General features: G+C 68.9%; 201 protein-coding genes, 1 rRNA gene, 1 pseudogene and 1 riboswitch (1 of these 204 cut by a window edge). Of the genes and pseudogenes, 89 read left to right on the top strand and 114 right to left on the bottom strand.

The window, feature by feature from the left end:
• From E0H92_RS13420 to E0H92_RS13410, 3 genes are all read right to left on the bottom strand, one after another.
• Positions 1 to 97 (bottom strand): 16S ribosomal RNA (locus tag E0H92_RS13420); the annotation flags it as partial.
• Between the two features lie 584 nt (positions 98 to 681).
• Positions 682 to 1,974: a tyrosine--tRNA ligase gene (tyrS, locus tag E0H92_RS13415; protein ID WP_131467487.1), complete on the bottom strand. Its 1,293-nt coding sequence runs from the start codon at positions 1,972 to 1,974 to the stop codon at positions 682 to 684.
• Between the two features lie 60 nt (positions 1,975 to 2,034).
• Positions 2,035 to 3,072, bottom strand: coding sequence for an App1 family protein (locus E0H92_RS13410; RefSeq protein ID WP_131467488.1), 1,038 nt, complete (start codon positions 3,070 to 3,072; stop codon positions 2,035 to 2,037).
• Positions 3,073 to 3,170: 98 nt separating this feature from the next.
• Here E0H92_RS13410 and E0H92_RS13405 point away from each other — a divergent pair, with 98 nt between their 5' ends.
• Positions 3,171 to 4,118, top strand: coding sequence for an LLM class flavin-dependent oxidoreductase (locus E0H92_RS13405; protein ID WP_238153430.1), 948 nt, complete (start codon positions 3,171 to 3,173; stop codon positions 4,116 to 4,118).
• Here the strand turns inward: E0H92_RS13405 and E0H92_RS13400 are convergent.
• Genes E0H92_RS13400 through argC form a run of 8 tightly spaced genes read right to left on the bottom strand, consistent with a single transcriptional unit; the run spans position 4,115 to position 11,990 of the window.
• Complete coding sequence (locus tag E0H92_RS13400; RefSeq protein WP_131496390.1) at positions 4,115 to 4,801, bottom strand: DNA-3-methyladenine glycosylase; 687 nt, start codon at positions 4,799 to 4,801, stop codon at positions 4,115 to 4,117. The two genes, E0H92_RS13405 and E0H92_RS13400, sit on opposite strands and share 4 nt — an antisense overlap.
• A gap of 10 nt (positions 4,802 to 4,811) precedes the next feature.
• On the bottom strand, positions 4,812 to 6,239 hold the full coding sequence (gene argH / locus E0H92_RS13395; protein WP_131496389.1) for an argininosuccinate lyase: 1,428 nt from the start codon (positions 6,237 to 6,239) through the stop codon (positions 4,812 to 4,814).
• Positions 6,240 to 6,250: 11 nt separating this feature from the next.
• Positions 6,251 to 6,760 (bottom strand): arginine repressor, encoded by a 510-nt coding sequence (locus E0H92_RS13390; RefSeq protein ID WP_131496388.1) that lies wholly within the window; start codon positions 6,758 to 6,760, stop codon positions 6,251 to 6,253.
• The gene (gene argF / locus E0H92_RS13385) at positions 6,757 to 7,686 is read right to left on the bottom strand and encodes an ornithine carbamoyltransferase (protein WP_202873640.1); all 930 of its coding nucleotides are present in this window, start codon (positions 7,684 to 7,686) and stop codon (positions 6,757 to 6,759) included. The genes E0H92_RS13390 and argF overlap by 4 nt, the downstream gene beginning before the upstream one ends.
• A gap of 2 nt (positions 7,687 to 7,688) precedes the next feature.
• Positions 7,689 to 8,891 (bottom strand): acetylornithine transaminase, encoded by a 1,203-nt coding sequence (locus E0H92_RS13380; protein ID WP_131496386.1) that lies wholly within the window; start codon positions 8,889 to 8,891, stop codon positions 7,689 to 7,691.
• The gene (gene argB / locus E0H92_RS13375; protein WP_131496385.1) at positions 8,888 to 9,763 is read right to left on the bottom strand and encodes an acetylglutamate kinase; all 876 of its coding nucleotides are present in this window, start codon (positions 9,761 to 9,763) and stop codon (positions 8,888 to 8,890) included. The genes E0H92_RS13380 and argB overlap by 4 nt, the downstream gene beginning before the upstream one ends.
• On the bottom strand, positions 9,760 to 10,962 hold the full coding sequence (argJ, locus tag E0H92_RS13370; RefSeq protein WP_131467494.1) for a bifunctional glutamate N-acetyltransferase/amino-acid acetyltransferase ArgJ: 1,203 nt from the start codon (positions 10,960 to 10,962) through the stop codon (positions 9,760 to 9,762). Before argJ ends, argB begins: the two co-directional genes overlap by 4 nt.
• Positions 10,959 to 11,990 carry an N-acetyl-gamma-glutamyl-phosphate reductase gene (gene argC / locus E0H92_RS13365; protein WP_131467495.1) on the bottom strand — a complete coding sequence of 344 codons (1,032 nt, stop codon included), beginning with the start codon at positions 11,988 to 11,990 and terminating at the stop codon, positions 10,959 to 10,961. Before argC ends, argJ begins: the two co-directional genes overlap by 4 nt.
• A gap of 157 nt (positions 11,991 to 12,147) precedes the next feature.
• Between argC and E0H92_RS13360 the strand changes: the two genes are divergently transcribed.
• Genes E0H92_RS13360 through E0H92_RS13350 form a run of 3 tightly spaced genes read left to right on the top strand, consistent with a single transcriptional unit; the run spans position 12,148 to position 14,123 of the window.
• Entirely contained in the window at positions 12,148 to 12,702 is a 555-nt protein-coding gene (locus E0H92_RS13360) for a carboxymuconolactone decarboxylase family protein (RefSeq protein ID WP_131296266.1), read from the top strand.
• Positions 12,699 to 13,571: an RNA polymerase sigma-70 factor gene (locus E0H92_RS13355; protein WP_131496384.1), complete on the top strand. Its 873-nt coding sequence runs from the start codon at positions 12,699 to 12,701 to the stop codon at positions 13,569 to 13,571. The genes E0H92_RS13360 and E0H92_RS13355 overlap by 4 nt, the downstream gene beginning before the upstream one ends.
• A 33-nt stretch (positions 13,572 to 13,604) precedes the next feature.
• Complete coding sequence (locus E0H92_RS13350; RefSeq protein WP_131467499.1) at positions 13,605 to 14,123, top strand: GNAT family N-acetyltransferase; 519 nt, start codon at positions 13,605 to 13,607, stop codon at positions 14,121 to 14,123.
• A gap of 66 nt (positions 14,124 to 14,189) precedes the next feature.
• Here E0H92_RS13350 and E0H92_RS13345 read toward each other — a convergent pair whose 3' ends face one another.
• From E0H92_RS13345 to E0H92_RS13305, 9 genes are all read right to left on the bottom strand, one after another.
• Positions 14,190 to 19,835, bottom strand: coding sequence for an Ig-like domain-containing protein (locus tag E0H92_RS13345; protein ID WP_238173397.1), 5,646 nt, complete (start codon positions 19,833 to 19,835; stop codon positions 14,190 to 14,192).
• A 199-nt stretch (positions 19,836 to 20,034) separates the two neighbouring features.
• Entirely contained in the window at positions 20,035 to 22,245 is a 2,211-nt protein-coding gene (locus tag E0H92_RS13340; protein WP_131467501.1) for a hypothetical protein, read from the bottom strand.
• A complete protein-coding gene (locus E0H92_RS13335) occupies positions 22,242 to 23,228 on the bottom strand; it encodes a glycosyltransferase family 2 protein (protein WP_131467502.1) in 987 nt (328 codons plus the stop codon). Before E0H92_RS13335 ends, E0H92_RS13340 begins: the two co-directional genes overlap by 4 nt.
• A gap of 43 nt (positions 23,229 to 23,271) precedes the next feature.
• Positions 23,272 to 24,813 (bottom strand): gamma-glutamyltransferase, encoded by a 1,542-nt coding sequence (locus E0H92_RS13330; RefSeq protein ID WP_131467503.1) that lies wholly within the window; start codon positions 24,811 to 24,813, stop codon positions 23,272 to 23,274.
• Between the two features lie 5 nt (positions 24,814 to 24,818).
• Complete coding sequence (pheT, locus tag E0H92_RS13325) at positions 24,819 to 27,392, bottom strand: phenylalanine--tRNA ligase subunit beta (protein ID WP_131496382.1); 2,574 nt, start codon at positions 27,390 to 27,392, stop codon at positions 24,819 to 24,821.
• The gene (pheS, locus tag E0H92_RS13320; protein WP_131467505.1) at positions 27,392 to 28,501 is read right to left on the bottom strand and encodes a phenylalanine--tRNA ligase subunit alpha; all 1,110 of its coding nucleotides are present in this window, start codon (positions 28,499 to 28,501) and stop codon (positions 27,392 to 27,394) included. Before pheS ends, pheT begins: the two co-directional genes overlap by 1 nt.
• 220 nt (positions 28,502 to 28,721) lie before the next feature.
• On the bottom strand, positions 28,722 to 29,063 hold the full coding sequence (locus E0H92_RS13315) for a hypothetical protein (RefSeq protein ID WP_131496381.1): 342 nt from the start codon (positions 29,061 to 29,063) through the stop codon (positions 28,722 to 28,724).
• A complete protein-coding gene (locus E0H92_RS13310) occupies positions 29,056 to 30,003 on the bottom strand; it encodes a hypothetical protein (RefSeq protein WP_131496380.1) in 948 nt (315 codons plus the stop codon). Before E0H92_RS13310 ends, E0H92_RS13315 begins: the two co-directional genes overlap by 8 nt.
• Before the next feature lie 12 nt (positions 30,004 to 30,015).
• The gene (locus E0H92_RS13305; protein ID WP_238173396.1) at positions 30,016 to 31,539 is read right to left on the bottom strand and encodes an MFS transporter; all 1,524 of its coding nucleotides are present in this window, start codon (positions 31,537 to 31,539) and stop codon (positions 30,016 to 30,018) included.
• A gap of 56 nt (positions 31,540 to 31,595) precedes the next feature.
• Between E0H92_RS13305 and E0H92_RS13300 the strand changes: the two genes are divergently transcribed.
• Positions 31,596 to 32,300 carry a TetR/AcrR family transcriptional regulator gene (locus tag E0H92_RS13300; RefSeq protein WP_238173395.1) on the top strand — a complete coding sequence of 235 codons (705 nt, stop codon included), beginning with the start codon at positions 31,596 to 31,598 and terminating at the stop codon, positions 32,298 to 32,300.
• Here E0H92_RS13300 and E0H92_RS13295 read toward each other — a convergent pair.
• The 6 genes from E0H92_RS13295 to infC form a co-directional block, all read right to left on the bottom strand.
• A complete protein-coding gene (locus E0H92_RS13295) occupies positions 32,290 to 33,006 on the bottom strand; it encodes a hypothetical protein (RefSeq protein WP_131467511.1) in 717 nt (238 codons plus the stop codon). The genes E0H92_RS13300 and E0H92_RS13295 overlap by 11 nt on opposite strands.
• 163 nt (positions 33,007 to 33,169) lie before the next feature.
• A complete protein-coding gene (locus E0H92_RS13290) occupies positions 33,170 to 34,060 on the bottom strand; it encodes a CehA/McbA family metallohydrolase (RefSeq protein WP_165549764.1) in 891 nt (296 codons plus the stop codon).
• Positions 34,057 to 34,860, bottom strand: a complete 804-nt coding sequence (locus E0H92_RS13285; RefSeq protein WP_131467512.1) for a TrmH family RNA methyltransferase — start codon at positions 34,858 to 34,860, stop codon at positions 34,057 to 34,059. Before E0H92_RS13285 ends, E0H92_RS13290 begins: the two co-directional genes overlap by 4 nt.
• Before the next feature lie 20 nt (positions 34,861 to 34,880).
• The gene (gene rplT / locus E0H92_RS13280) at positions 34,881 to 35,270 is read right to left on the bottom strand and encodes a 50S ribosomal protein L20 (protein WP_131296281.1); all 390 of its coding nucleotides are present in this window, start codon (positions 35,268 to 35,270) and stop codon (positions 34,881 to 34,883) included.
• Positions 35,271 to 35,351: 81 nt separating this feature from the next.
• Positions 35,352 to 35,546 carry a 50S ribosomal protein L35 gene (gene rpmI / locus E0H92_RS13275; protein WP_130383713.1) on the bottom strand — a complete coding sequence of 65 codons (195 nt, stop codon included), beginning with the start codon at positions 35,544 to 35,546 and terminating at the stop codon, positions 35,352 to 35,354.
• An 80-nt stretch (positions 35,547 to 35,626) separates the two neighbouring features.
• Positions 35,627 to 36,304 (bottom strand): translation initiation factor IF-3, encoded by a 678-nt coding sequence (gene infC, locus E0H92_RS13270; protein ID WP_202868536.1) that lies wholly within the window; start codon positions 36,302 to 36,304, stop codon positions 35,627 to 35,629.
• 295 nt (positions 36,305 to 36,599) lie between these two features.
• Here infC and E0H92_RS13265 point away from each other — a divergent pair, with 295 nt between their 5' ends.
• From E0H92_RS13265 to E0H92_RS13250, 4 genes are all read left to right on the top strand, one after another.
• A complete protein-coding gene (locus E0H92_RS13265; RefSeq protein WP_131467513.1) occupies positions 36,600 to 36,995 on the top strand; it encodes a DUF1844 domain-containing protein in 396 nt (131 codons plus the stop codon).
• Positions 36,996 to 37,028: 33 nt separating this feature from the next.
• A complete protein-coding gene (locus E0H92_RS13260; RefSeq protein WP_131467514.1) occupies positions 37,029 to 38,006 on the top strand; it encodes an aldo/keto reductase in 978 nt (325 codons plus the stop codon).
• Between the two features lie 28 nt (positions 38,007 to 38,034).
• Positions 38,035 to 38,895, top strand: a complete 861-nt coding sequence (locus E0H92_RS13255; RefSeq protein ID WP_238173394.1) for a phosphotransferase — start codon at positions 38,035 to 38,037, stop codon at positions 38,893 to 38,895.
• Between the two features lie 115 nt (positions 38,896 to 39,010).
• Positions 39,011 to 39,391 carry a hypothetical protein gene (locus tag E0H92_RS13250; RefSeq protein WP_131496377.1) on the top strand — a complete coding sequence of 127 codons (381 nt, stop codon included), beginning with the start codon at positions 39,011 to 39,013 and terminating at the stop codon, positions 39,389 to 39,391.
• A 54-nt stretch (positions 39,392 to 39,445) separates the two neighbouring features.
• Here E0H92_RS13250 and E0H92_RS13245 read toward each other — a convergent pair whose 3' ends face one another.
• From E0H92_RS13245 to E0H92_RS13235, 3 genes are read right to left on the bottom strand one after another with little or no spacing between them, the layout of a single operon-like run.
• Positions 39,446 to 40,354, bottom strand: coding sequence for a carbohydrate ABC transporter permease (locus E0H92_RS13245; RefSeq protein ID WP_131496376.1), 909 nt, complete (start codon positions 40,352 to 40,354; stop codon positions 39,446 to 39,448).
• Entirely contained in the window at positions 40,351 to 41,229 is an 879-nt protein-coding gene (locus E0H92_RS13240; RefSeq protein WP_131496375.1) for a carbohydrate ABC transporter permease, read from the bottom strand. Before E0H92_RS13240 ends, E0H92_RS13245 begins: the two co-directional genes overlap by 4 nt.
• On the bottom strand, positions 41,229 to 42,524 hold the full coding sequence (locus E0H92_RS13235; protein WP_131296288.1) for an ABC transporter substrate-binding protein: 1,296 nt from the start codon (positions 42,522 to 42,524) through the stop codon (positions 41,229 to 41,231). The genes E0H92_RS13240 and E0H92_RS13235 overlap by 1 nt, the downstream gene beginning before the upstream one ends.
• Positions 42,525 to 42,611: 87 nt before the next feature.
• On the opposite strand from E0H92_RS13235, the gene E0H92_RS13230 reads away from it, so the two are divergent.
• Positions 42,612 to 43,628 carry a LacI family DNA-binding transcriptional regulator gene (locus E0H92_RS13230; RefSeq protein ID WP_131467518.1) on the top strand — a complete coding sequence of 339 codons (1,017 nt, stop codon included), beginning with the start codon at positions 42,612 to 42,614 and terminating at the stop codon, positions 43,626 to 43,628.
• Positions 43,629 to 43,668: 40 nt separating this feature from the next.
• On the top strand, positions 43,669 to 44,826 hold the full coding sequence (locus E0H92_RS13225) for a glycoside hydrolase 5 family protein (protein ID WP_131496374.1): 1,158 nt from the start codon (positions 43,669 to 43,671) through the stop codon (positions 44,824 to 44,826).
• Here E0H92_RS13225 and E0H92_RS13220 read toward each other — a convergent pair.
• Complete coding sequence (locus tag E0H92_RS13220) at positions 44,823 to 45,539, bottom strand: TetR/AcrR family transcriptional regulator (RefSeq protein ID WP_131496373.1); 717 nt, start codon at positions 45,537 to 45,539, stop codon at positions 44,823 to 44,825. The genes E0H92_RS13225 and E0H92_RS13220 overlap by 4 nt on opposite strands.
• A 138-nt stretch (positions 45,540 to 45,677) precedes the next feature.
• Here E0H92_RS13220 and E0H92_RS13215 point away from each other — a divergent pair, with 138 nt between their 5' ends.
• The 3 genes from E0H92_RS13215 (at position 45,678) to E0H92_RS13205 (ending at position 49,380) form a co-directional block, all read left to right on the top strand.
• On the top strand, positions 45,678 to 46,103 hold the full coding sequence (locus tag E0H92_RS13215) for a DUF1707 SHOCT-like domain-containing protein (RefSeq protein WP_131467522.1): 426 nt from the start codon (positions 45,678 to 45,680) through the stop codon (positions 46,101 to 46,103).
• Positions 46,100 to 46,846, top strand: a complete 747-nt coding sequence (locus E0H92_RS13210) for an ABC transporter ATP-binding protein (protein WP_131496372.1) — start codon at positions 46,100 to 46,102, stop codon at positions 46,844 to 46,846. The genes E0H92_RS13215 and E0H92_RS13210 overlap by 4 nt, the downstream gene beginning before the upstream one ends.
• 71 nt (positions 46,847 to 46,917) lie before the next feature.
• Positions 46,918 to 49,380 carry an ABC transporter permease gene (locus E0H92_RS13205; RefSeq protein ID WP_131496371.1) on the top strand — a complete coding sequence of 821 codons (2,463 nt, stop codon included), beginning with the start codon at positions 46,918 to 46,920 and terminating at the stop codon, positions 49,378 to 49,380.
• A 13-nt stretch (positions 49,381 to 49,393) separates the two neighbouring features.
• Here E0H92_RS13205 and E0H92_RS13200 read toward each other — a convergent pair whose 3' ends face one another.
• On the bottom strand, positions 49,394 to 49,903 hold the full coding sequence (locus E0H92_RS13200; RefSeq protein WP_131467525.1) for an SseB family protein: 510 nt from the start codon (positions 49,901 to 49,903) through the stop codon (positions 49,394 to 49,396).
• Between the two features lie 282 nt (positions 49,904 to 50,185).
• Between E0H92_RS13200 and E0H92_RS13195 the strand changes: the two genes are divergently transcribed.
• Both E0H92_RS13195 and E0H92_RS13190 read left to right on the top strand, forming a co-directional pair.
• Complete coding sequence (locus E0H92_RS13195) at positions 50,186 to 50,683, top strand: hypothetical protein (protein ID WP_131467526.1); 498 nt, start codon at positions 50,186 to 50,188, stop codon at positions 50,681 to 50,683.
• The gene (locus E0H92_RS13190) at positions 50,670 to 51,344 is read left to right on the top strand and encodes a uridine kinase family protein (protein ID WP_131467527.1); all 675 of its coding nucleotides are present in this window, start codon (positions 50,670 to 50,672) and stop codon (positions 51,342 to 51,344) included. Before E0H92_RS13195 ends, E0H92_RS13190 begins: the two co-directional genes overlap by 14 nt.
• Here E0H92_RS13190 and E0H92_RS13185 read toward each other — a convergent pair.
• From E0H92_RS13185 to E0H92_RS13165, 5 genes are read right to left on the bottom strand one after another with little or no spacing between them, the layout of a single operon-like run.
• Positions 51,298 to 52,092 carry a class I SAM-dependent methyltransferase gene (locus E0H92_RS13185; protein WP_131467528.1) on the bottom strand — a complete coding sequence of 265 codons (795 nt, stop codon included), beginning with the start codon at positions 52,090 to 52,092 and terminating at the stop codon, positions 51,298 to 51,300. The two genes, E0H92_RS13190 and E0H92_RS13185, sit on opposite strands and share 47 nt — an antisense overlap.
• Complete coding sequence (locus E0H92_RS13180) at positions 52,089 to 52,529, bottom strand: globin domain-containing protein (RefSeq protein ID WP_131467529.1); 441 nt, start codon at positions 52,527 to 52,529, stop codon at positions 52,089 to 52,091. Before E0H92_RS13180 ends, E0H92_RS13185 begins: the two co-directional genes overlap by 4 nt.
• Before the next feature lie 41 nt (positions 52,530 to 52,570).
• Positions 52,571 to 53,521 carry an ABC transporter substrate-binding protein gene (locus E0H92_RS13175; RefSeq protein WP_131496370.1) on the bottom strand — a complete coding sequence of 317 codons (951 nt, stop codon included), beginning with the start codon at positions 53,519 to 53,521 and terminating at the stop codon, positions 52,571 to 52,573.
• A 35-nt stretch (positions 53,522 to 53,556) separates the two neighbouring features.
• A complete protein-coding gene (locus E0H92_RS13170) occupies positions 53,557 to 54,774 on the bottom strand; it encodes an RNA polymerase sigma factor (protein WP_131467531.1) in 1,218 nt (405 codons plus the stop codon).
• A gap of 2 nt (positions 54,775 to 54,776) precedes the next feature.
• Complete coding sequence (locus E0H92_RS13165; protein ID WP_131296301.1) at positions 54,777 to 55,121, bottom strand: YciI family protein; 345 nt, start codon at positions 55,119 to 55,121, stop codon at positions 54,777 to 54,779.
• Positions 55,122 to 55,201: 80 nt separating this feature from the next.
• Here E0H92_RS13165 and E0H92_RS13160 point away from each other — a divergent pair, with 80 nt between their 5' ends.
• The gene (locus E0H92_RS13160; RefSeq protein ID WP_131467532.1) at positions 55,202 to 56,086 is read left to right on the top strand and encodes an aldose 1-epimerase family protein; all 885 of its coding nucleotides are present in this window, start codon (positions 55,202 to 55,204) and stop codon (positions 56,084 to 56,086) included.
• Here the strand turns inward: E0H92_RS13160 and E0H92_RS13155 are convergent.
• Genes E0H92_RS13155 through E0H92_RS13145 form a run of 3 tightly spaced genes read right to left on the bottom strand, consistent with a single transcriptional unit; the run spans position 56,064 to position 57,702 of the window.
• Positions 56,064 to 56,528 (bottom strand): PH domain-containing protein, encoded by a 465-nt coding sequence (locus E0H92_RS13155; RefSeq protein WP_131467533.1) that lies wholly within the window; start codon positions 56,526 to 56,528, stop codon positions 56,064 to 56,066. The two genes, E0H92_RS13160 and E0H92_RS13155, sit on opposite strands and share 23 nt — an antisense overlap.
• An 11-nt stretch (positions 56,529 to 56,539) precedes the next feature.
• Complete coding sequence (gene hisG / locus E0H92_RS13150) at positions 56,540 to 57,388, bottom strand: ATP phosphoribosyltransferase (RefSeq protein ID WP_131467534.1); 849 nt, start codon at positions 57,386 to 57,388, stop codon at positions 56,540 to 56,542.
• 50 nt (positions 57,389 to 57,438) lie between these two features.
• Positions 57,439 to 57,702 (bottom strand): phosphoribosyl-ATP diphosphatase, encoded by a 264-nt coding sequence (locus E0H92_RS13145; RefSeq protein ID WP_131296305.1) that lies wholly within the window; start codon positions 57,700 to 57,702, stop codon positions 57,439 to 57,441.
• Positions 57,703 to 57,784: 82 nt separating this feature from the next.
• Between E0H92_RS13145 and E0H92_RS13140 the strand changes: the two genes are divergently transcribed.
• A complete protein-coding gene (locus E0H92_RS13140; RefSeq protein ID WP_131467535.1) occupies positions 57,785 to 58,180 on the top strand; it encodes a VOC family protein in 396 nt (131 codons plus the stop codon).
• Here the strand turns inward: E0H92_RS13140 and E0H92_RS13135 are convergent.
• Positions 58,166 to 58,867, bottom strand: coding sequence for an MBL fold metallo-hydrolase (locus tag E0H92_RS13135; protein ID WP_131496369.1), 702 nt, complete (start codon positions 58,865 to 58,867; stop codon positions 58,166 to 58,168). The two genes, E0H92_RS13140 and E0H92_RS13135, sit on opposite strands and share 15 nt — an antisense overlap.
• Before the next feature lie 18 nt (positions 58,868 to 58,885).
• On the opposite strand from E0H92_RS13135, the gene E0H92_RS13130 reads away from it, so the two are divergent.
• Complete coding sequence (locus E0H92_RS13130; protein ID WP_131496368.1) at positions 58,886 to 59,848, top strand: P1 family peptidase; 963 nt, start codon at positions 58,886 to 58,888, stop codon at positions 59,846 to 59,848.
• Here the strand turns inward: E0H92_RS13130 and E0H92_RS13125 are convergent.
• Complete coding sequence (locus E0H92_RS13125; RefSeq protein WP_131496367.1) at positions 59,826 to 60,332, bottom strand: anthrone oxygenase family protein; 507 nt, start codon at positions 60,330 to 60,332, stop codon at positions 59,826 to 59,828. The two genes, E0H92_RS13130 and E0H92_RS13125, sit on opposite strands and share 23 nt — an antisense overlap.
• The gene (locus E0H92_RS13120) at positions 60,332 to 60,970 is read right to left on the bottom strand and encodes an NAD(P)-dependent oxidoreductase (protein WP_131496366.1); all 639 of its coding nucleotides are present in this window, start codon (positions 60,968 to 60,970) and stop codon (positions 60,332 to 60,334) included. Before E0H92_RS13120 ends, E0H92_RS13125 begins: the two co-directional genes overlap by 1 nt.
• Positions 60,971 to 61,051: 81 nt before the next feature.
• Between E0H92_RS13120 and E0H92_RS13115 the strand changes: the two genes are divergently transcribed.
• Positions 61,052 to 61,513 (top strand): MarR family transcriptional regulator, encoded by a 462-nt coding sequence (locus tag E0H92_RS13115; protein ID WP_131496365.1) that lies wholly within the window; start codon positions 61,052 to 61,054, stop codon positions 61,511 to 61,513.
• Here E0H92_RS13115 and E0H92_RS13110 read toward each other — a convergent pair.
• The gene (locus E0H92_RS13110; RefSeq protein ID WP_131496364.1) at positions 61,496 to 62,461 is read right to left on the bottom strand and encodes a helix-turn-helix transcriptional regulator; all 966 of its coding nucleotides are present in this window, start codon (positions 62,459 to 62,461) and stop codon (positions 61,496 to 61,498) included. The genes E0H92_RS13115 and E0H92_RS13110 overlap by 18 nt on opposite strands.
• Positions 62,462 to 62,523: 62 nt before the next feature.
• On the opposite strand from E0H92_RS13110, the gene E0H92_RS44665 reads away from it, so the two are divergent.
• Positions 62,524 to 63,483 (top strand): hypothetical protein, encoded by a 960-nt coding sequence (locus E0H92_RS44665; RefSeq protein WP_202873588.1) that lies wholly within the window; start codon positions 62,524 to 62,526, stop codon positions 63,481 to 63,483.
• 95 nt (positions 63,484 to 63,578) lie between these two features.
• Here the strand turns inward: E0H92_RS44665 and ribH are convergent, their stop codons facing one another.
• From ribH to ribD, 5 genes are read right to left on the bottom strand one after another with little or no spacing between them, the layout of a single operon-like run.
• Positions 63,579 to 64,055, bottom strand: a complete 477-nt coding sequence (gene ribH / locus E0H92_RS13100) for a 6,7-dimethyl-8-ribityllumazine synthase (RefSeq protein ID WP_131496363.1) — start codon at positions 64,053 to 64,055, stop codon at positions 63,579 to 63,581.
• Complete coding sequence (locus E0H92_RS13095; protein ID WP_131467543.1) at positions 64,055 to 65,293, bottom strand: bifunctional 3,4-dihydroxy-2-butanone-4-phosphate synthase/GTP cyclohydrolase II; 1,239 nt, start codon at positions 65,291 to 65,293, stop codon at positions 64,055 to 64,057. The genes ribH and E0H92_RS13095 overlap by 1 nt, the downstream gene beginning before the upstream one ends.
• Entirely contained in the window at positions 65,294 to 65,968 is a 675-nt protein-coding gene (pnuC, locus tag E0H92_RS13090; RefSeq protein WP_131467544.1) for a nicotinamide riboside transporter PnuC, read from the bottom strand.
• A complete protein-coding gene (locus E0H92_RS13085; protein WP_131496362.1) occupies positions 65,965 to 66,600 on the bottom strand; it encodes a riboflavin synthase in 636 nt (211 codons plus the stop codon). The genes pnuC and E0H92_RS13085 overlap by 4 nt, the downstream gene beginning before the upstream one ends.
• Entirely contained in the window at positions 66,601 to 67,629 is a 1,029-nt protein-coding gene (gene ribD, locus E0H92_RS13080) for a bifunctional diaminohydroxyphosphoribosylaminopyrimidine deaminase/5-amino-6-(5-phosphoribosylamino)uracil reductase RibD (RefSeq protein ID WP_131467546.1), read from the bottom strand.
• 110 nt (positions 67,630 to 67,739) lie between these two features.
• Positions 67,740 to 67,871, bottom strand: a riboswitch (FMN riboswitch).
• 208 nt (positions 67,872 to 68,079) lie between these two features.
• Here ribD and E0H92_RS13075 point away from each other — a divergent pair.
• The gene (locus E0H92_RS13075; RefSeq protein WP_238153434.1) at positions 68,080 to 69,255 is read left to right on the top strand and encodes a serine/threonine-protein kinase; all 1,176 of its coding nucleotides are present in this window, start codon (positions 68,080 to 68,082) and stop codon (positions 69,253 to 69,255) included.
• Between the two features lie 46 nt (positions 69,256 to 69,301).
• Here E0H92_RS13075 and E0H92_RS13070 read toward each other — a convergent pair whose 3' ends face one another.
• Entirely contained in the window at positions 69,302 to 71,302 is a 2,001-nt protein-coding gene (locus E0H92_RS13070; RefSeq protein ID WP_131496361.1) for a vWA domain-containing protein, read from the bottom strand.
• 108 nt (positions 71,303 to 71,410) lie between these two features.
• Here E0H92_RS13070 and E0H92_RS13065 point away from each other — a divergent pair, with 108 nt between their 5' ends.
• From E0H92_RS13065 to E0H92_RS13040, 6 genes are all read left to right on the top strand, one after another.
• Entirely contained in the window at positions 71,411 to 72,034 is a 624-nt protein-coding gene (locus tag E0H92_RS13065) for a helix-turn-helix domain-containing protein (protein WP_131496360.1), read from the top strand.
• 163 nt (positions 72,035 to 72,197) lie between these two features.
• Positions 72,198 to 73,052 (top strand): substrate-binding periplasmic protein, encoded by an 855-nt coding sequence (locus E0H92_RS13060; RefSeq protein ID WP_131496359.1) that lies wholly within the window; start codon positions 72,198 to 72,200, stop codon positions 73,050 to 73,052.
• Positions 73,052 to 73,798 carry an amino acid ABC transporter permease gene (locus E0H92_RS13055; RefSeq protein WP_131467550.1) on the top strand — a complete coding sequence of 249 codons (747 nt, stop codon included), beginning with the start codon at positions 73,052 to 73,054 and terminating at the stop codon, positions 73,796 to 73,798. Before E0H92_RS13060 ends, E0H92_RS13055 begins: the two co-directional genes overlap by 1 nt.
• The gene (locus tag E0H92_RS13050; RefSeq protein ID WP_131467551.1) at positions 73,785 to 74,522 is read left to right on the top strand and encodes an amino acid ABC transporter ATP-binding protein; all 738 of its coding nucleotides are present in this window, start codon (positions 73,785 to 73,787) and stop codon (positions 74,520 to 74,522) included. Before E0H92_RS13055 ends, E0H92_RS13050 begins: the two co-directional genes overlap by 14 nt.
• A gap of 68 nt (positions 74,523 to 74,590) precedes the next feature.
• Positions 74,591 to 75,256 (top strand): polysaccharide deacetylase family protein, encoded by a 666-nt coding sequence (locus tag E0H92_RS13045; RefSeq protein WP_238153435.1) that lies wholly within the window; start codon positions 74,591 to 74,593, stop codon positions 75,254 to 75,256.
• Between the two features lie 128 nt (positions 75,257 to 75,384).
• Positions 75,385 to 76,107, top strand: coding sequence for a polysaccharide deacetylase family protein (locus E0H92_RS13040; protein WP_238173393.1), 723 nt, complete (start codon positions 75,385 to 75,387; stop codon positions 76,105 to 76,107).
• Positions 76,108 to 76,115: 8 nt separating this feature from the next.
• On the opposite strand, the gene E0H92_RS13035 is transcribed toward E0H92_RS13040, so the two are convergent.
• Entirely contained in the window at positions 76,116 to 76,868 is a 753-nt protein-coding gene (locus E0H92_RS13035; protein WP_238153450.1) for an HAD-IIA family hydrolase, read from the bottom strand.
• Positions 76,869 to 76,975: 107 nt separating this feature from the next.
• Between E0H92_RS13035 and E0H92_RS13030 the strand changes: the two genes are divergently transcribed.
• Positions 76,976 to 78,202 carry an MFS transporter gene (locus E0H92_RS13030; RefSeq protein WP_131496358.1) on the top strand — a complete coding sequence of 409 codons (1,227 nt, stop codon included), beginning with the start codon at positions 76,976 to 76,978 and terminating at the stop codon, positions 78,200 to 78,202.
• On the opposite strand, the gene rpe is transcribed toward E0H92_RS13030, so the two are convergent.
• Both rpe and E0H92_RS13020 read right to left on the bottom strand, forming a co-directional pair.
• Entirely contained in the window at positions 78,167 to 78,832 is a 666-nt protein-coding gene (rpe, locus tag E0H92_RS13025; RefSeq protein WP_131467555.1) for a ribulose-phosphate 3-epimerase, read from the bottom strand. The genes E0H92_RS13030 and rpe overlap by 36 nt on opposite strands.
• 53 nt (positions 78,833 to 78,885) lie before the next feature.
• Positions 78,886 to 79,734 (bottom strand): NAD(P)H-binding protein, encoded by an 849-nt coding sequence (locus tag E0H92_RS13020; RefSeq protein ID WP_131496357.1) that lies wholly within the window; start codon positions 79,732 to 79,734, stop codon positions 78,886 to 78,888.
• 78 nt (positions 79,735 to 79,812) lie between these two features.
• Between E0H92_RS13020 and E0H92_RS13015 the strand changes: the two genes are divergently transcribed.
• Positions 79,813 to 80,565 (top strand): TetR/AcrR family transcriptional regulator, encoded by a 753-nt coding sequence (locus E0H92_RS13015; protein ID WP_238153437.1) that lies wholly within the window; start codon positions 79,813 to 79,815, stop codon positions 80,563 to 80,565.
• On the opposite strand, the gene E0H92_RS13010 is transcribed toward E0H92_RS13015, so the two are convergent.
• The 6 genes from E0H92_RS13010 to E0H92_RS12985 form a co-directional block, all read right to left on the bottom strand.
• On the bottom strand, positions 80,526 to 81,269 hold the full coding sequence (locus E0H92_RS13010; protein WP_131496356.1) for a cobalt-precorrin-6A reductase: 744 nt from the start codon (positions 81,267 to 81,269) through the stop codon (positions 80,526 to 80,528). The two genes, E0H92_RS13015 and E0H92_RS13010, sit on opposite strands and share 40 nt — an antisense overlap.
• Positions 81,266 to 82,006: a precorrin-4 C(11)-methyltransferase gene (cobM, locus tag E0H92_RS13005; RefSeq protein WP_131496355.1), complete on the bottom strand. Its 741-nt coding sequence runs from the start codon at positions 82,004 to 82,006 to the stop codon at positions 81,266 to 81,268. Before cobM ends, E0H92_RS13010 begins: the two co-directional genes overlap by 4 nt.
• Positions 82,003 to 83,202, bottom strand: a complete 1,200-nt coding sequence (cbiE, locus tag E0H92_RS13000; RefSeq protein WP_131496354.1) for a precorrin-6y C5,15-methyltransferase (decarboxylating) subunit CbiE — start codon at positions 83,200 to 83,202, stop codon at positions 82,003 to 82,005. The genes cobM and cbiE overlap by 4 nt, the downstream gene beginning before the upstream one ends.
• The gene (locus E0H92_RS12995; protein WP_131467560.1) at positions 83,195 to 83,572 is read right to left on the bottom strand and encodes a PPOX class F420-dependent oxidoreductase; all 378 of its coding nucleotides are present in this window, start codon (positions 83,570 to 83,572) and stop codon (positions 83,195 to 83,197) included. Before E0H92_RS12995 ends, cbiE begins: the two co-directional genes overlap by 8 nt.
• An 83-nt stretch (positions 83,573 to 83,655) precedes the next feature.
• Positions 83,656 to 85,254 (bottom strand): ABC transporter permease, encoded by a 1,599-nt coding sequence (locus E0H92_RS12990; protein ID WP_131467561.1) that lies wholly within the window; start codon positions 85,252 to 85,254, stop codon positions 83,656 to 83,658.
• On the bottom strand, positions 85,251 to 86,177 hold the full coding sequence (locus E0H92_RS12985; protein WP_131467562.1) for an ABC transporter ATP-binding protein: 927 nt from the start codon (positions 86,175 to 86,177) through the stop codon (positions 85,251 to 85,253). Before E0H92_RS12985 ends, E0H92_RS12990 begins: the two co-directional genes overlap by 4 nt.
• Positions 86,178 to 86,274: 97 nt before the next feature.
• Here E0H92_RS12985 and E0H92_RS12980 point away from each other — a divergent pair, with 97 nt between their 5' ends.
• From E0H92_RS12980 to E0H92_RS12975, 3 genes and pseudogenes are all read left to right on the top strand, one after another.
• Positions 86,275 to 86,778 carry a GbsR/MarR family transcriptional regulator gene (locus tag E0H92_RS12980; protein ID WP_131467563.1) on the top strand — a complete coding sequence of 168 codons (504 nt, stop codon included), beginning with the start codon at positions 86,275 to 86,277 and terminating at the stop codon, positions 86,776 to 86,778.
• Between the two features lie 19 nt (positions 86,779 to 86,797).
• Positions 86,798 to 86,938, top strand: a pseudogene (locus tag E0H92_RS45750) (type IV toxin-antitoxin system AbiEi family antitoxin domain-containing protein); the annotation flags it as partial.
• A complete protein-coding gene (locus tag E0H92_RS12975) occupies positions 86,939 to 87,832 on the top strand; it encodes a hypothetical protein (protein WP_131496353.1) in 894 nt (297 codons plus the stop codon). It begins immediately after the preceding pseudogene.
• A 624-nt stretch (positions 87,833 to 88,456) separates the two neighbouring features.
• On the opposite strand, the gene E0H92_RS12970 is transcribed toward E0H92_RS12975, so the two are convergent.
• Entirely contained in the window at positions 88,457 to 89,113 is a 657-nt protein-coding gene (locus tag E0H92_RS12970; RefSeq protein WP_238153438.1) for an NBR1-Ig-like domain-containing protein, read from the bottom strand.
• 196 nt (positions 89,114 to 89,309) lie between these two features.
• Here E0H92_RS12970 and E0H92_RS12965 point away from each other — a divergent pair, with 196 nt between their 5' ends.
• Positions 89,310 to 89,774 carry a CHAP domain-containing protein gene (locus tag E0H92_RS12965; RefSeq protein ID WP_131467566.1) on the top strand — a complete coding sequence of 155 codons (465 nt, stop codon included), beginning with the start codon at positions 89,310 to 89,312 and terminating at the stop codon, positions 89,772 to 89,774.
• A 95-nt stretch (positions 89,775 to 89,869) separates the two neighbouring features.
• Positions 89,870 to 90,562 (top strand): SH3 domain-containing protein, encoded by a 693-nt coding sequence (locus E0H92_RS12960; protein ID WP_131467567.1) that lies wholly within the window; start codon positions 89,870 to 89,872, stop codon positions 90,560 to 90,562.
• Between the two features lie 39 nt (positions 90,563 to 90,601).
• On the opposite strand, the gene E0H92_RS12955 is transcribed toward E0H92_RS12960, so the two are convergent.
• Positions 90,602 to 91,351 (bottom strand): alpha/beta fold hydrolase, encoded by a 750-nt coding sequence (locus tag E0H92_RS12955; RefSeq protein WP_131496352.1) that lies wholly within the window; start codon positions 91,349 to 91,351, stop codon positions 90,602 to 90,604.
• Positions 91,352 to 91,379: 28 nt separating this feature from the next.
• Positions 91,380 to 92,429: a LacI family DNA-binding transcriptional regulator gene (locus E0H92_RS12950; protein ID WP_238153439.1), complete on the bottom strand. Its 1,050-nt coding sequence runs from the start codon at positions 92,427 to 92,429 to the stop codon at positions 91,380 to 91,382.
• Between the two features lie 132 nt (positions 92,430 to 92,561).
• Between E0H92_RS12950 and E0H92_RS12945 the strand changes: the two genes are divergently transcribed.
• From E0H92_RS12945 to E0H92_RS12935, 3 genes are read left to right on the top strand one after another with little or no spacing between them, the layout of a single operon-like run.
• On the top strand, positions 92,562 to 93,464 hold the full coding sequence (locus tag E0H92_RS12945) for a carbohydrate ABC transporter permease (protein ID WP_238153440.1): 903 nt from the start codon (positions 92,562 to 92,564) through the stop codon (positions 93,462 to 93,464).
• Positions 93,445 to 94,353, top strand: coding sequence for a carbohydrate ABC transporter permease (locus E0H92_RS12940; RefSeq protein WP_238153441.1), 909 nt, complete (start codon positions 93,445 to 93,447; stop codon positions 94,351 to 94,353). Before E0H92_RS12945 ends, E0H92_RS12940 begins: the two co-directional genes overlap by 20 nt.
• A gap of 12 nt (positions 94,354 to 94,365) precedes the next feature.
• Positions 94,366 to 95,664 (top strand): extracellular solute-binding protein, encoded by a 1,299-nt coding sequence (locus E0H92_RS12935; protein ID WP_238153442.1) that lies wholly within the window; start codon positions 94,366 to 94,368, stop codon positions 95,662 to 95,664.
• Positions 95,665 to 95,781: 117 nt separating this feature from the next.
• Here E0H92_RS12935 and egtD read toward each other — a convergent pair whose 3' ends face one another.
• The 8 genes from egtD to E0H92_RS12895 all read right to left on the bottom strand — a co-directional run bounded on the left by egtD (position 95,782) and on the right by E0H92_RS12895 (position 103,698).
• A complete protein-coding gene (egtD, locus tag E0H92_RS12930; RefSeq protein WP_131467569.1) occupies positions 95,782 to 96,747 on the bottom strand; it encodes an L-histidine N(alpha)-methyltransferase in 966 nt (321 codons plus the stop codon).
• Positions 96,744 to 97,505, bottom strand: a complete 762-nt coding sequence (gene egtC / locus E0H92_RS12925; RefSeq protein ID WP_131467570.1) for an ergothioneine biosynthesis protein EgtC — start codon at positions 97,503 to 97,505, stop codon at positions 96,744 to 96,746. The genes egtD and egtC overlap by 4 nt, the downstream gene beginning before the upstream one ends.
• Positions 97,505 to 98,842 carry an ergothioneine biosynthesis protein EgtB gene (gene egtB, locus E0H92_RS12920; RefSeq protein WP_131496351.1) on the bottom strand — a complete coding sequence of 446 codons (1,338 nt, stop codon included), beginning with the start codon at positions 98,840 to 98,842 and terminating at the stop codon, positions 97,505 to 97,507. Before egtB ends, egtC begins: the two co-directional genes overlap by 1 nt.
• Positions 98,839 to 100,062 carry a glutamate-cysteine ligase family protein gene (locus E0H92_RS12915; RefSeq protein ID WP_131496350.1) on the bottom strand — a complete coding sequence of 408 codons (1,224 nt, stop codon included), beginning with the start codon at positions 100,060 to 100,062 and terminating at the stop codon, positions 98,839 to 98,841. The genes egtB and E0H92_RS12915 overlap by 4 nt, the downstream gene beginning before the upstream one ends.
• 168 nt (positions 100,063 to 100,230) lie before the next feature.
• On the bottom strand, positions 100,231 to 100,884 hold the full coding sequence (locus E0H92_RS12910; RefSeq protein WP_131496349.1) for a (2Fe-2S)-binding protein: 654 nt from the start codon (positions 100,882 to 100,884) through the stop codon (positions 100,231 to 100,233).
• The gene (locus E0H92_RS12905; RefSeq protein ID WP_131496348.1) at positions 100,881 to 101,654 is read right to left on the bottom strand and encodes an ABC transporter ATP-binding protein; all 774 of its coding nucleotides are present in this window, start codon (positions 101,652 to 101,654) and stop codon (positions 100,881 to 100,883) included. The genes E0H92_RS12910 and E0H92_RS12905 overlap by 4 nt, the downstream gene beginning before the upstream one ends.
• On the bottom strand, positions 101,654 to 102,685 hold the full coding sequence (locus E0H92_RS12900; protein ID WP_131496347.1) for a FecCD family ABC transporter permease: 1,032 nt from the start codon (positions 102,683 to 102,685) through the stop codon (positions 101,654 to 101,656). Before E0H92_RS12900 ends, E0H92_RS12905 begins: the two co-directional genes overlap by 1 nt.
• Positions 102,682 to 103,698 carry a FecCD family ABC transporter permease gene (locus tag E0H92_RS12895; RefSeq protein WP_131496346.1) on the bottom strand — a complete coding sequence of 339 codons (1,017 nt, stop codon included), beginning with the start codon at positions 103,696 to 103,698 and terminating at the stop codon, positions 102,682 to 102,684. The genes E0H92_RS12900 and E0H92_RS12895 overlap by 4 nt, the downstream gene beginning before the upstream one ends.
• Before the next feature lie 76 nt (positions 103,699 to 103,774).
• Between E0H92_RS12895 and E0H92_RS12890 the strand changes: the two genes are divergently transcribed.
• Positions 103,775 to 104,761, top strand: coding sequence for an ABC transporter substrate-binding protein (locus tag E0H92_RS12890; protein ID WP_131496345.1), 987 nt, complete (start codon positions 103,775 to 103,777; stop codon positions 104,759 to 104,761).
• On the opposite strand, the gene E0H92_RS44130 is transcribed toward E0H92_RS12890, so the two are convergent.
• Positions 104,762 to 105,418, bottom strand: coding sequence for a hypothetical protein (locus tag E0H92_RS44130; RefSeq protein ID WP_165549762.1), 657 nt, complete (start codon positions 105,416 to 105,418; stop codon positions 104,762 to 104,764).
• Positions 105,419 to 105,537: 119 nt separating this feature from the next.
• Here E0H92_RS44130 and E0H92_RS12880 point away from each other — a divergent pair, with 119 nt between their 5' ends.
• Entirely contained in the window at positions 105,538 to 106,182 is a 645-nt protein-coding gene (locus E0H92_RS12880) for a hypothetical protein (RefSeq protein ID WP_131467579.1), read from the top strand.
• Here E0H92_RS12880 and E0H92_RS12875 read toward each other — a convergent pair.
• The 5 genes from E0H92_RS12875 to folP are packed head-to-tail and all read right to left on the bottom strand — an operon-like array spanning position 106,157 to position 109,923.
• A complete protein-coding gene (locus tag E0H92_RS12875) occupies positions 106,157 to 107,059 on the bottom strand; it encodes an alpha/beta hydrolase (protein ID WP_131467580.1) in 903 nt (300 codons plus the stop codon). The two genes, E0H92_RS12880 and E0H92_RS12875, sit on opposite strands and share 26 nt — an antisense overlap.
• A gap of 33 nt (positions 107,060 to 107,092) precedes the next feature.
• Positions 107,093 to 107,692, bottom strand: coding sequence for a TetR/AcrR family transcriptional regulator (locus E0H92_RS12870; RefSeq protein ID WP_131467581.1), 600 nt, complete (start codon positions 107,690 to 107,692; stop codon positions 107,093 to 107,095).
• A 3-nt stretch (positions 107,693 to 107,695) separates the two neighbouring features.
• On the bottom strand, positions 107,696 to 108,382 hold the full coding sequence (locus tag E0H92_RS12865) for a class III extradiol dioxygenase subunit B-like domain-containing protein (RefSeq protein ID WP_131496344.1): 687 nt from the start codon (positions 108,380 to 108,382) through the stop codon (positions 107,696 to 107,698).
• A 3-nt stretch (positions 108,383 to 108,385) separates the two neighbouring features.
• The gene (locus E0H92_RS12860) at positions 108,386 to 109,111 is read right to left on the bottom strand and encodes a pyrimidine reductase family protein (RefSeq protein ID WP_131496343.1); all 726 of its coding nucleotides are present in this window, start codon (positions 109,109 to 109,111) and stop codon (positions 108,386 to 108,388) included.
• Positions 109,111 to 109,923 carry a dihydropteroate synthase gene (folP, locus tag E0H92_RS12855; protein WP_131496517.1) on the bottom strand — a complete coding sequence of 271 codons (813 nt, stop codon included), beginning with the start codon at positions 109,921 to 109,923 and terminating at the stop codon, positions 109,111 to 109,113. Before folP ends, E0H92_RS12860 begins: the two co-directional genes overlap by 1 nt.
• A gap of 265 nt (positions 109,924 to 110,188) precedes the next feature.
• On the opposite strand from folP, the gene E0H92_RS12850 reads away from it, so the two are divergent.
• The 3 genes from E0H92_RS12850 to E0H92_RS12840 are packed head-to-tail and all read left to right on the top strand — an operon-like array spanning position 110,189 to position 113,213.
• Entirely contained in the window at positions 110,189 to 111,505 is a 1,317-nt protein-coding gene (locus tag E0H92_RS12850; protein ID WP_131496342.1) for an L-fuconate dehydratase, read from the top strand.
• A complete protein-coding gene (locus E0H92_RS12845; protein ID WP_131496341.1) occupies positions 111,502 to 112,251 on the top strand; it encodes an SDR family NAD(P)-dependent oxidoreductase in 750 nt (249 codons plus the stop codon). The genes E0H92_RS12850 and E0H92_RS12845 overlap by 4 nt, the downstream gene beginning before the upstream one ends.
• Positions 112,251 to 113,213, top strand: a complete 963-nt coding sequence (locus tag E0H92_RS12840; protein ID WP_131496340.1) for an aldo/keto reductase — start codon at positions 112,251 to 112,253, stop codon at positions 113,211 to 113,213. Before E0H92_RS12845 ends, E0H92_RS12840 begins: the two co-directional genes overlap by 1 nt.
• A gap of 160 nt (positions 113,214 to 113,373) precedes the next feature.
• Here E0H92_RS12840 and E0H92_RS12835 read toward each other — a convergent pair whose 3' ends face one another.
• The 6 genes from E0H92_RS12835 to E0H92_RS12810 all read right to left on the bottom strand — a co-directional run bounded on the left by E0H92_RS12835 (position 113,374) and on the right by E0H92_RS12810 (position 121,442).
• On the bottom strand, positions 113,374 to 114,912 hold the full coding sequence (locus E0H92_RS12835; RefSeq protein WP_202873585.1) for a PucR family transcriptional regulator: 1,539 nt from the start codon (positions 114,910 to 114,912) through the stop codon (positions 113,374 to 113,376).
• Complete coding sequence (locus E0H92_RS12830) at positions 114,909 to 115,979, bottom strand: DUF917 domain-containing protein (RefSeq protein WP_202873584.1); 1,071 nt, start codon at positions 115,977 to 115,979, stop codon at positions 114,909 to 114,911. The genes E0H92_RS12835 and E0H92_RS12830 overlap by 4 nt, the downstream gene beginning before the upstream one ends.
• Before the next feature lie 159 nt (positions 115,980 to 116,138).
• A complete protein-coding gene (locus tag E0H92_RS12825) occupies positions 116,139 to 117,248 on the bottom strand; it encodes a DUF917 domain-containing protein (RefSeq protein ID WP_131496339.1) in 1,110 nt (369 codons plus the stop codon).
• A complete protein-coding gene (locus E0H92_RS12820) occupies positions 117,245 to 118,312 on the bottom strand; it encodes a DUF917 domain-containing protein (RefSeq protein ID WP_131496338.1) in 1,068 nt (355 codons plus the stop codon). Before E0H92_RS12820 ends, E0H92_RS12825 begins: the two co-directional genes overlap by 4 nt.
• A 109-nt stretch (positions 118,313 to 118,421) precedes the next feature.
• Complete coding sequence (locus E0H92_RS12815; protein WP_131496337.1) at positions 118,422 to 119,981, bottom strand: hydantoinase/oxoprolinase N-terminal domain-containing protein; 1,560 nt, start codon at positions 119,979 to 119,981, stop codon at positions 118,422 to 118,424.
• A gap of 114 nt (positions 119,982 to 120,095) precedes the next feature.
• Complete coding sequence (locus E0H92_RS12810) at positions 120,096 to 121,442, bottom strand: purine-cytosine permease family protein (RefSeq protein WP_131496336.1); 1,347 nt, start codon at positions 121,440 to 121,442, stop codon at positions 120,096 to 120,098.
• Between the two features lie 122 nt (positions 121,443 to 121,564).
• On the opposite strand from E0H92_RS12810, the gene E0H92_RS12805 reads away from it, so the two are divergent.
• Positions 121,565 to 121,960, top strand: coding sequence for a DUF6153 family protein (locus tag E0H92_RS12805; protein ID WP_131467591.1), 396 nt, complete (start codon positions 121,565 to 121,567; stop codon positions 121,958 to 121,960).
• 50 nt (positions 121,961 to 122,010) lie between these two features.
• The gene (locus E0H92_RS12800) at positions 122,011 to 122,625 is read left to right on the top strand and encodes a DUF305 domain-containing protein (protein ID WP_131496335.1); all 615 of its coding nucleotides are present in this window, start codon (positions 122,011 to 122,013) and stop codon (positions 122,623 to 122,625) included.
• A gap of 45 nt (positions 122,626 to 122,670) precedes the next feature.
• On the opposite strand, the gene E0H92_RS12795 is transcribed toward E0H92_RS12800, so the two are convergent.
• Positions 122,671 to 122,967 (bottom strand): DUF2218 domain-containing protein, encoded by a 297-nt coding sequence (locus tag E0H92_RS12795; RefSeq protein WP_131496334.1) that lies wholly within the window; start codon positions 122,965 to 122,967, stop codon positions 122,671 to 122,673.
• Between the two features lie 65 nt (positions 122,968 to 123,032).
• Between E0H92_RS12795 and E0H92_RS12790 the strand changes: the two genes are divergently transcribed.
• Positions 123,033 to 123,575 (top strand): TetR/AcrR family transcriptional regulator, encoded by a 543-nt coding sequence (locus E0H92_RS12790; protein WP_131496333.1) that lies wholly within the window; start codon positions 123,033 to 123,035, stop codon positions 123,573 to 123,575.
• Here the strand turns inward: E0H92_RS12790 and E0H92_RS12785 are convergent.
• The 5 genes from E0H92_RS12785 to E0H92_RS12765 all read right to left on the bottom strand — a co-directional run bounded on the left by E0H92_RS12785 (position 123,552) and on the right by E0H92_RS12765 (position 129,496).
• Positions 123,552 to 125,606 carry a heavy metal translocating P-type ATPase gene (locus E0H92_RS12785; protein WP_131496332.1) on the bottom strand — a complete coding sequence of 685 codons (2,055 nt, stop codon included), beginning with the start codon at positions 125,604 to 125,606 and terminating at the stop codon, positions 123,552 to 123,554. The genes E0H92_RS12790 and E0H92_RS12785 overlap by 24 nt on opposite strands.
• An 88-nt stretch (positions 125,607 to 125,694) precedes the next feature.
• Complete coding sequence (locus E0H92_RS12780; RefSeq protein ID WP_131496331.1) at positions 125,695 to 127,275, bottom strand: ABC-F family ATP-binding cassette domain-containing protein; 1,581 nt, start codon at positions 127,273 to 127,275, stop codon at positions 125,695 to 125,697.
• Between the two features lie 151 nt (positions 127,276 to 127,426).
• Positions 127,427 to 127,636, bottom strand: a complete 210-nt coding sequence (locus E0H92_RS12775) for a DUF6343 family protein (RefSeq protein WP_131496330.1) — start codon at positions 127,634 to 127,636, stop codon at positions 127,427 to 127,429.
• 169 nt (positions 127,637 to 127,805) lie between these two features.
• Positions 127,806 to 128,477, bottom strand: coding sequence for a FadR/GntR family transcriptional regulator (locus tag E0H92_RS12770; protein WP_130383802.1), 672 nt, complete (start codon positions 128,475 to 128,477; stop codon positions 127,806 to 127,808).
• A gap of 29 nt (positions 128,478 to 128,506) precedes the next feature.
• Positions 128,507 to 129,496: a helix-turn-helix transcriptional regulator gene (locus E0H92_RS12765; RefSeq protein WP_202873583.1), complete on the bottom strand. Its 990-nt coding sequence runs from the start codon at positions 129,494 to 129,496 to the stop codon at positions 128,507 to 128,509.
• Between the two features lie 71 nt (positions 129,497 to 129,567).
• Here E0H92_RS12765 and E0H92_RS12760 point away from each other — a divergent pair, with 71 nt between their 5' ends.
• The 5 genes from E0H92_RS12760 to E0H92_RS12745 all read left to right on the top strand — a co-directional run bounded on the left by E0H92_RS12760 (position 129,568) and on the right by E0H92_RS12745 (position 135,563).
• Complete coding sequence (locus E0H92_RS12760) at positions 129,568 to 129,870, top strand: hypothetical protein (protein WP_131496329.1); 303 nt, start codon at positions 129,568 to 129,570, stop codon at positions 129,868 to 129,870.
• Positions 129,871 to 130,002: 132 nt separating this feature from the next.
• Positions 130,003 to 130,410 (top strand): DUF3052 domain-containing protein, encoded by a 408-nt coding sequence (locus E0H92_RS12755; RefSeq protein ID WP_131496328.1) that lies wholly within the window; start codon positions 130,003 to 130,005, stop codon positions 130,408 to 130,410.
• Positions 130,411 to 130,839: 429 nt separating this feature from the next.
• Positions 130,840 to 134,646, top strand: a complete 3,807-nt coding sequence (locus E0H92_RS12750) for a multifunctional oxoglutarate decarboxylase/oxoglutarate dehydrogenase thiamine pyrophosphate-binding subunit/dihydrolipoyllysine-residue succinyltransferase subunit (RefSeq protein WP_131496327.1) — start codon at positions 130,840 to 130,842, stop codon at positions 134,644 to 134,646.
• Position 134,647: 1 nt separating this feature from the next.
• A complete protein-coding gene (locus E0H92_RS44125) occupies positions 134,648 to 134,824 on the top strand; it encodes a DUF6104 family protein (protein WP_165546996.1) in 177 nt (58 codons plus the stop codon).
• A 13-nt stretch (positions 134,825 to 134,837) separates the two neighbouring features.
• A complete protein-coding gene (locus E0H92_RS12745) occupies positions 134,838 to 135,563 on the top strand; it encodes an AAA family ATPase (RefSeq protein ID WP_131496326.1) in 726 nt (241 codons plus the stop codon).
• On the opposite strand, the gene E0H92_RS12740 is transcribed toward E0H92_RS12745, so the two are convergent.
• Positions 135,560 to 135,910, bottom strand: coding sequence for an ArsR/SmtB family transcription factor (locus E0H92_RS12740; RefSeq protein ID WP_131285169.1), 351 nt, complete (start codon positions 135,908 to 135,910; stop codon positions 135,560 to 135,562). The genes E0H92_RS12745 and E0H92_RS12740 overlap by 4 nt on opposite strands.
• A 114-nt stretch (positions 135,911 to 136,024) precedes the next feature.
• Between E0H92_RS12740 and E0H92_RS12735 the strand changes: the two genes are divergently transcribed.
• A complete protein-coding gene (locus tag E0H92_RS12735) occupies positions 136,025 to 137,260 on the top strand; it encodes a sodium:proton exchanger (protein WP_131496325.1) in 1,236 nt (411 codons plus the stop codon).
• Here E0H92_RS12735 and E0H92_RS12730 read toward each other — a convergent pair.
• The 4 genes from E0H92_RS12730 to E0H92_RS12715 all read right to left on the bottom strand — a co-directional run bounded on the left by E0H92_RS12730 (position 137,257) and on the right by E0H92_RS12715 (position 140,532).
• Positions 137,257 to 137,553, bottom strand: a complete 297-nt coding sequence (locus E0H92_RS12730) for a WhiB family transcriptional regulator (RefSeq protein WP_131285173.1) — start codon at positions 137,551 to 137,553, stop codon at positions 137,257 to 137,259. The genes E0H92_RS12735 and E0H92_RS12730 overlap by 4 nt on opposite strands.
• Positions 137,554 to 137,649: 96 nt before the next feature.
• Positions 137,650 to 138,153 (bottom strand): GNAT family N-acetyltransferase, encoded by a 504-nt coding sequence (locus E0H92_RS12725; protein WP_131496324.1) that lies wholly within the window; start codon positions 138,151 to 138,153, stop codon positions 137,650 to 137,652.
• Complete coding sequence (locus tag E0H92_RS12720) at positions 138,154 to 139,122, bottom strand: zinc-binding dehydrogenase (RefSeq protein WP_131467604.1); 969 nt, start codon at positions 139,120 to 139,122, stop codon at positions 138,154 to 138,156.
• Positions 139,123 to 139,332: 210 nt separating this feature from the next.
• A complete protein-coding gene (locus E0H92_RS12715; protein ID WP_131496323.1) occupies positions 139,333 to 140,532 on the bottom strand; it encodes an NAD(P)-dependent malic enzyme in 1,200 nt (399 codons plus the stop codon).
• Between the two features lie 200 nt (positions 140,533 to 140,732).
• Between E0H92_RS12715 and E0H92_RS12710 the strand changes: the two genes are divergently transcribed.
• The 8 genes from E0H92_RS12710 to E0H92_RS12675 all read left to right on the top strand — a co-directional run bounded on the left by E0H92_RS12710 (position 140,733) and on the right by E0H92_RS12675 (position 147,249).
• The gene (locus tag E0H92_RS12710) at positions 140,733 to 141,572 is read left to right on the top strand and encodes an ABC transporter substrate-binding protein (protein ID WP_131496322.1); all 840 of its coding nucleotides are present in this window, start codon (positions 140,733 to 140,735) and stop codon (positions 141,570 to 141,572) included.
• Positions 141,569 to 142,393: an amino acid ABC transporter permease gene (locus E0H92_RS12705; protein WP_131467607.1), complete on the top strand. Its 825-nt coding sequence runs from the start codon at positions 141,569 to 141,571 to the stop codon at positions 142,391 to 142,393. Before E0H92_RS12710 ends, E0H92_RS12705 begins: the two co-directional genes overlap by 4 nt.
• The gene (locus tag E0H92_RS12700; RefSeq protein WP_131496321.1) at positions 142,393 to 143,148 is read left to right on the top strand and encodes an amino acid ABC transporter ATP-binding protein; all 756 of its coding nucleotides are present in this window, start codon (positions 142,393 to 142,395) and stop codon (positions 143,146 to 143,148) included. Before E0H92_RS12705 ends, E0H92_RS12700 begins: the two co-directional genes overlap by 1 nt.
• 177 nt (positions 143,149 to 143,325) lie before the next feature.
• Positions 143,326 to 144,228: an ABC transporter substrate-binding protein gene (locus E0H92_RS12695; protein WP_165549761.1), complete on the top strand. Its 903-nt coding sequence runs from the start codon at positions 143,326 to 143,328 to the stop codon at positions 144,226 to 144,228.
• 8 nt (positions 144,229 to 144,236) lie between these two features.
• Entirely contained in the window at positions 144,237 to 145,199 is a 963-nt protein-coding gene (locus E0H92_RS12690; RefSeq protein ID WP_131496320.1) for an amino acid ABC transporter permease, read from the top strand.
• A complete protein-coding gene (locus E0H92_RS12685) occupies positions 145,199 to 145,975 on the top strand; it encodes an amino acid ABC transporter ATP-binding protein (RefSeq protein WP_131467610.1) in 777 nt (258 codons plus the stop codon). Before E0H92_RS12690 ends, E0H92_RS12685 begins: the two co-directional genes overlap by 1 nt.
• Positions 145,976 to 146,071: 96 nt before the next feature.
• Positions 146,072 to 146,464 carry an ATP-binding protein gene (locus E0H92_RS12680; RefSeq protein ID WP_131467611.1) on the top strand — a complete coding sequence of 131 codons (393 nt, stop codon included), beginning with the start codon at positions 146,072 to 146,074 and terminating at the stop codon, positions 146,462 to 146,464.
• Entirely contained in the window at positions 146,461 to 147,249 is a 789-nt protein-coding gene (locus E0H92_RS12675; protein WP_131285193.1) for an RNA polymerase sigma factor SigF, read from the top strand. Before E0H92_RS12680 ends, E0H92_RS12675 begins: the two co-directional genes overlap by 4 nt.
• Before the next feature lie 5 nt (positions 147,250 to 147,254).
• Here the strand turns inward: E0H92_RS12675 and E0H92_RS12670 are convergent, their stop codons facing one another.
• The gene (locus tag E0H92_RS12670) at positions 147,255 to 147,590 is read right to left on the bottom strand and encodes a hypothetical protein (protein ID WP_131496319.1); all 336 of its coding nucleotides are present in this window, start codon (positions 147,588 to 147,590) and stop codon (positions 147,255 to 147,257) included.
• A 477-nt stretch (positions 147,591 to 148,067) separates the two neighbouring features.
• Between E0H92_RS12670 and E0H92_RS12665 the strand changes: the two genes are divergently transcribed.
• Complete coding sequence (locus E0H92_RS12665) at positions 148,068 to 148,319, top strand: WhiB family transcriptional regulator (protein ID WP_130383822.1); 252 nt, start codon at positions 148,068 to 148,070, stop codon at positions 148,317 to 148,319.
• 51 nt (positions 148,320 to 148,370) lie between these two features.
• Here the strand turns inward: E0H92_RS12665 and E0H92_RS12660 are convergent, their stop codons facing one another.
• Positions 148,371 to 149,849, bottom strand: coding sequence for a sensor histidine kinase (locus E0H92_RS12660; RefSeq protein WP_202873582.1), 1,479 nt, complete (start codon positions 149,847 to 149,849; stop codon positions 148,371 to 148,373).
• 105 nt (positions 149,850 to 149,954) lie between these two features.
• Between E0H92_RS12660 and E0H92_RS12655 the strand changes: the two genes are divergently transcribed.
• The gene (locus E0H92_RS12655; protein WP_131496318.1) at positions 149,955 to 150,860 is read left to right on the top strand and encodes a DUF2785 domain-containing protein; all 906 of its coding nucleotides are present in this window, start codon (positions 149,955 to 149,957) and stop codon (positions 150,858 to 150,860) included.
• Here the strand turns inward: E0H92_RS12655 and E0H92_RS12650 are convergent.
• Entirely contained in the window at positions 150,857 to 151,825 is a 969-nt protein-coding gene (locus E0H92_RS12650; protein WP_131496317.1) for an endonuclease/exonuclease/phosphatase family protein, read from the bottom strand. The genes E0H92_RS12655 and E0H92_RS12650 overlap by 4 nt on opposite strands.
• A 79-nt stretch (positions 151,826 to 151,904) precedes the next feature.
• Here E0H92_RS12650 and E0H92_RS12645 point away from each other — a divergent pair, with 79 nt between their 5' ends.
• The 3 genes from E0H92_RS12645 (at position 151,905) to E0H92_RS12635 (ending at position 154,617) form a co-directional block, all read left to right on the top strand.
• A complete protein-coding gene (locus E0H92_RS12645; protein WP_131496316.1) occupies positions 151,905 to 152,198 on the top strand; it encodes a DUF3311 domain-containing protein in 294 nt (97 codons plus the stop codon).
• Positions 152,195 to 153,850 carry a monocarboxylate uptake permease MctP gene (mctP, locus tag E0H92_RS12640; protein WP_238173392.1) on the top strand — a complete coding sequence of 552 codons (1,656 nt, stop codon included), beginning with the start codon at positions 152,195 to 152,197 and terminating at the stop codon, positions 153,848 to 153,850. The genes E0H92_RS12645 and mctP overlap by 4 nt, the downstream gene beginning before the upstream one ends.
• Before the next feature lie 119 nt (positions 153,851 to 153,969).
• On the top strand, positions 153,970 to 154,617 hold the full coding sequence (locus E0H92_RS12635; protein ID WP_238173391.1) for a DUF5317 domain-containing protein: 648 nt from the start codon (positions 153,970 to 153,972) through the stop codon (positions 154,615 to 154,617).
• On the opposite strand, the gene E0H92_RS12630 is transcribed toward E0H92_RS12635, so the two are convergent.
• Entirely contained in the window at positions 154,579 to 155,862 is a 1,284-nt protein-coding gene (locus tag E0H92_RS12630) for an HD-GYP domain-containing protein (protein ID WP_238173390.1), read from the bottom strand. The two genes, E0H92_RS12635 and E0H92_RS12630, sit on opposite strands and share 39 nt — an antisense overlap.
• Complete coding sequence (locus E0H92_RS12625) at positions 155,859 to 157,211, bottom strand: HD-GYP domain-containing protein (protein ID WP_238173389.1); 1,353 nt, start codon at positions 157,209 to 157,211, stop codon at positions 155,859 to 155,861. Before E0H92_RS12625 ends, E0H92_RS12630 begins: the two co-directional genes overlap by 4 nt.
• 364 nt (positions 157,212 to 157,575) lie before the next feature.
• On the opposite strand from E0H92_RS12625, the gene E0H92_RS45745 reads away from it, so the two are divergent.
• The 3 genes from E0H92_RS45745 (at position 157,576) to E0H92_RS12610 (ending at position 163,118) form a co-directional block, all read left to right on the top strand.
• Positions 157,576 to 157,650 carry a 50S ribosomal protein bL37 gene (locus E0H92_RS45745; RefSeq protein WP_369759046.1) on the top strand — a complete coding sequence of 25 codons (75 nt, stop codon included), beginning with the start codon at positions 157,576 to 157,578 and terminating at the stop codon, positions 157,648 to 157,650.
• Between the two features lie 280 nt (positions 157,651 to 157,930).
• Entirely contained in the window at positions 157,931 to 160,399 is a 2,469-nt protein-coding gene (locus E0H92_RS12620) for an ATP-binding protein (RefSeq protein ID WP_131467616.1), read from the top strand.
• A gap of 82 nt (positions 160,400 to 160,481) precedes the next feature.
• A complete protein-coding gene (locus E0H92_RS12610; RefSeq protein WP_165549760.1) occupies positions 160,482 to 163,118 on the top strand; it encodes an ATP-binding protein in 2,637 nt (878 codons plus the stop codon).
• A gap of 16 nt (positions 163,119 to 163,134) precedes the next feature.
• On the opposite strand, the gene rsrA is transcribed toward E0H92_RS12610, so the two are convergent.
• The 5 genes from rsrA to E0H92_RS12585 form a co-directional block, all read right to left on the bottom strand.
• Complete coding sequence (rsrA, locus tag E0H92_RS12605) at positions 163,135 to 163,413, bottom strand: mycothiol system anti-sigma-R factor (RefSeq protein ID WP_131467618.1); 279 nt, start codon at positions 163,411 to 163,413, stop codon at positions 163,135 to 163,137.
• Positions 163,410 to 164,036 (bottom strand): sigma-70 family RNA polymerase sigma factor, encoded by a 627-nt coding sequence (locus E0H92_RS12600; protein ID WP_131467619.1) that lies wholly within the window; start codon positions 164,034 to 164,036, stop codon positions 163,410 to 163,412. The genes rsrA and E0H92_RS12600 overlap by 4 nt, the downstream gene beginning before the upstream one ends.
• Before the next feature lie 112 nt (positions 164,037 to 164,148).
• Complete coding sequence (locus tag E0H92_RS12595) at positions 164,149 to 164,790, bottom strand: alpha/beta hydrolase family protein (protein WP_131467620.1); 642 nt, start codon at positions 164,788 to 164,790, stop codon at positions 164,149 to 164,151.
• Between the two features lie 50 nt (positions 164,791 to 164,840).
• Positions 164,841 to 165,626 carry an SOS response-associated peptidase gene (locus E0H92_RS12590; RefSeq protein WP_131496315.1) on the bottom strand — a complete coding sequence of 262 codons (786 nt, stop codon included), beginning with the start codon at positions 165,624 to 165,626 and terminating at the stop codon, positions 164,841 to 164,843.
• A gap of 9 nt (positions 165,627 to 165,635) precedes the next feature.
• Positions 165,636 to 166,211: a winged helix-turn-helix transcriptional regulator gene (locus E0H92_RS12585; RefSeq protein ID WP_131467622.1), complete on the bottom strand. Its 576-nt coding sequence runs from the start codon at positions 166,209 to 166,211 to the stop codon at positions 165,636 to 165,638.
• 84 nt (positions 166,212 to 166,295) lie between these two features.
• Between E0H92_RS12585 and E0H92_RS12580 the strand changes: the two genes are divergently transcribed.
• Together E0H92_RS12580 and E0H92_RS12575 are read left to right on the top strand one after the other, a co-directional pair.
• Positions 166,296 to 167,504 (top strand): pyridoxal phosphate-dependent aminotransferase, encoded by a 1,209-nt coding sequence (locus E0H92_RS12580; protein WP_131496314.1) that lies wholly within the window; start codon positions 166,296 to 166,298, stop codon positions 167,502 to 167,504.
• Between the two features lie 12 nt (positions 167,505 to 167,516).
• Complete coding sequence (locus E0H92_RS12575; protein ID WP_131496313.1) at positions 167,517 to 168,512, top strand: D-alanine--D-alanine ligase family protein; 996 nt, start codon at positions 167,517 to 167,519, stop codon at positions 168,510 to 168,512.
• 93 nt (positions 168,513 to 168,605) lie between these two features.
• On the opposite strand, the gene E0H92_RS12570 is transcribed toward E0H92_RS12575, so the two are convergent.
• Positions 168,606 to 169,418: a hypothetical protein gene (locus E0H92_RS12570; RefSeq protein ID WP_131496312.1), complete on the bottom strand. Its 813-nt coding sequence runs from the start codon at positions 169,416 to 169,418 to the stop codon at positions 168,606 to 168,608.
• Positions 169,419 to 169,703: 285 nt separating this feature from the next.
• Here E0H92_RS12570 and E0H92_RS12565 point away from each other — a divergent pair, with 285 nt between their 5' ends.
• From E0H92_RS12565 to E0H92_RS12540, 6 genes are all read left to right on the top strand, one after another.
• A complete protein-coding gene (locus tag E0H92_RS12565; protein ID WP_165549759.1) occupies positions 169,704 to 172,031 on the top strand; it encodes a sigma-70 family RNA polymerase sigma factor in 2,328 nt (775 codons plus the stop codon).
• Positions 172,032 to 172,279: 248 nt separating this feature from the next.
• The gene (aspS, locus tag E0H92_RS12560) at positions 172,280 to 173,563 is read left to right on the top strand and encodes an aspartate--tRNA(Asn) ligase (RefSeq protein WP_131496310.1); all 1,284 of its coding nucleotides are present in this window, start codon (positions 172,280 to 172,282) and stop codon (positions 173,561 to 173,563) included.
• Positions 173,563 to 174,411, top strand: a complete 849-nt coding sequence (locus E0H92_RS12555) for a phosphotransferase family protein (protein WP_131496309.1) — start codon at positions 173,563 to 173,565, stop codon at positions 174,409 to 174,411. The genes aspS and E0H92_RS12555 overlap by 1 nt, the downstream gene beginning before the upstream one ends.
• A gap of 412 nt (positions 174,412 to 174,823) precedes the next feature.
• Positions 174,824 to 176,047 carry an ArgE/DapE family deacylase gene (locus E0H92_RS12550; protein WP_131496308.1) on the top strand — a complete coding sequence of 408 codons (1,224 nt, stop codon included), beginning with the start codon at positions 174,824 to 174,826 and terminating at the stop codon, positions 176,045 to 176,047.
• Positions 176,048 to 176,059: 12 nt separating this feature from the next.
• Complete coding sequence (locus E0H92_RS12545) at positions 176,060 to 178,603, top strand: ATP-binding protein (protein WP_131496307.1); 2,544 nt, start codon at positions 176,060 to 176,062, stop codon at positions 178,601 to 178,603.
• Positions 178,604 to 178,728: 125 nt separating this feature from the next.
• Positions 178,729 to 179,463: an alpha/beta hydrolase gene (locus E0H92_RS12540; protein WP_131496306.1), complete on the top strand. Its 735-nt coding sequence runs from the start codon at positions 178,729 to 178,731 to the stop codon at positions 179,461 to 179,463.
• Positions 179,464 to 179,511: 48 nt separating this feature from the next.
• Here E0H92_RS12540 and E0H92_RS12535 read toward each other — a convergent pair whose 3' ends face one another.
• The 3 genes from E0H92_RS12535 to E0H92_RS12525 all read right to left on the bottom strand — a co-directional run bounded on the left by E0H92_RS12535 (position 179,512) and on the right by E0H92_RS12525 (position 182,383).
• Entirely contained in the window at positions 179,512 to 180,744 is a 1,233-nt protein-coding gene (locus tag E0H92_RS12535; RefSeq protein ID WP_131496305.1) for a serine hydrolase domain-containing protein, read from the bottom strand.
• 33 nt (positions 180,745 to 180,777) lie between these two features.
• On the bottom strand, positions 180,778 to 181,446 hold the full coding sequence (locus tag E0H92_RS12530) for a DUF4097 family beta strand repeat-containing protein (RefSeq protein WP_131496304.1): 669 nt from the start codon (positions 181,444 to 181,446) through the stop codon (positions 180,778 to 180,780).
• Positions 181,447 to 181,546: 100 nt separating this feature from the next.
• Positions 181,547 to 182,383, bottom strand: a complete 837-nt coding sequence (locus E0H92_RS12525) for an aminoglycoside phosphotransferase family protein (protein ID WP_131496303.1) — start codon at positions 182,381 to 182,383, stop codon at positions 181,547 to 181,549.
• Between the two features lie 70 nt (positions 182,384 to 182,453).
• On the opposite strand from E0H92_RS12525, the gene E0H92_RS12520 reads away from it, so the two are divergent.
• From E0H92_RS12520 to rsgA, 4 genes are all read left to right on the top strand, one after another.
• On the top strand, positions 182,454 to 183,185 hold the full coding sequence (locus tag E0H92_RS12520) for a DsbA family oxidoreductase (protein WP_131496302.1): 732 nt from the start codon (positions 182,454 to 182,456) through the stop codon (positions 183,183 to 183,185).
• Positions 183,186 to 183,231: 46 nt separating this feature from the next.
• Positions 183,232 to 183,810, top strand: coding sequence for a DoxX family protein (locus E0H92_RS12515; protein WP_131467637.1), 579 nt, complete (start codon positions 183,232 to 183,234; stop codon positions 183,808 to 183,810).
• Positions 183,811 to 183,883: 73 nt separating this feature from the next.
• Positions 183,884 to 185,152 (top strand): 3-phosphoshikimate 1-carboxyvinyltransferase, encoded by a 1,269-nt coding sequence (gene aroA / locus E0H92_RS12510; protein ID WP_131496301.1) that lies wholly within the window; start codon positions 183,884 to 183,886, stop codon positions 185,150 to 185,152.
• Positions 185,152 to 186,162 carry a ribosome small subunit-dependent GTPase A gene (gene rsgA / locus E0H92_RS12505; protein WP_131467639.1) on the top strand — a complete coding sequence of 337 codons (1,011 nt, stop codon included), beginning with the start codon at positions 185,152 to 185,154 and terminating at the stop codon, positions 186,160 to 186,162. Before aroA ends, rsgA begins: the two co-directional genes overlap by 1 nt.
• Here rsgA and E0H92_RS12500 read toward each other — a convergent pair.
• Positions 186,155 to 186,631, bottom strand: coding sequence for a DUF2231 domain-containing protein (locus E0H92_RS12500; protein WP_131496300.1), 477 nt, complete (start codon positions 186,629 to 186,631; stop codon positions 186,155 to 186,157). The two genes, rsgA and E0H92_RS12500, sit on opposite strands and share 8 nt — an antisense overlap.
• Positions 186,632 to 186,778: 147 nt before the next feature.
• On the opposite strand from E0H92_RS12500, the gene hisN reads away from it, so the two are divergent.
• From hisN to E0H92_RS12485, 3 genes are read left to right on the top strand one after another with little or no spacing between them, the layout of a single operon-like run.
• Positions 186,779 to 187,558: a histidinol-phosphatase gene (hisN, locus tag E0H92_RS12495; protein ID WP_131467641.1), complete on the top strand. Its 780-nt coding sequence runs from the start codon at positions 186,779 to 186,781 to the stop codon at positions 187,556 to 187,558.
• Between the two features lie 31 nt (positions 187,559 to 187,589).
• Positions 187,590 to 188,873, top strand: coding sequence for a M16 family metallopeptidase (locus E0H92_RS12490; RefSeq protein WP_131467642.1), 1,284 nt, complete (start codon positions 187,590 to 187,592; stop codon positions 188,871 to 188,873).
• On the top strand, positions 188,870 to 190,219 hold the full coding sequence (locus tag E0H92_RS12485) for a M16 family metallopeptidase (protein WP_131467643.1): 1,350 nt from the start codon (positions 188,870 to 188,872) through the stop codon (positions 190,217 to 190,219). Before E0H92_RS12490 ends, E0H92_RS12485 begins: the two co-directional genes overlap by 4 nt.
• Before the next feature lie 49 nt (positions 190,220 to 190,268).
• Here E0H92_RS12485 and E0H92_RS12480 read toward each other — a convergent pair whose 3' ends face one another.
• The 3 genes from E0H92_RS12480 to E0H92_RS12470 all read right to left on the bottom strand — a co-directional run bounded on the left by E0H92_RS12480 (position 190,269) and on the right by E0H92_RS12470 (position 192,915).
• The gene (locus E0H92_RS12480; RefSeq protein WP_131467644.1) at positions 190,269 to 190,694 is read right to left on the bottom strand and encodes a CBS domain-containing protein; all 426 of its coding nucleotides are present in this window, start codon (positions 190,692 to 190,694) and stop codon (positions 190,269 to 190,271) included.
• A 278-nt stretch (positions 190,695 to 190,972) separates the two neighbouring features.
• The gene (locus E0H92_RS12475; RefSeq protein ID WP_131496299.1) at positions 190,973 to 191,620 is read right to left on the bottom strand and encodes a response regulator; all 648 of its coding nucleotides are present in this window, start codon (positions 191,618 to 191,620) and stop codon (positions 190,973 to 190,975) included.
• Positions 191,614 to 192,915 carry a sensor histidine kinase gene (locus E0H92_RS12470; protein WP_131496298.1) on the bottom strand — a complete coding sequence of 434 codons (1,302 nt, stop codon included), beginning with the start codon at positions 192,913 to 192,915 and terminating at the stop codon, positions 191,614 to 191,616. Before E0H92_RS12470 ends, E0H92_RS12475 begins: the two co-directional genes overlap by 7 nt.
• Positions 192,916 to 193,128: 213 nt before the next feature.
• On the opposite strand from E0H92_RS12470, the gene E0H92_RS12465 reads away from it, so the two are divergent.
• From E0H92_RS12465 to E0H92_RS12450, 4 genes are all read left to right on the top strand, one after another.
• On the top strand, positions 193,129 to 193,311 hold the full coding sequence (locus E0H92_RS12465) for a hypothetical protein (protein ID WP_131496297.1): 183 nt from the start codon (positions 193,129 to 193,131) through the stop codon (positions 193,309 to 193,311).
• Positions 193,312 to 193,316: 5 nt separating this feature from the next.
• Positions 193,317 to 193,661, top strand: coding sequence for a GyrI-like domain-containing protein (locus tag E0H92_RS12460; RefSeq protein ID WP_131496296.1), 345 nt, complete (start codon positions 193,317 to 193,319; stop codon positions 193,659 to 193,661).
• A 35-nt stretch (positions 193,662 to 193,696) separates the two neighbouring features.
• Positions 193,697 to 194,908 carry an MFS transporter gene (locus E0H92_RS12455; RefSeq protein ID WP_131467648.1) on the top strand — a complete coding sequence of 404 codons (1,212 nt, stop codon included), beginning with the start codon at positions 193,697 to 193,699 and terminating at the stop codon, positions 194,906 to 194,908.
• Between the two features lie 102 nt (positions 194,909 to 195,010).
• Positions 195,011 to 195,679, top strand: a complete 669-nt coding sequence (locus E0H92_RS12450) for a hypothetical protein (RefSeq protein ID WP_131496295.1) — start codon at positions 195,011 to 195,013, stop codon at positions 195,677 to 195,679.
• Positions 195,680 to 195,775: 96 nt separating this feature from the next.
• On the opposite strand, the gene E0H92_RS12445 is transcribed toward E0H92_RS12450, so the two are convergent.
• The 4 genes from E0H92_RS12445 to E0H92_RS12430 all read right to left on the bottom strand — a co-directional run bounded on the left by E0H92_RS12445 (position 195,776) and on the right by E0H92_RS12430 (position 200,148).
• Positions 195,776 to 196,603 (bottom strand): carbohydrate ABC transporter permease, encoded by an 828-nt coding sequence (locus E0H92_RS12445; protein WP_131467650.1) that lies wholly within the window; start codon positions 196,601 to 196,603, stop codon positions 195,776 to 195,778.
• A complete protein-coding gene (locus E0H92_RS12440) occupies positions 196,600 to 197,541 on the bottom strand; it encodes a carbohydrate ABC transporter permease (protein ID WP_131467651.1) in 942 nt (313 codons plus the stop codon). The genes E0H92_RS12445 and E0H92_RS12440 overlap by 4 nt, the downstream gene beginning before the upstream one ends.
• A 25-nt stretch (positions 197,542 to 197,566) precedes the next feature.
• Positions 197,567 to 198,952: an extracellular solute-binding protein gene (locus E0H92_RS12435; RefSeq protein WP_131467652.1), complete on the bottom strand. Its 1,386-nt coding sequence runs from the start codon at positions 198,950 to 198,952 to the stop codon at positions 197,567 to 197,569.
• Positions 198,953 to 199,146: 194 nt separating this feature from the next.
• Positions 199,147 to 200,148, bottom strand: coding sequence for an ABC transporter permease (locus E0H92_RS12430; RefSeq protein WP_131496294.1), 1,002 nt, complete (start codon positions 200,146 to 200,148; stop codon positions 199,147 to 199,149).
• Positions 200,149 to 200,255: 107 nt separating this feature from the next.
• Between E0H92_RS12430 and E0H92_RS12425 the strand changes: the two genes are divergently transcribed.
• Both E0H92_RS12425 and E0H92_RS12420 read left to right on the top strand, forming a co-directional pair.
• Positions 200,256 to 200,852, top strand: coding sequence for a TetR/AcrR family transcriptional regulator (locus E0H92_RS12425; protein WP_131496293.1), 597 nt, complete (start codon positions 200,256 to 200,258; stop codon positions 200,850 to 200,852).
• An 81-nt stretch (positions 200,853 to 200,933) separates the two neighbouring features.
• Positions 200,934 to 201,163 carry the 5' portion of an ABC transporter ATP-binding protein gene (locus E0H92_RS12420; protein WP_131496292.1) on the top strand. The gene runs 556 nt beyond the window's last position, so the window shows 230 of its 786 coding nt (coding positions 1-230); the start codon lies at positions 200,934 to 200,936; its stop codon lies off the right edge, out of view.

The raw sequence follows: 201,163 nt of genomic DNA, 5'->3' as shown, positions 1-201,163 counted from the left end.
CCGCTCGTGTACCCCCGAAGGGGCCTTACCGCTCGACTTGCATGTGTTAAGCACGCCGCCAGCGTTCGTCCTGAGCCAGGATCAAACTCTCCGTTGAAAAATATGACAAACCAGAAAACTGGTGAGTCGACACATCGAGTGATCCTTTGAATCAGAAACAAAACCATTACTGGCTTGTCATCCGTATTAATTTCAAAGGAATCCGACACAGACAACAAACAACCCCACCAAGAAACCCAGAAAGGTCCCTGGCGAGAAATCATCCGAAGCCCATGTACGGGGTTACTTCAATTTCGGCATTGACTTTCGGCACGCTGTTGAGTTCTCAAGAATCGGACGCACACCGCAGCTTGACCTTTCGGCCAGGCTCCCGGGGCAACCTGCGCTACTTTACCGGACCAGATCGACCGGGTCAAGTCCCAGTTTTTCTGACCTTCCACCCGCATCCAAGCTACCGCCCCGAGTCAGACAACCCGGTTCGGCTCAGCTAGCCTTGGGGGGTTCGGAGCGGCCGGCCGCTTTCGCGTCCTGCGCTTCGCTCCAACAAGAAGAACATTACGTGGCCCGCAGGTGGCCGGTCAAATCGGCTCCCGGTGGGCTGAATCACAGGCTTGTAATTTGCCTTCGGCAACCCGGTTGTGGGAGTGGAGCCCACCCCCACAACAGAGCACACCTGAGCCGTCAGCCCTGTGCCAGGGACGCCAGAACCCCTGCGAATGAACGCTTCCCACGGCGCAGCACCAGCACGCCACCCGGCAGCAGATCCTCCGCGGCCGGCACGTACTCCGCGTCCTTCACCTTCTCGTTGTTCAGGTACGCGCCACCTTCGGCGACCGTCCGCCGTGCGGCCGACTTACTCGCCACCAGGCCCGCCTTCACCAGCAGGTCGCCGTACGTCGGCATCGGTTCGCCGGTGCCCAGCTCGACGTGCGGTGCTTCGCGTAGTGCGGCCACGAGAGTGGAGCCGTCGAGCGACCCCAGCTCCCCCTGGCCGAAGAGAGCCTTGGAGGCCTCCTGCACCCGCCGAGTCTCCTCGGCCCCGTGAACCAAGGTCGTCACGTCCTCAGCCAGCACCCGTTGTGCTTCCCGAGCCTGTGGTCGCTCCGCGGTCGCCTGCTCGAGAGCAGCCATCTCCTCCGCCGTGCGGAACGTGTAGAACCGCACCAACTGCATCACGTCGCGGTCGTCGCTGTTGAACCAGAACTGGTAGAACGCGTACGGCGTCGTCAGCTCCCGGTCCAGCCACACCGTCCCGGACTCGGTCTTCCCGAACTTCGTCCCGTCAGCCTTGGTCACCAGTGGTGTCGCCAATGCGTGCGCCTTGCCGGCGTCGGTACGACGGATGAGCTCGACACCTGCCGTCAGGTTCCCCCACTGGTCGCTGCCGCCGGTCTGCAGCGTGCAGTTGTGCCGGCGGTACAGCTCGAGGAAGTCCAGCGACTGCAGCAGCACGTAGCTGAACTCGGTGTAGCTGATCCCCTGCTCCAGGCGCGCCTTCACCACTTCACGGCCGAGCATCCGGTTCACCGGGAAGTGCTTCCCGATGTCCCGCAGGAAGTCGAGCGTGTTGAGGTCCTTGGTCCAGTCGTAGTTGTTGACGATCCGGGCCGGGTTCGGCAGCGACTGGTCGAAGTCGACGAACTTCTCCACCTGGCCGCGTACCCGCTCGACCCACTCGTGGACGATGTCCTTCGGGTTCAGCACCCGCTCGGACGTCTCCTTGGGGTCGCCGATCAACCCGGTGGCGCCGCCAACGAGCCCGATCGGGTTGTGGCCGGCCAGCTGGAGCCGCCGTAGCGTCAGCAGCTGCAGCAGGTTCCCCATGTGCAGGCTGGGTGCGGTGGGGTCGAAGCCGACGTACGAGGTGATCGGTCCCGCCGCCATCGAGGCCCGGAGAGCGTCCGGATCGGTGGAGTGGGCGATCAGGCCACGGCTCTCCAGGTCGTCAAGCACCTGAGTGCGGCGTTCGGTCACTAGTTCTCTCCTCGAGTACGTCGGTCAGTACTAGTGTCCTGTACGGCGAGGTGGGGTGGCTCAGGTGGGTTCGGGGCGTGTGAGGACCGAGCGGAGCTGGGGGCGGAGTGCGTGGCCGTCCGGCCCTTGCACCGTGACAGCGGTCGGCCGGTGTGGGTCGTGGGCGCCAGGGTCCGGGTTGGGGACCGGGAGACCGTGGGACAGGACCTGCTCGGCCGGGGTGAGCTGGCGGATGCCGATGGCGAGCACGTGGTCCGGATGCGTCTGCGCGAAGTCGCCGTACAGCTGGGGGTCGTGCTGGCCGTCGTCACCGACCAGGACCCAGCGCACGTTCGGGAACTCGCGCGCCAGCCGGCGCAGGGCGGTCCGCTTGTGCTCCTGGCCGCTACGGAACCAGCCGGTGTTGGTCGGTCCCCAGTCCGTCATCAGCAGCGGCCCCGGTGGGTACCCGTGCCGTGCGAGGAAGCGTGCGAGCGTCGGTGCGGTGTTCCAGGCCCCAGTGGACAGGTAGAACATCGGTGCGCCCGGGTGGTCCGCCAGGAGCTCCTCGTACAGGCCGGCCATACCCGGGACGACGCGGCGGGCCTGCTCGTCGCGGACGAAGGTGTTCCAGGCCGCGATCAGCGGGCGCGGCAGCATCGTCAGGATCACCGTGTCGTCGATGTCGCTGACGAGACCGAACGTCGCCTCCGGATCCGGGACGAAGATCCGCGCCCGCGCCTGCCGGTCGCCGTGAACGCCCAGGACGATCTCGTGCCACCCGGGCGGCAGAACGACCGGCACGTTCAGGTCGACGAAGCCGCCGCGATCGGTCACGGTCTCGAACGTCTCCCCGCTGACCGTCACGGTGACGGGTACCTTCACAGCCGGCGCGGTCACGAACACGCGCCAGCCGCGCATCACCTGGTCCTCGTCGTACCGCGGCTGGTTGCGCGGGTCGCGTCCGAGCACGACGCGGGCCAGCACGCGGACGAACTCGGTATTGCCGTAACCGACCTGCGGGATGATCCGCTCCTGCCAGCCACGACGCCGAAGAACCGCCTGCACCCCGAGGTTGAACCAGTCCTCGAGACGGGACGAGTAGTGCGGACGGGCCATACCAGAAACCTACCCGCAGCACGGGCCGCTAGTCGCCCTCCCCTGCGGTCCGTGGGCTGCTTTCACGAACTGTCGGCGCCCTCTTCTACCGTCTTCCCATGACCGCTCTTGGAATGTGCTTCCCGCGTACCTACCCGGCCGCGCTCGTCACCGATGTGGCGCGGCGGCTCGACCGTGGCGGCGCGGACGAGTTGTGGATCATCGAGGACTGCTTCTTCACGGCCGGCCCGTCGCTGGTGTCGGCGGCGCTGACGTCGACGGAGCGGCTGACTGTCGGGCTCGGGATCGTGCCCGCCGTCGCTCGGACGGCCGCGGTGACCGCGATGGAGTTCGCGACGCTGGAGGCGCTCGGGCCGGGGCGGTTCCTGCCCGGGATCGGTCATGGCGTGCAGTCGTGGATGGGTCAGATGGGGGTCCGGCCGAAGTCGCCGCTGACGGCGCTCGAGGAAGTGACGACCAGCGTCACCCGGCTGCTGAGCGGCGAGGAGGTCAGCTTCGAGGGCAAGACGGTCTCCCTCGACAAGGTGAAGCTGGACGCGCCGCCGGCGGAGGTGCCGCCGATCCTGCTGGGTGTCCAGGGCCCGAAGTCGATGGCGCTCGCCGGGCGGGTCGCGGGCGGTGTCGTGCTGGCCGAGCCGGCGACCGCGCCGTACGTGCGGCAGTCGGTGGAGTACGCCGGATCGCCCGAGGGGTTCGTGGTGGCGGTGTTCGCGGCGATGTGCGTGCGGGAGGACCGCAGGACGGCGTACGAGTGGACCGCGCCGTGGCTGGGGTGGCGGATCGGTGAGCGGCCGCCGCAGCTGACCGCGTTGCCGTTCTTCGACGAGATGAAGAAGCTGTACGACGCCTCGGGCGAGGCCGGTCTGGTGGGGATGCCGAGCGACTGGTGGACCGCGATCGGGGCGTTCGGGACGCTCGACGACGCGGCGGCACACATCGCCGGACTGGAGGCGGCCGGGGTGCAGCACGTCGGTCTGTTCCCGGATCCGGAGGTGGAGCACGGGTTGCCGCAGCTCGACTACGTGCTCGAGCTGGCGAACCGCTAGGACCGGGAGGCGCGCTTCTTCGGGACGTGCGGGCGGTAGGGCGAGACGGTCGGGTCGTCGGGGATCCAGAAACGCCACGGGCGGTCGGCTGCTTCGCGCAGGCCGACGCGGGGGCCGGTGACGGGTTCGCCGGTGAAACCAGGGCCGTCGCTGAGCTCGATAGGTGAGTTCTTCGCCAGCAGGTCGGTGCCGTTGCCTTCCCGTCCGATGCCGAGGGCAACACACAGCCGAGCCGGCCCGCGCGCGAGATCGCGGTCCGGGTTGGTGGGCGGGCGCTTCACCACAGGCCCCGGGCGGACGCCGGGTGCCGCCTGGTTGAGGGCGACCTTCTGCGGCGCCGGTTGATTGCGGCGCAGCCGGGCCAGTTCGAGGCCTTCGATCACCTCGCCGGCACGCAGGAGAACCGCGGACGGCGTGCCTGCGGAGGCGACGACGACGTTCATGCAGAAGTGCATGCCGTAGGTGAAGTACACGTACAGGAAGCCGGGCGGGCCGAACATCACCGCGTTCCGGGGCGTTTGACCGCGGTACGCGTGCGAGCCCGGATCGTTCGGCCCGTCGTACGCCTCGACCTCGGTCAGCCGCACCGCGACGGTCCCCTCGGGAGTGGTCGACGTCAACACAGTCCCGAGCAACCGCGGCGCCACCTCCAGCACAGGACCAGCCAGAAGTGAGCGCCGCATGCGCAGCACCTTAGGCGAGGCGGGTGGCGTGTTCGGCGGCGCGGGTGCGGAGTTCGGCCAGTTGGGCTTCTACCTGCGGCTGCGCGGTGCCGCCGCGGGTGTTCCGCGAGGCCAGCGACCCTTCGACGGTCAGCACCGAGCGGACCTCCGGGGTCAGCTCCGGCGAGATGGCGGCGAGGTCCTCGTCCGACAGGTCCCAGAGTTCGATGCCGCGCTTTTCGCAGGCCTGGACGCAGGCGCCGGCCAGTTCGTGGGCCACCCGGAACGGCACCTTCTGGCGGACCAGCCATTCGGCGATGTCGGTGGCGAGCGAGAAGCCCTGCGGGGCGAGCTCTTCCAGGCGCGCGGAGTTGAAGCGCAGCGTGTGGATCATCCCGGTGAACGCGGGGAGCAGCACCTCGAGGGTGTCGATGGAGTCGAAGACCGGCTCCTTGTCCTCCTGCAGGTCCCGGTTGTACGCGAGCGGCTGCGCCTTCAGCGTCGCCAGCAGGCCGCTGAGGTTCCCGATCAGCCGCCCGGCCTTGCCGCGGGCGAGCTCGGCGATGTCCGGGTTCTTCTTCTGCGGCATGATGCTCGACCCGGTCGAGAACGCGTCGTCCAGCTCGACGAACCCGAACTCCTTGGTCGCCCAGAGGATCACCTCTTCGGCCTGCCGGGACAGGTCGACGCCGATCTGCGCGGTGACGAACGCGAACTCCGCGACGAAGTCCCGTGATGACGTCCCGTCGATCGAGTTCGCCGACGAGTTCGTGAAGCCGAGCTCGTGCGCGACGAAGACCGGGTCCAGCCCCAGCGAGCTCCCGGCCAGGGCGCCCGAGCCGTACGGCGAATCCGCGGCGACCCGCGCGTCCCAGTCGGCGAGCCGGTCGAGGTCCCGGATCAGCGGCCAGGCGTGCGCGAGAAGATGGTGGGACAGCAGGACCGGCTGCGCGTGCTGCAGATGCGTCCGCCCAGGCATTGCGACACCGAGATGCTGCGAGGCCTGCTCGGCCAGCACCTGAACCTGCTCCAACAGCAAGCGCCCGATGATCCGGCCGTGGTCGCGCAGGTAACTCTTGAAGAGGGTCGCGACCTGATCGTTCCGGGAGCGCCCCGCGCGCAACCGGCCGCCCAGCTCGGCACCGAGCCGCACCAGCAGCCCGTGCTCCAGTGCGGTGTGTACGTCCTCGTCCTCGGCAGCGGGCAGGAACTTCCCGGACAGTACGTCGTCCAGGAGCCCGTCGAGTCCCGCCAGCATCGCGGACAGGTCCTCGTCCGTCAGCAGCCCCGCCTGGTGCAACACCTTGGCATGCGCCTTCGACCCAGCAATGTCGTACGGCGCCAGCCGCCAGTCGAAGTCCGTGGACTTGCTCAGCGCCGCCAGTGCGTCGGCCGGACCGCCCGAGAAGCGGGCCCCCCAGAGAGCTGAGTCCCGGGCGGCGTTCTCTGCACTACTCACAACAAGGTCCTCTACTTCGGTTCGCGGGCGGCGAGGGACAGGAAACGGGCGGCCAGGGCCTCGCCGCCGGTGGGGTTGCGGGAGACGACCATGACGGTGTCGTCGCCGGCGATGGTGCCGAGGACGTCGTCCAGTCCCACGTGGTCGATCGCCGACGCGAAGTACTGGGCCGCCCCCGGCGGGGTTCGCAGGATCACCAGGTTGGCGCTGCCCTCCGCCGACACGAGCAGCTCGGACGCCACCCGGGCCAGCCGGGCCTCGAACGCGGCAGCCTCTCCGGCACGCGGCGTACGGTCACCGCCTTCACCTGGTACGGCGTACACGAGCTGGCCGGTGGAGTCACGGACCTTCACCGCACCGATCTCGACCAGGTCCCGTGACAGCGTCGCCTGCCCGACCACCAGCCCGGACGCGGCGAGCAGATCAGCCAGCTCGGTCTGCGACCGCACCGGCTGCCGCCCGAGCAGATCGACGATCCGCTGCTGCCGCGCGGTCTTGGTGGTCGGTACGGCGATACTCATCCGTCAAAGCTCCTTGCCAACAGCCACGACAGCAGCGCCTTCTGCGCGTGCAGCCGGTTCTCGGCCTCGTCCCAGACGACCGACTGCGGTCCGTCGATCACGGCCGCCTCGATCTCCTTGCCACGATAGGCGGGCAGGCAGTGCAGAACGATCGCATCCGGCTTCGCCTTGCCGAGCAGTTGCTCCGTCACGGCGTACGGCACGAACGGGGCCTCGCGGTCGCCTGCCTCGGACTCCTGCCCCATCGACACCCAGGTGTCGGTGGCAACGACATCGGCGCCGTCGGCCGCCGCGATCGCGTCCTCCGTCCAGGCGACCGATCCGCCGGTCTTCTCGGCGATGGCCGCGGCGCTCACCAGCACGTCCGGATCCGGCTGGTAGTCGGCCGGCGACCCGATCACGACGTGCATGCCGGCAGTCGCGCCGCCCAGCAGGTACGAGTGCGCCATGTTGTTGGCGCCGTCGCCCAGGTAGACCAGCTTCAGCCCGGCCGTCGATCCCTTGTGCTGCCGCACGGTCTGCAGGTCGGCGAGGATCTGGCACGGGTGGAACTCGTCGGTCAGCGCGTTCACGACCGGCACCGACGACGCGGCCGCCATCTCCTCGATCCGCGACTGGCCGAACGTCCGCCACACGATCGCCGCGACCTGCCGGTCCAGCACCCGCGCGGTGTCCGCGATCGGCTCACCCCGGCCGAGCTGCGAGGTCTGCGCGTCGATGATCAGCGGTACGCCGCCCAGTTCCGAGATCCCGACCGCGAACGAGATCCGCGTCCGAGTCGACGTCTTGTCGAAGATCACCGCCACGGTCTTCGGACCCTCGAGCGGCTTGTGCCCGTGCCGGTCCCCCGCCAGTTGCGCGGCGAGCGTCAGTACTTCGTCCTGCTCGACCGGCGACAGGTCGTCGTCCCGCAGAAAATGCCTGATGGTCACGGAACCTCCACCTGGTCGAGCAGCCCCGGAAGGGCCGCGACGAAACTGTCCGCATCAGCCTTGCTGAGGATGTACGGCGGTGCCAGCCGCAACGCGTCCGGAATCGGATTGTTCACCACGAACCCGGCCTCCAGCGCGAGCGCCGCGACCTGGTCCGACACCGGCTTGGTCAGCTGGATCGCGAGCAGCAGCCCGCGACCGCGGACGCCGGCGATCAGCGGGTGGTCGAGCGCGATGATCGACGACGCGAGGTGGTTGCCGACGGCATTCACCTGGGCGAGCAGGCCGTCCCGCTCGATCACGGTCAGCACCGCGAGCCCGGCGATCGCCGCGACCGGGTTGCCGCCGAACGTGGTCCCGTGGTTCCCCGGCTGCAGCAGGTCGGCGGCCGCGCCGAGGCCGATGCACGCGCCGATCGGGATCCCGGCCCCGAGCCCCTTCGCGACGGTCACCAGGTCGGGCGTGATCCGCTCGGCCTCGTACGCGAACCAGGTCCCGGTCCGGCCGATCCCGGTCTGGATCTCGTCCATCCACAGCAGCGCGCCGTGCTCCTGCGTGATCCGCCGCGCCGCCTGCAGGTAGCCGGCCGGCGGTACGACGACGCCGTTCTCGCCCTGGATCGACTCGAGCACCACGGCCGCGGTCCGGTCGTCGACCGCCGCGGCCAGCGCGTCCGCGTCGCCGTACGGGACGAACTCGACGTCGCCGGGCAGCGGCGCGAAGGCCTCCCGGTACGCCGGCTTCCAGGTGATCGCGAGCGCGCCCATCGACCGCCCGTGGAAGGCACCGACGGTGGAGACGATCTTGGTCCGGCCGGTGCGCCGGGTGATCTTGAACGCGGCCTCGTTCGCCTCGGTGCCGGAGTTCGTGAAGAACACCTTGCCGGGGACGTCGAAGAGGCCGAGCAGCTTCTCGGCCAGCGCGATCTGCGGCGCGGAGGCGAAGAAGTTCGAGACGTGGCCGAGGGTGGCGAGCTGCGACGTCACCGCGGACACCACGAACGGGTGCGCGTGCCCGAGGCAGTTCACCGCGAGCCCGCCGAGCAGGTCGAGGTACTTGTTGCCGTCGGCATCCCACAGGTACGCGCCCTCGCCGCGGACCAGTACCCGCTTCGGCGCCCCGAACGTGTTCATCAGCGCACCGGAGTACCGCTCGGTGAGCGCGGCCTGCGTGCCGTCGACTGTCAGCAGTTCACTCATGACGGGATCACCTGGGTTCCGACTCCGGCGTCTGTGAAGATTTCCAGCAGCAGCGAGTGCGGCACACGGCCGTCGATGACGGTCGCTCGGGAGACACCGGATTCGACGGCGCGCAGGCAGGCTTCCATCTTCGGCACCATGCCGGACGCGAGCGACGGCAGCAACTCCGCGAGCTCGTCCGTGTCGATCTGGGTGATGATGTCGTCGCTGTCCGGCCAGTTCCGGTACAGCCCGGCCACGTCGGTCAGTACGACGAGTTTCTCCGCACCGAGCGCCGAAGCCAGCGCCGCGGCCGCGGTGTCCGCGTTCACGTTGTGCGCGAGTCCGTCCTCGTCCGGCGCGATCGTCGACACCACCGGGATCCGGCCCGCGTCGATCAGGTCGACGACCGCTTCCGGCCGCACCTCGACGACGTCCCCGACCAGCCCGATATCGACCTGCTCGCCGTCGACCAGCGCCGTACGGCGTTCCGCGGTGAACAGGCCCGCGTCCTCACCGGACATCCCGACCGCGAACGGGCCGTGGGCGTTCAGCAACCCGACCAGCTCCCGGCCGACCTTGCCGACGAGCACCATGCCGACGACGTCCATCGCCTCGGGTGTCGTGACCCGGAGCCCGCCGCGGAACTCGCTGTCGATACCGAGCCGGCCGAGCATCTCGCTGATCTGCGGTCCGCCGCCGTGGACGACCACGACGCGCACCCCGGCGTACCGGAGGAAGACGATGTCTTCCGCAAACGCTCTCTTGAGTTTCTCGTCGACCATCGCGTTCCCGCCGTACTTCACGACGACGGTCTTCCCGTGGAACTGCTTCAGCCACGGCAGCGCTTCGGTCAGTACGGCGGCCTTCTCGACCGCTTCCGGGAAGATCATGATGAGTACGCCGAGTTCTCTTCGACGTACGCGTGCGAGAGGTCCGTGGTGAGGACGGTCGCGGACGCCGGCCCGGCGTGCAGGTCGATGAGTACGTCGATCTCCAGGCCGCTGAGGTCCGCCTCGGAGCGGTCGACGCCCTTGCCGCCGGCCACGCAGATCGCGGCGCCGTTCAGGGTGATGTCGAGCAGCGACGGGTCGAACGCCGTGGGCGCGTTGCCGACCGCCATCGCGATCCGGCCCCAGTTCGGGTCGGAGGCGAAGAACGCGGTCTTGCACAGATTGTCCTCGGCAACGATCTTGGCGGCGGCCAGCGCCTCCGCCTCGGTCGCGGCGCCCTGCACCGTGATGCTCACGTGCTTGGTGACGCCCTCGGCGTCGGCCTGCAACTGCTTCACCAGGTCAGCAGCCAGGGTCGTGAGGGCCGCCTCGAACGCCTCGGGCGTGACCGTGACGCCGGACGCACCCGAGCTGAGCAGCAGAACGGTGTCGTTGGTCGACGTACCGCCGTCGACGTCGAGCCGGTTGAACGTCTTGCCGACCGCGTTCCGCAGCGCATGGTCGAGATGCGGCTGATCGAGGACGGCGTCGGTCGTGATCACGCTCAGCATCGTCGCCATGTTCGGCGCGCACATCCCGGCGCCCTTCGCGAACCCGCCGATGCTCCAACCGTCCGGATGCGTCAACGCGGCCTGCTTCGGCACGTTGTCGGTCGTCATCACTGCGGTCGCCGCAGCCAGCCCGTGCTCGGGCCCGTCGCCCAACGCTTCCACCGCGGCAGAGATCCCGGGGAGCAGCTTGTCCATGGGCAGCCGTTCGCCGATCAGGCCGGTCGAGCAGACGCCGATCTGCGCCGCACCGACGCCTAGGACCTCGGCGAGCTTCTCCGCGGTCTTGTGTGTGTCCTGGAAGCCTTCGGGTCCAGTGCAGGCGTTCGCGCCACCGGAGTTCAGAACGACGGCCTTCAGCACACCCGCCGTCAGGACCTGCTGCGACCAGAGCACCGGCGCGGCCTTCACCTTGTTCGTGGTGAAGACGCCGGCGGCGATGTCGGCAGGGCCGTCGTTGACCACGACGGTGAGGTCCGGCGTACCGGCTGGTTTGATCCCGGCGATCACCCCGGCCGCGCGGAAGCCGGCCGGCGCGGTGACTCCGGCGCTCCGATCGACTTGAGTGTCCGGGGTGACGGCGACGGTCACGGGGCTACTCCTACGAGAGGCAGGGCCAGGGTCTCGTCGAGACCGGTGGCCAGGTTCATGCACTGCACGGCGGCGCCGGCGGTGCCCTTGGTGAGGTTGTCCATCGCGGCCACGACGACGACGCGGCCGGTGCGCTGGTCCAGGGCGAGCTGCAACTGCACGGTGTTCGCACCGAGGGTGGCCTGGGTCTGCGGCCACTGCCCCTCGGGCAGCAGGTGGATGAACGGCTCGTCGGCGTACGCGTCCTCGTAGGCCTTCCGGAGCGCGGCGTAGTCGGTGCCGTCGGCAACCGGTGCGCTGCAGGTGGCGAGGATCCCGCGCGCCATCGGCGCGAGCACCGGCGTGAACGACACGCTCACCGGCGCGCCGGCGTACGGCGTCAGGTTCTGCTCGATCTCCGGCGTATGGCGATGCACGCCGCCGACGCCGTACGCCGAGACGGATCCCATCACCTCGGCGCCGAGCAGATGCGCCTTCGGGGCCTTGCCCGCGCCCGACGTACCGCTGACGGCGACGACCACCAGCTGCGTGGGGTCGACGAGCCCGTTCTGTACGGCGGGGAGCAGGGCCAGAGTGGAGACGGTGGGGTAACACCCCGGTACGGCGACCCGGTTCGACCCGCGGAGCTTGTCGCGTTGCCCCGGGAGCTCCGGCAGACCGTAGGGCCACGAGCCGGCGTGCTCGCCGCCGTAGAACTCGACCCATGTCCCGGCCTCGGTGAGCCGGAAGTCCGCGCCGCAGTCGATCACGGTGACGTCATCTCCGAGCTGGTCGGCGATGACGGCGGACTGTCCATGGGGCAGGGCGAGGAACACGACGTCGTGACCGGCGAGATTCTCCGCCGTGGTCTCGACGAGAACGCGCCCGGCCAGCGGCACGAGGTGCGGGTGGTGCAGGCCGAGCGCCGTCCCGGCGTTGCCGCCGGCGGTCAGGGCGCCGATCTCCACCTCCGGGTGGCCACTCAGCAACCGGAGCAGCTCGCCCCCCGCATACCCACTGGCACCGGCCACCGCCACCGTCACACTCATGTGAATGAGTATGCCACGAGCCGCATGAATATCCAACCCTCGCCTCGCCCCTTCACTACCCATTCCCACCGAACGGAACCTCCTGTGACGCGGGTCATGTCACAGGACCTGGGCCGACGCGTGTCCAAGGGGTCGACGACGAACCTTGGAGGACGAGATGGCGCGCGTTGGGATGGAGCACCGGCGGACGTTGACGGTGCGGCTGGTGGAGTGGGGTAGCCGGCGGAAGTTCCGGAAGGTGCCGGATCCGGTGAAGGTGGCGCTGCACAACCGGCGGGTGCTGCTGTCGACGACATTGATGGAGACGACCGCGGAGCGGTGGAAGGCGCTGGATCCGGAGCTGAAGGCGCTGAGCGTGATGGTGGCGTCGGCGCGGATCGGGTGCAGCTGGTGCATGGACTTCGGATACTGGGAGTTCCATCACCAGGGGATTGACCCGGCGAAGCTGCACGATGTGCCAAGGTGGCGCGACAGCGACGTCTACACGGATCTGGAGCGCGCGGTGATGGACTACACCGAAGCGATGACGGCCACCCCGCCCGAGGTCACCGACGAGCAGGTCGAGCGGCTGCGGCAGGACCTGAGCGAGGAGCAGCTCGTCGAGCTGACCGCGATCGCGGCGCTGGAGAACTACCGCTCCCGGATCAACTCCGCCCTCGGACTCACCAGCCAGGGCTACAAGGAGTACTGCGAATTGAGGCCCGTCCAGTGACCGAAGAGCAATTGGCCCGCGAGTTCGCCGAGCACCGGTCCGTCCTGGTCGGGGCGGCGTACCGCGTGGTCGGCAGCGTGAGCGACGCCGAGGACGTGGTCCAGGAGGCGTGGTTGCGCTGGGCCGCCATCGACCACGACGACATCCGCGACCCGCGGGCGTACCTGATCCGCATCACCACGCGCCTGGCCCTGAACCGGTTGCGCGAGCAGAAGTCGCGGCGGGAGCAGTACGTCGGCCCGTGGCTGCCGGAACCGCTGTCGACCGACGCCGACCCGGCGGCCGCGGCCGAGCTCGCGGACTCGGTCAGCATGGCGATGCTCGTCGTCCTCGAGACCCTCTCGCCGCTCGAACGCGCCACGTTCGTCCTGCGCGAGGTGTTCGATCTGCCGTACGACGAGATCGCCGACACCCTCGGCCGGTCCGAGTCCGCCGTCCGGCAGCTCGCGCACCGGGCTCGCGGACATGTGCACGCGCGGCAGCCGCGGCATCGCGTCGACAAGGCGCGCCACGACGAGCTGACGATGCGGTTCATGCAGGCGGCCGGGTCGGGTGACTTCGACCAGGTGGTCGCGCTGCTCGCGCCGGACGCCGTACTGATCAGCGACGGCGGCGGGAAGAAGAGGGCCGCGCTCCGGCCGATCCACGGTGCGGAGAAGATCGCCCGCTGGCTGTTCGCGGTGATCGCGGAGAACCCCACGTTCGAGATCCGGATGGGGACGCTGAACGGCGAGGTCGCGTACATCGCGTACGACGGCGACGTGCCGGACACCGTCGCGTTCCTGGAGACCACCGACGGCCTGATCAGCGACCTGTACCTGATCCGGAACCCGGACAAGCTGGGGCAGGTCCCGCCGATCGAGCCGTAGACTATCTGCAACTCAGTCGCAGATGGAGGTGCGGTGAAATACCTGGTGACGGACCCCGAGGAGGCGCTCGGTCCGGGGTTGCGGGCGGATCTGCTGGACACCTGGGTCGCGGCCACGAACGCGGGCGGCGCCGTCGGGTACACCGCGCCGGCTCCGGTCGAGCAGATCGCGGAGAACCTCGACGGCGCCCTCGGCCGGGTCGCGGCCGGGCTGGACCTGCTCGGCGTGCTCCACAACGGCGAGCGGTACGTCGGGATGGGCATGCTGGTGAGCCGCGGGAGTCGGCTGCAGGAGCACTGGCGGACGGTGCTGCGGGTGATGGTCCACCCGGAGTGCCAGGGCACCGGCGCCGGCCGGATCCTGATGGAGGGTCTGCGCGGTTCCGCCGTCGACCTCGGCCTGGAGCAGCTGCAGCTCACCATCCGCGGCGGCCTCGGCCTGGAGAAGTTCTACGGCCCCCTCGGCTACCGCGTCGTCGGCGCCCACCCCCGCGCGGTCCGCGTGTCCCCCGACGACTACCGCGACGAAATCATGCTGGTCCTGGACCTCTAACCAACTTTGGGAACCCACCAACCATTTTCGGAGCGTGGAAATGGTTGGTGGGTTCTCAAAGTTGGATCACTTGCGGCCGCGGGCGATGACTACGAGGGTTGCGCCGAGGGCGGCCAGCAGGGTGCCGAGGGTGAGGACGATGGCGGGCGGGCCGCCGGTTGGCGGGAGTTCGGCGCGGTTGAGGGTGCGCGGGTTGTCGGTGGGCTCGGCGCCGACGGTGAACTTGACCGGTGCGGTGACTGTCTCGCCCGTTTCGTCGGTCCGCTCGTAGGTGACCTTCGCGGTTCCGGTGAAGGCGGCGACTGGCTTGAGCGTGACGGTGCCGTCCGTTCCGACCGACCAGGTGCCCGCCCCGGTCGTGACGCTTTTCGCGCAGGTGCCGGCCGGCGTCCGCAGACAGACCGAGCTCGGCTTGGTCGTGCCGCTGTCGTTGAGCAGCGGGTTCACCGCGACCGGGTTGCCCGGCGTTCCGGTCGCGGCGTCGGGTGCCGCCTTCGCGAGCAATGGTCCCGCGACGGTGACGTCGAGGAGCGCGGTGTCCGACGTACCGTTCGCGTCGGTGACCCGGTAGGCCAGCGCCCGCGTCGTACCGACGAAGTCCTTCGCCGGCGTGAACCTGACCGAGGTACCGACCACGAACGTGCCTTCGCCAGGCACGGTCACCGACTTCTTCTCGACCCCGTCCGCCGGATCCCGCAGTACGACGGAATTCGGGCGGAGCGGCGCCGACGGGTCCCCGGCCTTGTCGTTGGCCAGCACGTTCACGTCGACCGCGGTACCGAACGCCGTCTCCGCGCTGTCGTCGGTGACCACCGGCCGCACCGGCACGACCGTCACGGTGATGGTGGCGCGGGCCGAGTTCTGGTTGCTGTCTTTCACGTCGTACGCCGCCGGTCGCGCGGTCCCCGTGAATGTCGCCTCCGGGGTGAACGTGACCTTGCCGCCGCTGACGACGTACACGCCCTGCCCAGCGATCGCGATCTTGTCGACCAGTGCCCCGCCCGGCCCGACCAGCAGCACCGACGCCGGGTCGAGGGTCGCGCCCGGCCCGGGCTTGTCGTTGGCGAGCGGATCGATCGTCACCGCGACGTGCTGCTTGGTCCGCGCCTCGTCCGGTACGGCGACCGGCCGCGCCTGCACCGTGATCGTCAACGCGCCGGACCCGATCGTGCCGTTGCGATCGGCAACCTGGTATCCGACCGGGACGACCGCCCCCGCGAACCCGTCCACCGGCGCGAACCGGATCGCACCGGACGGCTGCACCGTGAACGTCCCCTCCCCCGGAACGGCCAGCACCGACACCGGATCGCCGTTCACCGGATCGATCAGATGTACGCCGCCCAGCGGCGCACTCGCATCACCCGGTTTGTCGTTCGCCAGCACGGCGACCGTGACCGCAGTCCCGTACGGCGTGCTCGCCACGTCGTCCTTGATCACCGGAACAACAGCCGCGACCGTGACCGTGACCGACGCACTCGCCTTGTTCCCGGTCGTGTCGCCGACCCGGTACGCGATCGACACGACACCGCGGTACGCCGGCTCCGGGTCGAATGTGATCTTCCCGGCCTTCACGAGGAACACGCCCTGCCCCGGGATCACCGCACGCTGCCCCCAGGTCCCGCTGTACAACTGGAGCGACGCCGGATCGAGCTGCGCGCCTGTCCCCGGCTCGTCGTTCGCCAGCGGGTCGACGGTGACCGTCACGTTCTGCTTGGTGCCGACCGGATCCGCGACCGCCTTCGGTCCCTCGCCGACCGTCAGCAGCAGGAGGCCCTCCGCGGTCGTCCCGTTCGCGTCGGCAATCCGGTACGTCGTCGGCGTCGTGACCCCGTGGAACCCCTTGGCCGGCGTGAACTTCACCGCGCCGTACGCATCGACCGCGAAGACACCTTCACCGGCACGCGTCACCGTCTTGCCGTAGTGACCGGCCGCGTCCTTCAGCACCACGCTCGCCGGCTTCAGCGGCGCCGACGCGTCACCGGGCTTGTCGTTGGCCGGCACGTTCACCGTGATCGCCTGCCCGTACGGCGTGATCGCCGAGTCGTTGACCGCGACCGGGGTGACCGGTACCACGGTCATGCTCAACGTCGAGGTCGCGACGTTGCCGTCCGAGTCCGCGACCCGGTAGCCGACCGGCGTCGCCTTGCCCCGGAACGCGGGCAGCGGGTCGAACTCGATCGAACCGGTCGGCAGCACCGTGTACGTGCCCTGCTTCGGAACCGTCACCTTCTTGGCAGACCCGTCGAGCCCGACTGAGCCTCGCACCAGAGCTGCGTCGGTGCCCGGCCGGTCGTTCGACAGCACGTTCACCGTCACGGTCACGTTCTGCAGCGTCGAGGCGTTGTCGGCGATCGCGACCGGCGGCTGGCCGACGGTGACGGTCAGCCGAGCGCGGGTCTTCGTTCCGTTGGAGTCGGCGACCTGGTACGTCAACGGCGTACCAGGGCCGCGGAACGTCGCCGCCGGGTCGGCGCGCACCGCTCCCCCGGCCGCCGTGTAGACGCCCTCGTTCAGGATCCGTACCGATGCCTTCAGCACCCCGTCGGCTGGGTCGACGAGCAGCAGACTGCCCGGCACCAGCGGCGCGGTCGTGTCCCCCGGCTTGTCGTTCGCGAGCACCTTCACCGTGACGCTCTTGCCGTACGGCGTCCGCGCGGCGTCGTCGGCCGCGACCGGAGTGATCGGTGTGATCGTGACCGTGATGGTCGACCGCGCCGTCTGGCCGAACAGGTCGGCGATCCGGTACGTCACCTTGGTCGCCGTACCGGTGAAGCCCGGCAGCGGATCGACGGTGACCGTGCCGTCCGGGCTGACCTGGTAGTCGGCCTGCCCTGGGAGCTTCACGAGCTTCTTCAGCGAACCATCGGCCGGATCCACCAGCATGAGACTGCGCGGATCGAGTGTGGTCCCGAGGCCCGCCTTGTCGTTGGCGAGCGGCCTGACCCGCAGCGGGAGGTTCTGCTTGCCGGTCGCGGTGTCGGGCGTCGCGGTCGGCGCGGGCGGTTTGGCGACCGTGACGGTCAGCGTTGCCGTGGTCGTCGTACCGTTCACGTCCGAGACGCGGTACGTGACCGGCGTCGCGGCGCCGGTGAACTTGGGCAGCGGATCGACGTCGACCTTCCCGTCCGCCTTCGTCGTGTATGTCGCCTGCCCCGGGATCACGAGGGTAGCGGTCGGCAGCTTCGTGGTCGGGTCGATCAACCGCACAGTGCTCGGAACCAGCGGCACCGACGGGTCGCCGGCCGTGTCGTTCGCCAGCACCGGCACGGTCACGTTCGTGTCGTACGCCGTCCCCGCGGTGTCGTCGGACGCATCGGGCTGGACCTTGGTCACCCGCGCGGTCAGCGTCGACTTGCCGATCGCATTGTTGCTGTCGGCAACCTGGTAGCCGACCGCGGTCGCGGTGCCGCTGAATGTCGGCAGCGGCTCGAACAACACCGTCCCGTCCGACTTCACCGAGTACTTGCCCTGCCCCGCGACGACCAGCGACAGCACAGGCTGCGTCGAGGTCAGCAGGCGCACGCTGCCGGGCTTCAGCACAGCGCCCGTCGGGCCCGGCTTGTCGTTGGCGAGGACCGCGACCACCACGGAGCGGCCCTGCAACGTGGCGATGGTGTCCGGGTTCGCGACCGGCGGACCGGGTGCGGCGACGGACACGGTCAGCTCGGCGCGCGCCGCCGTACCGTTCTTGTCGAGCACCTGATACGTCACCGGCGTACCGACTCCGGTGAAGCCGTGCAGCGGCTGGATGGTCACCTTGCCGGCGTCGACCAGGTACGTGCCTTGCCGGGCGATCGTCAGCCTGTCGACGAGCTTCTTGCTGACCGGGTCGACCAGGCGCAACGTCGCGGGGACCAGCGGCGCGTCCGGGGAGCCCGGCAGGTCGTTGTCGAGCACAGGTACGACGAGGTCGGTGTCGAACGCGGTCGAGACGGAGTCACCGTTCGCAGTCGGAGTCACCGGCGTGACCGTGACGGCGAGCGTGGACTCGGCGGTCTGATGGGTGGTGTCGGTGACGCGGTAGCCGATCGAGGTACCGACGCCGGTGAACTGCGGCATCGGGACGAAGTCCACGCCGCCGTCGGGCTTCACGACGTACGCACCCTCGCCCGCGATCACGATCCTCTTCTTGAACGCGGCATCGGCCGGATCACGCAGTACGACGGAACCGGGCACGAGCTGCACGCCCGCGGCAGCACGGTCGTTGGCGAGCGGTTTGACGGCCACGCTGACGTTCTGCGGCGTGGTCGCCGCGTCGGGGGTCGCCACCGGACGGTCGGGGAGGGAGACCGTGACGGTCAGCTTGGCGGTCGCCGTCGTACCGTTGCTGTCGGCAACGCGATAGCCAACCGGCTTGGCCGGACCGACGAAGCCGGGCACCGGCTCGACGCGGACCGTGCCGTCGGGTTTGGCGACGTACTTGGCCTGGCCGACGACGTTCACCATCTGCACACACTTGGCGCCGTCGACGAGGCAGAGGGTCGCAGGTGCGAGCGGAGCGGCCGGGTCACCGGGCTTGTCGTTGGCGAGCACCTTGGCGACTAGCGCCGTGTTGAACCCGGTCGTCGCGGCGTCGTCGGCCAGGACCGGCGGTGGCGGCGGCGTGATCGCGAACGGGTAGTCCTCGACCTCGCCGGCATCGGTCGCGCCGGTCGGCTTCTCGACCTGCGCACCGGCGTACCCGACCCGCACCCGCGCGTACGACGATCCCGCCTTCGGGGCGAGTTCTGACCACCGCAGCGTGACCGCCTTCTGCTGGGCGGCGAACGGGGCGCAGGCCCGTTCGCCCGAGTCGAAGGTCCCGCTGGCGTTGACGTCGATCCATGCACAGGCCCGCCCGGCCTTCGACGTACCGGCCACTTGCAGGTCGGCCGTGTACGACGTCTGGTTGGTGCGGAGCGGTGTGAACACGACACCGTCATCGGCCTGGTCCGGAGTGGCCGGGCCGGTCGTACCGTTCGCGACCGCGGCGTTGTCCTCGGTGACGTCCTTGCCGAGCTGTACGTCGCTCAGCACCGACCACGCCGCGCCGTACGACGCCGGCGCGTCGCCGAAGTCCTCGGGGGTGGACGCGACGACCGAGAACGCGTCGCCGGACGACCCGTTGTTCAACGCGGGCAGCTTCGGGTGCTTGGTGAACACCGCCGATACGTCGAAGCTGACCTTGGTGACGACGCCGTTCACGCGGACCGATCCGCAGGCGGCCGTCGCCGAGGTGTCGAGGCCGGACGGGGACTTGGTGTTCACGCAGTTCGGGCCGGTGTCGTGGTTCGCGGCGGTGATCGTGTCGCTGGTGACCGCGAGATTGTTGCCCTGTCCGAGCTTGGTCAGGCTGAGGCCGGCGGTGGTGAGCTTGAGGATCGAGTGGAGTTCGGACTGCGCGGTCGTCCGGCCGTTCACGGTCCGGGTGACGGATCCGCCGAGGCCGCCGAGATGCAGGACCGGGTTGCGGACGGGCTGGGAGAACGCGATCGTCACCGTGCCGCGGTCGCCGCAGCCGCCGGTGGACGCGCAGTCGCCGGTGTTCACCACGACGTCCTGCGCCGGAGCGTCCTTGCCGATCGCGGGCTGGTAGGTGGTCGGCCCGGCCGTGCGGAAGCCGGCCGTGGACGGGTCGCCGAGCTCGGTCAGCCCGCTCGCGGTGATCGTCTGCCGCAGCCCGGACCCGGGCATCACGGTGGTCGCGCTGTCCGTGAAAGGTGCCGTTGGCACCTGGTAAGCGGTCGCGGTGACGCTGGTGCTTATGGTGTTGGCCAGGCTCAACAGGCCGGTGGCAAGAAGAATGGCCCCCGGTCGGGTTGCCCGCATGTGTCCCGCCCTCCCGAGCAATTCAGGTGCATTGCTGCGGCCGCGTGGCGGGCGGGCCTGCGTAGACGTTAACGGCCCACGCGGACCCAATGTTACGGGAAAATCACTCTCCGAGTTCGTAGATCCGGACCTTGCCGACGCTGTGTCGCAGTACGGCCATCTGGTCGAGCCCCGGCCACACGGGTCCGTTGCGCGCGTCGGCGTACAGCCAGCGGACGCCGTACTCGTCGCGCAGCCTTCGCAGCACCTCCGGGCTCGGTGCCATGAGGGCCTGGTTGGTGAGAGTGACCCGGTCCGGCCACGGTGACGGCTGCTCGGTGTAGCGCCGGCCGCCGTCGCCTTGTTTGGCCATCGCCTGAGTCGTGTACGCCCAGCCCTCGAGCAGCGTGCGGCGGCCGGCGATCCCGCTGACGAGGTACCCACGGGCGTCGCATCCCGGGAGGGGCGACCCCGCCGGACGGCACCAGGTGTTCGTCGCCACCACATCGGTCGGCGCGGAGTGCTTCCCGAGCCAGAGCGCGGCCTCGGCCTCGTCCGGGTACACCCACCACCGCGCGGCCCGGTACGTCGGCGCCTTCTCGGTGTCGCCGCGGATCGCGCTCTGCAGGAACGAGCTGATCGGCGCGGTCGAGAGCAGCACCAGTACGACGAACATGCCGCCACCGGCTTGTCGCAACGTCAGCCGCCACACGAGCAAGAGGAACAGCGTGATGCCGAGGACGACGAGCAACATCCGGGTGCTCAGCCACAGCTGCCGACCGGTCGAGGCCGCAGGCACACCACGAGCCCAGACGATCAGACCGGCGTACCCGATCGACAGGACGAAGGCAGCGACGGCGATGGGGACCGGGCGACCAGAGGCGCGCGCACTGGTCGCTGCGAACCAGCCGGCGCCGGCCAGGCTGAACGGTGCCGCGGTGTAGACGAAGTACGACTCGCTGACCGACGGGTGATCGACCAGCAGGTAGCCCGCCCATCCCGCGATCATCGCCCCGAGCAGGAACCACGCGACCGGGTCCTTCCGGCCCACGACGCCGAACCCTGCCCAGGACATCGCCTGCAGAGTCAGCAGCAGTCCGAGCAGCAGACTGAGCGTTCCGATCACCTCGCCGTGCGCCAGCGCCGGCAGGATCAGTCCGCCGTCACCCGGCTGCGTCTTGTCGCCAGTCGCCGCGGTGTACACGGGCAGCGACTTCAGTACGGCGAGGAACTGCAGGCGCGACCCACTGGTGCTTCCAGCCACCGTCAGGAAAGTCACGGCGCCCGCAGCTAGCAGTACGGCCGTCGTACCGATCAGCCGCCATGGGAGACGTCGGGTTGTCACCAGTAGGTACAGCGCGGCGAGGCCAACACCTGCTATCAGCAACGGGAGCACGGTCGGTTTGGAGCCGCCTCCGACTACAGCGACCGGCACGATGAGCAGCCAGAGCCACTGGCTGCCGTCCTTGAACAGCAGGTCGATGAGGAGGACCGCTGTGGTGACGGCGGCGACCAGGCCGAAGGTTTGGGATGGGCTGAGGAGGCTGACGGGTGGTGCGAGGTTGACGCTCGTGTCGACCAGCAGGAACAGTTGCGGCGCAGCAAGCGCGAGTGCAGCGAGTACGCCGGTCCACCAGGTGCGGCTGACAACGCGGGCCAGTGTCGCGCAGACGAGCAGCGAAACGACCAGCCACGGCACGACCCAGAGCCGGAACAGTACGACCATCGGCGTGAGCCGCGTGACGTCGACGGCCGCGGCCATGTCGGCGTTCGCGAACCAGTGGTACTCGAGCCGCTCGTTGACGACCTGCGGGATCTCGGGCGGCACAGTGCGGGTCAGCTCCTGCACCATCGACAGGTGGTACAGGAGGTCGGGGTAGTACGCCTCGCCGTACGGCGGCATCGGGTGGTACGCCATCACGCCGAAGGTGGCTGCGCCGACCATGACCGCCGCGGACACTGCCAGCCCGACCGTCCACGCGAACGGCAGCGGTCTGGGCTCGGCGATCCGGAAGTACTGCCGCCCGACGAGAGCGAAGCCGATCAGGACGAGCGCCGGCCACACAAGCAGCCAGCGCTGCCAGCCGAGCGCTGTGAAGATCGCCCAGCCGATCAGCTGCCACGTCGCACCGACCACCGACCCGAGACCCAGGTCCTCAGCCCAGTTGCCGGTGCTGCGCCACGCGGCCCGCAGCAGCAACGTGCCGGGCAGCGCGATCGCTCCGGCGAAGTAGACGGCGTACTTGACGAGCGGACCGGCCCCGACGTCGCCGAGCGCTACGAACCCACCGACCGCCACCAGGATCGGCAGCAGCCACGGGACAGCTCGCTTCATCTCTTGGAAGGCGTGCTTTCGTGGACGGGCTCCTGGTGCCCGTGGTCCGTCAGGCTGTCGTAGCCGACGAGGAACTGCGGTCTGCGCTGGCTCGACTGGAACAAGCGCGCGACGTACTCACCCAGCAGACCGAGGCACAACAGCTGGATCGCGCCGATCACACTGACCGCGAGAACCGTCGACGTCCAGCCGGGGATGCTACGCCCGGTCAGCTTGATGACCAGCGCGCCGACCACGAACAGGCCGGACATCCCGCCACCGAGCAGCCCCAGCCAGGTCGCCAGCCGCAGCGGGGCCGCCGAGAACGCGGTCACGCTGTCGAACGCGAGCCGGACCATCTTGGAGACGCTGTACTTCGTCGTACCGGCGGCCCGCTCCGCCCGCACGTACTTGACCTCGGCGCTCGGGAACCCGAGCCATGGGATCACGAGACGGAACACCCGGCCGTCGTCGGGCAGCGCGTTCACCGCGTCCACCACCCGCCGGGTCACCAGCCGGAAGTCGGCCGCGTCGAACGGAATGTCCTTACCGACCAGGCGGCACATCAACCGGTAGTACAGCCGCGCCGACGTGCGTTTCGCCCAGGAGTCGCTCGAGCGGTCGGAGCGTACGCCGTACACGACGTCGACGTCCTGCTCGTGGACAGCCTGCAGGAACTCGGCGATGACCTCCGGCGGATCCTGGAGATCGGCGTCGATCGTGACGACGTACTGACCGCGGGCACGGCGGAAACCGGCCGACTGGGCGGCCTGGTGACCGCTGTTGCGGAGCAGGCGGACGACCCGGAGCTGCGGCCAGTCCTTGGCGGCGTCGAGCAGCAGCGCCGCGGTCCGGTCCCGGCTGCCGTCGTCGACGACCAGCAGCTCGTAGGTGATCCCCAGGCCGTCGAGCAGCGGGTGCATCCGCTCGAAGAAGATCGGCAGCACCTCCTCCTCGTCGTACATCGGTACGACGACGGAGAGCTCGGGGTGGGTGTCCCGCATCTGCTGCCTTTCGGATCCTGGTGGGCTGACCTTACTAGCGTGGTCAGGGAGAGATGGCCACGGCACCGGTTCGGCGCGGGTCGCCGACGGCGAGCAGGCCGTCGGCCGGATCCCAGAACGCGGCCGCGACGCCGCCGAAGTACATCGAGTGCGGCGGCATCGGGCGGGTCGGCAACGCCGTCGAACCGGACACCGGCAGGTCGTCCTCGTAGTCGACGACCACATCCTCGCGGACGCGGACGTGCAGCCGCGGGTGCTCGACGGCCTCGCGGAGCCGCAGACCGCCGTGGGTGTAGAGCGCGTACACCTGGGCGAGCGCGGTCGGAATCCGGTCGGATCCGGGCGAGCTGATCGCGAGCACGGCGCCGTCGCTCTCGCGGCGGGCCACGCTCGGGGCCATGTTCGACGTGAGCCGGGTGCCGGGCGCGAGGCTGTGCGGGCCGCCGTGCAGCAACTCCTGCTCGCCGAGGGCGTTGTTCAGCCAGATCCCGGTGCCGGGTGTGAGGACACCGGAGCCGTAGCCGGAGGAGACCGTGATCGCGCACGCATCGCCCTCGTCGTCGACAACCGACACGGTCGCCGTGCTCGGAGAGGTCAATGCCCGGAGGTCTCCGGCCGCGGCGAGGTCGAGCAGCTTCTGGCCTTCCAGTTTGCGCACGTCCTCCTGGTCGAGCTCGGCGAGCCGCTGCCCGAGTACGGCGTACTGCACGTCGATCAGCCGCTCCAGCTCGGACTGCCGCCAGCTGCCGTCGGCCGGTACGCCGTCGAGCAGCGCGAGCATCGCGGCGACAGCCACTCCCCCGACCGCGGGCGGCGGGTTGGTCGCGAGCCGCCAGCCGTTCTGGTTGACGATGAGCGCCGGGCGTACGACGGCCTCGTACGCGGCAAGGTCCGCGGCCGTGAGGATGCCTTCGTTCGCGGCCATGTCGTGGATCAGGAGCTGGGCGAGCTCGCCCGTATACATCGTCTCGGCGCCGTCGCGGGCGATCAGTTCGAGCGCCTCGGCGAGCTCCGGGATCACGATCGTGCTGCCGGCCTTGATCACTGCGCCGTCGTCGTCGTGCACCACCGAATGGCTCGGCTGGTGCCAGCCGAAGATGATCTCGTGGGTGTACCCGAGGTAGTAGCCCGACGTCCGGCTCAGCGGGAAGCCGTTGCGGGCGACATCGATCGCCGGCTGTACGACCTCGCGCCACGGCGCCTTGCCCGAGCGGCGATGGGCTAGGTCGAGAGCCTTCATCCCGCCGGGGGTGGCGACGGAGCCGTGGCCGACGGTGGTCGTCGTACCGCCGCCGTAGTCGGTGGTGATGTCCCAGACACCACGCCCGAACCGGTCCGTCGGCAGGCCGCGGCCGGGCATCTCCACCCACCCGTCGATGGTGACCGCCTCACCACCGGCCACCTGCAACGTGACAAACCCGCCCGAGGCCGGCGACACCACCCCGATCTCGTTCACCATCGTGACGAGCGTGGCGGCGATCGCGGCATCCACCGCGTTCCCACCCTCAGCAGCCACCCGCACCCCGGCCTCAGCAGCAGCCGCATTAGGCGCCGCGACGGCCACCCGCGGGTGACTGCCGTTCATGATCGTCAGCCGACCCGTTGGACGGCGGCGAAGCGGTCGACGGTGACCTGGACCGCGGCCTGGCGGGCGTCGGCGACCTCGTTCTCCTTCAGGGTCCGGTCCGGCGCCCGGAACCGCAGCGCGAACGCGAGCGACTTCTTCCCCGCGCCGATCTGCTCACCGGTGTACACGTCGAACAGCCGCACCGACTCCAGCAGCTCACCCGCGCCCTCGGCCAGCGCCGCCTGTACGTCGGCCGCCGCGACCTCGGCCGGGACGATCAACGCGACATCCTCCTTGGCCACCGGGTACGACGAGAACGGCTGCGCCGTGATCGACTCCGGACCCGCCGCGATCAGCGCGTCGAGATCCAGCTCGACCGCACTCGACCGCGCCGGCAGACCGAACGCCTGACACACCTTCGGATGCAGCTCACCCGCGTGCCCGATCACTGTGTTATCGACCGAGAACTCGGCGCAGCGACCCGGATGCCACGGCGCGAGCTCCACGTTCTTCACGACCGGCTCGACCCCGACCACCGACGCGATCAGCCGCGCGATCTGCACCGCGTCGGCCCATCCCGCCGGGCGGCCCTTACCCCACCAGCCGGTCGGCGCCAGCGCACCGGTCAGCACCACACCGACGTGCAGCGGCTGGTCCGGGAGCGCGTCGTACAGCGACTGGACCTCGGCGTCACTCGGCCGCTGCTCGACGGACGGCAGCGGCGCGGGCTTCGTCTCCGCCTTCGGCAGGAACACCAGACCGGTCTGGAAGATCGCCAGGTCGTTCGCGCCCCGGCCGACGTTGCGCTCGGCAGTCCGGAGCAGGGTCGCGAGCAGAGTGGTCTGCATCGACGGCTCTTCGTCGGAGATCGGGTTGACGAGCTTGACCGTCGTACGGCGGACGTCGTCGGCCGGCACGCCCATCGCGTCGAAGTCGGCGTCACCCGTGAACGGGTACGACACGACCTCGGTCAGCCCCGCACCCACCAGCGCGGTCGCCACCCGACGCCGCCGGCGCTGCGAAACCGTCAGCCCCTGCCCGCCCGGCGCAGCCGGCAGAACCGACGGCACATTGTCGAACCCGAACAACCGAATGACCTCTTCTGCAAAGTCATTAGGATCCCGGAGATCCGGCCGCCACGACGGCGGAGCAACCGTCACCAAGTCGTCGCCCTCGACGCGGGTTGATCCGACGGTGGTGGCACCGACCTCGGCCAGCGCAGCAGCGTGCGCTCCCGCAGCCAACGGAGCGGCGACCGCATCCGCTGCCGCCGCTTCGACCAGACAGCCCACCGAAGCCAGGTGCCGAACCGTCTCGTCGAGCGTGATCACAGCACCGGCTACCCGTGCGGCGTGGTCGGCGCGGATTGTCACCGGGGTCGGGGTCGGGTGGGTGTCGATGACTGTTTCGTCGGGGAGGACAGTGCCGCCCGCATACTCGGCGAGCAGGTCCGCGACCCGCTGGGCGGCGTACCGCGGCAGGTTCGGGTCGACCTCGCGCTCGAACCGGCGCGACGCCTCCGACGACAGCTTGTGCCGGCGCGACGCCCGCGCGATCACGATCGGGTCGAAGTGCGCGGCCTCGATCACGACCTCCGTGGTGGCGTCCGAGATCTCGGTCGACGCACCACCCATCACCCCGGCGACACCGATCGGCCCGGAGTCGTCGGTGATCAGCAGATCCTCGGCGTCCAGCTCCCGCGTCTGATCGTCCAGCGTCATCAGCTTCTCGCCGGCGTTCGCCCGCCGTACGACGATCTCACCGCTGAGCCGGTCCTTGTCGTACCCGTGGATCGGCTGACCGAGCTCGAGCATCACGTAGTTCGTGACGTCGACCCCGATCGAGATCGGCCGCATCCCGGCCGCGAGCAACCGCTTCTGCATCCACCGCGGCGACAGCGCCTTCGCGTCGATCCCGGTCACCGTCCGCGTGACGAACACACTGCACGCCTCGGCATCGTCGACCCGCACCGCATAACCACCCGATCCGGACCCGTCCAGCGGCAGCGCCGCCGGATCCTTCAGCGGTACGCCGTACGCCGTCGCCGCCTCACGCGCCACGCCGCGGATCGACAGGCAGTACCCACGATCCGGCGTGACCGCGATGTCGAGTACGTCGTCGCTCAGCGAAAGCAGCTCGATCGCGTCATCACCCGGCGTCGCCTCGCCCGGCTCCAGAACGACGATGCCGTGCGTACCGTCGTCACCGAGACCAAGCTCCGCGCTCGAGCAGATCATCCCGTTGGACACGTGCCCGTACGTCTTCCGCGCCGAGATCGCGAACCCGCCCGGCAGCACCGCGCCCGGCAGCACGACGACCACGAGATCGCCGACCTCGAAGTTGTGCGCACCGCAGACCACCCACTGCGGCTCGTCCTTGCCGATGTCCAGCGAGCACCAGCGGATGGTCTTGCCGTTCTTCTGCGGCTCGTTCTCGTACGTCAGCACCTTGCCGACCACCAGCGGGCCGGTCAGGTCGGACTCCTCGACGGTCTCCACCTCGAGACCGGCCCGGACCAGCTGCTCGCCAAGCTCGCGACCGGTCACGCCGTCCGGCAGGTCGACGTACTCACGAAGCCATGACAGTGGGACCCGCATCAGATCTCCATCCCGAACTGGCGGCTGAACCGCACATCACCTTCGACCATGTCCCGCATGTCCTCGACGCCGTTGCGGAACATCAGCGTCCGCTCCAGGCCCATGCCGAAGGCGAAACCGGAGTAACGGTCGGTGTCGATGCCGTTGGCCTGCAGGACCCGCGGGTTCACGACGCCGCAGCCGCCCCACTCGATCCAGCCCTCGCTGCCACAGGTGCGGCACGGCCGGTCCGGGTTGCCGACGGACGCGCCGCGGCAGACGAAGCACTTCAGGTCGACCTCGGCCGACGGCTCGGTGAACGGGAAGAAGTTCGGCCGCAGCCGCGCCTCCAGCCCCTCGCCGAACATCGACACGACGAAGTGGTCGAGCGTGCCCTTCAGGTGCGCGAGCGTGATCCCTTCGTCAATAACGAGCCCCTCGACCTGGTGGAAGACCGGCGTGTGCGTCGCGTCCAGCTCGTCGGTGCGGAACACGCGGCCGGGGCAGATCACGTAGATCGGGGGCTTGCGGGACAGCATCGACCGCGCCTGCACCGGCGATGTGTGAGTCCGCAGTACCTTGCCGGAGCCGGCCGGCTCGACGAAGAACGTGTCCTGCATCTGCCGCGCCGGGTGGTCGGGCTGGAAGTTCAGGGCGTCGAAGTTCAGCCATTCGGCCTCGACCTCGGGACCTTCGGCGACATCCCAGCCGAGCGCGGTGAACACGTCCGCGACCTGCTCGGAGATCAGCGACAACGGATGCCGCGCGCCGAGCCGCGGGGTGTGCCACGGCAGCGTCACGTCGACACGCTCGGTGTCCAGCATCCGCTCCTCGTGCTCGGCCTCGAGCACCGCGAGCCGGGACGCGAACCCCTCGTTGATCGCCTTCCGCGCCGCGCCGATCCGCTGACCGGCCTCCTTCCGGGCCTGCGGCGGCAGCGCGCCGATCTCCCGGTTGGCGAGCACGATCGGCGACTTGTCGCCGAGATGCACCGTCTTGGCCTCCTGCAAGGCAGCCAGATCGGCCGCCCCGGTAAACGCCGTCAGCGCCTCGTCGCGGGTCCGCTCCACCTCTTCGGCATGCAGCGGCGTCACTTCGACCGGGTCGTAATCAGTGTTGGGACCGGACATGGCTCGCTCTCGGGTTGGTACGTCTGCGGATTGCAGTCTAAGAACCAGACCCCCAAGACCGTGAATCGGCCGTCCACAACCACCCCCACGGCATTCGGCTCAGAAGCTGCAGCTGGACAGTACGTATACGCCTAGTACTCGCGACTGCACGCGTGACAACCGGCTGGTAATGCGGGTAGTGGACGTATACGTACTGTCGGCCTGCCGACTGTGGGGAGGGTCAGCCCAGGTGGTGTCTGGCGCGGGTGACGCCGACCAGGATCCCGGCTCCGACCAGGAGCGCGCCGACGCCGATCGGGAGGAAGAAGGTCGGGTAGTCCACGACCGCGGATGGGTCGGTCCAGGGTTCGTGGCCCGGCTCGGGTTCGGCGAGGAGTAGGTAGATCGCGCCGGCCACGTCGTACGCGACGGCCAGCACGATCGTGAGGACGGCGAGGCCGCGCGCCCATTTCAGGACGCGCCGGTTGCCGCGCGATCGACCGACGAGCATGGCGCCGAGCGCGATCGGGAGCAGGATGAACAGCGACATCAGAACCAGGTTCGCGATCTCCTGATCAGACACGGGCTCCCCTGCGGAGTTCACGGGTCGACCAGGCGAGGGCGAGCAGACCGATCAGAAGGGCGCCGAAGCCGATCGGGAAGTAGACGTCCACGCCGCTGACGGCCCCACCGTCGGGCAGGGGAAGGCCTCCGTCGCCGACGGATTCCTCGGGCTCGCGGCCGGCCAGGTCGACGGCGCCGGCGATGAGGTAGGCACCGGTCACGATCGTCATCAGCACGCCCACCGCCACTCCGGTGATCGGTGCCACGGCCGCTTCGCGAACCCGGTCGCGGCTGACCAGCCGGAGCATCACCACAGTGGCCATGATCGGTCCGGCGATCACGACGGCCCACCCGAACCAGATCAGGGTGAGGCCGTCCCCGCTGTGGGCCCCGCCCATCCAGACCGTCATGTACCCCAGCACCGCCCACAGCGTGCACAGCAGCACGGTGGCGCCGACCAGGCCTTGCCGCAGTCCGGTGCGCCGCAGCCCGATCCGTCCGAGCACGCCGGACAGCAGCGCGAACGGCACCAGCATCAACGCGGTCCAGAGCAGCAGGTCGACGGCGGCCTGAGCGGTGCTCGTGTACTGCGGCTGGATGCGCGCGAGTTCCCGCTTGGTCAGACCGGAGCGGTCGGCCCAGGTGAGGTCCGCGGGGTCCATCTCGTCGATGCGGGCCAGGTTGGCGGTCGTCGCGATTCGGCGTACGGCCGCGTGCTCGCCGGACTCGCGCATCAGGTGGCCGACCGCGCAGTGCCGGCCGTCGGCGTCCACGAAGTACGGCGTACTGCGCAGGCCGGTGTCGTTGCGTGGGAAGGCGCGGCTCTTGCGGTAGGCCCGCAGTACGTCGAGATTCCGCAGCCTGGCCGGGTCTGAGGCAGACGAACGGTGGCGGATCTGGAACTCCGCCGACCAGAGATGGATCCGGGTCGGCAGGTCGATCAGCCACCGTTGCGTCATACCTGAATGCTGTCAGTGCACCGGGTCGTCAACCGCCGGTACGGCGTCCTGCACCTTCTTCTCGCCCTTCGGGAGGACCGCCAGCGCGACGACCGCCCCGGCGACCGCGCCGATCGCGCCGACCGTCATCGCGATCGACATGGCGTCGACGAACGCGTGCTTGGCCGCGCCGAGGAATTCCGGCCCGAGCGCGAGCGTGTCCGCGATCGACTTACGGGCCGCCTCCGGGACGGAGTCCGGCAGCGCCGACGAGTACGCCGCGGCGAGCACACTGCCCAGTACGGCGACCGAAAGCGCGGCACCCGTCTGCTGCACGGTGTCGTTCATCGCCGATCCGACACCGCGGTGCTCCGGCGGAACGGCCTGCATCAACAGCGTGTACGCCGCCGGACCGGCCAGGCCACCGCCGACGCCCATCACCAGCAGGCCGACGATCAGCAACCCGTACCCGCTCGTGTCGGACACCTGCGTCAGGATGGCGAAGCTGCCCGCGATGATCAGCAGACCGAGCGAGATCAGCGTCCGGTCCGCGACCTTCTTCCCGAGCGTCGCCCCGAGACCGTTGAACAGCGCCGCGGACAGCGCATACGGGATCAACGCGAGCCCGGCCTTCAACGGCGTGTACCCGAGCGCGAACTGCAGGTACTGCGTCAACGCCAGCAGCAATCCACCCGCGGTGAACGACAGCAGCACGATCGAGAAACTCGTACCGCTGAACCGCCGGTCCTTGAACAGCGCGAGCGGCACCATCGGATGCGCACTGCGCTTCTCCCACAGGGCGAACGCGGTCAACGCGACCACCCCGACCGCCAGCGCGCCGAGCACCCGGCCGGAACCCCAGCCGTGCAGCGGGATCGAGACGATCGCCCAGACGATCGACGCCATACCGACGATCGTCAGGACGGCACCCGCCGGGTCGACATCGCGCGCCGGGCCCTTCGATTCCGGGATCAGCGCCAGCGTGCCGATGATCGCCAGGATCGCGATCGGCACGTTCAGCCAGAAGATCGAACCCCACCAGAAGTGGTTCAGCAGAACGCCGCCGACCGTCGGGCCGGCCACCACGCCCACCATCGCGACCATCGACCAGCCCGCCATCGCCTTGCGCTGCTCCTCCGGCGGGAACACCGTGAACAGCAGCGACAGCGTGCTCGGCATCAGCAGCGAGCCGCCGACACCCATCAGGCCGCGGCACGCGATTAGCTGCCACGGGTTCTCGGCCAGGGTCGCCAGCAGTGACGCCACGCCGAACACGACCAGCCCGAGCAACAGCATCTTCCGCCGGCCGAACCGGTCGGACAGGCTTCCCGCGGTCAGCAGCAGGCCCGCGAACGCCAGGATGTAGGCGTCGATCACCCACTGGATGTCCGCGGGCGTCGCGCCCAGGTCGCGCATCAGCGACGGGATCGCCAGGTTGAGGACGGTGTTGTCGACCACCAGCACCATCAGGCTCAGGCACAGGATCAGCAGGATCCACCAGCGCCGGGGGTGCCCCTGGTCGCTAGAGACGTCAGACTCGAACGGTGTACTAGTCACTCGCACACTGTACGACGATCTCGTACAGTGTGCGAGTCCTTTGTAGGATGGACCGCATGAAGGACTGGATCTGGACCCGGGAACGCAAGGCGGCACCCGCCCGGGAGACGCTCAGCCGCGAGCAGATCGTGGCCGCGGCGATGACGATCCTCGACACCGAGGGCATCGGCGGGCTGAGCATGCGCAAACTCGGCACCAAGCTGGCCGCGGGCGCGACCAGCCTCTACTGGTACGTCGACACCAAGGACGACCTGATCGACCTGCTGATCGACGAGGTCTGGGGCGAGATCGACGTACCCGAGCCGGAGCTGGCCGGGTGGCGGGCCGGTGCGCTGCTGTTCGGGCACAGCCTGCGGTCCGCCGTACTGCGGCACCCGTGGCTGCCCGAGGTGATGTACACCCGCCCGAGCATCGGCCCGAACGCGATGTCGATGGGCTCCCGCGGGCTGGTCCTGTTCGGGGCGGCCGGTTTCTCCGAGCACGAGATCGACCTCGCGATGGGCAGCGTGATGTCGTACGTCCTCGGCACGGTCAGTGCCGAGGTCGCCACCCGCGAGATGGTTCGCAAGTCCGGCCGCTCGGAGGAGAGCTGGGTGACCGACATGCTCGAACAGGCCCAGGCGGTCGCCGGCGACTACCCCGAGATGCGGAAGTCCGTCCGCCGCCGTACCTCGGTGGACCTGGACTCCGGCCTCACCGAAAACTTCGTCTTCGGCCTCGACGCCCTCCTCGACGGCCTCCAATCCCGCGTCAAGGAGTAGTCAGACCGAACCAGGGCTCCTTGGCCAGTTCTTCCTCCAGCACCTTGCGATCGCCTTCGCCGGCGACGCGCCCGGCCAGTTCCCGGGCCCGATCCAGCTCCGCCCGCGCCGCGACCGGCTCCCCGACCGCCGCCAGCGCCCGGGCCAGCGCCTCCCGCGCGAACGGCTCGTCCCAGTCGGACATCTGCTCCGGGAACGCCTGCACGAGTTCGAGACACCGCCGCGCGTGCTGCAGTCCGATCTCGACGCGCCCGATCCGCAGTGCCACCCGGGCGATCAGGTGCTCGCCGCGGGCATGGTTCGCCTCGTTGCCCGCTTCGAGCCAGTGCAGGCAGGCGGCGTACGCGCCGTACAGCAACCGCTCCTGGTCGAGCAGCGGACTGTTCTCGTCGATCTGCTCGAGCAGATCCCAGGTCTCGTTGTTGAGTTCCACCCCGAAGTACCTGTGCAGTTCGCGCCCCTCGACCAGCTCGGTGGCCACCTTCTCCATCAACTCAGGCCAACTGGCCAGCCCGTACTCGCGGGCGATCGTCAACTGCGCGTCCCGCAACGTGAAGCCCGCAGGGTTCTCGTCGTACGCCGGATGCTGCCGCCGGACTCGCTCGATCGCATCGGGACGCTCTTTCCCGACTGCCCTCCGCAGGTCTTTCGCCTGCGCCCGGAGCTGACTGAGACTCGCCTTCGCAGGCAGCGGTTTGATCGCCATCGATGATCCTCCCAGGACAACCCGCTCCGCTGACCAGGCCGTCCCGAAGGGTCACCGGCCGAGAAAGATCCTGCTCCGAATCCAGGTGCACTCAGTGCTCGCCGCGAAGAAGAGGCGCCCTGGCACGCGCTACCCAAACGCTGACACGCCGCCCGCCCGCACGTCAACCAAGGTGGATCGGGTTGGTCCAGGCTCGGGCGCCGGTCGCGTCCTCCACGGTGATGCGGCAGTGGGTGCTGTGGAAGAGGGCGAGGGGGAACGTGGCCTCGGTGAGGTTGGTGCCTTGGAGGACTTCGGCGCCGGGGTGGCCTCCGGTGAGGAGGATCTTGGTGGCGGGTGAGCACTGGACGGTGATCTCGTCGGCTTCGATGCGTACGTCGTACAGCTCGGGGCCGGTGCTGGAGTAGAAGTGGCCGGCCTTCAACGCGGTCAGGAGGGCGTCCGGGGCCAGGGTTTCGGCGCGGACGTGGATCCAGGCCTGGCAGGGTGGCGGGTCCTGGGGTTGCAGGTGGGCGTCGTCGGCGGCGTACGTCGTGAAGCGGTGGCCGCGGTTGAGGAGGACGTCGGTGAGGTGCCAGCTGTCGGCGCGGTTCTCGCGGGCTGACAGGGCGTTGTAGACCTCGATCGAGTGCGCGGCGTCGAGGCTCTCGGCGTCGGTTGCGGTGAGGAGCGAGGCTGATGGGTGCGCCATGCCGATCCAGGCCCCGGCGGCGCGGGCGCGGCGCGCGAGCTCGGGCCCGGTTTCAGAAGCGGTAGGCGCCGCGAAGTCCAAGGGCAGACCGGCTGCAAGGATGTGCCAGGACTGGCCGGCTTCGGTTCGCGGCGCGTGGAGTTCGGCGCCGATCAGCGTGGTGAACCCGTCCGTGCGCAAGTCCCGCGTGTCCGTCATCGGGAACCCGTATTCCGCGCGGAAGTGGTCGGCGATCGCGACGAAGTCGTACCCGGCCTCGCGGTACACGGCCGCCGTCTCGGCCGGAGACAACGCTCCGTCGGACAGGTTCGAGTGCGTGTGCAGGTTCCCGCGCCAGAACCGCCCGGGCAGATCGAAGATCAACGGCGTTGCTCCCGGGCCGAGGCGTACAGGCAGATCGCGGCGGCGGTCGCCAGGTTGAGAGATTCGGCGCGGCCGTAGATCGGGACCTTCACAGAGTGGTCGACGAGGGCGTTGATGCCGTCCGGCAGGCCGTGGGCCTCGTTGCCGAACAGCCACACGGTCGGCTTCGCGAGTGTGCCGTCGTCGATGCAGGTGTCCAGGTCGGTCGCGCCGTACCCGTCGGCGGCGAGCACCTGAAGGCCTTCCGAGCGCCACCTCTGCACCGCGGCGACGATATCGACGTCAGTGCTGATCGGAACATGGAAGATGCTGCCCACGCTGGCCCGGACCGCCTTCGGATTGTGCGGATCGACGGACTCCGTGGTCAGTACGACGGCATCGGCGCCGGCCGCGTCCGCCGTACGGATCAAGGTGCCGACGTTGCCGGGATCGCGGACCTGGACACCGGCGGCGACGAGCCGCAACGCGCCGTCCGGCAGCGGAACGGTCACCAGCGAGCAGACCGCGACGACCCCTTGGGAGGTGACGGTCTCGCTCAGGCTTTCGACGGCGGCGCGGTCGACCTCGAACCACGGGACGCCGGCCGCCACGGCGAGGTCGTAGAGATCCCGATGCCGGGTCGCCAGCGCGGGTTCGGCGTACACCTCGACGACGAGCTCGCGATGTTCGAGGGCCTCCCGGACGGCCTGCGGACCTTCGACCAGGAACCGTCCGGTCTTGCGCCGGAACGCACGAGTGGCGAGCCGCCGGGCCTGCTTGATCCGCGCGGAATGCGCGGTCAGCAGACCGGGACTCGCCACTTCGCAGCTACGGGTGTTGCTCAGGCCGCGTCGGTCTTCGGCGCGTTCACGTCGGCCGGCAGGGCGGCCTTGGCCACCTGCACGAGCGCGGAGAACGCGGCCGGGTCGTTGACGGCGAGGTCGGCGAGGATCTTGCGGTCCACCTCGACCTCGGCCAGGCGCAGGCCCTGGATGAAGCGGTTGTAGGTCAGGTCCTCGGCGCGGACCGCGGCGTTGATGCGCTGGATCCACAGCTTCCGGAAGTCGCCCTTGCGCGCCTTGCGGTCACGGTAGGCGTAGACGAGCGAGTGGGTGACCTGCTCCTTGGCCTTGCGGTACAGCCGCGAGCGCTGGCCGCGGTAGCCGCTGGCCTGCTCGAGTACGACCCGGCGCTTCTTGTGGGCGTTGACTGCCCGCTTCACGCGTGCCATGAGGTGTTACTCCTTGTATTTCTGCGCCGGCGACAGGATTGCCCACGGCGGGGGATGTTCGGGAGGGGCGAGGCGGGAGCCTCAGATGCCGAGAAGCTTCTTGGCCTTCTTGACGTACGCCGGGGCGACCTCGACGGTGCCGGACAGGCGGCGCTTGCGCTTCGAGGACTTCGCCTCGGCGAGGTGGCGGACACCGGTCTGCTCACGGCGGATCTTGCCCGACCCGGTGACCCGGACGCGCTTCTTCATCCCCGAGTGGGTCTTCATCTTCGGCATGGCTGTTGTGCTCCTGATTTTCTTCGTTGACTCGATCGTCGGTACGACGTGCTCCGGCCCTCGCGAGCCGGAGCGGAACGTCACTCCGGGTCGAGGTTGTCGGCCGGACCCTTCGGCTTCTTGGTCACTCCGGCGGCGCGTTCGGCCTCGTGGGCCTGAGCCTGCTCGGCGCGCTCCTGGCGCTCCGCCTGCTCCTCGGCCTCGCGCTCGGCCTTCCGCTGCGCCTTCTCGGCTTCCACGTCCACGCGCGCTTCGGACTTCTTCTTGTGCGGTCCGAGCACCATGATCATGTTCCGGCCGTCCTGCCGCGGCGAGGACTCGACGAAGCCGAGCTCGGTCACGTCTTCGGCCAGCCGCTGCAGCAGCCGGAAGCCGAGCTCCGGCCTGGACTGCTCACGACCGCGGAACATGATGGTGATCTTGACCTTGTCCCCAGCCTTCAGGAACCGCACCACGTGACCCTTCTTGGTCTCGTAGTCGTGCGGGTCGATCTTCGGCCGCAGCTTCATCTCTTTGATGATGGTGTTGGTCTGGTTCCGGCGGGACTCGCGCGCCTTCTGCGCGGTCTCGTACTTGTACTTGCCGAAATCCATCAACTTGCAGACCGGAGGCCGGGCGGTTGCGGCGACCTCGACCAGGTCGAGATCGGCTTCCTGGGCCAGCCGAAGTGCGTCCTCGATCCGGACGATGCCTACCTGCTCACCGTTCGGTCCGACCAGCCGCACCTCGGGAACGCGGATGCGCTCGTTGACGCGCAAATCAGTGGTGATGGGTCCTCCTGGGTTGAACTCGTACTGGGTGCCACCTCGCGATCACCGCGGGCCCTGGAAAAACGAAAAGGCCCTCGTGCGATCACACGAAGGCCCAATTCCCAGATGTACGACGTCCCAACCCTTGCGGGTGGTACGCCGTACCAATGACCGGGACCCGCCGACTGTTCATCGACTGGGTGGGAGGTGGCCCTCCGCTTAGACTCGAACCACCGGCGGTCCTGAACTATTCCGCTCAGGGGTCACCACTGGACCGGGTCGGTCGCCATGCAAGAGTAGCAGCATGACCGACGCAGATGCCACTTCCCCAGACAACGCAGTCCAGCCTGACCCCCTGTCGACCGCGTCCCGCGACATCGCCGAGGTCCCCGCCGTGGAGATCATCTCCACCGCCGCACTGCACCTGATGAGCGCCGCCGCCGTCAACCTCGGCCTGGCCGCGGACCTGCCCGACCACAAGGACCTCGACGAGGCCCGCTCCCTGATCGATTCCCTGGCCGGCCTCCTCGACGCTGCCGCACCGTCGCTCGGCCACCACCACGCGGCGCCGCTCAAGGACGGCCTCCGCTCCCTCCAACTCGCCTTCCGCGAGGCCAGCACCATCCAGGACGAGCCCGGCCAGGGCCCCGGCGAGAAGTACACGGGCGCGATCTACCCCTCGACGACCCAAAGGTCTTGAGCTGGAGCGCGCTCCAGCTCGTAGCGTCGGGGTATGGACTACAGAACTCTTGGAACCACGGGTCTGAAGGTCAGTGAGCTCTGCCTGGGCGCGATGATGTTCGGCGACCGGACGGACGAGCAGGACAGCCGGAAGATCCTGCAGACGTTCACCGACGCCGGAGGGACGTTCATCGACACTGCCGACGTGTACGGCGCCGGCGCGTCGGAGGAAGTGCTCGGACGGTGGCTGAAGACGCAGCAACGCTCCGACTACGTCATCGCCACCAAGGTCTGGGGACGGATGGGGCCGCGGCCCACGGATCAGGGCCTGTCCCGTAAACACATTCTCGACGCGGTCGACGCGAGTCTGCGCCGCCTCGGCACCGACTACGTCGACCTGTACCAGCTCCACCTCTGGGACGACAGCACACCGCTCGCCGAGAGCTTGTCGACTCTGGACGGCCTCGTCCAGGCCGGCAAGGTCCGTTACATCGGCGTCAGCAACTTCCGCGGCTGGCAGCTGCAGAAGGCGGTCGACCTGTGCGCGCAGAACGGCTGGCAGCCGCTCGCCAGTCTCCAGCCGCTCTACACATTGCTGGACCGCTCCACCGAGTGGGAGCTGCTTCCGGTCTGCCAGAACGAAGGGCTCGGCGTGATCACCTGGTCACCGCTGCGGTCGGGCTGGCTGTCCGGAGCGTTCCGGCGCGGCATGACCGCACCGCCCAGGGACAGCAAGGTGTCCACGCCCGGCACACACGCATGGGACCGCTACGCCAACGAGCACACGTGGCACGTGGTCGACGAGCTGACGGCGGTCGCGGCCGAGACCGGTCGCACGCTCCCCCAGGTCGCCGTCCGCTGGCTGATGCAGCGTCCCGGCGTGACCGCACCGATCATCGGTCCCCGGACACCGGAGTACCTCGACGACCTGCTCGGCGCCGCGGACTTCACGCTCGCCCCGGAACACCAGGCACGACTCGACGCCGCCAGCCAGCCGGAGTCGGTCCCCTATCCGTACTTCTTCGACTGAGCCTCCGCGCCAGCTACGGTCGGTCGTTGTGACTCACGACGGCATACCGGCTCCGGTCGCGAAGCTTGACGCGCAGCAGTTGTTGCGGGAGGTCAATCAGGCGAGCGGTGCCGGGCTGGAGTTCGTCGGGCAGGCGGGCGAGGGCGAGGTCGGTGCCGCGTTCGTACGCTGGCCCGACGGACGGGACGGCGTACTGACGCGCGGATTCGGGTCCCTCGGCGACCTTCGGCGTACGGCGGAAGCTCTCGAGGCAGCGCGGCGGGGCGGGCTGCCTGTCCCGCAGTACCAACTACTGGCGGACCTGCCGGGCGGCGTCGGCGTGGTGCAGGAGCGACTGCCGGGCGTGCCACCGGAGACGGTCGACCGCGCGTTGCTGGAGTCGATGATCGCCCTGACCGACCACTTCACGGGCCTGGCGCCCGATCTGCCGGTCCCGTCGATGTACCTGCTCGAGAGCGGCCCTGGCTTCTGCCTGCACGAGTCTCTCCAGCGGTACGACGACCGCACGCGGAGCCTCCTGCACTGGATCCACGAGGTCGGCCGTGACGAGCCGAGCGGTATGACCGGCGACGACCTCGTACATCTCGACTTCCACACCCGCAACGTGCTGACCGACGCCGGACGGATCACCGGGATCGTCGACTGGGACGGCATCGGCCGCGGCGACCGCCGCTTCGCACTGGTCACCCTGCGGTTCAGCGCCCACGTCCGTCTCCCCGACGAGGACCTGACCTGGTTCGACGAACTCCTGGAGAACACCCTCGACCCCGCCGTACTGCGCCTCTACTGGGCCCACATGTCGCTACGCCAGGTCGACTGGTCGATCCGCCACCACACCTCCGCCGACGTCACCCAGTGGCTGGACTTCACCGAGACCCGGATCCGCTGACAACCCGTTTCGGTCAGGGCCGAAAAGGGCTGTATCCCGCTCCCGGACGCCGGTTCACGGACTAACTTCGGTGGTGGGTCTTCACTCGGGGGGCCCTTCAGGTTAAGGGGAAACCATGCGCAAGTTTGCGATGACCGCTGTTGGGATCGCTGCCGCTGTGATCGGTACCGGCGTGGCGCTGGCACCGACTGCCAGCGCGGCCACGGAGGCGGCGGAAGCGACCGCGGGCACGACCGCCACCTGCCCGTCGGGCGCGGTCTGTCTGCGGGAGCCCAACGGCAGCATCCTCAGCAAGAACATCTGGTACAGCTACGGCGCGCACAACCTGTCGAACGTGACCGGCACCAAGGTTCTGATCAACAGCCAGACCGGCGGTGCGGGTTTCGCGATCTGCAAGGGCTACAACGGGACGAACTGCTACCCGGTGCAGCGCTACACGGGCGCGTACCTGCCGTACGACTTCACCCCGATCAACTCGATCGTGCTTGTGAAGTAGCCGGACAACAACGAACCGGCTCCGACTTTGCAGGGTCGGAGCCGGTTCGCACGTCTAGCCCTTGACCGCGCCTTCCTCGACTCCCTTGAAGAAGAAGCGTTGCAGGGTGGCGAAGACGATCACGATCGGGATGAACGCGATCATCGTGCCGGCCGCGATCAGCCGCGGGTTGTTGCTGAACGTGCCGGACAGGTACTGCAGTCCGACGGTCAGCGTGTACTTGTCCGGGTCGGTGAGCACGATCAGCGGCCAGAGGAAGTCGTCCCAGGCGCCGATGAACGCGAAGATCGCGATCACGCTGATCGTCCCGCGCACCGACGGCAGACCGATGTACAGGAACCGTTGCCACGCGTTCGCGCCGTCCACGACCGCTGCCTGATCGACTTCGATCGGCAACGACCGGAACGCGTTGTACATCAGCAAAACGTTGAGTGCACCGATCATCCCGGGCAGTGCGACACCGAAGAGCGTGTTCGCCAGCCCGAACTCCCGGACCGTCACGTACTGCGAGATGATCGTGACCTCACCCGGCAGGACCAGCGTCGCGAGGAACAGGCCGAGGACGATCTTGCGGCCGCGGAACTGCAACCGGGAGATCGCGAACCCGGCCAGCGACGCGCCGATGACGTTGCCGCCGACCACCAGGAACGCGACCACGAGCGAGTTCCGCGCGTAGTCCCAGACCGGGATGGTGTCGGTGACCTCCTTGTAGTGGTCGAACGTCGGCTGCGCCGGCAGCAGCCGCGGGATCCGGGTGTAGATGTCCTCCCCGGACCCCTTCAGCGACGTCGACAACTGCCAGAGGAACGGCCCGATCGTGATCAGCAGCACGAACACCAGCAGCACGTACCGCGCGACCTTCTCCCGCGGCGACACCGAGTTGAACCCGAACGAGCCCTTCCGGCGCTTCGGCGTACCGGATGCCTCACGCACCGCGGGACGCTCCTGAGTGGCTGTGCTCATGCTTCGGCCCCCCGCCGGTTGAGGCGGGCCAGCACCAGCATCGGTACGACGGTGACGAAGAACAGCACGATCGACAACGCGGACGCGTACCCGAGGTTGCCCTCGAAGCCCTGGCTGTACTGCTGGATCAGCATCACGACCGAGTTGTCCCGGCCGCCCGGGCCGCCCTTGCCGCCGCTGAGGATGAACAGTTCGGAGAACACCCGCAGCGCCGACACCGAGATCAGGATCGAGATCAGGATCATGGTCCCCCGGACGCCCGGAATCGTCACGTGCACGAACCGGCGCAGCGGCGAAGCGCCGTCGACCGCGGCCGCCTCGTGCAGCTCACGCCCGACGTTCCCGAGGGCGGCCAGGTAGATGATCATGTAGTACCCGAGCCCTTTCCAGATCGTCAGACTGATTGCGCTGAGCAACAACAGCCACTGGTCGGACAGGAACGGCAGCGGCCCGGAGATCACGCCGAGCTTCTCAGCCAGTCCGTTGACCAGGCCGCGGTCGTCCAGGATCCACTGCCAGATCAGCGCCACCACGACCGCGGACGCCACCACCGGGGTGTAGAACGCTGTCCGGAAGAACGTGATCCCCGGCAGCTTCTTCTCCACCAGTACGGCGAGCAGCAGCGGCAGGACGGTCAGGAACGGCAGACAGACCACCATGTAGATGACGCTGTTCAGCAGGGCCCAGCGCAACTGCTCGTCGTGCAGCAGGGTCTCGAAGTTCTTCAGCCCGACGAAGTGCCCGCCGCCGATCGGTTTGGCGTTCGTGAACGACAGGATGACGGTGTTGATCGACGGCCAGAGGTTGAACACCAGCAACCACGTGAGTGCTGGAATCACCAGCACCCACGGGGTGAACCAACGGTTGTAACGCATCACTGAGTCAGCAGCTGGTTGGCCTTCGCCACCGCGGCGTCGAGAGCTGCCTGCGACGAGATCTTGCCGGAGATCGCCAGCGAGATCTGCTGCCCGATGAAGTCGTTGGTCGCGCCACTGATGATCGGCGGCGACAGCACCTTCGCCTTGGCCAGCGACTCGAAGGCGAGCACCTTGGCGTCACTTTCCGGCGTACCGTCGGACTTGGAGAAGTACGGGTCGGAGGCGGACGCCTTGGTGGACGGGAAGATGTTCACGATCTTCGCGAACGCGGCCTGGTTCTCGGCGTTGGTGACGAAGCGGGCGAGCGCGATCGCCGCGGCCTGGTTCTTGGTCTTGGCCGAGACCGACAGACCCTGCACGTACAGCGGCGGGGTGTCGAGCGCCGGCGACGGGACGACCTTGCCCTTCAGCGACGGGTTGTCCTTGTTGAAGTCCTGGATCGCGTTGCCGCCGCCGGTGGTCCAGGCGACCTTGCCCTGGGTGAAGAGCTTGGAGTTGCCCAGGTACTCGTTGGTCAGGATGTCGCGCGGCATGTAGCCCGCCTTGTAGGCGTCGCGGTACTTGTCCAGCAGCGCGGCGGCCTCGGGGGTGTTGAAGGTGAACTTCTTGCCGTCGTCGGAGAGGATCTTGACGCCGGCGTTGGTGAAGTCGCCGATCCCCGGCAGCCGGCTCATCAGGTATTCCTTGCCGCCGGTCTTGTCGTGCATCGTCTTCGCGGCCGCGAGCAGCTCGTCGAAGGTCTTCGGCGGGTTCTTCACGTCCAGACCGGCCGCGGCGAACTTGGTCGCGTTCCAGTAGTCGATGTCGGTGTTCAGGTACCACGGGTAGCCGAACGTGCCGTCCAGGCCCTGGTACTGGTACGCCTTGACGCCGCCCTCGACGTACTCCTCGTTCAGCTTCGGGTCCGCGGCGGCGACGTCGAGCAGCATGTTCTGCTTGGCCAGGCTCAGCGCGAAGTCCGGCGGCAGGTTCGTCACGTCCGGCAACTGGCCGGCCGACGCCTGGCTCAGCACCTTCTTGTCGTAACCGTCGCCGGGCTGGTCCAGCCAGGTGACCTTCGTGCCCGGGTACTTCGCCTCGAACGCCTTGATCACGCCTTCGACGTACGACGTGAACTTGGGCTTCAGCGCCCAGGTCTGGAAGCTGACCTCACCGGTCACCTGGGCGTTCGCGTCGACGGTCGGCTTGGCGCCGCCGCTGCTGCCGGAGTCCTCGGAACCGAGGCCGCAGCCGGCGAGGGTGAGAGCGGCGGCGGCAAGACCTGCCACCAGCGCCGAACGGCGTCTACGCATGGGATCTCCTGGAATTGATAAACCGGTATAGCTCCCGAACTATCCACATCGTAGAATCCGCTGTCAAGGGTGGAGGAGGTGCCGACCATGGCGAGACCGACGATCGCGGACATCGCGACCAGGGCCGGGGTGTCGAAGGGTGCGGTGTCGTTCGCGCTGAACGGGCGGCCGGGGGTCAGCGACGCGACCCGCGAGCGGATCCTGAAGATCGCCGAGCAGATGAGCTGGCGGCCGCACAGCGCGGCGCGGGCGCTCGGGGCGTCCCGGGTCGACTCGGTCGGGATGGTGATCGCGCGCCCGGCCCGCACGCTCGGCGTCGAGCCGTTCTTCGCGCACCTGCTGTCCGGCGTGCAGTCGGGGCTGTCGGCGGAGTCGATCTCGCTGCAACTGCTGATCGTCGAGGACACCGCGGCCGAGGTCGAGGTGTACCGGCGGTGGGCGTCGGAGCACCGGGTCGACGGCGTGATCCTGGTCGACCTGACCGTGAAGGACCCGCGCGTCGACGAGCTCCGGGCGCTCGAGCTGCCGGCCGTGGTGATCGGCGGCCGCGGCGGCAAGGGCGCGCTCGCCTCCGTCTGGGCCGACGACCGGGACGCGATGCTCTCGATCGTCGAGTACCTGGCCGCGCTCGGCCATCGCCGGATCGCGCACGTCGCCGGTACGCCGAACTTCCAGCACACGCAGCGCCGGATCCGGGCCGTCCGCGACGCCGCGCCCCGCCTCGGACTCCTCGACGCCCCCTCGCTGACCACGGACTTCAGCGACGCGGAAGGCGCCGCGATCACCCGCAAACTGCTGTCCCAGTCCGATCGCCCGACCGCGATCGTCTACGACAGCGACGTGATGGCGGTGGCCGGCCTCGGGGTCGCGATGGAGATGGGCGTCTCGGTGCCCGGCGACCTGTCGATCGTCGCGTTCGACGACTCGATCCTCACCCAGCTCATGCACCCGGCGCTGACGGCCCTGTCCCGCGACACGTTCGATTTCGGCCGCCAGGCCGCCGAGGTGCTGCTCGAGACGATCGCCGACCCCGGCACGGTGATCAACCGCCGCACCGCGGACCCGGTCCTGACGGTCCGCGAGTCGACCGCTCCCCCGGCCTGATGTTTGCGCTACCGGCCTAAACCGATTTAGCATCCTCGGCATGTCTTCGGATCCCGTCAGGTTTGGCGCCAACTACGTTCCCTCGGCGGGATGGTTCTACAGCTGGCTGGACTACGACGGCGCCGCGGTCCGCCGGGATTTCGCGGATCTGGCCGGGATCGGGCTGGACCACGTCCGGGTCTTCCCGGTCTGGCCCTGGATCCAGCCGAACCGGGCGATCATCCGCGAGCAGGCGATCGCCGACCTGCTGGACACGATCGACGCCGCCGCGGAGCACGGCCTGACCGTCGCGGTCGACCTGATCCAGGGGCACCTGTCCAGCTTCGACTTCCTCCCGTCCTGGGTGCTGACCTGGCACAAGAGCAGCCTGTTCGAGGACAGGACGGTCCGCGACGGACTCACGGCGTACGTCGATGCCGTGGCGCGCGCGGTCGCGACGAAGCCGAACGTCTTCGCGATCACGCTCGGCAACGAGGTCAACAACCTCTGGCCGGACAGCTCCACCACGCCGCACGCCTCGACCGCGTGGGCGCAGGAGCTGCTGACGACGGTGCAGAAGGCAGCACCCGGCGTACTCGCCCTGCACTCGGTCTTCGACGACGCCTGGTACAAGGGCGACCACCCGTTCCATCCCGTTGACGCGGTGGACCTGGGTGACCTGACCACTGTCCACTCGTGGGTTTTCAACGGGGTCTCACGAGTGGACGGTCCCCTCGGTCCGGCCACCCTCACCCACGCCGACTACTTGGTCGAGCTCGCCAAGTCGCTCGACCCGGAGCGGCCCGTTTGGCTGCAGGAAATCGGCGTACCAGGGCCCGACATCCCCGTCGACCTGCAGGCCGAGTTCACCCGGCGGACCGTCGAGACCGTCCTGGGGAACCCGGCGCTGTACGGCGTGACGTGGTGGTCCTCGCACGACATCGACCGGCGCCTGCTCGACTTCCCGGACCGCGAGTACGACCTCGGCCTGTTCACGGTCGACCACCGCCGCAAGCCGGCCGCGCAAGCACTCGCGGACCTGATCGCGACGACCCGCGCGAACGGCGTACCCACGCAAGCCCCCGCCACCACACTGACCGCCCCGATCAACCTCCGCACCCAGCCGGAACGCCGCGCAGAAGTTGCCCCCGGCAGCGAATTCCACCTCCAGTGGGTCGAGGCCCGCACCCACGGCCCGGTCCGGATCGTCCTGCCCTAGCTTCTCCGCGTGATCAGTACGTCGATGCCGTCGAGGATTCGTGCCAGGCCGAACTCGAGGTCGTCGTCGAGCTCGTCCTCGTACTCCTGGTTGAGATAGAGCGACACCAGCGTCGGGTAGCCGCCCTCGATCAGCCGCGGTACGAGGAACTGGCCGACCTGTTCGGTCTGCACCGGCGTGTGATCGCTCGCCCCTAGCTGACGCGCCAGGCCGGCGTAGTTCCGCGCATACCCGTCCAGCAGCACCAGGCAGCCGAGGTTGTCGTGCTGACTGAGCCCGGTCTCGGCCATCGCCGCCAGCATCACCTCGACCCAGCGCAGCAGGTTCGGCGTGACCGGCGCGCCGCGGATCGGTACGTCGAGCAGCCACGGGCGGTCGGCGTACAACTTGACCTGCGCGTCCACCCACGCGATCGCCGCCGCGCGCCAGCCGGACGGCAGCTCCGGCGGCAGCCCGACGGCCTTGTCGTGGACCAGGACGATCAGCTCTTCCTTGGACCGGACGTAGCGGTACATGGCGTTCGTGGTGACGCCGAGCTGCGCCGCGATCCGCTGCAGCGAGATCGCCTCGAACCCGTCCCGATCGCCGAACTCGATGCCGGTGGCCACGATCTGCTCGATCGACAGCGCCGGCTTCGGCCCGCGCCGCTGCACCGGCAGCACGCCCCACGAGAGGGCGAGCCCCGGCGGCAGGTCCGCGCGGTCCTCGGTCACCCCTCCATCCTGTCGTACGCCGGACGCCGCCGAACAGGGGTGTTAGCACCACCTCGAAACGGGTCCTGAGCACCGGGTCAGCGAAACTGTTCAACCCCTACGCTTTTTCGTGTCAGCACAACCCGGAAGGACACGATGATGAACAACCTCCTCGAACACCTCCTGACCCCCGACCAGGTCCAGCTCACCGACGCCGACCGTCGCGCCGCACTCGCCAAGCTGGACAGCGCCGTACGGCAGGCCGCACTCACCCCGTCCCAGGCGAGCGACCGGCACGAGCTGGTACTCGCGGCCCGGACCCGCGGCGAGCTCCGGAACATCCTGTCCGGCGTCGCGAACGCAGCACCGCCCCGCGGGCTGACGGTGGCGCTCCAGGCCGTCTCAGGTGTCTGGCTGGTCGCCTGCGTGGTCCAGTTCGCGGTCTGGGTAGCGCTTGCGGTCTTCGGGCACTTCGACGGCCCGTGGTGGCTTTGGTCGGACCTTGGCCTCGGTGCGGTCGTCGCGATCCTGTGGTTCGCGAACGAGTCGTATCACCGCAAGAACGACGTACTGGTCGCCTCGTGAGCACGCCCGTACAGCTCACTGACGTCCGTAAGGTCTACGGCACCGGTCCGGGCGCGGTCGATGCTCTGGCCGGTGTGACCTACGGGTTCGCGGCCGGGACGTTCACCGCGGTGATGGGGCCGTCCGGTTCCGGCAAGAGCACGCTGCTGCACTGTGCGGCCGGTCTCGACAGTCCGACGTCGGGTGACGTCCAGTTGGCCGGGCGGTCGCTGCGAGGGCTGGACGAGACCGCGCTGACCGAGCTGCGGCGCGAGCAGGTCGCCTTTGTGTTCCAGTCCTTCAACCTGATGCCTGCGCTCACCGTCCGGCAGAACGTCGTACTCCCGCTGACGCTGGCCGGGAAGGCTCCGGACGACGCGTGGGTGACCGAGGTGATCCGGCGCGTCGGGCTGGGCGAGCGCAGCAAGCACCGGCCGAGCGAGCTGTCCGGCGGTCAGCAGCAACGCGTCGCGATCGCCCGCGCTCTCGCTGGACGAACCGCCATCACCTTCGCCGACGAGCCGACCGGGGCGCTCGACACCACCACCGCCCTCGAGGTCCTCACCCTGCTCCGCGACCAGTCCCGCGAACTCGGCCAAACCATCGCGATGGTCACCCACGACCCCGTCGCCGCGTCGTACGCCGACCGCGTCGTCTTCCTCGTCGACGGCCAAATAGTCGCCGAAACAACCCACCCCACCCCAGAAGCCGTAGCCGCCCACCTAGCCCAACTAAGCAACCGCAACACCCCAAACCCCACCTGACCCACCGCACCCTGACTCGCCCACCGCACCCGCGCCTCGCCCATCCCACTGCACCCAGGGAGATTCCGCTCATGTTGCGCCTCGCCGTCACCACGCTCCGGTATCGGACTGCCGCGTTCCTCGCGATCTTCGTCGCGGTCCTGCTCGGCGGGGCGCTGTTGTCCGCCGCCGGCGGCCTGCTCGAAACCGGCCTCCGCCTGAACGCCCCACCCCAACGCCTGGCCGCCGCCCCGATCGTCGTCACCGGCGACCCCGCCTACCACCCACCCAACGGCAGCGGCGCCGCCCCCTTCCCAGAACGCCCCCGCCTGGACCCCACCCTGACCAAGAAACTCGCCAACACCCCAGGAGTCGCCCAAGCAGTCCCCGACCGCTCCTTCCCGGCCGTTACCTCGCTCACCCCCAGCACGTCCTGCGGAGAGCTCGCCGGGCACGGGTGGAGCTCCGCCGCGCTCACGCCGTACAAACTGACCTCCGGCCGAGCGCCGCGCACCGGAGAAATCGTGCTGGACGAGCGACTCGCCGGCTCCGCGAAGCCCGGCGAGCACCTCACTGTGACCGTCGGCGGCGAGTCGCGGACCTACACGCTGGCGGGGATCGCGCGGGCTCAGCACCGGGTGGATGTGCCGGGGGTCTTCTTCGCAGACTCGGATGTGCCAGCAGGGATCGACGCGATCGGCCTGTTCCCAGCCAACGGAACCTCACCCCGCGACCTAGCGAAACGGCTCGACCTCCCAACAGGCGTCAAGGCCTACACCGGCGACGACCGCGGCGTAGCCGAGTTCCAGGGAATCGCGACGAGCCTCCCACTGATCATCATGTCCGGCGTCTTCGGCGGAATGGTGGCCGTGGTGATGGCACTCGTGGTCTCCGCCACGATCGGCCTGTCGGTACGCCAACGCCGCCGCGAACTCGCCCTCCTCCGAGCCAGCGGCGCAACCCCACGCCAGGTCGCCAAGATGGTGATCGCCGAAACCATGCTCGTCGGCCTGCTCGGCCTCGTCCTCGGCCTGCTCGGCGGCCGGATCGCAGGTACCTGGATCTTCGGACTGCTCGCCGACGGCGGAGTCGTCCCGCCGCAGCTGCGCTTCGACCAGGGCCCGCTCCCGTTCGCCGGCGCCGCGCTCCTGACCTTCGCGGTACTGCGCGTCACCGTCGGCTTCGCGGCGGGGCGGGCGGCCCGGATCCGCCCGATCCAGGCCCTGGCGGAAGCCGCAGTACCGAACGTCGCCCTGAGCCGGATCCGGATCGTCATCGGCCTGGTCTTCGCCGGAGCAACCGTCGCGATCGCGCTGTCGACGCCGTTCATGGGACCGGCGAACGCCGCCGCGATCGGTGGACCGGCCGGCCTGACCGGATCGATCGCGGTCGCGATCCTGGCCCCGCTGGTGATCCAGCGAACCCTGGTCCCCCGCATCACGCGACTCGTCGAGAAGCGCGGTACCAGCGGGGTCCTGGCGGTGATCAACCTGCGGGTCCGCGCCGTGCAGTTCGCCGCGATCCTGGTCCCGATCACGATCGCCACGGCGATTGCCGTCGGCAACATCTACTCCCAGACCACCCAGCAGAAGGCCGCCGTCGACGCGTTCACCGGCAACCTGTCCGCCGACGTGGTCGTGACCAGCACGTCCGGAGGAATCCCGCCCGAGCTCGCCGCGGCCGCCCGGTCGGTGCCCGGCGTCACCACGGTGTCCGAACTGGTCCGCAGCAAGGGCTGGATCGAAGAGCCGTACGACAAGTCCCACACCAGCGACGCGTGGCCGCTCCTCGGCCTCAGCGGTCCGGTCTACACGGGCAAGGTCAAGAAAGGTTCGCTGGACGACCTGACCGGCGACAGCATCGCCCTCCCACCCGGTACGGCGAAGAAGCTGAAGGTCGACGTCGGTTCGCAGATCGGTGTCCGCCTGGGCGACAACGCCCTGGTCAAGGTGAAGGTCGTCGCGTTGGTCGAGGGTCCGTCCGGCTACGAGTCCCTCCTGCTCCCGGCGCAACTGCTGGCCGCACACACGACAACAGGCCTCCCCAGTCAGCTCTTGCTGAAGACGAACGGTACGAAGCTCGACCTCCCCGCTTGGCCCGGTACGACGGCCGGCGGCCGGGAACTGCTCGGCGAGGGGCTGGACACCGGTCTCGGGGTGGACGCCTGGATCGGGTACCTGCTGGCTGCGATCGCGGTCGCGTACACGGCGATCGCCTCGGTGAACACGATCGCGGTCGCGGTGCTGGACCGGCGGCGGGAGTTCGGGCTGCAGCGGCTGACCGGGTCGACCCGGCGGGAGGTGTCCCGGATGCTGACGCTCGAGGGGCTGCTGATCGCCGGGCTCGGGCTGGCAGCCGGGCTGATCACGGCGGCGTTCACGGTGCTGCCGATCGCGATGGCGACCCGCGGCTGGCCGATCCCGTCCGGGTCGGTGTGGGTCCTGGCCGGCTGGATCGCGGTGGTTCTGCTCCTGGTGCTGCCCACCACCGCGATCACCGGCCGGATCGCGATGCGATCCAAACCGATGGACGCGCTCAACTCACCCGTGGGCTGACCCCGCTGTCGGCTCAGCTCGTGGAAGCGTCCGGGCCGGCTGATTCGATCCACGCGTAGCCGCCGTCTTCCAGGCGCACCACCTGGAGGCCGGCGGCCAGACGCCGTACGTCGTCGGTCTCGATCACGCCCGCGGCCGGGCCGGCGATGTCCAGCACGATCGCCGCGGCGCCCTCCTGGACCGCCGCGGTGGCGACCAGTTGCGCGTGCTGGGGCATCGGGCGAGCCGCAGGATCCCAGCGGGCGAGACTCTCGGTGCCGCTGAACGCGAGGAGCGCGTTCCGCCCGTCCTGCCCCTGGAGCAGGACCACCGCCATGTCCGACGTCTTGTCGTGCGCGAGCCCGTTCTCGTCGTACTCCACCTCACCGAGCATCGCGACAACCGGCACCAGCAGCCGCGCCTTGGTCAGCGCCGCCAGCACCGCTCCCTCGTCCCCGTCGGCAAGTGCCCGAGCCAGCGCCGGGTCCGCCGCCCCGTCGTCGTTGTCGAACCCGGTGAAGGCCAGCCGCCGCTCTGGTTGCATACCTGCATTCTCGCCGCACCCGGACCGGCACCACTCAGCAACCCCACCGAACCGAGCCCCCGGCACGCTCGGCGCGCCGGGCGGCGGGGCGCAGCCCGAGGTTGGTGAGTGGTGGAGGTCCGGATCTCCAGGCCATCACAACTGCGGCTCGCGGGCGGAGGCACGCTGAGGCCGGGGCGCGGGCGTCGGTTGTGATGGCCTGGGGATCCGGACCGCGGTTTCAGGGGTGCGTCAGGGCTGTTCCCCTCTTGGTTCGCGGGCCAACTGTGCGAGCCTGGACATGTGCCTACTTACGACGCTTCGACGCTACTGCCGCTCTGCGCAGGCTTGACGCTGCTCGGACTGATCGGCTCGTGGTTCGCCTGGCGACGCCGTGGGATCGCGGCGGGGACGCGCGGTGTCGCCTGGTCACTGCTGCCGGTCTCGCTGTACATGACCGGGTTGCTCAAGGTGCTGTGGGAGGTCGTGCGCTCAGTCGTGAGCTGGGCCGCCCACCTGATCTTCTCGCCGACCGTGTGGGCCGGAGTCGCGCTGTTCGGCGTCTCGGTCGTGCTGTACGTCGTCTCGGGTGTAGCCCGGGGCCGCGGCGGGAACCAGAAGGCCGAGAAGGCACAGAAGAAACCCGCCTCGCCCGCGGGAGAGCTGACATCGACAGGCCCGGAGCCTGCGTCGGCCACCACCGCCAAAGCTGCCAAGCCGTCAAAGGGGAAGGCGAAGCAGCAGGAATCGTCGGAGTTCGACGAGATCGAGGACATCCTGAAGCGCCATGGAATCAACTGACAAGGCCCTTGACCAAGGCCCGAACCCCCTGACCATCGACTCGCTGCTGGACAACGTCCAGGCCGGCTCACCCCGGCTCGGCAGGACGCATCTGATCGGCATCGACGGACCGGCCGGCTCCGGTAAGACCACCGTCGCCGCCCATATCGAGGCCCGGGCGAAGGCCCGCGACCTGAACACCTACGTGATCCACATGGACGACCTGTACGACGGCTGGGCCGGAGCCGAGCGTGGATTCGCCCTGCTCCGCGATCACGTCCTGCAACGGCTGGCCGACGGCCGCGAAGGACGGTACCGGCGGTACGACTGGCATCAGGGCGCGTACGCCGAGCTGCACGTCGTACCGAGCACCGTGGACCTGCTGATCGTCGAAGGTGTCACCGCCTGCGACCGGGACGCGGGCCACTGGCAGGCGCTGCGGCTCTGGGTCGAGACGTCGAACGAGGTCCGGCTGGGCCGCGGAATCGAACGCGACGGCGAGGCCCTCCGCGACCACTGGCTGGAGTGGATGCGCTGGGAACGCGACCACTTCGCCGACCAGGCCACCCGGTCCCGGGCCCACGTGATCGTCGACGGCGACCCGTCGACGCCCTTCGACCCGGCGCTCGAACTCGTCACGAAGTCGGTGGCGCTCCCGCCGCACGACTCAGCTGCTTCCTGACCGAGATCAACCGGGCCCGCGGGTGGTGCGTCCACTCGCCGTCAGGCGCTTCCGCGAGGTACTTCGCCCGGAGTTCCGCGATGTAGTCGTCTCCGCGCGCCAGCGCGAGCGCACGCATCGGCCCGGCGTGGTTGGCGGCATCGAAGTACTCCGCCGCGCCCGGATGGGTCATGGGGAACGACAGGTGGACGTCGCGTTCGATCACCGCGCCGTCGAGGGCCGGAATCAGATCGTCCTCCCAGGAGTTGTCGCGCCCGGCGTCGATCACCTTGTCGAGAAGGGCGAACGGACCGGTGTCCTCGATGTTCCCGGGCCAGTAGACGACGCACAGGCGGCCGCCGGGCCGGAGTACGTCGTACCAGGACCGGATCGCGGTGGCGGGATCCGGGAGTTGCTGGAGGCCGAACACCGAGACCACGGCCGCGGCGGACCAGGCCGGGTCCAGCGTCATGGCATTTCCTTGGACGACCTCGACCAGCGGGTTCCCGGCGGCCCGGAGGCGGGCGAGCCGGACCATCCCGGCGGACAGGTCGATGCCGGCGATCCGCCGACCGGGCAATCGTGGCGCCAGCAGCGCCAGCTCCGGAAACGTCCCGCAGCACGGCACCAGGATCGGACCCTCCGGTACGTCGTCGAGCTCGTCGACGGCGGCCCGGACCCACGGGGCGAAGCGGGGGACGAAGTACGTTTCGTAGCCCTCGGCCGCCTCGTCCCAGCTTCGGGCGAGCCTTGCCAGGCGATCCGTCACGACTCCAGTCCGTCCCAGGACCAGCGCGGAACTGGCTGGTCGTCGGTGATGTCGTCGGTACGGTGGCGGTACATCGTGGTGAAGGTCGCCCAGGCGAAGTAGTCGTGCAGTACGGCCCGGGTCCGCTCGTCGTCGATGCCGGCCGCGATGACCGCCTCGTCGAAGCAGGCGATCGCGCGGTGGTTCATCTCGTCGTGCTCGCCGTTCCCGGCGTGCCGGCGCTGCACCGACGCCTCGTCGCCGTACGCCTCGGTGTAGGCAGGCGGTCCGCCCAGTGCCTCACCCCAGTACGCCGCCAGCCGCTCGGTGTGATCCGGCCGCGCGCCGCCGTGGAACGCGTGGCTGACAACCTCGTCCGCCATCACCCGCTCGTGCCACTCAGCCGCCAGCCGCACCATACCTTCGGCCCCACCCGCCGCTTCGTAAACGGTCTCCATACGACAGCATCCTGGCTGCAACCAGGATCACCTGACAACGGTCAGGCGTTCGACAGGTCCGCGACCGGGCGTCCGTTGAGGGCGTTGGCCAACTGTGGGACGAGGACGTCGAGCGCGTACAGCAGCGCCTTGGGCCCGCTGTACGACAAAGCGCCACTCAGGTTCGACTCGAAGCTCGTGTACAGCGTGCGGTCCGAGCGCACCACCGCCAGCCGGGAGAAGACCGGCGACTTGGCCAGCTGCGCCTTGGTCGCGCCGTTGACGAACAGCACGTCCCGGTCCAGCAGCGCGACCTTCTCGTCGCTGACCTCCTTGGTCACCTGCTGCGCGCCGAACCCGAGCGCATCGAACACCGCCCGCCGCGGATCACCCTTGCCGAGCAGGTAGTGCCCGCCGTTCTCCGGGCCGTAGTCCTCGACCAACACCTTCCCGGCGAACACCGGATTGGCCTTCTTCGCTTCATCGATCTTGGCGTGCACCTGATCGAGCAGCGCCTGCGCCTCCGTGGACTTGCCGAGCGCCTTGGCGGTCAGCAGCAACTGCTGGTCCCAGGGCGTCTCCTCGTTCGGATAGTCCGCGCTCTGCACCACCGTCGGCGCGATCGCGGACAGCCGCTCGTACGTCGGCTTGTCGATCGTCTCGTAGATCGCGAGGATCACCTGCGGCTGCGCGGCGGCGATTGCCTCGTAGTCGATCCCGTCCCGGCCCGCGCTCGGAACGCCCTTCCCGCCGGTCGCCTCCTTGACCCACGGGAAGTCGTTGTAATTGTCGAACCAGGCCCGTGTCGTCACCGGCACCACACCCAGCGCCAGCACGAAGTCCTGGTCGTTCCAGCCGACCGTGGCCACCCGCGACACGTCCGGCGGGACCTTCGTCTCGCCGTACTTGTGCTTGACGGTGACCGCCTCGGCGGGCGGCGCCGCCTCGGTCGAGGACGAGCATCCTGCGAGCACGGCGATCAGGGCGAGGGCGAGCACCAGGGTCCGCTTCATCACCACTCCTCACGATTAGGTGAGGCTTACCTTATCTAGCGGATGCCGGCGAGGCGACGGCGGACCAGATCGCGTTCGGGTTCGGAGCCGGCCAGCGCGAGGGCCTGCTCGTAAGCGGTGATTGCCTCTGGCAAACGTCCGAGGCGTTGCAGCAGGTCGGCGCGGGCCAGCGCGAACGGGTGATAGTCCTGGAGCCGGGGATCCGCTGCCAGCTCTGCTAGCAGTGCTAGCCCCGCCTCAGGGCCGTCGCGAAGGGCGATCGCGGCGGCCCGGTTCAGCGCGATCACGGGGGACGGGTCGAGGCCCAGCAGTACGTCGTACAACTGGACGATCTGGAGCCAGTCGGTGCTCTCGAAGTCGGCGGCCTCGTCGTGGACCGCGTTGATCGCGGCCTGGACGGCGTACGGTCCGGGCGGCCCGCCGGTGAGGGCGGTGACGACCAGGTCGCGGCCCTCGGTGATCATCTCGTGGTCCCAGCGGCCGCGGTCCTGGTCCTCGAGCAGGACGATCTCGCCGCCGGGGCCGGTGCGGGCGTCGCGGCGGGCGTGGATCAGCAGCATCAGCGCCAGCAGGCCGGTGACCTCGCGCTCACCGGAAAGTAGGCGGTACAGGATCCTGGCCAGGCGGATCGCTTCCTCGGCCAGGTCCAGGCGTTGCAGGTACGGTCCGGAGCTGGCGGCGTACCCCTCGGTGAAGACCGAGTAGATCACCTGCAGTACGCCGGGCAGCCGCTCCGGCAACTCGTCCGGGCCGGGGACGCGGAACGGGATCCGCGCCTCCCGGATCTTCTTCTTCGCGCGGACGATCCGCTTCGCCATCGTCGCGGTCGGGACCAGGAACGCCCGCGCGACCTCCGGCGTGGTCAGCCCGGCGAGGCACCGCAGGGTCAGCGCGCCGCGGTCCTCGGCGGCGAGCGCCGGGTGGGTGCAGGTGAAGAACAGTTGCAGCCGCTCGTCGGGCAGTTCGTCCCCGGTCGCCTGGGGCGTCGGGCGGTCCGCCTCGACCTGCAGGATCGCGAGTTTGGCGGCGTACACCTGGTCCCGGCGGAGCCGGTCGACCGCCTTCCGCCGGGCGGTGGTCATCAACCAGCCGCCCGGGTTCGGCGGTACGCCGTCGACCGGCCAGCGCGTGAGCGCCGCCTCGATCGCCTCCGACGTGACCTCCTCGGCCAGGTCGAGGTCCCCGAACCGCCGAGCTAGCGCTGCTAGCAAACGGCCGCGCTCCTCCCGGAAGACTGCCTCGACCTGATCCATCGTCAGAACTCCGCGACCGGCCGCACGATCACCGAACCGCCGCCGCGCGACCCCGGGCACTTCGCGGCCCAGTCGAGCGCGACGTCCAGGTCCGGTACGTCGATCACGTAGAACCCGCCGAGCACCTCCCGGGTCTCCGCGAACGGCCCGTCGGTCACGGTCCGCTTGCCGTCGTTGGCGACCTCGACGCGGGTCGCCGTGACCAGGTCGGCCAGCGACTCGGACGCGACCACCACGCCCGCGTCGGTGATCTCCTTGTCGAACCGCATCCAGTCCTCCGGCTCACACCCCACCGGCGCGTCCTGCAGGTCCAGCTCGCCGGCGTTGATCAGCAACAGATATTTCATGGCGTTCCTCCTGTGAGCGTGTCTACAGCATCACTACGAACGGGGTCGCTCCCGATGGACCGGTCAGTCAGGATTGGGTCATGACTGTTTTGCCTTCGGGTGAGCAATGGGTCCTCCGCGGCGGCGGGTACGAAGCGACGGTGGTGAGTGTCGGCGGCGGGCTGCGGGACCTCACGTACGACGGGCGCCCGGTCCTGCTCGCGTACGGCGAGGACGAGGCGGCGCATGCCGGACTCGGGCAGCACCTGTTCCCCTGGCCGAACCGGATCACGGACGGGCAGTACACGTTCGAGGGCGCCGACCAGCAGCTGTACCTGACCGAACCGGCCCGCCAGAACGCGATCCACGGCCTCACCCGCTGGGCGAACTGGGTCCGTCTCGACGACGGCTCCGACGGAGCTACTGTGGCGGTCGGCCACCGTCTGCACGGCCAGCCGGGTTACCCCCACCAGCTCGAGCTCCGCCTCGATTACCACCTGACGGACAGGCTGACCGTCACCGCCACTGCCACCAACGTCGGCCGATCAACAGCGCCGTACGGCTATGGAGCGCACCCGTACCTCAGCGTCGGTCGCCTGATCGACGAGTGCGTGCTCGAATTCACCGCGGCGCAGCGGCTCGAGGCGTCCGCGGACCGCATGGCGCCCGTGGGCCTGACGCCGGTGGAGGGTTCGCCGTACGACTTCCGCGCGGCGCGGCCGATCGGCTCGACCTCGATCGACAACGCGTTCACCGGCCTGGACGGCGAGTGGACCGTGTCCCTCACCGACCCGGACAGCGGCGCAAGGTCGGTACTGACGAGTGACACGCCGTGGATGCAGCTGTTCACCGGCGAGGCGGTCGGGCGTACGGCGCTCGCGGTCGAGCCGATGACCTGCCCGCCGGACGCGTTCCGTACCGGTCAGGACCTCGTCGTGCTCAAGCCCGGCGACTCACACACGACTAGTTTTCAGGTGTCCGTTTAGGACCGGCGCCGTGTTCGCGGGCGACCGCTGCCAGCTGTTTGGCGGCGCGGCTCGCCCGCGCACCCTCGGCCGCCTGGACCGCGAGGATGCCGATCCGGTTGTCATCGGCATCGAACAGCTGCAGCCACGCGTCGCCCGGGCGGAACCGCAGCGCGGTCACCTCCGACCACGGCAGCGTGTACGACTTGAACACGTTCCGGATCCGCAGCCGGTCCGCGTACGCCGTGACGCGCAGCGTCGTCATCCGGTACAAGATCCAGAGAATCGCCCCGAAGAACGCGAGCAGCGTGAGCCGCTGGAACCAGTCGAACGACCCACGATCCTCCGGCGACAACCGGAACCAGATCACCCCGAACACAGCGATCAGCGACAACCCCATCCCACCCGCCATCGCGGCAATAATCCGCGGATGAAACACGTAGAGACGGTCGGAGCCGGGCATGTCGCGGACCGTCAGATCCGGCAGGCGTGGATGTCGGTGGTGAGGATCGCGCGGGCGCCGACCTCCCAGAGCTGGTCCATCAGGCGCTGCGCCTCGGCGCGCTGGACCATGACGCGTACGGCGACCCAGCCCTGCCGGTGCAGCGGGGAAACGGTCGGCGACTCCAGGCCGGGCGCGACCGCGGTGGCGGCGTCGACGTCCTCGGCGCGGATGTCGTAGTCCATCATCACGTAGTTCCGCGCGATCAGAACGCCCTCGAGCCGGCGGACCAGCTGCTGCAGGCCGTTCGCCGGGGTCTCGACGCCATGCCGCTTGATCAGCACCGCCTCGGACTGCAGGATCGGCTCCCCGAACACCTCGAGCCCTGCCTGGCGCAGCGTCGTACCGGTCTCGACGACGTCCGCGATCACATCCGCGACACCGAGCTGGACGGCCGATTCCACGGCGCCGTCCAGACGCACGACCGCCGCGTCGACACCGTTCTCGGCCAGGTGGTCCTGCAGTACACCGGCGTACGACGTGGCGATCCGCTTCCCGGCCAGGTCCTTCACGGAGTCCGCGACCCCGGGCCGCCCGGCGAACCTGAACGTGGACGAACCGAACCCGAGGCCCATGATCACGTCCGCGTCGGCGTGCGAGTCCAGCACCAGGTCGCGGCCGGAGATCCCGACGTCGAGCGTGCCCTCGCCGACGTACACGGCGATGTCACGCGGGCGGAGGTAGTAGAACTCGACCTCGTTGGCCGCGTCGGTGAGGGTGAGGTCCTTGGTGGTCCGGCGCTGCTTGTAGCCGGCTTCGACGAGCATCTCGGTGGCGGCCTCGCTCAGCGAGCCCTTGTTGGGTACTGCGACGCGCAGCATGGCGACTGCCCTTTCTGGGGGTGTGAACCGGTGATCTGTGGAGGGGACTCCTACAGATGTCGGTACACGTCCTCGAGGTCCAGGCCGAGGGCATGCATCATCACCTGAGCGTGGTAGATGAGCTGTGACAGCTCCTCCGCGGCCCGCTCCTTGCCCTCGTACTCCGCTGCCATCCACGACTCGGCGGCTTCCTCGACCAGCTTCTTCCCGATCGAGTGCACGCCGGCGTCCAGCGCCGCCACGGTCCCGGAACCTTCCGGCCGCGTCGCCGCCTTCTCACCCAGCTCGGCAAACAGCTCCTCAAAACTCTTCATCGCCCGCCCAGCCTACGGGTCCCGCCCCCACGGTCCGCCGCCAGGTCCGGTGGGCGGACCCGATCTGTGGGTTACTGGACGGATGGAGCAACCATCGCAGATCTCGGTCATGCTGGCGGTTCCGGACGCTCCGGCCGCCGCGGAGTGGTACGCCGAGGCTCTCGGCGCCGTCGAACTGTGGAACCTGGGCAGCGTGATCGGTCTGAGCGTCGGCGGCGCACCGTTGTTCCTCGGGGAGCCGGGGAACAACATCTGGAACACGCCGGCGGCGACCGGTGCGCCGACGGTGCGCGTCGAGGTGTTCGTGGACGATCCGGACGCCTTCGTCCGGCGTGCGGTCGAGGCGGGCGCGGACGGCAGCTTCGATCCGGTCCGCGATCACGCGATGCCCTGGGGGACCCATCGGCAGGGGTCGTTCCTGGACCCATTCGGCCACCTCTGGTTCGTGGGCGACCGCTCTCCGTTAGAGGGCGTCTGAGGTCCCGGCGAGCGCGGCTGACCGGCTGCGGGGCGCCGAGTGGGCGTCGACGTACCAGTCGTGGCGCTCGGTGAGGAGGCGCTTGACCATGGCGTGGTCGAGGGTGTCGTCCGGTGTTCTGAGGTGGTACGGCGGTGGGTAGAAGGCGTCTCCGAGGAGGGCTACGCCGTCGGCCAGGACGATGGTGGAGTCCGGGGCGTGGTTTCCGCCGCCGTGGCGCAGTACGACGCCGGTCGGGAGGGTGAGCGTGTCGTCGAAGGTCTGGTCCGGGAGGACGATCCGGAAGTCGGTCCAGTCGGGGACGGCCAGGGCGCGGGCCCGGAAGCTGGGACCGAGCTTGGGGTTGGCCTCGACCTGGTCGTGGAGGTAGCGGTGGCTCCACGGGCGTTCGGCCTCGGCTTTCAGCAGGTCGACGGCTGTGGAGTGAGCGATCACGGTGACGTCGGGCCAGGCGCAGGCGCCCCAGGTGTGGTCCCAGTGATGGTGGGTGTAGACGAGCCACTTCGGCGCGGGCAGTCCGGCGGCGGCAATCGCCGTACCGACGGCTCTTGCGTGCTCGGGGCTGTTGCCGGCGTCGACGAGGACGCTGCCGCGGTCGTCGGCGATCACGGCGACGGACGGGCGGATCGCGTCGGGATCAGGGTCGTGCGGGTAGATCCAGACCCGACCCGTCAACTGCTGCAGCATGTGGCCGACGATAGCTGTATGCAGAGTCCTCGGAGAGTTCGTGATCTGGGTGTTGTCGTCGGAACGCTGCCCACGGGGCCGCTCAACGCGATCACCGACGTACCTGGCGTGCGGGTCGGTCAGACGACGATCACCGGCGACGGGCTGAACACCGGGGTGACGGCGATCGTCCCGGACGGCTGGGCGCAGACGCTGCCGGCCGCGGTTGCTGTCGGCAACGGGTACGGGAAGTTGATCGGTACGACGCAGGTGGACGAACTGGGTGTGATCGAAACCCCCATCCTGCTCACCGGGACGCTCAGCACGTTCCGCGTCGCCGACGCGCTGCTCACCTGGCTGCTCGACCGCGACCCGAAAGCAACCAGCCTGAACCCGATCGTCGGCGAGACCAACGACGGCCACCTCTCCGACATCCGCCGCCGCCCGATCACGCCTCAACACGTTCACGCCGCGCTGGACACCGCCTCCGACCTTGTAGAAGAAGGCTGCGTCGGCGCGGGCACCGGTACCTGTGCACTGGGCTTCAAGGCAGGAATCGGGACCGCGTCCCGTACGACGCCCTCCGGCCAGACCGTCGGAGTTCTGGTGCAGGCGAACTTCTCCGGTCTGCTGACCGTGCTCGGGCGCCCGGTCCCCGCCCAACCGATCGACGCGGACGGCAACTCCTGCATGATCGTGGTCGCGACCGACCTCCCGCTCGACTCCCGCCAACTCGGCCGGCTCGCCCGCCGGGCGATCTTCGCGATGGCCCGCGTCGGCTCCGACTACGCCCCCGGCAGCGGCGACTACGCGATCGCCTTCACCACCGCCCGTACGCCGGACTTCCCCGACCGCGACCTCCGGGCCCCGTTCCAGGCAGTCACCGAATCAGTCGAGGAAGCCCTCCTGAACTCCTTGACGATGGCCCACACCACCACCGGCCACCAGGGCCGCACCGCTCACGCCGTACCCCACGACCTCATCGTCCAGAGGCCTCTTTGAGCACCCGCCGACCATTTTCAGGGTCTCGAGATGGTTGGCGGGTGCTCAAGGTCGATCCGATCAGTGCGCCGAACGCGAGTAGTGCGGCCGCTGTGCGGATCAGGTGTGCGAGCTGCCAGCGATCGCGTACGGCGGCCCAGTCGGTCGGCGGGTTCTGCACCGACCAGGCGGTCTGGTCCGAGTTGATCGGCAGGTTGATCGCCAGCGTCGTCACGAAGACGACGACCAGCAACGCGACCGCCGCCAGCACCACGCGCCGATCGTTGCCCCGGGCCCAGATCGCCAGCACCACGGTGGTGACGATCGCCGGAATCAACGTCACCGAGGCGAGCCGATCCAGCGAGTCCAGCTCGACCAGCCGAACCTGCGTGTAGACCGAAGCCCCGAACCCACGCAATGAGTTCTCCAGCACCGCCACAGACACCAGGAACCCGGCAAAGACACCACTGAAGACCAGACTCAGCCCGCGAACGACGCGCGCCATCAGTACGCCACCCCAACCGGCTGGCAGACCGTCTCCGGCCGATCTAGCACCGCAAGCATCAGATGCGCGACGTCCGCGCGCGAGATCGTGTACCCGCGCGTCACCGTGCCGCCGACCTCCGTCCGGTAGGTCCCGGTCAGCGCCTTGTTCGTGAGCTTCGGCGGCCGCACGACCGTCCATTCCGTCGTACTGCTTCTGATGTCCGCTTCCATCACCCGCAGATCGGCGTACACGTCCGCAGCGAACGCGTTGATCATCGGATAGAGCAGCCGCCGGTTGAGGAAGCTCTCGTCCGGCGGCACCGGCCCGAGCGGCGCGGCACTCACCGCGACGAACCGCCGTACGCCCACGGCCTCCATCGCCGCCAGCATCGACCGCGTGCTCTCCGACGCGACCGGCCCGTCCTTCCGCCCGCGGGCCCCGACGCCGGAGATGACCGCCTCGCTCCCGTCGACGGCGTCCCGCAGCGGCTCCGCCTCGGTCAGGCCCGGTACCCGGATCACCTCCAGCGCCGGATGCTCCACGTCGTACGCCGACGACGTACGCACCACTGCCGTCACCTTGTGCCCCGCGTCGAGCGCCTGCCGTACGACGTGACCGCCGATCCCGCCCGTCGCCCCGAACACCGTGATCCTCATCCCGACCGCCTCCCTGAAATCTTCTCTGTTACTCATATAGTATGGAACTCATAAGATATGGAACAGATACAGGGAGGTGACATGCGCCACCGCCGGCGGACCGGGAACGAGATCAAGGCCGCGCTCCGCGACCTGCGGATCCAGCTCGTGCTGCTCAACCACCAGGTCGGCGGCGAGCTGGCGTTGAAGGACGTCGACCTCGACTGCCTCGACATCCTCGCCCGCGACGGCCCACTGACGCCGAGCGTCCTGGCCCGCCGGGCCGGCCTGCACCCGGCGACCCTGACCGGGATTCTCGACCGGCTCGAAGACGCCGGCTGGATCGCCCGCGACCGCGCCCGGCCGGACCGTCGCAGCGTCACGATCCGTGTGCTGCCGGACCGCGGGATGGAGGTGTTCCGCCTGTACCAGCCGATGATGAGCGCGATGGACGACGTACTGGCCGATTACACCGAGGCCGAACTCGAGCTGATCGCCACGTTCCTGCGGCGCAGCGCCGCAGCAGGCGAGCGTGTGCTGGGGCGCTCAGCTGTAGAGAACTGACAGCGTGCGGCCGAGACTCGCCAGCTCGGCCCGCAGCTCGGCGGGCTCCAGCACCTCGACCGTGTCCCCGAAGCGGCAGAGGGAGGCGGCTGCGTTCGGGATGGACTCGATCGGGATCGTCACCACCACACTCCCGTCGGCGTCTGGTTCGGCGGCGGCGACGGCTTTGACCAGCGCCGGGTACGAGACGTCGTACATCTTCGCGGCCAGCCGCGCGGACACCCGGACCACGGCCTCTGCTGTGTAGCGGACCTGGTCGAAGCCCTCCAGGTGGTCCCGCCAGAACTGCTGCAGCTCGAATCCCTCGTCGCGTTCGAACACTTCGTCGGTCGGCGTCAGGTCGAGGATGTTGGAGACGCGGTACGTGCGCAGTCCGCCGGGCGTGGACGCCACGACGTACCAACTGCCGTTCTTCAGCACGAGTCCGTACGGTTCGAGGATCCGCTCGACCTCGCGGGGCTCCTCCCAGCGGCGATACCGGACCTTGATGCGGCGGTCGTGCAGTACGGCGTCTGCGACGGCGGAGAGCTGTGGTGAGGTCTCGGCTTCCTGGTACCAGGCGGGCAGGTCGAGGTGGAAGCGGTTCTTCAGCCGGCCGGCGCGGTCGCGCTGATCGGGCGCTAGCGCTGCTAGCAGTTTGAGTTCAGCGGCGCTCGTCTCCGCGGTCAGTCCCAGTGCGGCGGCCGCGCCTGGCATGCCGACCAGGAACAGCGCGGCGGCCTCCTGTTCGGTGAGGCCGGTCAGGCGGGTGCGGTAGCCCTCGACCAGGCGGTACCCGCCTGCTCGGCCTTGGTCGGCGTACACCGGAACCCCGGCCGCGGCGAGCGCCTCGACGTCGCGATAGATCGTCCGCAGCGACACCTCGAGCTCATCGGCCAGCTCGCGCGCGGTCAGCTGCCGCCGCGTCTGCAGCAACAGCAGGATCGACAGGAGCCGGCTCGAACGCATACTCCGAGGTTAGTCCTTATGACTGCCATGGGTTGTCAGGTTTTGCTCCCAAGCTGTCCGGTATGACGACTTGGACCAAGGTGACCGGCGACTTCGACTTCCTCAACGGGTACTTCGACGTCCACCACCGAACCCTCAAACAGGCCTTCGTGGGCTGCGACGAATGGCTCGAGTACGACGGAACGACGACCGCGCGCACGCACTTCGACGGACAGATCAGCATCGACGAGATGCGGTTCCCGACGAAGGGGTCCTACGGGCTGTCGCTGCGCGTGTTCGACCCGGAGTACCTGCGATGGAGCATCTGGTGGGTCGACAGCCGGACGATGCAGCTCTACCCGCCCGTGCACGGCGGCTGGACCGCGGACGGCTCGCGGTGCCGGCTGGTCGGCGAGGACACGCACGAGGGGAAGCCGATCCTGTGCAGCTACGAGTGGTCGGACATCACGGCCGAGACCGCGCACTGGGAGCAGGCGTACTCCAACGACGGCGGCGAGACCTGGGAAACCAACTGGATCATGGACTTCACCCGGCGCCACACTCCCCCGCCCGCACTCGACGTACCGAAGCTCACCGACGACTTCGACTTCCTCGTCGGCCGCTGGTCCTTCCACAACCGGCGCCGGCGTCCGGTGCTGGGCGAGCCGTTCGAGTGGTACGAACACGACGCGACGATGGAAGCCAGAACCTACTTCGACGGCGCGATCAGCTTCGACGAGGGCTGGTTCCCGAGCGAGGGTTTCCGCGGCGCGACGATCCGCCTCTACAACCCTGTTGAGAAAACCTGGTCCATCCACTGGATCAACAGCCAACGCGGCCGCCTCGAAACCCCCGTCATCGGCGCCTTCCAGGACGGCACCGGCACCTTCGAAGGCCCCGACGAATGGAACGGCCAACCCATAGACGTCCGCTTCCTCTGGACCCCCGGCACCGACAAAGCCACCTGGCAACAATCCTTCTCCCCCGACAAGGGCAAAACCTGGACCCCCAACTGGCACATGGAACACACCCGCACCGAGTAGCGCGACGCTGAACCCGCAGCCGCCTGGGTTGGGGAGGATTACATGCCGTTCCGGGTACAAAACCCTCCCCAACCCAGCACGCGTGGGGTGGACTTCTACGGGTTCAGCTGGCGGACGGCGGCCAGGGTTGAGAGGGCGGCTTGGGTGGCTTCGTAGCCTTTGTCTTCTCGGCTGTCGGGGAGGCCGGCTCGGTCCAGGGCCTGGGGATCGTTGTCGCAGGTTAGTACGCCGAAGCCGATGGGGACTCCCGTCGTCACGCCCACCTGCATGAGGCCTTCGGTCGCCGCCTGGCAGACGTATTCGAAGTGGGGAGTGTCGCCGCGGATCACCACGCCGAGCGCGACGACCGCGTCGTACCCGGACTTCGCCGCGTGTAGCGACGCGACCGGGAGTTCGAAGGAGCCGGGGACCCGGATGACGGTGTGCTCGGTGACGCCGGAGTCCTCGAGTGCGCGGAGGGCGCCGGCGAGGAGGCCGTCGGTGACTTTCGGGTGCCACTGGGCGGCGACGATCGCGACCTTGGCGTCTTCGACGCGAGGTACCTCGATGGTGGGTGCTCCACTGCCCGACATCAGCCGGCTCCGTTCTCTTCAGTCAACACGCCACCCGGCAAATGGTGGCCCATCCGATCGCGCTTGGTGCGCAGGTACCGCAGGTTGTGCTCGGTCGGGTCGATGGAGATCCCGCGGCGTTCGACCACGTCGATGCCGTACCCCTGCACACCCGCGAGCTTGTCGGGATTGTTGGTCAGCAACCGCACTTCCTTGACACCCAGGTCGGCGAGGATCTGCGCACCGGTCCCGTAGTCGCGAGCGTCCGCCGGCAACCCGAGGTCCAGGTTCGCGTCCACCGTGTCGCGGCCCGCGTCCTGCAGTTCGTACGCCTGCAGCTTGTGCAGCAGCCCGATCCCGCGCCCCTCATGCCCGCGCAGGTAAACCACCACACCGCCCTCGGCCGCGACCTGCCGCATCGCCTCGTCCAGCTGCGGCCCGCAGTCGCACCGCAGCGACCCGAACACATCACCGGTCAGGCACTCCGAGTGCAACCGCACCAGCGTCGGCCCATCACCGAGCGAGCCGCGCACCAGGGCGAGCTGCTCCGACCCGTCCACGATGTTGCGGTAGCCGTGGGCAACGAAATCGCCGTACTGCGTCGGCAGCGTCGTCGTCGCGACCCGCTGGATCTGGGACTCGGTACGGCGCCGGTACCGGATCAGGTCGTCGATCGACACCAGGACCAGCCCGTGCTCGTCCGCGAACGTCCGCAGGTCGTGCCCGCGTTTCATCGTGCCGTCGTCGTTCACCAGCTCCGAGATCACCGCGGCCGGCGTCAGCCCGGCCATCCGCGCCAGGTCGATCGACGCCTCGGTGTGACCGGGCCGGACCAGTACGCCGCCCTCGCGACCGCGCAACGGGAACACGTGCCCGGGCTGCACCAGGTCGTACGGCTCCGAGGCGGAGTCAGTCAGCACCCGTATCGTCCGCGCCCGGTCCGCGGCCGAGATCCCGGTGGAGATCCCGTCCCGCGCGTCGACCGAGATCGTGTACGCCGTCCGCATCCGCTCCCGGTTGTGCGGCGTCATCAGCGGGATCCCGAGCCGGTCGAGCTCCGAGCCCTCCATCGGCACACACACCACACCGGAGCTGTACCGGATCAGGAACGCCAGCAGCTCCGGCGTCGCCTTGGACGCGGCGAAGATCAGGTCGCCCTCGTTCTCGCGGTCCTCGTCGTCGACGACGATCACCGGCCGGCCGGCGCGAATCTCGTCGATCGCGTGCTCGATCGTGTCGAGCTTCAGCACGTCACCCATCTATCCCACCACCACAGGTTCAGGAGCTTGGACCCGCTCACGGTTCTGGATCTTCCACCACGACGCGAATCCGACGACGCAGAACAGCCCGTACACGATGTACATCGACGCCGACGGGTAGAACTTCGCCTGGATCAGCAGCGGTACGCCGACCACGTCGACGGCGATCCAGATCAGCCAGAACTCGACGAAACCACGCGCCATCCCGTACGTCGCCAGGATCGACCCGGTGAGGATCCACGCGTCCCACTGCGGGCCCCACGATCCGAGTTCGCGCAGAACGAAGTACGAGATCGCGTACAGGACGACCGCGATACCGGCGAGCTCGAGCCGCTCGCGCGCGGTCGCCCACCGCGGCTGGACGCCGGTCGCGGCGCCGCCGTGGCGGGTCTGGTACCAGCGGTACCACCCGTAGAGGCTGACGAGCGCGAAGAACACCTGACGCCCGGCCTGGCCCCAGAGGTCCTTGTCCTGCGGGGTGTCGAAGATCCCGCCGACGAAGACCGTGAACAGCAAGACGTTGCCGACGATGCCGACCGGCCACGCCGACACCAGCCGGCGCATACCGAACAGCGCGCTGGCCAGACCGAACACGTTGCCGACGATCTCGCGGACCAGCACCTCCGACCCGGCGATCGTCACCGTGGAGTGCAACAACCAGTCGATCGGATTCACCGCACGCCTCCGTCGTCCTTCACGTCGTTCACGTTGCCTGCGGCAAGAAGTCGTTCCACGTACTTCGCGATCACGTCGACCTCGAGGTTGACGGTGTCGCCGATCTTGTTCGCACCCAGGACGGTCAGCTCCAGCGTGGTCGGGATCAGGCTGACCCCGAACGTGCCGGACGCGTCGTCGACATCGGTCACGGTCAGCGAGACACCGTCGATCGCGATCGAGCCCTTCTCGGCGACGTACTTGAGGATCGCGGGTGCGGTCGCGATCCGGACGTCTTCCCAACGCTCGCCGGGGATGCGCGCCGCGATCGTGCCGGTACCGTCGACGTGGCCCTGGACGATGTGACCGCCGAGCCGTTCGTGCGCGGCGACGGCCCGCTCGAGGTTGACCGGGGAGCCCTTCTGCAGACCGCCGAGGCTGGTCCGCTGCAGCGTCTCGCGCATCACATCCGCGGTGAACACGCCGCCGCCGTACTCCACCACCGTCAGGCAGCAGCCGTTGACCGCGATCGACGCGCCGTGCGCGGCGTCCTCGGTCACCTTCGGACCGCGGATGGTGAGCCGCGCGGCGTCACCGTCCAGCAAGTCCAGTGACTCGACCGTGCCGAGTTCTTCGATGATGCCGGTGAACATCTACTTTCCTCCCAGAGGAACCAGGGTCAGCCGGACGTCGTCGCCCAGGCGGGTGACGTCCGCTAGCTTGAACCGCCGCAGGTGGTCGATCGATTCCGCGCCGAGGTCGCCGACCGCGCCGTACCCGGAACCGAGCACGGCCGGGGCGACGTACGCGACGATCTGGTCGACGAGCCCGGCGCGCAGGAACGCGGCGGCCAGCGTCGGGCCGCCTTCGAGCCAGAGGTGCCGGATCTGCCGGTCGTCCAGCTGCCGGAGCACCTCGGCGGGATCGTGGGTCGGCAGCAGCAAGGTCTCCGCGCGCTCGTTGCGGACTCGCGCGGTGGGCGGGATCTCACGGTCGCCGACGACCACCCGCAACGGCTGCCGCGCCGCGGGTACGTCGTGCTCGTCGCGGACCGTCAGTTCGGGGTCGTCGTCCAGCACCGTCTGGGTGCCGACGGCAATCGCATCGCACTCGGCGCGCTGCCGGTGGACGTCGGCGCGCGCGATCGGACCGGTGATCCACTTACTGGTCCCGTCCGGTGCCGCGGACCGCCCGTCGAGCGTGGTCGCGAACTTCCAGGTGACGAACGGCCGCCCCGTCCGGACGCTGTGCAACCAGACCTGGTTGACCGCCTCGGCCTCGGACTGCAGGACGCCCTGCACGACGTCGATGTTCTTGTTCCGCAGCTTGTCGGCGCCACCGGAAGCGGTCCGGTTCGGATCGGGTACGGCGTACACGACGCGCGCGACCTCGGCCTCGATCAGGGCGTCCGCACACGGACCGGTCCGGCCGGTGTGGTTGCACGGCTCGAGCGTGACGTACGCCGTACCGCCGCGGGCCTGTGCGCCGGCCATCCGGAGCGCCTCGATCTCGGCATGCGGGCCGCCGGCAACGGCATGGAAGCCCTCGCCGACCGGATGCCCGTCGCGGCCGGTGATCACGCACCCGACGACCGGGTTCGGATGGGTGCTGCCGGTACCTCTCGCAGCCAACTCGACAGCACGCCGCATCCAGGCGATGTCGATCGGCGACGCGTCGTTCACTACTCGGACCCCTCGTCGTCACGGACGCACTCCGGGGCCTCGACCGGCACGTCTGCTCCGCCGCCCGCCGGGACACAGGTGACCCAAGGCGCCAGAGCACACCCGCCGACCGCGTGCGCCTCCCATCCGGACTTTCACCGTCGGTCCTGGAATTCCACCAGGTCAACCGATCGCCGAACCGCAGCGACCGGGTCGCGGACTGTAACCGCCGGCTCGGAATTACACCGACCCCGGAGCACGCGAGTGGGTTCACTCGTGCTTCAAGTATGCCCCTCCCCGCAACCCGCACCACGACCCAGGTCACATCCTGAGCCGGCACCCTGGCACCAAGCCGCGGTGGCGGTGAACAAGGTATTTCCTGTTCACCGCCCCCGCGGGGTGTTCCCAGCCCCGGTGGGCGGCGCCGCTGGAGCCGGTCGAGGAGTCCGGTGAACCTGTACCTTCTTGCCGGTGGAGGCGTTTGCTGGGCGGTATCGGCTGATCGACCTGATCGGAACCGGCGGGATGGGTTCGGTCTGGCGCGCCTGGGACCTGCGGCGCTCGGCCTATGTCGCCGCCAAGGTCCTCGGGCAGCACGACGCCGGCACTCTGCTGCGCTTCGTCCGGGAGCAGTCGGTACGGATCCAGCACCCGCACGTCGTCGCCCCGCACGGCTGGGCCGCGGACGACGACAAGGTCGTGTTCGCGATGGACCTGGTCCGTGGAGGTTCGGTCGCCACGCTCCTGGGAGACCACGGGCCGCTGCCGCCGTCGTACGTCGCCGTACTGCTCGACCAGCTCCTGCAGGCGCTGTCCGCGGTGCACGCGGCGGGCGTCGTACACCGCGATCTCAAACCCGCGAACCTGCTCCTCGACGCGACCGGCACCGGCCGCCCGCACCTGCGCCTGTCCGACTTCGGCGTCGCCGGTCTGGTCGACGAACCGCGCATGACACGGAACAGCACGGTCCTCGGCACCCCTGGCTATCTCGCACCCGAACAACTGTCCGGCGAGGACCCCGACCCCCGCCAGGACCTGTACGCCGTCGGCGCCGTCGCCTACGAACTCCTCACCGGCGACCGCCCCACCGGTTCCCGCCCATCCGCAGCCGGCCCGTTGGCCGACTTCATCCACACCTGTACGGCGACCAACCCCGCGGACCGCCCCGCCACAGCCCGAGCCGCAGCCCGCCTACTCGCCGAAACCGGCACCCTCCCGCCCGCAGGCACCCTCCCGTGGACCACCCAGCCCGACGCCCCTGAAGTCTTCGACCAACTCCCACCCCTCCCACCCTCCTGGACCCCCGCCGGCCCAGCCAGCCCCAGCGGAAACACCACCGCGCCAGCCGAGCCCACCCAACCTCCCCAAGCAGTCGGCCCGGTCCAACCCACCGCCGCCGCCGGGACCACCAGCTCCAACGGGCCCGCGCGACCCGCCAACCCCACCGGAGCCACCGGAGCGGGCGGGCCTGCTGGGGTGGAGCGCTCGGCGGTTTCGCAGGGTGCCGGGGTGCAGGGCTCGGCGGTTTCGCCCGGTGCCGAGGTGGAGGGGGCGGGGCGGAGGCGGGGGCTGGTGTGGTTGGCGGTGGGGTGTTTTGTGGGGGCTGCGGGGTTGATCGGTAGTGCTGTCTGGGTTCTGGTGAACTGAAGGCGACGAAGCCCGGGACGCGGATCGTGTCCCGGGCTTCCGATTGTTACCGCGGCATCTGCGGGCCACCCCAATTGTTCGACTGCGCGGGAGCCGGCTTCTTCCGCAGTCGGGCGATGATCAGCCCGCCGATCAGGAGGAGCACAGCGCCTCCCCCGCCGAGTCCGGCGACCAGGGCCACCGGTGTCCCGTCATCCGAGTCGGAACGTCCCTGCACCGGCTCGCCGGCCCGGTTCTTGTCACCGGAGTCCCCCGGCTCCGACGGCGTCGTACTCGGTGTCGCGCTCGGCGTCTCGGTCGGCGTAGGGGTCACGGACTCACCCGAGACCGGTGTCGCGCCGTCGACGTACTCCGGCTTGCCCGCCCCCGCCGTACCGACCACGCCGACCGTGAGGTTCAGCGGGATCGTGAACGCCTTGTCGTTCGTCTTCCGGGTCAGCGACACGGCCAGGTAGTACTCGCCGGGCGTCGACGTTCCGGTGTCCTGGTTGTTGGCCCCGTTGCGGTTCAGGTACCGGATCTCCTTGGTGGTCAGCCCTTTCACCAGCCCGCGCTTCGTCAGCACGGCCTTCGTGTACGAGCCGCCTGGTACGTTCTTGGCGAAGATCGCGAACACGTCTTCACCGGTCGGCGAGATCAGCGCGCTGTCGAGGTACCGGATCCCGTCGATGGCCGCGGCCGCGGCGCCGGCCATCTCCGGGACGGTCACCTGCGCCTGGATCCGCTGACCCCAGTCCGCCTTCACCCGATACAGCTGGAGCTCGCCCGGCATCAGCGTCGTCTTGTACGTACCCGGCTGGAGCAGCGGCGCGTCCGGGAAGCTCGACCCGGGAACGATCTCGCGCGGCGTCGACGCGGACATCTGCGTCCAGACCGGGTCAGCGGCCGCCGCCGGCAGGTGCGTGATCGAGTCGACCGGCGGCTCCTCGTCGATCCGCAACTCGTACGGGACGCCCTTGAGTTGCAGGTAGTCCTTCCCCGGGTTCACCGTGAGCACCAGCTGATCGGAGTCGGCGCACTCGTCGTTCTTCTTCTCGTACTTCGACCAACTGGCCGCCGTCCCGGTCGCCAGCCCCTGGTCGCCGTCGAACCCCCGCGGGTAGCTCCAGCCGCACTGCTCACCCGTGAGCGTGTTGAGCCACACCTCGGACTGGATCACGAAGCTGCCACCGGCCGGACGCCGGAAGCTCACCCCGGCGCGCAGCGTCGAACCCTTGATGGTCCGCTTGATCAGGTAGTGCTTCGAGGTGTTGTCCACACCGAACGTGTCGGAGTAGTGGCCCGGGGCAAGCACCGGTGCGCCTTCCTGCTGCGGCGCGCCGTGCACCGGCGTCCCCGAGATCCGGAACGGGCGGAAGGCTCGGGTCGACAACCTGCCCAGACCCGCCTCGAGATCGACGGTCGAGTCGGCGTCGTAGTAGTCGCCGCGCCCTTCGCGAGCCACACACTGCAGCTGCGTGCGCGCCTTCCCGCCGACGCGGAAGCCCACCACGTCGATCTTCAGGTCGATCCCCTGCTGGGCGATCGATCGTGCCACCGCGCACGGCTCCGGCGCACAGGTCGCCTCGCCGTCCGAGACCAGCACGATCGTGCGCTGACCGACCGGACCGAGATCCTTCGCGGCCTGTTGAAGGGCGTAGCCGATCGGGGTCTCGCCGTACGGCTTGTACCTTGCGATCGCCGCCTGCAGCTGGGGCCGGTTGCCGGTCCCGATCGGGACGGTCAGCTGGGTATCGGTGCAGGCGCCCGCCTGAGTGCGTTTGAACACGGTCGCGCCGTACACCCGGAGGCCGACCTCGGCCGCCTCGGGGAGCTTGGTCACCACACTCGACAGCGCCGTCCGGGCGGCGGCGATCTTGGCGTGCCCGTCGCCGGCCGGCTCCGCCATCGAGCCCGACGAATCGAGGACCAGCACGAGCTTGCCGCCGCTCGGAGCAGGGTCCGCGAGCGCGGCCGGCGTGGTCAGGCCACCCAGGACCGCGGCCAGCGTGACGGCGAGGAGCGCCCACACCACGGGCCGGCGGCGGTGTGCCTGGTGAGTCGTCATGGTTTCCTCCGGTGAGATTCGCTGCCGCAAACCTTCGCAGTTTGCTATCGCAAATGTCAAGCCCGTTCCAGGCTGGAATTTCCGGTTCGCAAGTGCGAAGATCTTTGCATGGAGCAGACGGCACACAATCTGCAGCAGCAGGTCGAGCTGTACGGCGAGCCGCTGGGCGAGGTGGTCCGGCGGATCACCGGCCAGCTCGGCCTGACCCAGGGCGGGCTCGCCCAGGTGATCGGCCTGTCCGCGCCGATGCTGTCGCAGCTGGTCAGCGCGCAGCGGGTGAAGATCGGCAATCCCGCGGTGGTGTCCCGGCTGCGGGCTGTGTCCGAGCTCACCGACCTGGCCGTGGCGGGCGGGATCGAGCCTGATCGCGTCGCGCACGAGCTGGACGAGATCCGCGCCGCCACCGGCGCCTACACGCGCCCGACCACAGCCCATCTGGCCCGCTCGGCCGCGCCGGGCCAGCCCGCTGCAGGACCGGTCGCAGGGCAGCCCATCGACCCACCGGCCCGTTTCCTGCGACCCACGACCTACGTCGGCGAGCTGCCCCCGTCCCCGTCGGCGCGCAGTGTCGTCCGGGAGATCCAGGACCTGTTCCGGGCCGTCGCTTCGGCCGAGGAGATCCAGCAAGCGGCCGCCGCCGTGGACTCGCCGGCGATCGCCGAGTTACTGCTTGCCTACGGCACCGGCAGGACAGCCGACGCCCTGGCGCACTACGAGCGGCACCACGGCTGACAACGCCAGGAGCGATAGCACCCGGCTGATATAGCACAACCCGAGTAGACATTAGGCGCTGTCTCACGCCTCGTCGGCACGGAATGCGCGCCGCGCGGCTGGTGTTGGCTTGCTCCGGCGGGGCGAACCGTCCTGCCTTCGTTGACGTTGTGAGGAGACAGTTGTGCGCGCGTTCGGCGCTTTTCGGCGGGTTGTCGCAGTGGTCGGGGCCATCACCTTGGCGAGCGCGATGGTTGCCTGTGGCAGCAATCAGGACAAGTCCGCGGCCGGCGGCGAGGATCTGGGGCTGATGTCGGCGGGGACGCTGCGGATCGGAACCCTGACCGACGCGCCGCCGAACGTCTACGTGAAGGACGGGAAGTTCACCGGCTTCGACAACGACCTGATCACCGCGGTCGCGGCCAAGCTGAACCTGAAGCCGGAGTTCGTCGGGACCGACTTCTCCGCGCTGCTCTCGCAGGTGAACGGCGGCCAGTTCGACCTCGGCAGCTCGTCGATCACGGTCACCGAGGCGCGCAAGAAGACGGTTGCGTTCAGCAACGGGTACGACTTCGGCTACCTGGGCCTGAACACCACGAAGACCTCCGGTATCACGTCGTTCGACCAGCTCACGGGCAAGCGGGTCGTGGTCGTCCAGGGCACCGTCCAGGACGACTACGCGACGCAGAAGAACCTGAACCCGGTCCGCGTCCCGAACTACAACGCTGCGCTCGGCCAGCTCAAGGCCGGTACGGCGGACGCCTGGGTGAGCCCGGCGGAGATCGGCGAGAAGATGGCCAAGGAGCAGGGCGGCGGCACGGTGATCCTGGCCGCGAAGGAGCTCAGTGACGCGCCGATGGCGTTCGCGGTGGCGAAGAGCAACGACAAGCTGCGCGAGGCGGTGAACAAGGCGCTCGACGAGGTGATCGCCGACGGCACCTGGACCAAGCTGGTCGAGCAGTACTACCCGGGTCGCGCCGTACCGGCGAACTTCAAGCCGGGCAGCGGATCGGTCAAGTTCACGGCTCCCAAAGCCTGATGGACATCTGGTCCACCCTGAGTGACACCTTCCTCGACTGGGAGTCGATGAAGGCGGTCCTGCCCGAGATGCTGAAGGTAGGACTGGTCAACACTCTGATTCTGGCGGCCGCCTCGGTCGTGCTGGGCACTCTGCTCGGCATGATCGTGGCGGTCCTCGCCTTGTCCAGCAAGCGCTGGCTGCGCTGGCCGGCGAAGATCTACACCGACATCTTCCGCGGCCTGCCCGCGATCCTGACCATCCTGCTGATCGGCCAGGGCCTGTCCCCGATCACCCGGCACTGGTGGGGCCCGAACCCGTACCCGCTCGGCATCCTCGCGCTCTCGCTGATCGCCGCGGCGTACATCGGCGAGATCTTCCGTTCCGGCATCCAGAGCGTGGAGAAAGGCCAACTCGAGGCCGCCCGTGCGCTGGGCTTCAGCTACACGAGCGGGATGCGGCTGGTCGTGATCCCGCAAGGGGTACGGCGGGTGCTCCCGGCGCTGGTGAACCAGTTCATCGCGCTCGTGAAGGAGTCGAGCCTGGTCTACTTCCTGGGCCTGCTGGCGAGCCAGCGCGAACTGTTCCGGATCGGTCAGGATGCGGCCGCGACCAACGGCAACCTGTCCCCGTTGCTGCTCGCGGGCATCTTCTACCTGGTGATCACGGTCCCGCTGACGCATTTGGTGAACCACTTCGACAAGCGCCTGCGCGAAGGACGGCCGAGCGACGTACAGCTGGAGGAGGTGGAGCATGCAACACGTTGAGGCCGCGAGCCTGGAGGTGTCCGGTGTCGAGCTCGCGTTCGGCAGCAACAAGGTGCTGCGCGGCGTCGATCTCGTCGTACCGGCCGGGCAGACCGCGTGTGTGATCGGCCCGTCGGGTTCCGGGAAGTCGACGCTGCTGCGCGCGATCAACCGGCTGCTCGAGCCGGACGCGGGTGATGTGAAGCTCGGCGGCGAGTCGGTACTGCGCGGCGATCCCGACGTACTGCGGCGACGGATCGGCATGGTGTTTCAGCATTTCAACCTGTTCCCGCACAAGAGCGTGCTCGACAACATCACGCTTCCGCTGCGCAAGATCAAGAAGCTCGACGCCGACGCCGCCCAGGCCGCGGCCCGGGCGCAGCTCGAGCTGGTCGGCCTTGCCCACAAGGCCGGCGCGCGGCCCGGGAACCTGTCCGGCGGCCAGCAGCAGCGGGTCGCGATCGCACGGGCGCTGGCGATGCAGCCCGAGGTCATGCTGTTCGACGAGGCCACGTCGGCGCTCGATCCCGAGCTGGTCAAGGGCGTGCTGGCGTTGATGGCAGATCTGGCCGCGGCCGGGATGACGATGGTCGTGGTCACCCACGAGATGGGGTTCGCCCGCGAGGTCGCGGATCAGGTCGCCTTCATGGATCACGGGGTCGTGGTCGAGTCCGGCGTACCCGGGCAGATCTTCGGCACGGCAGAGTCGCCGAGGTTGCGGCAGTTCCTGTCCCAGGTGCTCTGAACCCTGGCGGAATTGGTTGCCTGGGGCCACTATGGGATCAGGGCGACCATAGCTGGGGGATGGTTGTGATGAAGAGACGTTTGGCAGTGCTGATCGCGAGCGTGCTGCTCGGGCTGGTGGCGTTGACCGCGCCACCAGCCACCAGCACGTCGGCGGCGGCGCCGGACCGGGTCAAGTGGGTGTATCTGACTTTCGACGACGGTCCGAGCCCGCGCTACACGGCGCAGATCCTGAAGATTCTTCAGACCTACCGCGTGCGGGCCACGTTCTTCGAGGTCGGGCAGAACGTCAAGCGGTACCCGGCCCTGACCCGGCGCGTCGACCGGCTCGGCCACAGCGTGCAGAACCACTCCTGGTCGCATCCGAACCTCACCAGGGTCAACTGGGCCACCTTCAAGTACCAGGTTCGGACCACCGACCGGTATCTCCGGGCTCAGACCGGCTACACGCCGCGTTGCCTCCGGCCGCCGTACGGCGCGACGAACAGGGCGGTCGCGCAACGGGCCACGATGCTCGGCAAGCGCATCGTCCTCTGGTCCGTCGACCCGCGCGACTGGACCCGGCCAGGGGCGTCGACGATCGCGCGCCGGGTGCTGTCGAAGGTGCGCAGCGGCTCGGTGATCCTGCTCCACGACGGCGGCGGCAACCGCGCCCAGACCGTGGCCGCGCTCCCCACGATCCTCAAGACGCTGAAGGCACGGGGATACGTCTTCTACCCGCTGTGGTGCACGTAGGCGTCCGGTATCCGTGATTCGTTGACATGGAAGCGGCGTGGTCGCTGGCTTTCGCCGAAAGTTTCCTCAGGGTAGGTCGGGTGAGGTAGTGAACCACCCACCGCCCTGGGGGGAACATGGATGTTCGCTTGACGCGCACGGGCAACAGGGTCATCGGTCTGGGGATGATGATGCTGGCCAGCGCGCTGATCGGCACGGTGGTCGTCGCGTCCGCGAAGTCACCGGCCAAACCAGCTATGCCTCCAACCGCCGCGGCTGCACCGGTCACGCCGACCACAACACCGTTACCGACCAAGTACGTCGTACTGACGTTCGACGACGGGCCTGATGTCGAGTACACCCCGAAGGTGCTCGACATCCTCGCGCAGTACGGCGCCAAGGCGACGTTCTTCGAGGTCGGCCAGAACGTCCGGAAGCATCCGCAGCTGACCAAGCGGATCCACGAATCCGGTCACAGCGTGCAGAACCATACCTGGACGCACGCCGACCTCCGCGGCCTCAGTGCGGCCGCGTTCCGGCAGCAGGTGACCTCGACGGATACGGCGATCCGGGCGCAGATCGGCAGTACGCCGGCCTGCCTGCGACCGCCGTACGGCGGGGTGAACGCAACGGTCCGGCAGCGGGCGAAGGCGCTCGGCAAGGACCTCGTGGTGTGGACCGTGGACTCACGGGACTGGACCAAGCCCGGTACGACGGCGATCGTGCAACGCGTGCTGAAGAACGTGCACAGTGGCTCGGTGATCCTGATGCACGACGGCGGCGGCAACCGCACCCAGACCGTGGCGGCACTCCCCACGATCCTCAAGTCCCTCAAGGCCCAGGGCTACGGTTTCCGCACCTTGACCTGTTAGGACAGGTACTAGGACAGGGCGGTCACGAGTGGTACGACGTCGGCGATCGACTGCACCACGCGGGTCGGGCGGTACGGGAAGCGCTCGACCTCGTGCTCACCGGTCGATCCGGACAGCACGAGCACACTCCGCAGGCCGGCCTCGAGACCGCTGATGATGTCGGTGTCCATCCGGTCACCGATCATCACGGTGGTTTCGGAGTGGCCCTCGATCCGGTTCAGCGCGCTGCGCATCATCAGCGGGTTCGGCTTGCCGACGAAGTACGGCGCGACGCCCGTGGCCCGGGTGATCAGCGCGGCCACCGAGCCGGTCGCCGGCAGCGGACCCTCTTGTGACGGGCCGGTCGGGTCCGGGTTGGTCGCGATGAACCGGGCACCTTCGGCGATCAGCCGGATCGCCCTGGTGATGGCCTCGAACGAGTACGTCCGGGTCTCGCCGAGGACGACGTAGTCGGGGTCGCGCTCGGTCAGCACGTACCCGATCTCGTGCAGCGCGGTGGTCAGTCCCGCCTCGCCGATCACGTACGCCGTCCCGCGCGGCCGCTGGTCGTCGAGGAACTGCGCGGTGGCCAGCGCGCTGGTCCAGATCGACCGCTCCGGGATGTCGATGCCCGCGGCAAGCAGCCGGGCGCGAAGGTCACGCGGGGTGAAGATCGAGTTGTTCGTGAGGACCAGGAACTTCTTGCCGGACGCCTGCAGCGCCGCGATGAACTCGCTCGCGCCGGGGATCGCCCGCTCCTCGTGCACCAGCACGCCGTCCATGTCGGTCAGCCAGGTATCCACCGGTTTGTGCTCGCTCACCAGCTCATCGTAGAGGCCTGACCAGCCGGCGCACGGAAACTGTCGGCGGCGGGGGCAAGAATGCGGGCATGGATCTGGCCGGGTACCGCGAATTGTGGCGAGCGCAGGGTGTGATGACGCTGCTGGTGTCTTCGCTGCTCGCCCGGCTGCCCATGCTCGCGACGATGGTGCCGATCGCGTTCCTCGCCAAGGACGCGAGCGGCTCGTTCCGGTGGGCGGGGATTGTCGCCGGCGCCTATTCGGTCGGCGCGGCCGTCGCGGGGCCGCTCTGGTCACGCGCTGCCGACCGTCGCGGGCCTCGTGGCGTGCTGCTGGCGACCGGGATCGCCTGGAGTCTCGCGCTGTTCGCGATCGCGCTCCTGCCGACCGGGCTGCATCGGATGTTGCCGCTGCCGGCCTTGATCGCGGGCGCCCTGGTGCCGCCGGTCATGCAGACCTTGCGGGCCGCGTGGCCGCGCGTTGTGTCGGGCCCGGCGCTGCGGACGGCGTACTCGGTGGATGCGACGGCGCAGGAGCTGTTGTTCATGGTCGGGCCGATGCTCGGGGCAACCGCGGTGAGCGTGGCGAGCCCGCGGGCCGGCGTCCTGCTCGCGGCGGTGATGTCGGCCGTCTTCATCTGGTGGTATGCGCTCCGGCAACCCGAGCCGCTCCCCCGCGACCAGCACACCTCGGTGCCGCTGACCGCGCGGCAGCTGCTGTGGCATCGGCATCGGTTGCCGCTGATCCTCGCGTTCGGCCTCTGGGTGATGTCGTTCAACGGGATCTCGCTGGCGATCGTCGCGTTCGCCGACGACCACGGTCAGCGGCTGATCGCCGGGATCTTGGAGGCCGTCTGGGCGTTCGGCAGCCTGGTCGGCGGCGCTGTCGCGGGCGCGTTGCCCGGGCGGCGTACGTCGTACCTGTGGCGGCGGGCCGCTCTCGTCGCGGCCGGGATGCTGCTGTGCGTGTTCGCGACCTGGTCGTCGGTGTCCCTGGGGATCGCGTTGACGCTGTCGGGGCTGACGCTGGCACCCGCGATCGGTGCGCTGTACGGGCGGCTCGGTTCCTTGACGCCCGATGTCGCGCGGACCGAGGTGTTCGGGTGGATGGGCAGCGCGGCGACCGGCGGCGGGGCGCTCGGGGCCGCGGTGGCCGGCGCGCTGATCGAGAGCTTTGGCGTGCGCTACGTGTGGCTGCTGGCCGCCGTGCTTGCGGCCGTCTCGACGGTGCTGCTGCTGCGGGTCCCGCCTGAGATCGAGCCGGAGCCGACCGGGCCTGACTTACCGGCCGGCGGACTGCTCGGCGAGACCGCGTAGCTGCTCGACCATCGCGTTCGGGTCGTCGGCGGCGTACACCGCCGAGCCGGCCACGAACACGTCGGCGCCCGCCTCGGCGCAGCGTTCGATGGTGTCGGCCGAGACGCCACCGTCGATCTCGATCCACAGATCCAGGCCGTGCTTGTCGAGCAGTTCGCGGGTGCGGCGGATCTTGGGTACGCACACGTCGAGGAACTTCTGGCCGCCGAAGCCTGGCTCGACGGTCATGATCAGGATCATGTCGAGCTCGGACAGCAGGTCCTCGTACGGCTCGATCGGGGTGGCGGGCTTGAGCGCCATCGCGGCGCGCGCGCCCTTGGCCCGGATCTCGCGCGCGGTCCGGATCGGCGCGCGGCAGGCCTCGACGTGGAACGTGACACTCGACGCGCCCGCCTCGACGTACCCGGGCGCCCAGCGGTCCGGGTCCTCGATCATCAGGTGACAGTCGAGCGGCGTGTCGGTCGCCTTGGCCAACGACTCGACCACGGGCATACCGAGGGTCAGATTCGGCACGAAGTGGTTGTCCATCACGTCGACATGCAGCCAGTCCGCGTTCGACACAGCGGCCGCCTCATCGGCCAGCCGCGCGAAGTCGGCGGACAGGATGCTCGGCGCGATCTGAATCCCCATGCCGCCAATCTATCGAGCCCGCCACCACCGCCCATCAGCGCATCCCGACTGCGCTACGCGGTGAGCTCGGTGGCGAGTGCTTCGCGCAGGGTTGTGGCTGGGCGGCCGAGGAGTACCGGGAGTGTGGGGTCGACGACGGCGAACTCGCCTTGCCGGGCGGCCGCGAAGATGCCCAGCGTCAGATCGGCCAGGAACTCCGGCATCCCACGGTCGAGCGCAGCGCGCTTCCACTCCTCGTCCGGCACCGTGACCCGGGTGATCTTCCGTCCGACGAGCTCGGACGCGATCGCGGCGACGTCCGCGTAATCGAACAGGTCCGGCCCGGTCAAAGCCGGCGTGATGCCATCCAGACGACCGGGCTCGGTCAGCGCAAGCGCCGCCGCGTCGGCCAGATCCCGGTGCGCTGTCCAGGAGAACGGCCCGTCCTCCGGCAGGATCAGCTCCCCCGTCTCCAGCGCGGACCGCAGCAGGAACACCGGCGTACTCGCATAGAAACCGTTGCGCAGCGCGGTGAACGGTACGCCGGAGCCGGCCAGATCCTGTTCGGTCGCGGCGTGGCCTCGGGTTGCGACGAACAGCGAGTCCGGGTTCGCCGCTTGGTGGCTCGTGTAGAGGATGCGCTCGGCGCCGGCGGTCTTGGCGAGGTCGATCGCGACGTGGTGCGGCTCCGGGTCGGCCGGGCCCGAGACGATCAGCACCTGCGTGGCGCCTTCGAACGCGTACGCGAGCGAGTCCGGGTCGCCGAAGTCTCCACGGCGTACCCGAACACCGCGGGCGGCGAGGTCCGCGGCCTTCTCCGGGTCGCGCACGCTGACGCCGAGTTGGTCGATCGGGACGTGCTCGGCGAGGCGGTCGACGACGGCACGCCCGAAACGGCCGCTCGCTCCGGTGACGATGATCATGCACAGCTCCTTGTTATCGGCGGATACAGATTGACGCTATCACTGGAAACACACCGAGCCAACCGCTACGGTTGGCGCGTGCAGGAGCCGCAGCCAGACGACACAACAGACGCCCCGACCAGCGATGGCGTCAGTGGGCGGGATCGGATGCGGGCTCAGATCGTCGAGGTCGCCGCGGGGCTGCTCGCGGCCGGTGGGCGGGATGCTGTTTCGACGCGGGCGGTTGCGGCTGCGGCGGGTACGCAGGCGCCGACGATCTACCGGCTGTTCGGCGACAAGGACGGGCTGCTCGCGGCGGTGCTCGAGTACGGGTTCTCGACGTACGTGGCGGACAAGCCACCGCTCGACCCGACGGCGGACCCGGTCACGGACCTCCGCGCGGGATGGGACCTGCACATCGGCTTCGGGCTGGCGAATCCGGCGCTCTTCCTGCTGATGTACGCCGACACGCAGCCGGGCCGGCGCCCCGCGGCAGCCGAGGCCGGACTGGCGATCCTGCGTACCCGAATCCGCAACATCGCGGCCGCCGGACGGCTACGCGTCGACGAGGACCTTGCCGTGGAACTAGTACAGGCAGCCGGCTCAGGCGCCGTACTAGCACTGCTAGCCGTCCCTCAAGCCGACCGCGACCCACGGCTGGCAGACACGATGTTCGACGCCTTGATCACCACCATCACCACCGACGCCGTCCGCGAGTCCGCGGACGACGGGTCGGCGGGCGGGGCGGTGACGGCTGCTAATGCGTTGCGGGCTCGGTTGCCGGAGCTCGAGATGCTGACCGACGGCGAGCGTCACGTACTGGGTGAGTGGCTCGCGCGGATCACCCATTGAGCGGCTTCCACGACCGTCTCAACCACCTCAGCCCCCGCGGGTAAGGGCGGTCGACGGATCAGGATCACTGGGATCGCGAATCGCTGGGCCGCGGTGAGTTTGGCGGCTGTGGCGGGGCCACCGCTGTCCTTCGTGACGAGTACGTCGATGCCGTGGTCGCGGAGAATCGTCTCCTCATCGGCGAGCGTGAAGGGCCCGCGGGCAAGGACCAGAGTGCACCAACTGGGACGAGGTTCGGGCGGATCGACGCACCGGGCGAGCGTCCACAGCCCGGTACCAGCGAACGCATCGAGCCCCTGCCGACCGATCGTCAGAAACGCCCGCGTCCCGAGCCTCGGCAGCAACTCAGCAGCATCAGAGGCGGTGGCGGCCCAATGCCAGTTGTCGTCAGATTCCGCTGCCCAACCTGGCCGCCGAAGCACCAGCAGCGGCACACCAACCTCGCGTGTTGCAGCAAACGCATGAGCAGTCATCGTCGCCGCGAACGGATGCGTCGCGTCGATCACCGCATCGACCGGATGCTGCCGCAACCAGTCCGTAAGCCCATCCACCCCGCCGAACCCACCGACCCGAACCTCACCAACCGGCACCCGCGCATCGGAGGTCCGCCCGGCCAGCGACGACACGACCTCGACCCCGCTCGCAGTCAGGACTCCCGCGAGCTCGCGAGCCTCCCCGGTCCCGCCGAGCAGCAGAACCTTCATCGAGACCGATCAGCCGAGTAGAGATGGCTGTCCCGGAAGGTCGTTGCCGACAGCACCTTTCCGGCGATGATGACGGCGGTACGGCGAACACCCGCGGACTTCACCTGCTCCGCGATATCGGCGAGCGTGCCGCGCAGGACGACCTCGTCGTCACGAGACGCGCGCGCGACGATCGCGACCGGGCAGTCCGCGCCGTAGTTCGGGACGAGTTCCGCGACCACACGCTCGATCTGCTGCACCGCGAGATGCAGAACGATCGTCGCCCGGCTCGCGCCGAGGGTCGCGAGATCCTCACCGGCCGGCATCGCGCTGGCGCTGCCGCCGATCCGGGTCAGGATCACGGTCTGCCCGACCTCGGGGACGGTCAGCTCACGGCCGAGGGTGGCGGCGGCCGCGGCGTACGCCGGTACGCCGGGCGTCACGTCGTACGGGATCTCGAGGGTGTCGAGGCGGCGCATCTGTTCGGCCATCGCGCTGAAGACGGAGGGGTCGCCGGAGTGCAGGCGGGCGACGTCGAGGCCGGCGGCGTGTGCGGTGGCGAGTTCGGTGACGATCTCGTCGAGGGTCAGGTTCGCGGTGTCGACCTTGCGCGCGCCGAGCGGGCAGTGGTCGAGGAGCTCGATCGGTACGAGTGCACCGGCGTACAGACAGACTGGAGACGAGGCGATCAGGTCGCGACCGCGAACGGTGATCAGGTCGGCGGCACCAGGTCCGGCACCGATGAAGTGGACCGTCACTTCGTCACGCTCCAGACGGTGACGGGCATGGCTGGGCGCCAGCCGGTCATGGTGCCGATGGCGGAGGCGCGTTGTACGTCGATGCGGACGAGGTCGCCGCCGACGGCCTTGTACCACTGGGCGATCAGCGACTCGGTCTCCAGTGTGACGCCGTTCGCGACCAGGCGACCGCCGGGGCGGAGCGCGTTCCAGCAGGTGTCGAACATGCCGGCCGCCGTCGCTCCTCCGCCGATGAAGATCGCGTCCGGCGACTCGAGACCGGCGAGCGCTGCCGGGGCCGCACCTTCCACGATCTCTACCGCTGCGCCGAGGGCGGAAACGTTCCGTTCCAGGCGTTTCGCGCGGTCGGGGTCGCGTTCGACTGCGATCGCGCGGCAGGACGGATGGTGCCGGGACCACTCGATCGCGATGCTGCCCGCGCCGCCGCCGATGTCCCAGAGGAGTTGCCCTGGTACGGGTTCGAGGCGGGACAGCGTGACTGCGCGGACCTCGCGTTTGGTCAGTTGGCCGTCGTTCTCGTACGCGTCGTCGGGCAGGCCGGGTGCTGTCGAGAGGACGGGGGCGTCGGGCGGGCAGAGTACGGCGATGACGTTGAGCGGGTCGACTTCGGTGGACCAGTCGGCGGCGGTCGTCGTACGGATGCGTTCGGTGGGGCCGCCGAGCTGTTCGAGGACGGTGAAGGTGCTGGCGCCGTAGCCGCGGGCGATCAGGAGTTGTGCGACCTCGGCGGGGGTTGGGGCGCCTCGGCTGAGGATCAGGACTCGTCGGCCGGGTTGGAGGTGTGGGTGGAGTCGCTCGACTGGGTTGTTCACCAGGCTCACTACTTGCACCTGGTCTTGCGCCCAGCCGAGGCGCGCGCATGCCAGGGAGACGCTCGAGGGCTGCGGGATCACGCGTACGGCGTCGGGGCCGAGGAGGCGGACCAGGGTCGTGCCGATGCCGTGGAAGGTCGGGTCACCGCTCGCCAACACACAGATCCGCTTGCCCCGGTGCTCGTCCAGCAACCGAGGAAGCGCCTCAGACAACGGCGAAGGCCAAGCAATGCGCAAGGCGCCAACAGAGGCGGATGGGATCAGGGCTAGTTGGCGAGGGCTGCCTAGGAGGAGGTCGGCTTGTTGGAGGGCTGTGCGGGCTTCGGGTGAGAGGCCGGTCCAGCCGTCGGGGGCGAGGCCGACGACGGTGATGGGGTCAGGCATTGCCGAGGGCCTTGGTGACGGTGATTTCGATGACCACGCGTTGTGGGTTGACGCGTGGCTCCTTGTAGCGCTTGGCGTAGCGCCGCTCGGCGTCGTGTACCCGTGCCGGGTCGTCGCTGACCACAGCACGCCCTTCGATCGTGCTCCAGCGCCGGCCGTCGACCTGCGTCACCGCGACGGCCGCCTCCCCGAGCCGCCGGATCGCACGAGCCTTGTACGACGTACCGGAGCAAATCACCCGCACCAGCCCGGCCTCGACGTCCAAGGTCGCTCCGACGGGCGTCGCGTGCACCGTCCCGTCCGCCCGGACCGTACTCAGCACACACAGGTGCCGCTCGCTCCAGAACTCAACCAGCTGCTCACTGAACACCCAGCGATCGTAGACAGGCCCGCCCGGTGAGCTACCGGGCGGGCCCGTGAGCGCTGGACCCCTCAGACCAGCGCTGATCGTGGTTAACCGATGTCGCGGCGGCGGAACGTGGCGAAGCCCGCGATCGTGAGCGCCGCCGCGATCCCGGTCAGCCAGAGCACTGGTGTGACGGAGAAGTCACCGCCGGGCAGCCGCGGCGTGTGCCCGTACGGGCTGAGGTTGATCACCGACTGCGGCAGATTGAATACCTCACCGAACTGCCCGATCAGCAGGAACACGCCGTACAGCGCCCATCCCCCGGTCACCAGCTTCGGCGCAAACCCGAACAGGATGACGACAAGCGCCGCCACCAACCAGATAGCCGGCAGCTGTACGGCGGCCGCCGCCAGCATCCGCGGCACCTGGCGCCCCACGTTGCCGAGCGATGCACCGCTAGAGATCCCGGAGCCCAGTCCGGCGACCAGGATCAGCGCTCCGGTGCCCAGCAGCGCCATCAGCACATGACTCGCCAGCCACTGCGCCCGCGACACACCGGTCGCCAGCAACGGCTCGGCCCGCAGCGCGGTCTCCTCCGATCGCAGCCGGAGCGCCGCCTGGATCCCGAACGCCGACGCCAGCAACCCGACCATGCCCATCTCGGTCGCCAGGAAGGCATCGGTGATGCCCTCCACGCCACCGAGCTTCTGCACCATCTCCTTCGCGCTGTCGCTGGTGACGAACCCGTCGACGTTGCTGGCGATGTTCCCGACCAGCAGCCCCAGCAGCAGGAACGCGAAACCCCACGCGTACAGCGAGCCTCGGTGCAGCCGCCACGCCAGAGCGAGCGGCGAACGCAACGACTTGGCCGCCCGGGGCGGTCCGGGACGTGGGGGCACCAGACCGGCGCCTAGGTCGCGCCGCCGGATCAGTGCGGTCGCTGCAGTGACCAGGAGCGCCAGAAACACGAGCGGCACCAGCAGTACAGCCCACCGGTCACCGGCGTACGCACGGACCTGCTGCGACCAGCCGATCGGTGACAGCCACGACACCCACTGCGTGCTGCCGTCTGCGGACGAGTCGCCGATGGCGCGCAGTACGTACGCCACGCCGAGCACTATCGCAGTCAGCCCGTTCGCGGCCCGGGCGCTTTCGCTGACCTGTGAGGTGACCGCCGCGACACCCGCGAACGACAGTCCGGCAGCCGCCCACATCAACCCGAACGCGAACGACCCCTGTGCGTCCAGCCCACTGCCCATCAGCGACAGCGCGGTCAGCAACCCGAGCACGATCACAGTCGCTCCGGACACGATCAGTGCGGACGCCAGAGCGGCGTACCGACCGAGTACGCCGGCACTGAGCAGCTCGAGCCGCCCGGACTCCTCTTCGCTCCTGGTGTGGCGTACGACGAGCATGCCGCCGAGCAACCCGACCAGTAGCGCGCCGAACGCGGTGAGCTTGAACAGCGAGACCTCCCCGAGCGAGGACTCGTCGAAGATGCGCCCGTACAGCGACACGAGCGCGGGTGACGCGTTCGAGGTCTGCGCCGCGTCGACCAACGCCTTGGGGTCGGAGTACAGGTCCATCGTCGCCTTGGCCGAGCCGGCGGCCGTCATCACGAACACGACGATCCAGATCGGGATCAGGATCCGGTCCCGGCGCAGCGCGAGCCGCACCAGCGTCCCGGTACCGACGAAGTCGTTCATCGCACGGCCGCCTCAGAATCAGCAGGAGCCTCAGCGGGTACGTCGTCTTCGTAGTGCCGCAGGAACAGCTCCTCGAGCGTCGGCGGCTGCGCCACGAGGCTCTTGATGCCGCTCGCGGACAGCTGCCGCATCACGGCCTCGAGCTGGGCGGTGTCCACCTCGCAACGGACCCGGTTTCCCTGGACGTCGAGGTCGTGGATCCCAGGCAGTTGCGCGATGCCGTTCGGCGACGCTGCCAGCTCGGCCTGGATCGACGTCCGCGTGAGATGGCGCAGGTCGGCCAGCGTGCCGGTCTCCACCACCTTGCCGCGGCGGATGATGCTGATCCGGTCACACAGGGCCTCGACCTCGGACAGGATGTGGCTCGACAGCAGCACGGTACGGTCGCGCTGGCGTTCCTCCTCGATGCACTGCCGGAACACCTCCTCCATCAGCGGGTCCAGGCCGGAGGTCGGCTCGTCGAGGATCAGGAGCTCCACGTCCGCAGCGAGCGCGGCGACCAGGGCGACCTTCTGCCGGTTGCCCTTGGAGTACGTCCGGCCCTTCTTGGTCGGGTCGAGGTCGAACCGGCGCAGCAGTTCGTCGCGCTTCTTCTCGTCCAGTCCGCCGCGGAGCCGGCCGAGCAGGTCGATCACCTCGCCGCCGGTCAGGTTCGGCCACAGGTTCACGTCACCCGGGACGTACGCCAGCCGGCGGTGCAGCTTCGCGGCGTCGCCCCACGGGTCCCCGCCGAGCAGCGAGACATCACCGGCGTCACCGCGCAGCAGTCCGAGCAAGACGCGGATGGTGGTGGACTTCCCGGCGCCGTTCGGCCCGAGGAAGCCGTGCACCTCACCGGTCGCGACCTCAAGGTCGAGACCGTCGAGGGCGTGCGTACTTCCGTACGACTTGTGCAGTCCAGAGACCACGATGGCTGATGTCATGATTCATAACGTACACTTCATTCAGAAGTTTGTGAATCTTGCTAACACGTTTCTCACACATCAGGTAATCGAGTGACCCAGAGGGGATGATGGGGCGGTGAGTGCACTTCGAGACGACGACGCCGTCCGGCGATACACCGAGCAGTTCGGCAACCTGCTGGCCGAGACCGGCTGGCCACGGATGGCCGCCCGGGTCTTCGCCGCGATCCTGTCCAGCGTGGACGGCCGGATGACCGCCGCCGAACTGTCCGACCAACTGCAGGCGAGCCCCGCCGCGGTCTCCGGAGCGGTCAACTACCTGCTGCAGTTACGCCTGGCAACCCGCGAACGCGAGCCCGGCAGCCGCCGCGATGTGTACGTCGTCCAGGACGACGCCTGGTACCAGACGATGATGAGCGAGGACGCCTCACTGCTGCGCTGGTCCGAATCCCTCCGCAAGGTCCTGGACGCCGCCGGCGACGGCACCGACGCCCACCACCGCATCCGCGTCTCCCTGGCCTTCATCGACTTCATCAGCGAAGAAGTCAAAGGCCTCACCGACCGCTGGGTAAAACGCAAAGCCGAACTGGACGCCGAAATCGCCGCCGAGTACAACCTCTAACCCGCCGTACGCCGGGGGCTTGACAGCTTCTGGTGGCGCTGCACAGGTTATTCCCCGTGGGGGCTGGTTCACTCGGGCGGACGCGGTGGATTGCGGCTACAGCGACAGCGAGCTCCGGCAACGGCTGCGGCGCGGGCAGTGGTCGCGACTGTCTCGTGACGTGTACGTCGAACCGGGCGCCTCGCCCGCGGGTGAGGCCTCCTGGGATCGCACCAAGCGCCTTCACCTCCTGAAGACCCGCGCTGTCATCAACCGCTTGGGCCCCGGTGCGGTGGTGAGTCATCAGTCCGCGGCGATGCTGCACGGATTGCCCACCTGGGGCCTCGACCTGTCGCGTGTCCACGTCACCAAGGCCACCGGTCGCAGGCGGTCCGACTCCATTGCCGACGTACACCGGTCGCACTTCGACCCTGGTGAGCTCACGGTTGTCGACGGTCTGCAGGTGGTCACGGCGGCTCGTGCCGTCGCCGAGACCGCGTGCGCCTCGTCGTACGAGGTCGGAGTCGTGCTGGGCGATGCTGCGCTGCATTCGCGTCTGGTCAGTCCGGAGGCGCTCATGGCGACAGTGGATCGGCACCGCGTGTGGCACGGTTCACCCGCCGCGCGGGCGGCGGCGCGGTTCGCGAACGGGTTGAGCGAATCGGTCGGCGAGTCGCGTCTCCGGGTCCTTTTGGCGAACCACGGGTTCCCGGAACCGGAGTTGCAGGCCGAGATCAGGGACGGGTCCGGGCGGCTGATCGCGCGGGTCGACCTCCTGCTGGAGCGGACCTGCGTCGTGGAGTTCGACGGCGCGATGAAGTACGGGAAGGCCGACGACCTGGTGGCGGAGGCGCGAGGACAACCTCCGCGCACACGGGTTCCAGGTCGTGCGCATCGGCTGGCCGGACCTGGATCAACCCCTCACCACAGCCAACCGAATTCGCCAGGTTTTGCCAGCTGCTGGGGGTGCGCCGACGTGGCGGGGCCGTTGAACAGGTTATTTCCGGCTCTCCTGTCCGATGTGTGGGCGGCGATCAACCCGGTCCGGGATCAGGGAACAGGCAATGGTGGGTAGGCACCTGGCATTGCCTGTCCCGAGTCACCATTGCCTGTTCCCAGTCCCCAGTGCGTGTTCTCGGTGCGTGTCCTCGGTTGCCGCGATCCGTCGGGTGCATCGAGTGGCGGGTTTCGGCGGCGCCCCGCGACGGTAAGTGCTCTCGTCGGAGCGGGTGAGCTGTCTGGTTGGGAAAGAAATTGTCGCGATCTGCAACTTTGTTTCCCCGCTGTTCGGGTTTCGCCCCTGATCCGGGCAGCAGAGCAGAACCCACACCTGCCCACCCACGACTTCCCCCCGGGCACGACTTCCCGGGGGGTACAGAACTCCCCAAACCGGTTTGGGGACGATGACGTGCCGTTGTGGGGCTCCCCGAATTGGTTTGGGGAGCGACAGCGGCGGCGGGGTTTGGGGGGTGCGGGCGGCTCGACAGGTGGAGCGCCGGTGGGGCGCCGTGCGTGCGGGCGTGGTCACGTTCAGGTGCACCACCCAGCCCTTCGACACGTCCTGATGAGAACGCACACTCAGGCGCCCGGAGCCGCGCCGACCACCCACACATCGGTCACAAGAGCCTTATTTCCCCTCCACCGCCACCACTTCCTGTGCACTGCCGTTGGGCGGGCGGGCGCGAGGCACGGCGGAGCGCTAGTCGTAGACGGTGAAGATGGTGCAGTAGAGGGGTGGGGACTCCAGGCCGGGGTAGTACAGGCGGCCTGCTTCGTCGGTGAGTTTGAAGTAGGCGGTGGAGGCTCCTACTTGGCAGGGGGCCTGGAGGGTCATCGAGACCGTGACGATGTCGCCTGGCACGGCGTCGGGGACTGGGGTTCGGGGTGGGGAGCGGAGCCAGCCGGGGGTGCCGGCGGCGCCTTGGCGGGTGAGCCAGCGGTTGTGCCAGGGGCGTTCGCCGCTGTTGCGGAGTTCCCAGGTTTTCTCGAAGACCTGGTCGCGGCACACGCGCGTACCGTCCGGCACCGTCTCGCCGACCAGTTCGGCCCGGTCGTCGGGGTGATGGTCGATCGGTACGGATCCACCGAGTAGGACGGGTTGCACGTGCCGGCGCATGTCCCGTTGTGACATGTCCCGGCCGGCCCGTACGGCGGCGTCGAGTTCCATCAGCTGGTTGACCAGCGCCTGATTCGCTCCGAACGAGTCGTCGTACCACTCGATCAGCTCGCGGCTCGGCTTGGTGTGGCCGCGCTCGACGCGGGACAGATGCCCCTTGTCCCAGCCGGAGTCCGCGGCGGCGCGGGTCAGGGCCACCCCGGCGGCCTCGCGCAGCTCGCGCATGCGAGCTCCGATCACGTACCGAGCCTGGGCTGGGCGCACGGCGCACTCTCCGCTCTCGCCGTCACTTATCTACATAAAGTACCAAATCACAGTGAATCAGCTCCGTTGCCCACTGCGACAATCCGATCACGCTCTGATTGTCTGCACAAAGGAAGTGATTCTCCAAGACAACAGGCTCGTCCATCGCAGTTCAGAGCGAAAGGCAACCACCATGAACCGTTCGTTCGCCACCGCCATCCTGACCGTGCTGGCCCTCGGAACCACAGCCCTCCCCGCCACCGCCGCACCCGCGACCGCCCCCGCACCGATCACCAGCACCGTCCTCGGGCCGCAGTCGCGGGCCGACGACGCGATCGCCTGGTTCGCCGCCCGCAACGGATCCACCGCGTACCAGGGCTACTGCGAGAAGGCCGTCGAGAACGCGTACGGCCGCACCGGTGTCTACGCGTCGGCGATCGCCAACTGGAATGACGCCGTACGCCGAGGCGCCGCGCACCGGGGTGACCTCAACCCGCCGAAGGGTGCGCTCGTGTTCTGGAACATCAGCGCCTACGGCCATGTCGGCGTGGCCACCGGCGACGGCAACTTCTGGGCCACCAGCGTCAACAGCCGGATCGGCAAGGCGCGGCTGCCGTACTTCTCCAACTACCTCGGCTGGGCGCAGCCGAACTTCTGAGGGCCGTCGAGGCGCCGCCCCGCCTCGTTGCCCACTGCGACAACGCCGTCACTTCTTGGTTCCCTGCGAGTACAACTCCAGAAGGGATCACCACCATGCGTACCGCCCTCATGCGCATCACCGCCCGCCTCACCGCCCTCACCCTTCTCAGCGGCGCCGCCCTCGTCGGCGCCGGCGTCCTGCCGGCCAGCGCCGCCACCGGAACCGTGGACACCGACAGCAACACCGGTGTCGCCATCCGGTCCGGTAACGCGACCAGCTTCGGCACGGTCGGCAACCAGCCCGACGGGCCGGTCGAGATCGACTGCCAGATCTACGGCGAGCCGGTGACCGGCAAGTTCGGCCGCAGCCTGATCTGGGACCACATCCCCGGCAAGGGCTTCATCACCGACGCCTACGTCAACACCGGCAGCAGCGGCCTGGTCGCGCCGCTGTGCACGAGCAACCCGCGCGCCGACAAGGCCATCGCCTGGTACGCCGCCCGCAGCGGCTCGACCGCCTACCAGGGACTGTGCGAGATGGCCGCCGAGAACTCGTACGGGAAGACCGGAATCTGGGCCTCTGCGATCGCGGACTGGAACGACGCCGTGGCCCGCGGCGCCGCCCACCGCGGCGATCTGAACCCGCCGAAGGGTGCCCTGGTCTTCTGGAACATCAGCGCCTACGGCCACGTCGGCGTAGCCAAGGGCGACGGCACGTTCTGGGCGACCAGTGTCAGCAATGCGATCGGCACCCGCGCGCTGCCCTACTTCAACAACTACCTCGGTTGGGCCTGGCCGAACTTCTGACCCACCCCTGGACGAGCACCTGGACGCGCGTTCCGCCCCTCACGCGTCCGGGTGCTCGATTCTTTGCTCGATTCTGGCCAGCCAGTCCGACACCAGTGCGCGGTACAGCCCGATCCGCTGCACCGGCATGTCGTGGCCCTCCTGGTCCAGGACGGCGTACGTCGCTCTCGGGTAGTCGTCGAGGATCGGCCAGGCGTCGGCGTACCCGGTCATCGTGTCCTGCCGGCCCGTCACGATCAGCGTCGGGCCTTCGAAGCGCGCGGACGGATCCTCGCGGAGCGAGTAGGTCGCGACGTCGCCCTGGATCCGGCCCAGGAACTCGAGGTCCGCCTGCGCTTCCGCCGGGTCGTAGTAGCGGCGCTGCTTGTCGGTCCAGGCTTCCTGGTACGCCGGGGACTTCACGAGGTACTGCTCCGTCGGCAGCGTCCGCTGGGCGCGATCGACGACGATTCCCGGCACGCGCAGCAACAGACCGAGGACGCGGGCCGGGTCGCGCTTCACGATCCCACGGGCGTGCAGCCCGCCGGCCGACGTACCGGCCAGTGCGAACGGCTCGTCGCCGACCAACTGGTCGACCAGGTCCGCGATCGCCGAGAGCATGCCGTCCTGGTCGGTGATCGACGGTACGGCGGGCGACTGGCCCGTGCCCGGCGGGTCGACGTAGATACGGCGCCATCCGGGACGCTCCTCGAAGACCGGCTCGTGGACGTCGCGGCCTTCGCTTCCCGCACCGCCCCATCCGGGCAGGAACACGATCGGCCGTCCCGCACCGAAGGATTCGTAGTGCATGCGGCGACGCTACTCGCGCGTCCGGCCGTCAGCGAGCGCTTCTCTTGCCAGCAGAATCCGGCGGGCGCTCCCCCGACCCGCGCTCGATCAACGCGCACGGCAGCACGATCCGCTGCGGCGGACGGGTGTCCGTACCGGACGCGCGATCGAGCAGCAGCCGTGCCGCGCTGCGACCGAGCTCGGCGATGTCGGAGGCAACGACCGTGACCGGCGTCGGCAGCATGTCGGCGAGCCGGAAGTCGTCGAACCCCACCACAGCCGGCTCCCGTCCGAGCTCGCCGAGGGCACGCAGCACGCCCTCGGTGAGGAAGTTGGTGGAGGAGAAGATCGCGGTCGGCGGATCGGCCCGCAGCATCACCTCGCGGGTCGCCTTCTCCGCGGCCTCCGCGTTGCCCTCGGGCAGCTGGATGACCAGCGACTCGTCGATCTCGATGCCCGCGGCCCGATGCGCGCGCCGGAACCCGCGCAGCCGGCGCCCGATCGTGTAGTACGACGGGGCGAGGATGATCGCGATCCGCTGATGCCCCTGCTCCAGCAGGTGTTCGGCCGCGATCCGCCCACCGCCCTCGTTGTCGACCATCACGATGTCCGCGTCGATCCCGGTCGCCGGACGGTCGACGAATACGACCGGTACGCCGGCGCCCTGCAGGAACGCGTGATCGCCCTGGTCGGGCACGATCATCAGACCGGCCACCTGCCGGCTGACGAGCTCCTGGATGGCCCGCTTCTCGCCCTCCGGGTCCTCGTCCACACTGCCCAGCACGACCGCGAACCCGGACTGCCCGGCGACCTCGAGCGACGCCTTCGCGATGCTCGCGTAGAACGGGTTCGTCAGGTCACCCAGGACCAGCGCCAGCGACGTCGACTTCTTGCCCGGCCGCAGCGCCCGGGCCACCTCGTTGCGCTGGAACCCGAGCTCGTCGATCGCCGCACGGACTCGCTGCGCGGTCTCGTCACGGACGCCGTGGCCGCCGTTCACCACACGCGACACCGTGCCGAGGCCGACACCGGCCCGCCGGGCGACGTCGATCATCGTCGGCCGGCTGACCTCTGGCTGGCTTGGAAACGTTTCGGGCACGGGGTTGACTTCCTTTTCACGACACGGCATCGTCACCCAACAGTAAGACGTTGGAAACGTTACCGTCCAGGAGGCCGGATGAATTCAGTCTCTTTTGGCGGATCAACCACCAAAAGGCGCAGCCGGGGTGGGATGAGCCGGAACGCCGGCTCCGACGTGAAGGCGGCGTACCTGTTCATCGCTCCCGCGGTGATCGGGTTCCTGGTCTTCGTGGGGTATCCGCTGATTCGATCGTTCTATCTCGCGCTGACGAAGTACAACGGGCTCACCGATCCCGTCTTCGTTGGCCTCGGCAACTTCCGGAGGCTGTTCACCACCGACCCGGCGTTCTGGCCGGCGTTGCGGGCGACCGGCTATCTGGTGCTGCTCTATGTCCCGTTGTCGCTGGTCCTCGGCCTCGCGCTCGCGATGTTCTGCAACCAGCGCTTCGCCGGAGTACGGATCGTCCGCACGCTCGCGTACCTGCCCGTCGTACTGCCCGCGGTCGCGACGATCACGCTCTGGAAGTTCATTCTCGATCCGCAGGTCGGGTTGCTGAACACGATCCTCGACCGGCTCGGCCTGCCGACGAGCCTGTGGTTGCAGGGCCCGAGTACGTCGATGCCGTCCGTGGTGATGGTGATGCTGTGGGGCGTCGGCGGCACCATGATCATCTTCCTGGCCGCACTGCAGGCCGTACCGACCGAGCTGTACGAGGCCGCCCGGGTCGACGGGGCCGGCCCGTGGTCGGTGTTCTTCCGGATCACGCTGCCGATGATCAGCCCGATCGTGCTGCTGCAGGTGATCCTGCAGACCACCGCGGCGCTGCAGACCTTCAACCAGCCGAAGATCCTGACCAACGGCGGACCGGGGTTCAGCACCAAGGTGCTGATGCTCTCGATCTACGAGAACGGCTTCCCGACGCTCGGCCGGATCCCGCAACTGGGCTACGCCTCCGCGCAGGTCTGGGTGCTGTTCATCATCATCATCGCCGTGATCGCCCTGACCGCGAAGTTCTCCTCGCTCTGGACGTACAGTGACAGCACTTCAGACTGAACCCACCCTCGCCGGCGCCACGCACAGCGTCCCTCCGGCGAAGAAGAAACCACGCCTGGTCGGTACGACGGCCTGGTACGTCGTCGCGCTGTTCATCTGCGCGGTGATGGTCGTACCGCTGCTGTGGATGATCACGATCGGACTGAAGAGCCGGACCGCGGTGTTCGACATCCCGCCGAAGTTGCTGCCGCACGAGTGGACGTGGAGCAACTTCATCAACGGGCCGAAGGCGATCCACTTCCCGAAACTGCTGCTGAACTCGTTCATCATCACCGGGTTGAGCGTCATCGGCGGGGTGATGACCGCGATGATGGCCGGCTACGCGCTGGCCCGGTTGCGGTTCCCGGGGCGCAAGACCTGGTTCTACCTGTTCGTCGGCAGCATGCTCCTGCCGGGCGTGGTCGGGCTGATCCCGTTGTTCCAGATGTACAAGAGCATCGGCTGGTACGACACCTGGCTGCCGCTGATCGTCCCGGCGTTCCTCGGCGGGAACCCGTTGTTCATCTTCCTGGCCCGGCAGTACTTTCTCGCGATCCCCTATTCCATCGATGAAGCGGCCAAGATCGACGGCGCCGGGCATCTGCGGATCTTCGTCAGCGTGATGCTGCCGTTGACCCGGCCGGCCTGGCTGACGATGGCGATCCTCGCGTTCCAGGCGTCCTGGAACGACTACCTGAATCCACTGGTCTACCTGTACTCGTCCGGCAAGTGGCCGTTGTCGGTCGGTATGGCGTCGTTCATCTCCCCGTTCGCCGGGAAGACGCCGGACTGGAGCTACTACATGGCCACCAACCTGCTCTACATGCTGCCGCCGCTGATCATCTTCTTCGCCGCGCAGCGCTACTTCATCCAGGGCCTCGGCGCTCTCGGCAGCACGAACCAGAAATAGAGGAGAATCCTTGTGAAGAGGACCATGAGTGTGACCGCGTTGGCGTGCGCGGGGTTGCTGGCGGCAACGGCCTGCAGCGGCGGGTCGGACAGCGGCTCGAGCGACGGGCCGGTCACCGTCAAGGTGATGACCTGGGAGTCGGCCGAGACCAACGCCGCGATCAAGAAGGCGCTGGCGGACTTCAAGGACGACAACGTCAAGGTCGAGCTGCTCGACACCCCGAGCGGTCAGTACGGCGACAAGCTCGCGTCGCTGACCCAGGCGAAGCAGCTGCCGGACCTGTTCTGGTGCGGTAACGACACCGAGCAGCAGTACACGTCGCAGGGCCTGCTGGTCGACTGGGCGGACAAGATCCAGAACGGCGACGGCGACTTCAAGGCCGACAAGTTCGTGCCGTCCGCGATCGAGAACTGGAAGACCGCCGACGGTCAGATGGGCGGTCTTCCGTCGCTGATGAACACGTACGGCGTCTGGTACAACGCCGACGCGTTCACCGCGGCCGGTCTGCCGCTGCCGAAGGCCGGCTGGACGTGGGACGACATGTACGCCGCCGCCGCGAAGCTGGCGAACAAGAACGGGGCGAAGTACGGCCTGGTCGCCGACCAGCTGACCGGTCCGGACGGGCCGTTCACGATGAGCATGTACTCCGTGTCGGCCGGTGGCGCCCCGTTCACCGACAACGTGAACCACCCGACGAAGGCCGAGGCCGACGACAAGTACAAGGAAGGCGTCGAGAAGCTGACCGCCGCGATCAAGAACGGTTCGGTCGCGCCGCCCGGGTACGACGCGGCGAACGTGCAGTCGCTGTTCGCGGCCGGCAAGGTGCCGATGACGTTCGGCGGGCAGTGGCTGGCGGCCGGGTTCCAGACCGACAAGCCGAAGGTCAAGTACGGGTTCGCACCGTTCCCGCAGGTGCAGACGCCGACCACGCTGTACGACTCGGTCGGCATCTGCACACCGCAGTACACGAAGGACCAGGACGCGACGTACAAGGTGCTGCAGTACATCAACACCAAGGTGTGGGACGCCGTACTGCCGTCCTCTCCGGTGGCGCCGCCGGCGTACACGCCCGCACAGACGAGCTACTTCGACGCGCTCACCAAGGCACAGCAGCAGACCGTCGTCGACACGGTCAAGGCCGACCTGTCCGCGGAGAAGACGGTCGGCGTCCGCTTCACCACCCAGTGGGCCTCGCAGGTCGGCGACCTCACCACCGCCAACTACCAGCCCATCCTGAGCGGCAAGAAGCCAATCACCGACCTCCCGGCGTACGTCGACAAGATCAACGGATTGATCAAGCAGGGGAGCTAACCCGCATTTGCCTGGCTGACCCAGCAAATTGGGGGTTCTCCACCCTGAGTCTGGGTGGGGAACCCCTGATTTCGTGGGTCAGCCAGGCAAATTGCTGGGTCAGCCAGGCAAATGGGGCTACACGGCTTGCCAGAGGGAGAGGGCGAAGCGGGCTTTGTTGTCGGTCCACCAGGCGGCCGGGGCGAAGCCTGCTTTGTCGAGTTCGGCTTCGACGCCGGCGCGGTGGAACTTGGCGGAGATCTCGGTGCTGATCTCCTCGCCCTCGTCGAACGTGACCTCCAGGTGGATCTCCGGGATCAGCACCCGCATCGCACGGGTCGCGCGCAGGTGCATCTCGATCCATTCGTTGTCCGCGTCCCAGAGCGCGACGTGCTCGAACGCGTCCACGTCGAAGTCCGCGCCGAGCTGCCGGTTGATCACCCGCAGCACGTTCTTGTTGAACTCGGCGGTGACGCCGGCGGAGTCGTCGTACGCCGCGACCAGCGTGGCGGGATCCTTCACGAGATCGGTGCCGAGCAGCAACCACTCGCCGGGCTCGAGGACCTCGCGAATCGAACGGTAGAACGCCTCGCGCTCCGCCGGGATCAGGTTGCCGATCGTGCCGCCGAGGAACGCGACGACCCGCGGCGGATCACCCGGCAGCTTGTCGAGGTGCGCGGTGAAGTCGCCGACCACGCCGTGTACGTCGAGACTCGGGTAGTCGGCGTTGATGGCGTCGGACGCGTCCCGCAGCGCGGATTCCGACACGTCGAGCGGGACGAACGACGTGAGCGTCCCGTGCGCGCGGAGCCCGTCGAGCAGCAGGCGGGTCTTCTCCGACGACCCGGATCCGAGCTCGACCAGCGTGTGCGCGTTGGTGATCGCCGCGATCTCACCGGCCCGTGCCCGCAGGATCTCCCGCTCGGCCCGCGTCGGGTAGTACTCCGGCAGCCGCGTGATCTCCTCGAACAGTTCACTCCCCCGCGCATCGTAGAACCACTTCGGCGGCAACCACTTGGGCGTCGCCGCCAACCCCGCCCGAACATCCTCCCGCAATGCCCGAGCCGCATAGTCCGGCGTCAGATGTACGTCGATGAGGGTCACTCTCGTCCTTCCATCGGGGTGAGCTGCACGCTGGTGGCGGTGGCCACGAGCAAGGAGCGATCGGGTACGGCGGTCCAGTCGCCGGTGCCGAAGGGTTCGGAGGCGACTGTTACGGAGTTGCCGGTGCGGCGGAGGTGGAGCGAGTGGGTCCAGGCGGTGGCGATCAGTTGCTCGCCGTCGGTCAGCAGGATGTTCAGTCGTGATCCCGGCGCCAGCGCCTCCACTTCGTGCACGACCGCCGCGACCGCGTCCGCCGGGGGCGCGCCCTCGGCGAGGCGATGCGCGATCAGGGCCCAGAGGAAGACGGAGTCGACAGGAGCGTCGAGACCCAGCAGGTCGGCGACCGGTAACTGCTCGGCCAGCTTGAGCGTCGCGTCGGGCCAGCCCGGGATGCGTCCGTTGTGGCTGAACAGCCAGTGATCCGCTGCGAATGGCGCGATCGCCGATTGACCGTACGGCATCCCGACAGTCCCGTTCCGGACGGCGGCGATGACGGCACCGGACCGGATCGTGCCCGCGAGGCCGGGGAGGTTCTCGTCGGTCCAGATCGGTACGTCGCGCCGGTAGCGGACCGGCCCTCCGAAGACAGCGGCATCGCCTTCGGGGTACCAGCCGACGCCGAAGCCGTCCGCGTTCACCGATCCCCCGCCGCGCATGTCGGCGGGGGCCCAGCTCTGTTCGTAGAGCGAGTGCTCCGGCTCCAGCACCAGCGACGCCAGTGTCACGGGTGGGCCGAGATAGGCCAGATGACGGCACATCAGGCGTGCAGTTCCTCGGGTCGCGGGTCCCGGGCGCAGCGGAAACCGGCGAAGATCTGCCGCCGGATCGGGTAGTCCCAGTTCCGGAAGGTGCCGCGGGCCACCACCTCGTCGGTGCCGAACGAGCCGCCGCGGAGCACCTTGTAGTCGGGCCCGAAGAACACCAGCGAGTACTCGTCGTACGGCCACGCGCGGAACCCCGGGTACGGGCGGAAGTCGCTCGACGTCCACTCCCACACGTCGCCGATCAACTGCTCCACGCCCAGCGGCGAAGCGCCCGCCGGATACGCCCCGGCCGGCGCCGGCCGGAGGTGCCGCTGACCCAGGTTCGCGTGCTGCGGGCCCGGTGACTCGTCACCCCACGGGAACCGCCGCGTCCGGCCGGTCGACGGGTCGAACCGCGCCGCGAACTCCCACTCCTCCTCGGTCGGCAGCCGCTTGCCGGCCCACTTCGCGTACGCCTCCGCCTCGTAGAAGCAGACGTGCATCACCGGCTCGTCGAGCGGCAACAGCTCCCGGTGTGCGAACCGCACCCGCCACCACTCCCCGTCGACCTGCGACCAGAAGCGTGGCGCGACCAGCGAAGCCTTCTGGACATGCGCCCATCCCGCGTCGGACCACCACTGCGGATCCTCGTACCCGCCAGCGAGCACGAAGCGCAGGTAGTCCCCGTTCGTCACCGGCACCGTGTCGATCACGTACGGCTTCACATGGACGCCGTGTGCGGGCCGCTCGTTGTCCAGCGCCCACGGCTCGATCGACGTACCCATCTCGAACACGCCACCCGGAACGAACACCTCGGTCGAAGGCAGCGGCCGGCCCGTAGGCGGCGGCGGCGCGTCGAGCACCGGCGCGCCCTCCCGCAACTGGTGCGTCGCGAGCATCGTCTCGTCGTGCTGCTGCTCGTGCTGCGTGATCATCCCGAACGCGAACGCGTTGTCCACCAACTCGCGCCCGGCGTCGAACTTCACGTGGTCCAGCACATCCAGAACCTTGTCGCGTACCTCAGTCACATACGTGCGCGTCTCCGCCGGACCGAGCAGTGGCAGCGAAGGACGGTCCGCACGGGCGTGCTGGAACGCGTCGTACAGCTCGTCGATGTCCTGGCGCAGCGGCTCGCGGCCGCCGACGTCGCGGACCAGCCAGAGCTCTTCCTGGTTGCCGATGTGGGCGTAGTCCCAGACCAGCGGCGACATCAGTTTGGAGTGCTGCCGGACCAGGTCGTCGGTGTCGACCGCGTCGGTCAGCTGGACCGTCCGGGCCCGCGACCGTTCGAGCTGCTCACCGACGAACGCGCGCAGGCCCTCGGGCGACAGATCGGACAGTTGGTGATTCATGAAGCTCGCCTTCCGTGGGTGGTGGTGTCGACGGCGCGCTGCAGCCGGGTTGCGACGGCGGCGATGAGTTCTGGGTCCACACCGGTCCGGTCCATCACCTCGGTACCCAGCGCGACCACATCGCGCGCGGCCCGCAGTACCAACGTGTCCTTGAGCCCTTCGCGGGCCGCCGGGAACCAGCGGCCCGCCGCCGGCTCGGCCGCGGCCAGAACCTGGTCCATCGGAGCGGACATCAGTGCGGTGAGCAGCAGGGTCGGGGCGATCCACCCGTCGCCTGGCTGCGCGTCGAGGTAGCGAACCTCGAGATACCCGCGCGGCCGGACCGGCGGGAACAGCGTGGACAGGTGGTAGTCGAGATCGTCGTACGTCGGTCTGTCGCCGGGCAGCTGTCCGTCGGCCCAGGCCCCGAACGTCAACCCAGTGGGCGCATCCCACGTGTCACCCCGCCGCAGGCAGAGGACCGGCGCCTCCATCGCCGTCCGCGCCCAGGCAGCGGCCGGGTCGGCGTCGAGCGGTGGCGGCTCGGTGAAGGGAGCACAGGTGCCGAACGTCGCCTGCGTGCGGGCCGAGGCCCAGCCCGTGTCCGAACCCGCGCGGCGACGGGAGTTGGCGAACAGGCCGACCAGGGCGGGGCCCAGGTCGTGCAGTGCGCGCCAGCGGAGAGCCGTCTCATCCTGTTCGCCGGCGTCGAGACAGATCTGCAGGCCGGCGGTGCTGCACATCATCCGCGGCCCGTGCGGTCCGAGGCGCTGGAAGGCGTGTTCCATCGCGGCGTACCGCGGGACGGTGAGGATGCGGCGCGGAGTGCGAAAGGGGTCCAGGCCGTAGGCGCCCGGGACCAGGTCCGCGTCCAGCAGAAGAGCCGTCAGCTCGGCGGCGTCGGCGGCGGTGTCGTCGATCAGCTGCGGGATCGAGTCCGACGCGGGGCCGGAGATCTCTACCTGGCCACCGGGCTCCACGGTGACCAGAGCGCCCCGGCTCAGCGGCAGCTGCGGACTGCCTCGGACCAGGGTCGCGGGGGCATGCATGCCCAGGGCTTTGCTCAGGAGACCGGCGTCGAGCGGCCGGTGCGGATCATCCGCGTGATGCACTGTCCACTCGAGCTCGACGCCGAACAACCGAGGTGGACCGTGCTTGAAACAGACCATCGCGACGTAGCCCTCCGCTTCGGCCCGGGAGCCGATCGGAGTCGTCGCCGGAGAACCGCCGGACGAGGTCACGTCAGCGAACCTAGCTCCGGGCCAAGGGCTGGACAACCGACCAGGAATTACCTGCCGGTGACGTCTGGGGTGTGCATCGACTCATGCCGAGCATGCTTCCCGAGGCCACCGACAGTTTCCGGCCGGATCCGGACGAAGGCTCCCCTGGGTTCAGCTCTCAGCGAAAAATCAGCGGAACCGTGGGCAGGTGGAACAGGCCGTGACGCCCGGCAACACGTAGAAGTAACAGCAGGAGGTCCGCAACTTGTCCTCCAAAGAAACCCCGAACGCCGCCGCGGCGTCCTCGGCGTACGGCGCCTCCTCGGGCAGCCGAATCGCTGCCCGCACCTCGTCGTCCACCGCCCCGAACCGCTGCAGCGAACCCAGCTTCACTCCTGGCTCGTAGCCGTCCAGGAACGTCGTGGCGTGCTCCTTCAGCTGTGCAGCTGCTACCTCAAGCCGGACGACCTGGTCGGACAGCAACGCCACCTCAGCCGGGTAGTGCGCCGTCGGGTGCCGCTTGAACGCCAGCGCGGCCGGTGACACCTCAGGTGAGACCCCTGTGACGGCAGCAGTCACCCCGGCGACCAGCGACGGCACCTGGACGTACCACATGAGCGTGAACATGGCTGCGACCTGCACCGGCGGCTCGATCGCGTAGTCCCGCGCGTAGTCAGCCGCGGCAGCCGACCGCCACGCCAGCGTCGGATCGCCACCCGCCTGCTGCTCGGCGATGAGCTCCTCACACGAGACCCAGTCCGGCCCGCGCGCCGCCGTACTCACGGAGATCCAGCTGACCGAGTCAGCCAGGACGTCCGCCAGACGGCTCACGGTGTAGCTCATCCAGCCAGCCTACGATCCGGTACGACGACCGGTGCGCCACCGACCTCCACCACCGTGGCCTTCAGCCCGAACACGTCGTCCAGCAACGTTGCGGTGAGTACGTCGACCGGGCGGCCCTGCGCAGCGATCTGCCCGTCCCCCATCACCACCAGGTGGTCGGCGTACTGCGCTGCCAGCGTCAGGTCATGCAGCACCGCGACAACGGTCCTCCCTGAGGTTGCGGCTGCGTGGACCACGTTCATCACGTCTACAGCGTGCGCGAGGTCCAGGTACGTCGTCGGCTCGTCAAGGAGCAGGTGCTGGGTTCCCTGGGCCAGCACCATCGCAATCCATACCCGCTGCCGCTGGCCACCGGACAACTGATCGACCGGCCTGTCACGGAGCTCTGTGAGCTCTACTGCCTGCAGCGCCTCGTTGATCGCGGCATCGTCCTCACCTGTCAGCCGCCCGAACAGACCGCGATGTGGATGCCGTCCCCGCGACACCAGCTCGGCAGCCGTGATCCCCTCCGGCGTCACCGGCCCCTGCGGCAGGACACCGAGCTTGCGGGCCAGTTCACGCGCCGGCAGCTGGTGAATGTCCTTACCGTCCAGCAGTACTCGTCCACTCTTCGGAGCGAGCAGTCTGCTCATCCCACGCAGCAGTGTGGACTTGCCAGACCCGTTCGGTCCGACAACCGCGGTCAGCTGACCGGACGGCACCTCCAGCGTCAGTCCGTCGACCACCGGCGCATCAGCGTCGTACGCGAGGGTCAGGTTCTCAACGTGCACTAGAGGCGTCCCTTCTGCTGACGGCCGATGAGATGAAGCAGGTACGGCGCTCCGCACGCGGCGGTGAGCACGCCGACGGGTAGCTCGTACGGACCGACCTGCGCCCACTGCAACCCGTTCCGCGCCAGCAGGTCAGCCAGTACGACGAACAGGGCGCCAAGCATCGCAGTGGTCAGCAACGGCGGTCGTTCCATCCGGGTCAGCCGTAGCGCGACCTGTGGCGCCACCAACGCGATGAACGCGACCGGACCGGCTCCCGCGGTCGCCATCGCGGCCAGCACCGTCGCGATCACCAGCAGCATCAGCCGGATCCGCGCCACCCGGACGCCGAGTGACGACGCCACGTCGTCACCGAGCACCAGGGCGGACAGGTCGCGGTTGAACATCATTGCTACCGGCAACAGCACGACAACGGCGATCAGTACCGGTATCGCGTCGCTCCACGCCCGTGAGTTCAACGAGCCTGCCAGCCAGGCCGCCGCCCGGCCCGCGTCGTTCACGTCGCCGATCACCAGCAGCCAGGCGACCAGCGAGTTCGCCGCGGCCGCGATCCCGACGCCGATCAGCACCACCTTGCCTGCGTCGACCACACCACGCTGGATCGACAGCGCACCGACGATGAGCGTGGCCAGCAACCCGCCGAGGACCGCGGCCAACGGGATCCCGACCTTGGCCGCAACACCCGAGATGTTGCCGCCGCCGGTGCCTGCGAGCACGATCACCGCGACGGCGCCCGCGGACGCACCGGAATTCACGCCGACGATGTCCGGGCTGGCGAGTGGGTTGCGGGACAGCGTCTGCAAGAGCGCGCCGGACACCGCGAAGGCGATACCGACGAGCAGGCCGGTCGCGACGCGGGGCAGGCGCAGTTCCAGCACGACGAGCCGGGTGCCGCGTCGGCCGCCGCCGAGCAGTACCTCGACGACGTCCGCGAGCGGGAGTTTCGTCGTACCGACGCTCAAGGAGACCAGTGCGACAACGATCGCGAGGGCCGCGAACAGGATGCTGAGGACGACGGTCCGCGATCTCACAGCGCCACCGCCCGCCGACGTACGACGAGCACGAACATCGGAGCGCCGACGATGCCGAGGACGACACCCGCCTGTACCTCGCCCGCACCGCCGACGAGCCGGCCGACGAGATCCGCGAGGACCAACGCGGTCGCGCCGATGACACCCGCGGCCGGGATCAGCCAGGTGTTGCGGGCGCCGAAGATCCGTCGCGCCACATGGCCGGACAGCAAGCCCAGGAACCCGATCGGGCCGCACGCCGCGACACCGGCCGCGGTGAGCAGGCCGATCGCGCCAAGTCCGAGCAGGCGGGCACGGCGGATCGACAACCCGAGGCCGGCGGCCACGTCGTCGCCCAGGGCAAGCATGTCGAGATCACGGGCATTGACCGCCGCGAGCAGCAGACCGATCACCGCGAAGGGCAGGACTTGGCCGGCGACATCCATTCCGCGGCCGGCGACCGACCCGACCGCCCAGAACCGGTAGCTGTCCAACGTGTCCGCGTCGAGGAGCACGATGGAGGACGTCAGGGCACCGAGGAGCGCCGCGACGGCCGCGCCCGTGAGCGCCAAGCCGACCGGAGTCGATCCGGTGCCCCGCGACGCCAGTTGCTGTACGGCGAACGTCGCGATCAACGCGCCCAGCAAGGCGACCCAGACCGTCGACGCCACGGACTCGACGAAACCGAACTGCAGCCCGAGGACGACCGCGAACGCCGCGCCGGAACTCACACCGAAGATGCCCGGCTCGGCCAGCGCGTTGCGGGTGTGCCCCTGCATCAACGTTCCGGCGATCCCGAGGCAGAGCCCGATCAGCACCGCGACCACCGTCCGCGGGAACCGCAGGCTGCGCACGATCACGTCCGGGTCGGATCCGGTGTTCGCGGTCAGCGCGTGCCACACGGCGCCCGGTCCGAGCCAGCGCGAACCGAGTGCGAGGCTGGCCGCGAACGCGAGCACCAGGACGACGACCAGGGCGAGGAGTGCGGCGGCACGGCGTACCGGTCGACTCGCAGTGGGAGTGGCGGAGCACATATGGTTAGGTTTGCCTTACTTCGCTGAGGTCGTGAGTCACCTTATCCCGTTGCAGTCCCGTTGCTTGGAGACACCTGTGCGCCTGCCCCGCATCACCGCTCTGCTCGCTGTCGCGGCCCTCGCCCTGTCGGCCTGCGGGTCCTCGGGCTCCGACGATTCCGGCGATTCGGCTGCGGCCGGCGCCGCGAGCGCCGGGTACCCGCGGACCATCGAGCACGCGATGGGCAAGACCGAGATCAAGGCCAAGCCGAAGCGGGTGGTCGCGCTCGACACCAGCTACGTGGACGCGACGCTCATCCTGGACACCCCGGTCGTCGGATACACCGACTACCGCACGATCAACGGGAAGCTGCCGGACTACCTCGGCGAGGACCGGACGACGTACGGCGCCGAGGCCCAGTCGGTCGGCACGCTCGCCGAGCCGAACCTGGAGAAGATCGCCGCGCTCGAACCGGACCTGATCATCAGCGCCAAGGTCCGGCACGAGAAGCTGTACGACCAGCTGTCCGCGATCGCGCCCACGATCATGTCCGAGACCACCGGGGCGACCTGGAAGGACAACATCCGGCTGGAGGCGAAGGCGGTCGGCGCCGAGGAACTGGCCGAGAAGGAGATCGCGGCGTACGAGCAGGCCGCGAAGACGGTCGGCGCCGCGATCAACGCCAAGGCGAACAACCCGACCATCTCGGTGGTGCGGTTCGTCGACGGCCCGACCCGGCTGTACCAGAACGCGAGCTACTCCGGGATCGTGCTGAAGGACGCCGGCCTGAAGCGGCCGAAGTCCCAGGACGTGGCCGGTTTCGCGCTCGAGATCAGCCCGGAACGGATCAAGGACGCGGACGCCGACGCGATCTTCGTGGCGACGTACGCCGACGACAAGGGCCTGAGCAAGAAGACCGAGGCCCAGTTCAAGGCCAACCCGCTCTGGAAGCCGCTCGCCGCCAAGGTCCACGACGTCCCCGACCTCACCTGGATGACCGCGGTAGGCCTCCAAGGCGCCTGGTCCATCCTCACCGACCTCGCCAAGACCTTCGATGTCCCGGAGCCGGTCAAGGCGAGCTGATCAGGTCACCTTGAAGTCCATCGTCCCGGTACCTTTGGCGCCGGCGTCGGTCACGACGGACACCGTCAGGTGATAAACGCCCCGGACCTCCAGCGAGTCGGCGTTGAAGGGAAACGACGCCCGGCACGACTCGCTCCGTGCGGTCTTGATGACGGTGGATCCGCGCTTGAGCACCCAGGTCGGGTAGCAGCCGGTGCCTGGGTAGCGCCCGCTGACATCGAGCACCTGGGCGGACGCGCTCGGCCAGGAGCCGGCGCGATACTCACCCGGCCCGATCTTGCCGCCGGTGGTCATCTGGACAGTGATCGCGAGGTTGCCCGGAGCGACAACCGGCGGAGCGCTCGACCCCTGGGGCTCGGTCGGCGCGACGGTCGGTGTTTCCGTCACGGTCTCGGTCACCGTGCTGGTGGCGGTGGTGGTCGCGGTGGCGGTGGTGGTCGACAGGACGGTGGTCTGCGGTGGGGCCGGGTTGATGGCGGTCGGGAGTACGTCGGCCTGGCCGAGCACGATGGTGAGCGCCGACCCGATCAGCGCGCCGACGACCGGAATGGTCGCGACCAGGGCCGGATGTTTGTGCCAGGGATCTCTGTCGTCACGACCGCCGTCCGGTGGCTCGTCCTGGTGTCGGGCAGGCGTGACGGTCTTGCTCTGGTCCACTGTGGTTCCCCCCACGTGAAGTCGTTCCCGGCGGCCCCCCAGCCACCGGTGTGATGGTCAACGATGGACCAAAAACCTGACGGCGTCCACAGCGGAGAGTGACCGGTTAGGGTGCGGGTATGACGGGGCTCGGGCGGTGGCATGTCGGTCCGTGGACCACTCGGGGGACACGGTCGGGTGAGGTCGCGGTGGCTGGGCGGCGGCGGACGGTCGATGAGCTGAATTTCGATGTCGTCGGGCTGGCGCGGATTCTCGGGCGGCGGTTGTCGGGGCGGGACGAGCTGCAGGTGCGGTTGTGGCAGAACGAGCTGCGGCCGACGCACACGCGCCAGTGTGGTGTGCATACGTTGGCCGATCCATCGAACGCCCAGCTGCTCCACGACACTGCCCAAGAAGCTCTTGCCTGGTTGGGCGAGCGCGCGCCGGCCGGCTACGAGTTCGTACTCACGGACGCGGTCGAGCTACGGCCGCTACTCGACCTCTCCGCACCAGTAGTCGCCGTAGACGCGGTTGTCGTGTTGGCCGACGTACCGCTGCCTGCTGCACGGCTGGCGACAGCACATGTACGCCGGGGCGCCACAGGTGACTGGTACGCCGGAGACGCGGTGTGCAACTGGTCCGGCCCGCACACCACGTCTGACGAGGCAGTAGCTGTCGTACAGCAAGCACGTGCCGAGTTGGTGGAGCAACTGCGTGCAGCAGGACGTGACGATCTGGCTGCGACCGCGGAGCGTTGGCCTACTGTGCCTGTGGAGTCCGACTGACCAGCACATGCCGGTTGAGGAAGGTGAGCTCCGCCTCGACCACCTGTTCGTGGGCGTCGCGGAAGGGTGCGTAGTGGTTGCCGGGGACCTGGAGTACGTCGGCGTTCGGGGTGCTGGCCGCGGCCTTGAGGGTCGGTGCTGCTAGAGCGGACTGATCGTCCTCGCAGACGACGTACAGGATCGGGCAGCGGACCTGGGACGCGTACTTGGCGGGGCGGTAGAACGCGGCGGGGAGGACGGAACGCGCCGCGATCGCCTGCTGCCATTCGGGGTAGCGGTTGCCGGGGTTGAGGGTCGCGTCGCTGAGCTGGGCGTCAGGGGTGTTGAGCAACGCCACCGTCCCGAGCGGTCCGGCCAGGTCGACCAGGCGAGGCGTACGGCCGAGCAGACTGCCGGCCAGGTCGAGCAGGCTTCGACCGATCAGTCGGAGCGCGCTGCCGGGCGTCTGGTAGCGGGAGGCGTTGCGGGTCACTGTCGGCCCGTCGACATTGGCCGACTGGGCGATCGCGGCCGAGATGCCGAGGTCTTCCGCGGCCAGCTGCACGATGTATCCGCCGGGGAGCGAGAACGCCCAGATCGCCACCCGTTCGACGCCCGGGAGGGTCTTGGCGTAGGCGATCGCGGCCCGCCAGTCGCTCAGTTGATCGGACACCCGTGCCACCTGCCGCGGCTCGCCATCGCTCTCGCCGAGGTTGCGGTAGTCGAAGGCCAGCACGCTGAATCCGGCCGCGGCGAACCGCTCCGCGAACCGGTCCGTCCCCGGCTCCTTCGTGACCCCGAAGCCGCCGGTCATCACCACGCACCCGCCGTTGGTCCCCGGGTAGTGCCAGGCCGCGCACGCGACGCCGCCACTCGTGAAGCTCACCTTCTCGCGCATGCCTGAAGTGAACCATGTGGTTCGCAAAACTGTCTAGGCCTGTTCTTCCCGTTCCAGCGCCCGCAGCAGGGCCGCGAAGCCGGCCTCGATCCCGGCCGCGTCACCACTCGTCCGCCACTCGATCAGGAACCCGCGCAACGTCGCCAGGATCAACTCCGCCACCTCGGTCTTGCGCTGGTCCTCCCACGCGTCCGGGCACAGCGTCAGCAACGCCGGCAGGTACTGGCGGGACGCCGATCGCGCGAGGTCGGCGTACCGCCCGGCGTCGTACATCGCGAGCCCGATCGCCTGGTCCAGTACGCCCGACTCGACGCCGATCAACGTCGGCCACATCGACCGCACACGGTCCGCCAGCGACCTGTCCGGACCCGCCGCGGCGGCCTCCATCGCGCGGCCGATGCGGCGTTCGCGCAGTTGCAGGACCGCCTGCGTGAGCAGGTCCTCGGGGCCCTCGAAGTGGTACAGCAGCACCTTGTGCGTCGTACCGGCCGCGCGCGCCGCCCGCCGGAGCGAGAAGTCGACCAGGCCGTTGACGCCGAGTTCGTCCGCGACCTTGTCGAGCAGTTCGCGTCGCCGCGCCTCACCTCGTGGCGACCTTGCCGATCGCCGATACCCCGTTCGCTCGTCAGACACCCTCTAAGTAAAGCTGGCGACGAAGTAGCCGACGCCGTACGGTGCCGCTTCGTAGGTCAGGTCGCCGGAGAGCGACGTACCTTCGAGGGCTCCGGCCAGCACCTGCCAGGGCGCTCGGCCGGCGGCTTGGAGCTCGTCGGCGAGGTCTGGGTCGAGGGCTTTGAGTACGTCGAGATTCCTGTGCTGCAAGGCGTTGGCGACGGTGGTGTCGAAGATCTCCGCGCGGGGGTGGAGGTGGACGGGCGAGTGTTCACTGCGGCGGGCCGAGCCGTCGCCCATGACCAGGAGACCGATGCGGTCATTGCCGTCGGCAATCTCTCGGCCGAGTCGTGCGCAGACATCCGGTGGGGTGTCGGGCGGAATCGCTCGATAGGTGCGCGGCAGGTGCGCGGCCTTCGTCTGTTCGAGCAGCCAGCCGCCGATCGCCAGCGACAACGGGAGCACCGCTGGGCCCGTTCCGAACCGCACACCAGGTGCACCATAAGCACCGAACGAGCCGCCCGCCGCGCCGTCGTACGTGCTCGCGGCGGCTGCGGATCCGAGGACGACGATGTGTGCTGCGGTGGCCAGTGATTCGACGGCTGTCAGGGAGGCGGCGCGGAGATCGTCGAGTTCGGGTGCGGCGCCCGACGCGACCTCGGGCACCAGCAGCGGCGGGTGCGGGCAGACCGCGGCAGCAACAACGGGCACGACTCAGGCCTCCCGGATGTAGCGGAAGAACACGTAGTCGTCCCCCGCGGACAGCGCCGTCTTCAGCTTCATCTGGCGGGTGAGAGTCGACGGCGTCCCGGCGATGATCCGGCTGGCGCCAGGGCCCGCCATCAGCGGCGCCAGCGCGAGACACAACTCGTCGACCAGATCGGCCGCGGTCAGAGCGCCGAGCAGATGCGGCCCGCCCTCGGACAGGACCTGCGTCATCCCGCGCGCGGTGAACTCATCGAGGACCGCCGGCAGGTCAACCGTCACCTCGCCCAGCACCAGCACGTCGGCGACCTCCGCCAGCGCCTCCCGGCGGTCCTCCGGTGAGCTCGCATGTGTCACCACGATCGGCCGTACGGCGGACTTGAACACCGGATTCACCGGACTCAGCTCGAGCCGGGACGACACGATCGCGAGCGTCGGATTCTCGGCGAGCCCGGCCGCCGTCCGCCATTCGCGCGCCTTCGCCGACAGCTTCAGCGGGCGGTAGCCCTCGTCGCGGATCGTCCCGGCGCCGACCAGGACGACGTCGGCCAGCCGCCGGATCACGCTGAACACCCGGCTGTCGGAGTCGCTCGACAGCGCCTTCGACTGACCGTCGATCTCGACCGCACCGTCCAGGCTGCTCACGAAGTTGGCGCGCAGGTGCGGCACCGTACGGTCCGCGACCTCGTAGGCCGCGATCAGTTCCTCGTCGCTCAGGTCGTCCAGGCGGCGCATCAGGCGAGGCTCCTTCGGGTTCCGGCGGGCTGCGCGGTGCCGCGCAGTACGGCGATGAAGTCGAGGGCCTGCCGCGCGGCCGGTACGTCGTGCACGCGGAAGACGCGGGCGCCCAGCCAGGCCGAGACGCTGAGCGCCGCGAGGGTGCCGTTGCCGCGCTGTCCCGGCGGCAGTTCGAGGGTCTCGCCGATGAAGTCCTTGTTCGACACCGCGACCAGGACCGGCCAGCCGGTGGCGGCGAGTTCATCGAGGCGGCGGGTCAGCTCGAGTGACTGCAGCGTGTTCTTGCCGAAGTCGTGGGTCGGGTCGATCAGGATCCCGTCCGGCCGGACGCCCGCGGCGAGCGCGCGGTCCGCGAGGGCGGTGGTCGTGCGGATCACGTCCGCGACCACGTCGTCGTACGCCATCCGGTGCGGGTCGGTGCGCGGTGAGAGGCCGCCGACGTGACTGCACACCAGCCCGATCCCGGCCTCGGCCGCGGCGTTCACCAGGTCGGGATCGGCGCCGGCCCAGGTGTCGTTGATCAGGTCGGCGCCGGCGTCGGCGACCTGCCGGGCGACCCCGCTGCGGTACGTGTCGACGCTGATCACCAGCTCGGGATGCCGGGCGCGGATCGCGGCCACGAAGTCCACGGTCCGGCGGAGTTCCTCGGTCTCGCTGACCGGCTCGCCGTACCCGGCCTTCACGCCGCCGACGTCGACCAGGTCGGCACCCTCGGCGACGGCCTTGTCGATCGCCGCGAACGCCGCGTCGGTCGCGTACGTCGCCCCGCGGTCGAAGAACGAGTCCGGCGTCCGGTTGACGATCGCCATCAGCGCGAATTCGCCGGCCCCGAAGGACCGGCTGCCCAGCCGGAGGACACCGTCGCTCGTGGTCACGCGACCGACTGTACGGGTGGCGGACCCGCACCACTCACCAACCCACGCGCCGACGGCACCGCGGCCGCACGCTGAGCGGGCGGGCCGTCACGTTCCGCGAGTTGATGAGTGCTGGAGGTCCGGGGCAAGCTACCGCGGGAGCCACATATCCTATAGGATCCGTCCCGACAGTCCGCCCACGCAGCAGATCGGGTCCTCGATGCCACGATTCACCGAGTTCGAGACGTACGACGTCCGTTTCCCCACGTCGCTGGACCTGGACGGCTCCGACGCGATGAACACCGACCCGGACTACTCCGCGGCGTACGTCATCCTGCGGACCGACGCCGGCGACGGGCTCGAGGGGCACGGGTTCGCGTTCACGATCGGTCGCGGCAACGACATCCAGACGACCGCGATCGAGGCGCTCCGCGACCACGTCCTCGGACTCGACCTGGACGCCACGCTGAACGACCTCGGCGGGTTCTGGAAGTCGCTCGTGCACGACTCGCAGCTGCGCTGGCTCGGCCCCGAGAAGGGCGTCATGCACATGGCGATCGGCGCGGTCGTCAACGCGGTGTGGGACCTGGCCGCCAAGCGCGCCGGCGTACCGCTGTGGAAGCTGCTGTCCGACCTGACCCCGGAGCAGATCGTCGACCTGGTCGACTTCCGGTACCTGACCGACGCGCTGACGCGGGACGAGGCGCTGGACATCCTGCGCAAGGCCGAGGCCGGTCGCGCCGAGCGGGAGGCGATCCTGCGGGAGCGCGGCTACCCGGCGTACACGACGACTCCCGGCTGGCTCGGGTACGACGACGCGAAGCTGGTCCGGCTCTGTCACGAGGCGATCGCCGAGGGGTTCACGCAGATCAAGCTCAAGGTCGGCGCGAACCTGGACGACGACATCCGCCGGATGCAGCTGGCCCGCGAGGCGGTCGGGCCGGATATCCGGATCGCGGTCGACGCGAACCAGCGCTGGGACGTCGCCGACGCGATCACCTGGATCGAGGCCCTGAAGCCGTACGGCGTCTGGTGGGTGGAGGAACCGACCAGCCCGGACGACATCCTCGGGCACGCGGCCATCGCGCGCGCCATCGCGCCGATCCGGGTCGCGACCGGTGAGCACGTGCAGAACCGGATCGTGTTCAAACAGATGCTTCAGGCCCAGGCGCTGTCGGTCCTGCAGCTCGACTCGGCCCGGGTCGCGGGCGTCAACGAGAACATCGCGAACCTGCTGCTGGCGGCGAAGTTCGGCGTACCGGTGTGCCCGCACGCGGGCGGGGTAGGACTGTGTGAGCTGGTCCAGCACCTGTCGATGTTCGACTACGTCGCGGTGAGCGGATCGCTGGACGACCGGGTGATCGAGTTCGTGGACCACCTGCACGAGCACTTCCTGGACCCGGTGGTAATCCGGGACGGGCACTATGTGGCACCGGTGCGGCCCGGATTCGGCGCCGAGATGGACGTCGAGACGCTGACCGACTTCCGGTTCCCGGGTGGCAAGATCTGGACCGACCTTCACAAGGAGAAGAAGTGACGGACTTCGCCGGCCTTCGGGCCGTGGTGACCGGTGGCGCATCGGGGATCGGCCTGGCGGCGGCGACGCTGCTCGCCTCCCGGGGCGCCCAGGTGGTCGTGTTCGACCTGAAGCCGGAGGTCGCCGAGCCGCTGACCGGGATCGCCGCCGACGTCAGCGACGACGGCTCCGTGCGGGACGCGGTCGCCGCGGCCGCGCTGCAGCTCGGCGGGATCGACATCGTGGTGAACAACGCCGGGATCGGCGCGCAGGGCAACGTGACCGCGAACGACGACGACGAATGGCACCGCGTGCTGGACGTGAACGTGGTCGGGATCGCGCGCGTTACCCGGGCCGCGCTGCCGCACCTGCGGAAGTCGGACGCGGCCGCGATCGTCAACACCTGTTCGATCGCCGCGACCGCGGGCCTCCCGAACCGCGCGCTGTACTCGGCCAGCAAGGGCGCCGTCCTGGCGCTGACGATGGCGATGGCCGCGGACCACGTCCGGGAAGGGATCCGGGTGAACTGCGTGAACCCCGGTACGGCGGACACGCCGTGGGTCGGACGTCTGCTCGACGTCGCGGCGGACCCGGCCGCGGAACGCGCGGCCCTCGAGGCACGGCAGCCGATGGGCCGCCTGGTCTCGGCCGACGAGGTCGCCCAGGCGATCGCGTACCTGGCCAGCCCGCTGTCCGGATCCACCACGGGTACGGCGGTGGCGGTCGACGGCGGGATGCAGAACCTGCGGATTCCGGCGGCCCGCTGATGAGGCTCTTTCCGGAGGGTCAGCGCGTCGGGCTCGGCGGTGCGCCGTTGGGCAGTCTGCTCGGCGAGGTCACCGACGCCGAGGCGATCGCGACCGTGAACGCGGCCTGGGACGAGGGCTGGCGGTACTTCGACACCGCGCCGCACTACGGGCTCGGGCTGGCCGAGGAACGGCTCGGGCCGGGGCTCGCCGGGAAGCCGCGCTCGGAGTACGTCCTGTCGTCCAAGGTCGGGCGGATCATCTACGAGGCGGACGCCGACGCACCCGACGACGAAGGGTTCGCGGTCAGTACGCGGCGGCGCCGGCGGTGGGACTTCTCCCGGGACGGCGTACTGCGGAGCATCGAGGACTCGTTACGGCGGATCGGGACCGATCGGCTGGACGTGGTGTTCGTGCACGACCCCGACGATCACTTCGAGGAGGCGGTCGCGACCGCGTTCCCGACGCTGATCGAACTGCGCGAGCAGGGCGTGATCGGCGCGATCGGGTCCGGGATGAACCAGTCGGCGATGCTGACCCGGTTCGTGCGGGAGATCGACATCGACGTGATCATGCTGGCCGGGCGGTACACGTTGATCGATCCGGACGGTCTGGACGACGTACTGCCTGCCTGTCTGGAGAACGACGTCCAGGTTGTTGCTGTGGGCATCTTCAACTCCGGTCTGCTGTCGCAGCCGCGGCCGGCGGCCGGGGCCACGTTCAACTACGAGCCGGCAGCACAGGCCCTGATCGACAAGGCCAACAAACTCGCGGACATCTGCGAGTCCCACGGCACCACCCTCCCGGCGGCAGCCATCGCCTTCCCCCTGGCCCATCCCGCAGTCGCCGGCATCGCCGTAGGCTGCCGCACCCCCGAAGAAGTCCACACCAACGCAGCACTGGCCCGCACAGAAGTGCCCCCAACCCTCTGGCCGGCCCTCAAGTCAGCAGGCCTACTCCGCGAAGACGCACCCACGCCGTAGACCCCCACCGCGACACAAACAAGCGCGTGCGGCCGGCCCGCACCCACTCCCCGCACCCACTCCCCGTGGGACGGGCCCCCGCGCGATGGGCCCCAATCACCTCTCCCGCCTAGGACGGTCTACTCCGTAGACCGCCATCACCTCTCCCGCCTAGAGCGGTCTACTCGGTAGGTGAGGTGCGGGAGGCGAGATGTAAGGCGAGCCGTTCGTCTGGGTTGGTGAGATCTACGCCCAAGAGGTGCTGGATCTTGGTGATGCGGGCGGCTGCTGTGTTGCGGTGGATGCCCAGTACGGCGGCTGTTTCGGCCAGCGACGACTCCGTGTCCAGGTAGACGGCCAGTGTGGTGACCAGGTCGCCGGGCTGATCCTTGATGGGAGCGAGAAGCGCCTGCGCTGCCGGCTGGAACGTATCGGTGCGGGTCCACGCCAGCAGGAGCTGCGCCAATCCAAGACGGTCTACGTGAAGGAAACGACCCGTCTCCGCTCGACCGCGCGCCAGACCGGCCGCATCACCCGCTTCAGCCAGCGTCGTGGCGATTCCACTCGGACCCGCTTGCACTCGCCCGACGCCGACGTACGCGTCCACCGTCTGCACCAGGCGCCGTTGCACCCGACGGATCGCAGCAGCCTGCTCCTGCACCTCGGTCGCAGTCGGTTCGCGGACAGCGGTAATCCACGCCGACCAACCATCGCCCTGCTCCACCACGACCGCCCGCAGCCCTTCGCCGTCGAACGCCTCCACAACATCAGCCCGCCGACCCGCAACGTCCACCTGTCCCTCGGCGCCGATCCGAATCCCCGTGTGCCACCCATCGAGCTGCCACCCCAGATCGACAGCCCGCCGCCGCGTCGCCTCCGACGGTTCACCGTGCAGCAGCTCACCGAGCAACGACGTACGTTGACGGGCGTCCCGCTCCAGCTCAAGCCGTCTGAGCGCCAGCCGCTCCCCCACAGCCGGTGCGACGACCGTCAGCACATCGGGTACGGCGGCAACCTCAGCCGGGACCACACCGGGCAGCCGCGCGACCAGCCAGCACACCGGCCCAACCCCGACCACAGCAACCGCGATCAGCACCGCACCGCTCGGTAGGTCAACCCGGTACGGCGCCGCCCACGCCACCGGTACACGCGGCAACTCAGCGACCAACGCCGTACGCTCACCAGCCTCCAACGGCTCACCGGCCAACGTCCCGCCATCAGCTCCGGCCAACGTGACAGGGCGTTCCAGTACGTCGGACGTTGTCCGCAGTACCGAGGTGAGGTCACCGTCCGCGCGCCGCAACGCCGCGACCGCCCGTAGTACCAGGTCCGACCGGACTACCTCTGGCTCGGCTGTCACCTGTCGCAGGTACTCATGTGCCGCCAGCGGGTCCGGACAACCCAGCACCGGCAACTGCAACCGCTCCGCCAGCAACTGAGCCCCACGCCCCAACGGCTCCACGCCAGCGAGCAGCAACCCACCTGCACCCGCCGCGGACGCTCTACTGATCAGAGCGTCGATCCGCCAGTCGGTGTGGTCATCCGCCAGCAGTACGACGAGCAACTGCCCGTCCAACTGCTCCGGATGCGCAGAGACCTCCAGCAACACCCGAGACCCAGTCAACCGAGCCTCCGAACCACCGCCGCCCGCGAACACCACCACGTCTCTCCAACCGGGCGAGCTGAGCATCGCGGCCAGTGTCGGCGCCAGGTCTCTCACGACGCGTCCAGGAGTTGCGGGGCGCACGCCAGCCCGAAGGCTTGCGGGCCGACGCGGGCGAGCCGGTCTGCCCGCCGCCACCAGGTAGGCCCGGGAAGCGCCACGACCACAACCTCGTCACCAGTGCGGATCGCGTCCACAGCGATGGGCTGGAGCGTGCGGTGGTCCAGCACGCACAGCAGGTCTGGTGTAGTGACCACAGGCGTGCCGTCGACCAGTGCGAGCAGGTACTCGTTCTCGGTCTCGATCCGGATAACTGCCCGACTACCCGCGTCGACGACACAGACACTGCCACGGCCGAACGCAGCACCTCCGTCGCCAATGAGGTGACGGGCAACCTCCTCGACACGACCGGTCCCCAGCAGCCGTCCGCCCAGCCCGTCGGCGACAGCAGCCGGTGTGGCGCCAGGCTCAAGACCGGCGTGGGCTCGGCCGAGGGCCAGCGCCCGGGTCAGGCTGCCCTGCACCGCGTCCGCCGCCGCGGCCTCCACCGGCGTCGGCGCGAGCGCCAGCACCGCCCACCCGCCGGTGTGGGCGACGAAGCTGCGCACTGCGCGTTCAAGACCGGCAGCGTCGACGTTGTCCACGACGATCACCTGACCGCTCGGCTCACTCAGCGCACAAGGCGTGAGCGAGCGTCCCGCCACCGCCCACGAGAACTGGTCGAGCCTCGGCAACGCCCGCCCCATCAGGTCCGCGTCAACCACCGGGAGACCCAGATCCAGCGCGGCGATCAGCGGTGTCAGCCCATTGAGCCCACCGGCCTCCAGCGACATCAGCCCGGTGACTTCGGTACCCGTCCAGCGGCTGACCGCCCGCACGGCCGCGTCGAACTCACCACCACCAGGCAGCTTCTCCATCAGCACACTGGTCGCCCCGACCACGCCGATCGGGCTCACCGACACACCAGTCACATCGCCCGCGTCGCGCAGTACCAGCTCGCCCGCACCGAGCCGGCGGCGCAGCATCCGGCCGAACGCACCCGTGTCCCCGCCACCACCGGAGCCGAGCAGCGTGACCCCGACGACCAACGCCCCCAGGTCTTGCGACCGGATGACCGTGCCCATAGAGGGGATCCTGCCATTCGCGGACCTGCAGCACTCAGTAAACGCGCCAATTGAGCCGGTCTGAGCGTGGCAGTGCCGCGTTGAGGGCACTTGGTGAGTGGTGGGCGTCCGGGTGGAACCTCGGCCCGCCGTGGAGGGGTCAACGCGGCGGGCCGAGGGTCAGGGGACGAGCAGCTCGCTACGGCGCTCGACAGGGCTGAACTCGACGTCCAGCCCGAAGCACGACGGGCCGAACACCGCCAGCGCCTCAGGCGTTCGCATCAGGTCCGGCGTGGAGATCCCCACCACGGTCACACGCTGTCCGTAGCGCAGGCCTTCCGTGGTGATCGGTTCCGCGGTGTCCGCCTCCAGTACGCAGATCAGGTCCGGCACGGTGCACACCACCTCACCGTCGACCTCCGCGACCAGGTTCTCGTTCTGGAAGCGCAACTCGAGCTGCGACGTCCCGTCGTACCCGGTGAACCGCGCCCGCCCGCGCGCGAACCCTTCGAGGGTACGGCGCTCCACGTCGACGACCTTTCCGCGGAACAGCACCCGCAGATGGTTGTAGAGCGTCGGCGCGAGCGCGGCCCGCAGCGCCTCGATCGGATCCTGGTGTGCCGCGCGCGCCTCCCGGACCGCTCGCCCGATCGACAGCCCGAGCGACAGCGTCCACGGTACGGCGGTCCGCTTCACCTCGGCGCCCGTCATCGAGTACTCCGCGATGTGCGCGACCCCGCCGAGCCGGATCGTGATCCCGCGCGCGAGCCACTCCATCTGCTTGTTGTCCGTACCGGTGTCGATCACCACGGTCTCGTCGTGTTCCCCGGCGATCGCCATCGGCGACCCCGGTACGCCGTACACCGAGAAGGTCTCCATCTGCAGTTCGGGGAACGCCCGGCCCATTCCGTCGGCGTCGACGACCGGCAGCCCGGTCCGCGCGGCGACGAGCAGCGGGATCATCGAGTTGATACCGCCGCACTCGATCGGCATCGTCGCGTCGGCGCGCCGGCCGAGGTGCTTCTCGAGTGCCCGCAGCGCGCCGACCGGTTCGCTGCCGCGCGGGATCTTCTCCACGATCACGGTCGGCGCGCCCATCTGCGCAGTCGGGATGACGAACGCGTCGTCGTCCAGCTCCTCCGGATCGAGGACCGTGATCGGGCCGTGCTCACGGATCGCCTGCTCGACGAGCAGCCGCCCGATCAGCGGATCACCGCCACCGCCGGTACCGAGGATCGCGGCGCCGCGGGCGAGATCCTTCAAGTGCTCGAGACCCAGCTGCCAGCTCATGACAGCGCCCGGATCGGGTCGAGGTCGTAGCCGAAGTACCGGGGGCCGACCAGCTCGATGCCAGCTGGCGAGTGCCAGCGTTCGTCGGCCGGTGCGGCCAGCACGCTGACCCGGTGGCCGTAGCGCAGCGCCTCGGTGGTGATCGGCTCGCCGGACTCGGTGTCGAGCACAATGATCAGGTCCGGCGTGGTCGCCACCGCCGTACCGTCGAGTTCCGCGACCAGGTGCTCGTTCTGGAACCGCAGCACCAGCAGCCGGCCGTGTGAGGCATCGAGCCCGTCGACCGCCGCGTCACCGCGCGCGAAGCCGGTCGTCGTACGGCGTTGCACATCGACGACCTTGCCGACGTGCAGGAGCCGCCCGCCGAGCTCATCCACCACTGCCGCAACCGGGTCGGCAAGCTGACGTTGCGCCTGCTCGATCGCTCGCCCGATCGTGACGCATTTGCTCAGAGTCCCGGCGACGAACGAACCGCGGGCGTCCGCGCCGGTCATCGCGTACAGCGAGACGATCGCCGAACAGCCCATGTCGACGGTCGCCGAGCGCGCCAGCCTTTCGGCCCATTCGTTGGTGACAGTGTCGAAGACGCCGCGGTTGCCCTTCTCGTCGACGATCGACATCGGCGTCGCCTCGATCCCCGCGAGCGTCGGCAGCACCATCTGCAGTTCGGGAAACGCGCGGCCCATCCCGTCGCCGTCCACCAGGGGCAGCCCGAGTTGCGCGGCGGCGATCACCGGGACGGTCGAGTTGACCCCGCCGGCCTCGATACACGCCAGGTGGGTCGGCGTCTTCCCGACGTACTTGGCCAGCGTCTGGACCGCGACCGAGATCTGGTCGGCCGACGGCAGCTTCTCCACCATCACGGTCGGCGCGCCCATCATCGCCACCGGCAGCACGCACGCGTCGTCCGGAAGGTCGCCGACGGCAACCACTTCGACCGGCCCGTGCTCGCGCAACGCCTGCTCGGCCAGCAACCGCCCGATGTGCGGGTCCCCGCCGCCCCCGGTGCCCAGCACGGCAGCACCGCGAGCGAGGGCCCCCAGGTCTTCAGCACGCAGCTTCATCGCAACCACTCCACCCCGGACGTCAGGCCCATCACAATTGCCGCCTGCGCCGCCCGTCCCGCGTGGCCCGCCGCTCGCGGCGCGGTTGTGATGGCGTGGCGGTCCGCGCTCATCGGGTCTCTCCCAGGCGGAGGTCGCCGACGGCCTTGCAGCGGATGCGGGTGGCGTTGCCGGGGAGGTACGGGATCGGGACCTCGTCGAAGTCCACGATCCGTACGGCTGCGGGGTCGGCGCCGGCCGCGATCGCGCGGTCGACGGCCTCCTGGCGTGCCTCGTCCACCACCGCGTCCCGGCGGCCCGGGTCGATCGCGTACACCCGGTCGACCTCGCCGCCGACCTGCGCGATCGCGGCGCCGATCGCGTTCGCGACCGCGAAGTGGTCCGGCCGGTGCACCGCGAGACTGCCGGGAAGATCGTCCGGCAGCAGGATCGACCCGCCACCGACCGCCACCACCGGCAGCGGGTCCGGCGACGTACGCATCCGCTCGACCGCGTCCGCGATATCCGCAGCCACCCGCGCCAGAGCCGCCTTCACCAGCGTCGGATCCAGGTCCGCGACCGCGTCCGCGTCTCCGACGTCGGCCCGGCCCGCCGCGACTGCGATATCCGTCGCGGTCAAGGTCCGGCCGCCGAAGACCAGCGCCTCCTCGGTCAGGCGATATCCCACCGACCGCGGGCCGACCGTCACCGAGTCGGCGCCCGAGGCCACCAGGCTGCCGCCGCCGATCCCGATGCTGAGCACGTCGGGCATCCGGAAGTTGGTCCGCACCCCGGCCACGTCGACCTCGGTCGTCGCCTCCCGCGGGAAGCCGTGGGTGAGCACGCCGACATCACTCGTCGTACCGCCGACGTCGACGACCGCGCAGGTGTCCAGCCCGGACAGCAGCGCCGCGCCGCGCATCGAGTTCGTCGGGCCGGACGCGAACGTGGCGACCGGGTACCGGCGGGCGAAGTCGACGTCCATCAACGTGCCGTCGTTCTGGCTCAGGTACAGCGGCGCGGAGATGCCGTGGCCGGCCACCGCACCGGACAGCCCGTCGACGATCGAAGCGGCCAGCTCCCGCAGCGCGGCGTTGATGATGGTCGCGTTCTCCCGCTCCAGCAGGCCGATCCGGCCGATCTCGTGCGACATAGAAATCGCCACGTCGTCGCCCAGCTCCGACCGCAGGATCTCGGCCGCCTGCAGCTCGAACTCGTTGCTCACCGGCGAGAACACCGACGAGATCGCCACCGACCGGACGCCGTGCGCGACCATGTCCGCCGCGTGCCGGCGCAACTCGTCCGGCTCCAGCTCGGCGATGTGCCGGCCGTCGAACTCGTGACCGCCGTGCGCCAGGTAGCTGCGGCCGCTGATCGCCTCGACCAGCCGCTCCGGCCAGTCGACCAGCGGCGGCAACGACGCGGTGGCCGGCAACCCGAGCCGCAGCGCCGCCGTCGGCGCCAGCCGGCGGGCCTCGACCAGCGCGTTGATGAAGTGCGTGGTGCCGATCATCACGGCCTGCACCTGCGCCGGGTCGAAGGATCGCTCCGCCTGCAGCCGGTCCAGGGTGTCGATGATGCCGGCCGTCACGTCCGCGCTGGTCGCCGACTTGTTCGCCGCCAGCACGGTCGTACCGTCCAGCAGCACGGCGTCAGTGTTCGTGCCACCGACATCGATGCCGATACGCATTCCAGATCCTCCCGTTGGTTCTTCTTTGTGCACCAGATCCGCGTTTCGTCGGCGCTTCGGCACGGATCCGGTGCACAAAGTGGAACCGAGACGGGGCGGGTCCGCGCCGAGCGGCTAGCTTGTGGCGGGTACGGCGGTGGTGGCGGTGGTCTCGCTGTCCATGGTGCGGCTGGTGCCTAGGCCTCGAATCAGGCCCAGCTTGCCCGCCACGACGTACGCGAGGAAGCCGACGACGAGCGAGTTGATGCTCGGCAGGCCCCACGTGACGTACTTGCCGATCAGCGCGGCGCCGATCCAGATCACGATCGTGGCCGGTACCCAGGTCGGGGCGGTCGGGGGCAGCGTGCCGCTCGCGCGGGAGGCCTCGAGGTCGGGGCGCCAGCGCTTCACGACGAAGTACTCCGCGACCATGATCCCGGCGATCGGCGGGAACGCGACCCCGAGCACGATCAGGAACTCGGTGAACTTGTCCAGGATCCCGCCGGCCGCGAGCACACTGCCGAGGACGCCGACGACGAGCGTGACGGCGGCCCGGTTGACGTGCCGGCCGAAGACGGTGCCGATGAAGTTCACCACGCCGAGGCCGGAGCTGTAGAGGTTCCAGTCGTTGATCTTGATCGTGCCGAGGATGATCACCAGCGTGCCGACCCAGCCGACCGACGAGGTGACGATGGTGACCACGTTCGCCGAGCCGATCGCGTGCGCCAGCAGGACGCCGACCAGACCGATCACGTACTCGCCGAGGGTGATGCCGAGCACGGTCTGCTTGACCACGTCGCCGACCGTCCGGTTGTAGCGGGTCATGTCCGGCGTGATCACCGCACCGACGATGAATCCGCCGGCGACCAGCGTCGTACCCTCCAGCAGGCTCAGGTGCGGGCCGGCCGGTGCGGCGTTGACCAGCGAGCCGAGGCTGTGGTCGGACAGTTCGCTGATGATCGACCAGCCGACCAGGAGCAGGAAGGCCGGGACGGTCACGTACGCGACCCAGGCCATCGAATGGAACCCGCGCAGTACGACCAGCGTGACCGCGAGGCCGAAGACGAGCGACCAGCCCCAGGTCGGCAGAACGCCGATCAGCTGGCTCAGCCCGGCCGCGGACACCGCCGACTGGATCCCGAACCAGCCGATCAGGCTGATCCCGATCGCGAGACCGATCAGCGACGAGCCGGCCTGACCGAACCCGGTCCAGCGCGCGATCACCGACGTCTGCAGACCCTCGCGGGTGCCGATCACGCCGATCAGGATCGCCACCAGTTCGAGGATCACCGCACCGAGCGTGAGCGCCCAGAACGCGGACCAGAAGCTCATCCCGAACCCGAGCGTCGCGCCGAGCAGGAACTGGCTGAGCGCCGAGATCTGCCCAAACCGCTGGGTCGCGACCGACCACCACGAGTACCGCGCGTGGTCAGGGACCCGGGCGAGCGCGTAGTCGTCCGCACCAACAGATGTACCGGCCATGAAAACCTCCAGCCCTGGGATTTCATCGAACGTACGACGCTCGCTCGCCGGCCTCACCGTGGAATCTGCACACCCGGTGGGTCCTGACTGTGCAAGTCGCCCTGCTCGGTACCCTTGTCGCGATGGCCAGTCGCATGCTGCGGTTACTCGGCGTACTCACGGTAGTCGCCGGAGTGTTCGCCATGCACGGCCTCACCTCCCACCACGACACCACGATGGCCATGCCCGCGCCGGCGATGACGCACGCGGATCCGGCCCCGTCGTACGCCGCTCCGGCTGTGCCTCATGCGGCTCCGGCTGTGCCTCAGGTGGCTCCGGCTGGGGAGGCGCACGATATGGCTGGTGCGTGTATGGCGGTGTTGACCGGGCTCCTGCTGCTGCTCGCGTTGCTGCTGGGCCTGCGGAGCCTGCTGGTGTGGCGGGTGGTTCGCACATTGGCTGCGGTCACGCACCGGGCCATGGGCGAACGGTCGCCGCCTCGGGTGGCGTTCTCGTCGTTGGGTGTACTGCGCATATAGGCAGACGTGCGCCTGTATCGCCGTACCCACCCATCGACAAAGGAACTGTGATGACGCACGTCTACCGTACGACCGCGGCCTCGGCCGCCCTGCTAGCCGCTGTGTTCGGCGTGGCCGGCTGTGGTGACTCGGACGCCGGCACGATGCCGGGGATGAACCACGGCAGCAGCCCGAGCGCGTCCGCCTCCACCACGGCAGTGTTCAACGACGCGGATGTGGCGTTCGCGACGCAGATGATCCCGCACCACCAGCAGGCGATCACGATGGCGGATCTCGCCGTGAAAAAGGCGACGACCGCAGAGGTGAAGAAGCTCGCGACCGCGATCAAGGCCGCCCAGGACCCGGAGATCAAACAGCTGTCCGGGTGGCTGACCAGCTGGGGCAAGCCGGTGCCGACGCCTGGTGAACACAGCGGTCACACGATGACCGGGATGATGGGTCCGCAGGAGATGGACGACCTGACGAAGGCGTCCGGGACGATGTTCGACCGGATGTGGACCGAGATGATGATCAAACATCATCAAGGCGCGGTCGCGATGGCCAAGACCGAGCAGACCACCGGCAAGGACACCGCCTCGGTCGCCCTGGCTGCCAAGATCCAGACCGCTCAAACCACCGAGATCGCCACCATGCAAAGGCTCCTCGGCAGGCTGCCGATCGCCTGACCAATGGCTGATGGGTCGGGTCTCGCGACTCGGCCCATCAGCACTTCACGCCTGCTGCCAGACGACCTGCAGCCCGTCGCGCCGTGCAATCTGCTCGACCCGATGTGCCACTCGTGCACTCTGCTGCTCGAGCTCGTCCGCATCGTCTGCCTCGACCCGCAGCACCAACTCCTCAGGCGCAGCCCGCACCGACCAGGTCGCCGTACCGAGGTCGACGACCAACTCCTCGGCGGATGTGGACAACACCGTCAGCCCACCCGGTCCGTGCGACAGATGGCTCGTCAACTGGGCGAGATACCGATCCGCGCGCGCCGTACCGAGTCGCGCTTCGAGAGCACCCACGGCCTTCTCCTTTTTCGAGACACTATGTCTCGATCATAGGCAGAGTGTCCGGCTAGAATCCAGCCATGCCGAAGTTGTGGAACAGCAGCATCGCGACACACCGGGAGGCGGTGCGGGAGGCCGTACTCGACGCCACCGCGGCTGTGGTCGCGGAGCGCGGGCTGACCGGCGTGACGATGGCGGAGGTCGCGCAGCGGGCGGGAGTCGGGCGGGCGACGCTGTACAAGTACTTCGCCGACGTCGAGTCGATCCTGACCGCGTGGCATCAGCGGCAGGTCGCCAACCATCTCCGACAGCTGGAGGAGATCTGGGAGCGGACGCAGCGGATCGAGGACGCGCTGGAGGCGTATGCGTTCATCTGTTACGAGCACCCGGCGTCCGAGGCGGTTGATCTGCATCGGGCGGAACATGTCGGTCACGCACGCGGGCAGCTTGTCGCGTTTATCGCGGAGCGGTTGGGTGTGGTGCGCGGCGACGTACCGCCGAGGGAATTGGCGGCGTACTGCGTGCATGCTCTCCAAGCAGCAGGCGCCGTACCGTCGAAAGCGGCGGTACGGCGTCTGGTGCAGGTCACGCTGGACGGGCTACGCGGCCAATCGAGTGGGTGAGAGGTTGAGGCGGCGGAGTAGTTGGGCGTTGAGGGCTACGACGATGGTGGAGATCGACATCAGGAGGGCGCCGACGGCGGGTGAGACGACCACGCCGGCGAAGGCGAGGACTCCGGCGGCGAGGGGGACCGTGATCACGTTGTAGCCGGTGGCCCAGGCGAGGTTCTGCCACATCTTGCGGTAGCTCGCCTTGGACAGGTCGATGACCGAGAGGACGGCGCGCGGGTCGTCGGCGGCGAGGACGACGCCGGCGGATTCGATCGCCACGTCGGTGCCGGCGCCGATCGCGATCCCGACCTCGGCACGGGCCAGCGCCGGGGCGTCGTTCACGCCGTCACCGACCATCGCGACCTTCAGCCCGCGGGCCTGGAGTTCCGCGACCTTCGCGTCCTTGTCCTGCGGGAGCACCTCGGCGAACACCTCGTCGATGCCCAGCTCCTTCGCCACCGCGTCCGCGACCTGGTGCGCGTCGCCGGTGATCATCGCGACCTTTACCCCGCGCTTGTGCAGCGCCGCGACCGCCTGCCGGGACTCTTCGCGGACCTCGTCCTCGAGCGCGATCGCACCGAGGACCTGCCCGTTCCGAACCACATGCAGCACCGCGGCCCCGCGGGCCTTCCACTCCGCGACCTCCGCGTCGAGCGCATCCGGCTCGGTCAAACCGTTCTCCCGCAGGTACGCCGGCCCGCCGACCGCAACCTCCGCGCCGCCGACCGTCGCCTGCACACCCCGCCCGGTCAGCGACCGGAAGTCGGTGGCCACGAGCCTGCCGTTGCCCCCGGCACCCACCTGGCCCTCCGCGGCGCCGACTCGCACGCCGCCGGCCTGGGCCCGCACGATCGCCTTGGCCAGCGGGTGTTCGCTGTCCGCCTCGACCGCGGCGGCCAGCTCGAGCAGTTCGTCGTACGACACCGTGTCAACCGTGGCGACGCCGGTGACAGCCGGCTCGCCCTTCGTCAGCGTGCCGGTCTTGTCGAACAGGACCGCGTCGATCGTCCGCATCCGCTCCAGCGCCAGCCGGTTCTTCACGAGTACGCCGGCCTTGGCAGCACGCTCCGTGGAGATCGCGATCACCAGCGGGATGGCCAGCCCGAGGGCGTGCGGGCAGGCGATCACCAGAACGGTCACGGTTCGCGTCACGGCCTCGTCGAACTTGCCCAGCAACGCCCAGACCACGAACGTGATCAGACCGGCGATCGACGCGAAGTAGAAGAGGAACGCCGCGGCGCGATCCGCCAGCGCCTGCGCACGGGAGGACGAGGCCTGCGCCTCGGCCACCAACCGCTGAATACCGGCCAGCGCGGTGTCGTCGCCGACCGCGGTGATCTCGACGCGCAGAGCGTTGTCAGTGGCAACAGTTCCGGCGACCACACCGTCACCGACGGCCCGCGACACCGGCCGCGATTCGCCGGTGATCATCGACTCGTCGACCTCGGCCTGCCCCTCGACCACGGTGCCGTCCGCGGGCACCCGTCCGCCGGAACGCACCAGTACGACGTCGCCGGCCTGCAGCTCATGCAGCGAAACCTCGACGACCCCGTCGTCGGTCACCTTCTCAGCCGAGTCCGGAAGCAGCGCGGCCAAGGCGTCGAGCGCCCCGGACGCCGCGCCGAGCGCCCGCATCTCCAGCCAGTGCCCGAGCAGCATGATCACGATCAGCAGCGCGAGCTCCCACCAGAAGTCCAGGTCGAACCCGCCGAGCTGCAGCGTCGTCACCCACGAGGCGACGAACGCGACGGTGATCGCCATCGAGATCAGCAGCATCATCCCGGGCCGCCGCGACTTCAGTTCGCCCCAGCCACCGGTCAGGAACGGCTGCCCGCCGTACCCGAAGATCACCGTGCCGAGCACCGGCGCGATCAGCTCCGCGCCGGGGAAGTCCGGCCGCATGTACCCGAGCAGGTCAGCGAACATCTCGCTGAAGAACACCACCGGCACCGCCAGCCCCAGGCTGATCCAGAACCGGTCCTTGAACTGCGCCGCATGATCCCCATGCCCGCCATGCCCGCTATGACCACCGTGCTCGCTCATACCGAGGAAGATACCCCCAGGGGGTATCAGAAATCAAGGCACGGGAAAGCCCCGCCACCAGAAGGTGACGGGGCTCACCGCGAGTCGCCTACAGCGGATCGATGTCGGTCAGCGTCTCCGAGGTCAGCTCGACCCACCGCGTGATGCCGATGTCGCGCAGGAACGGCACGTCGTGACTGGCGATCACCAGCGCCCCGTTGTACGACGCCAACGCATCCTTCAACTGCGCCACGCTGGCGAGGTCGAGGTTGTTCGTCGGCTCGTCCAGCATCAGCAACTGCGGCGGCGGTTCCGCGAGCAGCAGCGCCGCCAGCGTCGCCCGGAAGCGTTCGCCACCGGACAGCGTGCTGACGAACTGATCCGCGGCCCGTCCACGGAACAGGAACCGCGCCAACCGCGCCCGCCGTTCCTGGTTCTCCGTACTCGGTGCCAGCAACGCGAGGTTGTCCACGATCGACAGGTCGTCCCGCAGCAGATCGAGCCGCTGCGGCAGGTACCGGAACGGGACCGCCGGCAGCTCCCCCGCCACGATCGACTGCAGCAGCGTGGTCTTCCCGGCGCCGTTCGACCCGGTCAGCGCGATCCGCTCCGGACCACGGATCTCCAGGTCGACATGCGCCCCGGTCCGCAGTACGTGATCCTCCAGCCGCAGCACGATGCGGCCGGCCGGTACGGCGGTCTTCGGCAGGTCGACCCGGATCGCGTCGTCGTCGTGGACCTTCTCCTCCGCGTCCGCGAGCGCCTCCTGCGCCGAGTCGAGCCGCTCGGACTGCATCCCGAGATGCTTCCCCGCCGACACCTGGGCGGACCGTTTCAACCCGCCCGCGATGATCTTCGGGATCCCGCCCTGCTCGAAAGCACGTTGTCCCCGGGCGCGGCGCTGATCCATCTTCATCCGCGCCTCGACCAGATCCTTCTTCTGCTTCCGTACGTCGGCCTCCGCCGCCCGCAGCATCCGCTCCGCGGCCTCCTGCTCGATCGCGACCGCCTCCTCGTACGCGGTCAGGTTCCCGCCGTACCAGGTGACCTCGCCCTTGCGCAGGTCCCCGATCTGGTCGACGCGATCCAGGAGCTCGCGGTCGTGGCTGACGATCACCAACGCACCACGGAACTGGTCAACGGCGTCGTACAGATGCCGCCGCGCCCGCAGGTCGAGGTTGTTGGTCGGCTCGTCGAGCAGCAGTACGTCGGGACGCCGCAGCAACTCGGCCGCCAGCCCGAGCAGGATCGTCTCGCCGCCGGACAGCTCGCCGACGCTGCGGTCCAGGTCGATCGCGCCCAGCCCGAGCTTGCCGAGCAGCGCCTCGGCGCGTTCGTCGACGTCCCACTCGTCGCCGACGATCCCGAAGTTCTCCTCCGAGGCGTCACCCGACTCGATCGCGGTGATCGCCCGCCGGACGGCCTCGATACCGAGGGCCTGGTCGACCCGCAACGAGGTGTCGAGGGTCAGGTCCTGCGGCAGGTACCCGAGCTCGCCGCTGACCCGGATCGCCCCACGCTGCGGGGTGAGCCGGCCGGCGATCAGCCGGAGCAGCGTCGACTTACCCGCGCCGTTGCGGCCGACGAGCCCGGAACGGACCGGGCCGACGACGAACGTCAGGCCGTCGAACAGCACCTCGCCGTCGGGCCAGGCGAAGAAGAGATCGGTACAGGACAGGGAAATGCTCATGAGTTGTCGACTCCAGCCGAGGTCTCGAAACGAGACCGCACACCGATGAGGTGGCGATCAATCAGTTACGGAGAAAGACCTCAGTTCGACAACTCGAACCCCTGCCCTCGGGAATGTGACTCCCCAAGCTTACGGATCCCGGTTGGGTTGATCAACCACTTTCCGAACGCTTGCGCCGGGCAACGATCACCAGGTCGACCAGCGCGACCACGCCGAGCACCGCGAACGCGATCACCCACCCAACCGGCAGCTCGAGCACCGCGGCCAGTACGGCAGCCGCGATCCACAGCACCAGCCCGAACGACGCCAGCACGATCCGCAGCGTCAACGCACTACGCGGCGGCGGCGGTTCGTACCCCATACCCCGTCTGTACCCCGCGCCGCCCCTCGCCGCACCCGACCACTCACCGCAGCATCTGGTGGGTCTACGTCCGAGATGTCGGGTTTACGCCCCGGATCTCGGACGCAAACCCAGCATCTCGGACGTCAACCCACCAAATGCTGCGGGCCAACGCACCAGGTGCTCGGGCTCAGGAGGCCTTGCGGAGCCAGGTTTCGACGCCGGCGATGTGGGCGGTCATCCAGGCGCGGGCCGCTTCGGCGTCGCGGATCTCGATGGCGTCCAGGATCGCGGCGTGTTCGGCGAGGGTGCGTTCGACCGCACCGGCCTGGGTGACGCCGCGCCAGATCCGGGCCCGCTGGGTCGCGCCGGAGATCCCGTCGAGCAGCGAGCAGACCACCTGATTCCCGGTCGCCTCGGCGATCCCCCGATGGAACCGCAGGTCGTTCGCGACCAGCTCCTCGACCGACGCGTCCGGCGCGAGATCGCTCGTCAGCAGGCGCAGCTCGGTGACCTGTTCCGGGCTGATCCGGGTCGCGGCCAGCGCCGCCACACCGGGCTCGAGCAGGCGCCGTACCTCGAAGAACTGCAGCACCGAGTCGTCGCGGTGCAGGTCGACCATGAAGTTCAGCGCGTCCAGCAGATGCGCCGAGTCGAGGCTGGTCACGTACGTCCCGTCACCGTGCCGGACGTCCAGCACGTTGACGAGCGTGAGCGCCTTGACCGCCTCCCGCAGCGAGTTCCGCGACAACCCCAGCCGGGCGGCGAGATCCGCCTCCTTGGGCAACCGGTCCCCCGGCCCCAGTTCCCCCGAGGTGATCATCCCCTTGATCTTGACGATCGCCTCATCCGTCAACGCCATTTCGTAAGTATGCCCTCGCCGGGGGCGGTTCAGCCGGTTCCGGCGACCCGGGCGAGGAGCATGGGGCGGGTCGCGGCGCCGGTTTTGGCGAGGACCGCCTTGACGTGGTCGTTGACGGTGTGTTCGGACAGCACCAGGCGGTGCGCGATCCGGCGGGAGTCGGCGCCTGTGGTCAGCTCGGTGAGGATCTCGCGTTCGCGGGGCGTCAGGGCATGGGCGAGCGCGAAGACCTCGAGGCGTTCGGCCGGGGTGGATTCCTCGATGGTGACAGCGATGTCGCCGTCGGGTGCGGTGCGGGCCGCGCGGAGGGTGATCCAGCGCCCGGAGCCGAGGTGGACCCGTGACCACGGCGGGCCTACTCCTACGCCGTTCTCCGTGGCGATGAGGGCCGCCGCCAGGTTGTACGCCGCGGCGGGAATCGCCTGCGCCACCACGGTCGGATCGTCGGGAGGATTCAACCGCTGCAGGGCCTCGCGAGCCGCAGGCGTGCCGACCCGGACTTGCAGGTCCGCCCCAAGCAGCAGAACAGCAGGCCCACCCTCCGACTCGCTGGATCTTGGCGGCCGCTCGCGCGAGAGAGCGGGTTGAGCGGGAGCGAAGGTTCTGGCTTGGGATTGCCGGAGGGCGGTGGTCAGGAGTGGGGCGATTGAGGCCAGGAACGCTTGTTCTTCGGCGGTGAAGGGGATGCTGCGCCAGAGATCCAGCCAGGCCCAGCAGCCGTAGCGGTCCGCGAAGGTTGTGGTCAGGACCTCGACGGACTCGCTGCGACGCCACACCGAAGGGTTGCCGGGGTCGGTCCAGCGGGTGCCTTCAGCCAGGTATCGCGAGCGGATCAGGCCGGGCAGGTCGGACCACGCCAGTCCGGGGATGTCGGCCAGCGGGGCGGTGCCCACGCGGGTGATCGGGTCGGTCAGCGCCCACACGTAACCGTCGTACGGCACCGCGTGCCGCAGCTCGGTCAGGGCTCGTTCGCGCAGGTCCTTGGCGTCGAGCGAGCCGGAGCACAAGCGTTCCCACACACCGTGAGGGTACGAAAGATCCCCAGGATCGGGGATGGGACACTCGCAGCCGGCGAGCGCACGCTGGCCGCATGATCACCTTGCACATCGAGAACACCATCGCCGACTACGACGCGTGGAAGGCGGCCTTCGACCGCTACGACCGCGCCCGCCGCGACCACCACGTGCTCGCGTACCGCATCAGCCGCCCCGTCGACGACCCCGCGCGGGTCCTCATCGACCTCGACTTCGACACCCACGACGACGCGTCGGCGTTCGCCCAGGTCCTCGAGAAGATCTGGCAGACCCCGCGCTCCGCCGCCGTCTCCAGCGCCCACACCGCCCCCGAGCTCCGCACCGTCGCAGAGCAGCAGCTCGTCGCCACCGAGGTGTGAGACAGCGGCTCGACAGTACGTATACGCCTACTACACGCACTCCCGCGCCTGGCGCCCGGCCGGCACCTGGGCCAGTGGACGTATACGTACTGTCGAGCTGCCGCATCCCGCGTCGAGCCTTAGCATCCGACCATGAGCACTCCCGGGTACTCGGGCAAGCCGCTCGCGGCCAAGCTCGGGATCAAGGCGGACCATCTGGTCCTGCTCGACAACGCCCCGGCCGGTTTCGTCGTCGAAGGACTCCCGCCGGGTACGTCGGTCGCGCGCCGCGCCGGACGTATGCCGTACGACGTCGTGCTGATGTTCTGCCCCGACCGGGCCCGGCTGACGAAGCGGCTGCCGGTGCTGCTCGACCGGACCACGACCGCGGGGATGATCTGGACCGCCTGGCCGAAGCGGTCCTCCGGCGTACCGACCGACCTCGACGAGAACGGGATCCGCGAGCTGGCGCTGCCGCTCGGGGTCGTCGACGTGAAGGTGTGCGCGATCGACGCGACCTGGTCAGGCTTGAAGCTGGTGCGGCGGCTGTCGAGCCGATGAAGGCCAATCATGCCCAGGTGGACTGATTCGGAGCGTGACGTTGACCACACTTCTGCACAGTGATGATCGTCACGGGCGGCAAGTGGACAACTGCATACAGTGGCCAGCCACGCTCAGGGCGCTCTCCGGACCAGCCGTGGCGAACCGCCGGAAAGCCACCTCTGCAAGGCGTCCCGGAGCTATGACCGTTGCTCTCCGCACCGGCAGGCGGTGAGAGGACGGCGTGTGGCCTGAAACACCTTTGTGGGCAGTGTTTCAGGCACCGATGGATCCGGTCACCAGAGCCCGACCACTCGACACACTGGTCCGGTGGTCCCGAGCTGTGGAAGTGGTCCCCCTGCTATTAGCCTTTGCTTGGGACACCACCCATAACATCAGCATTAACGAACCGCGGTACCGGACCCGAAATCGGAAGAGGCGAACTGCCCAGTGGCCACCGAGCCATCAGACACCAATCCCCTAGCAGCCTTCGGTGCGAACGAATGGCTGGTCGACGAGCTGTACGAGAAGTACCAGCAGGACCCGAATTCGGTGGATCCGGCATGGCTCGACTTCTTCAAGACCTACAAACCAGGTGACGCGACGCCGGTGAACACCACCCCGGCCGACGCTCCCCGGCCCGACGCGGTGTCCGACAACAAGACGCCCGAGGCGCCGAGCCGCGGTACGGCGACGTCCGCGCCGGCCTCGAGCGCACCCGCGGCCACGACCGCCGCGAAGCAGCCGGCCCCGGCCGCCGCCGCGCAGGCCACGCCGCCGCAGGCTCAGCCCGCAGCGAAGCAAGCACCGGCGAAGTCCGGCGCCCCGACCGGAGGCACGGTGAACCAGCCGCCCAGCGCTCAGCCCAAGCCCGCCCCCGCGACCAGCGCGGACACCGAGCGGCTGATCCTCCGCGGCGCCCCGGCGCGGACCGCGCAGAACATGGAGACCAGCCTCACGGTCCCCACCGCGACCAGCGTCCGCGCCGTCCCGGTCAAGCTGCTGATCGACAACCGGATCGTCATCAACAACCACCTCAAGCGCGCCCGCGGCGGCAAGGTGTCCTTCACCCACCTGATCGGCTGGGCGCTGGTCAAGGCGCTGAAGACGCTGCCGGACATGAACGCGTCGTACGACGAGACCGAGGGCAAGCCGACCCTGGTCCACCCGGCGCACATCAACCTCGGCCTGGCCATCGACATGCAGAAGCCGGACGGCACCCGGCAGCTGCTGGTGCCGTCGATCAAGGGCGCCGAGGAGATGACCTTCGCCGACTTCTGGATGGCGTACGAGGACATCGTCCGCCGGGCCCGCGACAACAAGCTCGCGCTGCCGGACTTCCAGGGCACCACGATCAGCCTGACCAACCCGGGCACGATCGGCACCCAGCACTCGGTGCCGCGGCTGATGACCGGCCAGGGCTGCATCATCGGCGTCGGCGCGATGGAGTACCCGCCGGAGTACCAGGGCGCGGCCGACGAGACGATGGCCAAGCTCGCGGTCAGCAAGGTGATGACGCTGACCTCGACGTACGACCACCGGATCATCCAGGGCGCCCAGTCGGGTGAGTTCCTGCGCCGGATCCACCAGCTGCTGCTCGGCGGCGAGGGCTTCTACGACGAGATCTTCCAGTCGCTGCGGATCCCCTACGAGCCGATCCGCTGGGCCGCCGACCTCCCGCACAGCCACGAGGAGGACATCAGCAAGCAGGCCCGGATCCTGGAGCTGATCCACGCGTTCCGGGTGCGCGGCCACATCATGGCCGACACCGACCCCCTGGAGTACAAGCAGCGCAGCCACCCCGACCTCGACGTCGCCACCCACGGCCTGACGCTGTGGGACCTGGACCGCGAGTTCGCCACCGGTTCGTTCGGCGGCAGCGACCGGCGGTTCATGAAGCTCCGCGAGATCCTCGGCATCCTGCGCGACTCGTACTGCCGCACCACCGGTATCGAGTACATGCACATCCAGGACCCCGAGCAGCGCAAGTGGATCCAGGAGCGGGTCGAGCGCCCGCACACCAAGCCGCCCCGCGAGGAGCAGCTGCGGATCCTGGCCAAGCTGAACGAGGCCGAGGCGTTCGAGACCTTCCTGCAGACCAAGTACGTCGGTCAGCGCCGCTTCTCGCTCGAGGGCGCGGAGACCACGATCCCGCTGCTCGACGAGCTCTGCGAGGAGGCCGCCGGCGCGGGCCTGGAAGAGGTCGCGATCGGCATGGCGCACCGCGGCCGGCTGAACGTACTGGCCAACATCGTCGGCAAGTCGTACGGCCAGATCTTCCGCGAGTTCGAGGGCAACATCGACCCGCGGACCGTGCAGGGCTCCGGCGACGTCAAGTACCACCTGGGCGCCGAGGGCGAGTTCGTCTCCGAGTTCGGCGACAAGATCAAGGTCTCGGTGGCGGCGAACCCGTCGCACCTGGAGACCGTCGACCCGGTGCTCGAGGGCATCGTCCGGGCCAAGCAGGACATCCTGGACCGCGGCGCCGCGTTCCCCGTACTGCCGCTGCTCGTCCACGGTGACGCGGCCTTCGCCGGCCAGGGCGTGGTCGCGGAGACGCTGAACCTGTCCCAGCTTCGCGGCTACCGGACCGGCGGCACGATCCACGTGATCGTGAACAACCAGGTCGGGTTCACCACCTCGCCGGCCTCGTCGCGCTCGTCGATGTACTCGACCGACGTGGCCCGGATGGTGCAGGCGCCGATCTTCCACGTGAACGGCGACGACCCCGAGGCGTGCATCCGGGTCGCCGACCTGGCCTTCGAGTACCGGCAGGCGTTCAACAAGGACGTCGTCATCGACCTGGTCTGCTACCGCCGCCGCGGTCACAACGAGGGTGACGACCCGAGCTTCACCCAGCCGCTGATGTACGACCTGATCGAGCAGAAGCGCTCGGTCCGCAAGCTCTACACCGAGGCCCTGATCGGCCGTGGCGACATCACGATCGATGAGGCCGAGCAGGCCATGCAGGACTTCCAGCACCGGCTCGAGCGGGTCTTCGCCGAGGTCCGCGAGGCGAAGAGCCAGCCCGACACGCCGCCGCCGTACGTGACCGCGCCCGAATACCCGGACAAGCCGGAGGGCCCGGACGCGACCGCGATCACGCCGGAGGTGCTGAAGAAGATCGCCGACGCGCACACCACGCTGCCGGCCGGCTTCACCGTGCACCCGAAGGTGATGCCGCAGCTGCAACGGCGCGCGCACGCGATCACCGAGGGCCCGATCGACTGGGCCAGCGCGGAGATCACCGCCCTCGGCTCGCTGCTGCTCGACGGACGTCCGGTCCGGCTCGCCGGGCAGGACAGCCGTCGCGGCACGTTCGTCCAGCGGTTCGCCGCCGTGATCGACCGGGTCAACGGGCAGGACTACGTCCCGCTGCAGCACCTCGACGAGGGCGGTCAGGGGAACTTCTACGTCTACGACTCGCTGCTCAGCGAGTACGCCGCACTCGGCTTCGAGTACGGGTACTCCGTGGCGCGGCCCGAGGCGCTGACCCTCTGGGAGGCGCAGTTCGGCGACTTCGTGAACGGCGCCCAGTCGGTCATCGACGAGTACATCTCGTCCGGTGAGGCGAAGTGGGGCCAGAAGTCCGGCGTGGTACTGCTGCTGCCGCACGGCTACGAAGGCCAGGGCCCGGACCACACCTCGGCCCGGATCGAGCGGTTCCTCGCGCTGTGCGCGGAGGACGCGATGACGGTGGCGCAGCCGTCGACCCCGGCGTCGTACTTCCACCTGCTCCGCCGGCACACGCTCGGCGAGGAGCACGTCCCGATGATCGTCTTCACGCCGAAGCAGCTGCTGCGGCGCAAGGAGGCGGTGTCGCAGCCGGAGGAGCTGACCCACGGCACCTTCCGTCCGGTGCTCGGCGACGCCGAGGCCGAGGCGGGCGCGGCCGGTGTCGAGCGGGTGATCCTGGCCTCCGGCCGGATCGTTTACGACCTGCTCGCGGAGCGGAAGAAGGTCGAGGCGGACAAGATCAGCACCGCGATCCTCCGGGTCGAGCAGCTCTACCCGCTGCCGCACGAGGAGATCGTCGCCGAGCTGGCCAAGTACCCGAACGCGACCGAGATCCGCTGGGTCCAGGACGAGCCGGCGAACCAGGGCCCGTGGCCGTTCATGGCGCTGAACCTGACCGAGCACCTGGGCGGCAAGCCGTTCTACCGGGTGTCCCGGCCGGCGATGTCCGCCCCGGCGGTCGGCTCGCACGGTGTCCACGGCACCGAGCAGGCGACGCTGCTGAAGCAGGCGTTCAGCTGACGTGTACTTCACCGACCGCGGAATCGAGGAGCTCGAGAAGCGACGGGGCGAGGAAGAAGTCTCCCTCGCCTTCGTCGCCGAACGCCTCCGCGAGTTCGTCGACCTGAACCCCGAGTTCGAGACGCCCATCGAGCGCTTCGCCACCTGGCTGGCTCGGCTGGACGACGAGGACGAGTAAGTAGTCTGAGGGAATGCCCTTCGCCTCCCAGCCCGTACGTCGGGTTGCCGCGGCGGAGGGCATTCGCGCGTCCGGGCACTGGCCGCACACGATCCCGGCCGTCCGCCAGCTGCTGACCGACGGACTGGATCTCGACCCGGGCGTCACGTTCCTGGTCGGCGAGAACGGCGCCGGCAAGTCCACCCTCGTCGAGGCGATCGCCGTCGCCTTCGGCCTCTCCCCCGAAGGCGGCTCCACCGGCGCCCGCCTGACCACCCGCGCGACGGAGTCACCACTCGCCGACGACCTCCAGCTCACCCGCGGCGTCGGCGCCAAACGCGCCGGGTTCTTCCTCCGCGCCGAAACGATGCACGGCTTCTACACCTACCTCGAGCACAACCCGAAGACCTCCGGCCCACCGGAGCCGGTGTTCCACGAGATGAGCCACGGCGAGAGCTTCCTCAACCTGATCAGCGACCGCTTCGTCCGCCCGGGTTTCTACTGCCTCGACGAGCCCGAGTCCGCCCTCTCGTTCTCGAGCAGCCTCGCCGTCGTCGGCGTACTCCAACGCCTGGCCGACTCCGGCTCCCAGGTCCTCTGCGCAACCCACTCCCCCGTCATCGCAGCCCTCCCCGGCGCGGCGATCATCGAGGTCGGCGAGTGGGGTATGCGGCGTACGACGTGGGACGACCTGGAGCTGGTGCGGAACTGGAAGGCGTACCTCCAGGCACCTGAGCGCTACCTACGCCACGTGCTCTAGTCGGTGTGCGGCGGTCTCGTGCGGCGGGGTGGGTCGGGGGCGAGGGTGCCGTCGGGGGCGATGTGTTCGAAGATCTGGTCGACCAGGTTGAGGACGTGGGGGTCGTCGACGGTGTAGATGTGCCGGCGGCCTTCGCGGCGGGCGGTGATGATGCCGGCCAGGCGGAGTTTGCCGAGGTGCTGACTGGCGGTGGCGATACTGACGCCGACCCGCTCCGCCAAGGTGCCGACGTCGTACTCCCCCTGAGCGGCCAGCGACACCAGGTGCAGCCGGACCGGAGCGGAGAGCATGGCGAAGGTGCCCGCGGCGGATTCGAGCTGCGCCTTCGTCGGTTCTGGGTTGGTCATCGCGCAGTCATTGTGACCGCTCGGGCGGTCTCCGGGCAGCCCGGCGTGCCGTGGTGACCACGGTCTCATACTTTCGCAATTGCGAAAGTATCGAAACGGTGGCAGGCTGGAAGCGTGTTCCGAGCCCTCCGCCCTGTTCTGCTGCTGCTCCTGGTGGCGATCCCCGCGGTCGTCCTCCGGGTCACCGGCACCCATCCGCCGGCGCTCGCGTCGATCCTGATCTTCGGCCTCGCCGTGGTCGCCGCGTCGTTCGTGCTGGCCTGGGCGGCGGAAGCGGCGGAGATGGACATCTCGGGCGGACTGGCGATCGCGCTGCTCGCGGTCATCGCCGTCCTCCCGGAGTACGCGGTGGACCTGTACTTCGCGCACACCGCCGGCTCGAACCCGGCGTACGTGCAGTTCGCCGCCGCCAACATGACCGGATCGAACCGGTTGCTGCTCGGCCTCGGCTGGTCCAGCGTCGTCCTGATCAGCCTGTACGTCGCTTCGCGGCGGAGCGGGCGCACGGTCAAGGCGCTCGTACTGGAGACCGGCTACCGCCGCGAGCTGGGCTTCCTCGCGGTCGCCGGCGTGGTCGCGTTCGTGATCCCGGTGACCGGTGAGATCCACATCGTGCTGGGGCTCCTGCTGCTCGCCTTCTTCGCGTACTACCTGTTCAAGGCGGCGACGTCGGAGCACGACGACGAGCCCGACCTGATCGGGCCGGCGGCAACGATCGGCGCGCTGCCTCAGCTTCAGCGGCGGATCACCGTCACCGCGATGTTCCTGGTCTCGGCCGGGGTGATCCTGGCGGCGGCCGAGCCGTTCGCGGACTCGCTCGTCGCGGGCGGTCACGCGCTGGGGATCGACCAGTTCCTGCTGGTCCAGTGGCTCGCGCCGCTGGCGTCGGAGGCGCCGGAGTTCATCGTGGCGCTGCTGTTCGCGTGGCGGGGCAAGGGCGCCGCGGCGCTAGGCCTGCTGATCTCGGCCAAGGTGAACCAGTGGACGCTGCTGGTCGGGAGCCTGCCGATCGCGTACGGCATCGGTGGCGGCGGTGCCGCGCTGCACCTGGACGGGAGGCAGGTCGAGGAGTTCCTGCTGACCGCGACGCAGACGCTGCTCGGCCTCGCGATCCTGCTGAACCTGCGCTTCCCGCGGTGGGCCGCGTGGACGTTGCTGGGCCTGTTCGCGATCCAGTTCGCCGTACCGGGCCAGACCGGGCGTTACGTGATCAGCGTGATCTACCTGGCGCTCGCGATCGGCGCGACGATCCACAACCGCGAGCACGTCGTGCGGACGATCATGGCGCCGTTCCGCAGCACCGAGGAACTCGCCGAGGCCGAACGCTCCGGCGAGCTCGTGAGGGTCTAGCTCGCCTGCTGTTCTTCGATGATCGGGCGGGTACGGCGTTCCTGCGGGCCGGGGCGGCCGCGGCGGCGGCCGGCGAGGAACTTCTCGCCCGCGGCGGTGCCGGTGAACTTGGTCCGGCGGGCCCACTCCCGGCATTCCTCGATCACCGGGCACGCGGTCAGGCAGATGGCCTGGGCCTTGCGCTGCTCCCACGAGCTGGCCGTCTCGTCGTACGACGGCGCCTGGCCGACACACGCGGCTTTCGCCATCCAGTTGTCGGCCGGGTCGACAATCACCGTCAAAGTTGGCCTCATGGGCTCCCCTGCTCCTCAGCGATCGGGCGGATCGGTAGGAACAGAGTGACCCCATCGCGTTGCCCCGATGCGACGCGAATGTTTCCGGCGTGAAACTTAGTGCCGGACGAGGCGGATCTCGTGGAGATCGAAGTACGGGTCGTGCTTGCCGACGCCGTCCGGTTCGAAGCCGTGGCGGCGGTAGAAGGCGCGGGCCCGGTCGTTGCCCTCGAAGACCCACAGGAACGCCGGCTGCTTGCCCACAGCAACATCGAGCAGACGGCCGCCGAGACCGGTCTTCCAGAACGCCTGCCGGGTGTAGATCGCCTCCAGCTCGAACGGCACCGGCGCATCCTCGTCACGCCCCGGCCCGATCCCCACGAACCCGGCCACCCGGTCCTGCACCGGCGCGTCCGGGTCCGGGTTCAGCGCGATCCACCGTCGCCGGCCCTCACCCAGCGGCGTGGTCCAGCGTTCGATCCGGCGCTCGAGGTTCGACGTACGCTCCAGCAGCAGGTCGGCCGCCACCAGATCGGCGTACGCCTCCCGCCAGCACAACAGGTGACACCACGCCGCGGCCTCTGCGTCGGCGGGCGTGACCGGCCGGATCTCGGGTTGCACTCAGACAGTAAAGACGATCTTGCCGAAGACGTCGCCGGTATTCATCTTCTCGAAGCCGGTGCGGGCCTCGGCTAGTGGCAGGACCGTGTCGATGTGCGGTGAGATCCCGGCGTTCGCCATGAACTGCACGAGTTCGGCGAGCTCGGTGCGGGTGCCCATCGTCGAGCCCTGGACCCGCAGTTGCAGGAAGAAGATCCGGTTCAGCTCGGCGGACTTCGGCGCCTGGCCGCTCGTCGCGCCGGAGATCACCAGCGTGCCGCCCTGCTTCAGCGACTTGAGCGAGTGCGACCACGTCGCCTGCCCGACCGTCTCCATCACCGCGTCGACCCGCTCCGGCAGCCGCGCCCCGGACTCGAACGCGTCGTGCGCCCCGATCTCGACCGCCTTGGCCCGCTTGCCCTCATCGCGGCTGGTCGCCCACACCCGGATCCCGGCGGCCCGCGCGAGCGTGATCAGCGCCGTCGCCACGCCACCGCCCGCACCCTGCACGAGGACCGTGTCACCAGGCTTCAGCCCCGACTGCGTGAACAGCATCCGGTACGCCGTCAGCCACGCCGTCGGCAGGCACGCAGCCTGCTCGAAACTCATCCCGGCCGGCTTCGGTACGACGTTCCGCGCCGGTACGGCGACCTTCTGCGCCAGCGTGCCCTGGTACCGCTCGCTCAGCAGCGACCGCTTCGGGTCCAGCGTCTCGTCGCCCTTCCACGCCGGGTCCGAGACCACCGCGTGCACGACGACCTCGTTCCCGTCCGGGTCCACCCCGGCCGCGTCACACCCGAGGATCATCGGCAGGTTCTGCTCGGCCAGCCCGACCCCCTTCAACGACCACAGATCGTGATGGTTGAGCGCAGTCGCCCGTACGTCGATCGTCACCCACCCGTCACGGGCCTCGGGCTCCGGCCGCTCCCCCACCTCCAGCGCGGCGATCGGGTTCTCGGCGTCGAACTTGGCGGCATAAGCAGCAAGCATGCGAACCACCCTAGGCGGTGGTCCGCCCCAAGTCAGTGTCCGACCTCACCACCGCGCCACCCCGTCACCGCCTCGCCCTCCCACCGTGCCGCATTTGCCTGGCTGACCAGGGAGATTGGGGGTTTGTGACCCACAACCAGGGTCACAAACCCCCGACGGCGTGGGTGGGCCAGGCAAATTGGTGGGTGAGCCAGGCAAATGGGGAGGGGGTCAGGCTCGTGCTACGCCGTCGGTCTCGGCGGCTGCGGCGACGGCGGCGGAGACGGCGGGGGCGACGCGTTCGTCGAAGGGGGACGGGATGATGTAGTCGGGGCGGAGGTCGGACTCGGCGATCAGGTTGGCGAGGGCGTCGGCGGCGGCGAGTTTCATGCCTTCGGTGATGCGGGAGGCGTTCGCGTCGAAGGCGCCGCGGAAGATGCCGGGGAAGGCCAGCACGTTGTTGATCTGGTTCGGGAAGTCGGAGCGACCGGTGGCGACCACGGCGGCGTGCCGGTGGGCGATGTCCGGGTGCACCTCGGGGTTCGGGTTCGCGAGCGCGAAGATCATCGCGTCGTCGGCCATCTGCGCGACGGCCTCCTCCGGGACGGTCCCGCCGGACACGCCGAGGAACAGATCCGCACCCGCGAGCGCGTCGACCAGCCGGCCGGAGATCCCGCCGGTGTTGGTGTCCCGGGCGAGCGACAGCTTCACCGGGTTCAGGTCGGCGCGGTCCTCGTGCAGCACGCCCTTGCTGTCGACCACCGCGAGGTCGCCGACCCCTGCCTGCAAAAGGATCCGGGCACACGCGACCCCGGCCGCACCGGCGCCCGAGATCACCACGCGGATCTCGGAGATCGACTTTCCGGTGACGCGCAACGCGTTGCGGAGCGCCGCGAGTACGACGACCGCCGTACCGTGCTGGTCGTCGTGGAAGACCGGGATGTCGAGCCGCTCCTTGAGCCGGCGCTCGATCTCGAAGCAGCGCGGCGCGGAGATGTCCTCGAGGTTGATCCCGCCGAACGACGGCGCCATCCGCGCGACCGTCTCGACGAACTCGTCGACGTCGGTGCAGTCGAGCGCGATCGGCACCGAGTCGACGCCGCCGAACTCCTTGAACAGCAGGGCCTTGCCCTCCATCACCGGCAGCGACGCGGACGGGCCGATGTCGCCGAGGCCGAGGACCGCCGTGCCGTCGGTGACGACCGCGACCACGTTCGACCTCCAGGTGTAGCGCCGCGCCAGCGACGGATCCTCGGCGATCGCGGTGCAGACCCGGGCGACGCCGGGGGTGTACGCCTTCGACAGGTCGTCGGCGTCGTTGACGTGGATCGAGGACGTGACCTCGATCTTGCCGCCGCGGTGCAGTTCGAACACCGCGTCACCGGCGTACTGGTCGGAGGGAACGGGGGACTCAACAGCCTGGGCGACCATGCGGGGACCCTTCGGGGAAAATCGAGCGGAACATGCGGTGGTGGGCGTTCGATGAGGGTGCGTCGAACGGCGCCGTTGCCAGGGGGTCACCCGTCGGTCGAGTAAACCACAGGCCCAACTGGTCTGCTGTGAGGGGTCCCACATCGCCGCGGATGTGCCAGGATTCTCGGATTCCCAACCCCTGTCGAGGAGAATCCGCGATGAACATCGTCCCCACTCTCCGCAAGCGCCGCGTCCAGGCGATCGCCTCGGTCGCCGTCCTGGCGCTCGCACTGGCCGCCTGCGGTAGCGACTCGGACTCCGGCGGCTCCGAGGACAAGGCGAAGGCGGCGGGCATCACGCTGGTCAAGCCCGGCAAGCTGACCGTCTGCACGCACTTGCCGTACAAGCCGTTCCAGTACAAGGACGGCACCAAGGTGGTCGGCTTCGACGTCGACCTGCTCGACCTGGTCGCCCAGGACCTGGGCCTGGAGCAGGACACCGTCAACATCGAGTGGTCCCAGGTCACCTCCGGCGCCGCGTTCCAGGCGAAGAAGTGCGACATGGGCATGGGCGCGATGACGATCACGCCCGAGCGCCAGGCCGCGATCAGCATCACCGCGCCGTACATGGACGCGACCCAGGTGCTGATGGCCAAGAAGGACTCCGGCATCAAGTCGCTGGCGGATCTGAAGGGCAAGAAGCTCGGCGCGCAGGCCGACACCACCGGCAAGAAGTACGCCGACGAGAACGCCAAGGCCAACGGGTACACGGTGATCCCGTTCAACGACCTCGCGCTGCAGACGAACAACGTGAAGTCCGGCCGGGTCGACGCCGCGATCAACGACAACGGCGTGCTGTACGACTTCGTCAAGGAGAACTCGGACATGGCGGTCGTCGCCGAGTTCAACACCGGTGAGCAGTACGGCTTCGGCGCGCTCAAGGACGGCAGCGGCCCGAAGCTGGTGGAGAAGTTCAACGAACTGCTGACGAAGGCCAAGTCGGACGGCAAGTACAACGAGATCTACAAGAAGTGGTTCGGGGTTGAGCCGAAGAAGTGACCACCCCGACCGATACCCCCGTTGAGCGGAAGGGGCTGAGCCCGCGGCAGCGGGCCCAGCGCTCCCGCTGGATCCAGTACGCCGTCCTCGTCGTCCTGGTCCTGGCCGCGGCGTTCAGCGCGAACTGGGGCCAGATCGTCAGCGTCTTCTTCAAGCCGGAGTTCATCAAGTCGACGTTCCAGGACGGCGTCCTCCAGGCGCTGGTGAAGACCCTCGAGTACACCGCCGGCGCGTTCGTCATCGGACTCGCCGGCGGCACACTGCTGGCGCTGATGAAGCTCAGCCAGGTCGGCCCGTACCGGTGGATCGCGACCGGCTACATCGAGTTCTTCCGGGGCCTGCCGGCGATCGTGGTGTTCATCGCGTTCAGCCTGCTGCCGCTGGCGTTCCCGGGGATGACGATCCCCTGGGACCCGTACGGCGTCGTGTGGCTGGCGCTCGGGATCGTGGCCTCGGCGTACATGGCCGAAGTGATCCGGGCCGGCATCCAGGCGGTGCCGAAGGGCCAGGTCGAGGCGGCCCGCTCGCTCGGGATGCCGGCCGGGGTCGCGATGCGGAAGATCGTGCTGCCGCAGGCGTTCCGGATCGTGCTGCCGCCGCTCACCAACGACCTGATCCTGCTGGTGAAGGACTCCTCGCTGGTGTTCATGATCGGCGTCGCCGCGGACGGGTACGAGCTCACCGGTTTCGGCCGGGACCTGGCCAACACGTACTCGAACCTGACCCCGATCGTGGTCTGCGGGTTCTGCTACCTGCTGATCACCCTGCCGCTGGGCCTGCTGGCCCGGAGGCTCGAGCAGCGGACGGCGAGGACACGCTGATGGCACTGGTCGAGATCCACAACCTGCACAAGTCGTTCGGCAGCAACCATGTCCTGCGCGGTATCGACTTCACCGTCGAGCAGGGCGAGGTCGTCTGCGTGATCGGCCCGTCCGGGTCCGGCAAGTCGACGCTGCTGCGCTGCGTGAACCTGCTGGAGACGCCGCAGGTAGGTCAGGTGATCGTCCGCGGCGAGGACATCACCCATCCGGACTGTCACCTGGACGAGGCCCGCCAGCAGATCGGGATGGTGTTCCAGCAGTTCAACCTGTTCCCGCACCTGTCGGCGCTGGCCAACTGCACCGTTGCCCAGCGCACCGTTCTCAAGCGCCCCGCGGACGAGGCGAACCGGGTGGCCCGCGCCAACCTGGAGCGGGTCGGGCTGAGCGACAAGATCGACGCGTTCCCGGCGCAGCTGTCCGGCGGCCAGCAGCAGCGGGTGGCGATCGCCCGGGCGCTGTCGATGGACCCGGCCCTGATGCTGTTCGACGAGCCGACGTCCGCACTCGACCCGGAACTGGTGGGCGACGTGCTGACGGTGATGCGCAAGCTCGCGCTGGACGGTATGACGATGCTCGTCGTCACCCACGAGATGGCGTTCGCGCGCGAGGTCGCGGACCGGGTGGTGTTCATGGACGGCGGTGTGATCGTCGAGCAGGGACCGCCCGCCGAGGTGATCGGCGACCCCAGGGAGGAGCGCACCCGCACCTTCCTGCGGCGCGTCCTGGACCCGACCCACGTCGAGCCGACGCCCTGAAACCGGCCGATCCGGTGACGCTGCGTGCCCGGTTGATCGCCGGGCACGTAGCGTCACGACGGCCAAGCTACGAATAGGTCTCTGTTCGGGGTTGGTCCGTGCGCGCTCCGCAGGTCGCTGTGTCAAGATGCGGACACATGGCACCGGGCCGACCGGTGCCCGGTTTTGGAGGACCAGATGTCTGTCCTGCGGAGGACGCTGGCGCTGTCCGGTGTCGTGGTTCTCGCAGCCGCCGGGTGCGGCTCGAACACTCTCGAAGGTAGTACGCCCAGTGCCTCGTCGAGCGCCTCCTCCAGCGCTCCGGCAAGCAGTGGCCCGGACCTCAGCGGTTCGCTGCCGGCCAAGATCAAGTCGGCCGGCAAGATCGTCGTCGGCGTCGACGCCAGCTACCCGCCGAACGAGTTCCTGCAGGGCGGCAAGACCGTCGTCGGCATGGACGTCGACCTGTTCAACGCGGTCGCGCAGAAATTCGGCGTCACGGTCGACTGGCAGCCGGCCGGCTTCGACACCATCATCACCGGCGTACAGAGCGGCAAGTACGACGTCGGCGTCTCGTCGTTCACGATCAACGACAAGCGCAAGGCGCAGGTCAATATGGTCAGCTACTTCAACGCCGGCACCCTGTGGGCCACCGCGAAGGGCAACCCGAAGGGCGTCAAGGCCGACGACGCGTGCGGCAAGACCGTCGCGGTGCAGAAGGGTACGACGCAACTCGAGGACGACATGCCGAAGCGGCAGGCCGCGTGCAAGGCCGCCGGCAAGCCGGAGATCAAGCTCGTGGTCCGGGAGAAGCAGGACCAGGCGACCGCTGACCTGGTGGCCGGCAAGGCCGACGCGATGCTCGCCGACTCCCCGGTCGTGCTCTACGCGATCAAGCAGACGAACGGTCAGCTCGAGCAGCTCGGCGACATCTACGACGCGGCGCCGTACGGGTACGTGGTCCCGAAGGCGGAGACCCAGTTCGCGCAGGGGATCGTGCAGGCTCTGCAGGCGCTGAACACCGAAGGCACGTACAAGAGCACGCTGCAGAAGTGGAACAACGACTCGGGTGCGCTCACCGACTTCGCCGTGAACCCGTGAGCTGAATCATGAGTACTGAGACCGAGGCCCGGCCGGCGGACGCTGCTCCCGACCGGCCGGGGGCGATCAACGCCGTCCCGGTGCGGCATCCCGGGCGCTGGGTGGCGATCGCGGTGATCGTCGTCCTGGTGGCGATGCTGGTGCACCTGCTGGTCACCAACAAGGCGTTCGACTGGAACTTCGTCTTCGAGGCGATGAACCAGCAGCCGGTGATCAACGGGTTCCTCAAGGGCACCCTGCTGGTCACCGTGCTGTCGATGGTCGTCGGCGTCGGCGGCGGTGTGGTGCTGGCCGTGATGCGGCTGTCGGACAACCCGATCCTGTCCGGGGTGTCGTGGGTGTTCACCTGGTTCTTCCGGAGCATCCCGCGATACATCCTGCTGTTCACGATGGGCACGCTCGGGATCCTGTTCCCGCAGGGCATCGCGTTCGGGATCCCGTTCGACTGGAAGATCATCGACTGGCTCGGGATGTCCGGCGACTGGCGGTTCTTCACCCTGGACGCGAACCAGGTGTTCACCGGGCTGGTCGCCGGTGTCATCGGGCTCGGGCTGTCCGAGGCGGCGTACATGGCCGAGATCGCCCGGGCCGGGATCATGAGCGTGGATCCGGGCCAGGCCGAGGCCGCGGAGGCGCTCGGGATGAGCCGCGGCAAGGTGATGCGCCGGGTGGTGCTGCCGCAGGCGATGCGGGTGATCGTGCCGCCGACCGGCAACGAGACGATCGCGATGCTGAAGGACACGTCGCTGCTGCTCGCGGTCCCGGTGATCGGCGAGCTGTTCTACCAGCTGCAGTCGATCGGCAGCACGTACTACAAGACCTTCCCGATCGCGGTCGCCGCGACGCTGTACTACCTGGCCGCGACGAGTGTGCTGATGGTCGGGCAGTACTTCCTCGAGCGGCACTTCGGTCGCGGTTTCGGGAACAAGGCTCCGCGGGCCGCCCGCCCGGCCGGCGCAGGAGGTGCGTGATGCCACTCGTTCATGCGGTGAACGTGACGAAGTCCTTCCACCACAACGAGGTGCTGAAGGGGATCGACCTGGACGTCGACCGCGGTCAGGTGGTGTGCCTGCTCGGTCCGTCCGGCTCCGGTAAGACGACCTTCCTGCGGTGCATCAACCAGCTCGAGACGATCGACGGCGGCCGGATCTGGGTCGACGACGAGCTGATGGGGTACGCCGACCGCGACGGGAAGCTGTACCGGCTGAAGAACAAGGAGATCGCGGCGCAGCGGCGTGAGATCGGGATGGTGTTCCAGCGGTTCAACCTGTTCCCGCACAAGACCGCGCTGGAGAACATTGTCGAGGCGCCCACGCAGGTCAAGGGCGAGTCGAAGAAGACGGCCCGGGAGCGGGCGATGAAGCTGCTCGACCGGGTCGGGCTCGCGGACCGGTGCAACGCCTACCCGGCGCAGTTGTCCGGCGGCCAGCAGCAGCGGGTGGCGATCGCGCGGGCGCTGGCGATGCAGCCGAAGCTGATGCTGTTCGACGAGCCGACGTCGGCGCTCGACCCCGAACTGGTCGGTGAGGTGCTCGCGGTGATGCGGGAGCTCGCCCTGGACGGGATGACGATGATCGTGGTGACCCACGAGATGTCGTTCGCCCGGGATGTCGCGGACACGGTCGTGTTCATGGACGGCGGCGTCGTGGTCGAAGCAGGCCCGCCCAAGGACGTGATCGGCAACCCGCAACACTCCCGCACCCAGGCGTTCCTGTCCCGCCTACGCTCCGAACACGAACACCCCTAGAGCACTTTCTTTCCCTTGGTCGGGCCGTTCGCCGTGCATCAAGCTCGTTGAGGTTGGATGATGTACGGCGTGGTGGGTCGATACGAGGGAGACGATGTGAGCAGCACGGGACGAGCCGCCGAGGTCCGCCTGAGTATCCCGGCGGACAGTGCCTACATCGCCGTACCCCGGTCGGTGGTCGGAAACCTCGCGGCCCGGAACGACTTCACGCTGGACGCCATCGACGATCTCCGGATCGCGGTCGACGAGGCGTGCGCGCTGCTGCTGCCGCAGTCTGCCGACGGTGTGCTGGAGTGCGTCTTCGAGGTCGATCCGCCCCAGTTGACGGTGCGGACGAGTGCCGTCGTACCCGACGGCTGGCAGCCGGACACCACCTCGTTCGGCTGGACGGTGCTGACCGCGCTGGTGGAGTCGGCCGCCGCCGAGACCCTCGACGGCCGGCTGACCATCACCGTGACGGCCACGGCAACCGCGACGGAGAGCGCGTGACGGACGAGCGCGGCCCGGAAAACCAAGAGTCCCCAGATCTGCGTACCCGGACAGCCGCGTTCTTCCGGCAGATGGCGGCCGGGCCGGCGGATCCGGGGTACGCCGGGGCGCGCGAAGGCCTGGTCGCGCTGCACATGCCGCTGGTGGAGCACCTGGCGCGCCGGTTCCGTAACCGGGGCGAGCCGTACGACGATCTCGTCCAGGTCGCCACGATCGGGCTGATCAAGGCGATCGACCGGTTCGACTCGGACCGTGGCGTCGAGTTCTCGACGTACGCGACCCCGACGATCCTCGGCGAGATCAAGCGGTACTTCCGGGACAAGGGCTGGGCGATCCGGGTGCCGCGCCGCCTGCAGGAGCTGCGGTTGTCGCTGACCGCGGCGACGGCGGAGCTGACCCAGGAGCTCGGCAGGGCGCCGACGGTGGCGGAGCTGTCGGAGCGGCTCGGGCTCTCACCGGACCTGGTGATCGAGGGCCTGGAGTCCGCGAACGCTTACAACACCTTGTCCTTGGACGCTCCCGATCAGAACGAGACGGATGCGACCACGGTCCTGGACGGCCTCGGGGGCGAGGACGAGGCGCTGGAGAGCGTCGAGTACCGGGAGTCGCTGAAACCGCTGCTGGCACAGCTCGACACCCGGGAGAAGCGGATCCTGACGCTGCGGTTCTTCCGCGGGATGACGCAGTCCCAGATCGCCGAGGAGATCGGGATCTCGCAGATGCACGTCTCCCGGCTGCTGGCCCGGACGCTGACCGAACTCCGGGCCGGCCTGCTCAAGGAGTAGTACCCCTAGAGCACCGGGTGATCGTTGGAGCCACCACCGATCAGGGCGTCGAAGGATGCCTTCTGGAACAAGCAGACCAGGACCGCGACGGCCAGTACGGCGAGCACGACCGCGATCGTCGGTGCGCCGCCGTTCCAGACGCTGTACGCGACCAGGAGCTGGATCAGCTGCGTGAACACCGTCGGGCCGCGGCTCCAGCGACGGGCCCTCCACAGGCCGCGGACGGCGACGAACCCGAGCCCCGCGCCATACAGGATGAAGAAGGCTGTCGTGGTCAGGCCGAGCACGAGCCGGGAGCTCTGAATCGTCAAGGCTTCGGCAATTCCGAGAACGATGAGCACAAGCCCTTCCACAGCGACCACTGCCGCGGCTAATTTGAGCGGTCTCGGGACGGCGGCAACTGGGGAGTCGGTCGGCACTTCGCCAGCTTAGTAGCCCGGTTCGGTGGACGGTCCTCGAGAGGTTCCGCCAACCCCAGCCCCACAGGGATTTGAGGTTGTGCGTAACCAAAAGAAGGTTGCAACGGTTACTTGCAGTGAACGGGTGCTTGCGGAAGGGCCGCTCTGTCCGATAACCGGATGGAGAGAACCGCCGCGCTCCAGTTCGAAGTGTTAAGGAAGCGTTGTGATCGGATCGACAACTGCATAACCCTTGTTTCGATCCCCCAAGATTGGGAACATGGTCTCGTTCGTGAATGCGTTCACAACGAACGCGGCACCAACCCCCCGTGCCACACGAACCGACGAGTACAGCACCGCTGTTCGGGTACAGACCTAACCGGCAGCATACGTCAACTACTGAGAGAGATGGGATCCGCCATGGATTGGCGCCACCGGGCCGTATGCCTCGACGAGGACCCGGAACTGTTCTTCCCCATCGGTAACACCGGGCCGGCGATCATGCAGATCGAAGAGGCCAAGCAGGTGTGCCGACGCTGCGACGTGCGTGAGCAGTGCCTGGCGTGGGCTCTCGAAGCCGGCCAGGACCACGGTGTCTGGGGCGGCCTGAGCGAGGACGAGCGTCGCGCTCTGAAGCGCCGCAACGCCCGCCAGCGCATCCGTACCGCCTGAGCAAGTCCTCTTTCGAGGCCCCGCGGAAAGTACCGCGGGGCCTTTGTGTTTCTAGTCCTTGACCGGGATGTCCAGGGTGACCTGGGCGCCGGGGCGGCCGTCGTGGCGGGCGCCGAAGACGAGGGTTCCGTCCAGTTCCCCGATGACCAGGGTGCGGACGATGGACAGGCCGAGGTTTCCGGACAGTTCGGAGTCGAAGTTCGCCGGCAGTCCGGACCCGTCGTCGATCACATCGATGTGCAGCCGGCCGACCGAGCGTTCGGCGGTCAGCTCGATGGTCCCGCGCGCCGCTCCCCCGTCCCGGGCCCCGAACGCGTGCTCCACCGAGTTCTGCATCAACTCGGTCAGCACCATCGCCAGCGGCGTCGCGATCTCCGAGTCCAGGACGCCGAACGATCCGCTGCGCCGGGTCTCCACCGCCGTCGCCACCGTGGACACGTCCGCGACCATCGCGCCGACCCGGTCGGCCACGTCGTCGAAGTCCACGTGCTCGTCGAACGACTCCGACAGCGTCTCGTGGACGATCGCGATCGACCCGACCCGCCGGACCGCCTCGGCCAGTGCGACCTGTCCTTCCGGCACGGTGATCCTTCGGGCCTGCATCCGGAGTAACGCGGCGACGGTCTGCAAGTTGTTCTTGACGCGATGATGAATCTCCCGGATGGTCGCCTCCTTGGTGACCAGCTCCCGTTCCCTGCTGCGCAGCTCCGTGACGTCCCGGAGCAGGATCAGCGCGCCGACATGCTGCCCGTCGGCCCGCAGCGGGATCGCCCGCAGGAACAGCGTGGCGTCGGAGTTCTCGATCTCAATCTCCTTGGCCGCCCGCCCGGTGACCACCGACGCCAGGACGTCGTCGACCTTGTGCCCGGCCTGCAGGAGGTCCGCGGTCACGTCCTTCAGCCGCGAGCCGACGAGGTCGGTGACGAGGCCCATCCGGCGGTACGCCGACAACGCGTTCGGGCTCGCGAACGTGACCATCCCGTGCCGATCGACCCGGATACAGCCGTCACCGACCCTTGGCGTCGTGGACAGCAGCCGTTCCCCGCCGTACGGGAAGATGCCGTCGGTGATCATCCGGGCCAGGTCCGTCGCGCTCTGCAAGTACGCGATTTCCAGGCGGGACGGCGTACGGACACCGAGCAGGTTGGTGTTCCGCGCGATCACCGCGATCACCCGCGAGCCCCGGCGTACCGGGATCGTCTCGACGCGGACAGGTACGTCGTCGCGCCATTCCGGGTCGCCCTCGCGGCAGATCCGGCCGCCGTCGTACGCCTGGTCCAGCAGGTGCCGGCGGCCGCGCGGGATGAAGCTGCCGACGATGTCGTCCAGGTACGCCGTGGGTCCGGTCGTCGGCCGCATCTGCGCACCGGCCCAGAACCCCAGGCCTTCGGTGTCCGGCAGCCAGAGCACCAGGTCGGCGAACGAGAGGTCGGCCAGCATCTGCCAGTCCGAGACGAGCAGTTGCAGGCGGTCCAGGTCGGCCTGGTCCAACGTGGTGTGGTTGCGCGCCACATCGCTCAAAGACGGCACGACCCGATGGTATCGATCGGCTTATACCAGCGGTCGCGGTGGTTCGCTCGACAAGTGGGTGTAGGTAGGTGTTGATTGATCAGGCACAGATGAAAGGATGCTCGGGTGGAGTCGACGTACTGGCAGGACGTGATGGCCGCGGACTACGCGGTCCCGCACGACCGTACGCTGACCGAACTCACCGAGGAGCTCGTGCGCGGCCTGGCGAGTACCAACCCGCAGGTCCGTGACGCCCTGGCCTACCCGACGCTCGCCACCTGGCTGGAGCGCGGGGTGTACGACGACCTGCTGCCGGGGTTCGGGGACGGCCTCTGCGCCGGGCTGAACTACGGCCTCGGTGAGGACGGCACCGACACGGTCTTCCGGCGCTCGTTCACGGCGCTGACGCTGGCGGAGGTGATCCACCGCGACAACGCCGAGTTCCTCGTGCACGACGAGGTGGTGATGCGCTGGGGCGACCGGCTGGCGACCTGGCTGCTGCGGGAACGCGACCTGCGCGGGTACGTGTCGGACTGCGGCTGGGCGCATGCCGTTGCCCACGGCGCCGACGCGATCGGCGCGCTGGCGAGGTCCAGGCACTGCGACGCAGGCGTCCTGCGGGCGCTGCTCGACGTCCTCGCGGACCGGATCGTCAAGGACACGCCGTACCGCTGGGTGCACGAGGAGCACGACCGGGTCGCGCACGCGGTGATGACGATCCTGCACCGGAACATGCTGACCAGTGACGAGCTCGAGCGCTGGCTGAAGCCGATCGCGGCGACCGCGGCCGAGCAGCCGTTGATGCACGAGACGCTGCCGGAGTGGCCGACTCCGAACGTGTTCAACGCCCGCGGCGTCCTGCACGTCCTGCTCAGCCAGCTCGCGATCGGTGTGAAGGGCTTCCCGATCCCGGGCGACGACGACCTCTTCGGACGCCCGATCGAGGCGCGCGCCGACCTGCTGCTGATGCTGACCGAAGCGGTCCAGTCCTCACAGCCGTACATCTACCGGCCGGCCACCAGTTCGTCCTAGGGCAGCAGTGCCGCGGTGGCGACGACGGCCCGGTGGTCGGTGCCCTCGATCGGGTACGTCGTGAACTGGCCGGGCTCGAACTGCCGCGACACGACCACGTGGTCGATCTGCGTCCGCAGTACGGCCGGCTGATCCGAGGGCCAAGTGCCGTGCAACCCGCCGCCCACGGTCGGGCCGATGCTGCGGCAGTAACCGCCCAGCGCGTGCCGGAAGTCCGCGTGGTCGAGGGTCGCGTTGAAGTCGCCCGCGACAACCGTCGGCGGGGCCTGTGTGCACCATCGGCGCACCGTTTGCAGGTCGGTCTTCCAGGTGGTCACCGAGTCCGGCAGCGGCGGGAAGCCGTGGTACGCGACCAGTTGGATCGCGCCGAGATTTCCACCCGTCACGACGATGTTGCCGAAGCTCGTACCGGCCTCGGACGCGAACGCGACGTTGCCGAGTGATGCCGACACCAGCACGCTGGTCGCGCTCTCGACGGCCCGGCTCGGCTGGGCCGTGAACCCCTTGTACTGCTGGTCCTGCAACTGCGCCCGGATCTCCTCACGGACGTCGACCTGTGCCTCCGGCAACGACACCAGGTCGGGTTTGCGGTCCCGGATCACCTGCGCGACGTCCGCGGCCCGGGCGCCCCCGCCCAGCACGTTGGCGACCATGATCGTCAGCACCCGGGCCCCGGCCGGCGCCGGACGCGCGTCGGAGAACTGCCGCGGCGCGATCAGTGCTGCACCGACCAGCGCCAGTACGGCGATCAGGGCGGCCGCGATCCGCCAGCCCCGGCGTACCAGCATCAGCAGGGCCAGCGCCAGGACGACCGCCAGTTCCTGCGGACGGAAGGCCGCGAGCTGCGCGAACGGCGTCACCTCGTCCAGCCCGAACAGCTCCGGATAGAGCGGCACGGCAACAACGACCAGGAACAGTACGGACAGCACGACGCGCCGTACGAACCATGCCTTTTCGTTATCCATGCACCAACCTGTGGTCTAGTACGCGCTGTTGCCGAACGGTAGCGTGCTGCGTTGCGCCTTTGTCCCGAGGAGGTTTGCAGTGTCCCGATTGTCCGCGGTCAAACCCGCGTACTGGATCTCCGGTGTGCTTCTGGTGGTGGCTGTCGTCGTACCGCTGCTGGTGCCGACCTACGCCAAGGTGGACCCGCACCTGTGGGGTTTCCCGTTCTTCTACTGGTACCAGCTGATGTGGGTCTTCCTCTCCGCGATCCTGGTCAGCATCAGTTACAAACTGCTCCGCACCGAGGAGCGCAAGCGGCGGGCAGCGCAGGGACTTGGTGACCCTGACGCCCCCGACGCCGATTCCGCCGCGGCGAAGGAGGGTGACCAGTGAACACCACGGTCGACTGGGTGCAGCTGACCATCGTCGTCGTGATCTTCGCCGGTGTCACGGCGATGGGCTTCATGGCGTCCCGCTGGCGGAGCGCCGGCCACCTGGACAACCTCGACGAGTGGGGTCTGGGCGGTCGCGGCTTCGGCACGTTCATCACCTGGTTCCTGCTGGGCGGCGACCTGTACACGGCGTACACGTTCATCGCGGTCCCCGCGGCGATGTACGCGACCGGCGCGATCAGCGGCTTCTTCGCGGTGCCGTACACGATCGTGGCCTACCCGATCGTGTTCGTCTTCATGGCGCGGCTCTGGTCGGTCTCGCACCGGCACGGGTACGTGACGCCGGCGGACTTCGTCGGCGGCCGCTACGGCAGCAAGGCGCTGTCCCTGGCGGTGGCCGTGACGGGCATCCTGGCCACGATGCCGTACATCGCGCTGCAGCTCGTGGGTATGCAGGCCGTGTTCGAGACGATGGGTCTCGGCGGCGAAAACCTGCTCGCCAAGGACCTGCCGCTGCTGATCGCGTTCGCGGTTCTCGCGGCGTACACGTACTCCTCCGGCCTGCGCGCGCCGGCGATGATCGCGTTCGTCAAGGACATCTTGATCTACGTGGTGATCCTGGTCGCGATCTTCTACCTGCCGCACGTGCTCGGCGGCTGGGACGCGATCTTCGGTTCCGCGCAGGAGAAGCTGGCCAAGCCGAACCCGGCGACCGGCAAGCCGACCGGCGCGTTCATCCCGGGCGACGCCGGCTACGTGTCGTACTGGACGCTGGCGCTCGGATCCGCGATGGCGCTGTTCATGTACCCGCACTCGGTGACGGCGGTGCTGTCGACCAAGACGCGGAACGTCGTACGGCGGAACGCGACCCTGCTCCCGGCGTACTCGTTGCTGCTGGGTCTGCTCGCCCTGCTCGGCTTCATGGCGATCAAGGCGAACGTCAACGTGAAGGGCCTGGACGGCCTCGCGAACCCGCAGCTGGCGATCCCGCGGCTGTTCGACCAGGAGTTCCCGTCCTGGTTCGCGGGGATCGCGTTCGCGGCGATCGCGGTCGGCGCACTGGTGCCGGCGGCCATCATGTCGATCGCGGCCGCCAACCTGTTCACCCGCAACATCTACCGCGACTTCATCAAGCCGTCCGCGACGCCGGCCCAGGAGGCCAAGGTCTCCAAGCTCGCGTCGCTGCTGGTGAAGGTCGGCGCGCTGGTGTTCGTGCTCGGCATGGACAAGACGGTTGCGCTGAACCTGCAGCTGCTCGGTGGAATCTGGATCCTGCAGACGTTCCCGGCGATCGTGGTGGGTCTGTACACCCGCTGGTTCCACCGGTACGCGCTGCTGGCCGGCTGGGCGGTCGCGATGCTGTACGGCACGATCACGGCGTACAACGTGGTGAACCCGGCGACCAAGAAGCACTTCGGTGGTTCGATCGCGAACATCCCGTTCACCAACACCCCGGCGTACATCGCGCTGACCGCGTTCGTGCTGAACCTGGTCGTCGTGATCGCGCTGACGGTGCTGTTCCGGGCGATCAAGGTGCCGGACGGCAAGGACAGCACGCACCCGACCGACTTCACCGCGGACCGCGGAGACCCGGGCGTGAAGGATCTGCCGGAGATCATCGACGAGGGCGGGGCGGCCACCGCGAAGTCCTGAGGTGATTTAGCGACGGCGGCCCGGGGGTTCCGGGCCGCCGTTACGTTTTGCGGTTAAGTCGACACGCTGCGGGGTCAGCTTGCCCGGTTTCGGGCCGTTGATTCGGCAGAATCGCACACGTGCTGCTGGTCCTCCTCGTCATGGTGCTCGCTGCCGGGGCGGCGATCGCGACCGGCGGACGGTTCGGCCGATTGGCCGGCACTACGTTGACCGGCGTGCACTGGCTGGCCGCGGCGGCGATCGGACAGCTCCTCGGGTCCCTCTTCGGCGGTACGGCGTACCCGGTCGGACTGATCGGGTCGGCGGTCTGCATCGCGGTCTTCCTGCGGATGAACCTGCGGCACGCGGGCGTCGGCCTGCTGGCGCTGGGGTTCTTCAGCAACGCCGTCGTCGTCGCGCTGAACGGCGCCATGCCGGTGTCGCTGAACGCGTTGGCGCGGGCCGGTGTGAGCGGCGCGGTCGTGACCGATCCACGGCACGAGATCTCCGGCTCCGCGACGCGGCTGCAGTGGCTCGGCGACGTCGTACCGGTGGCGCTTCCCGGTCTGGGACAGGCGATCAGCCCAGGCGACGTACTGATCGCCGCCGGTGCCGGTCTGCTGCTGTTCGCCTTGATGGGCGGCTCGGGGCGCGTCCCAGCCACGACCGCACCGGTGTGGGCCGAACTGGAGCCCTGCGCCGGTACGCCGGCGTTGCTGCACCTGTCCCCGAAGGCGAGCCGGGAACTCTCAGAACCTGAAGCCTCGCCCGACGATGCGGCGGAGTGACTCGACCACGACCGGGTCGTACTCCGCGCCGATCCCCAGCCCGATCGACTCCATCGCCTTGGCCGGCGACTGTCCCGACCCCTCGCCGACGAGCTGTTCGTAGGCCAGGGCAACGTTCACGATCCCGCTCTCCACCGGGATGGCCGAGTTGTTCGCCCGCCCGTGCCGGTACGGATCGTTGGAGTGCCGGACGATCTCCGCGACGTGATCCAGTACGCCGGACCGCTCGATCACCGCCGCCCCGATCTCCGCCGCCCGCTGCCGCTCCTCCCGCGTCCGGAGCAGCGACGCCCCACCAGGACTAGGATCCGCCAGCGCCAACTGACCGACCCCCGACAGCAGAGCGGCGTACTCCAACGCCTCCATCCGCGCCGGCGTCAACCCCAAATCGTTGCCAATAGCCACCGCCAACGCCGCAGTCCGCGCATTCTGCCCCGGACTACTGAACCCAGCAATCTCCGTACTCCGAGCCATCGACCGCACCGTAGCCCGATAAGTCCGCTGCGCCGACGAATACCGCCAAAACGCAAACTGCGTCAGCAACAACGGCACGAGGACAACCGGAGGACCCCAGAGTCCGAGCAAGGCCGTCGCCGCTGCCAGCAGCATCCCGGTGATGCCCATGGCCAGCCCGATCCTCGTCATGACGGACAACTCGTCCCGAAGGGCCGCCGGAAACGGGCGGTTGTAGCGCTCCGTGGCCTGCCCGGCGCCGATCAACGCATCGCTGACGCCTGCGCTCAACACAGCCGCCAGCATGGCGCCGGCGATCCAGATCGCCTCCTGCCATTGGCCCGTCCAGACCAGGTCCCGGGTCGTCAGCGCAGCGAAAACGACCGCCGCGCAGGCTACCGAGACACCACGGCGGCACGACACGACGATGTCCCACCACAGCCCGGCGATCGCCCGTGGGACGATCCCGGCCGCCGTCGCGACGGCCGTGACCGCGATGACCTGAGCGACCTCCGGAGGAACGGCGACCGACGGCCCGCGCAGTACGGCGTACGCGAGGGCGGCGCTGGTCGCGATCGGGGCGCGGTTGCGGATCCTGTCGACGCGGAACTGCACCATCTCGCCCACCGCGATCAGAGCACCGAAGATCAGCGCGTACTGCCACTCGGTGACGCCGTGCCGGGCCGTCATCACGATGGCGATCAGCGCCAGCGCACAGCCGGTCGCGACGATGACCACGCCGCTCCCCATCCGCCGAAGCTCCAGCCCCTCGGTCATGGCGTTGCCGGTCATGAAGCGGGTCCTGCCGCGTTGCCCGAGGCGCCGCCGCCGCTGCCCAGACTGAGGTCGTCGTGGTCGATCGCCGCCGTCACCGAGGCGTCCGGCGCCGGCTGGTCTACTGCGCTCTTCCAGCCGCGGATCCGGATGACCTCGACGAACGCGTCCACCAACTCCGGGTCGAAATGCGAATACCGGTCATGAATCAGGATGTCCAGCGTCTCCTCGACATCGCGGGCCGGCCGGTACGACCGGGTCGACGTCAGCGAGTCGAACGCGTCGACGATTCCGATGATCCGCGCGAAGTACGGGATGTTGTCGCCGCTGAGGCCGGCCGGGTAGCCCGTCCCGTCGTACTTCTCGTGATGATGCAGGACCGCGGACTTCACTTCCTCCAGGAACGGGATGTTGCCGATCAACTCGACGCCGCGCGCCGGATGCAACCGGATCGCGTCCATCTCGGAGTCGTCCAGCCGCCCAGGTTTCTGAATGATGCTCGTCGGTACGCCGACCTTGCCGACGTCATGCAGCAACCCGGCGTGCTCGAGTGCCTGCTGCCTGTCCTCGGGAAGGCGGAGCTGGCGGCCCAGCATGCCGACGCCTTCGCTCACCCGCTCGGAATGTCCACGGGTGTAGAGATCCTTGGTCTCGATGACCTGGATGAAGGCCCGCATCGTCGCCGCCTGAGCACGGCGTTCGGCCTCGTACTGCGACAACGCCCAGCGGCTCACGTACAGCGGGATGAAAATCAGCAGAACGGACAGGAAATTCAGTCCGGACAACCAGGCGACGGCAAGAAGGAGGCCGAGGAGGCCGTAGCCGAGCAGCGAGGGCGAGGTCGGCAGTGCGACCTTGCGAAGGAACGCGAGCGGGGTCGGGTCTCCCGGCTCGAGCGAGAGCACGACACACAGCAGCAGCGCGTTGACGACAAGCCAGGTGGCGTTGGCCGCAGTGGTGCTCCACACCGCATCCCACGGGTGCCGCAGCACATCGTCGCCGATCGGTCCGCCGGCCAGGTTGAACACAGCGCCACCAGCGGCAGCGCAAATCACGGACTGGGCGCCGTTGAAGATCTTCTTCTGCAACGGATGTCGCCGGTCCTGGCTCAGGGCGCCGACCGCACCGACGAGGATCGCGGAGCTGACACCGGACAGGAGATACAGGGCGATGACGACGACATAGTCGAGAGACGTTCGGTAGATCTGCCCGACGCGTGGCCGGAGCACGGTTCCGGCAAGCATCAGGAGACCAAGACAGACCGCCGGCGCGTCCAGCCGGGCGTTCGCCACGGCGAAGCCCAGAATCACCGCAGCAGTGATCGTTGTCACGACCACCACAAGCTGAAGCAGCACGCGCCGATTCACGGGCGCAACGCTACCCGTACTGCCGTCATCGGACTACCAGTCCCAACCACTAGTAGCCACGGAACTCCTTGACCCAACGCTCGTAGGGATAAGGCACTGCAACAGGGCAGTTCCGAGAGCGGACTACCAGTCCCAACCATCACCAGACATGTCACACCTCCGTTCAGCGCTCGCAGTCTTACGCCCCGTAGATCGACGGGGCGCAGGGGGGCAGACAGCACGTCGCTGACTCTTCAGTATTTTTACGCAGACCGACTGCGCCGAAACACTGTAAGCCAGAGCGTGACCTACCCGTTGGACAGGCGAAGACGGTCCGGATATGAGAGACTGTGACTCTTTGCAGTTGTTTCAAGGAGGCTTAGGAATGGGAAAGACCGGCCGGAAGCGTCGCGCACGCAAGAAGAAGGGCGCGAACCACGGCAAGCGCCCGAACGCCTGAACGTTGGCGGCTACAGACAGCGAGGACCTCGGAGAAATCCGGGGTCTTTGCGATTTGGTCACAGCTTTACAGCAGACCACTATTAACAGAGGTTCTGTATTCGGAGAGTCTCCAATCGCATACTGAATGCTATCTTTCAAACGAGTGTTTGGTATTCGGCGGTCTCTCCGACGAGTGCTGTGGACAGCGGCCGACGGTCGTCGGCGGATCCCCCTAGAGTTGGCTCCGGAAGTTTCCGGTACTGACCGATATCGGGCCTGGATCCGAGGAGGGTAGCGACATGAGCGAGTCGGCGATGCCGACGCTGAGCGAGCTCCTCCGTACCTTCCGCATCCGAGCGGGCTTCACGCAGGCCGCCCTGGCCGAGGTAGCCGGTCTGAGCGAACAAGCCATCAGCGTCCTCGAGCGCGGCACCCGCAGCCGCCCACGCATCGACACCGTCCGCTCCCTCACCGCCGCACTCGCCCTCACACCCGTCGAAGCCGACCAGTTCCTCTCCGTTGCCCGCGGCAAGAACAAACGGGCCGGCACCACCGGCCTGGCCGGACGTCCGCTCATCACCGGCACAACTCCAGTGCCGTGGCAACTACCTCCGGCCGCGCAGGACTTCACCGGCCGGACGGCACAACTCGAGGCTGTCGTGTCGGTCCTGCGTAATCCCAGCGGCACCAAGCCGGTCAGCCTGGTCGCGGTCACCGGTATGGGCGGTATCGGCAAGACCACGCTGGCCGTAAAAGCCGCGCACCAGTTGACCGACAGCTACCCGGACGGCCATCTGTACCTGAATCTCCGCGGCTACGGACCAGGCGATCCGGTCTCCGTGGCGGACGCCCAGGCACAGCTCCTGCGATCGGTCGGCGTCGACGTCCGGCGCATCCCCGAAGACGTCGAGGAAGCCGCCGGCCTGCTCCGCTCCCAACTCGCCGGCCGCCGCACCCTCATGCTCCTGGACAACGCCGCGGACGCTGCCCACGTCCTTCCACTCCTGCCCGGCAGCGCGGGGTCCGCTGTGCTCATTACCAGCCGCGGATCGTTGACGAGCCTGCCCGGTGCACGCCAGATTCACCTCGACGCGTTGTCGCAGTCCGAGACCATCGAACTCCTGACCGGAGTCGTCGGCGAGAGTCGGGTCGCGGCAGAGCCCGGGGCCGCCAAGACCCTCGCCACCATGTCGGGCCGCCTGCCGCTGGCGGTCCGTGTCATCGGGGGCCGCTTGGCAGCCCGACCGACCTGGCCGATCCAGCACCTCGTGACCCTCCTGGAAGACGAAGGGCGCCGCCTGGACACGCTCGGCTCCGACGAAACCGGCGTCCGCGCCAGCATCGCCAGCTCGGTCGCGTTTCTCGAGAACAGTGAGCGGGCGCTCGATCGCGAGGCCGCCAGGTCCCTTCCCCTGCTCAGTATTCCGGACGGAGCCGACCTGGTCGTTGGCGTGGCCGCAGCCATTCTCGAGCTGCCGGCCGGTCGGACCGAGGCGATCCTGGAGCGTCTTGCCGATCTGAATCTGCTGGAAGCGGCGGCTCCCGAGCGGTATCGATTTCACGATCTCATTCGAGCGTTCGGCCGCGAACGCGCTGTCGACGTACTCGATCCCGGCCAACGCGACGCCGTGCTCCAGCGTGTCCTGCGCTTCTACACCTCTTTCGCCTGGGCATTGCAGAGCAAGAGTTACGCGACCAGCCCGCGGATCGCCCTCGGGACAGTGCCGTTCACGCCGCTGCCTGCAGCAACGAACGCCGAGCAGGCCACGCGTTGGCTCGATGCCGAGCACCACAATCTGATGGATCGCTACCACCAGGCGATGACCGCCGGACTGACCATCTCGCCACTCATTCCCGAGCTCACGCTGGCCCTGTTCGGCTATCACGAGTTGCGATCGCGGTGGGTGGAGATGTCCAAGATGTGCGGTGCCGCGTTGCAGGTGGCAGAGACGTCCGGGATGCACTCGGTCGCGGCCTGGCTGCAGCACGACCACGCCATTCCGGAGGTCGAGAGCGGCAGCCTCGACATTGCTGCGACCCGCCTGCTGCGTGCCCTGGAGATGTTCCGGGCGATCCCTGACCGCCAGGGCCAGGCTCGATGCTGTACCTCCGCAGCGCACGTCCTGGGCCGACTCGGCCGGGTGGACGAGGCGATCGAGCTGGCAACCGAAGGTCTGGAGCTCAGCCTGCAACTCGGAGACACCAGGGTGGAAGGCGTGGCCTATCTCGCGCTCGGTGGTATTTACGACCGCAACGGTGACTACGCGCTGGCCGACGACGCGTACGGGTGCGGCATCGCACTGGCGAAGGCGTCCGGAGACCGGCGGCTGGTCGCGAAGCAGTACCTCAGCACGGGCTTCTCACACGTGCTGGTAGGCCGCACGGACGACGCCCTCGAGCCGATCCTCCGCGGCCTGAAGGTTGCCCGCGAGGCCGGGAACAAGGAGCTGGAGTCGCAGGCACTGCAGCACCTGGCCGCGGTCTTCGCCCGCCGAGGCGAGTATCTGAAGGCTCAGCAAACAGTTGAAGAAGCCATCGACCTGATCCACCCGCTGAGGAATCGGGTACGTCTGGGGTACTTCACGCTCGAACTCGGCAAAATCAGCCTTGCAGCGGGGGACTTTACTTCGGCTGTCCCACACCTTGAGGACGCGATTGACATCCTCCAAGGCCTCGCGCCGCATTTGGAGACCACGGCCAGGGACTTACTTGAAGTAGCCCATCAGCGACAGCCGCATTCGTACATCTACCGATTCGACGAGGCGTAGACCGACGTCGTGGTGACCCGCCGGCTCCCGGGCGACCGCCTCGGCCGACTCCAGCCCACGGGGAGTGTGCGACTCCGCGGCGGTGAGCTGCCAGTATCTTTCAATCGAATGTTTGATAATTGGCGGGCCCACCCCCTCGCGTGCTGTGGACAACGGCCGACGGTCGTCGGCGGATCCCCCTAGAGTTGGCTCCGGAAGGTTTCCGGTACTGACCGATACGGGCTTGGATCCGAGGAGGGTGAGCGAGTTGAGCGAGTCGGCGATGCCAACGCTGAGCGAGCTCCTCCGTACCTTCCGCATCCGGGCCGGCCTCACCCAGGCTGCGCTCGCCGAGAAGGCCGGCCTCAGCGAACAGGCCATCAGCGTCCTCGAACGCGGCACCCGCAGCCGCCCACGCATCGACACGGTCCGCTCCCTGACCGCTGCGCTCGCCCTCACACCCAGCGAGGCCGACCAGTTCCTCTCCGTTGCCCGCGGCAAGGGCAAGCAGTCCGGTGAACCCAAGCGGCCCGAGCCGGCCTCGGCGGCCGACGGACCTCTGGTGCCATGGCAACTACCTCCGGCGGCGCCGGACTTCACTGGCCGCTCCGCCCAACTCGACGCCATCCTGTCGGTGCTGCGGAATCCCACCGGAACCGGACCTGTCGGCCTGGTCGCGGTCACCGGGATGGGCGGCATCGGTAAGACGACGCTTGCCGTTCATGCCGCACACAAGCTGACCGAAAGCTACCCGGACGGCCATCTCTACCTGAATCTCCGCGGCTACGGGCCAGGCGATCCGATGTCCGTGGCGGACGCTCAGCGACAACTCCTGCGTTCCCTGGGAGCGGACCCGCACCGCGTTCCCGCCGATGTGGAGGAAGCCGCCGGCCTGTTGCGGTCGCGGCTCGCGGGCCGCCGGATCCTCGTGCTGCTGGACAACGCGGCCGACGCGTCGCATGTGCTACCGCTGCTGCCGGGGAGTTCCGGGTCGTCCGTGATCATCACCAGCCGCGGATCGTTGACGGCCTTGCCGGGTGCGCGGCAGATCCACCTCGACGCGCTCTCGGAGTCGGAATCCATCGAGCTCCTGTCCGGAGTCGTCGGCGAGGAGCGGGTTGCGGCCGAGCCGACGGCAGCGAAGAGCCTGGCGAGTATCTCGGGTCGCCTACCGCTCGCCGTCCGCCTGATCGGCGGCCGGCTGACGGCCAGGCCGAACTGGCCGATCCAGCATCTCGTCACGCTCCTCGAGGACGAGGAGCGCCGGCTCGACAGCTTCGGCTCCGACGAGACCGGTGTCCGGGCCAGCATTGCCAGCTCGGTGGAGTTTCTCGAGCACAGCGAGCGTCCGCTCGATCGCGAGGCGGCTCGAGCAGTTCCCCTGCTCAGCATCCCGGACGGTTCCGACCTGGTCGTCGCCGTCGCCGCAAGCATCCTGGAGCTCCCGGCGCACCGGACCGGGGCGATCCTCGACCGCCTCGTCGATCTGAACCTGATGGAGGCAGTGGCGCCGGAGCGCTACCGCTTCCACGATCTCATCCGCGCGTTCGGCCGCGAGCGCAGCGACGACACTCTGGATCAGGCTCAACGCGACGCCGTACTCGAACGCGTCCTACGCTTCTACACCGAGTTCGGCTGGGCGGTCCAGAGCAAGAGCCATGCGACCAACCCCCGCCTCGCGATCGCGACGACACCCTTCTCACCGTTGCCTGCAACAACAAGCACGGAATCGGCCGCCGATTGGCTCGATGCCGAGCACCGTAATCTGATGGATCGCTTTCATCAGGCGATCGCGTCCGGGCTGGCCACGGCGCCGATCATTCCTGATCTCGCACTGGCGCTCTTCGGCTACCACGAGTACCGGTCGCGATGGGTGGAAATGGGTGAGATGTGCCGTGCGGCGTTCGGGGTCGCCGAGGCGTCCGGCCTGCGTTTGATGACGGCCTGGCTGGTGCACGACAGCGCCATTCCGGAAGTCGAGAGCGGCAGCCTCGAAGTGGCCGCGGACCGCCTGCTGCACGCCCTGGAGCTGTTCCGGGCAATCCCGGACCGCCACGGTCAGGCCCGGTGCTGTTCGTCAGCCGCGCATGTCCTCGGCAGGCTCGACCGCGTGGTGGAGGCGATCGAACTCGGGACCGAAGGCCTGGAGATCAGTCGGCAGCTCGGAGACACCACTGTGGAAGGCGTTTCGTATCTCGCACTAGGTGGTCTTTACGACCGCAACGGAGATTACGACCTGGCCGACGACGCCTATCAGCGCGGCATCGCGCTGGCCGAGGCATCCGGGGACCTACGGTCGGTCGCGAAGAGGTATCTCAGTACGGGCTTCTCACACGTGCTGGTTGGTCGCACGGACGACGCCCTCGAGCCGATCCTGCGGGGCTTGGAGGCTGCCCGACGCGGCAAGAACAAGGAACTCCAATCGCAGGCACTGCAGCACCTGGCCGCAGTTTTCGCCTTGCGAGGCGAGTACCGGAAGGCTCAGGAGACAGTCGAAGAGGCGATCGAGCTGATCCGCCCGCTGGGCAACCGACTACGCCTCGGGTATTTCACGCTCGAGCTCGGCAAGATCGGTGTCGCGGCGGGTCAATTCACCGCCGCCGCCCGCCATCTCCAGGACTCGATCGAGATCCTGCACGACGTGTCACCGCATTTTGAGATCGCCGCCAGGGAATTACTCGATCTCGCGCGCCGGGAGCAGGCACAGCCCTACATCTACAAACAACCGCAGGGCACCTAGGCAGTCGTCCGGTATCTCAGTCCGTGGTGGTGATGGTGGTTTCGATTTGGATTTGGGTTAGGCGGAGGAGGATTTTTTGGCGGAGGGCGTCGGGGGCGTGGTCGGAGCCGCAGGAGCGGTGGACCAGTTTTTTGACGCAGCGTTCCAGGTCGTACTCGTCGAGGCAGGGGGCGCACTCTTCGAGGTGCTGGCGGATCTCGTCGGAACTGGCGTCCTCGAGTTCGTTGTCGATGAAGACGTAGACCCGCTGCAGGATCTCTCCGCAGTCGACGTCGTGGTGCTCGCCGCAGCTCACGACTCCTCCTTCTCCGCAGCTTCGTCCGTGCTGTCGTCCGCCGGGATCAGACCGCGGTCCCGGGCGTAGTCGCCGAGCAGTTCCCGCAGCTGGCGCCGGCCGCGGTGCAGCCGCGACATCACGGTGCCGACCGGTGTGCCCATGATCTCGGCGATTTCCTTGTAGGCAAAGCCCTCGACGTCGGCGAGGTACACGGCCAGCCGGAAGTCCTCCGGGATGGCCTGCAGCGCCGACTTGATGTCGGAGTCGGGAAGGTGCTCGAGGGCGACTGCCTCGGCCGACTTCAGCCCACCGGGAGTGTGCGACTCGGCGGCGGTGAGCTGCCAGTCCTCGATCTCCTCGGTCGGCGACTGCGTCGGCTGCCGCTGCCGCTTGCGGTATCCGTTGATGAACGTGTTCGTCAGGATCCGGTACAGCCACGCCTTCAGGTTGGTGCCCGGCGTGAACTGGTGGAACGAGCTGTACGCCTTCGCGAAGGTGTCCTGCACCAGGTCCTCGGCGTCCGACGGATTACGGGTCATCCGCATCGCCGCGGCGTACATCTGGTCCAGGAAGGGCAGCGCTTCGCGCTCGAACCGCGCGGTGCGCTGCTCGGGTGTCTCGGTCGTGGTGGGAGTCGGCATCGGGATCGAGAATACCGGGGTCTTCCCAGCAGTTCGCTCCGGAGCCACTCTCGTCGCCATCATGTTCGTCACAACGCCCCCGTCGGCGGGGGCATTCCCGGCCGGTACGCCGCTATCCGGACACCTCGCGGCCGACCCACTCGAACACGGCTTCGACGAGCAGGTCGTACGTCTCCTGCTGGTCCAGCTCGGCCCGCTTCGGCACCTTGAAGGAGTGGTCGGCGTCCGGGACCACGGCCATCTCGGTGAGCGGCGGGAACTCCTCCGGCGTACCGAACGGGTCCCGCTCCCCCTGGACGACCAGCGTCGGCAGCCCGGCCGACTGGAGTTCACCGACGCGCGACTTCTCCGGCTTCCCCGGTGCGTGCAGCGGAAAAGCCATCGCCAGTACGCCGGAAGCACCCAGGCTGCTCGCGGTGCGGCAGGCCACCCGCGCGCCGGCGCTCCGGCCGCCGATCACCAGCGGCGTACGGACCCGGAGCTGGCCGATGATCGCGATCCACGCCTCGTCCAGGATCTTCGGCGCGGGCGCCAGCTTGCGGCCGGCGCGCCGCCAGGGCTGCTCGATCAGGAACACGTTGATGTCCTGCTTCGGCAGCCGGGCGGCCAAGGCGGCCAGGTCACCCGACTCGATCCCCGCCCCGGCGCCGTGACCCAGGGCCAGTGTCGCCACCGGCCGGCGGGCGCGATGCGCCAGGATCCGGGCCTCTCCGTGCGGCGTCCCCACAATCCGTTCGTCGGTCACCCGCCCCATCCTGTCATCCGGACCCGCGATGCGCGGGGCACGAAACCCAGAAGAGAAGCTCAGAAGAGAGTGGTCGGGCTGTCCTGCGGGTCCTCGCCGTCGGGCGGCAGCGGATCGAGCAGGTGCCGGCCGTTGTTCTTCACGGAGCTGACCGCCTTCGACACGGCGTACGCCTCGAGGCGGCCAGGGGCTGCGGGGACCAGGAGCTCGAGCAGGTCGTCGGTGTCCGAGGACAGCGGGTCCAGCCAGGCGTCGTACCGCTCGCGCTCGACCAGCAGCGGCATCCGGTCGTGGATGCGCCCGAGGTCGTCGGTGGACGACGTGGTCAGCACGGTGCAGGTCCAGAGCCAGGCCTCGTCCTTGTCCGGGTCCTCGACCGACTTGTCCCGCCAGATCTCGTACAGCCCGGCCATCGACAGGATGCTGCCGTCCGGCGGGTGGATGAAGTACGGCTGCTTGACCGGTTTGCCGTTCACCTTCTCCTCGGCGGTGTACCACTCGTAGTACCCGTCGGCGGGCAGGATGCAGCGGCGGGTGGCGAACGCCTTCTTGAAGGCAGGCTTCTCCGCGACGGTCTCCATCCGGGCGTTGATGAGCCGCGACCCGATCGAGGTGTCCTTCGCCCAGGACGGCACCAGGCCCCACTTCACCGTGGTCAGCTTGCGGATCGTCTCGTCGGGCTGCTCGCGGTTCTTCCGCTCCACGACCGCGACCACCTGATTGGTCGGCGCGACGTTGTAGTTCTCGCCGAGTTCCTCGACCGACTCGCGCACATTGCCCGCCTCGATCTCGAACTCCGCGACGAGATCCGACGGCTCCCGGCTGGACGCATACCTACCGCACATACCGCCAGCCTAGTCTCTGGCCAGTGCCTCGGCCTGGGCTTCCGGCCAGGTCAGGCGGCCGGACAGCAGTTCGTCGGCGACCTTCTGCGCGATGGTCACGGCCGTGTCCGGAGCGACGTCGTGTACGACGCGCATCGACTTGAGGTCGAAGCGGCAGCTGCTCCCTTCGACCGTGAGCTCGACCACGCCCTCGACGCCGGCGTCCCGCAGTACCGTCGCCAGCGGCAGCAGGTACCAGTGGTGGCGTACGGCGTCCGTGTCCTGAGGCTCCGCCAGCAGCGGACTCCCCCAGGCGGCCAGCGTCATCACCACCGGGATCAGCTCGCGGCCGCGGTCGGTGAGGTCGTAGACCCGGACGGGAGCCGAGGGCGCGAAGGTACGGCGTTCCACGACACCGTCGGCCTCCAACTCCTTGAGGCGCGCCGCCAGTACGTCGGTACTGATACCGGGCAGGTCGGCGTGCAGGTCGGTGTACCGCCGCGGACCGAACGCGAGCTCGCGGACGATCAGCACGCTCCACCGCTCGCCGACCACGTCCAGGGACCGGGCAACGGCGTCGTACTGGGCATAGCTTCGGCGGGGCATGCGGGACAGCCTAGCTTGGACCTGCCAAGCACGTACTTGGAAGAACCAAGTAGCATGCCGTCGGCAGACGACGAAGGGGTGGCGATGGAGTTCAGGCAGTCCAGCAAGCTGACCGGGGTGTGTTACGAGATCCGCGGGCCGGTGATCGAGCAGGCGAACGCCCTGGAAGCGGCCGGCCACAGCATCCTGCGGCTGAACATCGGGAACCCGGCGCCGTTCGGCTTCGCCGCGCCCGACGCCGTGCTCGCCGGTCTGGTCGCCAGGCTCCCGGAGGCCCACGGGTACACCGATGCCCGCGGCATCCTCTCCGCCCGGCACTCGCTCGCGACGTACTACTCCGAGCGTGGCTACATCGACGTCGACGAGCAGGCGATCTACCTCGGGAACGGCGTCTCCGAGCTGGCCGGGATGGCGATCCAGGCGCTCGTCGACACCGGCGACGAGGTGCTGATCCCGAGCCCGGACTACCCGCTGTGGACAGCCGTCACCCGCTTCGCCGGAGGTACGCCGGTGCACTACCTGTGCGACGAGTCCGCCGAGTGGCAGCCCGATCTCGCCGATCTCGAGGCGAAGATCACCGACCGGACCAAGGCGATCGTGGTGATCAACCCGAACAACCCGACCGGGGCGGTGTACTCACCGGAGATCCTCCAGGGCATCGCGGAGCTGGCCCGCAGGCACTCCCTGATGGTGTTCAGCGACGAAATCTACGACCGGATCGTGTACGACGGCGCCACCCATCACCACTTCGGCGCACTGGCGCCCGATGTCTTGTGCCTGACCTTCGGCGGACTGTCGAAGAGTCACCGGATCGCGGGCTTCCGGGCCGGCTGGCTGGTCGTGTCCGGGCCGCGGCGCGCTGCCCGCAACTACCTCGAGGGCCTGACGATGCTGGCCGGGATGCGGCTGTGCCCGAACGCGCTCGCCCAGCACGTCATCGAGGCCGCGCTGACCGATCACACCCTCGACGAGCTGATCCGTCCGGGCGGACGGCTGGAGGCGCAGCGGACCACGGCCTGGCAGACGCTGAACGAACTTCCCGGCGTCTCGTGCGTCAAACCGAAGGGCGGGCTGTACGCCTTCCCGCGGATCGACCCGGCGGTGCACCCGATCCGCGACGACGAGAAGTTCGTCCTCGATCTGTTGCTCCGGGAGAAGATCCACATCGTCCAGGGCACCGGCTTCAACTGGCCCCGGCCGGACCACGTGCGCATCGTCACGCTGCCGGAGGCCGGTGACCTGGAAGTGGCGATCCGCCGGATCGGCCGGTTCCTGGACAGCTACCAGCAGTAGGAGGGAGACGACGTGCGAGTCGCGGTGCTGTGCGGTGGCGAGAGTTCGGAGCGCGATGTCTCGCGTTCGTCCGGCTGGGCGGTGGCCCAGGCACTCGCCGGTCGCGGTTATGACGTGGTGCTGATCGATCCGGCCGCGGAGGACCCGGTCCTGGCCGATCCCGTGCCGGCCGGCGATTCCGTCGTACTCGTGCCGAAGGAGCCTCCGGCGCCCACGGAGCGTGCTGTGCTGCGGCAACGGATGTACGCCGCTCTCACCGGCGGACTGGAGCAGCTGCGGCAGGCCGATCGGGTCTTCATCGCGCTGCACGGCGGCTGGGGAGAGGACGGGCACGTCCAGGCGTTGCTGGAGCTGGCGGGCATCCCGTTCACCGGTGCGGGTCATGACGTCTGTGCCGTTGCCTGGCACAAGGGTCGTTGCCAGGCGGTGCTCGAGTCCGCCGGGATCCCCGTGCCGGCGCGGGTGCTCTACAACCCGGCTGAGCAACGCGAGCCCCCGATCGGGGTGAAGCAGTTGCTGGCGAGCGGACCGGTGGTGGTGAAGCCGGTCGCCGACGGGTCGAGCGTGGCCGTCCGCAAGGTCGACTCACTGGACGCATTACCGACCGAGGGCGAGCTGCTCGTCGAGCCGTTCCTGGGCGGCCGGGAGTTCACCGTCGCGGTGATCGGTACGACGGCGCTGCCGGTGGTGGAGATCGAGCTGACCACGCCCGTGTTCGACTACGAAGCGAAGTACCAGCCGGGTGCCGTGCGGGAGGTCTCCCCCGCCGACATTCCCGAATCCTTCGCCGAGCGGCTGCAGGAGCTCGCGATCGGAGCTCATCAGGCCCTCGGGTTCGGTACGACGTACTCGCGGGTCGACTTCCGCTGCGACACCGCGGGGACGCCGTACTGCCTGGAGGTCAACGCGCTGCCCGGACTCACCCCGGGCAGTCTCGTCCCGGTCGCCGCGAGGGGCGCGGGGATCACGTACGGCGAACTCGTCGAACGGTTGCTGACGGCAAAATAGGCAAGCGGCGGCGGATCGCCCACCCCGTGTTAGGCGATCCGCCGCCGGACTGATGCGCCCGGCCGCCCCCCTGTAGGCGTCCGGACGCAGGTCTCAGGTTCTGGCCAGCTCGTCGAGCAACCTCCCGGCCATCTCGTCACTCCCCGGCAGCCCCTCGATCCAGATCCGGGCCAGCTGGGGTACGTCGGTGTCCAGCCGCCACTGGGTGATCAGGGCTCGTACCGTCGCGACCTGCTCCGGCAGGTTCGGGTCGCGGCCGACGAGCGCCGCCGCGCGGCGTGAGCCGACGCGGCCCAGTACGTCACCGCCGCAGAAGACGATCCGCAGGCACTCCGCGACGTCGACGAGCGTGAGCTCGCGGTCGAACGGCGACGTACCCGGGGGATGGAGCGGTTCGACAACCACCAGTGCGTGGGTCTGCGGTACGGAAGTTCCACGGAGTTCCGCCTCTCGGTAGAGCTCGCCCAGCCGGGACCGCAGGTGCGCCAGGCTGGACAGCCCGGTCAGCGGGTCCTCGCAGGACAGCGAGTGCAGGTAGACCAAGGACGCCTCGGCCCAGCTGGAACTGAGTGCGCGTACCGCGGCGAAAGCCGGCTCGCCCCCGGCAATCGAGCGGTACAGCGCACTCAGCCCATCAAGTGCCTCCACCAGCGAGACTCCGTCGGCCGCGAGGCGGCGTCCGGTCTCGTCCGACGCAGGCACGACATCGGCACCGTCGTGGAGCGCCTCGGCGATCGCGAGATAGGCGCTGTGGTCGGTACCAGCTGTGCCGTGCGGCTCCCTCCGGCCGCGCGGTTGATCTGTTGACGACGCTTCCGGCCGGGTCCGGGCGGGCGACCCCGCCAGGTTCAGGGACTTGGCCGGACGCAGGTCGAACCGTCTGCGGAGATCCGCGAACAGCGACATGGCCCTCCTCGAAAAACAGCCCCGTCAGTCTCCCGACCGGTCGGCCGGAAGCGTCGTACGCCGAAGAGACAGCGCCCGGAGGAGTTCATGACGCGGATTCGCAGAACTTTTTTCGGGCGTAACTTCGGGGCTGGTGTTCTCGTCAGGAAAGGAGCACAGTTCCGCGTCAGGAAAGGTGCGCTCGTCCGTCCTATCTGGGAACCTTGTTCCCGGCAGCACGTGACGGTCCGTCACAAAGCTGCACACAGAGTTGCCATAGGTTGCCAGAGCCCACGGGGGAGATGGATGGAGACGCCGGACGGTCAGCCCGATCCGCTGAGCGACGCGGAGCTGATCGCGCGCGTTCGCAACGGCGACCTGGAGGCGTACGGCGAGCTCTACGCCCGCCACCACCACGCCGCCGAGCGGATGGCCCGCCAGCTGGTCCCGGCCAACGACGCCGACGACCTGGCCAGTGACGCGTTCGCCAAGGTCCTGGACGCGCTCCGGGCCGGCGGCGGCCCTGACGTCTCTTTCCGCGCCTACCTGCTGACGACCGTACGGCGGGTGCACGTCGACCGGATCCGCTCCGGGAAGAAGGTGCAGACCACCGACGACATCGCGTCGTACGAGCGGGAGCCGGAGACCTTCGACGACCCGACCGTCACCGGGTTCGAGAGCGGCGCGGCCGCGAAGGCGTTCGCCAGCCTGCCGGAGCGCTGGCAGGCGGTGCTCTGGCACACCGAGGTCGAGGGTGAGAAGCCGGCCGCGATCGCTCCCCTGCTCGGCCTGACCGCGAACGGCGTGTCCGCGCTCGCGTACCGGGCCCGCGAGGGCCTGCGCCAGGCGTACCTGCAGCAGCACCTGGCCGATGTCGCCGGGGACCGCTGCCGCTGGACCACCGAGCGCCTCGGCGCGTACGTCCGCGGTGGGCTGACCAAGCGGGAGAACCGGAACGTCCGCGAGCACATGGACGACTGCGCGAAGTGCACCGCGGTGTACCTCGAGCTCGTCGAGGTCAACAGCGCGCTGCCGGCGCTGCTCGCCCCGGCCCTGCTGGGCACGGCAGGGATCGGCTACCTGGCCGCCGCGTCAGGCGCCAAGGTCGGTCTGGTCGGCTTCTTCGTCACCGGATGGAAGAAGGTCACCGAGAACAGCACGCGCGCTGCCGCCGGCGGCGGCGCGGTCGTGGTCGTTGCGATCGCCGCCGTCCTCGCCGCGATGGCGCTGACCGGCAACGACACTCCCCCGGCCGCGATCAACCAGCCGTCGACGCAGCCGACCCAGGCGACCCAGCCGCCCGCGCAGAAGCCGACGGTGCCGCCGGTCAAACCGCCGGTGAAACCGCCGTCGGCCAAGCCGCCGGCGTCGAACCCGACGCAGCCGCCGACGAGTGCACCGACGACCGCGCCCACCACTCAACCGACGACCGCGCCGACCACCGCGCCGACGCAACCCACCGCCACGCCGACGGTTCCGACGCCGCCGCCGAGTACGCCGACACCGTCGAAGCCGACCCCGACCACTCCGGTGCTCGACGAGGGTCTGGTGACGATCAGCATCCCGCGGGGCGGCGGCAGCCCGGTGCTCGACGAGACCCCGGCGCCGCAGCCCCGGTCGGCGCAGGCCGAGGCCGGTACCGCCGGCGTCCGGTTCGTGATCACGATCAAGACGCCGGCCGGGAACACGAACCCGGTGGTGATCGGGCTCAAGTACGGCTCCGAGCTCGAGTGGCCGCTGAAGACCAGCCCGGCGGGCTGGACCTGCACCCAGTCGTCCGGCTCGTGCAGGGCGAGCGACCCGGCGAACCCGAAGCCGCTGGCGGTCACGTTCGACGCCCCGACCGGCGGCTCCACCGCGGACCGCACCTTCACCGTCTCCGCGAAGACCGGCCGGCTGTACGACGACGACTCGGCGACCGTTGACGCGAAGCCGAGCACCGACGAGAACCTGCTGAAGATCCTCGACGGCAAGGTCGACCCCGACGTACACCACCGGATCCTGACCGTTGCCCCGCGCGCCAACCGCAAGAGCGTCACGCTGAAGCTCTCGTACGGCGACGCCCTCGAGTGGCCGATCGCGGCGACCACGCCCGGCTGGAAGTGCAACCGGTCGACCAAGACGTGTACGGCGACTACGCCGGCGAAGCCCGCTCCGCTGGCGGCGGACTTCGACGTACCGGACAAGTCGTCGGACGCGGCGCGGACGTTCACCGTGGCGGCGACGGCGGACCTGGTCAGCGACACCGACTCCGATGTGCTGCCCGCGCTGCAGCAGGACGAGTCGCTGCTGCAGATCCTCACGCCGACGCCGCACACCGACCCGAACCCGTTCGTCTACAACCGGTTCCTGAAGGTCAACGGCGCACAGGGGCGGACGGTGACCCTCGACATCTCGTGGGGACGCAACCTGACCTTCCTACCGTCGTTCGACCTGGGCTGGACCTGCGAACGGGCCAGCGACATTCGTCGTGCGACCTGCACGACGAAGAACTACAAGAAGCCGCTCAACTCCGAGTGGAACGCCTGGCTCCCCGGCACCGGCTCCAGCAACGCCATCACGGTCCACGCCCGGGTGGGCGGCCGCGAAGATACCGACACCGCCCAGATCCCGCCGTCGACCTCCCGGCGGTAAATGGTGTTGCCGGGGTCGCTTATCCTGGTGATGTTCGCGTTGAGGGAACCGAGTAGCGCCGTACACCACGTCAGAGAGAGTCGCCGGTAGCTGGGAGGCGATACGTGGAGCGGTCGTGAAGACACTCCTGAGCGACTGTTGTGCAAGAGGCCGGGCCTTTGTGGCTCGGTGAAGGTGTGGTGGCACCGCGAGATTCCCCTTCGCCCACACCTCCGGGGTTCGAGTACAGACCTGGAGGTGAAACAGCGATGCGAATTCTCAGCCATGAGATCCCCTCAGCAGTAGGCCAGACCGTCACGGTGGCCGGCTGGGTGCACCGAAGACGACGGCTCGCCGCCGTCAGTTTCCTGATCCTGCGCGACCGGTCCGGCCTCAGCCAGATCGTCGTCAAGGGTTCTCAGGAACAGCTGGACGAGCTGAGCGAAGAGACTGTCGTTCAGGTGACCGGTACGGTCGCCGCCAACCCGCAGGCTCCCGGTGGAGCCGAGATCGTCGACCCGGTGATCGAGCCGCTGACCGAACCGGCCGCAACACCGCCGATCGAGCTGTGGCGGCCGACGGTCGGCGCGGGGCTTCCCGTCGTCCTGGACAACGCACCGGTCGCTCTGCGGCATCCGGTCGTCCGGGCCGGATGGGAGATCGCCGCGGCCGCTCTGCACGGGTTCCGCGAGGCGTTGAGCGGTCAGGACTTCACCGAAATCCAGACGCCGAAGATCGTCGGTACGGCGACCGAGTCCGGCGCGAACGTCTTCGCGCTGGACTACTTCGGCGGACCGGCGTACCTCGCGCAGTCGCCGCAGTTCTACAAGCAGCAGATGGTCGGGGTCTTCGAGCGGGTCTTCGAAGTCGGTCCGGTGTTCCGGGCCGAGCCGCACGACACGGTGCGGCACCTCGCGGAGTACGTGTCACTGGACGCGGAGTTCGGCTTCATCACCGACCATCGCGACGTGCTGGTGATGCTGCGCTCGGCCGTTGCCGGGATGCTTCAAGCGGTCGGTGAGCGGGCCGGTGGTGCGTTGGAGAGGCTGGGCGTCGAGTTGCCGGAGATTCCGGTCGACGTGCCGGTGCTGCACTTCAGCGAGGCGCTGAAGATCGCCGGTGCGGACCCGGACGAACCGGACCTCGCGCCCGCGGACGAGCGCGCGATCGGCGAGTGGGCGCTGCGTGAGCACGGCAGTGACTTCGTCGCGGTCGAGGGCTACCCGATGGTGAAGCGGCCGTTCTACACGCATCCGCAGCCGTCGGACCCGCGGTGGTCGAACTCGTTCGACCTGCTGTTCCGCGGCGTCGAGCTGGTCACCGGCGGCCAGCGTCTGCACCGGTACTCCGACTACGTCGCGGCCCTCGCGGCGCGCGGCGAGTCGGCGGACGCTCCGGCGTACAGCTCGTACCTGCAGGCGTTCAAGCACGGGATGCCGCCGCACGGCGGGTTCGCGATCGGGCTGGAGCGGTTCGTGGCGCGGCTGACCGGGGCGGAGAACGTCCGCGAGGTCACGCTGTTCCCGCGCGACCTGCATCGGCTCACGCCCTGATGGATACCACCGAGTCAGTTGTCGCCGAGCTGAACGTTGCCCTCGGCACCGATTACCGGGTCGTGCGGCAACTGACCGGTGGTTTGCAGTCGACGGCGTACGTGCTGACCGGCGACGTCGTGCTGAAGTGGACCGACAACCCCGCGTGGGCACCGCGGGTCCGGCGGGCGGCCGATCTCGTCCGCCGGGCACGTGCCGTCGGCTATCCGACACCGGCCTGGCTGACCGTCGGCACGACGGCGGCCGGGTCGCCGTACCAGCTGCAGGAACTGGTCGCCGGCAGCGCGCCGACGCTCGACCAGGCGCTGGCGCGGCAGCTGATCGAGATCTGCGAGCTCCAGCGGGACCTGATCCCGGAGGACCACGACGTGACCTGGTCCGGGTGGTCGCATGGCGTCGTCTTCGACGGCTGGGACGGCGTGTGGGAACGCGTCCAGGCGTACGGCGACGAGGCCACCGACCTCCTCGAACAGTACGGCGAACTGTGCGCACCGTACCGAGACGAGGACCTGCCCCAGCACGACTTCGTGCACGGTGATCTGAACATGGGCAACCTGCTCGCGGCCGACGGGCGGATCACGGGGATCGTGGACATCGAGGCCGCCGGCAGTGGAGCGCGAGCCTACGACCTGGTCGCGCTGACCGCGTCCGCCGCGCGCGACGGTGCCGACGACGGCGTCGACGAGCTGTTCCTGGAGGCAGCACTCCGAGCGAATGGCCGCGCGGCGGTCGCCGTCTGCGCGGCGGCCGCGTTCGCGAGCGTCGCAGAGTTCGTCCACAACCGCTCCTTCGCAAAGGACCTGGTGAACCACGGCGGCCAGCGGGTGCTCGAGTTGCTGGGCGACTAGGGGTTTGCCCGCCAGGGGGAATCTCAGGTAGACGCCGGCTTGCCGCCGCGGACCAGCGTCATCGGCCTGCTCCAGGCATCAATCAGCACCAGCCGACCGCCCCGACCCACAGGATGGGAAAGAAATCGTCACCTGGTGACGACTTGTTTCCCATCCTCCCGGTCGTCCCGGTCTGGTTGGGGGTGGCCGGCAGCTCGACAGGTAGAGCACTAGCGAGACACCGTACGCACGACCAAAATCACGCTCAGGTGCACTACCCAACTGGCCGACACCTCCTGTCCTCCGTGCACGTCAGGGTTGTCTCCGAACGCCCGCTCGCAGTCCCGCCGAACTACCTCGGTTGGCCTCCCACCGCCGCGGGCCGGACAGCACCTCCGCAGCGTGAGAGCAGGAACGGTGGTATTTCTGAGCGGTGACCGGTGAGATCGAGCGGGCAGTACTGGACGCGATCGACGACGAGCGGATCGTCGCGGAGTTGCAGGAGCTGGTGCGGATTCCGAGTGTGGACGGGACCTCGGCCGAGGTCGACGTGCAGGCGTGGTGTGCGGACCGGTTGAAGGCGCTGGGGCTGGCCGTGGATCACTGGCGGCTCGAGCTGGCGGCCGACGATCCGGGCTTTCCCGGGATGGAGGTCGAGCGCGACGAGGCGTGGGGGTGTGTCGGCGTACTGGGCGGCGATGCGACGCCGGGGCTGATCCTCAACGGGCATGTCGACGTGGTGCCGGGCGGCACGTTCGACGCCCGGATCGAGGACGGCGTGATGTGGGGTCGCGGGACGTGCGACATGAAGGGCGGTGTCGCGGCGGTCCTCGGCGCGGTGGCGGCGATCGTTGCCGCGGGCATTCGGTTGCGCAAGCCGCTCGCGGTGCACACGGTGATCGGTGAGGAGGACGGCGGCGCCGGCGCGTTCGCGACCCTGCGCCGCGGTCATCGCGGCGAGGCGTGCCTGATCGCGGAGCCGACCGCGGGAACCGTCATCCCCGCGAACGCCGGCTCGCTCACCTTCCGCCTGGAGGTACCGGGCCTGGCCACGCACGGTTCGACCCGCAGCCGCGGGGTGAGTGCGATCGAGAAGTTCACCGTGATCCAGACCGCGCTGCAGGAGCTGGAACGCGAGCGCAACCGCGACCCGCATCCGCTGCTCGCGCACCTCGACCTCGCCAACCCGCTGTCGGTCGGCACCATCGCGGCCGGCGACTGGGCGAGCACCGTGCCGGACCACCTGGTCGCCGAGGGGAGGTACGGCATACGCCTCGGGGAACCGCTCGACCAGGCACGCCTAGCTTTCGTGAGCGCGGTTGCGGAGGCTTGTGCGAAGGACGAGTGGCTGAGTGAGCACCCGGTCGCGGTCAGCTGGCCGGGTGGGGAGTTCGCCTCCGGCCTGCTGCCGGAGGGCGACCCGCTGCTCGCCGACACCGTCCAGGCGGTGTCCGACGCGGGCGGTGCGGTCGCCGCGGTGCGAGGTGCGCCGTACGGGTCCGATCTGCGGCAGTACGCCGCGGCGGGCATCCCCACGCTGCAGTACGGGCCGGGGGACGTCCGCTACGCCCATGCTGCGGACGAGCACGTCGTACTGGCCGACGTACTGCACGCCGCGCGTGTGTACGCCCTGCTGGCTGTACGTCGCTGCGGTTGATACAAATCCACCATGGTGCCGCTGCGGGGACGGTCTAAGGAGCTCGGCAAGCTCCTGGATGCTCTGCGGGCGGCTGGCAACGGGCAGGCCTCGCTGGCTGTGGTCAGCGGCGAGCCCGGGATCGGCAAGTCGGCCCTGCTCGCGGCCGCTGTGGAGCAGGCCGAGCGGCAGGGCTTCCTGGTGGCGAGTGCGACCGCTCACCAGAACGACAACATCAGTCCGCTCGCCTCACTCGCACCTGCGCTCCGGGCCGGTGCGGCGCCGCTGATCGACACGGACCAGTTCCTGGAGCTGGCCACCCTCAACGCCCAACCGCTCTGGCTGGCGGAACGTCTGGCCGACCTCATCGGCCGCCGGCTGGCCGGTGTCCGCGCGCTGATCGTGCTGGACGACGCGCAGTGGTCCGACCCGCTCTCCGCGTTCGTACTGCAGGTGGTGATCGCGCGTCTGCCCGGAGCCCACCTACTGTGGCTGCTCGCCACCCGCCCGAGCCCTGGTGGGACGACCGACCAGCTCATCGAGGCCGTCGACGTTCCGGTACGCCGCATCGCGCTCGAGCCCCTCACCGCGGACGCGATCCAGGACCTCGCGGCGGACCGTCTGAACCACCCGGTCGACCCGTCCCTCGCGGTGCAGCTCGCCAGTGTCCAGGGCATCCCGTTCCTGGCGGAGCAGCTCATCGCAGGCCTGTACCTCAGCGACAGCGACCTGTCCGCGGGTCTGGTCGAGGGCGTACGCCGTCGTACCGGCGAGCTGTCCGAGGCCAGCCGGGACCTGGTCCGTACGGCTGCTGTCTTCGGCAGCGAGTTCCGCCTCGAAGACGTCGCCGTCCTGATGGCCACACCGATTGCCCGACTCGCCGCGCCGCTGGAGGAGGCGATGCAGGCCGGTCTGCTCGCGGACGCCGGCTCGGTACTGCGTTTCCGTCATGAGCTCCTCCGGTCCGCCGCGCTGGCCGACGTACCGCCCTCGGCTCAGCGGGCGCTGCACGGCGCGATCGCGAGCCAGCTGATGTCCGCAGGTCGTGGTGCGGCCGCAGCTGCGCCGCATGTCCTCGCGGTCGCGCAGGCCGGCGACACGACTGCGGTCGCGACGCTGCGAGAGGCTGCGCGGGACCTGCTGGCGACCATGTCGACCACGGCCGCGGAGCTGATCCAGGAAGCGTTCGACCTGACCCGTGTGGACGATCCGCTGCGAGCTGAGGTCGGTGTGGAGGTGGTGAGCGTTCTGCTGGCCGCATGGCAGTACGACCGCGCCAAGGCGTTCGCCGACGACCTGCTCAGCGGTACGGCGCTCTACCAAGGACCAATCGCCCCGGATCTTCAGGCGACGATCCGGCTGCACCTGGCTCCGCACCGGCGGCTCGACGTACAAGAGCTCACTGTCCCGGGCGCTGCGCCCCACCTGTCCGAACGGCTCGCCGCCTACCGTGCACTATCTCTGGGCGCACCGGGAGCGGCAACCGATCCAATCGCGCAGTCCCTGCACCACGTGGCAGCGGCTGAGCAGGCGCAGGCTGAGGGCAGGTACGCCGACGCCCGCGACCTGTACGCCGCAGCGCGCCAGACGGAACCTGGTCTCGGGAGCTTGCCGCCCACGCTGGTCGAGGTGGGCGAGCTGTACTGCCGCGGCGAGTCAGACGACTTGCCCGCTGCGCTGGAGCGTGTGAGGGAGCTGATGACGGCAGGTTCCTCCTGGTCCGCCCCACAGCTCGCTGTGCTGCATGCGCGGCTCGCGTACGCGTCCGGCAACCTCCAAGAGGCAGAGGATGCAGCACACGCCGGTCTGCGCTGGATGGACCAGCTACACGACCGGTCGCTCGCCCCCGCAGCCGACCAAGTACTCGCGCTCGTCGCCCTGCTGCGCGGGCACCTGACGCAGGCGCGCAAGCTGGCCGGCAGCGATCCGACGATCACTGCACTGCTGGCGATAGCGGACGGCGATACCAAAGCAGTCAGCCGGCTGGCCGCAGCACCACAGGACTTCCCGGAGCGTAGCGGCGTACTGCTGCAAGCCAATGCCGTGGACGAGCACTCGCAGTCCGCAGCAAGCCGTGGAGCGCTTGCGGTGGTGGCAGCGGGCGACGACGTCGACCAGTTGGCTGCAGCGGTCGAGATCGTTCGTACGACGCAGCGGCCGTTGCTGGTCGCTCAAGCCGAGGAGCGCTACGGCCGCGCCGCTCTGGAGGCAGGTGATCGCAAGACCGGCGTACTGGCTCTGGAGCGAGCACTCGACAGTCTCACGGCTATGGGCGCGACGGCTCCGGCCGGACGGATCCAGGCGCTGCTGCAGGCAGCCGGAGTACGGCGACGTCGCTGGGCCGCCGTACCGCCGCGGGCTCAGGAAGGCTGGGAGTCGCTGACGCCGATGGAGCGGCGGGTCGCACTGCTCGTTGCCGAGGGGCACACGAATCGGTCAGCGGCGGAGGAGCTGGTGGTGTCGGCCAGCACGGTCGGGACCCACCTGCGGGCCGTTTTCGGCAAGCTCGGGGTGAATTCGCGGGTTCAGCTCACCCGACTGGTGCTGGAACGGTTCGCCCCTCCCCCGAACACATGAGATTTGGGTGCACCAACCCACTCGACCCGGCCTGACAGCACGCCCAGGTTCAGGTGTTCGCTCGATCCGCCGGAGCGGCCCTGAGCGGTTTCCTTCTAGCAAGCAACCACGAAGGGAACAGCAAGATGTCCAACGAGACCCCCACAGTCGTCCTGGTCCACGGCGCGTTCGCGGAGAACAGCAGCTGGTCCGGTGTGATCGCCGAGCTCACCAGCCGCGGTATCTCGGCGATCGCAGTCGCCAACGAGCTCCGCGGCCCTGCCCTCGACGGCAGCCGGGTCGCCGCTCAGGTTCGGGAGATCGACGGCCCGGTCGTCCTGGTCGGGCACTCCTACGGCGGTGCAGTCATCACCGCCGCCGCCAACCAGGCCGACAACGTCTCCGCACTCGTGTACGTCGCCGCGTTCGTCCCGGAGGAGGGCGAGAGCCTGCAGGACCTGCTCGGCAGCTTCCCGGCCAACGACTTCGCATCCGGCCTGGTCCCGCACCAGCTGCCCACCGGCGACGGCGCCGAGGAGACCTGGCTCAGCATTGACCGGTCCAAGTTCCAGGCTCTGTTCGCCGCGGACGTCGAGGACGCGGAACAGCTCGGCCGGACGCAGCGGCCGATCGCCGCGGTCGCGTTCGAAGAGAAGTCCGGCGCGGCGAGCTGGAAGCGTCTGCCGGTCTACGACCTGGTCGCCACCGGTGACGAGGCGATCCACCCGGACGGCCAGCGCACGATGGCGGCCCGCGCGGACGCCACCACGATCGAGGTCGACGGCTCGCACGCGGTCGCCGTCTCGCAGCCGAAGGCCGTCGCCGACTTCATCGCCGGCGCCGTCGAGGCAGTCGGCTCCAGCGGGACGGGTACACGCTGAACACATCGTCGGCCGGACCGCAGCGGGCGGTCCGGCCGACGTGCGTTCTCAGTCCTCGAGAGACTGGTAGAGCGTGGTCCAGAAGTCGTTGTGGAGCTGGATCGCGGACGGCACGGTCGTACCGACCTGGGTGAGCACGATGCCGACGACCTGGTTGACGGGGTCCGCGTACGTCGACGTACCGGAGCCGCCGTCCCACCCGAACTGGCCGACCGGCGCGTAGTCGCCCCGGTAGGTGCGCACGGCCATCCCGTAGCCCCAGCCGCCCTGCTGGCCCTGACCGAACGAGATGTGGACGTTGTCCCGGGCCAGCGTCTCCCGGGCCGCCAGGACCTCCGGCGTGAGGCTGTTGGAGGTCATCAGCTCCACCGCGGGCCGCGACAGGATGCGCTCGCCCTGGTGGACGCCGTGGTTCAGCAGCATCCGGAAGTACGCGTGGTAGTCGTCGGCGGTGGAGTTCAGCCCGCCGCCACCGCCCTGGAACGCCGGCGGAGCGCTGTGCCGGCCGCCCTCGGCCTCGTCCCACACCTGGAACTCCCCGGTCGCCGGGTCCGGCGCGTACAGCGGTGGCAGCCGGTGCAGCTGGTCGGCGGGAACGGAGAACCCGGTGTCCTTCATCCCCAGCGGCCCGAAGACCCGCTCCCGCAGGAACTCGTCGTACGACTGACCGGTGACCCGGGAGACCAGGACGCCGATCAGGTCGCTGCTGATCTGGTACTGCCAGCGCTCGCCCGGCTGGTACATCAGCGGCAACTCGCCGAGGCGACGCATCCACTCGTCCTGCTCGGGCATCGGCACCGGCCCGTTGGGCGTGATGCCCTTCTCGAACAGCGCGCCCATGATCGGCGTACCGATCATCGTCATGTCCATACCGAGCCCGAACGTCGACGTCAGGATGTCCCTGACGGTGATCGGCCGCTTGGCCGGCACGGTGTCGTCCACCGCGCTGTCGATCCGCTTCAGCACCTGCCGGCCGGCCAGCTCGGGCAGCCACTGCTCGACCGTGTCGTCGAGCCGCAGCCGGCACTCGTCGAGCAGCACCATCGCCGCCGCGACCGAGACCGGCTTCGACGTCGACGCCATCCGGAAGATCGTGTCCCGCTGCATCGGCGCGCCGCCCTCGTGGCGCATCGTCCCGAGCGTCTCGACGTACGGCTCACCGTCGCCGCGGCTGACCAGCGCGACGACGCCGGGGATCTTCCCGGAGTCGACGTGCCGGGCCAGTACGTCGTGCAGTCGGCGCAACCCGGCCTCGGTGAAGCCGGAGGGAGTCGTTGACATGGTGGTGCTCCTTGTCCTGGTACGGATCGCGGGTCAGAGACTACGGGCGACGATGTCGCCGACCGAGGTGGTGGCGTGGATGGTGAGCTCGGCGGCGGCGCCCTCGGTGTTCTTGAGCGCGTTGTCGATCCGGCCGGTGGCGGTGGCGGCGTTCAGCGTCGCCGAGGACTCGGCGGCCGCGCCGACCTCCACCTCGCCGACGTCGGTGCGCAGGACGAGGTTGCCGCGGACGGCTTCGGCGATCCGGATGTCGCCCTTGCTGGTGCGGATCTCCGCAGGCCCGTTGAGGCGGCCGACCGAGACGTCACTGGCGGACGAGGTGATCCGGGCGCTCGCGACGTCCTCGAGGTCGATCGGACCCTGCGCGCTCTCGACGGTGACGTCACCGAGGCGTCCGGTGGCCCGGATCTCGGCGCTGGCCGCCTTGACCTCGGCCTGGGACCCGGCCGGCAGCTGCACGGTCACCGCGACGGCGCCGGACGGCCCGAAGTACTGGTTCTTGGCGACGACCGTGATCCGCAGGACGCCGTCGGCGTACTCGACCGTGGTCGCCTCGGCCGCCTTCACGTCGCGACTCTTCGCGGCGTTCGCCGGCTGGACCTCGACGATGGTCTCGGCGCCGTCACCGGCGGTGAGCTGGATGCTTCCGGCGGGGATGTCCAGCACTGCGGAGATCGGCTCGGGGGTGGTGAAGTTCGGCATCGTGGTGCCTTTCTGGTGTGTTCGCTTGGTTGATGACACCAAGATCCAGGCCCGCGCTGACACCGAACCGCCGTGGCGCTGACACGGCGACTGACGCCGATCAGAGGATGCGTTCGAGGGCCGCGTGGCCGATCGGGCCCCAGTGGGTCTTTCCGCCCGGGATGCCCTTCTCGCCGTTGATGCCCATCGCGATCAGGAACAGCGCACGCGTCACGGCCCAGCCGCGTGCCCGGCGTACGGTCGCCTCGTCCGCCCCGTAGGCGTCGAGGAAGCGGTCCGGCTCCGGGAGCAGGATCCAGGCGGCCGCGACGTCGTTCGCCGGGTCGCCGGAGCCGATCTCCTCGAAGTCGACGACGCCTGCGAGCGTGCCGTCGGCAACGACCACGTTCGCCGGGTGCAGGTCGCCGTGCAGCCACACCGGCGCCCCGTCCCACTTGGGCGCCGCGAGCGCGTCGTCCCAGACCGCACGGATCTCGTCGGCGCGGCCGACGGACGCCTGCACCTCGTCCCAGCCCGGGCTCGGCGCGAGCGTGCTCCGTTCGCTGACCGGCGCGCCGGCCGGCGGCTCGGTGTGCAGCGCCTTCAAGAAGTCCGCAAGTACGTCGGCAGCGGCCGGATCCGTGATCGGCGCATGGTCCGCGGGTTCACCGTGCACCCAGGTGGTGATCAGCCACGCCCGCGGGAAGCTGTCCGACGGGTCACAGAGGCGGACCGGGGTCGGGACGGACAGTGGGAGCTGGGCGGCGAGGCTGGGCACCCACTGGTGTTCTCGGCGGAGAGGCTCGGAGGCCTGGTTGAAGCGGGGCATCCTGACGGCCAGGTCGTCGCCGAGGCGCCACATCTGGTTACCCCAGCCGCCCACGACCTCCTTCAGCTCCAGATCCGCGAGGTCGGGGTGGTGCTCTTTCAGCAGGGTCCGCACGAGTTCGTCGTCCATGGGTCGTCAGACGCGTCACACCGGTGGCTGGTTGGGAATAGGTCCACAGAACGGACAGTTGCCGACAGTTATGCGCATTGATGTGTGGTCCGACGTCGTCTGCCCCTGGTGCTACATCGGGAAGCGGCGGCTCGAAGAGGCTCTCGCGGACAGTGGTGAGAGCGCCGAGATCGTCTGGCACAGCTTCCAGCTGGACCCGTCGTCGACGAACGACGACCCGCGGGACCTGCCGACCCGGCTCGGCGAGAAGTACGGCCGCGGCCGCGAGTGGGGCGTGCAGGCGAACGCCCACGTCACCGAGGTGGCGGCCGAGGTCGGGCTCGAGTACCACCTGGACCAGGCGAAGTCGGTGAACACCGTCGACGCGCACCGCCTCCTCCACCTGGCCCGCGACCTCGGGGACGCCGGTGAGGTGCCCGCGGACACGCAGGGCCGCCTCAAGGAGCGTCTCCTCAAGGCGTACTTCACCGACGGCCTCCCGGTCGGTGACCACGCCACGCTGACCGAGCTGGCCACCGAGGTCGGCCTCCCCGCCGAGCGGGTGCGTGAGGTTCTCGCGGGGACGACGTACACCGACGACGTCGCCGCGGACCAGGCGCAAGCCCTGGCGTACGGCGCGAACGGCGTGCCGTTCTTCGTCATCGACGAGAAGTACGGCGTGAGCGGCGCCCAGCCCGTCGACGTCTTCAAGGAAGCTCTGCGCCGGGCGAACGCGGACCGCAAGCCGGTGACGCTCATCACCGCACCGGGCGCGACGGACCAGGACGACCCGACTTGCGGGCCGGACGGGTGCGCTATCTAAGTCGTGGGTACCGGGTGATCTACGGAACGTGGTGTATCAAGGAGGTATGACTGTCGTGCGCGCACTGGCCAGGCCGTTGCTGTCCGTCATTTTCGTCGTGCAGGGTGCGAACGCGATCCGCAACCCCGAGCCGCTGGTTCCCAAGGCGCAGCCGGTGACCGACCGGATGGTGCCGATGGTGAAGAAGGTCGCCCCGCCGCAGGTGAGCGACCGGATCCCCGACACGACCGCCAACCTGGTCCGGCTGAACGGTGCGGTGCACGTGCTCGGCGGCCTCGCGCTGGCGACCGGCAAGGGCCGGAGGCTCGGCGCGGGCCTGCTGGCCGCGTCGCTGGTGCCGACGACCCTCGCCGGCCACCCGTTCTGGCTGGAGAAGGACAAGACCGTCCGCAACCAGCAGCGCATCAACTTCATGAAGAACCTGGGCATCCTCGGCGGTCTGCTGCTGGCCGCGGTCGACACCGAGGGCAAGCCCGGGGTCGCCTGGCGCGCCACGCACGGCGCTCGGGCGGCGAAGCGCGAGACCAAGCGCGGCGCGAAGGCCGCCAAGCGCGAGGCGAAGGAACTGGCCCGCGAGGCGAAGCACGCCGCGAAACTCGCGAAGGCGGAGCTGCATCTCGGCTGACGCCGTCCTCGGACGGCTGGAGCGCGCCCATGCCCTAGGCTCAGAGCAGGTAAATACTGAGCTGAGGAGTGGGATGAGCGAGCAGGGCTGGCCGGCGCCGCGGGTCGATGGAGCGGTGACCGGTACCGTCACGGTGCCTGGATCGAAGTCGATCAGCAACCGTGCGCTCATCCTCGCCGCGATCTCGGACGGCCCGTCGCACCTGACCGGCCTGCTCGAGGCCCGCGACACCTCATTGATGCGCTCCGCCCTCGTCTCGCTGGGCGTAGGCATCGCCGACAGTGGTACGACGGTCACCGTCACCCCGGGCTCGCTCAAGGGACCGGCGAACGTCGACTGCGGTCTGGCCGGCACCGTGATGCGATTCGTACCACCGGTGGCCGCGCTGGCCGACGGCGTGGTCGCGTTCGACGGCGACGAGTACGCGCGGGAGCGGCCGATGGGCGTCATCCTGGGCGCTCTGCGAACCCTCGGCGTACAGATCGACGACGGCGGGACCGGCCGGATGCCGTACTCCGTGTCCGGCACGGGCTCGGTGCGCGGCGGCAAGGTGACGCTGGACGCGTCCGGGTCGAGCCAGTTCGTGTCCGCGCTGCTGCTGGCCGGCGCGCGGTACGACGAGGGCGTCGACATCCGGCACGACGGGAAGCCGGTGCCGTCGCAGCCGCACCTGGACATGTCGGTGGCGATGCTGCGGGAACGCGGCGTCACGGTCGACGACGCGGAGCCGAACCGCTGGGTCGTTGCTCCTGGCCCCATTCGGGCGCTGGACTACGCGATCGAGCCCGACCTGTCGAACGCGGCGCCGTTCCTCGCCGCGGCCGTCATCACCGGGGGCTCCGTCACCGTCACCGGATGGCCCGCGGAGACCACGCAACCCGGTGGCCAGCTGCCGGAGATCTTCACGCGCTTCGGCGCCGACGTGACGCTGGGAGCCGACGGTCTGACCGTTCGCGGCACCGGTCGCGTGCAGGGCTGCGACCTCGACCTGAGCGAGGTCGGTGAGCTGACGCCGGTGATCGCCGCGGTGGCCGCGTTCGCCGACGGACCGTCGTACCTGCGCGGGATCGCGCACCTCCGCAACCACGAGACCGACCGGCTGGCGGCGCTCGAGACCGAGTTCAACGCGCTCGGCGGGGACGTCACGCAGCTCGACGACGGACTGGCGATCCGGCCGAAGCCCTTGCAGGGCGGGCTCTTCCACACCTACGCCGACCACCGGATGGCGCACGCCGCCGCCGTCGTCGGCCTGCTCGTCGACGACCTGCGGATCGAGAACATCGGCACCACCGCGAAGACCTTGCCCGCGTTCCCCGAGATGTGGTCGGAGCTCGCCGGCTGATGTCGCGGTACGACGAGGAGGCCAAGTACGACCGTCCGAAGCGCCGGACCCGGCCACGGACCAAGGACCGCCCCTCGTACGACAGCGCCGCCATCGGGTTCGTGTTCACCCGCGACCGCGGGCGTTACGCCTGCTGGGTCGAGGACCCGGACGGCGGCCGCGAAGTGACCGCGATGAAGGCCCGGCAGCTCGGCCGCACCGGCGTGATCGTCGGCGACCGGGTGAAGCTCGACGGCAACGCGAGCGGCGACGAGGGCTCGCTGGCCCGCATCGTCGAGGTTCTCCCCCGGACGACGCTGCTCCGCCGCTCGGCCGATGACGACGACCCGGTCGAGCGGCCCCTGGTCGCGAACGCGGACCAGCTCGTCATCGTCGTCGCGGTCGCGAACCCGGAGCCCCGGACCGGGTTGATCGACCGCTTCCTGGTCGCGGCGTACGACGCCGGGATGCGGCCGCTGCTCTGCCTCACGAAGACCGACCTGGCCGACCCGGACCCGCTGCTTTCGATCTACCGCCCGCTCGGCGTCGAATCGGTGGCGACCCACCAGAACGGCGACCTGAGCCAGCTCCGTGAGCAGCTCGACGACCGGACGAGCGTTCTGGTCGGCCACTCAGGCGTCGGCAAGTCCACGCTGGTCAACGGCCTGATCCCGGACGCGAACCGGGCGATCGGCGTCGTCAACGAGGTGACCGGCCGCGGCCGCCATACGTCGACGAACACCCTGGTCCTGCGCCTGCCCGAGGGCGGCTGGATCATCGACACCCCCGGTATCCGCTCCTTCGGCCTGGCCCACGTCGATCCGGAACAGCTGATCCACGCGTTCCCGGATCTCGCCGAGATCGCCGAAACCTGTCCGCGGGGCTGCACCCACACCGCCGACGCCCCGGACTGCGCGCTGGACGACGCGGTGGCCGCGGGCCGTGCCGACGCCGCCCGCGTCGACTCCTTCCGCCGGCTATTGGCGTCCCGCGAAGGCCGGGAGCTGCGCGAGACCGAGGAGCCTACTTAGGCGGCAACTGGCCGTCCCAGACCGCCTTCGCGCCCGCGTCTCCGGTGCGGACGGTCTGCCAGATGACCAGTACGCCGATCACGACGACAGCCGCCTGGGTCAGCAGCTCGAGCGGCCGGCTCTTCGTTGCCTTGTCACCCTTGATGCCGGCCAGCAGCAGGAAGGCGGCGACGGCAACGACTGCGAAGATCAGGCAGTACCAGAACAACAGGTCGCCGCGCTTCGAGTGCAGCTCGACGGCCTTCGCCAGCGTCGGTACGGCGGCCACGAACGCCTCACCGCTCTCCTTCGCGACGTACGCGCAGACGAGCGTCCCGACGCCGAGGATCAGCGCCGGCCAGCGCAGCAGCCGCCGCCACCGCGGCACCACGGCGAAGGCGATCAAGGTCAGCGCCGCCACCGGCAGCAGCACCACGGTCAGATGGATCACCAGCACGTGCAGCGGCAGGTCCCCGAAGCGCTCGAACATGGACAGCCTCCATGGCAGTCGTGTGACGTGATCAGACACTAATGGCACGTTCAACGACAGCCTTTGGTTCAATCCGGACCGCAATCGATCCGCAACTGATCCCGGACACCCGGTCCGCTCAGGAGCGGTTCAGGCTAGCCTTCCGGCATGCCTTCGCACACGGATGACCTGCGGCTCGCCCACATCCTGGCCGATGACGCGGACTCGACCACGATGGACCGCTACAAGGCGCTCGACCTGCATGTGGCCACCAAGCCCGACCTCACTCCGGTGAGCGAGTCGGACCAGAAGGTCGAGGACGTGATGCGCAAGACGCTCGCCCGGGCCCGTCCCCGGGACGCGTTCGTGGGCGAGGAGGACGGCACCAGCGGCTGGGGCGTGCGGCGCTGGGTGGTCGACCCGATCGACGGCACCAAGAACTACATCCGCGGCGTCCCGGTCTGGGCCACGCTGATCAGCCTGATGATCGAGGACCAGGTCGTCGTCGGCGTGGTCTCGGCCCCCGCTCTCGGGAAGCGCTGGTGGGCGTCGTACGGCGACGGCGCCTGGACCGGCCGCGCGCTGCACTCCTCGCAGCCGTGCCGGGTCAGCGACGTGAGCAAGATCGAGGACGCGTCGCTGTCGTACGCCTCGCTCAAGGGCTGGGAGAAGATCGGCAAGAAGAACCAGTGGGCGGACCTGATGGACTCGGTCTGGCGGACCCGCGCGTACGGCGACTTCTGGTCGTACATGCTGGTCGCGGAGGGCGCGGTCGACATCGCCGCCGAACCGGAGCTCAACCTGTACGACATGGCCGCGCTCGCGATCATCGTCGACGAGGCGGGCGGCACGTTCACCTCCGTCGACGGCGCCCCCGGCCCCAACGGCCCGAACGCCGTCGCCACCAACGGCCGCCTGCACGACGAAGTCCTCAAACGTCTCGAGTAGCCGGGTTTCCCGACCACGTATGGTGGCCGGTATGCCCTTGACGTACCCCATCGCGGAGCAGACGCTCGACAACGGCCTCCGGGTCGTCGTGAGCTCGGATCGCGCCGTCCCGATCGTCGCCGTCAACCTCTGGTACGACGTCGGGTCGCGCCACGAACCACCGGGCCTGACCGGGTTCGCGCACCTCTTCGAGCACCTGATGTTCCAGGGGTCGCGCAACGTCGCGTCCGGTCAGCACTTCAGCCTGCTGGAGACCGCGGGCGCGAGCCTCAACGCTTCGACGTTCTTCGACCGGACGAACTACTTCGAGTCGCTGCCCAGCGGCGGTCTCGACCTCGCGCTCTGGCTCGAGGCGGACCGGATGGGCTACCTGCTCGACGCGGTCAACCAGGAGAACCTGGACAACCAGCGTGACGTGGTCAAGGAGGAGAAGCGGCAGTCGTACGACAACCGTCCGTACGGCGACTCCTACGAGCGGCTCGTCCGGCTCGCGTTCCCCGAGGGCCACCCGTACGCGCATATGACGATCGGTTCGATGGCCGACCTGGACGCCGCCTCCGTGGAGGACGTGCACGCCTTCTTCCGGAAGTACTACGGGCCGAACAACGCCGTCCTGACGATCGTCGGCGACGTGTCCACCGACGACGCGTTCGACGCCGCCAAGCGGTACTTCGGCCATCTGCCCGCGATCCCCGCGCCGCCGCCGGCGCCGGACGGGACGATCGGCCCGATGACCGGCGTACAGCGCGACGACGTGACGTCCGACGTACCGTCCGACCTGATCACGATGATGTTCCGGCTGCCCGTCGACGGGACGCCCGAGCTGGACGCGGCCGGGCTCGCGCTCGATATCCTCGCCGCCGGGCAGAGCGGCCGTTTGAACCGGCGGCTGGTCCGCGACGAGCAGATCGCGCAGTCGGTGTCGGGTGGCGCGCTGCCGCTGATCGGCGGGGTGTCGTTCGGGACGCTGACCGGGATCGCGTCGGACGGGATCGACCTGCAGAAGGTCGAGGACGCGCTGCTCGAGGAGATCGAGAAGCTGGCTCTCGAGGGTGTCGGCGAGGAAGAGTTGACGACGGTGCAGGCGCAGGCCGAGCGCGACTGGCTCGAGCAGCTGGCGACCTGTGCGGGTCGTGCGGACGAGATCTCGCACCACGCGTTGCTGTTCGGCGACGCGAACCGGATCAACACGCGCATCGACCAGGTGCAGGCGGTGACCGTCGAACAGGTCCAGGCGGCCGCGCGGAAATGGATCCGCGCCGAGGGGCGTGTGCAGGTCACGTACCGCCGTACCGAGTCGGAGGAGCAGGAATGAACCAGGTTCTGACGACCCCGCCGGCTGTCGGCGCACCGCGTCCGTGGAAGTTCCCGGAGGCAGTGACCACGCGGACCAGCGTGGGCGCGCCGGTGCATGTCTTCGACCGTCCGGGACAGTACGTCGCCACCGTCCGGGTCACGATCGCGATGCCGCTGATCGCCGAACCGCGGGAGCTCGAAGGCGTCGCCACGATCATGTCGCGGACGCTCGACGAGGGCACCGAACTGCATTCGGCCAACGAGTTCGCCGCCGCGCTGGAACGGCACGGAGCGGCGTACGGCGTGGACGTCAGCTCGGACGCTCTGCACGTGGAGATCTCGGTGCCGGTGTCGCATCTCGCGCCGGCGGTCGAGCTGCTGGCCGAGGCGATCACCCGGCCCGCGTTCAACCAGGCCGATGTCGGGCGGCACGTGACGATCCGGCTCGGCGAGATCAACCAGGAGCGGGCCAACGCCGGGTACCGGGCGCGGGAAGCGTTCTCGGCGCACCTGTTCGACCCGTCGACGCGGCGGTCCCGGCCGACCGCGGGCCGGCCGGACACGATCCGTCCGCTGACGAATACCGAGGTCGCCGAGTTCTACCGGAACAACATCGGCCCCGAGCGGGCCGAGATCCTGTTCGCCGGTGACGCGACCGGCGTCGATGTCGCCGGCATCATCGACGCGGCCTTCGCCGGCTGGACGTCATCCGCCGGTACGGCGCTGGAGACGCCGGAGCCGATCTACCTGCTGGGCAACCGGGTCGTGCTGGTCGATCGGCCGGGCTCGGTGCAGAGCCAGCTGCTGATCGGGTGCGCCGGTCCGGACCGGCGGGACCCGGCGTGGGGTGCGGCCGCGGTCGCGAACCACGTCGTCGGCGGCACCATCACGTCCCGGGTCGACACCGTGCTGCGCGAGGAGAAGGGCTACACGTACGGGACGCGGACCAGCTTCGCGGCTCCGCGCAAGGGCGGGACCTTCAGCCTCGGCGGCGCCGTACGGACCGAGGTGACCGGCGCCGCGATCGGTGACGCGCTCCGGATCCTGCGGGAGGCCCGCGACGGGCTCACTGAGCAGGAGGTACAGGAGGCGAAGGACAGCCTGATCCGCACCGCGCCGCTGCGCTACGAGCAGGCCGACTCCGTCGCCCAGCAGGTCGGCAGCAACATCGCGAACGGCGTACCGATCGACTTCGCCGACACGTACCTGACCAACATCGCCGCCACCACGGCCGCCGAGGCGACCGAGGCCTACCGCAAGTACGTCGGCACCGACGGCCTGCTCGTGGTCGTGGTCGGGGAAGCCAAGGACGTCCGTCCTCAGCTCGCGTCCCTCGACCTCGGCGACCTGATCGAACTGGGCTGAGCGCTGAATCCTCTGCCCCGGAGACGGCCGGGGCAGAGGGCCCACCCGGTCAGCTGCTGATGTAGTTGGAGAGTTGTTCGGTTTCGAACTCGAGTTCGCCGATCCGGGACTTGACCACGTCACCGATGCTGACCAGGCCGGCAAGGTTGCCGTCGACAACGACCGGGACGTGCCGGATCCGGCGGTCGGTCATCAGCCGCATCAGGTTGTCGATCAGGTCGTCCGGTGTGCAGGTGTGCACCTCCGACGTCATGATCGCGCTGACCCGGACCTGGCCCGCGTCCGGCGTACCGTTCCAGAGCCGGACGATGTCGCGCTCGGAGACGATGCCGTCCACCGACGCTCCGTCCGCGCTGACCACGACCGCACCGATGTTGCGTTCGGCCAGCAGCGTGAGCAGTTCGGTGACAGTGGCTTCTGGGGAGATGGTGACGACCTGGTTGCCCTTACCGCGCAGTACGTCATTGATCTTCACGGAGCCTCCTGCAAGTTCGAAGGACCAATACCCCAAGGTACCGGCATTCCCCCGGTCACCCCCAGTGACAACGACGGACAAGCGTCGGCCCCGCGTTGCCCGCCGGCAGGTGTTTAGTTGTTTGAACGCTCAAACTTGCGCTCGGGGGTGGCTCCGCGGCCGTTCGCTACTTAGGGTGATCGCAGAGCGTGTGCGCGGAGGGGTGCACACGGTCGATCGGGAGGGTACCGATCGTGGGGGCGGTGAAGAGGGGGGATCGCCCGCACGGTCGGCACCTCTCAACGCTCGTCCTTCAACAGGTCAATCGCCGCTTGACGGTCCTTGACCCGGAGTTTGCGCAGGACCGACGAGATGTGGACCCGGACCGTCGTCGGCGAGAGGAACAGGCGCTTGGCGACCTCCTCGGTGGTGAGGCCTTCACCGAGCAGCCCCATCACCTCCCATTCGCGGGACGTCAGCAGCGCCGCCTTCGACCGCCGGACCGTGCGCCGGCGCCCCGGTTCCCGGAACTCGTCGAGGATGCGCGCGACCAGCGATCGCGGGATCGCCGCCTCCCCCGACAGCACGCCGCGCAACGCCGCCGGTAACCGGCCCGGATCGGTGTCCTTCAGCAGGTAGCCGGCCGCCCCCGCGCGGAGCGAGTCGAACAGGTCGTTGTCGTCGCGGGACACGGTGAGCATCACGATCGCGATCTCCGGCAGCAGCCGGGCGACCTCGGCGGCCGCCCGGATCCCGCCGCCGGGCATGTGGATGTCGAGCAAAACGACGTCCGGCCGGTGCTCCTCGGCGAACCGCACGGCCTGCGGCCCGTTGGCCGCCTCGGCGCACACCTCGAACCCGCCCGCCTCCAGCGCCTGCCGAATATGCGCCCGCAACTGCGGGTGGTCGTCCGCGATCACCACCCGGCTCGGCTCGGCGTTCACCACGTAACCACCACCGTCGTCCCCTCGTCCGGCCGCGAGGTCAGGTCGAAGGTCCCGGGCAGCGCCTCCGCACGCTCCCGCATACTGATCAACCCGAAGCCGGTCCGTGATCCCCCCGGGTCGAACCCGGCCCCGTTGTCGGAGATCCGCAGCCTGCTGCCCTCGCCGTCACGGCCCAACTCGACCCTGACCCGATCCACCCTGCCATGCCGGACGGCGTTCAGCACCGCCTCCCGGGCGATTCGGACCAGGGAGTGGCGCTGCGCCCGGTCGACCACGATCGACTCGTCGAGTTCGAGATCCAGCGTCACGCCGTACCGCTGGGCGAGTTGCTCGACCGCCCGGTGCAGCACGAGACCGAGCGGCTCGTCGTCCGACCGGCCGAGGGCCTCCAGCATCTGCCGCGCCTCGTCAAGGGCACGATCGCTGGCACCGAGGATCCGGTCGACGCGCGGGCGATCGTCGAAGGTCGAGAGCTCGGAACGGATGTAGCCCAGCTCCTGCAGTACGCCGTCGTGCATCTCGCGAGCGAGCCGTCGCCGGTCCTCCGCCACCGCCGCCTCCGCCTGCAGCGCCCAGTGCCGGCTGATCTCACGGCCCGCGGCGACGAGCAGCAGCAGGTACGACGCGGTGCGCAGCACGGTGCCGGAGTACAGCCAGTCCTGGTGCACCGGAGGAAACACCAGGTAGTTGAGCCGCGCGAACGCACCCACCGCGCAGGCAGGACCGAGCCACCGCAGCAGTACGTCGTCCCGGCTGCGGGCCTGCATCGTGAACCCGACCGCGGCCACAGCGAAGCAGGTAAGCGTCACGAGCTGTGGCAGCAGGGGCGCGTTCGTGGTGGAGAACTCCGGCAGCGAATCCTTGCGCCAGTACATGACCGCGCTGATCACGAGCACCACCGCGACGACCGGCGCCAGTGCCCAGTGCCGCCAACCGCGCCGGCGTGCCTGGCGGTCCGGGACGAGGGCCGAGGCGGCGATCAGCAGCGTCCCGACGATCCGCAGCGCCGGCGGCAGCCAGTTGCCGAACGCGCCCACCGGCTCGTTCTTCGCGAGCGTCACGCTCAGCACCGCGTTCGCCGTACCGAGAACCACCAGTCCCTGTAAGAGGAGAAGGTCCTGCCAGGTGTTGGTACGCCGAAAGCGCCCATAGACCAGGTACGCGAGCAGGAGCGCGACACAGCCGTTGACGGTCTCGAGCACGAGGACCGCCTCCGGGCTCTCGTACCCGAACTCGCGCTCCCACCGCCCCACCGCGACAGCCGCAGCAGCGAACCCGGCAACGAGTAAAGCCAACGTCACGCTTCCCCGTGCCGCCCAAAAACCACTCAGACGCCCCCTCACAACTACCGACCGTACGCCGATCCCCCACGCACAGAAAACACTCCGCCCGCCCACCGAACGCCCCGTGTGGAATGCCCCGTGTGGAATGCCCCGTGTGGAATGCCCCGTGTGGAATGCCCCGTGTGGAATGCCCCGTGTGGAATGCTCGGCCCGAGGAGGAGAGCCATGGACGTGGTGGAGCCGACCCGGGTCGTCCAGTACGACGCCCGGAGCTGTCTGGGGATCCGAGTGGTGACGCCGTTCCGCGGAATGCTGGGGAAACGGAACGAACTGCTCGACGAGCTCATCGCCTTCGTGGCCGAAAACGGCATCGACGACGCCGGCCCGTTCTTCTCCGGCTGCACGTGATCGACATGAGCGGGCCGATGGATCTGGAGGTCGGCGTCATCACCCCGACCGCCCTGCCCGGCGACGACCGGGTGGGTCCCAGCACGCTGCCGGCCGGGCAGTACGCGACGCTGACCTACCGCAATCATTCGCTCCGCGCGAACCGTGCGCTGCTCGACTGGGTTGCCGACGAGGGGCTGACCCTCGACCGGGACGAGGTCGCGACCGGCGACGCCTTCGGCTGCCGGTACGAGGCGTACCGCACTGATCCCCGCACCGAGCCGCGGAAGACGAAGTGGGAGGTCGAGCTGAGTATGCGGCTGGCAGACAAGCCGGATATTCCCCCGCGGGAGACCCACGGGAGACCGTAGGATCTGCTGGTTCGTCGGGCGGTGAGGGGGATGCGGTGACTTGGCGGCAGGACCTCGCCGTACTGCGGCATCGTGACGTCCGGGTCTTCGTGTCCGCGCGGTTCATCTCGATTCTCGGGTCCGCGATCGCACCGGTGGCGCTGGTGTTCGCCGTACTCGACGTGTCGCATTCGGCCAGCGCGGTAGGGACCGTACTGGCCGCGCGGAGCATCCCGAACATCGTGTTCCTGCTGATCGGCGGCGTGATCGCCGACCGGCTGCCACGGCACCTGGTGCTGGTCGCGGCCAACACGATCAGCGGACTCACCCAAGGACTGGCCGCGACACTCGTCCTCACCGGGCACGCGACGATCTGGCAGCTCGCGGCGATCGAGGCGGTGAACGGGGTGGCGGCCGCGTTCGTGATGCCCGCGATGACCGGGATCCTGCCGTCGATCGTGGACCGCGCCGAACTCCCCCAGGCCAACGCGATCGCCGGGTTCGCGCGCTCGGCGGCGATGATCGGCGGCGGCGCGGTCGCGGGCGTGATCGTCGGGCTGACCGGTCCGGGCGTCGGGCTCGCGGTCGACGGCGTGACGTTCCTGATCGGTGCGCTGTTGCTGTCCCGCCTGACGATCCCGCGGATCGAACGCGCGGCGAGCTCGGTACTGACCGACCTGCGGGAGGGCTGGAAGGAGTTCGCGTCCCGGCAGTGGGTCTGGGTGATCGTGCTCGCGTTCGCGCTGCTCAACCTGATCTTCACGGCCTGCTACCAGGTCCTCGGCCCGGTGATCGCGGACCGTACCTTCGGCCGGGCCGGCTGGGGTGTGGTCAGCGCCTGCTTCGGCGCCGGACTCATCGTCGGCGGCATCGTCATGCTCCGCCTCAAACCGCGCCACCCGATCCGTACCGGGATGCTCGGCATGCTCCTCACGGTCCCGGTGATGCTGTGCCTCGCGCTGCTGCCGCAGCTCTGGGCGATGGCGATCGCGGCTTTCGTCCTCGGGATCGGGTTCGACGTCTTTGGGATCGGCTGGGAGACCGCACTCGGCCAACACGTACCCATCGACAAGCTGTCGCGCGTGGCGTCGTACGACATGCTCGGCTCCTTCATCGCCGGGCCGATCGGCCAACTCACGGTCGGGTACGTCGCGGTCGCGATCAGCGCGAAAGCCGTCGAACTGTACGGCGCGGCGCTGTTCGTCCTCATCACGCTCATCGCGCTCGTCGTCCCGTCCGTCTGGAACCTGCGGCGGGTGGACGAGTGACCTTTGGTGGGTAGACGTCCGAGATGCTGGGTTTGCGCACCGGATCTCGGCCGTAAACCCGGCATCTCGGACGCCTACCCACGAAATGCGTAGTGTGGGTGCGTGAGCTCAATCGTTCCGGGACCTCAGAAGAAGATCGGCGAAGAGATCGACGCGGCTCGCTCCGGCGCCAAACCGCTCGACGCCAGTGCCCTCAACCCGTCGGCGCCCCGTCAGGAGCAGCTGACCGGTCTCGACGACTGGCCCGACTCGCTGCGCGCGGCGATCGAGGCGGAGCATGCCCGCGTCGCCGCGCTGGACTCGAACCGCCGCAGGACCGCCGACAAGGCCGTACCCGAACTCGTCCACTGCCTCGACGCGCTCCTGGACGAGATCGCCGCCCGCCTCCAGTCCGACAAGCCCCGCCTGTTCGGCAAGTCGACACCCGCCGCAGACCCATCACCCGAAGTCGCAGAACTCCTAGGCATCCCGTCCGACGAACTCGAGGCACCGGGCCGAGGCGAGCACCGTACGGCGCAACGCACGATCAAACAGCTCCGCGCCCAACTGAAGGACTTGGAAACAACCCCCGACCACTCCCGCCTGACCCGCCTGGCAACCTTCACCATCCGCCTGGCCGTAGTCCTAGACGCCGCCCCCGAAGCCGCCACCCTGGCCCCACTGGCGCTCGCCCGCTTCGCCGAAGGCGTCCCAGACTTCCAATGGGAAAAGACCTTCCCCGAAAAGCTCGCCTTCTGGCAAGAGGCCCGCACCACCCTCACCACGGACTGACCACCCCGCGCGCAAACATCCACCACGCGGCACGCCTGCGAAGAGAACAGCCGCCGCGAAGCGGTGTCCTTTCGCGGCGGCTGGTTGTTAGAAGGTTCAGCCTTTGATGGCGCCGCCTAGGGCGAAGGCGCCGCCTAGTTTGCGGCTGAGGAGGAGGTAGAGGAGGAGTACGGGGGTGGTGTAGATGAGGGAGTACGCCGCCAGCTGCCCGTAGTTCGGTTCGCCGTACTGGCCGAAGAACGTGAAGATGCTGACCGACGCCGGCAACCGCTCCGGGGAGAGCAGCAGCATGAACGGGACGAAGAAGTTCCCCCACATGCCGATGAACGTGAAGATCAGCACGACCGCGATCCCCGGCCACATCAACGGCAGCACGATCGCCCGCAGCGCGCGCATGTTCCCGGCGCCGTCGACCCAGGCCGCTTCCTCCAGCGACAGCGGTACGCCGTCCATGAACGTCTTCGTCAGCCAGATCGCGAACGGCAACGCCGAGGTCGCCATGAACATGATCGTGCCGCCGAGCGTGTCGACCAGGTTCAGCTGCACGAACAGCCCGTACACCGGCACCATCACCGCGGTGATCGGCAGCCCGGTGCAGAACAGCACCGTGAGCAGGAACGGCCGGTTGAACCGCGTCCGGAACCGCGACAACGGGTACGCCGCCAGCACCGCGCACACCATCGTCAGCAACGCCGCCCCGCCGCACAGCACGATGCCGTTCAGCACCGGCCGGTACGTCGTGTCGGTGTTCAGCACCGCCTTGAAGTTCCCGAGCGTCGGATGCGTCGGGAACTCGACCCGCAGGCCGGCCGTCCGGTTGATCGACGCGAACAGCACCCACAGCAGCGGAAGCACGAACAGTACGCCGATGGCCAGCAGCACCAGGTTCGACGCCAGTTTGCTCATCTTGTCGCGGGCAATCACGCTGCCTCCGAGTTCAGTCCACGTAGGTAGATCAGCGAGAAGACCGCGCCGATCGCCAGCATCACCAGGGCGATCGCGGTGCCGTAGCCGATCTGGGAGAAGCTGAACGCCTGCTCGTACATGTACAGGGGCAGCGTCTGGCTCTTGGTGCCCGGGCCGCCGCGGGTCATCGCGAAGATCAGGCCGAACACGCTCAGCGTCTGCAGCGTGATCAGCATCAGGTTGGTCATGATCGCGCGGGTGATCATCGGCAGCGTCACGAACAGCAGCCGCCGCCAGCCGCCCGCGCCGTCCATCTCGGCGGATTCCTCGATCTCCTTGGGAATCTCGCTCAGGGCGGCCGAGTAGACCAGCATCGAGAACGCCGTACCGCGCCAGATGTTGGCCAGCGAGACCGCGATGATCGGTGCCGCGTACAACCAGTCCTGACCGGGCAGGCCGACCGCGTGCAGCATCACGTTCAGGGTGCCGTCGTCGTTGAAGAACGCGCTCAGCAGGTACGCCGCGACCACCTCGGGCAGCACCCACGCGCCGATCACCGCCGTACCGACGAAGTTCCGGACCAGCTTCGTGGACTTGCGCATCAGCAGCGCGAGACCGAGGCCGAGGCTGTTCTGCCCGATGATCGCGGAGATCAGCGTGAACACCAGCGTCAGCCAGATCGCGTTCGTGAACGCTCCGCTGGAGAACGCCTTGCGGAAGTTGTCCAGCCCGACGAACTTCACGTTCGCCGCGCCGGTGCCGGTGAGCGCCATGTTGGTGAACGCGGCGTACACGCAGTAGATGATCGGGCCGGCCAGGAAGACCAGCATCAGTCCGATGGCCGGCGACAGCGGCAGCATCCGGATCAGCTTGGCGGCCCGCGGTTTCCCGCCCCCTCCGGACGTCTTGCCGGAGGGAGCGGGAGTGGAGGCCGTGGGGGCGACAGTCGTCGTCACAGGCAAGGTTCCTTCGTCGGTTCGGCTACTGGCCCGAAGTCGTCTTGTCCTTACCGACGATGCCTTCGACCGCTTCGTCGTAGTTCTTCGCCGCCTTGTCCGGGGTCGACTGCCCGGTCATCACGGCCTCCATCGCGGTGATGATCTCGTTCGAGACCTTCGGGTATTCCGCGAACGCGGGCCGGTACACGGTCACCGACACCAGGTCGGTGAAGAACTGCGTGCTCTTCGCCGAGTTCTTGTAGGTGGCATCCGCGGCGACGTCCTTGCGTACGGCGATCTGCGCGCCGTCGGTGGCGTACTTGGTCGCGTTCTTCTGCGTCTGCAGGGTCTTGATCAGGTTCCAGGCCGCGTCCGGGTTCTTGGACTTGGCCGGGATCGCCCAGGTCCAGCCGCCGGAGAGGCTGACCTTGCCCTTGCCACTGCCGTCCTGGGTCGGCATCGCGGTCTGCCCCATCACCTCGGTCCACTGCGGCCACGGCTTCGCACCGGTCTTCTGCCAGTTGCCGTAGATCCAGGAACCGTCCAGCGCGATACCCAGCTTGCCGCCCGGCAGCAGCTCGGTGCCGACCTTGCTGCCCATGTTCGGGTCGAGCGCCTGCTTCGGCGACGGCGCGAGGCCCTCGGTGTAGATGGTCTTGATGAAGTTCAGCGAGTCCTTGAAGCCCTGGCTGCCGACGACCCACTTCTGCTGGTCGTTGTTGTACAGCGTGTCCTTGGTGCCGTAGAGCAGCATCTCGAAGCCCTGCATCGCGGACGCTTCACCCATCGGCTTGCCCGAGTACACGTTCATCGGGATCACGCCGGGGACCTTCTGCTTGATGGTCCGCGCGGCGCTGAGGACGTCGTCCCAGGTCTTCGGCTGCCAGTCGGCGGGCAGGCCGGCCTTCGCGAAGATCTGCTTGTTGTACCAGAGCGCGCGGGTGTCGGTGCCGTCCGGTACGCCGTACGTCTTGCCGTCGAGCGCCTTCGCCGCGCCCTTCGCGGTGTCCTGGAACTGGCCCCACTGGTCCCATTTGTTGATGTAGTCGTCGAGCGGCTTCAGGTAGCCGGCGGTGATGTCGGAGTTGATCAGGAAGGTGTCCTCGTAGACCACGTCCGGCGCGGTGTTCGGCGACCGCATCATCAGCTGCAGTTTGGTGTAGTAGTCGTTCTCCGAGGCAACGATCGGCAGGATCTCGACCGTCGAGCCGGGGTTCGCGGCTTCGTACTCCGACTTCACGCCGGTGAGGAAGTTCTTCATCACGACGCCCGGGCCCCACTGCTGGTACGCGATCTTGATGTGCGCGGGACCGGAGCTCTGCGAGCTGCCGGCGTCCGGCTGCTTGGTCGTCGACCCCTGGCTGCAGGCCGTCACCGCGAGCAGCAGCGCGCTGGTTACCGCGGCTACTTTGAAACGTTTCCTAGACATCATTCAGGTCCACCTTCGGGCAATCGTTGTCATGCCGGTACCACGACCCAAACCCTGCGGGCTTTCTCGTGACCGTAGGAGCCTTGAATGACCGAAGTCAATGCTTGACAGACAACGTTGTCGCGGCAGGTCTGCGGTAACGCGGTGACCGGGACGTAACGATCCGGTCACCGCGTTGTCATACCCCCACTTTGTCAGGCGGCGACGGCGGACGCCTCGTGCCGAGCGGGTACGGCGCGTCCTCGGGAGCGCAGCGCGCCGAGTCCGCAGAGCGCCACTCCGGCGAGTAACCAGCACGCCAGTACGACGAGTGGCCGTGCAGCGCCGGCGCCGTCGAAGAAGCTCACCGAGCGCAACGCCGTACCGGCTGCTCCGGGCGGCAGCAGCTGACCCAGCGTGCCCCATCCGCTCGGCAGCATCTCGGGGGCGCTCGTCATTCCGGAGAGCGGGTTGCCGAGCAGCATCATCACGGCGCCGCCGAGCGCGAGTCCCGCCGTACCGAGCAGCCACTCGAGTCCGAGCAGGGTAAGACTGATGGCCGCGATCGACATCGCGATCACGCCCGCGTTGCCGAGGTAGCTGCCTTCGAAGGAGCCGAGCCAGTACTGCAGTACGGCGGCCAGCGCGAGCCCGCCGGTGATCGCGAACGTGACCGCGCCGATCATCCGCTTCGCCCCGGACCGCACCAGCTGGGTCAGCGCGGCGGCGGCGAGGATCCCGCCGAGCACGAGCGGCAAGGCGCCCGCGGCCAGACCGGCACCGCGCGGATCGTCCTTCGGCAGCGGCACGATGTCGGTCACCTTCGCCGGGTTCTCCGGGGACATCCGGGCCGACAGTTGCGTCAGCACCTGCGCGATGGCGGGGCCGCCCGCGGAGGCGGTCAGTACTTCGGGCTGCGCCGCGTCCAGCACGATCGCGCCGTACGCGTCCCGGTCCTCGATCCGCTGCACCGCCGCCTGCCGATCCGGTACGGCGGTGATCTCGAAGCCACCGGGCATCGCCTGCTCGAGACCGGCCTGGATCTGCGCGACCGCCGGCGTCGGGCCGGACACCGCGATCGGGACGTTCCGCGGTTCGGAGCGCGCGGCCGGCCACGCGAAGGCGATCAGTAACACCGTGAGGACCGCGGTCAGCAGGGTGATGACGGCGATCAAGGGCGGCCGGCGACGGTCGGCCGCGTGCGCCTCAGTGGTCATGGCTGGTACTCCCTCGAGCTAAAACCGAATGATCGTTCTTTATAAGTCCGAGCCTGGCAACGGTCCGGCGACTTGTCAAGAACGGACATTCGTTTTATGTTGCGAGCGTGCCCAAGGTCACCGAGGAACATCGCCTGGCGCGCCGCGCGCAGATCGTCGCGGCGGCCCGTACCTGTGTGCTCGAGGACGGTTTCCACAAGACGACGATGGCGGACGTGATCCGCGAGTCCGGGCTGTCCGCGGGCGCCGTCTACGGGTACTTCAAGAGCAAGGAAGAGATCGTCGCCGCGATCGCCGAGGACGCGCTCAGCACCGTGGACGAGGTCTTCCAGAAGATCCTCGCCACCGAGCAGCCGCTGACCCCGCTGATGGCGCTGGAAACCGCGCTCGATCACGTCGTCGAGGTGTCCGAACGACCCGGCGGCGACGTCACCCGGGTCGCGGTCCAGGCCTGGGCCGAGGCGTTGCGCAACCCGGCGATCATGCAAACGGCCTCCGGCAAGTACACGCAACTGCGGAACCGGTTCGAGGACGTCGCCCGCCGCGGCCAGGCCGACGGCACGATCGACGCCGACGTCGATCCCCGGTACGTCGCCCAGGCCCTGTTCGGCCTGATCCCGGGCTTCGTCCTGCAGCGGCTCATCATCGGTGACGTCACCAAGGAGACGTACAGCGCGGGCCTCCGCGCCCTGCTCCGTTCCTGACCGTGGGTGGGGTTTCGTCCACCATCAGGCGGCGGTTCAGCACCATGGGTTCGTACGCCGCTGATCCGTAGCGTCGGCGGCATGAAGAAACGGACGCAGGAAGCAGTCGACGGGACCGGGTACTCGGTCGTCCTGCACGACGTACGACGGGTCTACGGCCGTGGCGGCAACGCCGTCACCGCCCTGAACGGGATCTCGATGAAATTCGCCCCCGGTACCTTCACCGCGGTGATGGGTCCGTCCGGATCGGGCAAGAGCACCTTCCTGCACTGTGCGGCGGGGCTCGACCGGCCGACGTCGGGCAGCGTCTC

It is taken from the genome of Kribbella speibonae (assembly GCF_004331375.1).
GTDB classification, from domain to species: Bacteria; Actinomycetota; Actinomycetes; order Propionibacteriales; family Kribbellaceae; genus Kribbella; species Kribbella sindirgiensis.
Note: the sequence above shows the minus strand (reverse complement) of the source record. Positions and strands in the feature narration are given on the sequence as shown.

Excerpts from the sequence above, each read along its gene's own strand:
- E0H92_RS13410 (WP_131467488.1), bottom strand. The coding sequence starts at position 3,072 with ATGGCCCGTCCGCACTACTCGTCCCGTCTCGAGGACTGGTTCAACCTC.
- E0H92_RS13405 (WP_238153430.1), top strand. The coding sequence starts at position 3,171 with ATGACCGCTCTTGGAATGTGCTTCCCGCGTACCTACCCGGCCGCGCTC.
- E0H92_RS13400 (WP_131496390.1), bottom strand. The coding sequence starts at position 4,801 with ATGCGGCGCTCACTTCTGGCTGGTCCTGTGCTGGAGGTGGCGCCGCGG.
- E0H92_RS13390 (WP_131496388.1), bottom strand. The coding sequence starts at position 6,760 with ATGAGTATCGCCGTACCGACCACCAAGACCGCGCGGCAGCAGCGGATC.
- E0H92_RS13380 (WP_131496386.1), bottom strand. The coding sequence starts at position 8,891 with ATGAGTGAACTGCTGACAGTCGACGGCACGCAGGCCGCGCTCACCGAG.
- argB (WP_131496385.1), bottom strand. The coding sequence starts at position 9,763 with ATGATCTTCCCGGAAGCGGTCGAGAAGGCCGCCGTACTGACCGAAGCG.
- argC (WP_131467495.1), bottom strand. The coding sequence starts at position 11,990 with ATGAGTGTGACGGTGGCGGTGGCCGGTGCCAGTGGGTATGCGGGGGGC.
- E0H92_RS13360 (WP_131296266.1), top strand. The coding sequence starts at position 12,148 with ATGGCGCGCGTTGGGATGGAGCACCGGCGGACGTTGACGGTGCGGCTG.
- E0H92_RS13340 (WP_131467501.1), bottom strand. The coding sequence starts at position 22,245 with ATGAAGCGAGCTGTCCCGTGGCTGCTGCCGATCCTGGTGGCGGTCGGT.
- E0H92_RS13335 (WP_131467502.1), bottom strand. The coding sequence starts at position 23,228 with ATGCGGGACACCCACCCCGAGCTCTCCGTCGTCGTACCGATGTACGAC.
- E0H92_RS13330 (WP_131467503.1), bottom strand. The coding sequence starts at position 24,813 with ATGAACGGCAGTCACCCGCGGGTGGCCGTCGCGGCGCCTAATGCGGCT.
- pheT (WP_131496382.1), bottom strand. The coding sequence starts at position 27,392 with ATGCGGGTCCCACTGTCATGGCTTCGTGAGTACGTCGACCTGCCGGAC.
- pheS (WP_131467505.1), bottom strand. The coding sequence starts at position 28,501 with ATGTCCGGTCCCAACACTGATTACGACCCGGTCGAAGTGACGCCGCTG.
- E0H92_RS13310 (WP_131496380.1), bottom strand. The coding sequence starts at position 30,003 with ATGACGCAACGGTGGCTGATCGACCTGCCGACCCGGATCCATCTCTGG.
- E0H92_RS13300 (WP_238173395.1), top strand. The coding sequence starts at position 31,596 with ATGAAGGACTGGATCTGGACCCGGGAACGCAAGGCGGCACCCGCCCGG.
- E0H92_RS13295 (WP_131467511.1), bottom strand. The coding sequence starts at position 33,006 with ATGGCGATCAAACCGCTGCCTGCGAAGGCGAGTCTCAGTCAGCTCCGG.
- rplT (WP_131296281.1), bottom strand. The coding sequence starts at position 35,270 with ATGGCACGCGTGAAGCGGGCAGTCAACGCCCACAAGAAGCGCCGGGTC.
- rpmI (WP_130383713.1), bottom strand. The coding sequence starts at position 35,546 with ATGCCGAAGATGAAGACCCACTCGGGGATGAAGAAGCGCGTCCGGGTC.
- E0H92_RS13265 (WP_131467513.1), top strand. The coding sequence starts at position 36,600 with ATGACCGACGCAGATGCCACTTCCCCAGACAACGCAGTCCAGCCTGAC.
- E0H92_RS13260 (WP_131467514.1), top strand. The coding sequence starts at position 37,029 with ATGGACTACAGAACTCTTGGAACCACGGGTCTGAAGGTCAGTGAGCTC.
- E0H92_RS13250 (WP_131496377.1), top strand. The coding sequence starts at position 39,011 with ATGCGCAAGTTTGCGATGACCGCTGTTGGGATCGCTGCCGCTGTGATC.
- E0H92_RS13245 (WP_131496376.1), bottom strand. The coding sequence starts at position 40,354 with ATGAGCACAGCCACTCAGGAGCGTCCCGCGGTGCGTGAGGCATCCGGT.
- E0H92_RS13240 (WP_131496375.1), bottom strand. The coding sequence starts at position 41,229 with ATGCGTTACAACCGTTGGTTCACCCCGTGGGTGCTGGTGATTCCAGCA.
- E0H92_RS13235 (WP_131296288.1), bottom strand. The coding sequence starts at position 42,524 with ATGCGTAGACGCCGTTCGGCGCTGGTGGCAGGTCTTGCCGCCGCCGCT.
- E0H92_RS13230 (WP_131467518.1), top strand. The coding sequence starts at position 42,612 with ATGGCGAGACCGACGATCGCGGACATCGCGACCAGGGCCGGGGTGTCG.
- E0H92_RS13225 (WP_131496374.1), top strand. The coding sequence starts at position 43,669 with ATGTCTTCGGATCCCGTCAGGTTTGGCGCCAACTACGTTCCCTCGGCG.
- E0H92_RS13215 (WP_131467522.1), top strand. The coding sequence starts at position 45,678 with ATGAACAACCTCCTCGAACACCTCCTGACCCCCGACCAGGTCCAGCTC.
- E0H92_RS13205 (WP_131496371.1), top strand. The coding sequence starts at position 46,918 with ATGTTGCGCCTCGCCGTCACCACGCTCCGGTATCGGACTGCCGCGTTC.
- E0H92_RS13200 (WP_131467525.1), bottom strand. The coding sequence starts at position 49,903 with ATGCAACCAGAGCGGCGGCTGGCCTTCACCGGGTTCGACAACGACGAC.
- E0H92_RS13190 (WP_131467527.1), top strand. The coding sequence starts at position 50,670 with ATGGAATCAACTGACAAGGCCCTTGACCAAGGCCCGAACCCCCTGACC.
- E0H92_RS13180 (WP_131467529.1), bottom strand. The coding sequence starts at position 52,529 with ATGGAGACCGTTTACGAAGCGGCGGGTGGGGCCGAAGGTATGGTGCGG.
- E0H92_RS13175 (WP_131496370.1), bottom strand. The coding sequence starts at position 53,521 with ATGAAGCGGACCCTGGTGCTCGCCCTCGCCCTGATCGCCGTGCTCGCA.
- E0H92_RS13170 (WP_131467531.1), bottom strand. The coding sequence starts at position 54,774 with ATGGATCAGGTCGAGGCAGTCTTCCGGGAGGAGCGCGGCCGTTTGCTA.
- E0H92_RS13165 (WP_131296301.1), bottom strand. The coding sequence starts at position 55,121 with ATGAAATATCTGTTGCTGATCAACGCCGGCGAGCTGGACCTGCAGGAC.
- E0H92_RS13160 (WP_131467532.1), top strand. The coding sequence starts at position 55,202 with ATGACTGTTTTGCCTTCGGGTGAGCAATGGGTCCTCCGCGGCGGCGGG.
- E0H92_RS13155 (WP_131467533.1), bottom strand. The coding sequence starts at position 56,528 with ATGCCCGGCTCCGACCGTCTCTACGTGTTTCATCCGCGGATTATTGCC.
- hisG (WP_131467534.1), bottom strand. The coding sequence starts at position 57,388 with ATGCTGCGCGTCGCAGTACCCAACAAGGGCTCGCTGAGCGAGGCCGCC.
- E0H92_RS13145 (WP_131296305.1), bottom strand. The coding sequence starts at position 57,702 with ATGAAGAGTTTTGAGGAGCTGTTTGCCGAGCTGGGTGAGAAGGCGGCG.
- E0H92_RS13140 (WP_131467535.1), top strand. The coding sequence starts at position 57,785 with ATGGAGCAACCATCGCAGATCTCGGTCATGCTGGCGGTTCCGGACGCT.
- E0H92_RS13135 (WP_131496369.1), bottom strand. The coding sequence starts at position 58,867 with ATGCTGCAGCAGTTGACGGGTCGGGTCTGGATCTACCCGCACGACCCT.
- E0H92_RS13130 (WP_131496368.1), top strand. The coding sequence starts at position 58,886 with ATGCAGAGTCCTCGGAGAGTTCGTGATCTGGGTGTTGTCGTCGGAACG.
- E0H92_RS13125 (WP_131496367.1), bottom strand. The coding sequence starts at position 60,332 with ATGGCGCGCGTCGTTCGCGGGCTGAGTCTGGTCTTCAGTGGTGTCTTT.
- E0H92_RS13120 (WP_131496366.1), bottom strand. The coding sequence starts at position 60,970 with ATGAGGATCACGGTGTTCGGGGCGACGGGCGGGATCGGCGGTCACGTC.
- E0H92_RS13115 (WP_131496365.1), top strand. The coding sequence starts at position 61,052 with ATGCGCCACCGCCGGCGGACCGGGAACGAGATCAAGGCCGCGCTCCGC.
- E0H92_RS13110 (WP_131496364.1), bottom strand. The coding sequence starts at position 62,461 with ATGCGTTCGAGCCGGCTCCTGTCGATCCTGCTGTTGCTGCAGACGCGG.
- E0H92_RS44665 (WP_202873588.1), top strand. The coding sequence starts at position 62,524 with ATGACGACTTGGACCAAGGTGACCGGCGACTTCGACTTCCTCAACGGG.
- ribH (WP_131496363.1), bottom strand. The coding sequence starts at position 64,055 with ATGTCGGGCAGTGGAGCACCCACCATCGAGGTACCTCGCGTCGAAGAC.
- E0H92_RS13095 (WP_131467543.1), bottom strand. The coding sequence starts at position 65,293 with ATGGGTGACGTGCTGAAGCTCGACACGATCGAGCACGCGATCGACGAG.
- E0H92_RS13085 (WP_131496362.1), bottom strand. The coding sequence starts at position 66,600 with ATGTTCACCGGCATCATCGAAGAACTCGGCACGGTCGAGTCACTGGAC.
- E0H92_RS13070 (WP_131496361.1), bottom strand. The coding sequence starts at position 71,302 with ATGACGACTCACCAGGCACACCGCCGCCGGCCCGTGGTGTGGGCGCTC.
- E0H92_RS13065 (WP_131496360.1), top strand. The coding sequence starts at position 71,411 with ATGGAGCAGACGGCACACAATCTGCAGCAGCAGGTCGAGCTGTACGGC.
- E0H92_RS13055 (WP_131467550.1), top strand. The coding sequence starts at position 73,052 with ATGGACATCTGGTCCACCCTGAGTGACACCTTCCTCGACTGGGAGTCG.
- E0H92_RS13050 (WP_131467551.1), top strand. The coding sequence starts at position 73,785 with ATGCAACACGTTGAGGCCGCGAGCCTGGAGGTGTCCGGTGTCGAGCTC.
- E0H92_RS13045 (WP_238153435.1), top strand. The coding sequence starts at position 74,591 with ATGAAGAGACGTTTGGCAGTGCTGATCGCGAGCGTGCTGCTCGGGCTG.
- E0H92_RS13035 (WP_238153450.1), bottom strand. The coding sequence starts at position 76,868 with ATGGACGGCGTGCTGGTGCACGAGGAGCGGGCGATCCCCGGCGCGAGC.
- E0H92_RS13030 (WP_131496358.1), top strand. The coding sequence starts at position 76,976 with ATGGATCTGGCCGGGTACCGCGAATTGTGGCGAGCGCAGGGTGTGATG.
- rpe (WP_131467555.1), bottom strand. The coding sequence starts at position 78,832 with ATGGGGATTCAGATCGCGCCGAGCATCCTGTCCGCCGACTTCGCGCGG.
- E0H92_RS13020 (WP_131496357.1), bottom strand. The coding sequence starts at position 79,734 with ATGATCATCGTCACCGGAGCGAGCGGCCGTTTCGGGCGTGCCGTCGTC.
- E0H92_RS13010 (WP_131496356.1), bottom strand. The coding sequence starts at position 81,269 with ATGAAGGTTCTGCTGCTCGGCGGGACCGGGGAGGCTCGCGAGCTCGCG.
- cbiE (WP_131496354.1), bottom strand. The coding sequence starts at position 83,202 with ATGCCTGACCCCATCACCGTCGTCGGCCTCGCCCCCGACGGCTGGACC.
- E0H92_RS12990 (WP_131467561.1), bottom strand. The coding sequence starts at position 85,254 with ATGAACGACTTCGTCGGTACCGGGACGCTGGTGCGGCTCGCGCTGCGC.
- E0H92_RS12985 (WP_131467562.1), bottom strand. The coding sequence starts at position 86,177 with ATGACATCAGCCATCGTGGTCTCTGGACTGCACAAGTCGTACGGAAGT.
- E0H92_RS12965 (WP_131467566.1), top strand. The coding sequence starts at position 89,310 with ATGAACCGTTCGTTCGCCACCGCCATCCTGACCGTGCTGGCCCTCGGA.
- E0H92_RS12960 (WP_131467567.1), top strand. The coding sequence starts at position 89,870 with ATGCGTACCGCCCTCATGCGCATCACCGCCCGCCTCACCGCCCTCACC.
- E0H92_RS12955 (WP_131496352.1), bottom strand. The coding sequence starts at position 91,351 with ATGCACTACGAATCCTTCGGTGCGGGACGGCCGATCGTGTTCCTGCCC.
- E0H92_RS12945 (WP_238153440.1), top strand. The coding sequence starts at position 92,562 with ATGAGCCGGAACGCCGGCTCCGACGTGAAGGCGGCGTACCTGTTCATC.
- egtC (WP_131467570.1), bottom strand. The coding sequence starts at position 97,505 with ATGTGCCGTCATCTGGCCTATCTCGGCCCACCCGTGACACTGGCGTCG.
- egtB (WP_131496351.1), bottom strand. The coding sequence starts at position 98,842 with ATGAATCACCAACTGTCCGATCTGTCGCCCGAGGGCCTGCGCGCGTTC.
- E0H92_RS12910 (WP_131496349.1), bottom strand. The coding sequence starts at position 100,884 with ATGAGCTACACCGTGAGCCGTCTGGCGGACGTCCTGGCTGACTCGGTC.
- E0H92_RS12895 (WP_131496346.1), bottom strand. The coding sequence starts at position 103,698 with ATGTGCTCCGCCACTCCCACTGCGAGTCGACCGGTACGCCGTGCCGCC.
- E0H92_RS12880 (WP_131467579.1), top strand. The coding sequence starts at position 105,538 with ATGACGGGGCTCGGGCGGTGGCATGTCGGTCCGTGGACCACTCGGGGG.
- E0H92_RS12875 (WP_131467580.1), bottom strand. The coding sequence starts at position 107,059 with ATGCGCGAGAAGGTGAGCTTCACGAGTGGCGGCGTCGCGTGCGCGGCC.
- E0H92_RS12860 (WP_131496343.1), bottom strand. The coding sequence starts at position 109,111 with ATGCGCCGCCTGGACGACCTGAGCGACGAGGAACTGATCGCGGCCTAC.
- folP (WP_131496517.1), bottom strand. The coding sequence starts at position 109,923 with ATGGCGATCGTCAACCGGACGCCGGACTCGTTCTTCGACCGCGGGGCG.
- E0H92_RS12850 (WP_131496342.1), top strand. The coding sequence starts at position 110,189 with ATGCCACGATTCACCGAGTTCGAGACGTACGACGTCCGTTTCCCCACG.
- E0H92_RS12840 (WP_131496340.1), top strand. The coding sequence starts at position 112,251 with ATGAGGCTCTTTCCGGAGGGTCAGCGCGTCGGGCTCGGCGGTGCGCCG.
- E0H92_RS12830 (WP_202873584.1), bottom strand. The coding sequence starts at position 115,979 with ATGGGCACGGTCATCCGGTCGCAAGACCTGGGGGCGTTGGTCGTCGGG.
- E0H92_RS12825 (WP_131496339.1), bottom strand. The coding sequence starts at position 117,248 with ATGAGCTGGCAGCTGGGTCTCGAGCACTTGAAGGATCTCGCCCGCGGC.
- E0H92_RS12820 (WP_131496338.1), bottom strand. The coding sequence starts at position 118,312 with ATGAAGCTGCGTGCTGAAGACCTGGGGGCCCTCGCTCGCGGTGCTGCC.
- E0H92_RS12815 (WP_131496337.1), bottom strand. The coding sequence starts at position 119,981 with ATGCGTATCGGCATCGATGTCGGTGGCACGAACACTGACGCCGTGCTG.
- E0H92_RS12810 (WP_131496336.1), bottom strand. The coding sequence starts at position 121,442 with ATGGCCGGTACATCTGTTGGTGCGGACGACTACGCGCTCGCCCGGGTC.
- E0H92_RS12805 (WP_131467591.1), top strand. The coding sequence starts at position 121,565 with ATGGCCAGTCGCATGCTGCGGTTACTCGGCGTACTCACGGTAGTCGCC.
- E0H92_RS12800 (WP_131496335.1), top strand. The coding sequence starts at position 122,011 with ATGACGCACGTCTACCGTACGACCGCGGCCTCGGCCGCCCTGCTAGCC.
- E0H92_RS12790 (WP_131496333.1), top strand. The coding sequence starts at position 123,033 with ATGCCGAAGTTGTGGAACAGCAGCATCGCGACACACCGGGAGGCGGTG.
- E0H92_RS12785 (WP_131496332.1), bottom strand. The coding sequence starts at position 125,606 with ATGAGCGAGCACGGTGGTCATAGCGGGCATGGCGGGCATGGGGATCAT.
- E0H92_RS12780 (WP_131496331.1), bottom strand. The coding sequence starts at position 127,275 with ATGAGCATTTCCCTGTCCTGTACCGATCTCTTCTTCGCCTGGCCCGAC.
- E0H92_RS12775 (WP_131496330.1), bottom strand. The coding sequence starts at position 127,636 with ATGGGGTACGAACCGCCGCCGCCGCGTAGTGCGTTGACGCTGCGGATC.
- E0H92_RS12770 (WP_130383802.1), bottom strand. The coding sequence starts at position 128,477 with ATGGCGTTGACGGATGAGGCGATCGTCAAGATCAAGGGGATGATCACC.
- E0H92_RS12760 (WP_131496329.1), top strand. The coding sequence starts at position 129,568 with ATGATCACCTTGCACATCGAGAACACCATCGCCGACTACGACGCGTGG.
- E0H92_RS12755 (WP_131496328.1), top strand. The coding sequence starts at position 130,003 with ATGAGCACTCCCGGGTACTCGGGCAAGCCGCTCGCGGCCAAGCTCGGG.
- E0H92_RS12745 (WP_131496326.1), top strand. The coding sequence starts at position 134,838 with ATGCCCTTCGCCTCCCAGCCCGTACGTCGGGTTGCCGCGGCGGAGGGC.
- E0H92_RS12740 (WP_131285169.1), bottom strand. The coding sequence starts at position 135,910 with ATGACCAACCCAGAACCGACGAAGGCGCAGCTCGAATCCGCCGCGGGC.
- E0H92_RS12730 (WP_131285173.1), bottom strand. The coding sequence starts at position 137,553 with ATGAGGCCAACTTTGACGGTGATTGTCGACCCGGCCGACAACTGGATG.
- E0H92_RS12720 (WP_131467604.1), bottom strand. The coding sequence starts at position 139,122 with ATGCTTGCTGCTTATGCCGCCAAGTTCGACGCCGAGAACCCGATCGCC.
- E0H92_RS12715 (WP_131496323.1), bottom strand. The coding sequence starts at position 140,532 with ATGGTCGCCCAGGCTGTTGAGTCCCCCGTTCCCTCCGACCAGTACGCC.
- E0H92_RS12710 (WP_131496322.1), top strand. The coding sequence starts at position 140,733 with ATGAACATCGTCCCCACTCTCCGCAAGCGCCGCGTCCAGGCGATCGCC.
- E0H92_RS12700 (WP_131496321.1), top strand. The coding sequence starts at position 142,393 with ATGGCACTGGTCGAGATCCACAACCTGCACAAGTCGTTCGGCAGCAAC.
- E0H92_RS12695 (WP_165549761.1), top strand. The coding sequence starts at position 143,326 with ATGTCTGTCCTGCGGAGGACGCTGGCGCTGTCCGGTGTCGTGGTTCTC.
- E0H92_RS12690 (WP_131496320.1), top strand. The coding sequence starts at position 144,237 with ATGAGTACTGAGACCGAGGCCCGGCCGGCGGACGCTGCTCCCGACCGG.
- E0H92_RS12685 (WP_131467610.1), top strand. The coding sequence starts at position 145,199 with ATGCCACTCGTTCATGCGGTGAACGTGACGAAGTCCTTCCACCACAAC.
- E0H92_RS12665 (WP_130383822.1), top strand. The coding sequence starts at position 148,068 with ATGGATTGGCGCCACCGGGCCGTATGCCTCGACGAGGACCCGGAACTG.
- E0H92_RS12650 (WP_131496317.1), bottom strand. The coding sequence starts at position 151,825 with ATGGATAACGAAAAGGCATGGTTCGTACGGCGCGTCGTGCTGTCCGTA.
- E0H92_RS12630 (WP_238173390.1), bottom strand. The coding sequence starts at position 155,862 with ATGACCGGCAACGCCATGACCGAGGGGCTGGAGCTTCGGCGGATGGGG.
- E0H92_RS12620 (WP_131467616.1), top strand. The coding sequence starts at position 157,931 with ATGAGCGAGTCGGCGATGCCGACGCTGAGCGAGCTCCTCCGTACCTTC.
- E0H92_RS12600 (WP_131467619.1), bottom strand. The coding sequence starts at position 164,036 with ATGCCGACTCCCACCACGACCGAGACACCCGAGCAGCGCACCGCGCGG.
- E0H92_RS12595 (WP_131467620.1), bottom strand. The coding sequence starts at position 164,790 with ATGGGGCGGGTGACCGACGAACGGATTGTGGGGACGCCGCACGGAGAG.
- E0H92_RS12590 (WP_131496315.1), bottom strand. The coding sequence starts at position 165,626 with ATGTGCGGTAGGTATGCGTCCAGCCGGGAGCCGTCGGATCTCGTCGCG.
- E0H92_RS12585 (WP_131467622.1), bottom strand. The coding sequence starts at position 166,211 with ATGCCCCGCCGAAGCTATGCCCAGTACGACGCCGTTGCCCGGTCCCTG.
- E0H92_RS12580 (WP_131496314.1), top strand. The coding sequence starts at position 166,296 with ATGGAGTTCAGGCAGTCCAGCAAGCTGACCGGGGTGTGTTACGAGATC.
- E0H92_RS12570 (WP_131496312.1), bottom strand. The coding sequence starts at position 169,418 with ATGTCGCTGTTCGCGGATCTCCGCAGACGGTTCGACCTGCGTCCGGCC.
- E0H92_RS12565 (WP_165549759.1), top strand. The coding sequence starts at position 169,704 with ATGGAGACGCCGGACGGTCAGCCCGATCCGCTGAGCGACGCGGAGCTG.
- aspS (WP_131496310.1), top strand. The coding sequence starts at position 172,280 with ATGCGAATTCTCAGCCATGAGATCCCCTCAGCAGTAGGCCAGACCGTC.
- E0H92_RS12555 (WP_131496309.1), top strand. The coding sequence starts at position 173,563 with ATGGATACCACCGAGTCAGTTGTCGCCGAGCTGAACGTTGCCCTCGGC.
- E0H92_RS12545 (WP_131496307.1), top strand. The coding sequence starts at position 176,060 with ATGGTGCCGCTGCGGGGACGGTCTAAGGAGCTCGGCAAGCTCCTGGAT.
- E0H92_RS12540 (WP_131496306.1), top strand. The coding sequence starts at position 178,729 with ATGTCCAACGAGACCCCCACAGTCGTCCTGGTCCACGGCGCGTTCGCG.
- E0H92_RS12535 (WP_131496305.1), bottom strand. The coding sequence starts at position 180,744 with ATGTCAACGACTCCCTCCGGCTTCACCGAGGCCGGGTTGCGCCGACTG.
- E0H92_RS12530 (WP_131496304.1), bottom strand. The coding sequence starts at position 181,446 with ATGCCGAACTTCACCACCCCCGAGCCGATCTCCGCAGTGCTGGACATC.
- E0H92_RS12525 (WP_131496303.1), bottom strand. The coding sequence starts at position 182,383 with ATGGACGACGAACTCGTGCGGACCCTGCTGAAAGAGCACCACCCCGAC.
- E0H92_RS12520 (WP_131496302.1), top strand. The coding sequence starts at position 182,454 with ATGCGCATTGATGTGTGGTCCGACGTCGTCTGCCCCTGGTGCTACATC.
- E0H92_RS12515 (WP_131467637.1), top strand. The coding sequence starts at position 183,232 with ATGACTGTCGTGCGCGCACTGGCCAGGCCGTTGCTGTCCGTCATTTTC.
- aroA (WP_131496301.1), top strand. The coding sequence starts at position 183,884 with ATGAGCGAGCAGGGCTGGCCGGCGCCGCGGGTCGATGGAGCGGTGACC.
- rsgA (WP_131467639.1), top strand. The coding sequence starts at position 185,152 with ATGTCGCGGTACGACGAGGAGGCCAAGTACGACCGTCCGAAGCGCCGG.
- E0H92_RS12500 (WP_131496300.1), bottom strand. The coding sequence starts at position 186,631 with ATGTTCGAGCGCTTCGGGGACCTGCCGCTGCACGTGCTGGTGATCCAT.
- hisN (WP_131467641.1), top strand. The coding sequence starts at position 186,779 with ATGCCTTCGCACACGGATGACCTGCGGCTCGCCCACATCCTGGCCGAT.
- E0H92_RS12490 (WP_131467642.1), top strand. The coding sequence starts at position 187,590 with ATGCCCTTGACGTACCCCATCGCGGAGCAGACGCTCGACAACGGCCTC.
- E0H92_RS12485 (WP_131467643.1), top strand. The coding sequence starts at position 188,870 with ATGAACCAGGTTCTGACGACCCCGCCGGCTGTCGGCGCACCGCGTCCG.
- E0H92_RS12465 (WP_131496297.1), top strand. The coding sequence starts at position 193,129 with ATGGACGTGGTGGAGCCGACCCGGGTCGTCCAGTACGACGCCCGGAGC.
- E0H92_RS12460 (WP_131496296.1), top strand. The coding sequence starts at position 193,317 with ATGAGCGGGCCGATGGATCTGGAGGTCGGCGTCATCACCCCGACCGCC.
- E0H92_RS12435 (WP_131467652.1), bottom strand. The coding sequence starts at position 198,952 with ATGTCTAGGAAACGTTTCAAAGTAGCCGCGGTAACCAGCGCGCTGCTG.
- E0H92_RS12430 (WP_131496294.1), bottom strand. The coding sequence starts at position 200,148 with ATGACCACTGAGGCGCACGCGGCCGACCGTCGCCGGCCGCCCTTGATC.